This window comes from Streptomyces sp. NBC_01537 (genome assembly GCF_045040445.1).
GTDB lineage: Bacteria > Actinomycetota > Actinomycetes > Streptomycetales > Streptomycetaceae > Actinacidiphila.
The window spans coordinates 9,107,171-9,337,856 of sequence record NZ_CP109392.1 but is presented as its reverse complement, the minus strand read 5'-3'; the positions used below and the strand labels follow the sequence as shown (position 1 = coordinate 9,337,856).

At 69.7% G+C, this 230,686-nt stretch carries 204 protein-coding genes and 2 pseudogenes (1 of these 206 only partly in view); 106 read left to right on the top strand and 100 right to left on the bottom strand.

Going from position 1 to position 230,686, the window contains the following annotated elements; genetic code table 11:
• Both OG607_RS42790 and OG607_RS42785 read left to right on the top strand, forming a co-directional pair.
• On the top strand, positions 1-627 hold the 3' portion of the coding sequence (locus OG607_RS42790; protein ID WP_405735438.1) for an acyl-CoA dehydrogenase family protein. Its footprint begins 522 nt before the window's first position; only the last 627 of its 1,149 coding nucleotides appear in the window; its start codon lies beyond the left edge, outside the window; it ends in the stop codon at positions 625-627.
• Between the two features lie 5 nt (positions 628-632).
• A complete protein-coding gene (locus OG607_RS42785) occupies positions 633-1,400 on the top strand; it encodes an SDR family NAD(P)-dependent oxidoreductase (protein WP_405735436.1) in 768 nt (255 codons plus the stop codon).
• Here the strand turns inward: OG607_RS42785 and OG607_RS42780 are convergent.
• Complete coding sequence (locus OG607_RS42780; protein ID WP_405735433.1) at positions 1,397-2,083, bottom strand: CGNR zinc finger domain-containing protein; 687 nt, start codon at positions 2,081-2,083, stop codon at positions 1,397-1,399. The two genes, OG607_RS42785 and OG607_RS42780, sit on opposite strands and share 4 nt — an antisense overlap.
• Before the next feature lie 123 nt (positions 2,084-2,206).
• Between OG607_RS42780 and OG607_RS42775 the strand changes: the two genes are divergently transcribed.
• The 3 genes and pseudogenes from OG607_RS42775 to OG607_RS42765 form a co-directional block, all read left to right on the top strand.
• Entirely contained in the window at positions 2,207-5,263 is a 3,057-nt protein-coding gene (locus OG607_RS42775; protein WP_405735431.1) for a hypothetical protein, read from the top strand.
• Positions 5,257-6,840 (top strand): ABC transporter ATP-binding protein, encoded by a 1,584-nt coding sequence (locus tag OG607_RS42770; protein ID WP_405735428.1) that lies wholly within the window; start codon positions 5,257-5,259, stop codon positions 6,838-6,840. Before OG607_RS42775 ends, OG607_RS42770 begins: the two co-directional genes overlap by 7 nt.
• 156 nt (positions 6,841-6,996) lie before the next feature.
• A pseudogene (locus OG607_RS42765) lies at positions 6,997-7,254 on the top strand (integrase core domain-containing protein); the annotation flags it as partial.
• Positions 7,255-7,331: 77 nt separating this feature from the next.
• Here OG607_RS42765 and OG607_RS42760 read toward each other — a convergent pair.
• Genes OG607_RS42760 through OG607_RS42725 form a run of 8 tightly spaced genes read right to left on the bottom strand, consistent with a single transcriptional unit; the run spans position 7,332 to position 13,760 of the window.
• Complete coding sequence (locus tag OG607_RS42760) at positions 7,332-8,057, bottom strand: enoyl-CoA hydratase-related protein (protein WP_405735425.1); 726 nt, start codon at positions 8,055-8,057, stop codon at positions 7,332-7,334.
• Positions 8,057-9,349 carry an amidohydrolase family protein gene (locus OG607_RS42755; protein ID WP_405735423.1) on the bottom strand — a complete coding sequence of 431 codons (1,293 nt, stop codon included), beginning with the start codon at positions 9,347-9,349 and terminating at the stop codon, positions 8,057-8,059. The genes OG607_RS42760 and OG607_RS42755 overlap by 1 nt, the downstream gene beginning before the upstream one ends.
• 12 nt (positions 9,350-9,361) lie before the next feature.
• Positions 9,362-9,682 carry a hypothetical protein gene (locus OG607_RS42750; RefSeq protein ID WP_405735421.1) on the bottom strand — a complete coding sequence of 107 codons (321 nt, stop codon included), beginning with the start codon at positions 9,680-9,682 and terminating at the stop codon, positions 9,362-9,364.
• Positions 9,648-10,031 (bottom strand): hypothetical protein, encoded by a 384-nt coding sequence (locus OG607_RS42745; protein ID WP_405735418.1) that lies wholly within the window; start codon positions 10,029-10,031, stop codon positions 9,648-9,650. Before OG607_RS42745 ends, OG607_RS42750 begins: the two co-directional genes overlap by 35 nt.
• Positions 10,028-10,735 (bottom strand): ABC transporter ATP-binding protein, encoded by a 708-nt coding sequence (locus tag OG607_RS42740; RefSeq protein WP_405735415.1) that lies wholly within the window; start codon positions 10,733-10,735, stop codon positions 10,028-10,030. The genes OG607_RS42745 and OG607_RS42740 overlap by 4 nt, the downstream gene beginning before the upstream one ends.
• Positions 10,732-11,442: an ABC transporter ATP-binding protein gene (locus OG607_RS42735; protein WP_405735411.1), complete on the bottom strand. Its 711-nt coding sequence runs from the start codon at positions 11,440-11,442 to the stop codon at positions 10,732-10,734. Before OG607_RS42735 ends, OG607_RS42740 begins: the two co-directional genes overlap by 4 nt.
• The gene (locus OG607_RS42730) at positions 11,420-13,546 is read right to left on the bottom strand and encodes an ABC transporter permease subunit (RefSeq protein ID WP_405735409.1); all 2,127 of its coding nucleotides are present in this window, start codon (positions 13,544-13,546) and stop codon (positions 11,420-11,422) included. Before OG607_RS42730 ends, OG607_RS42735 begins: the two co-directional genes overlap by 23 nt.
• A gap of 13 nt (positions 13,547-13,559) precedes the next feature.
• The gene (locus tag OG607_RS42725; protein WP_405735407.1) at positions 13,560-13,760 is read right to left on the bottom strand and encodes a hypothetical protein; all 201 of its coding nucleotides are present in this window, start codon (positions 13,758-13,760) and stop codon (positions 13,560-13,562) included.
• 110 nt (positions 13,761-13,870) lie between these two features.
• Here OG607_RS42725 and OG607_RS42720 point away from each other — a divergent pair, with 110 nt between their 5' ends.
• The 4 genes from OG607_RS42720 (at position 13,871) to OG607_RS42705 (ending at position 16,750) form a co-directional block, all read left to right on the top strand.
• Positions 13,871-14,341 (top strand): pyridoxamine 5'-phosphate oxidase family protein, encoded by a 471-nt coding sequence (locus tag OG607_RS42720; RefSeq protein ID WP_405735405.1) that lies wholly within the window; start codon positions 13,871-13,873, stop codon positions 14,339-14,341.
• A gap of 111 nt (positions 14,342-14,452) precedes the next feature.
• Positions 14,453-14,872 carry a nuclear transport factor 2 family protein gene (locus tag OG607_RS42715; protein WP_405735403.1) on the top strand — a complete coding sequence of 140 codons (420 nt, stop codon included), beginning with the start codon at positions 14,453-14,455 and terminating at the stop codon, positions 14,870-14,872.
• Positions 14,869-15,957, top strand: coding sequence for an acyl-CoA dehydrogenase family protein (locus OG607_RS42710; RefSeq protein WP_405735400.1), 1,089 nt, complete (start codon positions 14,869-14,871; stop codon positions 15,955-15,957). Before OG607_RS42715 ends, OG607_RS42710 begins: the two co-directional genes overlap by 4 nt.
• A gap of 10 nt (positions 15,958-15,967) precedes the next feature.
• Complete coding sequence (locus tag OG607_RS42705; RefSeq protein WP_405735398.1) at positions 15,968-16,750, top strand: acyl-CoA dehydrogenase family protein; 783 nt, start codon at positions 15,968-15,970, stop codon at positions 16,748-16,750.
• 2 nt (positions 16,751-16,752) lie between these two features.
• Here the strand turns inward: OG607_RS42705 and OG607_RS42700 are convergent, their stop codons facing one another.
• Positions 16,753-17,556: an enoyl-CoA hydratase gene (locus OG607_RS42700; protein WP_405735395.1), complete on the bottom strand. Its 804-nt coding sequence runs from the start codon at positions 17,554-17,556 to the stop codon at positions 16,753-16,755.
• Between the two features lie 62 nt (positions 17,557-17,618).
• Between OG607_RS42700 and OG607_RS42695 the strand changes: the two genes are divergently transcribed.
• Positions 17,619-18,626: a TIGR03617 family F420-dependent LLM class oxidoreductase gene (locus tag OG607_RS42695; protein ID WP_405735392.1), complete on the top strand. Its 1,008-nt coding sequence runs from the start codon at positions 17,619-17,621 to the stop codon at positions 18,624-18,626.
• Between the two features lie 37 nt (positions 18,627-18,663).
• Here OG607_RS42695 and OG607_RS42690 read toward each other — a convergent pair whose 3' ends face one another.
• Positions 18,664-19,575: an LLM class flavin-dependent oxidoreductase gene (locus OG607_RS42690; protein ID WP_405735390.1), complete on the bottom strand. Its 912-nt coding sequence runs from the start codon at positions 19,573-19,575 to the stop codon at positions 18,664-18,666.
• A 97-nt stretch (positions 19,576-19,672) separates the two neighbouring features.
• Here OG607_RS42690 and OG607_RS42685 point away from each other — a divergent pair, with 97 nt between their 5' ends.
• On the top strand, positions 19,673-20,467 hold the full coding sequence (locus OG607_RS42685) for an acyl-CoA thioesterase (protein WP_405735389.1): 795 nt from the start codon (positions 19,673-19,675) through the stop codon (positions 20,465-20,467).
• A gap of 28 nt (positions 20,468-20,495) precedes the next feature.
• Here OG607_RS42685 and OG607_RS42680 read toward each other — a convergent pair whose 3' ends face one another.
• The gene (locus OG607_RS42680; RefSeq protein ID WP_405735386.1) at positions 20,496-21,650 is read right to left on the bottom strand and encodes a thiolase family protein; all 1,155 of its coding nucleotides are present in this window, start codon (positions 21,648-21,650) and stop codon (positions 20,496-20,498) included.
• Positions 21,643-23,070, bottom strand: coding sequence for a class I adenylate-forming enzyme family protein (locus OG607_RS42675; RefSeq protein WP_405735383.1), 1,428 nt, complete (start codon positions 23,068-23,070; stop codon positions 21,643-21,645). The genes OG607_RS42680 and OG607_RS42675 overlap by 8 nt, the downstream gene beginning before the upstream one ends.
• A gap of 54 nt (positions 23,071-23,124) precedes the next feature.
• Here OG607_RS42675 and OG607_RS42670 point away from each other — a divergent pair, with 54 nt between their 5' ends.
• Both OG607_RS42670 and OG607_RS42665 read left to right on the top strand, forming a co-directional pair.
• Positions 23,125-23,886: an SDR family NAD(P)-dependent oxidoreductase gene (locus OG607_RS42670; RefSeq protein ID WP_405735381.1), complete on the top strand. Its 762-nt coding sequence runs from the start codon at positions 23,125-23,127 to the stop codon at positions 23,884-23,886.
• Positions 23,883-24,638: an SDR family NAD(P)-dependent oxidoreductase gene (locus tag OG607_RS42665; RefSeq protein WP_405735378.1), complete on the top strand. Its 756-nt coding sequence runs from the start codon at positions 23,883-23,885 to the stop codon at positions 24,636-24,638. Before OG607_RS42670 ends, OG607_RS42665 begins: the two co-directional genes overlap by 4 nt.
• Before the next feature lie 87 nt (positions 24,639-24,725).
• Here OG607_RS42665 and OG607_RS42660 read toward each other — a convergent pair whose 3' ends face one another.
• The 10 genes from OG607_RS42660 to OG607_RS42615 are packed head-to-tail and all read right to left on the bottom strand — an operon-like array spanning position 24,726 to position 36,920.
• Positions 24,726-26,420 carry a class I adenylate-forming enzyme family protein gene (locus OG607_RS42660; protein WP_405735375.1) on the bottom strand — a complete coding sequence of 565 codons (1,695 nt, stop codon included), beginning with the start codon at positions 26,418-26,420 and terminating at the stop codon, positions 24,726-24,728.
• A 26-nt stretch (positions 26,421-26,446) separates the two neighbouring features.
• Complete coding sequence (locus OG607_RS42655) at positions 26,447-27,643, bottom strand: MaoC family dehydratase N-terminal domain-containing protein (RefSeq protein WP_405735373.1); 1,197 nt, start codon at positions 27,641-27,643, stop codon at positions 26,447-26,449.
• A 12-nt stretch (positions 27,644-27,655) separates the two neighbouring features.
• Positions 27,656-28,639 (bottom strand): MDR family oxidoreductase, encoded by a 984-nt coding sequence (locus tag OG607_RS42650; protein ID WP_405735370.1) that lies wholly within the window; start codon positions 28,637-28,639, stop codon positions 27,656-27,658.
• Between the two features lie 17 nt (positions 28,640-28,656).
• Complete coding sequence (locus OG607_RS42645) at positions 28,657-29,742, bottom strand: CaiB/BaiF CoA transferase family protein (protein ID WP_405735367.1); 1,086 nt, start codon at positions 29,740-29,742, stop codon at positions 28,657-28,659.
• Positions 29,739-30,695, bottom strand: a complete 957-nt coding sequence (locus tag OG607_RS42640) for an LLM class F420-dependent oxidoreductase (RefSeq protein WP_405735365.1) — start codon at positions 30,693-30,695, stop codon at positions 29,739-29,741. Before OG607_RS42640 ends, OG607_RS42645 begins: the two co-directional genes overlap by 4 nt.
• 30 nt (positions 30,696-30,725) lie before the next feature.
• Positions 30,726-31,127, bottom strand: coding sequence for a cobalamin B12-binding domain-containing protein (locus OG607_RS42635; RefSeq protein ID WP_405735362.1), 402 nt, complete (start codon positions 31,125-31,127; stop codon positions 30,726-30,728).
• Positions 31,127-32,704, bottom strand: a complete 1,578-nt coding sequence (locus OG607_RS42630; protein WP_405735360.1) for a methylmalonyl-CoA mutase family protein — start codon at positions 32,702-32,704, stop codon at positions 31,127-31,129. The genes OG607_RS42635 and OG607_RS42630 overlap by 1 nt, the downstream gene beginning before the upstream one ends.
• Positions 32,705-32,743: 39 nt before the next feature.
• Positions 32,744-34,171, bottom strand: a complete 1,428-nt coding sequence (locus OG607_RS42625) for a FadD3 family acyl-CoA ligase (RefSeq protein WP_405735358.1) — start codon at positions 34,169-34,171, stop codon at positions 32,744-32,746.
• On the bottom strand, positions 34,168-35,346 hold the full coding sequence (locus OG607_RS42620) for an amidohydrolase family protein (RefSeq protein WP_405735355.1): 1,179 nt from the start codon (positions 35,344-35,346) through the stop codon (positions 34,168-34,170). Before OG607_RS42620 ends, OG607_RS42625 begins: the two co-directional genes overlap by 4 nt.
• 29 nt (positions 35,347-35,375) lie before the next feature.
• The gene (locus OG607_RS42615) at positions 35,376-36,920 is read right to left on the bottom strand and encodes an AMP-binding protein (RefSeq protein ID WP_405735353.1); all 1,545 of its coding nucleotides are present in this window, start codon (positions 36,918-36,920) and stop codon (positions 35,376-35,378) included.
• Between the two features lie 63 nt (positions 36,921-36,983).
• Between OG607_RS42615 and OG607_RS42610 the strand changes: the two genes are divergently transcribed.
• From OG607_RS42610 to OG607_RS42600, 3 genes are all read left to right on the top strand, one after another.
• Positions 36,984-37,985 (top strand): 2Fe-2S iron-sulfur cluster-binding protein, encoded by a 1,002-nt coding sequence (locus tag OG607_RS42610; RefSeq protein ID WP_405735351.1) that lies wholly within the window; start codon positions 36,984-36,986, stop codon positions 37,983-37,985.
• An 88-nt stretch (positions 37,986-38,073) separates the two neighbouring features.
• Positions 38,074-38,796 carry an enoyl-CoA hydratase/isomerase family protein gene (locus OG607_RS42605; RefSeq protein ID WP_405735349.1) on the top strand — a complete coding sequence of 241 codons (723 nt, stop codon included), beginning with the start codon at positions 38,074-38,076 and terminating at the stop codon, positions 38,794-38,796.
• On the top strand, positions 38,786-39,514 hold the full coding sequence (locus OG607_RS42600) for an alpha/beta hydrolase fold domain-containing protein (protein WP_405735347.1): 729 nt from the start codon (positions 38,786-38,788) through the stop codon (positions 39,512-39,514). Before OG607_RS42605 ends, OG607_RS42600 begins: the two co-directional genes overlap by 11 nt.
• Here the strand turns inward: OG607_RS42600 and OG607_RS42595 are convergent.
• The 12 genes from OG607_RS42595 to OG607_RS42540 all read right to left on the bottom strand — a co-directional run bounded on the left by OG607_RS42595 (position 39,468) and on the right by OG607_RS42540 (position 51,033).
• Complete coding sequence (locus tag OG607_RS42595; RefSeq protein ID WP_405735345.1) at positions 39,468-40,034, bottom strand: TetR/AcrR family transcriptional regulator; 567 nt, start codon at positions 40,032-40,034, stop codon at positions 39,468-39,470. The genes OG607_RS42600 and OG607_RS42595 overlap by 47 nt on opposite strands.
• Before the next feature lie 105 nt (positions 40,035-40,139).
• A complete protein-coding gene (locus OG607_RS42590) occupies positions 40,140-41,138 on the bottom strand; it encodes an LLM class flavin-dependent oxidoreductase (RefSeq protein WP_405735343.1) in 999 nt (332 codons plus the stop codon).
• A complete protein-coding gene (locus OG607_RS42585) occupies positions 41,135-41,440 on the bottom strand; it encodes a DUF1330 domain-containing protein (protein ID WP_405735341.1) in 306 nt (101 codons plus the stop codon). Before OG607_RS42585 ends, OG607_RS42590 begins: the two co-directional genes overlap by 4 nt.
• A 29-nt stretch (positions 41,441-41,469) precedes the next feature.
• Positions 41,470-42,006, bottom strand: a complete 537-nt coding sequence (locus OG607_RS42580) for a DoxX family protein (protein WP_405735338.1) — start codon at positions 42,004-42,006, stop codon at positions 41,470-41,472.
• Entirely contained in the window at positions 42,003-42,923 is a 921-nt protein-coding gene (locus OG607_RS42575; RefSeq protein WP_405735336.1) for an alpha/beta hydrolase, read from the bottom strand. The genes OG607_RS42580 and OG607_RS42575 overlap by 4 nt, the downstream gene beginning before the upstream one ends.
• The gene (locus OG607_RS42570) at positions 42,920-44,581 is read right to left on the bottom strand and encodes a thiolase C-terminal domain-containing protein (RefSeq protein WP_405735333.1); all 1,662 of its coding nucleotides are present in this window, start codon (positions 44,579-44,581) and stop codon (positions 42,920-42,922) included. The genes OG607_RS42575 and OG607_RS42570 overlap by 4 nt, the downstream gene beginning before the upstream one ends.
• Positions 44,582-44,609: 28 nt before the next feature.
• Positions 44,610-45,980: a cytochrome P450 gene (locus OG607_RS42565; RefSeq protein WP_405735331.1), complete on the bottom strand. Its 1,371-nt coding sequence runs from the start codon at positions 45,978-45,980 to the stop codon at positions 44,610-44,612.
• 17 nt (positions 45,981-45,997) lie between these two features.
• Positions 45,998-46,189 carry a ferredoxin gene (locus OG607_RS42560; RefSeq protein ID WP_405735329.1) on the bottom strand — a complete coding sequence of 64 codons (192 nt, stop codon included), beginning with the start codon at positions 46,187-46,189 and terminating at the stop codon, positions 45,998-46,000.
• 29 nt (positions 46,190-46,218) lie between these two features.
• Positions 46,219-47,559 (bottom strand): ABC transporter substrate-binding protein, encoded by a 1,341-nt coding sequence (locus OG607_RS42555; protein ID WP_405735327.1) that lies wholly within the window; start codon positions 47,557-47,559, stop codon positions 46,219-46,221.
• A 92-nt stretch (positions 47,560-47,651) separates the two neighbouring features.
• Entirely contained in the window at positions 47,652-48,857 is a 1,206-nt protein-coding gene (locus OG607_RS42550; protein ID WP_405735325.1) for a CaiB/BaiF CoA transferase family protein, read from the bottom strand.
• Positions 48,854-50,308, bottom strand: coding sequence for an aldehyde dehydrogenase family protein (locus OG607_RS42545; RefSeq protein ID WP_405735322.1), 1,455 nt, complete (start codon positions 50,306-50,308; stop codon positions 48,854-48,856). Before OG607_RS42545 ends, OG607_RS42550 begins: the two co-directional genes overlap by 4 nt.
• On the bottom strand, positions 50,305-51,033 hold the full coding sequence (locus OG607_RS42540) for an SDR family oxidoreductase (protein WP_405735320.1): 729 nt from the start codon (positions 51,031-51,033) through the stop codon (positions 50,305-50,307). Before OG607_RS42540 ends, OG607_RS42545 begins: the two co-directional genes overlap by 4 nt.
• A gap of 138 nt (positions 51,034-51,171) precedes the next feature.
• Between OG607_RS42540 and OG607_RS42535 the strand changes: the two genes are divergently transcribed.
• Genes OG607_RS42535 through OG607_RS42510 form a run of 6 tightly spaced genes read left to right on the top strand, consistent with a single transcriptional unit; the run spans position 51,172 to position 56,045 of the window.
• Complete coding sequence (locus OG607_RS42535; protein ID WP_405735318.1) at positions 51,172-51,978, top strand: TauD/TfdA dioxygenase family protein; 807 nt, start codon at positions 51,172-51,174, stop codon at positions 51,976-51,978.
• Positions 51,975-52,679 carry an SDR family NAD(P)-dependent oxidoreductase gene (locus tag OG607_RS42530; protein WP_405735315.1) on the top strand — a complete coding sequence of 235 codons (705 nt, stop codon included), beginning with the start codon at positions 51,975-51,977 and terminating at the stop codon, positions 52,677-52,679. The genes OG607_RS42535 and OG607_RS42530 overlap by 4 nt, the downstream gene beginning before the upstream one ends.
• Positions 52,676-53,215: a carboxymuconolactone decarboxylase family protein gene (locus OG607_RS42525; protein ID WP_405735313.1), complete on the top strand. Its 540-nt coding sequence runs from the start codon at positions 52,676-52,678 to the stop codon at positions 53,213-53,215. The genes OG607_RS42530 and OG607_RS42525 overlap by 4 nt, the downstream gene beginning before the upstream one ends.
• Before the next feature lie 43 nt (positions 53,216-53,258).
• Positions 53,259-54,524: an aromatic ring-hydroxylating dioxygenase subunit alpha gene (locus tag OG607_RS42520; protein WP_405735312.1), complete on the top strand. Its 1,266-nt coding sequence runs from the start codon at positions 53,259-53,261 to the stop codon at positions 54,522-54,524.
• The gene (locus tag OG607_RS42515) at positions 54,511-54,831 is read left to right on the top strand and encodes a hypothetical protein (RefSeq protein WP_405735310.1); all 321 of its coding nucleotides are present in this window, start codon (positions 54,511-54,513) and stop codon (positions 54,829-54,831) included. Before OG607_RS42520 ends, OG607_RS42515 begins: the two co-directional genes overlap by 14 nt.
• 2 nt (positions 54,832-54,833) lie before the next feature.
• Complete coding sequence (locus tag OG607_RS42510; RefSeq protein WP_405735308.1) at positions 54,834-56,045, top strand: amidohydrolase family protein; 1,212 nt, start codon at positions 54,834-54,836, stop codon at positions 56,043-56,045.
• A gap of 199 nt (positions 56,046-56,244) precedes the next feature.
• On the opposite strand, the gene OG607_RS42505 is transcribed toward OG607_RS42510, so the two are convergent.
• From OG607_RS42505 to OG607_RS42480, 6 genes are read right to left on the bottom strand one after another with little or no spacing between them, the layout of a single operon-like run.
• Positions 56,245-57,045 (bottom strand): enoyl-CoA hydratase, encoded by an 801-nt coding sequence (locus OG607_RS42505; protein ID WP_405735305.1) that lies wholly within the window; start codon positions 57,043-57,045, stop codon positions 56,245-56,247.
• A 12-nt stretch (positions 57,046-57,057) separates the two neighbouring features.
• Positions 57,058-58,212, bottom strand: coding sequence for an acyl-CoA dehydrogenase family protein (locus OG607_RS42500; RefSeq protein ID WP_405735302.1), 1,155 nt, complete (start codon positions 58,210-58,212; stop codon positions 57,058-57,060).
• Positions 58,209-59,060, bottom strand: coding sequence for an acyl-CoA dehydrogenase family protein (locus tag OG607_RS42495; RefSeq protein WP_405735300.1), 852 nt, complete (start codon positions 59,058-59,060; stop codon positions 58,209-58,211). The genes OG607_RS42500 and OG607_RS42495 overlap by 4 nt, the downstream gene beginning before the upstream one ends.
• A complete protein-coding gene (locus tag OG607_RS42490) occupies positions 59,050-59,991 on the bottom strand; it encodes an NADPH:quinone oxidoreductase family protein (RefSeq protein WP_405735298.1) in 942 nt (313 codons plus the stop codon). The genes OG607_RS42495 and OG607_RS42490 overlap by 11 nt, the downstream gene beginning before the upstream one ends.
• Positions 59,992-60,001: 10 nt before the next feature.
• Entirely contained in the window at positions 60,002-61,024 is a 1,023-nt protein-coding gene (locus OG607_RS42485; protein WP_405735296.1) for a phosphotransferase family protein, read from the bottom strand.
• Positions 61,021-62,298 carry an acyl-CoA dehydrogenase family protein gene (locus OG607_RS42480; protein ID WP_405735294.1) on the bottom strand — a complete coding sequence of 426 codons (1,278 nt, stop codon included), beginning with the start codon at positions 62,296-62,298 and terminating at the stop codon, positions 61,021-61,023. The genes OG607_RS42485 and OG607_RS42480 overlap by 4 nt, the downstream gene beginning before the upstream one ends.
• A gap of 146 nt (positions 62,299-62,444) precedes the next feature.
• On the opposite strand from OG607_RS42480, the gene OG607_RS42475 reads away from it, so the two are divergent.
• Entirely contained in the window at positions 62,445-63,116 is a 672-nt protein-coding gene (locus OG607_RS42475; protein ID WP_405735292.1) for a TetR/AcrR family transcriptional regulator, read from the top strand.
• Between the two features lie 41 nt (positions 63,117-63,157).
• Here OG607_RS42475 and OG607_RS42470 read toward each other — a convergent pair whose 3' ends face one another.
• Positions 63,158-63,652 carry a MarR family winged helix-turn-helix transcriptional regulator gene (locus OG607_RS42470; protein WP_405735290.1) on the bottom strand — a complete coding sequence of 165 codons (495 nt, stop codon included), beginning with the start codon at positions 63,650-63,652 and terminating at the stop codon, positions 63,158-63,160.
• A gap of 144 nt (positions 63,653-63,796) precedes the next feature.
• Between OG607_RS42470 and OG607_RS42465 the strand changes: the two genes are divergently transcribed.
• Positions 63,797-64,630 (top strand): DMT family transporter, encoded by an 834-nt coding sequence (locus OG607_RS42465; protein WP_405735288.1) that lies wholly within the window; start codon positions 63,797-63,799, stop codon positions 64,628-64,630.
• 396 nt (positions 64,631-65,026) lie between these two features.
• Positions 65,027-65,983, top strand: coding sequence for an IS481 family transposase (locus tag OG607_RS42460; protein ID WP_405722375.1), 957 nt, complete (start codon positions 65,027-65,029; stop codon positions 65,981-65,983).
• 196 nt (positions 65,984-66,179) lie between these two features.
• Here OG607_RS42460 and OG607_RS42455 read toward each other — a convergent pair whose 3' ends face one another.
• The 5 genes from OG607_RS42455 to OG607_RS42435 form a co-directional block, all read right to left on the bottom strand.
• Positions 66,180-67,361 (bottom strand): NAD(P)/FAD-dependent oxidoreductase, encoded by a 1,182-nt coding sequence (locus OG607_RS42455; protein ID WP_405735286.1) that lies wholly within the window; start codon positions 67,359-67,361, stop codon positions 66,180-66,182.
• Positions 67,358-67,555, bottom strand: a complete 198-nt coding sequence (locus OG607_RS42450; protein ID WP_405735284.1) for a ferredoxin — start codon at positions 67,553-67,555, stop codon at positions 67,358-67,360. Before OG607_RS42450 ends, OG607_RS42455 begins: the two co-directional genes overlap by 4 nt.
• A gap of 44 nt (positions 67,556-67,599) precedes the next feature.
• Entirely contained in the window at positions 67,600-68,841 is a 1,242-nt protein-coding gene (locus OG607_RS42445) for a cytochrome P450 (RefSeq protein WP_405735281.1), read from the bottom strand.
• A gap of 223 nt (positions 68,842-69,064) precedes the next feature.
• Complete coding sequence (locus OG607_RS42440; RefSeq protein ID WP_405735279.1) at positions 69,065-69,787, bottom strand: response regulator transcription factor; 723 nt, start codon at positions 69,785-69,787, stop codon at positions 69,065-69,067.
• A 35-nt stretch (positions 69,788-69,822) separates the two neighbouring features.
• Positions 69,823-70,392, bottom strand: coding sequence for a MarR family winged helix-turn-helix transcriptional regulator (locus OG607_RS42435; protein WP_405735277.1), 570 nt, complete (start codon positions 70,390-70,392; stop codon positions 69,823-69,825).
• A 457-nt stretch (positions 70,393-70,849) separates the two neighbouring features.
• Between OG607_RS42435 and OG607_RS42430 the strand changes: the two genes are divergently transcribed.
• From OG607_RS42430 to OG607_RS42420, 3 genes are read left to right on the top strand one after another with little or no spacing between them, the layout of a single operon-like run.
• Positions 70,850-71,779 (top strand): SGNH/GDSL hydrolase family protein, encoded by a 930-nt coding sequence (locus OG607_RS42430; RefSeq protein ID WP_405735275.1) that lies wholly within the window; start codon positions 70,850-70,852, stop codon positions 71,777-71,779.
• Positions 71,780-71,823: 44 nt separating this feature from the next.
• Positions 71,824-72,576 (top strand): SDR family NAD(P)-dependent oxidoreductase, encoded by a 753-nt coding sequence (locus tag OG607_RS42425; protein WP_405735272.1) that lies wholly within the window; start codon positions 71,824-71,826, stop codon positions 72,574-72,576.
• Between the two features lie 42 nt (positions 72,577-72,618).
• Positions 72,619-73,650: a zinc-binding dehydrogenase gene (locus OG607_RS42420; RefSeq protein WP_405735269.1), complete on the top strand. Its 1,032-nt coding sequence runs from the start codon at positions 72,619-72,621 to the stop codon at positions 73,648-73,650.
• Positions 73,651-73,738: 88 nt separating this feature from the next.
• On the opposite strand, the gene OG607_RS42415 is transcribed toward OG607_RS42420, so the two are convergent.
• The 5 genes from OG607_RS42415 to OG607_RS42395 form a co-directional block, all read right to left on the bottom strand.
• Positions 73,739-75,484, bottom strand: coding sequence for an RICIN domain-containing protein (locus OG607_RS42415; RefSeq protein WP_405735266.1), 1,746 nt, complete (start codon positions 75,482-75,484; stop codon positions 73,739-73,741).
• 170 nt (positions 75,485-75,654) lie between these two features.
• Complete coding sequence (locus OG607_RS42410; RefSeq protein ID WP_405737442.1) at positions 75,655-76,416, bottom strand: carbohydrate ABC transporter permease; 762 nt, start codon at positions 76,414-76,416, stop codon at positions 75,655-75,657.
• A gap of 68 nt (positions 76,417-76,484) precedes the next feature.
• Complete coding sequence (locus tag OG607_RS42405; protein WP_405735264.1) at positions 76,485-77,438, bottom strand: carbohydrate ABC transporter permease; 954 nt, start codon at positions 77,436-77,438, stop codon at positions 76,485-76,487.
• Positions 77,439-77,574: 136 nt separating this feature from the next.
• Positions 77,575-78,819, bottom strand: coding sequence for an extracellular solute-binding protein (locus OG607_RS42400; protein ID WP_405735261.1), 1,245 nt, complete (start codon positions 78,817-78,819; stop codon positions 77,575-77,577).
• A gap of 41 nt (positions 78,820-78,860) precedes the next feature.
• Entirely contained in the window at positions 78,861-80,834 is a 1,974-nt protein-coding gene (locus tag OG607_RS42395; protein WP_405735259.1) for a glycoside hydrolase family 127 protein, read from the bottom strand.
• Between the two features lie 211 nt (positions 80,835-81,045).
• Here OG607_RS42395 and OG607_RS42390 point away from each other — a divergent pair, with 211 nt between their 5' ends.
• Positions 81,046-82,065, top strand: coding sequence for a LacI family DNA-binding transcriptional regulator (locus tag OG607_RS42390; protein WP_405735257.1), 1,020 nt, complete (start codon positions 81,046-81,048; stop codon positions 82,063-82,065).
• Positions 82,066-82,311: 246 nt separating this feature from the next.
• Here OG607_RS42390 and OG607_RS42385 read toward each other — a convergent pair whose 3' ends face one another.
• Positions 82,312-82,722: a Fur family transcriptional regulator gene (locus OG607_RS42385; RefSeq protein ID WP_405735255.1), complete on the bottom strand. Its 411-nt coding sequence runs from the start codon at positions 82,720-82,722 to the stop codon at positions 82,312-82,314.
• 368 nt (positions 82,723-83,090) lie between these two features.
• Here OG607_RS42385 and katG point away from each other — a divergent pair, with 368 nt between their 5' ends.
• From katG to OG607_RS42370, 3 genes are all read left to right on the top strand, one after another.
• Positions 83,091-85,313: a catalase/peroxidase HPI gene (gene katG, locus OG607_RS42380; protein WP_405735253.1), complete on the top strand. Its 2,223-nt coding sequence runs from the start codon at positions 83,091-83,093 to the stop codon at positions 85,311-85,313.
• Positions 85,314-85,433: 120 nt separating this feature from the next.
• Positions 85,434-86,600 (top strand): histidine kinase, encoded by a 1,167-nt coding sequence (locus OG607_RS42375; RefSeq protein ID WP_405735250.1) that lies wholly within the window; start codon positions 85,434-85,436, stop codon positions 86,598-86,600.
• The gene (locus tag OG607_RS42370) at positions 86,588-87,241 is read left to right on the top strand and encodes a response regulator (protein ID WP_405735248.1); all 654 of its coding nucleotides are present in this window, start codon (positions 86,588-86,590) and stop codon (positions 87,239-87,241) included. Before OG607_RS42375 ends, OG607_RS42370 begins: the two co-directional genes overlap by 13 nt.
• A gap of 20 nt (positions 87,242-87,261) precedes the next feature.
• Here OG607_RS42370 and OG607_RS42365 read toward each other — a convergent pair whose 3' ends face one another.
• Positions 87,262-87,957, bottom strand: coding sequence for a GntR family transcriptional regulator (locus OG607_RS42365; RefSeq protein ID WP_405735246.1), 696 nt, complete (start codon positions 87,955-87,957; stop codon positions 87,262-87,264).
• 232 nt (positions 87,958-88,189) lie between these two features.
• On the opposite strand from OG607_RS42365, the gene OG607_RS42360 reads away from it, so the two are divergent.
• From OG607_RS42360 to OG607_RS42330, 7 genes are all read left to right on the top strand, one after another.
• A complete protein-coding gene (locus OG607_RS42360) occupies positions 88,190-88,939 on the top strand; it encodes a PIG-L deacetylase family protein (RefSeq protein WP_405735244.1) in 750 nt (249 codons plus the stop codon).
• Positions 88,936-89,646 carry a 4-carboxy-4-hydroxy-2-oxoadipate aldolase/oxaloacetate decarboxylase gene (locus OG607_RS42355; RefSeq protein WP_405735241.1) on the top strand — a complete coding sequence of 237 codons (711 nt, stop codon included), beginning with the start codon at positions 88,936-88,938 and terminating at the stop codon, positions 89,644-89,646. The genes OG607_RS42360 and OG607_RS42355 overlap by 4 nt, the downstream gene beginning before the upstream one ends.
• The gene (locus OG607_RS42350; RefSeq protein WP_405735238.1) at positions 89,643-90,770 is read left to right on the top strand and encodes a 4-oxalomesaconate tautomerase; all 1,128 of its coding nucleotides are present in this window, start codon (positions 89,643-89,645) and stop codon (positions 90,768-90,770) included. Before OG607_RS42355 ends, OG607_RS42350 begins: the two co-directional genes overlap by 4 nt.
• The gene (locus OG607_RS42345) at positions 90,751-91,704 is read left to right on the top strand and encodes a catechol 2,3-dioxygenase (RefSeq protein WP_405735235.1); all 954 of its coding nucleotides are present in this window, start codon (positions 90,751-90,753) and stop codon (positions 91,702-91,704) included. Before OG607_RS42350 ends, OG607_RS42345 begins: the two co-directional genes overlap by 20 nt.
• Before the next feature lie 163 nt (positions 91,705-91,867).
• A complete protein-coding gene (locus OG607_RS42340) occupies positions 91,868-93,184 on the top strand; it encodes an MFS transporter (RefSeq protein ID WP_405735232.1) in 1,317 nt (438 codons plus the stop codon).
• Positions 93,185-93,460: 276 nt separating this feature from the next.
• Complete coding sequence (locus OG607_RS42335; protein ID WP_405735229.1) at positions 93,461-94,672, top strand: sensor histidine kinase; 1,212 nt, start codon at positions 93,461-93,463, stop codon at positions 94,670-94,672.
• The gene (locus OG607_RS42330) at positions 94,669-95,349 is read left to right on the top strand and encodes a response regulator (RefSeq protein ID WP_405735226.1); all 681 of its coding nucleotides are present in this window, start codon (positions 94,669-94,671) and stop codon (positions 95,347-95,349) included. Before OG607_RS42335 ends, OG607_RS42330 begins: the two co-directional genes overlap by 4 nt.
• A 1-nt stretch (position 95,350) precedes the next feature.
• Here OG607_RS42330 and OG607_RS42325 read toward each other — a convergent pair whose 3' ends face one another.
• Positions 95,351-95,986, bottom strand: coding sequence for a TetR/AcrR family transcriptional regulator (locus OG607_RS42325; RefSeq protein ID WP_405737440.1), 636 nt, complete (start codon positions 95,984-95,986; stop codon positions 95,351-95,353).
• 167 nt (positions 95,987-96,153) lie between these two features.
• Between OG607_RS42325 and OG607_RS42320 the strand changes: the two genes are divergently transcribed.
• From OG607_RS42320 to OG607_RS42305, 4 genes are all read left to right on the top strand, one after another.
• Positions 96,154-96,918 carry an SDR family NAD(P)-dependent oxidoreductase gene (locus OG607_RS42320; protein ID WP_405735225.1) on the top strand — a complete coding sequence of 255 codons (765 nt, stop codon included), beginning with the start codon at positions 96,154-96,156 and terminating at the stop codon, positions 96,916-96,918.
• Positions 96,919-97,002: 84 nt separating this feature from the next.
• A complete protein-coding gene (locus OG607_RS42315) occupies positions 97,003-98,454 on the top strand; it encodes an MFS transporter (RefSeq protein WP_405735222.1) in 1,452 nt (483 codons plus the stop codon).
• 2 nt (positions 98,455-98,456) lie between these two features.
• Positions 98,457-99,101, top strand: coding sequence for a TetR/AcrR family transcriptional regulator (locus tag OG607_RS42310; protein WP_405735220.1), 645 nt, complete (start codon positions 98,457-98,459; stop codon positions 99,099-99,101).
• A 122-nt stretch (positions 99,102-99,223) separates the two neighbouring features.
• Complete coding sequence (locus tag OG607_RS42305) at positions 99,224-100,153, top strand: hypothetical protein (protein WP_405735218.1); 930 nt, start codon at positions 99,224-99,226, stop codon at positions 100,151-100,153.
• Here the strand turns inward: OG607_RS42305 and OG607_RS42300 are convergent.
• Complete coding sequence (locus tag OG607_RS42300; RefSeq protein WP_405735215.1) at positions 100,150-100,644, bottom strand: NUDIX domain-containing protein; 495 nt, start codon at positions 100,642-100,644, stop codon at positions 100,150-100,152. The two genes, OG607_RS42305 and OG607_RS42300, sit on opposite strands and share 4 nt — an antisense overlap.
• Before the next feature lie 49 nt (positions 100,645-100,693).
• Here OG607_RS42300 and OG607_RS42295 point away from each other — a divergent pair, with 49 nt between their 5' ends.
• The gene (locus tag OG607_RS42295; RefSeq protein WP_405735212.1) at positions 100,694-101,233 is read left to right on the top strand and encodes a potassium channel family protein; all 540 of its coding nucleotides are present in this window, start codon (positions 100,694-100,696) and stop codon (positions 101,231-101,233) included.
• Here the strand turns inward: OG607_RS42295 and OG607_RS42290 are convergent.
• Entirely contained in the window at positions 101,223-101,843 is a 621-nt protein-coding gene (locus OG607_RS42290; RefSeq protein ID WP_405735209.1) for an NAD(P)-dependent oxidoreductase, read from the bottom strand. The genes OG607_RS42295 and OG607_RS42290 overlap by 11 nt on opposite strands.
• A gap of 10 nt (positions 101,844-101,853) precedes the next feature.
• Positions 101,854-102,411: a DoxX family protein gene (locus OG607_RS42285; protein ID WP_405735206.1), complete on the bottom strand. Its 558-nt coding sequence runs from the start codon at positions 102,409-102,411 to the stop codon at positions 101,854-101,856.
• 208 nt (positions 102,412-102,619) lie between these two features.
• Between OG607_RS42285 and zwf the strand changes: the two genes are divergently transcribed.
• The gene (gene zwf / locus OG607_RS42280; RefSeq protein ID WP_405735203.1) at positions 102,620-104,161 is read left to right on the top strand and encodes a glucose-6-phosphate dehydrogenase; all 1,542 of its coding nucleotides are present in this window, start codon (positions 102,620-102,622) and stop codon (positions 104,159-104,161) included.
• Complete coding sequence (opcA, locus tag OG607_RS42275; protein ID WP_405735202.1) at positions 104,158-105,087, top strand: glucose-6-phosphate dehydrogenase assembly protein OpcA; 930 nt, start codon at positions 104,158-104,160, stop codon at positions 105,085-105,087. The genes zwf and opcA overlap by 4 nt, the downstream gene beginning before the upstream one ends.
• Before the next feature lie 10 nt (positions 105,088-105,097).
• Here the strand turns inward: opcA and OG607_RS42270 are convergent, their stop codons facing one another.
• Complete coding sequence (locus OG607_RS42270) at positions 105,098-105,973, bottom strand: Fpg/Nei family DNA glycosylase (RefSeq protein ID WP_405735200.1); 876 nt, start codon at positions 105,971-105,973, stop codon at positions 105,098-105,100.
• 735 nt (positions 105,974-106,708) lie between these two features.
• On the opposite strand from OG607_RS42270, the gene OG607_RS42265 reads away from it, so the two are divergent.
• Positions 106,709-107,365, top strand: a complete 657-nt coding sequence (locus OG607_RS42265) for a hypothetical protein (protein WP_405735197.1) — start codon at positions 106,709-106,711, stop codon at positions 107,363-107,365.
• Between the two features lie 30 nt (positions 107,366-107,395).
• On the opposite strand, the gene OG607_RS42260 is transcribed toward OG607_RS42265, so the two are convergent.
• Positions 107,396-109,816, bottom strand: a complete 2,421-nt coding sequence (locus OG607_RS42260) for a SpoIIE family protein phosphatase (protein WP_405735195.1) — start codon at positions 109,814-109,816, stop codon at positions 107,396-107,398.
• Positions 109,817-109,997: 181 nt separating this feature from the next.
• Between OG607_RS42260 and lnt the strand changes: the two genes are divergently transcribed.
• The gene (gene lnt / locus OG607_RS42255) at positions 109,998-111,524 is read left to right on the top strand and encodes an apolipoprotein N-acyltransferase (protein WP_405737438.1); all 1,527 of its coding nucleotides are present in this window, start codon (positions 109,998-110,000) and stop codon (positions 111,522-111,524) included.
• Here lnt and OG607_RS42250 read toward each other — a convergent pair.
• Positions 111,496-112,410, bottom strand: coding sequence for a Gfo/Idh/MocA family protein (locus OG607_RS42250; protein WP_405735193.1), 915 nt, complete (start codon positions 112,408-112,410; stop codon positions 111,496-111,498). The genes lnt and OG607_RS42250 overlap by 29 nt on opposite strands.
• Before the next feature lie 68 nt (positions 112,411-112,478).
• On the opposite strand from OG607_RS42250, the gene OG607_RS42245 reads away from it, so the two are divergent.
• Together OG607_RS42245 and OG607_RS42240 are read left to right on the top strand one after the other, a co-directional pair.
• On the top strand, positions 112,479-112,991 hold the full coding sequence (locus OG607_RS42245; RefSeq protein WP_405735190.1) for a DinB family protein: 513 nt from the start codon (positions 112,479-112,481) through the stop codon (positions 112,989-112,991).
• Positions 112,992-113,067: 76 nt separating this feature from the next.
• Complete coding sequence (locus OG607_RS42240) at positions 113,068-113,508, top strand: hypothetical protein (RefSeq protein ID WP_405735188.1); 441 nt, start codon at positions 113,068-113,070, stop codon at positions 113,506-113,508.
• On the opposite strand, the gene OG607_RS42235 is transcribed toward OG607_RS42240, so the two are convergent.
• The 10 genes from OG607_RS42235 to OG607_RS42190 all read right to left on the bottom strand — a co-directional run bounded on the left by OG607_RS42235 (position 113,496) and on the right by OG607_RS42190 (position 121,422).
• On the bottom strand, positions 113,496-113,918 hold the full coding sequence (locus OG607_RS42235) for a hypothetical protein (RefSeq protein ID WP_405737436.1): 423 nt from the start codon (positions 113,916-113,918) through the stop codon (positions 113,496-113,498). The genes OG607_RS42240 and OG607_RS42235 overlap by 13 nt on opposite strands.
• 54 nt (positions 113,919-113,972) lie before the next feature.
• The gene (locus tag OG607_RS42230) at positions 113,973-114,758 is read right to left on the bottom strand and encodes a class I SAM-dependent methyltransferase (RefSeq protein WP_405735186.1); all 786 of its coding nucleotides are present in this window, start codon (positions 114,756-114,758) and stop codon (positions 113,973-113,975) included.
• A gap of 49 nt (positions 114,759-114,807) precedes the next feature.
• Positions 114,808-115,479 (bottom strand): uracil-DNA glycosylase, encoded by a 672-nt coding sequence (gene ung, locus OG607_RS42225; RefSeq protein ID WP_405737434.1) that lies wholly within the window; start codon positions 115,477-115,479, stop codon positions 114,808-114,810.
• A 74-nt stretch (positions 115,480-115,553) separates the two neighbouring features.
• Positions 115,554-116,537, bottom strand: coding sequence for an aldo/keto reductase (locus OG607_RS42220; RefSeq protein ID WP_405735183.1), 984 nt, complete (start codon positions 116,535-116,537; stop codon positions 115,554-115,556).
• Positions 116,538-116,644: 107 nt separating this feature from the next.
• A complete protein-coding gene (locus tag OG607_RS42215; RefSeq protein ID WP_405735180.1) occupies positions 116,645-117,403 on the bottom strand; it encodes an SDR family oxidoreductase in 759 nt (252 codons plus the stop codon).
• 25 nt (positions 117,404-117,428) lie between these two features.
• Positions 117,429-118,190, bottom strand: a complete 762-nt coding sequence (fabG, locus tag OG607_RS42210) for a 3-oxoacyl-ACP reductase FabG (protein WP_405735178.1) — start codon at positions 118,188-118,190, stop codon at positions 117,429-117,431.
• 145 nt (positions 118,191-118,335) lie between these two features.
• Positions 118,336-118,728, bottom strand: coding sequence for a DUF3037 domain-containing protein (locus OG607_RS42205; protein WP_405735177.1), 393 nt, complete (start codon positions 118,726-118,728; stop codon positions 118,336-118,338).
• Positions 118,725-119,546, bottom strand: a complete 822-nt coding sequence (locus tag OG607_RS42200; protein WP_405735175.1) for a HipA family kinase — start codon at positions 119,544-119,546, stop codon at positions 118,725-118,727. The genes OG607_RS42205 and OG607_RS42200 overlap by 4 nt, the downstream gene beginning before the upstream one ends.
• Before the next feature lie 79 nt (positions 119,547-119,625).
• The gene (locus OG607_RS42195; RefSeq protein WP_405735173.1) at positions 119,626-120,897 is read right to left on the bottom strand and encodes a tyrosine-type recombinase/integrase; all 1,272 of its coding nucleotides are present in this window, start codon (positions 120,895-120,897) and stop codon (positions 119,626-119,628) included.
• 213 nt (positions 120,898-121,110) lie between these two features.
• Positions 121,111-121,422: a helix-turn-helix transcriptional regulator gene (locus OG607_RS42190; RefSeq protein WP_405737432.1), complete on the bottom strand. Its 312-nt coding sequence runs from the start codon at positions 121,420-121,422 to the stop codon at positions 121,111-121,113.
• Positions 121,423-123,039: 1,617 nt separating this feature from the next.
• On the opposite strand from OG607_RS42190, the gene OG607_RS42185 reads away from it, so the two are divergent.
• The 10 genes from OG607_RS42185 (at position 123,040) to OG607_RS42140 (ending at position 152,381) form a co-directional block, all read left to right on the top strand.
• Positions 123,040-124,416, top strand: a complete 1,377-nt coding sequence (locus OG607_RS42185) for an IS1380 family transposase (protein ID WP_405723700.1) — start codon at positions 123,040-123,042, stop codon at positions 124,414-124,416.
• Positions 124,417-124,670: 254 nt separating this feature from the next.
• Positions 124,671-126,263, top strand: a complete 1,593-nt coding sequence (locus OG607_RS42180) for a TIGR02677 family protein (RefSeq protein ID WP_405735171.1) — start codon at positions 124,671-124,673, stop codon at positions 126,261-126,263.
• Positions 126,263-127,690 (top strand): DUF2398 family protein, encoded by a 1,428-nt coding sequence (locus tag OG607_RS42175; RefSeq protein ID WP_405735169.1) that lies wholly within the window; start codon positions 126,263-126,265, stop codon positions 127,688-127,690. The genes OG607_RS42180 and OG607_RS42175 overlap by 1 nt, the downstream gene beginning before the upstream one ends.
• Complete coding sequence (locus OG607_RS42170; protein ID WP_405735167.1) at positions 127,690-131,994, top strand: TIGR02680 family protein; 4,305 nt, start codon at positions 127,690-127,692, stop codon at positions 131,992-131,994. Before OG607_RS42175 ends, OG607_RS42170 begins: the two co-directional genes overlap by 1 nt.
• Entirely contained in the window at positions 131,991-133,253 is a 1,263-nt protein-coding gene (locus tag OG607_RS42165) for a TIGR02679 family protein (RefSeq protein WP_405735164.1), read from the top strand. Before OG607_RS42170 ends, OG607_RS42165 begins: the two co-directional genes overlap by 4 nt.
• Positions 133,254-133,506: 253 nt before the next feature.
• Complete coding sequence (locus OG607_RS42160; protein ID WP_405735162.1) at positions 133,507-134,670, top strand: serine/threonine-protein kinase; 1,164 nt, start codon at positions 133,507-133,509, stop codon at positions 134,668-134,670.
• A gap of 119 nt (positions 134,671-134,789) precedes the next feature.
• The gene (locus OG607_RS42155) at positions 134,790-137,852 is read left to right on the top strand and encodes an SNF2-related protein (protein ID WP_405735160.1); all 3,063 of its coding nucleotides are present in this window, start codon (positions 134,790-134,792) and stop codon (positions 137,850-137,852) included.
• Complete coding sequence (locus OG607_RS42150; protein WP_405735159.1) at positions 137,849-143,344, top strand: hypothetical protein; 5,496 nt, start codon at positions 137,849-137,851, stop codon at positions 143,342-143,344. The genes OG607_RS42155 and OG607_RS42150 overlap by 4 nt, the downstream gene beginning before the upstream one ends.
• A complete protein-coding gene (locus tag OG607_RS42145) occupies positions 143,341-150,078 on the top strand; it encodes a DEAD/DEAH box helicase (RefSeq protein WP_405735156.1) in 6,738 nt (2,245 codons plus the stop codon). Before OG607_RS42150 ends, OG607_RS42145 begins: the two co-directional genes overlap by 4 nt.
• A complete protein-coding gene (locus OG607_RS42140; protein ID WP_405735153.1) occupies positions 150,075-152,381 on the top strand; it encodes a UvrD-helicase domain-containing protein in 2,307 nt (768 codons plus the stop codon). Before OG607_RS42145 ends, OG607_RS42140 begins: the two co-directional genes overlap by 4 nt.
• 92 nt (positions 152,382-152,473) lie before the next feature.
• On the opposite strand, the gene OG607_RS42135 is transcribed toward OG607_RS42140, so the two are convergent.
• The 9 genes from OG607_RS42135 to OG607_RS42095 all read right to left on the bottom strand — a co-directional run bounded on the left by OG607_RS42135 (position 152,474) and on the right by OG607_RS42095 (position 159,623).
• Entirely contained in the window at positions 152,474-153,526 is a 1,053-nt protein-coding gene (locus OG607_RS42135) for a hypothetical protein (RefSeq protein ID WP_405735150.1), read from the bottom strand.
• An 826-nt stretch (positions 153,527-154,352) separates the two neighbouring features.
• Positions 154,353-154,487, bottom strand: coding sequence for a hypothetical protein (locus OG607_RS42130; protein WP_405735148.1), 135 nt, complete (start codon positions 154,485-154,487; stop codon positions 154,353-154,355).
• A 4-nt stretch (positions 154,488-154,491) separates the two neighbouring features.
• The gene (locus OG607_RS42125) at positions 154,492-154,944 is read right to left on the bottom strand and encodes a transposase (RefSeq protein WP_405735146.1); all 453 of its coding nucleotides are present in this window, start codon (positions 154,942-154,944) and stop codon (positions 154,492-154,494) included.
• Between the two features lie 223 nt (positions 154,945-155,167).
• Entirely contained in the window at positions 155,168-155,587 is a 420-nt protein-coding gene (gene rplL, locus OG607_RS42120) for a 50S ribosomal protein L7/L12 (RefSeq protein ID WP_405737430.1), read from the bottom strand.
• 664 nt (positions 155,588-156,251) lie between these two features.
• Positions 156,252-156,875, bottom strand: coding sequence for a hypothetical protein (locus tag OG607_RS42115; protein WP_405735143.1), 624 nt, complete (start codon positions 156,873-156,875; stop codon positions 156,252-156,254).
• Positions 156,876-157,613: 738 nt separating this feature from the next.
• Positions 157,614-157,829: an NUDIX domain-containing protein gene (locus OG607_RS42110; RefSeq protein ID WP_405737428.1), complete on the bottom strand. Its 216-nt coding sequence runs from the start codon at positions 157,827-157,829 to the stop codon at positions 157,614-157,616.
• Positions 157,766-158,374 carry an HAD family hydrolase gene (locus tag OG607_RS42105; protein ID WP_405737523.1) on the bottom strand — a complete coding sequence of 203 codons (609 nt, stop codon included), beginning with the start codon at positions 158,372-158,374 and terminating at the stop codon, positions 157,766-157,768. Before OG607_RS42105 ends, OG607_RS42110 begins: the two co-directional genes overlap by 64 nt.
• Before the next feature lie 107 nt (positions 158,375-158,481).
• Positions 158,482-158,715: a DUF397 domain-containing protein gene (locus OG607_RS42100; RefSeq protein WP_405735141.1), complete on the bottom strand. Its 234-nt coding sequence runs from the start codon at positions 158,713-158,715 to the stop codon at positions 158,482-158,484.
• Positions 158,712-159,623, bottom strand: coding sequence for a helix-turn-helix domain-containing protein (locus OG607_RS42095; protein ID WP_405735139.1), 912 nt, complete (start codon positions 159,621-159,623; stop codon positions 158,712-158,714). Before OG607_RS42095 ends, OG607_RS42100 begins: the two co-directional genes overlap by 4 nt.
• Before the next feature lie 189 nt (positions 159,624-159,812).
• Here OG607_RS42095 and OG607_RS42090 point away from each other — a divergent pair, with 189 nt between their 5' ends.
• The 6 genes from OG607_RS42090 (at position 159,813) to OG607_RS42065 (ending at position 165,402) form a co-directional block, all read left to right on the top strand.
• On the top strand, positions 159,813-161,303 hold the full coding sequence (locus tag OG607_RS42090; RefSeq protein ID WP_405735138.1) for a hypothetical protein: 1,491 nt from the start codon (positions 159,813-159,815) through the stop codon (positions 161,301-161,303).
• 70 nt (positions 161,304-161,373) lie between these two features.
• Complete coding sequence (locus OG607_RS42085; RefSeq protein ID WP_405735136.1) at positions 161,374-162,357, top strand: asparaginase; 984 nt, start codon at positions 161,374-161,376, stop codon at positions 162,355-162,357.
• 32 nt (positions 162,358-162,389) lie between these two features.
• Positions 162,390-162,869, top strand: a complete 480-nt coding sequence (locus tag OG607_RS42080) for a PPC domain-containing DNA-binding protein (RefSeq protein ID WP_405735134.1) — start codon at positions 162,390-162,392, stop codon at positions 162,867-162,869.
• A 15-nt stretch (positions 162,870-162,884) separates the two neighbouring features.
• Positions 162,885-164,168, top strand: a complete 1,284-nt coding sequence (locus OG607_RS42075; protein ID WP_405735132.1) for a hypothetical protein — start codon at positions 162,885-162,887, stop codon at positions 164,166-164,168.
• Complete coding sequence (locus OG607_RS42070) at positions 164,165-164,680, top strand: NUDIX domain-containing protein (RefSeq protein ID WP_405735130.1); 516 nt, start codon at positions 164,165-164,167, stop codon at positions 164,678-164,680. Before OG607_RS42075 ends, OG607_RS42070 begins: the two co-directional genes overlap by 4 nt.
• Positions 164,677-165,402, top strand: coding sequence for a 2'-5' RNA ligase family protein (locus OG607_RS42065; RefSeq protein ID WP_405735129.1), 726 nt, complete (start codon positions 164,677-164,679; stop codon positions 165,400-165,402). Before OG607_RS42070 ends, OG607_RS42065 begins: the two co-directional genes overlap by 4 nt.
• Positions 165,403-165,530: 128 nt before the next feature.
• Here the strand turns inward: OG607_RS42065 and OG607_RS42060 are convergent, their stop codons facing one another.
• Positions 165,531-166,565, bottom strand: a complete 1,035-nt coding sequence (locus OG607_RS42060) for an aldo/keto reductase (RefSeq protein ID WP_405735127.1) — start codon at positions 166,563-166,565, stop codon at positions 165,531-165,533.
• A gap of 6 nt (positions 166,566-166,571) precedes the next feature.
• A complete protein-coding gene (locus OG607_RS42055; RefSeq protein ID WP_405737426.1) occupies positions 166,572-167,024 on the bottom strand; it encodes an ATP-binding protein in 453 nt (150 codons plus the stop codon).
• Between the two features lie 830 nt (positions 167,025-167,854).
• On the opposite strand from OG607_RS42055, the gene OG607_RS42050 reads away from it, so the two are divergent.
• From OG607_RS42050 to OG607_RS41995, 12 genes are all read left to right on the top strand, one after another.
• Positions 167,855-168,535 (top strand): hypothetical protein, encoded by a 681-nt coding sequence (locus OG607_RS42050; protein ID WP_405735125.1) that lies wholly within the window; start codon positions 167,855-167,857, stop codon positions 168,533-168,535.
• Entirely contained in the window at positions 168,535-168,729 is a 195-nt protein-coding gene (locus OG607_RS42045) for a hypothetical protein (protein WP_405735123.1), read from the top strand. The genes OG607_RS42050 and OG607_RS42045 overlap by 1 nt, the downstream gene beginning before the upstream one ends.
• Positions 168,730-168,851: 122 nt before the next feature.
• On the top strand, positions 168,852-169,394 hold the full coding sequence (locus OG607_RS42040; protein ID WP_405735121.1) for a DUF6624 domain-containing protein: 543 nt from the start codon (positions 168,852-168,854) through the stop codon (positions 169,392-169,394).
• A 355-nt stretch (positions 169,395-169,749) separates the two neighbouring features.
• Positions 169,750-171,426: an ATP-binding protein gene (locus tag OG607_RS42035; protein WP_405735119.1), complete on the top strand. Its 1,677-nt coding sequence runs from the start codon at positions 169,750-169,752 to the stop codon at positions 171,424-171,426.
• A gap of 73 nt (positions 171,427-171,499) precedes the next feature.
• Entirely contained in the window at positions 171,500-171,979 is a 480-nt protein-coding gene (locus OG607_RS42030) for a roadblock/LC7 domain-containing protein (protein ID WP_405735117.1), read from the top strand.
• A 1-nt stretch (position 171,980) separates the two neighbouring features.
• Positions 171,981-172,367: a DUF742 domain-containing protein gene (locus tag OG607_RS42025; RefSeq protein ID WP_405735115.1), complete on the top strand. Its 387-nt coding sequence runs from the start codon at positions 171,981-171,983 to the stop codon at positions 172,365-172,367.
• The gene (locus OG607_RS42020) at positions 172,357-172,968 is read left to right on the top strand and encodes a GTP-binding protein (RefSeq protein ID WP_405735113.1); all 612 of its coding nucleotides are present in this window, start codon (positions 172,357-172,359) and stop codon (positions 172,966-172,968) included. The genes OG607_RS42025 and OG607_RS42020 overlap by 11 nt, the downstream gene beginning before the upstream one ends.
• Positions 172,965-173,513 carry a GAF domain-containing protein gene (locus tag OG607_RS42015; RefSeq protein ID WP_405735110.1) on the top strand — a complete coding sequence of 183 codons (549 nt, stop codon included), beginning with the start codon at positions 172,965-172,967 and terminating at the stop codon, positions 173,511-173,513. The genes OG607_RS42020 and OG607_RS42015 overlap by 4 nt, the downstream gene beginning before the upstream one ends.
• A gap of 54 nt (positions 173,514-173,567) precedes the next feature.
• Positions 173,568-174,821: an acyl-CoA dehydrogenase family protein gene (locus OG607_RS42010; protein WP_405735108.1), complete on the top strand. Its 1,254-nt coding sequence runs from the start codon at positions 173,568-173,570 to the stop codon at positions 174,819-174,821.
• Between the two features lie 64 nt (positions 174,822-174,885).
• A complete protein-coding gene (locus OG607_RS42005; RefSeq protein ID WP_405735106.1) occupies positions 174,886-175,800 on the top strand; it encodes an endonuclease/exonuclease/phosphatase family protein in 915 nt (304 codons plus the stop codon).
• Entirely contained in the window at positions 175,797-176,711 is a 915-nt protein-coding gene (locus OG607_RS42000; RefSeq protein ID WP_405735104.1) for an endonuclease/exonuclease/phosphatase family protein, read from the top strand. Before OG607_RS42005 ends, OG607_RS42000 begins: the two co-directional genes overlap by 4 nt.
• Before the next feature lie 223 nt (positions 176,712-176,934).
• Positions 176,935-178,263 (top strand): transcriptional regulator, encoded by a 1,329-nt coding sequence (locus OG607_RS41995; protein WP_405735102.1) that lies wholly within the window; start codon positions 176,935-176,937, stop codon positions 178,261-178,263.
• Between the two features lie 172 nt (positions 178,264-178,435).
• Here the strand turns inward: OG607_RS41995 and OG607_RS41990 are convergent, their stop codons facing one another.
• The 10 genes from OG607_RS41990 to OG607_RS41945 form a co-directional block, all read right to left on the bottom strand.
• Complete coding sequence (locus OG607_RS41990; RefSeq protein WP_405735100.1) at positions 178,436-179,560, bottom strand: class I SAM-dependent methyltransferase; 1,125 nt, start codon at positions 179,558-179,560, stop codon at positions 178,436-178,438.
• Positions 179,561-179,609: 49 nt separating this feature from the next.
• Positions 179,610-180,188: a nitroreductase gene (locus OG607_RS41985; RefSeq protein WP_405735098.1), complete on the bottom strand. Its 579-nt coding sequence runs from the start codon at positions 180,186-180,188 to the stop codon at positions 179,610-179,612.
• Complete coding sequence (locus OG607_RS41980; protein ID WP_405735096.1) at positions 180,185-181,459, bottom strand: cation:proton antiporter; 1,275 nt, start codon at positions 181,457-181,459, stop codon at positions 180,185-180,187. The genes OG607_RS41985 and OG607_RS41980 overlap by 4 nt, the downstream gene beginning before the upstream one ends.
• A gap of 108 nt (positions 181,460-181,567) precedes the next feature.
• Positions 181,568-182,434, bottom strand: a complete 867-nt coding sequence (locus tag OG607_RS41975; protein WP_405735094.1) for a dimethylarginine dimethylaminohydrolase family protein — start codon at positions 182,432-182,434, stop codon at positions 181,568-181,570.
• A gap of 130 nt (positions 182,435-182,564) precedes the next feature.
• Entirely contained in the window at positions 182,565-182,993 is a 429-nt protein-coding gene (locus OG607_RS41970) for a GFA family protein (RefSeq protein ID WP_405735092.1), read from the bottom strand.
• Positions 182,993-183,823, bottom strand: a complete 831-nt coding sequence (locus OG607_RS41965; RefSeq protein ID WP_405735090.1) for a DUF3865 domain-containing protein — start codon at positions 183,821-183,823, stop codon at positions 182,993-182,995. Before OG607_RS41965 ends, OG607_RS41970 begins: the two co-directional genes overlap by 1 nt.
• Positions 183,820-185,121 (bottom strand): hypothetical protein, encoded by a 1,302-nt coding sequence (locus OG607_RS41960; protein ID WP_405735087.1) that lies wholly within the window; start codon positions 185,119-185,121, stop codon positions 183,820-183,822. The genes OG607_RS41965 and OG607_RS41960 overlap by 4 nt, the downstream gene beginning before the upstream one ends.
• Before the next feature lie 80 nt (positions 185,122-185,201).
• Positions 185,202-186,347, bottom strand: a complete 1,146-nt coding sequence (locus OG607_RS41955) for an inosamine-phosphate amidinotransferase 1 (protein WP_405735085.1) — start codon at positions 186,345-186,347, stop codon at positions 185,202-185,204.
• Positions 186,348-186,456: 109 nt separating this feature from the next.
• Positions 186,457-187,503: a fatty acid desaturase family protein gene (locus OG607_RS41950; protein WP_405735082.1), complete on the bottom strand. Its 1,047-nt coding sequence runs from the start codon at positions 187,501-187,503 to the stop codon at positions 186,457-186,459.
• Positions 187,504-187,638: 135 nt separating this feature from the next.
• Positions 187,639-187,881, bottom strand: coding sequence for a hypothetical protein (locus tag OG607_RS41945; RefSeq protein ID WP_405735079.1), 243 nt, complete (start codon positions 187,879-187,881; stop codon positions 187,639-187,641).
• Positions 187,882-188,388: 507 nt separating this feature from the next.
• On the opposite strand from OG607_RS41945, the gene OG607_RS41940 reads away from it, so the two are divergent.
• From OG607_RS41940 to OG607_RS41885, 12 genes are all read left to right on the top strand, one after another.
• On the top strand, positions 188,389-189,267 hold the full coding sequence (locus tag OG607_RS41940) for an amino acid--tRNA ligase-related protein (RefSeq protein ID WP_405735076.1): 879 nt from the start codon (positions 188,389-188,391) through the stop codon (positions 189,265-189,267).
• 34 nt (positions 189,268-189,301) lie between these two features.
• Positions 189,302-190,144 carry a TauD/TfdA dioxygenase family protein gene (locus OG607_RS41935; RefSeq protein ID WP_405735073.1) on the top strand — a complete coding sequence of 281 codons (843 nt, stop codon included), beginning with the start codon at positions 189,302-189,304 and terminating at the stop codon, positions 190,142-190,144.
• An 82-nt stretch (positions 190,145-190,226) separates the two neighbouring features.
• Positions 190,227-191,354 (top strand): hypothetical protein, encoded by a 1,128-nt coding sequence (locus OG607_RS41930; RefSeq protein WP_405735070.1) that lies wholly within the window; start codon positions 190,227-190,229, stop codon positions 191,352-191,354.
• Positions 191,355-192,035: 681 nt separating this feature from the next.
• Complete coding sequence (locus OG607_RS41925) at positions 192,036-193,484, top strand: NUDIX domain-containing protein (protein ID WP_405735067.1); 1,449 nt, start codon at positions 192,036-192,038, stop codon at positions 193,482-193,484.
• 82 nt (positions 193,485-193,566) lie between these two features.
• On the top strand, positions 193,567-194,790 hold the full coding sequence (locus tag OG607_RS41920) for a protein-L-isoaspartate O-methyltransferase family protein (RefSeq protein ID WP_405735066.1): 1,224 nt from the start codon (positions 193,567-193,569) through the stop codon (positions 194,788-194,790).
• Entirely contained in the window at positions 194,787-195,656 is an 870-nt protein-coding gene (locus OG607_RS41915) for a class I SAM-dependent methyltransferase (RefSeq protein WP_405735064.1), read from the top strand. The genes OG607_RS41920 and OG607_RS41915 overlap by 4 nt, the downstream gene beginning before the upstream one ends.
• Positions 195,653-197,038, top strand: a complete 1,386-nt coding sequence (locus OG607_RS41910) for a phosphotransferase (protein WP_405735061.1) — start codon at positions 195,653-195,655, stop codon at positions 197,036-197,038. Before OG607_RS41915 ends, OG607_RS41910 begins: the two co-directional genes overlap by 4 nt.
• A 44-nt stretch (positions 197,039-197,082) precedes the next feature.
• Positions 197,083-199,434 carry a methyltransferase, FxLD system gene (gene fxlM, locus OG607_RS41905; protein ID WP_405735058.1) on the top strand — a complete coding sequence of 784 codons (2,352 nt, stop codon included), beginning with the start codon at positions 197,083-197,085 and terminating at the stop codon, positions 199,432-199,434.
• A complete protein-coding gene (locus OG607_RS41900) occupies positions 199,434-200,207 on the top strand; it encodes a PIG-L deacetylase family protein (RefSeq protein ID WP_405737424.1) in 774 nt (257 codons plus the stop codon). The genes fxlM and OG607_RS41900 overlap by 1 nt, the downstream gene beginning before the upstream one ends.
• 191 nt (positions 200,208-200,398) lie before the next feature.
• Entirely contained in the window at positions 200,399-201,433 is a 1,035-nt protein-coding gene (locus OG607_RS41895; RefSeq protein ID WP_405735056.1) for a phosphotransferase enzyme family protein, read from the top strand.
• Entirely contained in the window at positions 201,417-202,748 is a 1,332-nt protein-coding gene (locus tag OG607_RS41890; protein ID WP_405735054.1) for an MFS transporter, read from the top strand. The genes OG607_RS41895 and OG607_RS41890 overlap by 17 nt, the downstream gene beginning before the upstream one ends.
• Positions 202,749-203,184: 436 nt before the next feature.
• On the top strand, positions 203,185-203,802 hold the full coding sequence (locus tag OG607_RS41885; RefSeq protein ID WP_405735052.1) for a restriction endonuclease: 618 nt from the start codon (positions 203,185-203,187) through the stop codon (positions 203,800-203,802).
• Between the two features lie 186 nt (positions 203,803-203,988).
• Here the strand turns inward: OG607_RS41885 and OG607_RS41880 are convergent, their stop codons facing one another.
• Together OG607_RS41880 and OG607_RS41875 are read right to left on the bottom strand one after the other, a co-directional pair.
• Positions 203,989-204,762: a glycosyltransferase family 2 protein gene (locus OG607_RS41880; RefSeq protein WP_405735051.1), complete on the bottom strand. Its 774-nt coding sequence runs from the start codon at positions 204,760-204,762 to the stop codon at positions 203,989-203,991.
• A 511-nt stretch (positions 204,763-205,273) separates the two neighbouring features.
• Positions 205,274-206,614 (bottom strand): helix-turn-helix transcriptional regulator, encoded by a 1,341-nt coding sequence (locus OG607_RS41875; protein WP_405735049.1) that lies wholly within the window; start codon positions 206,612-206,614, stop codon positions 205,274-205,276.
• Positions 206,615-207,834: 1,220 nt separating this feature from the next.
• Between OG607_RS41875 and OG607_RS41870 the strand changes: the two genes are divergently transcribed.
• From OG607_RS41870 to OG607_RS41835, 8 genes are all read left to right on the top strand, one after another.
• On the top strand, positions 207,835-208,650 hold the full coding sequence (locus tag OG607_RS41870; protein ID WP_405735047.1) for a helix-turn-helix domain-containing protein: 816 nt from the start codon (positions 207,835-207,837) through the stop codon (positions 208,648-208,650).
• Positions 208,651-208,655: 5 nt separating this feature from the next.
• The gene (locus tag OG607_RS41865) at positions 208,656-209,345 is read left to right on the top strand and encodes a hypothetical protein (RefSeq protein ID WP_405735045.1); all 690 of its coding nucleotides are present in this window, start codon (positions 208,656-208,658) and stop codon (positions 209,343-209,345) included.
• 226 nt (positions 209,346-209,571) lie between these two features.
• Positions 209,572-210,216 (top strand): WhiB family transcriptional regulator, encoded by a 645-nt coding sequence (locus OG607_RS41860; RefSeq protein ID WP_405735042.1) that lies wholly within the window; start codon positions 209,572-209,574, stop codon positions 210,214-210,216.
• Positions 210,213-211,952, top strand: coding sequence for a hypothetical protein (locus OG607_RS41855; protein WP_405735039.1), 1,740 nt, complete (start codon positions 210,213-210,215; stop codon positions 211,950-211,952). Before OG607_RS41860 ends, OG607_RS41855 begins: the two co-directional genes overlap by 4 nt.
• The gene (locus OG607_RS41850) at positions 211,949-212,140 is read left to right on the top strand and encodes a hypothetical protein (RefSeq protein ID WP_405735037.1); all 192 of its coding nucleotides are present in this window, start codon (positions 211,949-211,951) and stop codon (positions 212,138-212,140) included. Before OG607_RS41855 ends, OG607_RS41850 begins: the two co-directional genes overlap by 4 nt.
• 639 nt (positions 212,141-212,779) lie before the next feature.
• Positions 212,780-213,055, top strand: a complete 276-nt coding sequence (locus OG607_RS41845) for a mobilization protein (protein WP_405735035.1) — start codon at positions 212,780-212,782, stop codon at positions 213,053-213,055.
• Positions 213,052-214,776: a mobilization protein gene (locus OG607_RS41840; RefSeq protein WP_405735032.1), complete on the top strand. Its 1,725-nt coding sequence runs from the start codon at positions 213,052-213,054 to the stop codon at positions 214,774-214,776. Before OG607_RS41845 ends, OG607_RS41840 begins: the two co-directional genes overlap by 4 nt.
• Before the next feature lie 435 nt (positions 214,777-215,211).
• Entirely contained in the window at positions 215,212-215,766 is a 555-nt protein-coding gene (locus tag OG607_RS41835; protein WP_405735030.1) for an HD domain-containing protein, read from the top strand.
• A gap of 17 nt (positions 215,767-215,783) precedes the next feature.
• On the opposite strand, the gene OG607_RS41830 is transcribed toward OG607_RS41835, so the two are convergent.
• The 3 genes from OG607_RS41830 to OG607_RS41820 form a co-directional block, all read right to left on the bottom strand.
• Positions 215,784-216,254 (bottom strand): NUDIX hydrolase, encoded by a 471-nt coding sequence (locus OG607_RS41830; protein ID WP_405735027.1) that lies wholly within the window; start codon positions 216,252-216,254, stop codon positions 215,784-215,786.
• 226 nt (positions 216,255-216,480) lie between these two features.
• On the bottom strand, positions 216,481-216,957 hold the full coding sequence (locus OG607_RS41825; RefSeq protein WP_405735025.1) for a hypothetical protein: 477 nt from the start codon (positions 216,955-216,957) through the stop codon (positions 216,481-216,483).
• 32 nt (positions 216,958-216,989) lie between these two features.
• Positions 216,990-218,528, bottom strand: a complete 1,539-nt coding sequence (locus OG607_RS41820; RefSeq protein WP_405735023.1) for a restriction endonuclease fold toxin-2 domain-containing protein — start codon at positions 218,526-218,528, stop codon at positions 216,990-216,992.
• A 793-nt stretch (positions 218,529-219,321) separates the two neighbouring features.
• Here OG607_RS41820 and OG607_RS41815 point away from each other — a divergent pair.
• Positions 219,322-219,768, top strand: coding sequence for a hypothetical protein (locus OG607_RS41815; protein ID WP_405735021.1), 447 nt, complete (start codon positions 219,322-219,324; stop codon positions 219,766-219,768).
• Between the two features lie 86 nt (positions 219,769-219,854).
• Entirely contained in the window at positions 219,855-220,541 is a 687-nt protein-coding gene (locus tag OG607_RS41810) for a hypothetical protein (RefSeq protein ID WP_405735019.1), read from the top strand.
• A gap of 54 nt (positions 220,542-220,595) precedes the next feature.
• Here the strand turns inward: OG607_RS41810 and OG607_RS41805 are convergent, their stop codons facing one another.
• Complete coding sequence (locus OG607_RS41805; protein WP_405735017.1) at positions 220,596-224,144, bottom strand: NACHT domain-containing protein; 3,549 nt, start codon at positions 224,142-224,144, stop codon at positions 220,596-220,598.
• 281 nt (positions 224,145-224,425) lie between these two features.
• Between OG607_RS41805 and OG607_RS41800 the strand changes: the two genes are divergently transcribed.
• Complete coding sequence (locus tag OG607_RS41800) at positions 224,426-224,608, top strand: hypothetical protein (RefSeq protein WP_405735015.1); 183 nt, start codon at positions 224,426-224,428, stop codon at positions 224,606-224,608.
• A gap of 179 nt (positions 224,609-224,787) precedes the next feature.
• Here OG607_RS41800 and OG607_RS41795 read toward each other — a convergent pair whose 3' ends face one another.
• A complete protein-coding gene (locus OG607_RS41795; RefSeq protein WP_405735013.1) occupies positions 224,788-225,789 on the bottom strand; it encodes an AAA family ATPase in 1,002 nt (333 codons plus the stop codon).
• Between OG607_RS41795 and OG607_RS41790 the strand changes: the two genes are divergently transcribed.
• The 5 genes from OG607_RS41790 to OG607_RS41770 all read left to right on the top strand — a co-directional run bounded on the left by OG607_RS41790 (position 225,730) and on the right by OG607_RS41770 (position 230,293).
• Complete coding sequence (locus tag OG607_RS41790) at positions 225,730-226,668, top strand: site-specific integrase (RefSeq protein WP_405737521.1); 939 nt, start codon at positions 225,730-225,732, stop codon at positions 226,666-226,668. The two genes, OG607_RS41795 and OG607_RS41790, sit on opposite strands and share 60 nt — an antisense overlap.
• 27 nt (positions 226,669-226,695) lie before the next feature.
• Positions 226,696-227,541, top strand: a complete 846-nt coding sequence (locus tag OG607_RS41785) for a hypothetical protein (RefSeq protein WP_405735011.1) — start codon at positions 226,696-226,698, stop codon at positions 227,539-227,541.
• Positions 227,542-227,724: 183 nt separating this feature from the next.
• Entirely contained in the window at positions 227,725-228,651 is a 927-nt protein-coding gene (locus OG607_RS41780; protein WP_405735009.1) for a DUF5677 domain-containing protein, read from the top strand.
• 245 nt (positions 228,652-228,896) lie between these two features.
• Positions 228,897-229,850, top strand: a complete 954-nt coding sequence (locus tag OG607_RS41775) for a hypothetical protein (RefSeq protein ID WP_405735007.1) — start codon at positions 228,897-228,899, stop codon at positions 229,848-229,850.
• Entirely contained in the window at positions 229,847-230,293 is a 447-nt protein-coding gene (locus OG607_RS41770; RefSeq protein WP_405735005.1) for a hypothetical protein, read from the top strand. Before OG607_RS41775 ends, OG607_RS41770 begins: the two co-directional genes overlap by 4 nt.
• Before the next feature lie 170 nt (positions 230,294-230,463).
• Here the strand turns inward: OG607_RS41770 and OG607_RS41765 are convergent.
• Positions 230,464-230,607: pseudogene (locus OG607_RS41765) on the bottom strand (alpha/beta hydrolase); the annotation flags it as partial.
• Positions 230,608-230,686 lie beyond the last annotated feature (79 nt).

Genomic DNA, 230,686 nt, shown 5'->3' with positions numbered 1-230,686 from the left:
TCCGATCCCGACGACCGGCGGGCCGGGCTCACCCTGCTGGTCGTCGAGGACGGGATGCCCGGCTTCACCCGCGGCCGCGTCCTCAGCAAGATGGGCATCAAGGTGCAGGACACCGTGGAGCTGTCCTTCGACGACGTGCGGGTCCCCGTGGCCAACCGGCTCGGCGAGGAGGGCGCGGCCTTCGGCTACCTCGGACGCAACCTGCCGCAGGAGCGGATGACGGTGGCGGTCGGGTCGGTCGCCCAGGCGACGGCCGCGCTGAACACCACGATCGAGTACGTCAAGGAACGCAAGGCGTTCGGCAAGCCGGTCGCCTCCTTCCAGAACACCAAGTTCGAACTCGCGGCGGTGGCCACCGAGATAGAGGCCGCGCAGATGATGCTCGACCGCGCGGTGCTGGAGCTCGTCGACGGCCGGCTCTCGGGCGCGGACGCGGCGAAGGTCAAGCTGTTCTGCACCGAGATGCAGGCCCGGGCCGTCGACCGCTGCCTGCAGCTGTTCGGCGGCTACGGCTACATGCTGGAGTACCCCATCGCCCGGCTGTACGCGGACGCGCGGGTGGCCCGCATCTACGCCGGCACCAGCGAGGTCATGAAGGTCATCATCGCCAAATCCCTGGGGCTGTGAAGCACATGGACTTCTCCGACAAGGCCGGCGCCGCGCTCATCGCGGGCGGCACCGGCGGCATCGGCGCCGCGATCGTGCGCACCCTGGCCCGGCGGGGCAGCGACGTGGCGTTCACCTACCGTGCCAACCAGGCCGCGGCGGACGGGCTCACCGGAGAGATCAAGGGGCACGGGCAGCGGGCGCTGGCGCTCCAACTCGACCTGAGCGACGAATCGGCCACGGCGAAGGCCGTGGCCGAGGCCGCCGAGGCCTTCGGCGGCATCCATACGCTGGTGTACGCGGCGGGACCGCATGTGCCCATGACGCACCTGAGCAAGGTGACGCCCGGTCAGTACCGCGCCCAGCTCGTCGAGGACGCGGCGGCCTTCTTCAACCTCGTTCATCCCGCGATACCGAGGCTGCGGGAGAGCCGGGGCAGCATCGTCGCCGTCACCACCGTGGCCACCCGCCGGTACCCGGTCCGCGACGGGCTGTCCTCGGGCACGAAGGGGGCCGTGGAGGCGGTGGCGCGGGCGCTGGCCGCCGAGGAGGGGCGGTTCGGCGTCCGGGTGAACTGCGTCGGGCCGGGGATGCTGACCGACGGGATAGCCGCGCGCCTGATCAGTTCCGGCGAACTCGACGAGGCGGCGCTGAAGATCACCCTGCGCAACATCCCGTTGCGCCGCTTCGGCGAGGCGATGGACATCGCCGAAGCGGTCGCGTTCCTGGCCTCGGACCGGGCCGGGTTCATCACGGGCCAGGCCCTGGGCGTCGACGGCGGATACAGCGTCTAGGGCCCTTCTGATGGATCTCCGTGGGTGAAGGAGCGGCCCGCCGCGCCAGCGGCTGATGTCCCAGCGGTGCCTGTGATGGCGGGCGCGGGCCGGTTGCGGTCGGAGTGGCGGCGGGCCTTGGCGCGGTTGCCGCACAGGGCCATCGAGCACCAGCGGCGCCGACCGCGCGGGTCGGCGAACAGCCAGCCGCAGCCGTGTCCGGGGCAGGCCGCGACCGTCCGGGCGGCCGGGGTCGTCAGGAGGTCCGCGGCGGACCGTGCGACGGCGAGCAGAGGGAGTTCGGCCCCGGTGGTCACCGGCAGCTCCCAGGTGGCGGCGGGTGTGCCCGGCCGCAGCACCGCCACTGCGGCTGCCCGCTGGGCCTCGGCGCTGACCGCTGCCCAGTTGGCCGGCCGGGCCAGGCCGGCCAGTACGTCGTAGAGCGCCTCGCGGAACCGCACCGCACGCCGGAGGACAGCCGTGGCCTCGGCGGGGGCGTGCGCGGCGGCCTGGTCGGTCTGCTTCGCGGCGGGTGCGGTGACCAGGCCGTTCTCGCGTGCCCACAGCAGGAGGTGGGCATGGCTGACGAGGTACTCCTTGGGCCGCGGCTCGCCCCAACCGGCGCGGGTGTTGCAGAAATCGAGAGCCGGGTGCCCGCCGAGCGCGACCGGCAGCACGAGCCCCTCCACGACGACCGACGCCACCCTCCACCTCTCTCCCCGGCGCACCCCGCTACCGGGCGTGCTAACCTCTCGGCACCAATCTACCGGTTAATTCCAGCCCGGTCGGGCCCGACCGCACGTGTTTCGGGGGAGGGGGTCGCCGCCGTGACGCTTCTCGTCTGGCCGCGTCTGCGCTACCGGCCGGCGCGGCGGCTGCTCATCGCCCTGGGGGTGGCGGCAGCCACCGTGCTGCCCGTTCTGGCGCAGGGCAGCTCGACGATCGTCGTCTCCCAGGCACTGCGGCACGGCATCCAGCAACTGCAGCCGGGCGAGCGGAGCCTGACGGTGTCCTACTCCGGCTCGCGGTTGTCCGCCCAGCGGTACGCGTCGCTGGACCGCACCGCCCGCCAGGGGCTGGCCCGGCTCGCCGCGAGCCCGTCCCGTGGCCAAGTGCTCTTCCGTCAGCTCGGCTCCACAGGCGGATCGTTTTTCCTCGGCGCGGCCGACGACCTGACGGGCGCGGTACGGATCACCTCGGGCAGGGCGCCCACCGCCTGCACACCGCGCCGCTGTGAGGTCCTGGTCGTCGGCAACGGAACGCCCGGTGCCGGCCCCGCTCCCGACGCCGCGCTCGGACTGGTGATCGTCGGCCGCGCGGTGCGCACCGACCCACTGCTCCTGACGGGGACGTTCGACCCGGGCGCCGGCGCGCCTCTGCTGCTCGCCGACGGCGTCGGGCGCGTTTCGCGGCTGGCCTCGCTGGACGGCTTCCAGCGCTCCTACGGCTGGGTGACGCCGGTCGATCTGGACCGCGTGCGCGCGCTCGGGGTGAACGGCTATCTGGCTCTCAGCGCCCGTGCGGACGACGAGCTCGGCGCGTCGACCGCCGGGGCACTCGTGCTCACCGCGCCGGACGACGTGCTGCGCGCGCAGGACGTACGGGCGAGGGATTCCGCACGGCGCTTCGCGCTGCTCGGCGGGGCCGCGACGGCGCTGCTGCTCTGCTTCGGCGTGATCGCGGCCGTCGGACTGCGCCGGGACCACGCCGCGGTCGCCGAACTGCTGCGCCGTCGTGGCACACCGCGCCGCGCGCTGCTCATGCTGACGGCGGCCGAGTCCGCGGCGCCGGTCGCGGCGGGAACGGCGGTCGGGCTGCTGGCCGGCTGCGCCCTGGCGGCGTGGCGGGCGGCGGCCGCCGGTCTTCCGGCGCTGGCGTCCGGGGTGACGGCCGTGCAGGGCGCTTGGTCCGCGGTCCTGCCGGGATCGGTGCTGGCCGCCGCCGTCGTGGCCGCCACGGTGGCCTGGCCGGCCGCCACCGCGCCGGGTGCGGCCTGGCGGGTGGTCGACCTCACCGTGCTCGCCGGGCTCGCGGCCGCCGCGCTCGCCCTCGCCCGGGGCACGGTGAGCGCCGGCGCGCTCGGCGAGCGCGGGGATCCGCTGCTCTTCGCGCTGCCGGTGATCTGCGTGGTGTGCGGCGGCCTGCTGGTGGGGCGGGCCTGGCCGGTGTTGGCGGCGCTGGCCGCCCGCGCCGTTCCCCGCCACTGGCTGGGGCTGCGCATCGGACTGCTGGGAGGACTGCGCAGGCCGCTGCGCCCGGTCGCGAACGTCGCGTTCCTGGCCGCCGCCACCGGCGTCGTGGTCTTCGCCGGGGCCTACCAGTCCACGCTGCACCAGGGCGCCGCCGACCAGGCCGCGTTCGCCGTTCCGCTCGACGCGACGATCGGCACCGGTACGGACCTCAAGCGGCCACTGGACGTGGCCTCGCCGGCCGGGTTCGCCGCCACCGTACCTGGTGTCACCGTGCATCCGGTGCTGCGGGCGGCCGCGGGTGTCCGGGCCAACGCCGCCCAGTCGCTGACCGCCGAGGTGGTCGGGGTCGATCCCGCCGCGCTGACCAGGATCCGGTACTGGGATCGCGTGGTAGGAGGACACAGCCCGGCCCGTGCGGCCGCGCTGATATCCCCTGCGACGTCCCCGGCGGCGGCGCGGCAGGCGGGGATGCCGGTCCCGGCCGGCGCCGGCGCCCTGTCGTTCCCGGTCTCGGGGGACACCGCCCAGGTGACGGTCACCGTCTGGCTGCGCTCCGCCGACGGCCGCGACACCGGCCTCGCCCTCCTGCTCCGGTCCGGGCGGCTGGTCGCTCAACTGCCCGCGGGGCTGCGCGCACCGACCCGGCTGTTCGCGCTGACGATGGCCGAGTCGCAGGACTACGCCACCTACCACCAGCACAAGATCGGGGAGAGCGACACGGACGTGGAACTGCTCACCGGCAGCCTCACCCTCGGGGCGCCGCAGTTCACCGGCACGGCGGTGTCCGGGGCGGCCACCGCCTGGTCGGGCTGGGGATCCACGCTCGCGCGGGTCACCGCTGCGGACGGCCGCCTCTCCATCGGATACCGCTTTACCGGCGCCCGGGTCGTGGTGCGGGCGAACGCCGGGGCCGCTTCCGCGCCCATCCCCGTACTCACCGATCCGGTCACCGCGGCCGCCGCGGTCGACGGGGTACTGCATCTGGTCGTCAACGGCAACGACCCCATCCGGGCCCGCGTCGTCGGTGTGACACCCCGCTTCCCCACCGCCGGTACCCGGTTCGTGGTGGCCGACGTCGATGTCTTCGCTGCCGCGCTCGACGCCCGCGAGCCCGGCACCGGATCGGTGTCGGAACTGTGGCTGCGCGCTCCGGACGGGCAGGCCCGCGCCCTTGACCGGGCGCTGTCCGCCGCCCCCTACGACCAGTTGCGAGTGGACACCTGGCAGGCCCGGCAGGACGAGCTGACCGGTGACCCGGTCGCACGGGCGGCTTCCGGGCTGCTCACATCGAGCGCACTGGCCGCCCTGCTGGTAGCGGTGCTGGGGATGGTGATGCTGGTCGTCGCGGAGCGCAGGGACGAGTCCGCGGAACTGTACGCGTGGGAGAGCGACGGCGTGGCTCCCCGGACGCTGCGGGTGTCGCTGCTGGTCCGGGCGGGCGCCGTCGTCGCGGTGGGGGTGCCGGGCGGACTACTGGTGGGACTCGTCCTGTCGCTGCTCGCCACCCGGCTGGTGGCGGTCACGGCGGGCGCTACGGCAGCGATGCCGCCGCTGGCGCTCTCCGTGGGGCCGGCCTGGGTCGCCGCCGTACTGGTCATCGGCGTCCTGACCGGAATGGCGGCCTGCGGCGCGGTCGCGGCCGCCGCACTGCGCGAACCGATGCCCCGACGGCCGGAGGAGCACCTGTGGTGAAGCCCCCCGACGCGACGGCCGGCCGGCCCGCCGACGCCCCGACGGCGGTCCGCGCCCGCGACGTCTTCTGCCTCTACGCGGCCCCGCGCGGGCACGTGGCCGCGCTGCGCGGGCTGACCCTCGACGTCGCGGCCGGCGAGCGTGTCGTAGTCCACGGGCCCAACGGCTCGGGCAAGACCACACTGCTGCGGGTCCTCACCGGGATGCGCGCGCCCAGCGCCGGCAGCGTGACCGTCTGCGGCATCGACCTCGCCGGCGCCCCGGAACGGGACCGGACGGCGCTGCGTGCGCACCGGCTCGGCCTGGTCGACCAGCACCATTCCCGCATGCTGCGGCCGGAGTTGTCGGTGGTGGACAATGTGGCGCTGCAACTGCGCGTCACCGGCATGGGCCGTGCGGCGGCCCGCGAGCAGGCGCGGCTCGCGCTCGACCGGCTGGGGCTCTCCCATCTCGCCCGGCGGCGCCCGGTCACCCTCTCGGGCGGCGAGGCGCAGCGGGTCGCGGTCTGCGCGGCCGTGGCACACCGACCGGCGCTGGTCCTCGCCGACGAACCCACCGGCGAGCTGGACCGCGCGGCCGCCGACGCGGTGTACGACCTGCTGTCCGAGGCCGCCGCCGGCTCGGGAGCAGCCCTGTTGATGGTCACTCATGACCTGCGGGCGATGCGGGTCGCCGACCGTGTCGTACGGATCCGTGACGGGCGGCTGAGCGAGGAGTGGACGCCGGCCGACGCCGGTCACGAGACACTGGTCGTCGATGACCGGGGCTGGGTCAGACTCCCCGAGCAGCTGCGCGCGAAGGCCGGTATCACCACCAGGGTCCGCGCGAGAGCCGAGGGCTCGGCCGTCGAGCTGTCCGGTGTAAGCCCGCCCCCGTCCCCCGCTGCCCCGTCCACCCCGCAGGAACAACCGCCGCCTGCTCCGCCCGGCCCCGGCGAGGAGGCGGCGGTGCTTCTCGGCATCACGGTCGACCGCGGGGGGCGCAGGATTCTCGACGGGCAGAGTCTCCACCTGCGCAGAGGTTCGCTCACCGTCCTCCACGGCCGGTCCGGCTCGGGCAAGACCACACTCCTACGGGTGCTCACCGGACTGGAACGGCCCGACTCCGGCACCGTCCGCATCCTCGGCACCGACCTGTCGGCGCTGGACCGGGCGGGCCTCGCGGCCCTGCGCCGACAGCACATTGCCGTGGCCGCCCAGACGGCGGCCCTCGTGGAGACCGCCGACGTGGCCGGAAACCTGGAACTGGTGCGGCAGGCACGCGGCCTGGAGCCCGCTGCGGACCGCGTCGGTTCCCTCCTCGGCTCCCTCGGGCTGGCCCCGCTCAGCGATCGGCCGGTCCGCACGCTGTCCGGCGGCGAGCGCCAGCGGGTGTCGGTGGCCCGGGTCCTCGCGGCGGAGCCGGCGGTGGCCGTCCTGGACGAGCCGACCTCCCAGCAGGACGAGGCCAACGCGAAACGTCTGCTGGAGACCCTGCTCGACGCCGCGCGCCGGGGCACCGCCGTTCTCGCCGCGACCCACGACCTGCTCCTCGTCGAGGCCGCAGACGCCGCCGTGCCGTTGGACGGCCGGCCCTAGGTGTACTCAGCCGGGACGTCGGTGACACGGCAGGGTTGCATGACCGCTCCAGCCGTCCCTTGACCTGTCGTCCCGGGCGCACGTCCGCAACCGTGGAGGCCGCGGTGGTGACCGCATCGAACGCGTGCTCAGCGACAACGCCTGCCCTACCGCAAGAGGAACACCTTCCGCCAGGTAGTGACCGCGCTCGGCGCACGCCACAAGTTCATCCGCCCGCACTGCCCGTGGACCAACGGCAAAGTCGAACGCTTCAACCGCACCCTGCAAACCGAATGGGCCTACCGCCAGGTCTTCACCAGCAACGCCGAACGCACCACCGCCCTGGCACACGGGCTGGAGTACTACAACACGCAAGGCAGACACACCGCGCTCGGCGGCCGGCCCCCGACCAGCCCACTGTCACCAACCTCATGACCGAGTACATCTAGGGCCTGCCGTCACAATCCCGCAGTCGCCGGACGGGCTGATCGCAGCCCGTCCGGCGGCTGAGGTCAGCTGCCCGTCCACACCGGCGCTCTGCGCTCGGCGAAGGCCCGGGCGCCTTCACCCGCGTCGGCGCTGCGGAAGACCGCAACGACCTCGGCGGGCTCGCCCCAACGGCGTTCCCGGATCAGCTTCTTGGTCATGGCGACGCCCAGCGGGCCGTTCTCGGCGATCCGCCCGGCCAGGGCCAGGGCCTCGTCGCGTACCCGGTCGGCGGGAACGGCCCGGTTCACCAGGCCGATCTCGCGGGCGTGCGCGGCGGTGACCGGATCGCCGGTCATGCCCATCTCCAGGGCGACGGCCAGCGGCACCCTCGCGGCCAGCGTCGTGCCGCCACCGGCCGCGAACAGGCCCCGCTTGACCTCGCTCATGCCGAGCTTGGCGTCCTCGGCCGCGACGACCAGGTCGCAGGCCAGCATCAGCTCGAAGCCGCCGCCCATGGCGGAGCCGTTCAGCGCGGCGATGACCGGGGTGGCGATGCCCTCGCGGAAGAACCAGACCAGCCCGTCGAACTTGCCGCCCTTGGTGAAGGCCTTGAGGTCCATCCCGGCGCAGAAGACCGTTCCCGCGCCCGTCACGACGATGGCCCGGATCTCCGGGTCGGAGTCCGCCGAGCGCAGCACGTCGGACAGTTCGTCGATCAGCTCGGGGCTGAGCGCGTTGCGGGCCTCGGGCCGGTTCAGGGTCGCGACCAGCACATTGCCGACCCGTTCGGTCAGCACGACGTCGCTCATCAGGAGGCCGCCGTAGCCGCGCGCGCCCGGGACCGGTACGCCTCCAGCTTCTCTTCCGGCTCGATGAGACGGTGGCTGCGGGACTGAATGCTGACGTCGTGTCCCTTGGCCTGCGCGCGCAGCGCGCCCACGGTGGCCTGCTCGCGCGGGATGTGGGAGAAGGGGTCGAAGGAGTACCAGCGCATGGCGTTCTCGTGGGTCATCTTGGCGATGTCGTCGTCGGGCACGTCGTAGCGGTTCATCACGCCCAGGAGCTCCTCGGGCGCCTCCGGCCACATGGAGTCGCTGTGCGGGTAGTCGCACTCCCAGGCGATGTTGTCGATGCCGATGTCGTGGCGGAGCTTGATGCCCATCGGGTCGCTGATGAAGCAGGTGAGGAAGTGCTCGCGGAAGACCTCCGACGGCAGCTTCCCGCCGAAGTCCTGGAGCGTCCAGGCCGAGTGCATCTCGAAGGTCCGGTCCACGCGGTCCAGGAAGTACGGGATCCAGCCCGTGCCGCCCTCGGACAGTGCGATCTTCAGATCGGGGTAGTCCTTGACCGGCTGGGACCACAGCAGGTCGGCGGCGGCCGAGACGATGTTCATCGGCTGGAGGGTGATCATCACGTCGGGCGGTGAGTCGACCGCCGGGATCGCCAGCTTGCCGGAGGAGCCGATGTGCACCGACATGACGGTGCCGGTGTCGGACAGGGCCTTCCAGAGCGGGTTCCAGTACGGGTCGTGGAAGCTCGGGTAGCCCAGGACGGCGGGGTTCTCGGTGAAGGTCAGCGAGTGGCAGCCCTTGGCGGAGACCCGGCGGACCTCGGCGGCGCACAGTTCGGGGTCCCAGATGGCGGGGATCGCCATCGGGATGAACCGGCCGGGGTGGGCCCCGCACCACTCGTCGATGTGCCAGTCGTTGTAGGCCCGCACCAGCGCGAGGGAGAAGTCGGGGTCGTCGGTGGCGAACAGCCGGGCCGCGAAGCCGGGGAAGGAGGGGAAGTTCATCTGGGCGAGGATGCCGCCGGCGTTCATGTCGGCGACGCGCTCGTTGACGTCGTAGCAGCCGGGGCGGATCTCGTCGAGGGCCTGCGGTTCCAGCCCGTACTCCTCCTTGGGCCGGCCGGCCACCGCGTTGAGCGCGGCGGTTTTGATCACCGTCTGCCGGAACGTCCAGGTGTCGGTGCCGTCGTCCTGGTGGACCAGCCGCGGCGCGTCGGCCTTGTAGCGCTCGGGCAGGTGGTTCACGAACATGTCGGGCGGTTCGATGATGTGGTCGTCGACGCTGATGAGGATGAGGTCGTCCTTGTGCATGACGGGCTTCCTTCAGTCGGAGGCGGGCAGCGGCTTGGCCGCCTTGAGGGTCATCGGGACGCCGTCGCAGCTCAGTTCGCCCGCCCCCGAGGAGGTGCAGAGCAGTTCGAGCGTCCCGGAGGCGTCCACGTAGCGCTTGCCGATGAGCGTGGCGGAGGCGGCGTCGCCGGAGGGCGGGGGCGGCGCGGAGGCGGCGGGAACCATCGGGCTTCCGCCGCAGGCGATCACCGGCGGCTGTCTGTCGGCGGAGGCGCGGATGACGACCACGCGGGCGGTGCAGACGGTGCTGGCGAGCTGGTCACCGGGGCGCGGCGTCGGTACCGGTGAGGTCATGGCGGATGTCCCTTTCGAGCAGGCGGTCGGCGAGCAGAGTGAGGTCGTAGGACTGCCGGGCCATCCAGAACCGCAGGAAGCCGGTCAGCGAGTAGCGCAGGAAGAGGGCGGAGCCCACGACGCTCGCGGCGACCCCGGCCAGGCCGAGGGTGAGGGCGTCGTTCTGGACGAGCTGGTCGCCGGTGTTGTGGGAGATGAAGTAGGCCGACACCACGAGCACCAGGCCGAGGGCCATCAGCGCCATGCCGATGCGCAGCCACAGGCCCGCCCTCGCGGCGGCCGGGTCGGGGATCTTCAGGACCGCCAGTTCGGACACGAAGCGGTCCGCGCGCGTCTCGGTGGATGTCATGCGGAACTCCCCAGGTAGAGGGCGGACAGTTCGGCGCGCAACCCGCCGTCGGGGTGGCCCTGCCGTTGGACCCGGCCGCGCACCAGTACGGCCGCGTGGTCGGCGATGCCGAGGACGGCGGCCGCGAACTGCTCGACGACCAGCACGGCGACGCCCTGCCGGGCGATCTCGGCGACGTGCTCGTACAACTGGCCGACGATCAGCGGGGCCAGCCCCATGGACAGCTCGTCCAGCAGCAGCACGGCGGGATCGGTGGCCAGGCCGCGGGCGAGGGCGAGCATCTGCTGCTCGCCGCCGGACATGGTGCCGGCCGCCTGTGAGGCGCGCTTGGCGAGGATGGGGAACCGGGTGAACGCGGTCTCCTCGATCTCCTCGCGGCTGCGGCCGGTGAAGGTCATCATCAGGAGGTTGTCGCGGACCGAGAGGTTGGGAAACACCCCGCGCCCCTCGGGGATCAGGCAGACCCCCGCGCGGGCCAGCCGCCGGGGGTCGGCCCCGGTGACGTCCCGGCCGCCGAGCAGCAGTTGGCCGGACGCGACCGGGTGGACGCCCGCGACGACCCGCAGCGCGGTGGTCTTGCCCGCGCCGTTCGGGCCGAGCAGGGCCACGACCTGCCCGGCGGCCACGCTCAGGTCCAGTCCGTGCAGGACGGTGATCCGGTCGTGGGCCGCGCGCACGTCGCGCAGTTCGAGCAGGGCTGTCACGCGTCCCCCAGGTAGGCCGCCAGGACGGTCTCGTCGTTACGGATCACCGCGGGCGGGCCGACGGCGATGACCTTGCCGAGGTCGAGTACGTACACCTCGTCGCACACGCCCATCACCAGGCCCATGTCGTGTTCGACGAGGACGACGGCCGTCCCGTCGTCCGCCAGCGAGCGCAGCAGCGCCGCGAAGCGTTCGGTCTCCTCGCCGTCCTGTCCGGCCGCGGGCTCGTCGAGCAGCAGCACCTTGGGCCGGATGGCCAGTGCGCGGCCCACCTCGACCAGGCGGCCGGCTCCGGTGGGCAGGGTGTCGACGGCGTCGTCGGCGATCCCGGTCAGGCCGAGCCTGTCGATGATCGTCGTGACGGTGCGGGCCGCTGTGCGCCGTTCGGGCCCGAGTTCGGCGGCGACCAGCAGGTTGTCGCGGACGCTGAGCCGGCCGAAGAGCTCCAGCCGCTGGAAGGTGCGGGCCAGTCCGCAGCGGGCCCGGCCGGAGGGGGTGGTGCGGGTGACGTCCCGGCCGTCGAGGAAGACCCGGCCGGTCGAGGGCCGGCGGAGTCCGGACACGACGTCGAACAGGGTGCTCTTGCCTGCCCCGTTGGGCCCGATCAGCCCCGTGACCTGCCCGGGTTCGGCGGTCATGGCGACCCCGTCGAGCGCCCGGTTGCCGCCGAAGGCGACGGTCACCTCACTGATGTGCAGCGATGCCACGGTCCATCACCTCCTCGTCCTCGGGGCGCCAGGCACGCCGTACGCCCCACCACTCGACCGGGATCTCCGGTTCGGCGATGGCGGTGGCGGCGGCCTGCCGGGTGGTGGCCCAGCCGCGCAGGGCCAGTGCCAGGACCAGCGAACCGCCGAAGAAGGTCCAGCCGTTGATCGCGTCGCCGAGCCACAGGGAGTACGCGAGCGCGAGCCCGCAGAGCAGTGCGGGCAGGGCGATCCGGTCGCGGGCCACGGGCTCCCAGCGGCTGCGGAGCCCGGACACGACGCCGTCGGGGTAGTGGCCGAGACCGAGACCGGCCAGGCCGGGCATCACAGCGACGAGGTTCTGCGACCAGGGCGCCACGGCGGTCAGCACGTTCATCGGGCCGATCAGGGCCGTCCCGGTGAACAGCCCGCCGCCCACGGCGCCGAGGCCGCCGACCACCGCGACCAGGAAGATCGGCAGCCCCGCCAGGAGACTGAACTGCTCGGCGGTGACGGACTGCTGCTGCATCCCGTACAGCGCCCCGCCGAGGCCTGCGATGCCCGCCGCCAGTGCGAACACCAGCACCTTGGCCACCAGCAGGTTGCCGCCGAGCGTGGCGTACGCGGCCTCGCTGTCGCGCAGCGCGATGAGCCGCCGCCCGAACCTGCCGCGGCGCAGTGCCGCCACCCCGAGCGAGGCGAGGGCGAGGCAGACCGCGGCGAAGACCATCACGTCCGAGCCGCTGTCCAGCCGCAGGCCGAACAGCCGGGGCCCGGCCATTTCCACCGAGCCCTGGTCGAACAGTGCGATCCGCACCCCGAACAGGTGGAACGCGGGCAGGGTGAAGATCCAGCGGTCCAGGACGACCGCGAAGGCGGCCGTCCCCAGGGCCAGATACACCCCGGACAGCCGCAGCGCGGGCAGTGCGATCAGCGCCCCGGCCACCGCCGAGATCCCGATCGCGGCGAACAGCGCCCACCACTGCCCGTGCCCGCCGAGATGGCCCCACACGATCGCGCCGATCCCCGCCATGCTCAGCTGGCACAGCGAGATCTGGCCCGCGTACCCGGCCAGTGGCACATAGGACAGCGCCACCACGCCGAACGAGAAGATGGGCCCGTACGTGATGAGATCGGAGTCGCTCAGCATCGAGGCCAGCACCACCCCGAAGGCGATGGTCGCCGCGGCGAACACGGCCGTGCCGCGCAGGGTGGGGACCGGTACCTGGCGCAGCCGCCGGTCCCGGCCGCGCAGCCGCCGGTGCGGGAAGACCAGCAGGGCCGCGAACAGCAGCAGGGCGGGCGCGGCCAGGCGCAGCCCCGGCAGGTAGGCGTTCTGCGGCAGATAGCCGGTCAGATAGCTCTCGGTGCAGCCGACGACGACAGCGCCGAGGAAGGTCAGCGGAAGGCTGCGCAGCCGGCCGAAGACGGCGGCGGTGTAGGCGCTGACGATCAGCAGCGAGAGCTGGGAGGCGTCGAGGGTGACGGTGGGTGCGATGAGGATGCCGCCGACCGCCGCGAGCTGGGTGCCGAGGATCCAGGCGGTCCGGTTGGCCCGGACCGGATCGGCCCCGGTGAGTCCGGCCAGTGCCCGGTCGTCGACGGTCGCCCGCATCTCGGCGCCGGTCCGGGTCCGGTAGAGCAGTATTCGCAGGCCCGCCGCGACAGCCACGGCGACGGCCATCGTGACGGCCTGGTGCCAGGTGATCGTGGCGGGCCCGATGTGGATGGATGCCCGGTCGGCGAAGAACGTGGGAAGCGGGCGCGGGACGTTGGGGTCCCAGATCCACCGGGCGGCGGCGATGAGGCCGCTCAGCAGCGCCACCGTCATCACCAGCCGTTCGGCCTCGCCCAGGCCCTGGACGGGGCGCAGCACGAACCGTTCGACGAGGAGACCGAAGCCCGGGGCGAGCACGAGCAGGCAGAGGACCAGGGCCACCGGGACGGGCCAGCCCCAGCCGACGGTGAGCTGCCAGTAGGCGAAGGCGGCCAGCATGCCCGCCGCGCCGTGCGCGAAGTTGAAGACGCCGGTGGTGGTGTAGGTGAGCACCAGCCCGCTGCCGATGATCGCGTAGATCGCGGCGGTGCTCAGGCCGACGATCCCGAAGGTGAGGAACTGCTCCATGGTTCGCCGTCGCTCAGGCTCTCGCCGCCGACGGCGACGGTGGAAGGGACGGTGAGTCGTAGGCGGACATGCGCTTGAGGGCCTCTCCACGCAGTGCGGCGGAGGTGGCGAACAGCAGGGGGGAGGAGAGGGCGCTGAGCGCCGGAAGGTCCATCTGTGCCTGGGCGTACCTGGCGACCGCGGCCAGGGCGGCGAAGGCAGTCGGGGGTTTCACGGGGGTCCCTCCACGAGGTCGGCGCGAACTTGGCGGTTCTCCTCCTCTCTAAGTGTGGAAACTAGCTTCTCGTCAGTAGAGAATCAACCATTCGGACAAAGGAGTGAACGATGACCGGACAGCGCCGGGGAACCGCCATCGCCATGACCGACGACGAGCGGGACACCTTTCTGCGGACCCAGCCCGTCTGCCGGGTCGCGACCGTCGGCCCGGGCGGGCATCCGCACGCCAGCGCGCTGTGGTTCGTGTGGGACGGGACCGCACTGTGGCTCAACTCGCTGGTGCGCAGCCAGCGCTGGACCGACCTGGTCCGCGATCCGCGACTCAGCGTGATCGTCGACGAGGGCGGCGCGGACTTCCTGGGCCTGCGCGGCGTGGAGCTGCGCTGCAGCGCCGAAGTCGTCGGCGAGGCGCCCCGCAAGGGCGAGCCCCTGGACGAGCTCCGCGGCCCCGAGCGGCTCTTCGCGGACAAGTACGCGGGCGGCGGCGACTTCCGGTACGACGGCCGGCACGGCTGGCTCCGGCTCTCCGTGGAGAAGGTCGCGAGCTGGGACTTCGCCAAGCTCCGGCCCACCCGTTGACGCCACGGCCCCCACCATGGAAACCTTCTATTCATAGACGAGAATGACATTCTCATCAGCTGTGCGGATGTGCACGGCCCGTACGGATCGCGATGAAGGGCGGCAAGGTCCTTGTCCACTGACGACCTGATGGAGATCCAGCAACTGCTGGCCCGTTACGCGGTGTACATCACCCAGGGCGACATCGAGGGAGTGATCGCGGTCTTCACCCCCGACGGCCGCTACAGCGCCTTCGGCGACAGCTACCCCCTCGACGAGTTCCCGGCGCTCGTCGCCGCCGCCCCCAAGGGGCTCTTCCTCACCGGCACGCCTGTCATCGAGCTGTCCGGGGACGGGGTCACCGCGACCGGCACCCAGCCGCTGTGCTTCATCGACCACGCCACTCACGACATGCGGATCGGCTACTACAGCGACGTCTACGCGCGCACCACCGACGGCTGGCGTCTGCGCACCCGCGCCATGACCTTCATCCGTCGCAGCGGGGCCCACGACTCGGGCCGCCCGCACGCGTACGAACGCCCCCAGGCGTGAACGTCACCGAATTCCGGTCGGGCCTTCGGGACTGGCTCGACCGGAACGACCTGACACCGGGCCCCGACCACTCGCTGGACGGTCAGGTCGCGCAGCTCGCCCGGGTGCGCGCCGCGCTCTACGAGGCGGGCTGGATGCGTTACGGCTGGCCCGCCGAGGTCAGCGGCCTCGGCGGGCCCGCCGTGCTCCGGGCGGTGCTCGGCGAGGAGGTCGCCACCCGCGACCTGGCCGAGCCGGGGATCTACTCGATGATCGAGGTCCTGGCGCCGACCATGATCTCCTACGCCCGGCCGTCGCTGGCCGCCGAGATGGTCCCGCGGCTGCTCGGCGGCCGCGAACAGTGGTGCCAGGGCTTCTCCGAACCCGGCTCCGGCAGCGATCTGGCGTCCCTGACCACCCGCGCGGTCCCCCGCGGCGACGACTGGGTGGTCACCGGCCAGAAGGTCTGGACGAGCCTGGCCCAGTACGCGGCCCGCTGCGTACTGCTCACCCGTACCGCGCCGGGCCACGGCGGCATCACCGCCTTCTTCGTCGACATGGACACCCCCGGCATCACCGTGCGCCCGCTGCGGACCATGCACGGCGTCGACGAGTTCGCCGAGGTGTTCCTCGACGACGTGGTCGTCCCCGGCGACCGGATGCTCGGCCGCCCCGGCGACGGCTGGCAGCTCGCGATGGACCTGCTCCCCCACGAGCGCTCCACCTGCTTCTGGCACCGGATCGCCCACCTGTACACCCGGCTCGACCGGCTGCTCGCCGAGACGGCCGACCCGGACGAGGCGGACCTGGGCGCGGCCTACCTCGCCCTGCACACCGCCCGCTGCCGCTCGCACGCCACCCAGCGACGGCTGGCCGACGGCGCCCACCTCGGCCCGGAGACCTCGGTCGACAAGGTGCTGCTGGCCACCGCCGAGCAGCGGCTGTTCGACACGGCCCGCGATCTGCTGCCCGGCGTAATGGAGCTGACGGACTCCCCGTGGCGGACGGGGTTCCTGTACTCGCGCGCCGCGACCATCTACGGCGGCACCGCCGAGATCCAGCGGAACATCATCGCCCGCCGGCTGCTCGGCCTGGGGAAGGATTAGGGCCCTGACCATGGACGCAACCGAACGGGAACTGCTCGCCGAGACCCTCCGCAAGACCATGCTGGCGGCCTCCGGACAGGCCCTTGCCACGGCCCTGGACGAACTCGGCTGGCCCGACCTGCTCGCCGAGGAAGCGAAGGCGGCCGTCCCGGCGGTCTTTGCGCTGCTGGGCGAGACCGGCGCCCAAGCGCCCCTGCTGAACGACGTGCTGCTGGCCGCCGCCGGACGCCCCCTCGGCGGCACCCTCCCGCTGCCCTACGCGGGCGGTTCCTGGGTCGTGTGGGACCGCGCCGACGGCCCGGGCGCCGCGCTGGACGGCGACCTGCCGCTGCGCCCCGTCCCGGCAGGCAACACCGTCCCGCTCGCCGCCGGCCGCCGGGCGCTGGGCTGGTGGCTGCTGGGCACCGGCCGCGCCATGCTCGCCCTCGCCCGCACCCATGTGCTCGACCGCACCCAGTTCGGCCGCCCCCTGGCCTCCTTCCAGGCCGTACGCCACCGGCTCGCCGAAACCCTCGTCGCCCTCGACGGGGCCGAGGCGACCCTCGTGGCCGCCGACGATGATCTGGGCTCGCTGCTCGCCAAGGCCGCCGCCGGCCAGGCCGCCCTGACGGCCGCCCGCCACTGCCAGCAGGTCCTCGGCGGCATCGGTTTCACCGCCGAGCACGACCTGCACCGGCACGTGCGCCGAGCCCTCGTCCTGGACGGCCTGCTCGGCAGCGCCCGCGAACTGACCCGGGAAGCGGGGGCCCTGCTACGCGAGCAGGGCACGGCCCCACGGCTGGTCCAGCTGTGAGCTCACCGGGTCTGTGAGCGGCCCCGCGCCGTGACCTCGCCGCGCCGGGCGGCGACGTGGCTCGTCCCCGGTTGCCAGGTCTCGGCCATCAGCCCTTCGATGAGGTGCGCCTCGTCGAGGGTGGCGGCGTTGCCGAGCTGACGGTAGTGCCGGAGCAGCCGGCGCACCGCGCGCTGGTCGTTGCTCACGATGTCGGCGGCGAGCCCGCGGGCGTAGGGCAGCAGCTCCTCGTGCGGCACGACGTGGTTCACCAGTCCGGCGCTCAGTGCCTCCTCGGCGGTCAGGAAGTTGCCGGTCAGGGACATCTCGACGGCCCGGCGCGGACCGATGGACCGGGCGAGCAGGACGGTGGCGCCGCCGCCCGGCATGATTCCGAGGCGGGCGTGGGTGTCGGCGAAGCGTGCCCGCGACGAGGCCACCAGGAACGTGCACTGCAGGGCCAGTTCCAGGCCGCCGGTCACCGCGACGCCGTTGACGGCCGCGATGACCGGCTTGTCGATGACCGGCAGGAACCGGTAGAGGCCGTTGGCGCCGCGCTCCGGCCCCCGGCCGGCCGGCCTCGGGACAGCGGTCGGGGGCGACTCCCCCGAGGCCTCCTTCAGGTCGACGCCGGCGCAGAAGGCGGGATCGGTCCCCGTGAGGATCACGGCATCGACATCGGGGGCCTTCCCCGCTGCGGCGACCGCGTCCCACAGCACGTGGGTGAGCTCACGGCTCAGCGCGTTGCGTACGCCGGGCCGGTTGAGCGTCACCGTCGCGATGCGCTCTTCGACGTCGACGAGTACGACGGGCTCTGTCCCGGCCACCTGGCGCCTCCATAGGTTGGTAGAATTGCATTCTCTCAATCTGCATAGCTTAATATCGAAAAGTGAAAATCGACGCTACCCTCGGCGGGCTGGCCGATGCCGCCGCCCGCGCCCGGACCTTCGAGGACGAGGGCTACGACGCGGCATGGGCAGGAGAGGTCAATCAGGACCCGTTCCTCCCCCTGGCCGTGGCCGCCGAGGTGACCGACCGCATCGAGGTGGGCACGTCGATCGCCGTCGCGCTCGCGCGATCCCCGATGGCGCTCGCCTACACCGCCGACGACCTCCAGCGGCACAGCCAGGGCCGTCTCCTGCTCGGTCTCGGATCGCAGGTGAAGGCGCATGTCGTACGGCGGTTCTCCATGCCGTGGGACCGGCCCGCCGCGCGGATGCGCGAGTTCGTCCTCGCCATGCGGGCGATCTGGTCGTCGTGGCACGACGGCACCCCCCTGGACTTCCGGGGCGAGTTCTACCGCCACACGCTCATGCCCCCGGACTTCGTACCGCCCCGCCACGGCTTCGGCCCGCCCCGCGTCCTGCTCGCGGGCGTCGGCGATCTGATGACCCGGGTCGCCGGCGAGGTGGCGGACGGATTCCTCTGCCACGGCTACACCAGCGAGCGCTGGATCCGCGAACGCACACTGCCCGCGCTGCGTGAAGGGCTCAGGCGGGCGGGAGCGACCATGGACGGCTTCGAGGTGGCCGGCACCCCCTTCATCGTCACCGGCGGCGACGAGGAGATCGAAGCCGCCATCCCGGCGGTCCGGGCCCGGATCGCCTTCTACGCGTCGACGCCGGCCTATCGCGACCTCTTCGAGCTGCACGGGTGGGGCGCGGCGAGCGAGGAACTGACCGCGCTGTCGAAGGCGGGGCGCTGGAAGGACATGGGCGCCCTGATCAGCGACGAGATGGTCGACGCGTTCGCGATCACCTGCGGCCCGGACGACCTGCCGGCCCGCGTCGCGGAGCGCTTCGGCGGGATCCTGACCCGTATCTCCTTCGTCCCGCCGGCCGGCCTCGGCCGCGAGGCGGCCGCGGATCTCGTCAAGCGGCTGCGGGGCTGCTGCTGAGCGCTGCGCGACCGCCGCGACCGCCGGGGCCGCCGGCTCACTTCACATGCACCGCGACCTGCGTCATGAACCGCCGGAAAACGGCCGGATCCCGGTAGTCGTGGAAGCGCAGTACGAACATCTCGATGCCCTTCTCGCGCTCGGCGCGCAGCAGTTCCACCAGCTCGTCCGGGGTACCGATCAGTGGGGCACCCCAGCCCCCCTCCGGCAGGTGGTGTGCCATCCAGGCGGCGGCGGTCTCCCGGTCAGCGGAAGTGCCCAGCAGGCCGACGGCGTACTGGGCGGAGATGCGGGCCGGGCCGCGCAGGGGCGCGAGTTCACCGAGGCGCTCGCGGGCGGAGCCGACGCAGTTCCACCAGTCGGCGTGCCGGGCGACCAGGGGCATGGTCAACTGCCGTCCACCGCCGCCGATATGGATGGGCAGCCCGCGCTGCACGGGCGTGGGCCGGCCGATGGCGCCGCGCATACGGAAGTGGCGGCCGTCGTAGTCGAAGGGCTCGCCGGCGAACATCAGCTTGACGATGTCCAGGCTCTCGTCGAGCTCCCCGGCCCGTTCCTTGCGCGACTTCCCGTCGAATCCGAAGGCGCCCAGTTCCGGCTCGTACGAGCCCCATCCGATGCCGAGGTCCAGGCGTCCGCCGCTGATCCGGTCGACGGTGGCGGCCATTTTCGCCAGCACGGCGGGGTGACGGAACGGGTTGCAGCCCACCAGCAGCCCGAGCCGGATGCGCGAGGTCGCGGTTGCCAGGGCGCCGAGCAGGGTCCAGCCCTCCAGGACGTCGAGCCGGGGCGCTCCGGGGCCGATCAGGTGGTCCATGAGCCAGAAGTTGTCGAGGCCCGCTTCGTCGGCGGCGACGGCGAGCGCGGTCATGGTGGCGACGTCGCTGCGGATCTGGGGGACGTGGGCGCCCCAGCGGGGGCCCTCGCGCTCGGCGTTGACGCTGATCATGCGGCTCCCTCTCGCACGGTGGGCATTGACAACCGAGAATCACATTCTCATTATCGGATAACCATCCTTACACTCCTCCGCCCCGCTGGGAGCGTTCATGACCATCGTGTGGAACGACCTTCTCTCCTGCCTCGAACTGCGTGCCCATACCTCCGCCTTCGAGGGAGGCGACAACCTGCCGCTGCCCTATCACCGGCTGTTCGGCGGACAGCTGCTGGCCCAGTTCGTCCGGGCGGCCTCCCTCACCTGCCCCGGCAAGACCGTCAAGTCGCTCAATGTGCTCTTCGCGCGCGAGGGCCTGACCGACGAGCCGGTGCGGTACGAGGTGGCGGTCCATCACGAGGGCCGCACCTTCGCCACACTGACGATCACCGGCCGCCAGACGTCCGGGGTCGTGGCCAGCGCCGCCGTCTCCCTGCACGCCGCCGAGGACGGGCCCGAGCACCAGATCGAGTTCCCGGCCACCGCCGTCCCCGGGCCGGAGCACGAGGTGCGGCTCGACCTCATTCCCTGGGAGCTGCGGGCCGCCACGGAGCTGGACACCCCCAAGCCGGAGGCGCCCGAGTACGAGCTCTGGATGCGCACCCCTGAGGTCGCCCCCGAGCTGGCCCCGGCGCTGACCGCGTACGCGACCGATCTGAGCCTCATCGGCACGGCCCTGCGCCCCGTGGAGGGGATCAGCCAGCACGACGCGCGCACGGCCTTCACCTCCGCCGTCACCTCGCACAGCGTCTGGTTCCACCGGCCCTTCCGCACCGACGAGTGGCTGCTGCTGCGCCAGCACAGCCCGATCCTGGCGCACGGCCGCTGCTTCGGCCGGGGAGACGTCCTCACCGAGGACGGCTCCCTCGTCGCCTCCTACGCCCAGGAAGCACTCCTGCGCTTCCGGTGAGCCCCTGTCACCTCAAAGGGCCGGCACCTCACGGGGCCGGGACCTCGATGACCGTGGCCGAGCCCATGCCGCCACCCGCGCACATCGCGGCGACGCCGATGCCGCCGCCGCGACGGCGCAGTTCGTGCACCAGCGTGACCAGCATCCGCGCGCCGGTGGCGGCGACCGGGTGGCCGAGCGAGCAGCCGCTGCCGCTGACGTTCACCCGGTCCGGGTCGAGGCCGAGCAGCTTGACGGCGGCGACGGCCACCGAGGCGAAGGCCTCGTTGATCTCGAACACGTCGACGTCGGCGGCCGTCAGCCCCGCGCGGCCCAGGGCCTTGGGGATCGCCTTCACCGGGGCCAGCCCGGTCTCGGCGGGGTCGACGCCGACGGACGCCCAGGACCGTACGGTGGCCAGCGCGGGCAGGCCCAGACCCGCCGCCAGGGTGTCGCTCGCGACGACCAGGGCGGCGGCGCCGTCGTTGGCGCCCGCGGCGTTGCCCGCGGTGATGCTGAAGCCGTCGATCTCCGGGTGCAGCGGCTTGAGGGAGGCGAGCTTCTCCGCGCTGGTGCTGCGGCGCGGGTGCTCGTCCACGGAGAAGAGCCCGTGGGGCGTCTCGATGGGGACGATCTCCGCGTCGAAGCGGCCCTCGTCGATGGCTTGTACGGCGTTGCGGTGCGAGCGCAGCGCCCAGGCGTCCATCTCGGCGCGGGTCACGCCCGCGGCGACGGCCGCGTTCCAGCCGACGGTGATCGACATGTCCGCGTTGGGGGCGGCCGGCCGGTCGGGGTGGGTGGGCGGCATCCAGGGGTCGGTCCACTCCCCGTCCACCCGGAAACGGGACTTGGGGGAGGTGGAGGAGGAGTTGACGCCGCCGGCGATGACGAGTTCGTCCATGCCCGCGCGTACGCTCGCGGCGGCGGTCTGGACGGCGGCCAGGCTCGCCGCGCAGTGTCGGTTGTGGGCCAGCCCCGGGGCCGAGGTGAGCCCGGCGGTGACCGCGGCGTGCCGGGCGATGACGCCGCCGCCGTAGAGGCCCTCGCCGAGGATCACGTCGTCGATCAGGGCCGGGTCGAGGCCGTTCGCCGCGGCGGTGACGATGTGGTGGGCGAGGTCGAAGGCGGTGGTGTTGCGCAGGGTCCCCTTGAAGGCGGTGCCGACGGGGGTGCGCAGGGCGGACACGAGGACTGCTTCAGGCATGGGTGGTCTCCAACTCGGCGAGCAGGGTGCGGCGCAGGAGCTTTCCGGTGTCGGTCTTGGGCAGTTCGGCGCGGAACACGATGGTGTCGGGGGTCTTGGAGGAACGGAGCCGGTCCCTGACCCACTGCCGGAGCTCGGCGGGGTCCGCGTCGCCGACGAGGATGGCGACGATCCGCTGGCCCCACTCGGGGTCGGGCACCCCGATCACCGCGGCCTCGGTGATCCCGGGGTGGGTGAGCAGGACGTCCTCGATCTCGGCGGGGGCGATGTTCTCGCCGCCCCGGATGATGGTGTCGTCGGCGCGTCCCTCGATGAACAGATAGCCGTCCGCGTCGAGCCGCCCCCGGTCCCGGGTGGCGAACCAGCCCTCCGCGTCCAGGGCGCTGCGGCCGCCGTACTCGCCGGAGATCTGATCGCCCCGGACGAACACCAGCCCGGTCTCCCCCGCGCCGAGGGGCCGGTCCTCGTCGTCGCGGATCTGGAACTCCACGCCCGGCAGTGCCCGGCCCACCGATCCGAGCCGGTCGCGGATCGCCGGATCGCCGGCCGCCAGCGCGGCCCGGTGATCCTCCGGTCCCAGCACGGCGACCGAGGAGGCCGTCTCCGTCAGCCCGTAGGCGTTGACGAACCCGGTGTCGGGGAAGAACCGCAGCGCCCGCTCCACGACGGGCCGGGGGGTGCGTGAGCCGCCGTACGCGAGGCTGCGCAGCGTCGGGGTGCCGGCGTCGTCCCCGTGGACCACGTCGACGATCCGGGCCAGCATCGTCGGCACCACCAGGGCGTGCGTGACGCGCTCGCGGCGTACGGTCGCCAGCCACTCCCCCGGGCTGAAGGTGTCCAGGTAGACGATCCGGCGGCCGGTGTAGAGGTTGGTGAGCAGGTTCATCAGCCCGGCGATGTGGTAGGGCGGCACCGCCACCAGAGTCGCGTCGCCTTCCTCGGCGGACCCGAACTCCTGCGTGTTCAGCACATACGCGAGCAGGTGCCGGTGCCGCAGCAGGGCCGCCTTGGGCTCGGCGGTCGTCCCGCTCGTGTAGAGCGTCACCGCGACGGCGTCCTGGTCCTGCCCGGGGGCCTGGTCCGGCTCGGATGCCGTGGCGTCGAGGAGGGCGTCCAGGTCTGCGGGACGCAGCACCAGAGCGCCGGGGTGGCGAGCCAGAAGGGCGGCCAACTGGTGTTCGCCGAGACGGTAGTTGAGGGGTACGAAGGGGACGCCCGCCACGGCCGCGCCGAACAGGGCCACGGGGTAGGCGAGGTGGTTGGCGCCCAGATAAAGGACGGCGGTGTGCCGCCGGAAGCGGTGTGCGGCTGCATGGGACAGGCGCAGCAGACCGGACGCGGTCAGTGAACGGTCGCCCGCCGTCACCGCCGCCCGGTCACCGGCCGAAGTCGCCATCTCCAGGATCATGGTGATGTTCATGAGAATGCTATTCTCATACCCGAAGAGCCTTACTCGCAAGAGAGGAAAACCTTCATGCAGATCAGTGGGAGCTCAGCGATCGTCGTCGGCGGGGCGGGAGGCCTGGGCGAGGCCACCGTCCGCCGCCTTCACGCGGCGGGCGCGAAGGTGGTCGTCGCCGACCTCGCCGACGAGAAGGGCAAGGCGCTGGAGCAGGAGCTGGGCGTCCGCTACGTACGGACCGACGCGACCGACGAGGACGACGTCCTCGCGGCCCTGGCCGAGGCCGAGGCGGCGGGACCGCTGAGGATCTCCGTGGACGCCCACGGCGGCCCCGCCAGCGGCGGCCGGCTGGTCGGCAAGACCGGCGAGCCCCTCGGCCTCGCGGGCTTCAAGCAGACCATCGACATCTACCTGACCGGCGTCTTCAACGTCCTGCGCCTGGCCGCCGCCGCCATCGCCCGCCAGGAACCGGTCGACGGCGACCGCGGCGTCATCGTCAACACCGCCTCGATCGCCGCCTACGAGGGCCAGATCGGCCAGCTCCCCTACGCCGCCGCCAAGGGCGGGGTCGTCGGCATGACCCTCGTCGCCGCCCGCGACCTGTCACCGCTGGGCATCCGCGTCGTCACCATCGCCCCCGGCACCTTCCTGACCCCCGCCTACGGCAAGGCCGGTGACCAGCTGGAGGCCTACTGGGGTCCGCAGGTACCGCACCCCAAGCGGATGGGCCAGTCCCCCGAGTACGCCGCCCTCGTCGAGCACATCTGCGAGAACGGCTACCTCAACGGCGAGGTCATCCGCCTCGACGGCGGCCTCAGGTTCCCGCCCAAGTGAGCGGCCGACCGGAGGGGACCCTGAAGGGGAAGGTCGCGTTCGTCGCCGGGGCCAGCCGGGGCATCGGCCGGAACATCGCGCTCGCGCTCGCCGAGGCCGGCGCGGCGGTGGCGGTCGCCGCCCGCTCCGAGCAGGAGGGCCGGGTGCCCGGCACGATCCACGCGGTCGCCGACCGGATCACGGAGTCGGGCGGCCGCGCCCTCGCCGTCCCCTGCGACGTCGCCGCCGAGGAGTCCGTCGAGGCCGCCGTGGCCGCCACGGTCGCCGAGTTCGGCGGCATCGACATCCTGATCGCCAACGCCGGGGTGATGTGGCTCGGCCCGGTGGAGACCACGCCGCTCAAGCGCTGGCAGCTCTGCCTGGACGTCAATCTGACCGGGGTGTTCCTGGTCACCAAGGCCGTCATCCCGCATCTCAGGGCCCGCGGCGGCGGCTCGATGGTGGCCGTCACCACCAGCGGGGTCGGCATGACCGACCGGGGCGCCAACGCCTACTGGGTCTCCAAGGCCGCCGTCGAACGCCTCTACGTGGGCCTCGCGGCCGAACTGAGGGGCGACAACATCGCGGTGAACTGCCTCGCCCCGTCCCGCGTGGTCGTCACCGAGGGCTGGCTCGCGGGCGGCGGCGGCCGCGAGATCCCCCCGGAGATGATCGAGCCCCCGGAGGCCATGGCCGAGGCCGCCGTCCTGCTGGCCCAGCAGGACGCCACCGGCATCACCGGCACGGTCCAGCGATCGGAGTCGCTGGGCTGAGCGGTCGGCGGGAAGCGGGTTCCACATGACGATCGCCGCCCGGCCCGGAAAGGGCAGGGCGGCGATGGTCGGCCGGAGAGGAACCGGCTACCGCGCCAGCCGCTTCGCGGCCAGTTCGCGGAGTTCGCCGGACTTGATCTTGGCGCTGCCCGTGAGCGCGATCTCGTCGTCCCGGAAGAAGAGCACCTGGCGCGGCACCTTGTAGCTCGCCAGCCGTTCCCGCAGGAAGGCGCGGATCCCCTCGGCTTCGAGGCTCGCGCCCTCGTGCGGCACGACGCAGGCGACGACGATCTCGCCCAGCGTTTCGTGCGGCACGCCGACGGTCTGCGTCACCTTGACGCCGGGACAGGCGGCGAGCGCCTCGTCCACCTCCAGCGGCGAGACGTTCGCGCCACCGGTCTTGATGATGTCGGTGAGCCTGCCCTCCCAGAAGAGCAGGCCGGCGTCGTCGAGATAGCCGCCGTCGCCGGTACGGAGGAAGCCCTCGGCGTCGAGCGTCTCGTCCAGGGGCGTGCCGAGGTAACCCAGCATGAGCGTGGGGCCCTTGACGCAGATCTCGCCGCGCTCGCCGCGCGGGACGACGACGCCCGTGAGCGGATCGACGATCTTTACCGTCACGCCCGGCAGCGCCTCGCCGCTGCTGCCGCGGTGCACTTCGGGCGGTGTGTTGGCCGGGAAGCACGTCGCGAGCGTGAAGGTCTCCGTGTTGCCGTAGGCGTGGTTCGGCTCGAACCACTTGGCCGACACCGTGGGATGGCGCGCGATGAGGCTGTTGTGATCCACGAACCGCATGCTGCTCAGATCCGTGTCGCCCCAGTTGGGCGCCCCTTCGAGCTGGGCCCACTGGTGCGGCCAGGCGTACAGGAAGTTCACCCGCTCCGCCTGCATCAGCTCAAGTGCCTCCGCGGGGGCGAAGGTCGGCTGCAGCACGATGGCGCCGCCGCTGGAGAAGGTCGCGCCGAGCGCCATGGCGAAATTGCCGGACCAGAAGAAGCCGTTGGCGGTCCAGCAGCGGACCTCGTCCTCCGGCTGGAATCCGTACATGCGCCCGCAGCGCCACAGCTGGACGGAGACGCCGCGATGCGCGCTCAGGATGCCCTTCGGCCTGCTCGTGGAGCCAGAGGAGAAGAACAGCACGGCCGTGTCGCTCGGGCGCACCGACGCGGCCGTGGCCTCGACCAGTTCGCGCGGCTGATCGCGGCCCAGCGCCAGGAAGTCGTCCCAGGTGTCGATGCCCGTGCCCGGCGAGGCCGCCCCGACCGTCGCCAGGCGGCGCAGGAAGGGGAACCTCGCCGACTGCAGCGAGCCGGGCGCCGCCTTGCCGATCTCGGGCTCCAGCTCGGTCAGCACGGCCGCGAAGTCCGTCTTCAGCACGTTCCGCTCGAACAGCAGCACCGAGACGCCGGAGACCCGCAGCAGGTGGTCGAGCTCGGACGGCGTCGAGAAGGTGCTCAGCGTGACGACCACGGCCCCGGTGAGCGAGGCGCCGAACGCCGCCGCGATCCATTCGGGACGGTTGGTCATCAGGACGCCCACGCGGCTGTCCTTGCCGACCCCGCAGGCCCGCAGCGCCCGCGCCACCTCGATCGCGCGCTCCCACAGCTCGGCGTACGTCCAGCGTGTGACGCCCTCGGCCGTGTGCATGACCAGCGCCTCGCGCTCGCCGTACGCGGCCGTCACCTCGCGCAGGAAGCCGGGCAGGGTGAGTGCCCCGAGCCCCGGTTCGTCGGCGAGCGGCGGGCCCGACACGACGGAGGGCGGTCTCGCCGCTCCCCGTTTCACGTCTTTCGCACCGTCAGATTCGGCGTCTACCATGGCAGTTCGACCTCCGCGGTGCAGGTCACGAGCACGCCGCCGTCCTGGTTGGTGAGGCGCAGCTTCACCTGGACGAGCGGCACGCCCCACACCGACTCCGCCTCCTTGCCGACGACCTCGGCGTCGAAGTAGGTCACATCGCCCTCGAAGGCGGGGCCCCGGAAGTCTGCCTTGGAGTGGCGGACCATGCCGTCGTTGCCGGCCCAGTAGGCGAGGAAGTCGGTGCACCAGGCGCCCATCGTGGCGCCGTAGCCGTAGGCACGGGCCATGCCGACCTCGCTGGCCTTGTCGGCGTCGATGTGGCCGCGGGAGGGGCCGACGTAGAGCCCGTCGCGCTTGCGCGGATCGATCTTCGCGCCCTCCTCGTCGAAGGCGAAGCCCTCGACCCAGCCCGGGTCCTGGTTGACCCAGGGATCGGCGACGCCCTCGGGCGCGACCCAGCCGAACGTCCCCCAGATGTTGAACAGGAAGGCGCGGTACTCGGTGGTGAAGCTCGCGATGCTGTGCGGGCCGATGACCCGCCTCGGGAGCTTGTCGCCGACCTTCACGTCGTCGAAGTGCGGCGAGACGCCCAGGCGGTTGGACAGCAGCCAGTCGTGGCGCAGCTTTGTGATCTCCGCGAGCTCGGCCTCCGTCCAGCGCTTGACCTCGCCGAGCTGGTTCTCGTACATGCCGCGCTTCTCCGCTTCGGCGGCCAGATAGCGGATCGCGGTGGAACGCTCGCGCGCCACGAGGGCGCCGTGCTGGTTGGTGTGGGTGGTGTCGCCCCGGGAGAACATCGTGGGACCGGCGAACTTGGTGTCCGCGACCTTGTAGTCGTGGAAGCGGCGCTCCTGGAACAGCGTGTCCCCCACCCGCACGCGCGAGCCGTAGAACCACCACTCCTCGCCGCCGAATATCAGGTGGCTGCCGGGGATGTACCCCACGCACGCGGGCGCCGCGCCGTGGCCGTAGTCCAGGCCCACCGCGATGGACTGCGGCGCGACGAGGCCGCCGAAGGCGGACTCGCGGGCGAACTCCTGGTCCCAGTGCAGCGGATTGGGGTAGTCCATCGCCATCACCCAGCGGCGGATGTCGGACGCGCTGCAGGGCTCCCACAGCTGTCCGCCGCCGATCGGCTTGCCCACCCGGTGGTCGACATCGGAGAGGTCGAGTTCGGTGATCTCCGCTTTGGTGGATTTCTCGTTCACGCGTACTCCCGCTTATCGATTGACGTCGACGACGATGCGCCCGCGCACCTTGCCGTCCATGAGTCGGCCCGCCGCGTCGATCGCCTCTGCCAGCGCGATCTCCTCGGCGATCGTGTCGAGCGCGTCCACGTCCAGCTCGCGCGACAGGCGGTCCCAGGCGGCCAGGCGCGGCTTGCGCGGCGCCATCACGCTGTCGATGCCGAGCAGGGACACGCCGCGCAGGATGAACGGGGCGACGGACGCGGGGAAGTCCATGCCCTGGGCCAGGCCGCACGCGGCGACGGTGCCGCCGTAGCGGGTCTGGGCGCAGGCGTTGGCGAGCGTGTGGCTGCCGACGGAGTCCACGACGCCCGCCCAGCGCTCCTTCTGCATCGGCCTGCCAGGTGCGGCCAGTTCGGCGCGGTCCAGCACGGTGGCGGCCCCGAGCCGCTGGAGATATCCGGCCTCCGACGGCTTCCCCGTCGCGGCGGCCACCGTGAAGCCGGCCTTCGCCAGCAGCGCGACGGCGACGCTGCCGACGCCGCCGGTGGCCCCCGTAACGAGGACCTCGCCCTGGTCCGGGCGCACACCGTGGCCCAGCAGAGCGTCCACGCACAGGCTCGCCGTGTAGCCCGCCGTGCCGATCGCCATCGCCTGCCGGGCGGTGAAGGCGGCGGGCAGCGGCACGAGCCAGTCCCCGTTGAGGCGGGCGCGCTGGGCGAGACCGCCCCAGTGGGTCTCGCCCACGCCCCAGCCGTTGAGGACGACGCGGTCGCCCTTCTTCCACTCCGCGTGCGTGCTCCCGGTGACCACGCCCGCGAGATCGATGCCGGGGACCATCGGGAACCGGCGGACCACGGGGGACGCGCCGGTGATGGCCAGGCCGTCCTTGTAGTTCAGTGTGGAGTATTCGACGTCGATGCTGACATCGCCGTCCGGGAGGTCGGCTTCGTCCAGGTTCGCGAGCGCGACGGTCTGACCGGCCTCGCCCTTGTCGATCAGAAGTGCCGAGAACATCGGGGATGTGTCCTTCCTCAGGGGGCTACGCGTTCGTTCGAGTGCACCGCCGGGCCGTCGTGCTCCCCCAGCCGGGGCGGCGGCCCGTAGTCGGGTTCGTGTCCGGCGATCCGGATGGGGCTGGCGACCAGGCGGAAGCCGCCGGCGCTCACGACCATCTCCGGGGTGGCGGCCAGGGCTTGCGGCAGGGTCCGTACGGCGGCGGCCGGGACTCCGAGCGGGCGGAGCCGGGACTCCCAGGAGGCGGCGGTGTCGGCCGCGAGGGCACCGGTGACGGCGGCGAGGACCTCGTCGCGCCGGGCCGCGCGCTCGGCCATGGTGGGAAAGCCCGGGACGCCGGCCTCGGCGGCGAAGGACTTCCAGAAGGCGTCATGGGTGATGAACAGGGCGAGGTGGCCCTCGGCCGTCGGGAAAAGCTGGGCGGGGACGTAGTAGGAGTGCGCGCCCAGCGGCAGGCGCCGGGGCTCGACGCCGTCGTTGAGGTAGGCCGAGGCCCGGTAGTTGAGCTGGGAGAGCATCACATCGCGCAGGGACACCTCGACCTGGCCGCCGCGCCCGGAGACGATCTGGGCGAGCAGGCCGATCGCGGCGGTGAGCCCGGAGGAGTTGTCGGCGGAGGAGTACCCGGGCAGGGTGGGCGGGCCGTCCGGGTCGCCGGTGAGCGCGGCGACGCCGGTGGAGGCCTGGACGACGTAGTCGAAGGCGGGTTCGTCGCCCGCGTCGAGGCCGTACCCGGTGAGCGCGACGCAGACGATCCGCTCGTTGAACTGCCGCAGGTCGTCGTAGGTGAGCCCGAGGCTGTGGATGGACGACGGCTTGAGGTTGACCAGCAACGCGTGTGCGTCGGCGACGAGTTCGCCCAGGCGGGCGCGGCCGTCCGGGGAGGCCAGGTCGAGGCGGACGCTGCGCTTGCCCCGGTTGAGGCTGGCGAAGTAGGAGTCGCTGACCTGCCGGGAGATGTCGCCGCCGGGGGGCTCGATCTTGGTGACCTCGGCGCCGAGGTCGGCCAGCATCATGGTGGCGTAGGGGCCCGCCAGCATCGTGCCGACTTCGAGCACGCGGATGCCCGCCAGCGGTCCGGACGGTCCGGCGGCGCGGGTCATCGCAGGTCCGCCGCTATCCCGGCGAGGACTTCGCGGGTCCGGCGTTTGGAGGCGACGAGTTCGTCCCGGCCCTCGCCGATGGGCAGCAGCCGTACGGACAGGTCGGTGGCCCCGGCGTCGGCGAAGCGGCGGAAGCGGGCGGCGATGGCGGCCTCGTCGCCGACGGCGCACAGGTCGCCGATGTCGCGGGCGTCGCCGTTCTCCAGCAGACGCTGGTAGTTGGGGGAGATCTCCGCCTCGCCGAGGATCCGGTTGGCGCGCTCGCGCGCCGCGTCGACCTCGGACGGCCGGCACAGGCAGACCGGGATGCCGGCGACGACGCGCGGAGCCGGACGGCCCGCGCTCTCGGCCGCCTTGGTGATTCGGGGTACGACATGCTCGGCGACCGCGCGCTCGTCGGCCATCCACAGCACGGTCCCGTCGGCCCGCTCGCCCGCGAGCGCCAGCATGACCGGGCCGAGCGCGGCGATCAGGACCGGCAGCGGGGCCACCGGGCCGAGGTCGAGCGGGTTGTGCACGGTGAAGGTGCCGTTCTCGACGTCGACCGGGCCGGGCCCGCGCAGCGCGGCGTTCAGGACGTCCAGATAGTCACGGGTGAAGGCGGCCGGCTTCTCGTAGGGCAGCCCCAGCATGTCCCGCACGATCCAGTGGTGCGACGGCCCGACGCCCAGCGCGAGGCGCCCGCTGGTGGCGGCCTGCGCGACAAGCGCCTGCCGGGCCAGCGCGATCGGGTGCTGTGCCTGCAGCGGCACGACCGCGGTCCCGATCTCTATCCGCGAGGTGCTCGCACCCATCAGCGCCACCGCTGTCAGCGCGTCGAGGTCCGTCGGGATCTGCGGCACCCACGCGGTGTCGAGACCCGCGTCCTCGGCCCACTTCACATCGTCGATCATCCGCGCGATCTTCCGCGCGGAGTCCCCGCGTTCCGGCCCGATCATCACACCGACGCGCACAGTTCCTCCAGGCTTTCGACATCCGGTCGGTCAGGGCGACGCAGGGGCGGAGGTCAGCTTGCGGACCTCCACCACGATGGCGTCGAGAGGGGTGCCGGTCGGAAAGACCGCGGCGGCACCGGCGGCTTGCATACGGGGCACGTCTCCCAGCGGGATCGTGCCGCCGACGATGACGGCGATGTCGGCGGCGCCGGCGGCCCGCAGGCCCTCGACCGTGCGGGTGGTCAGGGCGAGATGCGCACCCGACAGGATGCTGAGCCCGACGACGGCGACGTCCTCCTGGACGGCGGTCGCCACGATGTCGTCGACCCGCTGGCGAATGCCGGTGAAGATGATCTCGAAGCCCGCGTCGCGCAGCCGGCGCGCGACGATCTTGGCCCCCCGGTCGTGGCCGTCCAGACCGGGCTTGGCGATCAGGATCCTGTTGCGCATCAGAACACCACCGGCTGCTGGAACTCGCCCCAGACGGCCTTGAGGGTGGTGACCATCTCCCCCACCGTGCAGTAGGCGTTGGCGCAGTCGATCAGAGGACCCATGAGGTTGTCGGTGCCTTCCGCCGCTCGGGCCAGGTCTGCCAGACGGGCTCGGACCGCCGCGTCGTCACGCTCGGCCTTCACCCTCGAAAGCCGCTTCAGCTGCCGTTCGCGGCCCTCGGCGTCCAGTTCGTAGGTGGCCAGCTCGGGGGCCGGCTCGTCGGACACGAATCGGTTGACGCCGACCACCGGACGCGTACCGTCCTCGACCTCCCCGTGGATCCGGTAGGCCTCGTCGGCGATGAGGCCCTGCAGGTAGCCGTCCTCGATCGCCCGGACCATGCCGCCGTGCCGGTCCAGGTCCTCCATGATCTCCACGATCCGCGCCTCGGTGGCGTCGGTGAGCGCCTCGACGAAGTACGAGCCGCCGAGCGGGTCGGCGACACGCGCGACGCCGGTCTCATGGGCCAGGATCTGCTGGGTGCGCAGGGCGAGCGTCGTGGACTCCTCGCTGGGCAGGGCGAAGGGCTCGTCCCAGGCGGCGGTGAACATCGACTGGACGCCGCCGAGCACCGAGGCCAGCGCCTCGTACGCCACCCGCACCGTGTTGTTCTGCGCCTGCGGGGCGTAGAGGGAGGCACCGCCGGCCACGCAGCCGAAGCGGAACATCGACGCCTTGTCGGTGGTCGCCCCGAACCGCTCGCGGACGATCGTGGCCCAACGCCTGCGCCCGGCCCGGTACTTGGCGATCTCCTCGAAGAAATCGCCGTGTGTGTAGAAGAAGAAGGAGATCTGCGGGGCGAACTGCTCGATCGTCATCCGGCCCCGGGAGAGCACGGTCTCGCAGTAGGTGACCCCGTCGGCGAGGGTGAAGGCCATCTCCTGTACGGCGTTGGCCCCGGCGTCGCGGAAGTGCGCGCCGGCCACCGAGATCGCGTTGAACTTCGGCACCTCGGCCGCGCAGAACTCGATGGTGTCGGCGATCAGCCGCAGGGACGGGTCCGGCGGCCAGATCCAGGTGCCGCGGGAGGCGTACTCCTTGAGGATGTCGTTCTGGATCGTGCCCGTGAGCTTCGCCCGGGGCACGCCCTTGCGCTCGGCGGCGGCGACGTAGAAGGCGAGCAGGATGGCGGCCGTGCCGTTGATGGTGAAGCTGGTGCTGATCCTGTCCAGCGGGATGTCCTCGAACAGGATCTCGGCGTCGGCCAGGGTGTCGACGGCGACGCCGACCCGGCCGACCTCCTCGCTCACCTCGGGGTCGTCGGAGTCGTAGCCGCACTGGGTGGGCAGGTCGAGGGCCACCGACAGGCCGGTGCCGCCCTGCTCCAGCAGGTAGCGGTAGCGGCGGTTGGACTCCTCGGCGGTGCCGAAGCCGGAGTACTGCCGGAAGGTCCACAGGCGGCCCCGGTAGCCGGAGGCGTAGTTGCCGCGCGTGAAGGGATAGCGGCCCGGTTCGGGCGGCTCGGCGGGCCGGTCCGCCGGTCCGTAGACCGGCTGGAGTGGAATGCCCGAGGAGGTGTGGGCGAAGTCATTCATGGACGGGTACGTCGCTTTCGTCTTCGTCGTGGACGAGCGTCATCGCAGCTGGTCCTTCATCACCTTGCCCGTGGCGTTCAGCGGCAGTTCGTCGAGGAACTCCACGGACCTGGGCACCTTGAAGCCGGCCATCCGCTCGCGGCTCCAGGCGATCAGCTCGTCCGCCGAGGCGGGGCCGCGGCGGACGACGAAGGCCTTGCCGACCTGTCCGAGCCGCTCGTCCGGGACCCCGATGACGGCGGCCTGGGCGACGGCCGGGTGCTGCAGCAGGAAGCCCTCGATCTCGGCCGGGTAGGCGTTGAAGCCGCCCACGATGAACATGTCCTTCTTGCGTCCGACGATCCGCAGATGCCCTCGCTCGTCGAGCGTCCCGAGGTCCCCGGTGTGCAGCCAGCCGTCCGCGTCGATCGCCTCGGCGGTCGCGGCCGGGTCGTCGAGGTAGCCCCGCATGACGCTGTAGCCGCGCACCAGCACCTCGCCGTCGTCCGCGATGCTCACCTCGACGCCGTCGCAGGGGGTGCCGACCGTCGTCGCGATGTCCTCGTAACTGTCGCCGGGGCGGGACGCCGTGGCCGTGCCCGCCTCGGTCAGCCCGTATCCCGTCATGATCGACCGGAAGGGCAGTTCGGTGGTGATCCGCCGGACCAGTTCGACCGGGATGTCGGCGGACCCGGTCACGGCCACCCGCAGGGAGGACAGGTCCCGGTCGCCGGGTGCCTCCAGCAGGGAGTGGTAGAGCGTGGGCGGGCCGGGCAGCACCGTCACCTTCTCGCGTTCGACCAGTTCGAGCACCCGGTCCACGTCGAAGACGGGTACGGGAAGGATGGTCGCGCCACGGATCAGGGACGCGATGCAGCCCGCCTTGTACCCGAAGATGTGGAAGAACGGGTTGACGATCAGGTAGCGGTCGCCCTCCCGCAGTCCGGCCAGGTCGCACCACTCGGCGTAGAGCCGGAGTGTCTGGGTGTGGGTCATCAGGACGCCCTTGGGCCGGCCGGTGGTCCCCGAGGTGAAGTTGATGTCGGAGATGTCCTCGCCGCTCACCTCGCGCTCGAACGGCGAGCCGCTCGCGAGGAAGTCCGACTTCAGGTCGATCACCGGGACACCGGCCGGAGCCGCGAAGTCCAGGCCGAGGAAGCCTCCCTCGACCAGGACGGCCTTGGCGCCGCTGCGGCGGATGATGTCGTGCGCCTCGTCCGCCTTGAAGCGGGTGTTGACCGGGACCAGCACCCCGCCGGCGGTGAGCAGGCCGAACGCCGCGATGATCCACTCGGCGGAGTTGGGCGCCCAGACCGCCACCCGGTCGCCCTTGCCGATCCCGGCGGACGCGAAGGCTCCCGCTGCCACGCGTACCCGGTCGGCCAGTTCGGCGAAGGTGATCCGGAGCGGGCCGTCCACCACGGCTTCGGCGTCACCGAAGCGGTCGGCCGCGCTCAGCACCATCTGCGGGATGGTTTCCCACTTCATCCGTCGATCAGCCTGGCGAGGTTGCCGCCCATGATCTTGGCCTGGTCCGCCTCGCTGAACTTCTTGAGAGCGTCGATGTAGGTGACCGGGTCGGCCAGTCCTTCGGGGTGCGGGTAGTCGGAGCCGAACAGGACCCGGTCGACGCCGACGATCTGCGACAGCTCGAACATGTCCTCTTCCCAGAAGGGGCTGATGTGGATCCGGTTCTTGACCTCTTCGACCGGGTCGCCGAGGAACCCCTTCGGCTGCTTCTTGTAGACGCTGGCCAGTTCGTCGAGCAGCGGCACCAGCCAGGCCGAGCCGTTCTCGATGACCGAGACCTTGAGCTCGGGGAAGCGGAAGAGCGCGCCGTGGCAGACCCATGAGGCCACCGCGTCGGTGACCGGCCGCCACTCCGCCATCATCCGGAAGACCTGGGCCTCGAAGGGCTTCATCTCGCTCCCGCTGCCCTCCCAGTCGTTGGCGTAGCGCGCGTAGCCGCTGTCGGAGGAGTGCATGGCCACCAGCACGCCGGCCGCTTCGACCTTCTTCCAGAAGGGATCGAACTCCGGGAGCGCGAAGGACCGCGAGCCGCCGAAGCCGGGCACCGGGGCGGGCCGGACCAGGATCGCGCGGGCGCCGCGCTCCAGGCACCAGTCCAGCTCGGCAATCGCCTTGTCCAGGATCGGCAGGCTGATCACCGGGGTGGTGTAGATGCGGTCCTTGTGGTTGAAGCCCCAGGTCTCGTACAGCCACTCGTTGAGCGCGTGGACGACCACGTGGATCAGGTGGGGATCGTCCCGCATCCGCTCCTCGATGAGGCTGGCCAGCGTCGGGAACATCAGGGCGCGCTGGATCCCCAGCTCGTTCATCAGCTCCAGGCGCGCGACCGGCTCCCGGAACGCCGGGATCGAGTCCATCGGCGCCCCGAAGAGCTCCCGGTGCGACTTGCCTTCGGGGTTGCCCTCGCGGAAGTACTGCTCCCAGGCCCCGGGCCGGGCCACCCTTTCGAAGGTGGGGTTGGGGATGTAGTCGCTGATCTGACCGCGTACCGCGATCTTCTTGCGGCCGTTCACCAGCGGGTACTGGATCACGCCCTCGTAGGCCTTGGGCAGGTACCTGGTGAGCGCGTCCTCGGTCTCGTACAGGTGGTTGTCCGCATCGAACAGCGGATACGGCAGGTCACGTGACGGCATGAGATCCTCCTTCGCTGAATAAGAGAACCTTATTCTCCGTCGTGGCGCACGGCAATGTCCTTACGGAGATGAAACTTCTGGATCTTGCCGCTCGCGGTGCGCGGGAACTCCTCGACGGCGTGCAGCTCCTCGGGCCACTTCTGCCGGGCCAGGCCCGCCTTCTCGAAGTGGGCGCGCATCTCGTCGAGGGTGGGCAGGGCATACCCGGACCTCAGCCGCACGACGGCCGCGGCATGTTCGCCCAGGCGGGCGTCGGGGGCCGCCACCACCGCGGCCTCGGCGACCTCCGGCATGGCGAGCAGCACCTCCTCGACCTCCACCGCGCTGATGTTCTCGCCGCCGCGGATGATGATGTCCGCCTTGCGGTCGGTGATCGTCAGATAGCCGTCCTCGTCGATCACCCCGATGTCGCCCGTGCGGTACCAGCCGTCCTCGTCGAACGCGGCCTCGGTCAGGGCCGGATCGGTGTAGCCGATGCACAGGTCCGGGCCCCGGCTGAGGATCTCGCCGTCCTCGTCCAGCCGGAACTCCACGCCCGGCAGGGCCTTCCCGTCGGTGTACAGCCGCTTGCGCTCGGGCGCGGTGTACAGGGAGCCGCTGACCGACGGGTGCTCGGTGCTTCCGTACGAGCGGAACGCCGTGATGCCCAGCTCCGCCAGCCGGGTCATGACCGACACCGGGACCGACGAGCCGCCCAGACCCGCGTACTTCATGTGGGCCAGATGCGCGGGCGTGAAGTCGGGATGGTCGAGCAGGCTCGTCATGTAGTACGCCGCACCGCCGCCCACCGTGAGCCCGTCGCTCGCCATCAGTGCCAGCGCCTGCCCCGGGTCCCAGGTGTCGGCGAGGTTGACCGGCGTACCGTCCAGCACCGGGATCAGGAAGGCGTTCACCATGCCGATGAAGTGACCGACGGGAGCGGCGGTGAGCTGCCGGCCCCGGTCGGGCGGGTAGAGCCCGGCGAGCTGGCGGGTCTCGAACCCGAGACTGCGATGGCTGTGGACCACGCCCTTGGGGTCGCGCGTGGTGCCCGAGGTGAAGGCGATCAGGGCGGGCCCCGCCGGGTCGGCGGCGAGCACGCCGGGCATGGGCTCGTCGGCGAGCAGCTCGTCGAAGTTCCTGTCGACCACGCCGACCACGGGCACGTCCGCGTACAGGTCCGGCTGGTGCTCCATCCGCCCGAACCGCTCGGCGGTGACGAAGACCCGCGGCCGGGTCGCACCCAGGATGTAGCCGACCTCCTTACGCCCGTAGAAGTGGACGATCGGCACCACGACCGCCCCCAGCAGCGCCGATGCCCAGAAGACCGCCGCGGCCTCGATCCAGTTGGGCAGCTGGAACGCGATGACGTCTCCGGGTCCGACCCCCCGGGCCCGCAGTCCGGCGGCCAGTCTGCGCGCGGCGTGCTCGACATCGCCGAAGGTCCCCTCCCAGGGCCGCACGGACGAGTGCACGCGGAAGGCGGTATCGGGAGCGGCTTCCAGGCCGCGCGCCAGCAGGTCGCCAAGCGTGTCCCGGGTCCACCAGCCCTCCGCCTCGTAGTGCTTGACCAGTTCGGCGGGGATCGTTCGCACGGTGAGTACTCCCTCCACTTGAGAGAATTGCACTCTCTCAGAGAGAGAAGGTAAATTCCATACATGGGACGAGACCACGGCTTCCACCCGGTCCGGATCACCCGGATCATCCAGGAGACGGCCGACACGCGAACGTACGTACTCGACGCGCCCTACTCCTACCGGGCCGGGCAGTTCGTGACCATCAAGGCCTGCGGAGCCATGCGCAGCTACTCGATGTCCAGTTCGCCGGCCACCGACACCGAACTGATGACGACCGTGAAACGGGTCCCGGGCGGCCTGGTCTCCAACTGGATGCACGACCATCTTCAGCCCGGCGACGTCGTCGAGACCACCCTTCCCGCCGGGATCTTCTGCCTGCGCGAGACCGCCGCGCCCCTGGTGGCCTTCTGCGGAGGCAGCGGCATCACGCCGATCCTGTCACTGGCGAAGACCGCACTGGCCACGACGGACCGGCGGGTCCGGATGCTGACGGCCAACCGGGACGCCGACTCGGTCATCTTCGAAGCCGCGCTGGACGAGCTGACCCGGCGCTATCCGGACCGCTTCGACAACCACCACCACCTGGACACCCGGAACGGTTTCGTCACCGACCGGCAGGTGTGGGACTTCGCCGGGGGCGACCGGGACGCCGACTTCTACATCTGCGGGCCCACGCCCTTCATGGACCTGACCGAGCGGGCCCTGCTCGACCACGGCGTGGACCCCGGGCGGATCCTGATCGAGCGCTTCGGGAGCCAGCCCGAGGCCCCCGCCGCCGACCAGCCCGTGACCGGCCAGGGCGAGACCGGGGGCACGGTCGCCATCGTGCTGTCCGGCAAGCGGCACACCGTCCCGCAGCACTCCGGCGAGACCCTGCTGGAGAGCGCCCGACGGGCCGGTCTGGCCCCGCCCTTCTCCTGCGAGTCCGGCAACTGCGCCACCTGCATCGCCCAGGTCACCGAGGGCGAGGCGAAGATGCGGGTCAACAACGCACTGGAGGACGACGAGATCGCCGACGGCTGGGTCCTCACCTGCCAGGGCGAGCCGGTGACCCCGCACGTCACCGTCGTCTACGAGGACTGAGCCGGGCGCGGCGGTATGGACTGCGCCACCCTGTTACGAATATGCTACTTACCAAATACGAGAATGCGGATCTCCCATTTGGAGAAGCATGGACGTCGATCTTGAGCTCGATGAAGGCCTGGCGGTCATCACCATCGACCGTCCGGAGGCCCGCAACGCCATCGCGCCGGCCACCATGGACGAGCTGGACAAGGTCCTCGACGCCGCGGCCGACGCCCGGGCCCTGGTCATCAGGGGCGCGGGCGACCGGGCGTTCGTGTCGGGCGGCGACCTCAAGGAACTGGCAAAGATCCGCACCGAGGACGAAGCCGTCGCCATGGCCCTGCGGATGCGCGGGATCTGCGACCGGCTGGCCGCCTTCCCCGGCCCGGTGATCGCCGCCCTGAACGGCCACGCCCTCGGCGGCGGGGCCGAGGTCGCGGTGGCCGCCGACATCCGGGTGGCCGCCGACGACATCAGGATCGGCTTCAACCAGACGGCCCTGGCGATCATGCCCGCGTGGGGCGGCGCCGAGCGGCTCGCCGCGCTGGTCGGCAGGGGCCGGGCGCTCATGCTCGCCGGCGCCGGGACCCTGCTCGGCGCCGACGAGGCCCAGCGCCTCGGGCTGGTCGACCGGGTGCTGCCGCGGGCCGAGTTCGAGCAGGGCTGGCGCGCCCTGGCCAGGTCGCTGGCCACGCGTCCGGCACAGGAGATCAAGCAGGTCATGTCGGGAGCCGTACCGGCGCAGGAGGCGGCTCGCGCCTTCGCGCGCCTGTGGGTGGCCGACGAGCACTGGCAGGCAGCGGAAAGGGTGATGTCCCGTGGCAAATGAGATCCGGGTGGATTCCAGCCCCGTCGGTCCGGTCGTACGTCCGCCGGACCCGACCGAGTCGGTCATCCTGTACCTGCACGGCGACCGGCAGCTCTCCGGCTCCCCCGAGGCGGCGCTCGGCCAGGCCGAACGCCTCGCCCTGCGAACGGGATCCGTGGTCGTCTGCTCCCGGTACCGCTCCGCCTTCCCGGCCGCGCTGGACGACGTCCACGCCGCGTACGGCTACTGGCAGGCCGGTGGCCCGGTGGCGCTGGCGGGCAACCGGCTTGGAGCCGGGCTCGCGGCCGCGCTGCTCGTCCGGCTGCGGGACATGGGGGCCGAGCCGCCGCACTGCGCGGTGCTGATCTCGGCGCTGCTCGACCTGACCATGGACGCGCCGAGCCTCATGCTCAACGCGAGGGCCGATCCCACCTTCGACGTCGCCGAACTCCGGCGCCGCGCCGAGCGCTACGCCGCCGGCACCGCGCCGACCAACCCGCTGCTGAGCCCGCTCCACGCCAACCTGCACGGACTGCCGCCGATCCAGCTCCTGGTGGCGGGCTCCGATCCGCTGCTCGACGACTCGCTGGCGTTCGCCGCCCGCGCGGCCCGGTCCGGCGTCACGGTGGACCTGCGCGTGCAGCCGGACGCGGCGAGCCTGCGCGCCGGGACGATCACGGCCGTGGCCGACTTCATACAGGCGTGGACCCCAGCAGCACGGACAGCACATCCCGCATGATCTCGGGGTGGTCGCTCTGGTCGGGGTCGAGCAGCCACTGCTGCTCCATCCCCTCCAGCATCGCCACGCAGGCCAGCGCGGCGGCCCGCGGTGTCAGGCCGCTGGGCAGGCGGTCGCCGTAGCGATCGGTGAGCAGCTCCTCCGCGTGCTCCAGCGCCATCTCGTAGTGGTCGTGGAAGTACCGCTGGGCCGCGCCCTCCCCGGCGAGCATCTCGGCCATCAGCACGCTGTGGACCTTGGCCAGGCCGGGATTGCGATGCCCGTAGGCGACCACCTCGGCGACCTGGCTCGGCAGGTCCTTGTCCGCGTGGTCGAGCGCCAGATGCCTGCGGTTGAGCTCCTCCCTGAGCCGCAGGACCGCGAGGAGCAGTTCCTTCTTGCTCCGGAAGTAATGCAGCAGTCCCTGCCTGGTCAGCCCTGCCCGCTCGGCAACCGCGTCGAGCGAGGTCCCCTTGTAGCCGCGCTCGGCGAACACTTCCAGAGCCGCGGCCAGGATTTCCTCGCGCCGGTCCGCCACCATTCGGCACTCCTCCCGACACAGACAGTACCGACGTAACACTACGTTCACCGTGGCGGCGGTACGAGCATCCTGACAGAGCCGTGACCGGACCGGGGCGAGTTCTTCTCAAACCGCCGGCGGCTGCTGCTGATGCGCGGAGGCGAAGGCACGCAGCTCCCGGGCCGGGTCGGGGCCGGACGGCGTGTAGATGATCTCGCGGAAGCCGGCCCCGGCGAACCGGGAGAGCTGCCTGCCGACCCGGGCCGCGTCGCCGACCAGGGTCTTCACGTCGATGTGCTCAAGGAGCCGGCGGTCGCGGTCGGGGAGGTGGGTGACGTGGCCTTCGAAGGTCAGCAGATGGCGTTCGCCCTCGGGGGCGCGTGCCTCCAGGTCCTCCCGCCAGGCCCGGCCGCCGGGCATGGCGTCGACGGCCTCGGCACCGCCATGGGCGTACGCGTTGTGCCAGTCGACGACCCGCCAGGGTCCGACCGCCTGCCGGACCCGGTCCGACCCCGGGTCCTCGCCGGCGTCCAGCACCGTGCCGGACGCGATCATGGCGGCCGGAAGCGTGGGATGCGGGGGCCCGATGATCCCGTCGGCGACTTCGCCGGCCAGCGCGGCGCCCCGGGGGCCGAAGACGCTGATCCACAGGGGCACCTTGAGCGGCCGGGGCCCGGTCAGGCCGCTCGCGTGCAGCATCCGGGACGGCTTGCCGTCCACGCTCACCGTCTCCCCCGCCAGCAGCCCGCGCACCGCGGTGACGTAGTCGCCGAAGGCCTTCAGCGTCATGGGCCGCCGGCCCACCGCCAGGAGAGCGGTGAAGCCCGTGCCGAAGCACGCCCGGAACCGTCCCCCGGAGATCCGGTCGACCGTGGCGATCCCGGACGCCATGGCCATCACCGACCGCTGGCCGGGGACCAGGACGGCGCTGCCGAGGCCGATGGCGGTCGTCCGCCGCGCGGCGAGGGCAAGGTGGACGAAGGGGTCCTCCCACAGGGGGGCCGAGTCGAAGACCCACGCCCGCGCGTAGCCGAGCTCCTCGGCCAGCACGACCAGGTCGGCGAAGTCCGGGCCCGGCGGGAACCCGCAGGACAGCTCGAAGAAGCCGGTCACCCCGGTGCTCATCCCGCCGGGGGCAGCTCGAAGCCGGGGACGATCACGGCGTTGGTGTCGGCCGCCGCGTGCCGCAGCGGCTTCGCCTTCCCGTACTCGGCCGACTCGTACCAGGCGCGGGCCGCCTCCACCGATGCGAACTCCAGGATGACGGTCCGGTCGCCGTGCCACTCCCCCTCGACGACCTCGGGCTGTGTCACCGCCAGGACGGAGGCGCCGCTCTGAGCGATCGTCGGTCCGGCTGCTCGCATGTAGGCGTCCATGCCCGACGGGTCCTTGATGACCTCGGTCAGGATGACGTATCCCTTCGGCATCGGCTCTCCTTCGGTGGGTGTCGGTCGGCTCACGGTGATGGCGTGCTCGCCGCAGCCGGGACCGACTGGGGCTGCGGCTGTGGGCGCCAGAACAGCCCGAGCAGACCCGCGGTGGCCGCGACGGCCACGCCGAGGGCGATACCGCCGCCGGCCCAGCCGGTCACGTCGATGCCGCTCGCGTTGTCCACGGAGAAGCGCCCGGGGCCCAGCACGGCCAGCGCCAGGCAGACCACGGACAGCACGAGGACGTACTCGTAACCGTCCTTGAAGACGAAGAAGCCGTTGGTCCGGTGTGCGAGGATGCCCGCGACCAGCATCACCGAGATGACCGCCGCGCAGGCCAGCGGGGTCAGCAGCCCGGCCAGCAGCAGTGCGCCCGCGCCCACTTCGGTGCCCACGCTCATCCAGGCCTGGAGCCGGCCGTGCCGCAGGCCGAGGCCGGTGAACCAGCCGGCGGTGCCCTCGATGCGGCCGCCGCCCCGCCAGTGGTTGAGCCCGTGCGCGATCATGGTGATGCCCAGAATCGCTCGTACGAGCAGCAGCGCGACAGCGTCTGCGTCGGTCATATCGCCCTCCCGCGGGCCAGTAGGCATTCCTCGACGAACGACAGGACCTTCAGGTGGTACGCCAGGGCCGACAGCCCGAGGCTCAGGTTGTGGCCGCCGTCCTTCTGTTCCTCGACGACGACCCGGGGGGAGCCGGTGAACAGGGTCGCGAGATCGGCCAGCGCCTCGGGACCGGACCGCCACACCTTCTCGTGATCGCCGAGGGTGAAGTGCACGGGGATCCGTACCCGGGCGGCGTGCTGTGGGAATTCGGGCGCCCAGGTCCGCGCCAGCACGCCCTCGTAGGGCGGGCCGGGAGACAGGATGCGGTAGCCGCCGACGACATCGGCCGGGTAGAGCCAGGTCGGCTCCCACAGCAGCTCGCGCAGGCTGCGGCCGGCCGGCCTCGGCACCGACCTGTCCTGCCGCCACTGCGACATGGTCTCCAGCGCGCCGTCATGGTGCTGCCGTCCGGTCCCGGAGAGTTCCACGCCCAGCAGGCCCGTCCCGCGCTCGTCGCAGGCCATCCGGACCGCCAGTTCGCAGCCGATCGAATGCGCCAGCAGGAACACTCCGGCGCCTCGCGGACGCGACGCCAGCAGCCGGTCCACAGCCGCGTACGCGAGGTCGACCCGCCGCTGGGGATGGGCCATCTCCTCCCCGTGACCGGCGGAGTCGCCGTATCCGGGACGGTCGAGGGCGATGACGGTGTAGCCGAGGGCCGCGCCGGTCCACAGCAGGGACTGCCGGGGCCGGTCGGGATAGTGGTAGTACTGCGAGGTCACCGCCCCGCCGTGCAGGGCCACGATGACGGCGCGCGGCTGCGGCGCTTCCCGTACCAGCGCCGACATCGGGATGCCGTCGACCTCGACGACGACGCGGGACACACCGGTGCCGTCCTCGGTCAGCACGGCGAGATCGGGTTCGCTGGAGGTCAATGGTCCGCCTTGAGTAGGATCACGCCGCTCGTGGCGAGACCGCCGGTGCTGGCCACGGCGACCCGTGCGCCCGGCACCTGCCTCGGCCCGCCCTCGCCGCGCAGTTGGACGACCGCCTCGTGGATCAGCCCCATGCCGTGGGTGCGGCCGTGGGAGAGCTGGCCGCCGTGGGTGTTCAGCGGGAGCAGTCCGTCCCGGGCGATGTTCTTGCCGCCGTCGAGGAAGTCCTTGGCCTCGCCGATTCCGCAGAAGCCCAGCGCCTCGATCCAGGACAGGCAGTTGAAGGTGAAGCCGTCGTAGAGCTGGGCCACGTCGACGTCGGAGGGACGCATCGACGTACGCGACCAGAGGTGGGCGGACTGGCCGAGGACCTGCGGTTCGTGGGTCAGGGTGCTCTGGTCCCACTCGATGCGCTCGATGACCTGGGTGCCGACGGCCTCGACCAGGACGGGCGGCTTGGCCAGGTCCCGGGCCGCGTCCACGGCCGACACGATCACCGCGACGGCTCCGTCGCAGGGGACGTCGCAGTCGTAGAGCCCGAACGGCGTGGTGACCGTCCTGGCCTGGAGGTAGTCGTCCATCGTCATCGGATCGCGGTAGACCGCCGTCGGGTTGAGGGCGGCGTTGGCCCGCTGGTTCAGCGCGATCCAGCCGAGCGTCTCGCGGGTGCTGCCGTAGAGCTGGAAGTGCCGCTGGGCGTTCATGGCCAGGGTGTGCGCCGCCGAGATCGCCCCGAAGGGCTTGAGCCAGCCGGCGTCCCCGGAGCCGCCGACCGGGCTGAGCTTGCCGCGCTTGATCAGTTCGCCCTGCGTGGCCTCCCAGACAGTGCGGAAACACAGCACGTGCCGGGCCAGCCCGCCGGCGACCGCGAGCATCGCCGCGATCAGCGAGCCGCCCGGCCCGAAGGTCTCGCCGCCGCCGTTGTACCAGGTGGGCCGCAGGCCCAGGGCCGCCTCCAGGGCGTTCACTCCCCCTTCGGAGAACCCGCCGAACGCCCCTGCGCCCGGATACGTCGCCAGGCCGTCGATGTCGCCGAGGGTCAGGCCGGCGTCGGCGACCGCCCGTTCGCAGGCCTGGACGGTCAGCGACAGCGGGTTGACCATCAGCCGGCGTCCGATCTCCGACATCCCGATGCCGCTGAGCGCGACCTTGTCCTCGAATTTCTCCGTCGTGGCCATCGGGCGTACGTGATGCCGCATCCGCTCCGGCGCCACCTCGTCCGACGGGATCGGAGCAGGTGCGGGCTGCTCCGCCGCCGGGCGGAACAGCGGCAGCCACACCTCCCCGTGCCGCTCGAAGACGACCTCCATGCGCATGCCCAGTTCGAGCTGCCCGGGGTCGCACTCGACCGCGGTGGTCGTGAGCCGGACCCGGGGGTCCTCCTCAATGGCGACCTGGGCGACGACGTAGGGCGCGGGCAGTCCGGGCATGCTGAACCGGTGGTTGACGGTGAACCCGATCAGCGTGGCGAATCCGGAGACGGCCCGTATGCCGGACTCGTGCGCCCGGCAGTACCGGCATACGGGCTGGGGCGGATGGATGAGAGCCGCGCAGGACCCGCACTCCTGGAAGCGCAACCGGCCATCCGCCCCGGATGTCCAGAAGAACTCGTTCTGCTCCGTGAGCTGCGGCAGGGGGCGTCCCGACGGTTCGGACAACTTTCTCTCCTCGATCGGTTCTCCGCGATCAGTGATCGATCTTCGCCTTGTCCTTCCGGACCGTGACGGGCTCGGCGAGCCGCTGTTCGTCACAGACCTTCTGGAGGGTCTCCAGGGTCTCGTCGAGCCCGGGCCCGAGCCGGCGGCCCGGGGTGAAGGTCGCCGGAAGGTGACGCATGCCCTGGATGACGCCGATCGTCTCGTAGTGCTCGGCGCCCTCGGGGTCGCAGCGGTAGTCCGGCATCCGGTCGAGCACCTGGACGACCATCCGCTTGAACACCGTGCGCGCGACGTTGGAGCCGATGCAGCGGTGGATGCCCAGCCCGAAGCTGGTGTGCCGGTTGCCCTTGCGTTCCATGTCGACGGTGTTGGGCTCGGGGAAGACCGACGGGTCCCGGTTGGCCATCGCCCAGGACAGCCACAGACGTTCGCCCTCCTTGAACTGGGTGCCGACGATCTCGCAGTCCTGGGAGATCGTGCGTCCGTCGCCGGGCGCGGGGGTGAAGTACCGCAGGAACTCCTCGGTCGCGGAGTCCAGCAGCGTGTCCCGCTCCCGGCTGAGACGGTCCCGGTCCCCCGGGTTCTCCGAGAGCCACTCCAGGGCGTGCGCGGTGAGCGCCGTGGTGGTGTCGAAGCCGCCGCCGATGAGCAGGGCCAGTACGCCCAGGAGCTCGTCGTCGGGCGGGGTCTTCCCGTTGATGTCGGCCCGTACGAGGGCGTCCACCAGACCGGGCCGGGGGTTCGCCCGGATCTCCGCGATCGTGGCGAACAGGTCCCGTCCCATGTTCTTCTGAAGCTCGGTGACACGCGCCTGGTCGGGCGAGTTCGGCGGCGTGTAGACCGAGGCGTGCGCCGGTTCGTTGTAGACGACCCACTTCTTGAGCTGGAGGCCCATCATGCCCATCGTGAGGACGGCCGGCACGATGTTGGCGAGATCGTCGACGAAGTCGATCCGCCCCTCCTCGATCTTCTCGTCGATGGAGGCGCGGACCACCTCGTCGATCAGCGGAATCCAGCGGCTGACGGCGGCCGGGGACAGGTACGGGTTGAGCGTCTGCCGGTAGTAGCGCTGTTCGGGCGGGTCCATCTCCAGGAAGCCGCCCCTGGAGGACTTCGCCCGGGGCGGCGCGGGGATGCTGATGCCCTCGTAGCCGCGCCGCTCGCCCTTCACATCGTGGTCGTTCGACAGGAACTCGGCGGACCGGGCGATCTCGAAGACCTCGCGCTGACCACTGGCGACCCAGTGGCCGTCATAGGTGTCCGACCAGGCGATGGGGCACTTGGACTGCAGCTCCTGGGTGACCGCCTCGAACTGGTGGCGGTACTCGGGAGTATGGCGGTCGAAGCGGATCCGGTCCTTTTTGCGATCGTCGTCGTTGACGACTTCGTCGGTGGTCATGCCGTTGCCTCCACGGGTCAGGAGATGGAGATCGCTCGTTCCGGACAGGACATGGCGGCCTCGGTGACGTCGTCCTCCTGATCCGCCGGAACGTCTTCGTTGATGACCGACGAGTGACCGTCGACCTCGCTGAGCTCGAATGTCGCCGGAGCCCGCATGGCGCAGAGCGTGTGGCCCTGGCAGCGCTCGGAGTCGACCTGCACCTTCACGATGTGTCCTTCCCGCCGCGTACGAGCGGCTACTTCAGATCCGCGATCGCCTTGCCGACATCGGCCAGGGTGAGCGGCTTGCCGTAGGAAGCCTTGAACTTGTAGGGGGTGAGGTTGCAGCGGTAGGCGCCGTCGTCCGGCTTGAAGTCGGCCACGGTCCAGCCCTTCGCCGTCGCCGTGACGACGTTGAAGCACTTGCGGGGCGAGGTGTTCGAGGAGAGGTCCGCCGGGGCCTGCAGTCCGCCGGCCGTCCACGCGGTCTGCTTCGCCGCGCTTTCGAGCACGCACTTGCGGGTCAGCTCGGTGCAGCTCCGGGCGGATTCGGCGAACAGCAGCCAGGCGGAGAACGCCTGCACCGCCGGCAGGGTGACCTGGGCGTCGGGCGCGTACTTGGCGTACAGGTCCACGACCTGCTTGGTCGCCGGGTTGTCCGCCGCCTCTTCCACCGGATAGACACCGGGCAGGGCCGCGTAGTTGTTCTGCGACGCGAGCGAGCCGGCGGCCAGCTGCAGGAAGGCGGGGCCGTAGGCGTTGCTGTTGGCGTCGATCCAGTCGGGCTTGTAGCCGATGCTGGTCAGCACCTGCTCCAGCTTGGCCAGTTCGCTGAAGGAGCCGTTGAAGATCAGGCCCTTGACCTTCTTGCTCTTGATCTTCTGAGCGTAGGGTGTCCAGTCGGACACGCCCGCAGCCGGGTACAGATCGTCGTAGGAGATCTTGGCACCCAGCCCGGCCAGTAGTTCCTTGCCCTGCGCGACGGTGGCCGTGATGGCCGGCGAGTCCCCGGAGATGATGCCGACGCTGCTCGCCGACGACGGGTACTTCTCCTTGGTCAGCCAGGTGTAGTAGCCCCCGTAGGCCGCGTAGCCGAGTGCGGGGCCCAGCGGATACGCCTGGAGGTCGGATCCGACGTTCGGTATCTGGACGACCTGGGCGGGGAAGTCCGGGAGCAGGCAGTTCAGCCTGGCCTTGGTGCCCAGGCTGTCCAGGGCGGAGCCGCCCCCGACGAGTGCGAAGTCCGTCTTGCAGGCCTCCAGCATCCGCTGGGCCACCTGGAAGAGCTTGCTGTCGTGGGTGACGGGGACGAGCTTGCGGCCGTTGATGCCGCCCGCGTCGTTGCACCAGGAGGTGAACACCTTGGCCGCGTTGACGAACTCCGGGTTCTTGGTGAATCCGAGGTCGGTGAAGACACCGACCTTGATCTCACCGGCGGTGACTCCGGTGCCGGTCACGGTCTTGGCGGTGCCGGCCCCGCAGACGTTCTTCAGGGTGCCGAAGTCGGCCTGGGAGGCCGAGGAAGCGGAGGCGGACGGACTACTGTCCGCGGTGGTGGCGGCGCGGCCGCTGCATCCGGCCAGGGCCAGGGCAGTCACGGCGATGAGCAAACGTCTTGAGCGTCTCAACGGGTTCTCCTAAAGGATTGGTCCCCGAAGTGCGGTGATCGGTGCGGTGATCCGTGCGGTGATCAGGTGACTGCGCCCGCCGCCTTGAGAGCGATGATGCGGTCCCAGTCCAGGCCCAGTTCGAGGAGGATCTCCTCGGTCTGGGCGGCGAACTCGGGGGCCGGCCCGAGTTGTGGAGCGCTTACGTCGAACTGCACAGGGTTGGTGGCCAGTTCGAGCTCGCCGGCCCGGACCACGTACTCGTTCGCCCGGACCTGCGCGTCGTCGGCGACCTGGCGGGAGTCCTGGACCGGGGCCCATGGCCCGGACAGGCTCGCGAAGCGCTGGCTCCACTGGGCGAGGGTGCGGGAGGCGATCACCTCCCGCACGATCTTGACGGCCTGTTCGGTGTTCTCGGCGATCAGTTGGGCAGTGGCGAAGCGCGGGTCGTCGGCCAGTTCGGGCCGGTCGATGTGGTGGCAGAAGTCGGCCCAGAACTTGGCCGGCTGAAGCATCGTCAGGGTGAGGTGGGACCCGTCGGCGGTGGCGTAGGTGCCGGACAGCGGATTGGTCGGCGAGGCGTGGCCGCCCTGCGCGGCCGCGATGAAGGGCTTGTCGAGCCGCAGGGACAGGGCGATCCCGTGACCCATCGCCCACACGCCGCTGCCGAGCAGGGAGACGTCCACGACCGACGGCTCGCCGGTGCGCTCGCGCTTGAGCAGGGCCGCCGCGATGCCTCCGGCGAGGTTGGTGCCGGAGATGGTGTCACCGAACGCCGGCACGGGCGGGCCGATCATGCCCTCCGAGTTCGGCGGGGTGACGCTGGCGGCGATGCCGGCCCGGGCCCAGAAGGCGGTGAAGTCGTAGCCGCCTTTCTCGGACTCGGGGCCGCGCGGGCCGAAGGCGCTGCCCCTCGCGTAGATGATCTCCGGGTTGACCGCGCGGACGTCGTCCACGTCGAAGCCCAGCTTGCGCCGGCCGGCGGGCAGGAAGCTGGTCAGGAACACGTCAGCCTTGCGGATCAGGTCGTGCAGCACCTCCTTGCCCTCCGGCTTGGCCATGTCCAGGCCCAGGCTGCGCTTGCCCCGGTTGGAGTGCTCGACGTTGGGGTTCGGGTCGCCCTCGATCTTGAAGGTGCCGGTCTGCCGCAGCCCGCGCTGCGGGTCGCCGGTCACCGCGTGCTCGACCTTGATCACATCCGCGCCCCAGTCGGCGAGCACGGCGCCCGCCGACGGGACGAAGCCGTACATGGCGACTTCGAGGACGCGGATGCCCTCCAGCGGCCTCATGACGCCTCTTTCGAAGCCGGGAGCACCGTCGCGAAGGACTTGGTCTCCAGGAACTCCTCCAGGCCGGGTACGCCGCTCTCCCGGCCGATGCCCGACTGCTTGTAGCCGCCGAACGGGACGTCGGCGGCGAAGTAGTTGCCGCCGTTGATGGTGAGCGTGCCGGTGCGGATACGGCGTGCCAGCGCGATGGCCCGTTCCTCGTCGCCGCTCTGCACCCCGCCGGACAGCCCGAAGATCGAGTTGTTGGCGATGCGGACGGCGTCGTCGTCATCGTCGAAGGGAATGACCGCCAGCACCGGCCCGAAGACCTCGTCCTGGGCGATCTCGCTGTCCGGGTCGACGTTGGCGAGCAGCGTCGGCTTGTAGAAGAAGCCGGGTTCGACCTTCTCGCCCCCGGTGACCAGGGTCGCGCCCGCCTCGACGGCCCGCTGGACCATACCGTCGACCTTGTCGCGCTGGCGCTCGCTGATGAGCGGGCCCGCGAAGGTCTTGGGGTCGGTGGGATCGCCCAGGGTGACGCGGCCGAGGCCGGCCGCGACCATCGCCACGATCTCGTCGTGGTGCTCCCTGGGCACCAGAAGCCGGGAGGTGAGCGCGCAGCCCTGCCCGGCGTGGGAGCAGATGGTGAAGGCGGCGAACATGGAGGCGGTCGCGAAGTCCGCGTCGTCGAGGATGACCATGGCGGACTTGCCGCCGAGCTCCAGGAAGAGCTTCTTGATCGTGCGGCTCGCCACCTCCATGATCCGGCGGCCGGTGGCGGTGGAGCCGGTGAAGCTGACCATGTCGACATCGGGGCTGCTGGTGAGGACCTCGCCGACCTCGACGCTGGTGGAGGTCAGGACATTGACCACACCCGGCGGGATGTCGGTGTGCTCGGCTATCAGCTCGCCGAGGAACAGCGTGGTCAGCGGGGTGTCCGGCGCACCCTTGAGGACCACCGTGCAGCCGGCCGCGAGCGAGGGCGCGAGCTTGGCCAGGGCCAGCTGGTTCGGGTAGTTGTACGCGGTGATCCCCGCGACGACCCCGACGGGCTCCTTCTCCACCCACCGGCGGTGGCGCTGGCCCCGGATCTCGATCTCGCCGAGCTCCTCGGACATGGGGTACTTGCGCAGCAGGTCGGCGTAGAAGCGGACCAGCTTGACGGGATCCTCGAGCTGGGGGCCGTAGGTGAGCATGCGGGGCGCGCCGACCTCGGCGATGGTCAGCTCGCGCAGCTCCTCCAGGTGGTCGGTGAGGGCCTGGTGCAGCTGGTCGAGACACCGGATGCGCAGCTGTACGTCGGTGGACCAGCTCGTTGTGTCGAAGGCGCGGCGGGCGGCGGCGACGGCGGCCTCGGCCTGGGCCGTCGTGGCGTCGGGTGCGTGGTCGAGCACCTCGCCGGTGGCGGGGTTGAGGGAGGCGAAGGTCTTGTCGGTTCCGACGAGTTCTCCGTCGATGAGCAGGCGCTTCACAGCCGCACGACCTGTCCGCCGTCCACGCTCACGACCTGGCCGGTCAGCCAGCTGGCGGCGTCCGAGAGCAGGAACAGCACGGTGTTCGCCATGTCCTCGGGCGTGCCCATCCGCTTGAGGGCCAGGCCCTGGACCATCGAGGACCGGTACTCCTCCGGCACGATGCTCCGGGTGGCGTCGGTGTCGATGGGGCCCGGGGCGATGCCGTTGACCCGGATGCCCCGGCCGCCCAGTTCCGCGGCGAGCGAGGCGGTCAGGCTGTTGATCCCGGCCTTGGCCAGCCCGTAGTACCCGGCCCCCATCCAGGCGGCGGTGGAGGACTGGTTGACGATCGCCGCGCCCTCGGTCAGGTGCGGGAGGACCGCCCGGGTGACATGCAGTGCGCCCAGCAGGTTCACCTGCAGGAACCGGTTGAGGTAGTCCAGGGGGACGGTGGTGAGCCCGTCGCGCCGCATGCTGTGGAAGATGGCGGCGTTGTTGACCAGGTAGTCGATGCGGCCGTACTCCGCCATCACGGCGGCGGCCAGGGCGTCGGCCGACGCCGGGTCGGCCACGTCCACTTTCACGAACAGCGCGCCGAGTTCCTTGGCGACCCGCTCGCCCTGTTCCTCGTTGAGTTCGGCCACGACGACCTTGGCGCCCTCAGCGGCCAGGGCACGGGCATAGCCCTCGCCGATCCCCTGTCCAGCGCCGGTGACGATCGCAACCTTGTCCTGGAACCGCATCCTGCCTCCTTGCTCGGATGTGGTGGAAACTACATTCTCACCTTACGCAAATCAACCATCCGGTAGTGAGAACGTCATGGGTCTACCGAACTACAGGACAGCGAGAATAGGATTCTCGTATCCGGAAGGGAGACTTTCATGATCGAGACGAAGGCCCTGAGTCCGCACCTGGGCGTAGAGGTCACCGGTGTCGAGGACCTGCTCGAGGACACAACCATCAGCCGGTGCGCGGAGGCGCTGAAGTGGCGGGGCGTGCTGCTCGTCCGCGGGCTGCACCTCGACGACGAGGCCCAGCTGGCCTTCAGCCGCAAGCTGGGCGAGGTCGTCACACTGGGCGGCAGCGAGATCTTCAAGGTCTCGCTCGACCCGTCGAAGAACCCGGCGGCCGAGTACCTCAAGGGCACCTTCCACTGGCACCTCGACGGCACGACGGACAAGGTGCCGATCAAGACCACCACGCTGACCGCACGGCATGTGGCCATGGTGGGCGGCGGAACCGAGTTCTCCAGCACCTACGCGGCGTACGAGAACCTGCCGGAGCAGGACCGCAAGCGGTACGAGGGCCTGCGCGTCGTGCACAGCCTTGAAGCGGCGCAGCGGCTGGTGAACCCCGATCCCACCGAGGAGCAGGTCGCCCTCTGGCGCAGGGCGCCCAGCCACGAGAACCCACTGGTCTGGCAGCGGCGCGACGGCCGCCGCTCCCTGGTGATCGGCGCGACAGCGGACCACATCGTCGGACTGGAGCCCGCCGAGAGCCGGGCCCTGCTCGACGAGCTGCTGGCCTGGTCCACACAGGAGCGCTTCCGCTACAGCCACGAGTGGCAGGTCGGCGACCTGGTGATGTGGGACAACACCGGCATGCTGCACCGGGCGCTGCGGTACGACCCCTCCTCGGAGCGGACCCTGCACCGGACCACCATCTTCGGGGACGAGGCCTTCGCGTGAAGACAGCGGTCGTAACGGGCGGCGGTTCCGGCATCGGCCGGGCCGTCGCGGAACGTCTGAAAACCGACGGATACCAGGTCGCCACCCTCGACCTCAGCCCGTCCGACGAGAAGTTCGCGTACGCGGCCGACGTCACCGACCGGGCCCAGGTGGACGCGGCGCTGGCCGCCGTCAGGGAGAGCCTGGGGCCGGTCACCATCCTGGTCAACGCGGCCGGGATGGACGGCTTCAAGCGCTTCCAGGACCTCAGCTTCGAGGCCTGGCAGCGGTTGATCAACGTCAATCTGCACGGCGTCTTCCACTGCATCCAGTCCTCGCTCCCCGACATGTTCGAAGCCGGCTGGGGGCGGATCGTCAACATCTCCTCCTCCAGCGCGCAGTCGGGCCAGCCGTTCATGTCGCACTACGTGGCGTCCAAGTCGGCGGTCAACGGACTGACCAAGTCGCTGGCCCTGGAACTGGGCCCGTCCGGCATCACCGTCAACGCGGTGCCGCCGGGCTTCATCGACACCCCGATGCTGCGCAAGGCGGAGACCCGCGAGCTGATCGGCGGGACGGTCGAGGACCACATCCTGCGCACACCGGTGCGCCGCGTCGGCCGCCCGGAGGACATCGCCGCGGCCTGCGCGTTCCTGATCTCGGAGGAGGCCGGGTACATCACCGGCCAGATCCTGGGCGTCAACGGGGGGCGGAACACGTGAACCGCATCGATCCGGTCCCGTACGCCGAGTGGGACACCGACGCCCTGTCGGTCCTGGCGCCCGGCCGAAAGCTGCCGCCGTCCAACGTGCTGGCACTGCTCGCCAAGCACCCGGACCTGGCCAGGTCCTTCCTGACCTTCAACAAGCACCTGCTGGGCTCCTCCACGCTGCCGAAGCGCACCCGCGAGCTCGCGATCCTGCGGGTCGCCTGGCGGCGGCACTGCCGGTACGAGTGGGCGCAGCACGTCCTGATCGCCCGGCGGGCCGGCGTCACCGACGCGGAGATCGCCGAGGTCCGCGCCGGATCCGACACTCTGATCAACCGCGCTGTGGAGGAACTGGAGACCGACTCCCGCCTGTCCGACAAGACCTACGCCACGCTCGCCGAGGACCTGGACGACCGCCAGCTCATGGACCTGGTGTTCACGGTCGGCGCGTACGGCCTGCTGGCCATGGCGCTCAACAGCTTCGAGGTGGAGCTCGATCCCGGACTCGATCCAGGCCTCTCTGGCGAGAACTTCAATTTCGCCGAATGAGAATGCTATTCTCATTCCAGAGAACCGAGAGAGGGGTGAAACCATGCCGCACTTCGCCAAGCCGGCTGCAGGGAGCTGGACCGAGCAGCATCCCGAGCTGGGTACGGGGCCGGTCAACTACGAGGACTCCGTCGATCCCGCCTACTACGAGGCCGAGCGCGAGGCCATCTTCAAGAAGACCTGGCTGAACGTGGGCCGGGTGGAGTCGCTGCCGAAGGCCGGCAGCTACTTCACCAAGGAGCTCCCGGTCGCGGACACCTCGCTGATCCTGGTGCGGGGCAGGGACAAGGAGATCCGCGCCTTCCACAACGTCTGCCGGCACCGGGGCAACAAGCTGGTCTGGAACGACTTCCCCCAGGAGGAGGTCAAGGGCACCTGCCGCCAGTTCACCTGCAAGTACCACGCCTGGCGCTACGACCTGGAGGGCAAGCTCACCTACATCCAGCAGGAGGGCGAGTTCTTCGGCATCGACAAAGGCGACTACGGCCTGGCGTCGGTGCGCTGCGAAGTCTGGGAAGGGTTCATCTTCATCAACCTGGACCAGGACGCCCAGCCGCTCACGGAGTACCTCGGCGAGATGGCCAAGGGCGTGGAGGGCTACCCGTTCCACGAGATGACCGAGGTCTTCAGCTACAAGGCCGAGGTCGGCAGCAACTGGAAGCTGTTCATCGACGCGTTCGCGGAGTTCTACCACGCGCCCGTGCTGCACCAGAAGCAGGCCACCAAGGAGGAGGCCGAGAAGCTGCTCGCCGTCGGCTTCGAGGCGCTGCACTACGAGCTGCACAGCCCGCACTCGATGATCTCCTCCTGGGGCGGGATGGCGCCGCCCAAGGACCCCATGATGGTCAAGCCGATCGAACGCGTCCTGCGCAGCGGCCTGTTCGGCCCCTGGGACCGCCCGGCCATCGAGGGCCTCGACCCGCTGCCGCCCGGCCTCAACCCCTCGCGGCACAAGGCATGGGGCACCGACGAGTTCGAGATCTTCCCCAACTTCAGCCTGCTGGTCTGGGCGCCCGGCTGGTACCTCACGTACCACTACTGGCCGACCGCCGTGGACAAGCACACCTTCGAGGCCAACCTGTACTTCGTGCCCGCGAAGAAGGCGAGCGAGCGGCTGGCCCAGGAGCTGGCGGCGGTGACGTTCAAGGAGTACGCCCTCCAGGACGCCAACACCCTCGAAGCCACCCAGTCGATGCTCAAGGGCCGGGTCGTCACCGACTTCCCGCTCAACGACCAGGAGATCCTGCTGCGCCACCTGCACAAGGTCGTCGCCGACTACGTCAAGGAGCACACCGATGCTGCCAAGTGAGTTCAAGGAGCTCGAAGCGTTCGACGACTGGATCCTGGGATCCGAGCCCGAGCGGTACGCCAAGCGGCTGGCCAGCTCGATGGAGGAGATGCAGGCCCTCTACAACGCGGCGTTCCCGCTGCTGGAGCGGGCCGGCGCCCACCTCGACACGTTCCCGCTCGCCGATCTGCCCGAGGCCGAGCACAACCTGCTGCTCCTGATGTACTCCCTCGTCATGGTGTCCTTCCCGGTCGAGGTCTGGAAGCAGGCCCGGGTACCGGACAGCGGCGCCGCCTACCTCGATCTCCTCGTGGAACCGAAGGTCTGAACATGATCACGCTCAAGGCCGCCCGCGTCCTGCACGTCGAGACAGGGGCGATCGAGGAGCCGGGCCTGGTCACCGTCGACGGGGACCGCATCACAAGCGGCGCGGGCGAGGGTGAGGTGCTCGACCTGGGCGACGTCACCCTGCTGCCCGGCCTCATGGACATGGAGGTCAACCTCCTGATGGGGGGCCGGGGAGAGACCGCTGTGCTCTCCCCGGTACAGGACGATCCGCCGCTGCGGATGCTCCGCGCCGTAGGCAACGCCCGCCGCACGCTCCGCTCGGGCTTCACCACCGTCAGAAACCTCGGCCTGTTCGTCAAGACCGGCGGCTACCTGCTCGACGTCGCCCTGGCCAAGGCCATCGACGCCGGCTGGATCGACGGCCCGCGCATCATCCCGGCGGGCCACGCCATCACCCCGACCGGCGGGCATCTGGACCCCACGATGTTCGCCGCGTTCGCACCCGGGATCATGCCTCTCTCCCTGGAGGAGGGCATCGCCAACGGGGTCGACGAGGTGCGCAAGGCCGTCCGGTACCAGATCAAGCACGGCGCGCAGTTGATCAAGGTCTGCGCGTCCGGCGGCGTCATGTCGCACACCGGCACCGCGGGCGCGCAGCACTACTCCGACGAGGAGCTGCGCGCCATCGTGGACGAGGCGCACCGGCGCGGCCTCAAGGTGGCGGCCCACACCCACGGGGCCGACGCCGTGCGGGGCGCCGTGGAAGCCGGTATCGACTGCATCGAGCACGGCTTCCTGCTCGACGACGAGACCATCGAACTGATGGTGGAGCGCGGCACCTTCCTCGTCCCGACCACCGCCCTGATCGACGGCATGGACCTGTCCAGGGCCGCCCCCGAGCTGCAGGCCAAGGCCGCCGAGATCTTCCCCCAGGCCCGCACCGTGGTCGCCAAGGCCGTCAAGGCCGGCGTCAAGATCGCCGTCGGCACCGACGCGCCGGCGATCCCCCACGGCCGGGGCGCCCAGGAGCTCATCGCCCTCGTGGAGCGCGGCATGACGCCGCTCGAAGTGCTCCAGGCGGCCACCGTCAACGCCGCCGAGCTGATCGGCGTCGACAACCGGGGCCGCATTGCCGAGGGGTTGCTCGCCGATCTGATCGCGGTACCCGGGAACCCGCTGGAGGACATCTCCGTCATGGCCGACGTCATGTTCGTCATGAAGGGGGGAAAGGTCTTCCGCGGCGGCCCCAGCTGAGCGACAAGGGGGATGGCTGTCCCCCCGCGTCGCACGGCGGGCGTGGCGGAGTGATGACAGGGGCGCGGCACCGGATCCGAGATCCGGTGCCGCGCCCCTGTCACGTGTCCGGCAGTTCCCCGTGCCCCCGAAGGGGCGCGGGGAACTGCGCGACCAGCCCACCGCTGCCCGAGGCCGGGCACGGCGCCGCACCACCGGCTCACTGATTCCGGATCTTGTCCTTCATGTCCTCAAGCTGCGTCAGGATCGGGTAACCGCCCACGCTCAGCGCGTTCCCGTGCCCGGTCTCGTGGATGTCGAACACCGACTGGACGGCCGCGTAGAAGCCCTGCACGTCGAGGGTCTGGTTGACGGCCCGCTTGGCCTGACGGAGCCCGAAGGACGGCATCCGGGAGATCTGCCGGGCCAGCTCCATGGTGGACGCGTCCAGTTCCTCCAGCGGCACGACACGGTTGACCATCCCGGCCTTCTCCGCCTCCTCGGCGGTGACGGCACGGCCGGTGAAGAGGATCTCCTTCGCCTTGCGCGGGCCGAGCTCCCAGGTGTGGCCGTGGTACTCCACCCCGCCGATCCCCATGTGCACCACGGGGTCGGAGAACTCCGCGTTCTCCGCCGCCACGATCAGGTCACAGGGCCAGCAGAGCATGAGCCCGCCGGCGATGCACTTGCCCTGGACGGCGGCGATGGAGGGCTTGGGGACGTTGCGCCAGCGCAGGGTGTACTCCAGGTACCGGCGGGTCTCGGCGCTGTAGATCCACTCCAGGGTGATCGTGCCCGGGTCCGGCCAGCGGTCCTTGAGGTCGTGGCCGGCCGAGAAGTGCTTGCCGTTGCCCTTCAGGACGATGACCCGTACGTCCTCGTCGGCCGCAGCCCGGCTCCAGGCCGCGTCCAGGTCGTCGAGGAGCCCCATCGTCTGGGCGTTGGCGACATGAGGGCGGTTCAGGGTGATGACGGCCACGCGGTCGGTGACCTCGTAGAGGATCTGGTCCTTCTGGTCCATCCGCGTCATTCCTTATCTGGGGAGGCCGAGAATGCGCTCGGCGATGATGTTGCGCTGTATCTCGGAGGTGCCGCCGGCGATCGTGCCGCCGAAGCTCCGCGCGTACCGCTCGAACCAGCTGGCGGTGAACGACGGCCAGCCCATGTGGTTGGCCGGGGCGGTCAGTTCGGGATGGACCAGGCCGTCGGCCCCGCGCGCCTCCAGGGCGCTGAGGGCGGCCGCCTGTACGGCCTCCGAGCCGAACAGCTTGAGCACCGACAGCTCCGCCTCGTCCCGCTTGTCCCCGAGCTGGCGGTAGCCGAGCAGCTTGAGCGCCTGGAAGTCCATGAGCAGCGTCGCGTACCACTCCTCGTCGCTGGGCGCGTCCTGGATCAGGTCCTCCATCCGCTCGGCGTAGTGCAGCCACAGCAGGGTGCGCTCGTGGCCGAGCGAGCCGTGGGCCACGCCCCAGCCGCCGTGCAGCGGGCCGACCAGGTTCTCGCGCGGTACCCGTACGTCGGTGAAGAACACCTCGTTGAAGTCCAGGTCGTCCGGGGACGCGATGGAGCCGAACGGCTTTCTGACCACGCCTTCGGTGTCGGTGGGGATGAGCAGGACGCTGATGCCCTTGTGCTTGGGCGCGTCCGGATCGGTGCGTACGAAGGTCAGCAGCACATCCGCGTCGTGCGCCCCCGAGGTCCACACCTTCTGCCCGTTGACCACGAAGTGGTCGCCGTCGAGCACCGCTCGGGTCCGCAGGCCGGCCAGGTCGGACCCTGCCTCGGGCTCGCTCATCCCGAGCGCCGCCGTGAGATCCGTCCGCAGGATGGGAACGGCCCAGCGGCGCTTCTGCTCCTCGGTCCCGAAGGTCAGGATCGAGGCCGCGATGATGCCGAGACCCTGCGGGTTGAAGCTGTGGTTGATCCGCCGCCGGGACAGCTCCTCCAGGTGGGCGAGCTGCTGCGGCAGCGTGGCGTTGCGCCCGCCGTACTCCGGGGGGTTGCCGGGCAGCAGCCAGCCGGCGTCGAAGAGCGCGCGCTGCCAGCGGGCCGCCCATGGCGGCACGTCCGCGGTCGACAGCGGAGCGGGTACGGCGTCGGCCGCGGCGGGCAGGTTGGCGTCGATGAAGGCGGAGAACTCGGCTCGGAACTCCTCGACCCCGGCGTCGGATTCGGAGGTCAGCTTCATGCCAGCAGCGCCCTTCTGTGTACGGCTGCCGTCCCCAGCAGCTGGTCGCCGGCCTTGGCCCGCTTGAGATGGATCTGCAGCTCGTTCTCCCAGGTGTAGCCCATGGCCCCGAACAGCTGGAAGCCGTGCTGGAAGCACAGCCGCTGGCACTCCCCCGCCGCGGCCTTGGCCATCGAGGCCGCCTTGCCGCGTCTCGGGTCGTCCTCGGCGATGGTCAGCGCGGAGAAGTAGGCCAGTGCCCTGGCCCGTTCGATGGCTACGTACATGTCCGCGGCCTTGTGCTTGACGGCCTGGAAGGAACCGATCGGCTTGCCGAACTGGACGCGCTGCTTCACGTGCCCGACGACCAGGTCCAGGATGCGGCGGCAGCTGCCGACCGTGGAGATGGCCAGGCCCATCAGGGCGAGGTCGGGTACGCCGGGGGCCAGATCGGGCGCGTCCACATGGGCCAGGTGCAGGGTCGGGTCGAAGACGTCGAGCCGCCGGGCGTGCACCTGCCGGCCGTCCAGGACGACCACGCCGCTGTGGGTGACCAGGGCGATCTCGTCCGCCCGGTCCGCGTCGAGCACGAACCGCCCGGCTCCGTCGAAGACACCGGTTCCCGAGCCCCGGGGCAGCCGGCCGGCGAGCGGGGCGAACCAGGTGGCCGTGGCGAGGAAGGGGGTCGGATCGGCGGCGTACCCCAGCTCCTCCAGCACGATGGCCAGTTCCACCGGAGGGGCCTCCAGCCAGCCCAGGTCCAGATACGTCGTCCAGAGCTGATCCTCGGGCAGCGACCGCGACTTGGCGACCGTCTCACGGACCATGCGCTGCAGCAGCTGCTGGTCCTCGTCGAACTCAAACTCCACGGGCCACCTCCAGAAGGACCTTGCCAATGGCGTCTCGGCCCAGGCTCAGGGCCGCCGACACCTCGTCGAGCGGGTGGACGGCATGGACGCGGGGGTGGATGAGCCCGTCGGCGAACATGCGGTGGAGCTCGGTCCGGGAGGCGACCAGCCTGTCCCGGTCGTGCCGTGCCCAGCCGCCGAAGTCGAAGCCGTGGATCGTCACGCCCTTGAGCATCGCCAGGTTGAGCGGGATACGCGGGATCTCGCCGCTCGCGAAGCCCACGTTGACGAACCGGCCGCCCCAGCGCATGGCGCGAAGCGCCTGCTCGGAATGCGGCCCGCCGACCGGGTCGATCACCACATCGGCTCCGCCGGCGTCCCGCAGCCCCTGCTTGAGGTCTTCGTACGGCAGGGTCACCTGGGCGCCCTGCTTGGCGCAGACCGCCCGCTTGTCCTCGGTGGACGCCACCGCGATCACCTCCGCGCCCAGCAGGGCGGCCAGTTCGACCGCCGCCAGCCCGACCCCGCCGGCCGCGCCGAGCACCGCCACCCGCTCCCCCGGCCGGACGCCGGCAACCAGCTTCAGCGCGTTGAACGCGGTGGCGTGGGAGACCCCGAAGGCCGCCGCCCGGTCGGTCGGGACCGAGTCGGGGACGCGGTGCAGGCTGGTCGCCAGGACGGCGACGCGCTCGGCCCAGGCCCCGACGAACACCGAGCCGAAGACCCGGTCGCCCTTGGCCAGTCCGTGCCCGGACTCGGCCACCACCCCGGCGAACTCACTGCCGGGGGTGAAGGGCGGTTCCGCCCTGACCTGGTAGTTGCCCTCGACCACCAGCAGGTCGGCGAAGTTCACCGCCGCGTAGTGCACGTCGACGGGCACCTCGCCCTGCGGCTCGGGGATGTCCTCGACGGTGACCGGGCCGCCGATGGCGTTGCAGCGGACCGCTCTCATGGCCGTCGCCTCACAGCCGGGTCGTCGCGGCGAGTTCGGCCGCCTGGGCGGCCATGTCCAGGACGGCCTTCCCGTAGTACGCCATCTTGGGGTTGCCGCCCTCGCCCTTCACATGCCGGGCGTAGCCGCCTTCCAGCACGACGGCCATCTTGAAGCGGGCCAGGATCACGTAGTAGTCCATCTCGCTGACGTCCCGGCCGCTGACCTTGGCGTAGTGCTCCAGCAGATCGGCCCGGTCCGGCATGCCGGTGTAGTCGACATACCCCTTCTGGGTGCGGTCCTCGTCGGCGTCCGGCCAGCCCATGAGCACCCAGCCCAGGTCGAGCAGCGGGTCGCCGACGGTGGACATCTCGAAGTCCACCAGCGCGGCGAGCCTGGCCGGGGTGCCGTGCTGGAACATGACGTTCGCGAACTGGTAGTCGCCGTGGATGATGCCCGGCTCCCAGCTGCTCGGCCGGTGCTCGCGCAGCCAGGCGGCGGCCGCGTCCAGCCCCGGGATCTCGCGGAACCGGAACTTGGCCAGGTGTGCCAGCCAGCGGTCCACCTGCCGGTCGTGGAAGCCCTCGGGCTTGCCGAGTCCTTCCAGGCCCTGGGCCCGCCAGTCGACGTTGCCGAGCCGGGCGATGCCCTCCACCAGCTGGTACGCGAGCTGCGGCCGCAGGGACAGGTCACTGCGGAACGGCTCGGGCCAGCCGTCGGAGCTCATCGGCGACCAGCCGTCGACGTATCCCATGAGGTAGAAGCACGAGCCGAGCACGTCGGTGTCGTCGCAGACCGCGACGGCCTCCGGGTGCGGGACGTCCGTCCCGTTGAGGGCCTTGAGCACGCGGTACTCGCGCAGCATGGTCTCGTTGCGGCCCGGCGGCACCTTCTCCGGCGGCTTGCGCAGGACGAGGCGCCGGTCGCCGCGGGTGATCGAGTAGATGTCGTTGGAGGTGCCCCCGGAGATGTAGGACGCGTCCACGGGTTCGCCGGGGGCGATGTGCTGGGTGTCCAGCCAGCGGCCGAGTGATTCGGTGTTCAGGGGGTTCACATGTCCTCCAGCTGCTTGCGGGCCCACTCCCGGCGAGTGGGCAGGTGCTGGGTGGGCCAGAGCCCGGGTGCCGCCTCGCGGCCGCGCAGAACCTCGCGGGCCACGGTGATCTTGTGGACCTCGGTCGGTCCGTCGACGACCGCCATGACGGCGGCGCCGGTCCACATGTCGGCGAAGGGCATCTCGTTGGAGACCCCCAGCGCGCCGTGCAGGTGCATCGAGCGGTACACGATGTCGTGCAGCACCTTCGGCGTCAGGAACTTGATGGCGGCGATGTCCTTCTTGACCCGCTTGTAGTCGTTGTACTGGTCGATCTGCCAGGCCGTGTACAGGACGAACAGCCGGAACTGCGCGAGCTGCGCGTAGGAGTCGGCCAGGTCGGCCTGGACCAGCTGCTTGTCGCCCAGCCTGCTGCCCTGCGTCTCCCGGGAGACGGCACGCTCGGCCATCATGTCCAGCGCCTTGTTGCACTGCCCGACGACCCGCATCGCGTGGTGGACCCGCCCGCCACCCAGCCGGGTCTGCGCGATCGCGAACGCCTGGCCCTCCCCGCCGAGCAGAGCGTCCGCCGGCACCCGGACCCCGTCGTACGAGATCAGCGCGTGCATGCCCTCTTCCGGGTCCTCGCCCAGGGTCCCGACGTGCCGCTCCACCCGGATCCCCGGGGTGTCGCTGGGCACCAGGAACATGGACATGCCCTTGTACGCGCTGACGTCGGGATTCGTCACCGCCATGACGATGACGAAGCGTGAGGTGCGCGCGTTGGAGGAGAAGTACTTGCGTCCGGTGATGACCCATTCGTCGCCGTCACGCACCGCGCGCGTGGTGAACATCGTCGGATCGGAGCCGGCGTGCGGCTCGGTCATGGAGAAGCAGGAGAAGCACTCGCCTTCGAGCAGCGGCTGGAGATAGCGCTCCTTCTGCTCCTCGGTGCCGTAGCGGGCGATGATCTCGGCGTTGCCGGTGTCCGGCGCGGCCGTCCCGAAGATGACGGGGGCCCAGCTCGACGCGCCCAGGATCTCGTTGATCAGCGCCAGCTTGACCTGTCCGAACCCTCGCCCGCCCAGCTCGGGACCGAGGTGCGGGGCCCACAGCCCCTGATCGCGCACCTGCTGTTTGAGGGCTCGCACGACCGGGCCGGTCTCGTCGTCGAGCGGATGGAAGGCCCGGCCCGGATAGAGCAGGTCCAGCGGTTCGACGCGCTCGGCGCGGAACCACCTGATCCACTCCAGCTTCTCCTCGAACTCCGGCTCGGTGCGAAAGTCCCATGTCATTCGGACATTCCTCGTCTCGTGGCTCTGCCGGTACGTTGGTGAGAATAACATTCTCACCTGGCGTAAGTAAGAGTCTCGCAACCTGCGGTGGGGGGTTCGGTAGGGAGATGCCCTGGCTTACCGCTGAAGTGGAGTATCGTTCTACTGTGACCGCCGTCCCCGCAGAACCTGTCGAGCCCGCCTGGCGCCAGCGCGCCGTCGAGCGATCCACGCGTGCCGCCAAGCTCCGCGCCGAGCAGCGCGTGCAGCGCTTCCTGGACTCGGCACAGGAACTCATCACGGAGAAGGGGACGACGGACTTCACGGTCCAAGAGGTCGTCGAGCGTTCAAAACAGTCGCTGCGCAGCTTCTACCAGCACTTCGACGGCAAGCACGAGCTGCTGCTGGCCCTGTTCGAGGACGCGTTGTCCACCTCGGCCGTGGAGATCCGGGAGGCCGCCGACGCCGAGGACGACCCGCTGCGGAGCCTTCAGGTGGCCGTCGAGATGCTCTTCGAGCAGTCGCATCCCAACCCCGGCGTCCAGCGCCCGCTGTTCAGCGACTTCGCCCTGCAGCTGCTGGTCAGGCACCCCGCTCAGGTGGCCACCGCGCACCTTCCGCTGCTCGCACTCTTCACGGAGCTCATCGACGAGGCCGCCAGGGCCGGCGCGATCCCGGTCGGCAAGCCCCGCCGACAGGCCTCCCTGGTCATGCAGACCGTCCTGTTCGCCGCCCAGGCCCACGGCGTCCCCGCCAACGGGCATGCCCACCCGGTCACCGCCGGGGAGATCTGGCACTTCTGCCTCGGCGGCATCTCGGCGCCCCCCGCGGCGTCCTGACGGGACGCCGGACCGACCCCTAGCGCTCCCCTACAGCTCTCCTACCGCTCCTCCTCGGCGACGTACGCGAGGAAGTCGTCGACCATGCGGTGGAACTGCCCGGCCAGCTGGTGGAGTTCCTGCGGCGACCAGTCCGCCAGGGCGTCCCGCATGGCCGCCGCCGCCACCTCGCGGATCCGGACAGCGGCCTGCCTGCCCGCCGGGGTCACCTGGACCAGCTGCGCGCGACGGTCCCCCGGGTCCACGACCCGGCTGACGTACCCGGCCTTCTGCAGGCGCTGCAGCTGCCGGGTGACGTGCGGCGCCTCCACCTGCAGCCGCGCCGCCAGCTCACTCGGGCGCAGCGCGTCGGACTCGGAGAGCATCCGCAGGATGATCACGGCGGCGCGGTCCAGCGGCACACCGGTCGCGGCCTTGACGTGGTCGTGCCGCCGGGCCCGGGTGATCAGATGCGCGATGCGTGTAAGTGCCCGCTCGATCTCGGCGACGTCATCGGCGGCCGAGGAGCCGGCGCCCACCGGCTGGTCTGTTGGCATGGAAGCTACCCTACGGTCACTTGCCTAAGTTAAACAATTCCCCAAGGACGTCGAATCCGGTGGCAGCTACTTGCCTAACTCAAGTAACATACTGTCCCGGAGGCCGGCTCCGTCCTCCTTGTCGCCTACCGGCAGGAGAACGCCATGCTCGCTGTGGCCCTGGCGCTTGTCTCGATCCTCGCCTACGCGGCCGCGGCCGCGGCCCAGCACCGGCTCGCCTCCGGCCCCGCCGGCACCAGCCTGCCCGGCATGATGCTCCGGGGTGCCTGGTGGGCGGCGGTGGCCATCAACGCGGCGGGCGCCGTCTTCCATGTGGTCGCCCTGAAGTTCGGCTCGCTGACGCTGGTCCAGTCGCTCGGCGCGCTCACCCTGATCGCGGCGCTGCCGATCAGCGCACGGACCACCGGCCGGCCCGTCAGCCGCAAGGAGTGGCGTGGCGCCGCTCTCACCCTCCTCGGCCTCGCCGCCTTTCTGCCGGTCACCGCGGGCAGTGGCGAGCCCACCCACAGCCTGGGCGTCCCGGCCGCGGTCGCCGTCGCGGTCATCGCGATCCTCTCCGTCCCCGCCGCGCTGGCCACCCGGCGCGGCAATACCCGTTCCCTGAGCCTGGCGGCCGCCTCCGGCATCCATTCCGGGGCCGCCTCCGCGCTCTTCCAGACCGTGCTTCTGACGGGCGGCCTCCTTTCCTGGCATTCCGTCACCATCGGCGCGTTCGCCATCTCCCTGGCCGTGGGCGGCCTGCTGCTGTCCCAGGCCGCATACGCCGGCGGGCTGGGCGCGCCGCTCGCCGTTCTCACCCTCGCCAATCCCGTCGCCGGAACGGTCATCGGGATGACACTGCTCGGCGAGGGGATCCGCGGCGGCCTCGCCGGTGCGGCCCTCGCCGCCGTCAGCGCCCTGGTGGCGGCGCGTGGCGTCATACTGCTGACCCGCTCCACGACCGTCGAGCTGGCCCGCGGTATCCCCGCGACGGTGTGAGGCCGGCGCCCAGCAGGGGCGCGGGGAACTGCGCGACCAGCCCACCACGGGCCTGCAGGTGTGCACCGGCCTTGACTCGGAGAACATCCGCCGGACGAGCGAATCGGCCCGTCCGGCGGGTTGCGTCGAGGCGCCCGGACAGGGCGGCCGCGAACGCTCGCCGGGTTGCGCAGCCCGCCGGCTGCGCTTTGTCCTCAATCGCCGGACGGGCTCAATTTCAGCCCGTCCGGCGATTGAGGACGGAACCAGGACCCGGACAAACCGGGCGAATCGCGTCCCGGTCACCGCGCTAGGTGTATTGATCACGAGCGTTGTTGACACGTGTCGTGCTTGATCAAAGGTGAAGACCTCCGGTGTGGTGGAGCTGTCTAGGACCGCACCACACCGGAGGTCTTCGTGTCCCACCGTAATGCCCGGCTGACCGTTCACGGCAGGCGACTGCTGGTCGAGCGTGTCACCTCGGGCCGGCCCGTCGCCCACGTGGCCGCTGAGATGGGTGTCTCCCGCGCCACCGCCCACAAATGGGTCCGCCGGTGGCGGGCCGAGGGCGAGCCGGGCCTGCACGACCGGCCCAGCAGTCCCCGCACGACCCCGCACCGCACCCCGGCCGCGACCGAGCAGGACGTCTGCCGTCTGCGCCGCGAGCGCAAGCTCGGCCCGGCCCGCATCGGCCCGATCCTGGGCCTGCCCGCCTCGACCGTGCACCGCATCCTGACCCGCCACGGCCTGCACCGCCTGGCCTTCCTGGACCGCCCCACCGGCCAGGTCATCCGCCGCTACGAACGCGACCGCCCCGGCGAGCTCATCCACGTGGACGTGAAGAAACTCGGACGGATCCCCGACGGCGGCGGCCACAAAACACTCGGCCGCCAGGCCTCCCGCGCCACCAAGACCGGCGTCGGCTTCGACTACGTCCACTCCGCCGTCGACGACCACACCCGCCTGGCCTACAGCGAGATCCACCCCGACGAGAAAGCCGCCACCTGCGCCGACTTCCTCCGCCGGGCCGCCGCCTTCTTCACCACCTGCGGCATCCACCGCATCGAACGCGTGCTGACCGACAACGCCTGGTCCTACCGCAAAAGCACCCAATGGAAGCAGGCCCTCACCGACCTGGACGCGACCGGCAAACTCACCCGCGCCTACCGGCCCCAGACCAACGGCAAAGTCGAACGCTTCAACCGCACCCTGCTCGACGAATGGGCCTACCTACAGCCCTACACCAGCAACGACCAGCGCACAGCCGCCCTGACAGACTTCCTCCACAGCTACAACCACCATCGCAGCCACACCGCACTCAAAGGCCAGCCCCCGATCAGCCGCGTCAACAACCCTGCGGGTCAATACAGCTAGGCCGTGTCTGACAAATAGCGTCGGCCGCCCGAAGGGCGGGCCCCGCGGCGTCTGGTGCGTGCGATCGCAAGGCGGAGGACCGCCCTCGTAGTGGGCTACTCGGGCGACTCCGACAACGCAGCGAGCGCGCGCCCGCCGCGCCAGCGGCTGATGTCACTGCGGCGTCGCGGGGCAGGCGGGATTTGTCAGACACGGCCTAGGCGCCGGCCGCCGCCGCATCGCGTACGGCCTCGCTCCACGGGGTCCGGGCCGCGATGGCCTGCCGCCAGCGGTGAATCGCCTTGGGCGGCATGCCGACCGCGAGGGCACCGGACAGGCGGTCGCCGGTGCGGTAGGCGGCCACGAAGCGGCGCGCGTCGAGATCCCCGTCCACGACGGCGGCCTCGTCGTGGCCGCGCAGGTAGCCGTACGCCTGGATCTTCATGTCGTACTGGTCGGACCAGAAGTACGGCACCGGGGCGAACGGCTTGCGCGCCTGCGGGTGGAGGATGTTACGGGCGGCGGCCATGCCCTGCTCGGCGGCGTTCGTACGGTGCTCGATGCGCATCGGTACGCCGAACAGCGGGTTGTGCCAGCGGGCGACATCCCCGGCGCCGTACACGTCGGGCGCGGCGGCGCAGTACTCGTCGCACACCAGGCCGTCGGTCACCTCCAGACCGCTGTCCGCCAGCCATTCGGTGTTGGGCAGGGAGCCGATGGCGACCAGCACCTCGTCGGCCTCGATCAGCTCGCCGTCGGCGAGCCGTACGCCGCCACCGGTCGCCTCGGCGACGGTGACCCCCGTGCGCAGATCGACTCCGTGGTCCAGGTGGGCCCCCGAGAGCACCCGTCCGACCTCCTCGCCGACCGCGTGGGCCAGCGGCACCGGCGCCGGTTCGAGGAGGGTGACCTCGGCGCCCATGCCCCGGGCCACGGCGGCGGCCTCCGCCCCGAGGAAGCCGGCACCGACCACGGCCAGGCGCCGCCCCCGGCCGAGCCGCCCCCGCAGGGCCAGGGCGTCGGAGAAGGTGCGCAGCACGTGGGCGCCCTCACCGGGCAGGCGGCGCGGACGTACGCCGGTGGCCACGATCAGGCCGTCGTAGGGCAGTTGCGTACCGTCGGCGAGGAGCAGCGTACGTCCGGCCAGGTCGAGGCCGCTCGCGGTGGCGCCGAGGCGCAGGTCGAGGCCGAGTGCGTACAGGTCGGCCACTGAACGCAGGGCGAGACGGTCGGGTTCCCACTGCCCGGCGAGGATCTGCTTGGACAGCGGCGGCCGGTCGTAAGGTGGGTGCGGCTCGTCGCCGACGAGGGTGATCGCCTCCTCGTAGCCCTCCCGGCGCAGTGTCTCGACCGCCGCGAGCCCCGCGGCCGAGGCGCCCACGACCAGGATCCGTTTCACTCCCCCACCAACCGGATCGCCGCCGCCGGGCACAGAACCGCCGCATCCTTCACCGCGGCGTGCAGCTCGGCGCCGGGATCGTCGACCAGCAGGACCACGATGCCGTCCTCGTCCCGCTGGTCGAACACCTCGGGAGCGCTCAGGACGCACTGGCCGGCCGCGATGCACTTCGGTTCGTCGACTTCCACACGCATGGTCGTTTCCTTGCTCGTCGGGCTCGTCGGGCTCGTCGCCGCGCTCACCAGGTGACCGGCAGTTCGTAGACGCCGTAGGCGAGCCGGTCGTGCTTGAACTTGATCTCCTCCAGCGTGGTGGCGAGGCGCAGGGTGGGAACGCGGCGGTAGAGCGTGCCGTAGACGATCTGGAGCTCCACGCGGGCCAGCAGCTGCCCCAGGCACTGGTGGATGCCGAAGCCGAAGGCGTTGTGGTGGCGGGCCGACCGCTGGAGGTCGAGCCGCTCCGGCTCCGGGAAGGCGTCCGGGTCCCAGTTGGCGCTGGAGAGGGGGAAGACGAGGCCGTCCCCGGCCCGGATGACCTGGCCGCCGATCTCGATGTCCTCCCGGGCGATACGGCGCTGACCGGTGTGCGCGATGGTCAGGTAGCGCAGCAGTTCCTCCACCGCGCCCGCGACGATCTTCGGGTCGTCGGTGTCGCGCAGCAGGGCGAGCTGCTCGGGGTTCTGGAACAGGGCCAGGGTGCCCAGGGCGATCATGTTCGCGGAGGTCTCGTGCCCGGCGATGAGCAGCACGACGGCCATGAGGGCGGCTTCGGGCGGAGTGGTCTCGCCGGCCCTCACCCGCTCCGCCAGATCGGTCAGCAGGTCCTCGCCGGGATCGGTGAGCTTGGCGTCGATCAGCCCGATCAGATAGTTGAGCAGCGCGCCCGCCGCCGCCTGGCTCTCCTCGGGCGTCGCCTCGCTGCTGACCGCGGTGACGCTGTGCTCCTGGAAGAAGTCGTGGTCCGTGTACGGGACTCCGAGCAGCTCGCAGATCATCAGCGACGGCACGGGCAGGGCCAGCGCGGTGACGAGATCGGCGGGCTTCGGTCCGGCCAGCATCGCGTCGATGTGGTCGTCGGTGATCTTCTGGATGGCCGGCCGCAGCGCCTCGACCCGCTTGAAGATGAACGGAGCGGTCAGCATCCGGCGGAACCGGGAGTGCTCGGGGGCGTCCGTGTTGAAGATGGTCGGCGGACGGTGGTCCAGGGTCTCCGCCATGGCCCGGGTCTGGTGCGGGAAGCCGGGCTGATGCTCGTCGGTGCTCACCCGGGCGTCGGCCAGCAGGGTCCGTTGATCGGCGTGCCCCATGACCAGCCAGGGTGTGCTGCCGTCCCAGATCCGTGCTTTGGTTAGTGGCGTCTCGGCATGCAGCGCGCGCAGGGCCGGGGGCGGAGCGAACGGGCATTCGTCCGCCCGGGGCATCGGGAACTCGGGAACGGACTGGGCCCCATCATTGACAGTGTCTGCGAGTGTGTCAGCCATGTCTCTCCTCGGATGTGGGGGCTCCGGTAGGAACGAAGTGCCGGGATCCGGCAGGCAGCCGAAGGCCTCGACGATCGCCATGCAACCGGACGGGGCTGACACCCCCCTGCCGGTTTCCTGACAGCAAGCTGACGTGACGAAGGTCACAGCCGGAATTGTTCCATGGCAACGGAAGGCCCGGCGCGCGCCTTGAAACCGGGTCGGCACCCCGCTTGCAACCGGGTCAGACGCCGCCCAGCCAGTAGCCGAAGCCCCGGCGGTTGTGGATCAGCGGCGGCTGTTCCTGGTCCACCTTGGAGCGCAGGCGGGAGACGAGCTTCTCGATCGCGTTGTCGGCGCGGCCCTCGCCCCAGACGTACCGGCCGATCTGCTCCTTGGAGAACACCCGTTCCGCGTTGACCATCAGGTGGCGCAGCAGCCGGTACTCCGCCGGGGTGAGGTCGAGCTCCCGACGGCCGCGCCGCGCCTGGCAGGTGGCGTCGTCCAGGGCCAGGTCGCCGTAGCGCGGCGCCTTGTCCCGGCCGGGATTGCGGCTGTTGAGTAACACCTGCGCCCTGGCCAGGACTTCGGCGATCCGCAGCGGCTTGGTGACGTAGTCGCTGGCGCGCAGGCCGCCGAGCCCGGGGGCGAGGCTGCCCAGGGACTCGCAGGTGGTCAGGAAGAGCATGGGCGGCCGGTCGGCCGCGGCGAGGCGGGGGCGCCCGTTGAAGTCCTTGAGGTCCTTGAGCACGATGTCCAGGACCAGCAGGTCGAACCGCTGGTCCGCCAGCCGCGCCAGCGCCTCGGCGCGGGTGGCCACCCTCACGACCCGGTAGCCCGCCAGCCCCAGAGTCGTCGAGAGCAGTTCGAGGGTCCCCGGGTCGTCGGCGACGATCAGGACACGCTGCCCCGCCCCGCGAGTGGGCGAGGACCTGTGCGAAGACTTACCACTGACAGTCACGTTCATCGATGACCATTCGTGTAGGGCTCACGCTGGTGGAGTCAGGCGGTGGGGGCCGCCTCGGCGCCCTCTTGTGCGGGCTGCTCTGCCTGCTCGCCTTGCTCGGCTTGATCTGCCTGCTCGGCACTGTCGTCCTCGGCCGCGAAGCCGAGGAAGTCGTCGACCATCCGGTGGAACAGCGCGGCGAGCTGCCGCAGATCCTCCGGCGACCACTCGGCCAGCGCCAGCTGCATCCCCCGCCAGCTCGCCTCGCGGATGCGGTCGTACGCCTCCTGACCGAACGAGGTGAGCTGGATGCGCTGGGCACGGCGGTCGTCCGGGTCCGGGACCCGGGTCACGTATCCCGCCTTCTGCAACTGCTGCACCTGCCGGGTGACGTGCGACGCCTCCACCGCCAGCCGGGCCGCCAGCTCGCCGAGGCGGAGCGGTTCGGAGTCGGCGATCTGCCGCAGGAGCGCGACGGCGGCACGGTCCAGCGACACTCCGGCCACCGCCACGAGGCGCTCGTGCTGCTTGACCCTGCTGGTCAGATACGTGATGCGGGTGAGAGCCCGCTCGATCTCGACCACGTCCGTCGAGACCTGGGCTGCGTCTGGCAATCGTGTGGACATGCAAGCACTTTACCATCCAATTGCCTGACTCAAGTAAATCTGGCGCCATGTTTTGCTTGACTCAAGTAAGCCAAATATGGTTGCCTGACTTAAGTAAGCCACTGCCCGCAGCGCCCAGCGCCGCGGGCATCCAGACCGGGGCCTCGCAGCGGAGGCGGCCCCGCCGCGCCCGACCCGTGGGGACGGGGAACGGCGCACTCCTCGGGCCGGCGGCCGGACAACTCCCCCTGTCCACCGCCGGTCCCGGGGCACCGGGCCAACGTTGTCCCGCCCTGTCCCCGAGTCCTTGTCCGCGAGCCCCTGTACCCGAGCCCCCTGTCCCCCGTGCTGCATCCCCGAAGCCGATCGTCGGCAACCGCTCCGGGACGCCGCCTCACCCCAACCGCGCACACCGCCGTGCGCGCGCTGGCGGCGCCCGACCCGCAGTTGAGCATCCACGACGAAGACAGGACATTCCATGGGAACCTACGCACGAGCCGGGCTGGCGGCGGTACTCGCATTCGGCGCACTCCTCACCGTGATCCGCATCAGCCAGGACGGCAGTGCCACTGCCACCACCCCGCCGAGGGGCCCCTACGTCGCGCTGGGCGACTCCTATACGGCCGGCCCGAAGATCCCCGGCCAGACCGGAAAGCCCGCCGGGTGCGATCGCTCGGACCGCAACTACCCCGCGCTGGTGGCGCAGAAGCTGAACCTCAAGGCGGCCGCCTTCCGCGACGTGAGCTGCAGCGGCGCCACCACTGCCGATCTGTCCGCGCCGCAGTCCACCGGCAACGGTGTCAACCGGGCCCAGTTCTCGGCGCTGTCCGGCAGGACCCGGCTGGTCACCCTCGGCATCGGCGGCAACGACATCGGCTTCAGCTCACTGATCACCCAGTGCGTCAAGCGCGGTGTGTTCTACCTCGCGACCGGCGGGGACAAGTACTCCTCCGACGACGCGCCCTGCAAGGCCCAGAACACCTCCGACGGCACCGACCGGGTACGGGACAGGATCCAGGCCGCCGGGCAACGGCTGGCCCGCGCTCTGAGCGAGATCAAGCGCCGTGCCCCGCAGGCCCGGGTGTACGTCGTGGGATACCCGGCGATCCTGCCGTCCAGCACCACCGGCTGCGGCCGTGAGATGGCCCTCGCACCGGGCGACGTGAGCTTCCTCCGCGAAAAGGAGCAGCAGCTCAACGACATGCTGCGGCGGCAGGCGCAAGCCGCCGGGGCCGGATACGTCGACACGTACGCCCCCTCCGCCGACCGGGACGCCTGCTCCGCGTCGGACACCCGCTGGATCGAGCCGCTGATCCCCCTCGCCCCCGCGGCCCCCGTCCACCCCAACGCGCGTGGTGAACGCGGCATGGCCGACGCCGTCCTGAGCACCATCGGCGCCAAGGTATGACGGGGCTGACCGGGATGAAAACGAACGGAGAAGGGGAGCACGCCATGAGCGGCCGCGGCCATGAGGGACGCAGCGTCATCGTCACCGGGGCGGGATCGGGAATCGGCAGGGCCACCGCATTGCACTTCGCCCGGGAGGGCGCGAGCGTACTGGTGGTGGATCAGCGCCACGAAGGCGCCCAGCAGGTGGTCAAGACGATCGAGAACGCGGGAGGCCGCGCCCAGGCGGTCGTCGGCGACGTCAGCGACCAGCAGGTTGCGGAGGAGGTCGTCGCGACGGCGATGGGCACCTTCGGCAGCCTGGACGTCCTGGTGAACAACACCAGCCTCATGGACCGCGCGCCGACCCCGGGCGAGACCGACGACGCCGAGTGGGAGCGCATCATCCGGGTCAATCTGACCGCGCCCTTCCTGCTGACCCGCGCCGTCCTGCCGCACATGCTGTCCGCCGCGCGCGGCGCGATCGTCTGCACGGCGTCGGAGGCCGGTCTGCGCGGCAGCGCGGCCGGCGACGCCGCCTACACCGTCTCCAAACACGGCATCGTCGGCCTGACGAAGTCCCTCGCCGTGATGTACCGGGACCAGGGCATCCGCGCCAACGCCATCACCATCGGCGGCGGCGTCGGCGTCGGCGCGAAGGCCGGGCGTCCCGACCGCACCGGCACCCGCGACCGCCCCTCCCATGAGCTGACCGACACCCAGGCGCAGGCCGCCACCATCGTCTTCCTCGCCTCCGACGCCGCAAGCACCGTCAACGGCGCCATCCTGCCCGTCAACAGCGGCTGGTCCGCCGGCTGACGAGCGAATCCTTCTCCATCCCCTCAGAAAGCGAGCTATTCCATGTCAACGATGAAGTCCGTTCAGACCGGTGCGCAGGGCACGGTCGACGTGGTGGACATCGAGCGTCCCGTCCCCGGCCCCAAGGACGCGCTTCTTCGCATCCGCGCCTGCGGCATCTGCGGCACCGACACGCACTTCCTCCACCTGGGCGGCATCCCCTTCGGCCCCGGCGGATCCATGATCCCCGTAGCCCTGGGCCACGAACCCGCGGGCGAGATCATCGACATCGGCGCCGACGTCACCGACCTGAAGGTCGGCGACCGCGTCGTCGTCAACCCCCAGGGCGCGCCCTCGGGGATCATCGGCTGCGGCGGCAAGCTGGGCGGCATGAGCGAGTACCTGCTCATCGAGAACGCCGTCGCGGGCAAGAGCGTGGCCGTCTTCCCCGACACCGTGCCCTTCGACGTGGCGGCCCTCAACGAGCCCATGGCCGTCGCGCGCCACTGCGTCAACCGCTCCGGCGCCACCCCCACCGACAAGGTCGTCATCTTCGGCGCCGGACCCATCGGCCTGGGCGCCGCGATCTGGCTCAAGCTGCGCGGCGTGGAGCACGTCGTCGTCGCCGACGTCATCCCCGAACGCCTCCAGACCGCCCTGGCCGTCGGCGCCGACGCCGTCATCGACTCCTCCAAGGAAGACGTCACCGCCCGCCTGACCGAACTCCACGGCCCCGCCGCCAACGCCCTGGGCCAGCCCCGCCCCGGCACCGACATCTACATCGACGCCGCCGGTGCCGCCGCCGTCTTCAACACCGTCCTGGCCTCCGCCAAGTGGCACGCCAAGCTCGTCATGGTCGCCGTCCAGAAGAAGTCCGACGACATCGACCTCGGCTCCATGCTCCGCAGCGAGCTCACCCTCATCGCCTCCCAGGGCTACCCCACCGAGATCTTCGAGGTCACCGCCGAAATCGCCGAACACCAGGAACGCTTCGCCAAGCTCATCAGCCACCGCGTCCCGTTCTCGGAGGTCGACCAGGCCTTCCAGCTCGCCCTGACGCCGGGGGCGGCCGAGAAGGTCGTCGTCACCTTCTGAACCATCTGAACCTTCTGACGCGGTGACATCACAGATCGCCGGACGGGCTGACTTCAGCCCGTCCGGCGATGTGTTCGGTCGCGCTACCTCACCTGGCGGTGAGCTTCCACAGGTGGTCGGCGGTGCCGTTGTCGTCCCACTGGAGGACCTGGGCGCCGGAGGTGGTGCTCATGCCGTTGACGCCGAGCAGGAGACCGCTGTTGTAGTTGGCGATCTTGTAGTAGCCGCTGCCTGCCGGGATGAGCTGCCAGAGGTGGTCGGCGGTGCCGTTGTCGCCCCAGATCAGGGCGGTGCCGCCGTCGCTGGTGCTCATGCCGTTGATGCCGAGCAGCAGGCCGCTCTTCTGGTTGACGATCTTGTAGAGGCCGGAACCCGCGGCCGTCAGGGTCCAGTTCTGGTCGGTGCCGGTGGTCGAGGTGGCCTGGACGACGGAGGTGCCCTGCGCGGTGGCGGCGTTGAGGGTGTCCAGGGCGAGGCCGCTGTTCTTGTTGGTGATCTGGTAGCGCCCGGCCAGCGAGGTGGAGGTGCCGGTGGGGGTGACGACCAGGTGGTAGCCGTCCGAGGCGTTCATCGTGACGGGGACGGTGATGGAGCCGCCGCTGACCGTGTAGTCGGTGTCGGAGATGGTGATCGGCCCGGAGGAGGCCGTGGTGCGGCCGGTGTTGGGGGTGTACTCCAGCTTGACGTGCACGGTGCTGCCGAAGGCCGACAGCGAGGAGAGGCCGTTGACGGTGATGGCGTTGGAGCCGGCGCCGCCGCCGGCGATGACGCTGATCTGGTTGCCCGCGCCGTTGAGCGAGGCGATGCCGTCGATGCCCGTCTGGGCCGGGGGTGTGGTGGTGATCATGTTCCCGGACATGTCGCCGTACCACTTGTACATCCAGTAGGAACCGTTCGGTGACCCGCCGGTGTCGGTCAGGGTGTCGCCGAGGGTGCCGTAGTGGTTCCAGAAGGCGAGTTCGGCGTCACGGACGCCCGCTCGCTCGAACTTGGCGACATAGCCGATGAGAGCGCCCGGTATGCCCATCTCGCTCGGCTCGGCGTACTCCTCGATGGAGATCGGCCGCGGGCTGATGCCCAGACTCGTCTCCAGGGAGCGGTACGCGGCGACATGGGCGGCGATGTCCGAGCTGCCCTGGAGCTCGTGCCAGGCGATGATTTGGGGAACGGTGCCGGCGGCCTTGGCGTCGGTCAGGAACTGGGTCATCCAGCTCAGGTTCCACGCCGAGTAGCTGGGGCCCTGGATGGGCGTGCTGGAGTCCTTGGAGCGCACCTCGTTGTACGTGCGGGTCCAGCCGGCGTCGAAGGCACCGGCGTTGGTGGTGTCCCAGGTCCAGTCGGGTTCGTTCCACAGCTCGTAGGCGCTGATGTTGGTGGCGCCGGAGGACTTCACCGAGGCGACCTGGGTGTCGACTGCCGACAGCCAGTTGCTCCAGCTGACCCACCCGTACGGGAAGGCGGGATACCAGTCGGGCATCCGTACGACGACCTTGGCCCCGGCGTTGGCCGCCTTGGAAGCGACGACCAGGGCGTCACCGGCGGGGCTGGGCTCGCCGTTGGGCAACTGGCTGCCGCCCGGGGCCATCTGGACGAAGGTGTTCGGCTTCAGCGGCTGGACGAGACTGTCGGCCGGGGTGCTCGCGGTCGCCAGACCGTAGAGGCTGCCGGTGGCGACATGGGTGACGGACCGCAGTGTCTGCGCGGCGTTGACTACCAGGGTCGTGGACGAGGTTGGCGCCGCCTGGGCGGGGGCGCCGGTGAGGACGCTCGCCGCGGCGAGGACGGCCGCCAGGACGGCGGCGGTACGGGGAAGGGGTTTCAGGTGGGACTTCATCGGCTCTCCTGAAGGGTGACGTGGAAGGGAGCACCGGCGCGCACGCGCGCGCCGGGGAATGCGGCCCCGCCGCCCTGGGTGGCGGTGCGCGCCCGGCTGTGGAGCCGGTGGGGCTTCTCGCGCAGTTCCCCGCGCCCCTGGCGGGGTCCGGGGCGGAGCCCCGGGGGCGCTCAGTCCTTGACCGCGCCCGCGGTCACACCGGCGGCGACGTAGCGCTGCGCGAGGACGAGAAGGGCCGCCGCGGGCAGGGAGGCGATGACGGCGGTCGCCATGATGGCGTTCCATTCCTGGTTGTTGTTGCCGATGTAGTGGTAGATGCCGAGCGTGATGGGGCGCAGCTCGCCGCCGCCGTCGAGGGTGTTGGCGAAGACGAAGTCGGACCAGGCCCACAGGAAGCTGAAGAGGGAGACGGTGACCGCCGCGTTGCGGCTCACCGGCAGGACGACGGACCAGAAGGTGCGCCAGGTGCCGGCGCCGTCGATGCGGGCGGCGGCGATGAGTTCGCCGGGGATGCCGGACATGAACGCGGTGAAGATCATGACGGCGAAGGGGACGGCGATGGTGGAGTCGGCGATGATCAGGCCCCACCAGGTGTTCAGCAGACCGCCGCCCAGGAAGACGGCGTAGAAGCCCATGGCCATGACGATGCCGGGGATCATCTGGGCGATCAGCAGGGCCATGCTCAGGATGCCGCCGCCGCGGGGGCGGAGCTTCGCCAGGGCGAAGCCGGCCGGGGCGGAGAGCGCGAGGGTGACCGCCACGGTGCCCAGGCCGATCAGCAGACTGGTGGTCAGGTAGGGCAGCTGGTCGTGGAGTACGGCCCGGTAGCCCTCGAAGGTCGGGTGCAGCGGGAGGAGGTCGGGCGGGCTCTTGCGCATGTCCTGCTGCGGGGTGAGGGACACGTTCAGCATCCAGTACACCGGGAACAGCATCAGCGCGGTGAGCAGCAGGGCGATGACAGTGCTGCCGGCGGAACGCCGGGGCCGGTTGTGGCGCGATTTCACAGTTCCTGCCTTCTCTGGACGCGGATGTAGAGCAGTCCGAAGACGAGGGCGATGAGGATGAGGATGTTGCCGACCGCCGCGCCGGGGCCGAACTGCGGCAGCAGGGAGCCGAATCCGAGCCGGTAGGACCAGGTCGCCAGGGTGGACGAGGCGTCGCCCGGGCCGCCCTTGGTCATGATCCAGATCAGGTCGAAGACCTTGAGGGTGTAGATGAGGCCGAGCAGCACGGTGATGGCGGAGACCGGACGCAGGAGGGGGAAGGTGATGCGCCGGAACTGCTGCCATCGGTTCGCGCCGTCCAGCGCGGCGGCCTCGTACAACTCCCCCGGGATGTTCTGCAGGCCGCTGTAGAGGATCACCAGGTTGAACGGGATGCCGATCCAGATGTTGGCGATGATGACGGAGGTCAGCGCCTGGTCCGGTGAGGTGAGCCAGTTGACCGGGCCGACGCCGATCACGTGCAGGAAGTAGTTGATCACCCCGGACTCGCTGTTGAACATCCACGACCACGTCGACGCGGAGACGATCAGCGGCAGCAGCCACGGGATGAGGAACAGCGCCCTGAGGGTGCCCGAGAGCGGGAAGCTGCGGTTGAAGAACACCGCCAGCGCCAGGCCGGCGGTGTACTGGAAGAGGATCGACACCAGGGTGAAGACCATGGTGTTGCGCAGCGCGGGCCCGAAGGCGGGGTCGTTCAGGACCTGCGAGAAGTTGTCCCAGCCGGAGAACGGCGCGTCGTTGTCGACGAACGAGCGCACCGTGTAGTGGCGCAGGCTCAGGTCGAGATTGCGGTAGAGCGGATAGACGTAGAAGGCGCCCAGGTACGCGGTGAGCGGGGCGATGAACGCCCAGGCGGTCAGCTGGCTCCTGCGGCGCTGCCTGCGCCCGGCGTAGGCACTGCCGGACACAGCCTCGGACCGCTGAACTGGGGCGGCGTGGGCAGTGGTCATGCGAAGGGACACTCCTCGGTACGGCGGCGCGCCAGAGGGGCGCGGGGAACTGCGCGGCCGGCCCGCCACCGGCCCGCAGTCGCCCGCGAGACCGCGTCCGACCCCTGCAGGTGGCGTATCGCGCGCTGGCCACGTCCTACTTCGTCGCCGCGGCCTGCGCCGCGGACAGCGCGGACTGCGGGGTCTTCCCGCCGGACAGCGCACCCTGCACCGCGGCCCACAACTGCTGGGAGATGACGGGGTACTTGACGCCCAGCCCGCCGCTGGTCCGGCCGCGCGCCGCCGCCACCGCCGACACCCAGGGCTTCAGCAGCGGGTTCTTCGCGACCTGCTCCGTCTGCACGGCCTCGGTCGGGGCGACGTAGGAGAGCGTGGTGTCGGTGGCCAGCAGGTTCTTGGCGCTGGTCAGGCAGGTGACGATCTTCTTGCTGGCCTCGTAGCGGGAGCTGTCCTTCTGCACGGGCACGGTGACGAACTCGCCGCCGGTGGGCACCGGCGCGGCGCCGCCGTTCTCGGCGGGGATGCTGATGACGCCGTACTTGAAGCCCGCCTTCTGCGCGTTGCCGAGCTGCCAGGTGCCGTTCTCGCCGAAGGCGTACGTGCCGGTGGCGAACTCCTGCCAGCTGGTGGTCTGGGTGTTGGTCAGCACGTCGTTGGGCGCCAGGCCGTCGGCGACCCAGCCCTTCCACAGCGACAGGGCCTTGACGCCCTGGGCGGCGTCGAGCTTGGTGAGGTCGCCGCCGGCGCCCCAGAACCAGGGCAGGAACTGGAAGCTGCCCTCCTCGGTGCCGATGGCGGAGAAGGTGATGCCCTTCTTCCCGGCCGCCTTGACCTTCTTCAGCGCGGCGGTCAGGGAGGCCCAGTCCTTGACGGCGGCGGGGTCGACCCCGGCCGCCTTCAGGAGGTCCGCGTTGTAGTACAGGGCCAGGGTGTTCGCCCCGATCGGTACGCCGTAGGCGGCTCCGTCGACCGTTCCGGCGCCGATGATGTTCTTCTGTATGGAGGTCGTGTCCAGGCCGATGTCACTGGTCTTGTTGAGGATTCCGGCCTCGACCAGCGTCGAGACGACCGGGTTGTCCACCAGCATCACGTCGGGAGCGTTGCCCTGCTGGGCGGCGAGCAGGGCCTTGTTGCCCAGGTCCGTGGTGTCGTAGCCGGTGCGCTTGACGGTGACACCGGCCTGCTTGCCGCACGCGGCGACGGCCTTGCCCCAGTCGGAGGTGGCGTCGAACTGCGGGTACGGGTCCCAGAAGGCGTAGGTGGCGGACGAGCCGGACGAGGTGGTGGAGGAGCCGGAACCACTGCCGCCGCAGGCGGAGACGGAGGCGAGGGCGCCGGCGACGACAGCGGCGGCGAGGACGGTACGACGGGTGTGTCTCACGGGGATGACCTCATTGTCAGGGGGTGGGACGTGCGGGAGGGTCAGGAGGTGGGCAGCCAGACGCGCATGCTGCCGTCCTCCCGGTTGGCCCAGGCGTAGTAGGGGATCGCGGTCAGTTCGAGAGGTTCGGCGGCCTGCGCCGCCTCGGCGCCGGCATCGGCGTCGGCGGATCCGTACGGCCACCAGCCTGCGGCGGGGGCGGGAAGGCGGCGGCGGTGCCCGGCGGCCACGACGGTGGTGACGCCGCCGAGCAGGTCCGGGCGGTGCTTGACGGCGAGCGGGTGGGCGGTGTCGATGACGATGTCGTCCAGTCCCCCGCCGGGCTGGTCCACCTGTTCCAGGCAGTACACGAGCGGGCCGCGCTCGATCGCCACGCAGCCGCGCACGGCGTCCACCCTGGGGTCGGCCGCGGTGAGGCGGGCTTCGAGGCCGAGCTCCAGGACGACCCGGTCGCCCGGCGCCCAGGGGCCCTCCAGGCGCAGCCAGCCGTCGGTGACGGGGGCGTCCGACTCGTCGTACGTACGGGCGCCGCGGCGCACCCGGTAGGAGCCGCACCACTGCGGGATGCGCAGGGACAGGGTCCAGGGCCGGTCCGCCGGGGTCTCCTCGACGGTCAGGGTGACCGTGCCCTGCCAGGGGTAGTCGGTGTCGGCCCGTACGGCGACGGGGGCGCCGTCGAGGTCGCCGCTGTAGCGGCCGGTGACGTACTGGTGGATCTGGATGCCCTCGGTGTCGGTGGAGGACAGGTAGTGCTCCAGGCCGGCCAGCAGCCGCATGACGTTCGGCGGGCAGCAGGCGCAGCGGAACCAGCGGGTGCGGCGGGCGGACTGGTCGCCGCCGGGGTCGGTGTGGCCGTCGCGGACCTGGAGGGGGTTGACGTAGAGCCAGCTCTCGCCGTCCAGGGAGACGCCGGCGAGGAAGCCGTTGAACAGGGTGCGCTCGATCAGGTCGCTGTAGCGGGCCTGCCCGGTGAGCAGGGCGAGGCGCCAGCTCCACTGGATGGAGGCGATGGCGGCGCAGGTCTCGCAGTAGGCGCGTTCGTTGGGCAGTTCGAAGGGGTCGCCGAAGTCCTCCTTGTCGTGGTGGGCGCCCAGCCCGCCGGTGATGTGGGTCTTGGTGGTGGTCATGGCCTGCCACAACCGCTCGGTGGCGGCGCGCAGTTCGGCCTCGCCGGTCTCGGTGGCCAGGTCGGTCGCGCCGGCCAGCAGGTACAACTGGCGCACGGCGTGGCCTTCGACGTTCTCGGCCTCGCGCACCGGCACCCGGTCCTGGCAGTACGCCTCGCCGCCGAGCAGGCCGTGGCCGTAGCGGCCGACGAAGTACCCCGCCAGTTTCAGGTAGCGCTGCTCGCCGGTCTCCCGGTACAGCTCGACCAGGGCGGTCTCGATCTCGGGATGGCCGTCGATGCCGTCGATGGGCCGGCCGCTGCCGGGCGGGCCGAAGACCGTGTCGATGTGGTCGGCGAAGCGGCGGGCGACATCGAGCAGTTCGTCGCGTCCGGTGGCCCGGTGGTGGGCGACGGCCGCCTGGATGAGGTGTCCCGCGCAGTACAGCTCATGGCCCCAGCGCAGGTCCCGGTAGCGCTCGCCGCCCTCGCGGAGCTGGAACCAGGTGTTCAGGTAGCCGTCGCCGCACTGGGCACCGGCGACCAGGGCGATGATCCGCTCCACGTCGGCGGCGAGCCGCGCGGTCCCGGGGCCGCCCTCCCCCGGCGCCCACTGGGCGAGCTGCCAGGAGGCGGCCTCCAGCCACTTGTAGACGTCGGTGTCGACGAACGGGTACGCGCCCTGGAACTCGCCCTCTGCAGTGCCCGCCGCCAGCCGCAGGTTGTGCAGATTCCCCGCGGACTCCAGCAGCCCGGGGCCCTGCGGGATGGAGGTGCTCGCGTTGGCCTCGCGGCGGGCGTACCAGAAGCCGGACTGCACCTCGGCGGTGGCGGGGAGCAGCGCGGCGTGGGCGTCCGGGCCGAGGCGGACCGGGCCCGTGGCGGGCAGGGCGAGGCGTGTGCGGGGCATGGCTCTCCGACTCCCGGAACTCGTTTGAGCAAACGTTTTTCTGCCGGAAAGCTAGAGAGAGCACGCGTTCCGGTCAAGGGGTACGGACAAGTATTTTCTCAAGCGCACCCAGGGCTGGCAGGCGGCGCGGAAGACTGCCAGGATGTACGTCGATGTTCGCCGGTGTTCCGTCGGTATCCGTCGCCACCGTCATTGAGGAAAAGGATTGCTCGTGGCCGATGCTCCACGTTCCCGCTCCACCGACCGGGCGAAGCTCGCCGATGTCGCCGCTCTGGCGCGCGTCAGCGTGGGAACGGCCTCGAAGGCCCTGAACGGCGGCGGCCGGATGCGGCCCGAGACCCGGCAGCGGGTCCTGGCGGCGGTGGAGGCACTGGACTTCCGGCCCAACCAGCACGCACAGAGCCTGCACACCGGCCGCAGCTGGACGGTCGGGCTGATGACCACGGACGGCATCGGCCGCTTCAGCACCCCGGTACTGCTCGGCGCGGAGGATGCCCTCGGGGCCGGGAAGATATCCGTACTGCTCTGCGACACCCGTGGCGACGCCATCCGCGAGCAGCACCACCTGCGCAACCTCATGGACCGGCGGGTGGACGGCATCATCGTCACCGGCCGCCGCACCGACCCCCGGCCCCCGCTGACCGGCATCGCGCCGATCCCCACCGTCTACGCGCTCTCCCCCTCCGCCGACCCCGCCGACACCTCGGTGGTCTCCGACGACCGGGGCGGCGCCCACCTCGCCGTCGAGCACCTGCTGGCGACCGGGCGCACCCAGATCGCACACGTCACCGGTCCCGCACACCACGCCGCGGCCCGTGACCGCGCCCGCCACACGGTCGAGCTGCTGGAGCGCTCCTCACTGGGCCTGGCGACCGGCCGCGTCCACTTCGGCGAGTGGAGCGAGGCCTGGGGACGCCACGCCGCCGAGGCGGTGCTGCGCACCGCGCCCGACACCGACGCCTTCTTCTGCGGCAACGACCAGATCGCCCGGGGTGTGGCGGACACCCTGCGGGAACGAGGCGTGAACGTCCCCGCCCGGATCGCGATCGTCGGCTACGACAACTGGGACACCATGGCCCTGGCCTGCCGGCCGCCCCTCACCACCATCGACCGCGACCTCACCGAGATCGGCCGCATGGCAGCCCTGCGCCTGCTGGACGCCATCAACTCCGACCCGGTGCCCGGCCTGCACACCGTTCCGTGCCGCCTCGTGGTCCGCGAGTCCGCCTGACGCGGTCGGCCAGGCACCGGCCGTCGTTCAGCGGGTGGCCGTCCGACGCGGCCGGATCACCTGGCGCGGTGACCGCGTACGTTCGCCGGGTTGCGCAGCCCGCCGGCTGCGCTTGTCCTCAATCGCCGGACGGGCTGAATTCAGCCCGTCCGGCGATTGAGGACGGAACCGGCCACCGCACGGACCCGGTGAACCGTTCCGGTCGCTGCGGCGGCGAAGGGGCCGTTCGTGATCGCCTGGACAGGGCTACGCGCAGGACGGGCACAGCCCCCGGTAGGTGACCTCGACCTCGGACACGGCGAAGCCGAACCGCTCCTCGGCCGGGAGGTCGGCCAGCGGGTTGCCGTTCGGGTGGACATCGCGGATGGTGCCGCAGTTGGAGCACACCAGGTGCTGGTGCGGGTGGTGGGCGTTGGGGTCGTAGCGCTTGGCGCGGCCGTCGGTGGCGACCTCTATGACCTCGCCGAGGGAGACCAGTTCGCCCAGCGTGTTGTAGACGGTCGCCCGGGAGATCTCGGGCAGCCGCTGGGTCGCACGGGCGTGCACCTCGTCCGCCGTGAGATGCACGTGGTCGCCGTCGAGGACCTCCGCAACGACACGTCGCTGGGAGGTCATCCGCCAGCCACGCCCTCGCAGTCGCTCCAGCAGGTCACTCATATCGGTTCACCTATTCAGGTTCGGTGGGAAACCCGGAGTTTACCAGTGGAGGTCCGGGTTCCGACTGGATATGGGTTTGGCGTGCTTCTTGACTTAGACTCTGTCCATCGTAGGATCAGTTCCGGCGATAGCCAAGGGACAGGATGACTCCAGTAGGGCAGGAGACACAGACGTGACGGGACCACCGCCGGCGAGCCGCGCGGTGCCGGACTGCGGGTGAGCCGTGCGTGAGAGCCTCCACACGCTCACCGCCACCACCACGTCGTGTGCCGGTCGTACCGTGTCATCACCAGAGTCGACTGTGCCCAGACCGTTCCACCGCCCTCAGTGCCTGAGCACCGTGATCCGTTTAGTCCGGAAGGATTCCCATGTCCGAGAACAACGACGCAATCGTCACCGACGCGAAGACGGAGGGTGGAGGTGGCTGCCCGGTCGTGCACGGGCGTGCCCCGCACCCGACGCAGGGCGGCGGAAACCGCCAGTGGTGGCCGGAGCGGCTCAACCTGAAGATCCTCGCCAAGAACCCCGCGGTGGCCAACCCGCTCGGTGAGGAGTTCGACTACGCCGAGGCGTTCAAGACCCTCGACCTCCCGGCCGTGAAGCAGGACATCGCCGAGGTCCTCACGGACTCCAAGGACTGGTGGCCGGCCGACTTCGGCCACTACGGCCCGTTCATGATCCGTATGGCGTGGCACAGCGCCGGCACCTACCGGATCAGCGACGGCCGCGGCGGCGGCGGGGCCGGCCAGCAGCGCTTCGCCCCCCTCAACAGCTGGCCGGACAACGGCAACCTCGACAAGGCCCGCCGTCTGCTGTGGCCGGTCAAGAAGAAGTACGGCCAGAGCCTGTCGTGGGCCGACCTCATGATCCTCGCGGGCAACGTCGCGCTGGAGTCCATGGGCTTCGAGACCTTCGGCTTCGGCGGCGGCCGCGCGGACGTCTGGGAGCCCGACGAGGACGTCTACTGGGGTCCCGAGAAGGTCTGGCTCGACGACGAGCGCTACACCGGTGACCGCGAGCTGGAGAACCCCCTCGGCGCGGTCCAGATGGGCCTCATCTACGTCAACCCGGAGGGCCCCAACGGCAACCCGGACCCGCTCGCCGCGGCCCGCGACATCCGTGAGACGTTCCGCCGCATGGCGATGAACGACGAGGAGACGGTCGCCCTCATCGCGGGTGGTCACACCTTCGGCAAGACCCACGGCGCGGGCCCGGCGGAGAGCGTCGGCGTCGAGCCCGAGGGCGCCCCGATCGAGGCGCAGGGCTTCGGCTGGAAGAGCACCTACGGCACCGGCAAGGGCGGCGACGCGATCACCAGTGGCCTTGAGGTCACCTGGACCCAGACGCCGACCCAGTGGAGCAACAACTTCTTCCAGAACCTCTTCGGCTACGAGTGGGAGCTCACGCAGAGCCCCGCCGGCGCCAACCAGTGGGTGGCGAAGGACGGCGCAGGCGCGGGCACCATCCCCGACGCCCACGACGCGTCGAAGAGCAAGGCCCCGACGATGCTCACGACCGACCTCTCGCTCCGGTTCGACCCGGCGTACGAGCAGATCTCGCGTCGCTTCCTGGAGAACCCGGACCAGTTCGCGGACGCCTTCGCCCGCGCCTGGTTCAAGCTGACCCACCGCGACCTGGGCCCGGTCGTGCGCTACCTCGGCCCTGAGGTCCCCAGCGAGACGCTGCTGTGGCAGGACCCGCTGCCCGCGGTGACGCACGAGCCCATCGGCGCCGAGGACATCGCCGCCCTCAAGGGCCAGATCCTCGCCTCGGGCCTGTCGGTGTCCGAGCTGGTGTCCACCACGTGGGCGGCGACCTCGTCCTTCCGCGGCAGCGACAAGCGCGGCGGCGCCAACGGTGCACGCATCCGCCTGCAGCCGCAGAGCGGCTGGGAGGTCAACGAGCCCGACCAACTGGCGACGGTGCTGCGCACCCTGGAGGGCATCCAGGAGTCCTTCAACTCCGGCGGCAAGCAGGTCACGCTGGCCGACCTGATCGTGCTCGCCGGCGCCGCGGGCGTCGAGAAGGCCGCCAAGGACGCCGGTTTCGACGTCGAGGTTGCCTTCACCCCGGGCCGCGTGGACGCCTCGCAGGACCAGACCGACGTGGAGTCCTTCGCCGCGCTCGAGCCGGCCGCCGACGGGTTCCGCAACTACCTCGGCAAGGGCAACCGCCTTCCGGCCGAGTACCTGCTGATCGACAAGGCCAACCTGCTCAACCTGAGCGCCCCCGAGCTGACGGTCCTCGTCGGCGGCCTGCGCGTCCTGGGCGCGAACCACGGGGACACCAAGCACGGCGTCCTCACCACGACCCCCGGGTCCCTGACCAACGACTTCTTCGTCAACCTGCTCGACCTGGGCACGACGTGGACGCCGACGTCCGAGGACCAGAACACCTTCGAGGGTCGCGACGACGCCACGGGCGAGGTGAAGTGGACCGGCACCCGTGCCGACCTCGTCTTCGGCTCGAACTCCGAGCTGCGCGCGGTCGCGGAGGTCTACGCGAGCGATGACGCGAAGGAGAAGTTCGTGAACGACTTCGTCGCGGCGTGGGTCAAGGTCTCGAACCTCGACCGGTTCGACCTCGTCTGACCGTCACGAGGACGTCCAGGCCCGGCCCGCAGCGGCCGGCCTGGACGTCCTCGTTTTTGAGCACCTCGTAAACGGGGGCCGCCCGTCCGCGCGTACGCCCGCTCGCCTAACCTGATCAGCATGCGGAAGACGGTGTGGCAGGCGGCGCGGGCCACGTTCCAGCTGGCCAAGGCCGCGGTGCTGGCCTTCGGCTCGATCATATTCATCACCGTGCTGCTGATCACGGCCACCGCCACGCTCGCGGTGGTCGGTGCCGGGCTGCTGCCCGAGACGGTGCTGCTGATACGGCGGATCGCCGGGGCCAAGCGGCGCCAGGTGGCCGGATGGACGGGCCGGGAGATCCCGGAGGCGTACCAGACCATCACGGGCCCGCTCCGCGAGCGGCTGCGCACGGCGACCCGCGACCCCGGCACGCACGCCGACCTGCTCTGGATGGTCGCCTACTACGGCTACGGCTTCCTCCCGTGCCTGATGCTGCCGCTGTGGCCGCTGGGCCTGCTCGTGGACGGCGTGTGGAGCGGCCTGCTGGGCCGCGAGGCGGTCATCCTCCCGCTGATCAGCCGGCTCGCGGACCTCGACGCCGCCTGGTCGCAGTCGCTGCTCAAGCCCTCGCCCAAGGCGCAGCTCGCCGTGCGCGTCGAGGAGCTGACGCAGACCCGGGCGGGCGCGGTGGCCGCCCACGGGGCGGAGCTGCGCCGGATCGAGCGGGACCTGCACGACGGCACGCAGGCGCGGCTGGTGTCGCTGTCGATGCGGATCGGCCTGGCGAAGCGCGAGTACGACCGCGACCCGGAGGCCGCGCGCAGGCTGCTCGAGGACGCGCAGGACCAGGCCGAGGAGGCGCTGACCGAACTGCGGCACGTCGTACGCGGCATCCACCCGCCGATCCTGACCGACCGCGGTCTCGCCGGGGCGGTACGCGCACTGGCCGCGAGCAGTGGGCTCGATGTGACGGTGGCCGTGGACGGCCTGGAGGACGGTGCCGGGGAGGGCGGCCCGAGGGCCCCGGCCGCGGTGGAGGCGGCCGCGTACTTCGTGGTGGCCGAGGCGTTGACGAACGCGGCCAAGCACAGCGGCTCCGAGCGGGCCGAGGTGCGGCTCGCGCGGGCGCCCACCGGGCTGCGGGTGCGGGTGCGCGACGAGGGCCGGGGCGGCGCCGACGAGTCGGGCGGCTCGGGGCTGCTCGGCATGCGCCGCCGGGTGGCGGCGCTCGACGGAACCGTCGGTGTGACCAGCCCCGTCGGGGGCCCGACCGTGATCGAAGTGGAGCTGCCGTGCGTGTGGTGATCGCCGAGGACAACGCCCTGCTGCGGCAGGGGCTCGTCCTGCTGCTCACCTCTTCCGGGCACGAGGTCGTGGCCGTCGCGAGCACCGGGCCCGAGGTACTGCCCGCGCTGCTCGCGCACCGCCCGGACGCCGCCGTCCTCGACGTCCGGATGCCGCCCGGCTTCCGCGACGAGGGCCTGCGGGCCGCCCTCGCGGCGCGCAAGGAGATCCCCGGGCTGCCGGTGCTCGTGCTCTCGCAGTACGTCGAGGAGTCCTACGCCGCCGAGCTCCTGGGCGGGGGTGCGAGCGGCGTCGGCTATCTGCTCAAGGACCGGGTTGGCCGGGTGGACGAGTTCCTGGACGCCCTGGACCGGGTCGCGGCCGGCGGCACGGCGCTCGACCCCGAAGTGGTGACCGAACTCCTCACCCGCCGCCGCAACTCACCGCTGGACCTGCTGACCCCGCGCGAGCGCGAGGTCCTCAAGCTGATGGCCGAGGGGCACGACAACACCACCATCGCCAAGGCCCTGGTCGTCACCGAGCGCTCGGTCAGCAAACACATCGGCAACGTGTTCCTGAAGCTGTCGCTGCCGCCGAGCGACAGCGGACACCGCAGGGTGCTGGCGGTGCTGGCGTACCTGAACAACTCGGACAGTTCCTAGGGCCTGTCCGGCCCGTGGCGTCAGCCTCCGCTGACCCGCCGGGGCTGCGGCCGCTCGACCTCGGGGAGCGCGTCGATGACGCTGCGCAGGTGACGTCTCATCGCGGCCTCGGCGGACTCGGGATCCGCGTCGCAGAGCGCTTCGATGATGTCCAGGTGCTGGGGCAGCGAGACATGGGGCCGGCCGGGGTGCATGGCCAGCCTGAACTGGTGCCTGACATTCTGCCCGCGCAGGCGTTCGAGCACGTCGCAGGCTGTGCGCTGCCCGCTGACGGCCAGGATCAGGGCGTGGAGCTGCCGGTTGAGATCGGAGTACCCGAGCACGTCCCCGGTGGCCACCGCGTCCTGCATCTTCCGCCCTATCTCCCGCAGCGCCCGGCGGTCGTCCTCGGTGGCCCGCTCGGCCGCCTTCGCCGCGCACAGGCCTTCCAGGGACATGCGGACCTCGGTGATCTCGATGGCCTCCTCGAGCGACACCGCCCGGACCCGGGCACCGCGGTTCTGGATCCGCTCGACCAGACCCTCGCCGGCCAGCTGCACCAGCACGTTCCTGACGGCGGCCCGGCTGGCGCCGAACTGCTCGGACAGTTCCGCTTCGACGAGCCGCTGATTGGGCCCGAAGTCCCCGCTCGTGATGGCATCACGGATCGCGTCGACGAGCGGTACCGGTCCGACGGTTTGCGCCGCCTGTTGAGCCGCGTCCCTGCTTGCTGCCATCCCTGCTCACACCCCACGCGCATTGGCGACAATATTGTTTCGCTCATGGTAGCGGTCCGGGATGGCCGTCGATGCGCGGCGGGGTGGATCCGGCGCCCAGGAAGCACCGCCACACATGGCGGCAACATAGCTGACAAAATTGTTGACATTCCTGTTCTGCTGGATTTAACGTCGAAGGCACGATCGAAGCGATCCGGGCACGGGTCCCCGGCCCGGCAAGGAGATTTCAGCAATGACGCAAGGCAACGCGCCCGAACCCGCACGTTCGACGCTGGTCGTCACCGCGCACGCCGGAGACTTCGTGTGGCGGGCCGGCGGAGCCATCGCCCTGGCCGCCTCGCGCGGCGAGAAGGTCACCATCGCCTGCCTGACCTTCGGTGAGCGCGGCGAGTCCGCCAAGGCCTGGCGCGAGGGCAGAAAGCTGGACGAGATCAAGGCGATCCGCCGTGAGGAGGCCGAGAAGGCCGCCGCCACCCTGGGCGCCGAGGTCCGCTTCTTCGATGCCGGTGACTACCCGCTGCTCGCCACTCCCGAGCTGACCGACAAGCTCGTCGAGGTCTACCGCGCCACCCAGCCCGATGTCGTGCTCACCCACCCGGTCGAGGACCCGTACAACGGTGACCACCCGGCCGCCAACCGGATGGCGCTGGAGGCCCGCGTGCTCGCGCAGGCCATCGGCTACCCCGGCCCGGGCGAGATCATCGGCGCCCCGCCGGTCTTCTACTTCGAGCCGCACCAGCCCGAGATGAGCGGCTTCAGGCCCGAGGTCCTCCTGGACATCACCGAGGTATGGGAGACCAAGCGCAAGGCCATGGAGTGCCTGGGCGCCCAGCAGCACCTGTGGGACTACTACACCGACCTCGCCGTCCGCCGCGGGGTCCAGCTCAAGCGGAACGCCGGCCCGAACCTGGGCCTGGCGCACAAGACCATGGCCGAGGCCTTCATGCGGCCCTACCCGCAGATCGCGAAGGAGCTGGCATGAGCGGCGTGATCGTCACCAACCCGCCGAAGGCGGACGCGAAGGACGTCGAGGCCCTGGCGGGCTTCGGCGTGGCCACCATCAGCGAGGCGCTCGGCCGCACCGGCCTGCTCGGCCCGGAGCTCCGCCCGGTCCAGCAGGGCGTACGGGTCGCGGGCACCGCCGTCACGGTGCTCAGCTGGCCCGGCGACAACCTCATGATCCACGCGGCCGTGGAGCAGTGCGGCGAGGGCGACATCCTGGTCGTCACCACCACCTCCCCGTCCACCGACGGCATGTTCGGCGAGCTGTTCGCCACCGCGCTGCAAAGGCGCGGGGTGCGCGGCGTGGTGACCAACGCGGGCATCCGCGACACCCAGGAGCTGCGCGAGATGGGCTTCGCCGCGTGGTCCAGGGCCGTCTCCTCGCAGGGCACCGTGAAGGCCACGGGCGGCTCGGTCAACGTACCGATCGCCATCGACGGCCAGGTGATCCGGCCGGGCGACGTGATCGTCGCCGACGACGACGGTGTGGTGGTCGTGCCCCGTGAGCGCGCCCGCGAGGCCGCCGAGAAGTCCGAGGCCCGCGAGGCCAAGGAGGCGCAGACCCGCGCCGCCTTCATCGAGGGCCAGCTGGGCCTGGACCGCTACGGCCTGCGCGACACCCTCAAGCGGCTCGGCGTGGAGTACCGGACGTACGAGGAGTACAGCGGCGAGGGAGCACAGTCGTGACCGGGCCCGCGGAGGTGCCCTGTCTGCTGATGCGCGGGGGCACCTCCAAGGGCGCCTACTTCCTCGCCGAGGACCTCCCGGCGGATCCCGCGGCCCGGGACGACCTGCTGCTGCGGATCATGGGCAGTCCCGACCCGCGCCAGATCGACGGCCTGGGCGGGGCGCACCCGCTCACCAGCAAGGTGGCCGTGGTCTCGCCCTCGTCCGGCCCCGGGTGGGACGTCGACTACCTCTTCCTCCAGGTCGGCGTCGACAAGCCCGAGGTGACGGACCGCCAGAACTGCGGCAACCTCCTGGCCGGCATCGGTCCCTTCGCCGTCGAGCGCGGTCTGGTCCCGGCTCAGGACGGGCAGACTCGCGTCCGCATCCGGATGGTCAACACCGGGGACTTCGCGACCGCGACCTTCCCCACGCCGGGCGGCCGGGTGGACTACACCGGGGACGCCGAGATCTCGGGTGTCCCCGGCACGGCCGCCCCCGTGGTGATCGAGTTCCCGCCGGGCACCGGTCCCCTGCTGCCCACCGGAAACGCCCTCGACGTGATCGCCGGCGCTCCGGTGACCTGCGTGGACAACGGCATGCCGACCGTGCTGATCGCCGCGTCCTCCCTGGGTGTCACCGGCTACGAGGCCCCCGGGGACCTCGAAGCGGATCCGGCCCTCGGCGATCGCCTCCACAAGATCCGGCTGGAGGCCGGAGCACTGATGGGACTGGGCGATGTCAGCGGGACGACGGTACCCAAGCTCACGCTGCTCGCCCCGCCCCGCGCGGGCGGCGCGATCTCCACGCGCACCTTCATCCCGGTGCGCGTCCACACCTCCATCGGCGTGCTCGGCGCGGCCAGTGTCGCCGCCGGGCTGCGGATCCAGGGCGGCGTCGGCGCGGAGCTCGCGGTGCTGCCCACCGGGAACGACCGGATTCGCATAGAACACCCCACCGGATTCCTGGACATCGAGAGCAGTATCCGAACCGCCCCGGGAGGCGAGCCCTCCGCCGCACGTACCGCCGTGGTCCGCACGGCCCGCAAGATCTTCGACGGCCGGGTGTTCCCCAGGGCCGCCGCCACCGCACCGATCCCCCCACAGCCCTACCAGGGAGACGTTGATGACTCCGCCTCTGGGTGACATCGCCCATGTCGGTCACGCCGAACTGCTCACCCCGGACCTGGACGGCAGCGTCCGGTTCTTCACCGAATACCTCGGCCTCACCGTCAATGGACGGTCCGACGGCGGCTCGGTCTACCTGCGCACCTTCGACGACTACGAGCACCACAGCCTGGTGCTGACGGCCGCCGAGCAACCGGGCCTGCGCCGCACCGCCCTGCGCACCTCCAGCGAGGAGGCCCTGCAGCGCCGGGTCATGGAGCTGGAGTCGGCCGGCCACCCCGGGCACTGGGCGGAGGACGAGCCCGGCATCGGCAAGCTCTACATCACCTCCGACCCCGACGGCCACGAGATCGCCCTGTACTGGGAGACCGAGTGGTACCAGGCACCGCCGGAGCTCAGGCCCGCGCTGAAGAACCAGCCGCAGGCCAAGCCCGGCCACGGCGTCGGCGTCCGGCGCCTTGACCACATCAACTACCTGGCCGCCGATGTCGCGGCCAACGCCGACTTCCACCAGTACGTGCTGGGCGCCCGCCCCACCGAGCAGATCCAGCTCGACAGCGGCAGGATCGGCGCCAAGTGGCTGACCTTCAACAACAAGTCGTACGACGTGGTCTACACGTCCGACTGGACCGGCTCGCAGGGCCGCCTGCACCACATCGCCTTCGCGACCGACACCCGCGAGGACATCCTGCGCGCCGCCGACCTCGCCATCGACACCGGTGTGTTCATCGAGACCGGCCCGCACAAGCACGCCATCCAGCAGACGTTCTTCCTGTACGTCTACGAGCCCGGCGGCAACCGCATCGAGCTGTGCAACCCGCTCACCCGTCTGGTGCTGGCCCCCGACTGGCCGCTGGTCACCTGGACCGAGGCCGAGCGCGCCAAGGGCCAGGCGTGGGGTCTGAAGACCATCGAGTCCTTCCACACCCATGGCACGCCGCCCGTCGGCTGACTTCCGGCTGGTAACCGGATTGTTTCTTAGATTGTTGACAAAAGCGTTGACATTCATCGTGGGCGTTTCTAGCGTCTAGCCCACATCCGGGTCGGCTCGAACCGCACCGACCCGTCTCACCACCCAGACTCCGGGGTGCCCTCCCGGACGAGAGGAAACAACGATGTCCTCCTCTGCCGCCCTGTCGCCCCGCGGCGCCAGACTCGCGACCCTGGTCGTCGGCCTGTGCTGGCTGGTCGTCCTGTTCGACGGCCTCGACATGTTCATCTACGGCTCCGTGCTGCCGCACATGCTGGAGACCAAGGCCCTCGGCATCACTCCCGCCAAGGCCGGAGACGTCGGCTCCTACGCCACCTTCGGCATGCTGATCGGCGCGCTGTCCTCCGGCACCGTCAGCGACTGGGTCGGCCGCAAGAAGACCATCGTCGTCTCCACCGCCGTCTTCTCCCTGGCCTCCGCCGTCTGCGCCTCGGCCTCCAGCCTCGCTGTCTTCAGCCTCGGCCGCTTCCTGGCCGGTCTCGGCCTCGGCGGCCTGCTCCCGAGCGCGATCACCATGGTCACCGACTACGCCCCGCGCGGCCGCCGCGCCCTGATCGTCGGCTCCCTGATGACCGCCCACCAGGCCGGCGGTATCGTCGCCGGCTTCGTGGCGCTGTGGACCGGCGACTGGCGCGTCTCCTTCTGGATCTGCGTGATCCCGCTCTTCATCGGCGTCCCGCTGGCCATCAGGTTCCTGCCCGAGTCGATCACCTTCCTGCAGGCCAAGGGCCGGACCGCCGAGGCGCGCGCACTCGCCGACCGCTACGACGTCGCACTGCCCGCCCCGAAGGAAGCGCGCCCCGCCGGCGCCGACCGCTGGAGCGCGGTCGCCGCCCTGTTCCGCGGCGGCCTGTGGGTCCAGACCCTGCTCTTCTGGCTGGCGTCCTTCGGCGGCCTGCTGCTGGTCTACGGCGTCTCCCAGTGGCTGCCCTCGCTGATGAAGGCCAACGGCTACGACCTGGGGTCCTCGATCGGCTTCATCATCGTCATCAACCTCGGCGGCATCGTCGGCATGCTGGTCGGCGGCAGGCTCACCGACATGTTCGGCGGCTCCCGCATCTCCACGATCTGGTTCGCCATCACCGCCGTCGGGATCTACACACTCAGCGTCCACATGCCGCTGGCCCTCACCTACACCGTGGTCTTCCTCACCGGCATGTTCCTCTTCAGCGGCCAGGCGATGATCTACGCCAACGTGGCCGGCCGCTCCAGCGACGAGAACCGCGGCACCGCGGTCGGCTGGGTCTCCGGCATGGGCCGCTTCGGCGCCGTCTTCGGCCCGTGGCTCGGCGGCCAGCTCCTCGCCACCGGCTCCACCACCGCGGGCTTCACCGCCTTCGCGATCGCCGCGGTGTTCGCCGCTGTCATGATCAGCCTCACCGGGCTGCGCGCCGTGCGTCAGGAGCCGGCCGAGGTCGGCGAGCTGACCGCCGTCGGCTGACCGGGTTAGGCCGAACAGGCCTACAGCCCGTCCGGCGATCAATGACAAGCGTGTCCCGCCACCGTCACCGCGGTCCCCCGCGGCGGCGGTGGCGGTGGCATGTCCGGGGACGGCCGGGCGTCGCGCTGCCGGCCAGCCTCTATGGTTGAGCGGTCACGCGGGTAGCGGGTGCGCTGTACTGCGTTCTCAGTAGACAGGATTGTCAGCAGACGCACGACGACATGGCAGGCCTGGACCAGGGAGCCTGGGAAACCGGCCCAGACAGGAACCCCCGCGATGATCAGCAAGTGGCAGCGATACATACGAGAGGGCCCCGCCAGCAACACGGCGGTGGCACTGCTCCTGTTCGCCGCGTCCGTGCCGGCCAGCCTCGCCACCACTCGGAGCGCCCCCACCCCGACCGCGTGGTGGCCCGTCGTGGTGGTGGGCCAGGCCGTCGCCTGCGCCGCTCTGCTGTGGCACCGCAGCCGCCCCCGCACCGCCGTCGCAGTGGCCACCGCCTCCGCCGTGACCGTGACCGCGCTGGGCTACCCGCCCACCGTGCTGATCCTGGCGCCGCTCATGGCCGCGCTGTACGCGCTCGCCGTCCGGGCCGACCGGGCCACCACCCGCGCCTACGCCGTGGTGACCGTCGTCCTGCTCGTGGGTACGGCGCTGATCGCCGGACCCGACGACCAGCCGCTGGGCCTCGAAACGATCGGCCCCGCCGCCTGGCTGCTGCTGGCCGCGGCCTTCGGCACGTCCGTCCAGCTGCGGCGCGCCTATCTGGCGGCCGTGCAGGCCCGCGCCGAGCACGCCGAGCGCACCCGCGAGGAGGAAGCACGCCACCGGGTCGCCGAGGAGCGCATGCGCATCGCCCGCGAGCTGCACGACGTCGTCGCCCACCACCTCGCACTGGCCAACGCCCAGGCGGGCACCGCCGCGCACCTGGTACGCAACCGTCCCGACCAGGCCCAGCAGATCCTCGCCGACCTCATCGGCACGACCTCGTCGGCGCTGCGCGAACTGAAGGGCACCGTCGGCCTCCTGCGCCAGGCGGGCGACCCGGACGCCCCCCTGGAACCGACCCCCGGGCTCGACCGGCTTCCCGAACTGACCGACGCGCTGGCGACTGCCGGGCTCAAGGTCAACGTCACCACCGAAGGCGAGCCGCGGCCGCTGTCCCCGGGCGTCGATCTCACCGCGTACCGCATCGTGCAGGAAGCGCTCACCAACGTCACCAAGCACACCGCCACGCGAGCGGCCGAGGTACGGCTCTCGTACTCCTACGACCTCCTGACCATCGCCGTCACCGACGACGGAGGCGGCACCGCCCCCTCCCCCGCCACCACGGCCCCGGGCAGCGGATACGGCCTGATGGGCATGCGCGAACGCGCCCACTCGGTCGGCGGACAGCTGTCGGCGGGCCGGCGTCCCGGTGGCGGTTTCGAGGTCACCACCGAACTGCCGCTGCACCCCCAGAACCCGGAGGAAGACCGAACCACATGACCATCCGCGTACTGCTGGCCGACGACCAGGCCCTCCTGCGGGCCACCTTCCGGATCCTCATCGACTCCTGCGACGACATGGAAGTGGTCGCCGAAGCCGCCGACGGCGAGGAGGCGGCCGAGCTCACCCGCACCCACCACCCCGATGTCGTCGTCATGGACATCCGGATGCCCGGCACCGACGGCCTGACCGCCACCGCCACCATCTGCGGCGACCCCGGCCTGTCCGCCACGCGTGTCCTCATCCTCACCACCTTCGAGATCGACGAGTACGTCGCCCGCGCGCTGCGCGCCGGTGCCAGCGGCTTCCTCGGCAAGGACGTCACCACCGACGAACTCCTCACGGGCATCCGCACCGTGGCCTCCGGTGACGCCCTCCTCTCCCCCCTGGCCACCCGCGCCCTCATCACCCGCTTCCTCACCGCCCCCGAACCCGGCGACCCCCTCGCGCCCCCCGAGCGCCTCGCCGCCCTCACCGCCCGCGAGCGAGAGGTCACCGCCCTGGCCGCCGAGGGCAAGTCCAACACCGAGATCGCCGAGAAACTCGTCGTCAGCCCCCTGACCGTACGCACCCACGTCCACCGGGCCATGACCAAGCTCGACGCCCGCGACCGCGCCCAACTGGTCGTCATCGCCTACCAGTCCGGCCTGGTACGGCCCGTCCCGCCGCCGAACTGAGTCAGTCAGGCAGCCCTGCGGACACCGTGAGCAGCGCGTCGGCCATGGCCTCGTGCACGCCTTCGGACGCGTCCTGCGCGCGGCCGTGCCGGGCGTAGTGCTCGATGGCCACGCGCAGGGCGACGTTGATCATCGCGGCCCGCACCTTGACCTGCAGGTCGTCGGCGGAACCGCCGGACCGCTCGGCGACCAGCTGGGCGAACACGGGCTCGGCCGCTTCGTGTGCCTGGAGCCACACGGCCCGCAGGCCCGGCTCGTGCTCGGTGAGGCGGACGAGGGCCATCATCGTCGGCACGTCGATCGCGGCCTCTTCGCTCAGGATGTCGTCGCGCCGCAGCCCGCGTACGACATCCGCCAGGCCGAGCTCCGCCGACCAGGCGCGCAGGCAGCGCGCGGTCATCTCCGCACCGGCGGTCAGCAGCGGCAGGACGCAGCTCTCCTTGCTGGGGAAGTAGCGCCACAGCGTGCGGACCGAGACCCCGGCCGCCTCGGCGATCTCCTCGGCGGAGGTCGCGGCGACGCCCTGGGCTGTGAAGAGGCGGACCGCCTCGCGGGCGATCTCCAGGCGGGTGGCGGCCTTGCGCCTCTCGGTGAGCGGCGGGCGTCCGGTTCTGCGCCCGCCACGGACCGCGGCCACAGGTTCGTGTGACACATCTTCCCCCTACGTCTTGCTCGGTCCGTCGTATCGTACGAGCCTATGCGTTTTTGGCATCATGCGACTTGTTGGCACTTCACGCCACAAAGTCGTAGGGTCGCCGCAGTACCGCACCGTGCACCACGGCACCAAGGACACCTGGAGCAGTCATGAGCATCACCGGCCTGGAGAACAGCAGCGTCGTCGTCACCGGCGGGGGCTCCGGCATCGGGCGGGCCGCCGCCCTGCGCTTCGCCGGCGAGGGGGCCAAGGTCGTGATCGCCGACCTCAACGCCGACGGGGCCAAGGCCGTGGCGGAGGAGATCCGGGCGGCGGGCGGGACCGCCGTGACCGTGGTCGGCGACCTGAGCGAGCAGGCCGTGGTGGAGGAGGTCGTCGCCACCGCCGTCGAGTCCTTCGGCGGGCTGGACGTCCTGGTCAACAACGCCGGGATCATGGACCGGATGTCCGCCACCGCGGATGTCACCGACGCCGAGTGGGAGCGGCTCATCCGCGTCAACCTCACCGCGCCGTTCCTGCTGACCCGCGCGGCCCTCCCCCACATGCTGGCGAAGGGCAAGGGCGCGATCGTCAACACCGCCTCCGAGGCCGGCCTGCGCGGCAGCGCCGCCGGCGCCGCGTACACCGCCGCGAAGCACGGCGTCGTCGGCCTGACCCGCTCCACCGCGGTCATGTACAGGGCCCAGGGCATCCGCACCAACGCGATCGCCCCGGGCGGCACCCAGACCGGCATCGTCGTCGACGTGGACCCGACCGCTCACGGTGCGGCCGTCCTCCGCACGTACATGGGCGCGATCGGCCGGCTGGCGGAGGCGGACGAGCAGGCCGCGGCCATCGTCTTCCTGGCCTCCGACGCGGCGAGCAACATCAACGGCGTCGTCCTGCCGGTGGACAACGGGTGGTCCGCGGTCTGACGGTCCGGGATTGCTTGGTGAACGTGTATTCACCTAATGTGGTGAATACACGTTCACCTCATCTCGCGATCCCCGGAGCAGCCCATGCAAGGCCTCAGAGAGCGGCTCACCATCCCCGCCCTCGCATTCGGCGGAATTCTGATGGCGGTCATGCAGACCGTCGTCGTGCCGCTGCTCCCGGACCTGCCCCGGCTGACCGGGGCCTCGGCCGGCAGCGTGTCCTGGATGGTCACGGCGACGCTGCTCGCCGGGGCGGTGCTCACACCGGTCCTCGGCCGGGCCGGCGACATGTACGGCAAGCGGCGGGTGCTGCTCATCGCCCTGGGCCTGATGACGACGGGCTCGCTGATCTGCGCGCTCACCTCCGACATCCGGCTGCTGATCGCCGCCCGGGCACTGTCGGGCGCGGCCGCCGCGGTCGTGCCGCTGTCCATCAGCATCCTGCGCGACGAACTGCCCCCGGCCCGGACCGGTTCGGCGGTCGCGCTGATGAGCTCCACCGTCGGCATCGGCGCGGCGCTCGGACTGCCGCTCGCGGCGCTGATCGTGCAGTACGCCGACTGGCATGTCATGTTCTGGGTCACCACCGCCCTCGGCGCGTTCGGCCTGGCCGGGGCCTGGTGGGCGGTGCGGGAGTCGCCCGTGCGCAACCCCGGGCGCTTCGACTTCACCGGCGCGGCCGGGCTGGGCGCGGCGCTGGTGTGCCTGCTCATGGCGATATCGCAGGGCAGCGACTGGGGCTGGACCAGCCCGGCCGTCCTGGGTCTGCTGGTCGCGGCCGTGGTGGTGACGGCGCTCTGGTGGCGGCAGCAGATGGGAACCCGCGAGCCGCTGGTGGACCTGCGGCTGGCGAAGCAGCCCCGGGTGGCCCTGCCGCACCTCACGGCACTGGTCGTCGGCTTCGCGTTCTACGCCAACTCCCTGGTCACCGCCCAACTCCTGCAGGCCCCCGAGGCGACCGGCTACGGCCTGGGGCTGTCCATCTTCGCCACCGGCCTGTGCATGCTCCCGGCCGGCCTGATCATGCTCGTCCTCTCCCCCGTCTCGGCGCGGATCTCCGCCGCCCGGGGCCCGAAGATCACCCTGGCCCTCGGTGCGGCCGTCATCGCGACCGGGTACGCGACACGCATCGTCGACAGCCGGCACATGTGGATGATCATCGTGGGCGCCGCGGTGGTCTCGGTGGGCACCACGCTGGCGTACTCCGCCCTGCCGACCCTCATCCTGCAGGCCGTGCCCGCCTCCCAGACCGCCTCCGCCAACGGCGTCAACGTCCTGCTGCGCACCATCGGCCAGGCCACCTGCAGCGCCGCCGTCGCCGCCCTGCTCACCCACCACACCGCCCTGCTCGGCGGGACCGCGGTCCCCACGCTGCACGGCTACCTGATGGCATTCGGCATGGCTGGTACGGTCGCGCTACTGGGCTGCGCGCTGGCACTGGCCATCCCCCGCCCGCGCCCGGCGGCCGGCCTGCCCCGGCAGCGCGACGAGGCGGCCGCCGCGAGCCCGGCCGGGACCGCGCTGGAAGGGGCATGATCATGAGCGGCACCGCCACCGCCGAGCCGGGCGCCCGGCGCCGGGACGCCGAGGCCTCCCGGGCGGCGATCCTGCTGGCGGCCCGTTTCATGTTCGCGCGTCACGCGTACTCCGACATCACCCTCAAGGCGGTGGCCGAGGAAGCCGGGGTCAGCGCGCCCCTGATCGTGAAGTACTTCGGCAGCAAGGAGCAGTTGTTCTCCCGCGTCCTGTCCTTCGAGGAGGACGCCGTCATCCTGCTCGACGCCCCCGTGGAGGAGCTGGGCCGCCACATGGTCACCCTGGTCCTCACCAGCCAGGCGGAGGGCCGGGGCGCCGCCGCCCTGCGCATCGTCTTCGCCCCGCTGCACAGCGGCCACGGCGACACCCTGCGCGCCAACTTCAAGAGCCAGGTCATCGCCCGCCTCACCGCCCGCCTCATGGAGGCCGGCCCCACGGGCACCACGGATGCAGCCGATGCCGCGGATGCCGCTGACGCCGCACTGCGCGCCGAGCTCGCCCTCGGCATGCTGCTGGGCCTCGGCGTGATGTACGGCCTGGCGCGGGGCGACGCCGTACGCGCGACCCCCGTCGAGGAGCTCGCCGACCGCTACGCCCCCGCCCTGCAGGACTTGCTCACCGGACCGGGCGCGCCGGCAGCGCGCTGACACCACCAGGACCTCCACCCCTCGAGCGATCCGCTCGGTCAGGGTTGCCGCGATCGCGATGCGTACGATACCGTTTCGTTTAGATCGTAAGGATGTCCTACGGCGGCCAAGGAGGCCCGGAGATGAGTGCGCTTACCCTCGCCGTCGCCCTCTCGCTGCTGTCGGCCGTCTGCTACGCCGCGGCCGCCGTCGCCCAGCAGCGCATCGCCACCCACGAGGCCCACGCGTCCTGGCCCCTGGCCCTGGCCCTGACCGGCCTCGGCGCCGGACTGCACGTGGTGGCGCTGCCGTACGGGCCGCTCACGCTGGTGCAGCCGCTCGGCGCACTGTCGCTGGTGCTGGCCGTACCGATGGGGGCCGCCGCGTACGCCCGGCATGTCACGCCCGGCGAATGGCGGGGCGCGGCGCTGACCATGCTCGGGCTCACCGGGCTGGTGCTGACCACGTCATCGACGGCCCACACGCTGAGCCTGCGGTCGACGCTCGTCCTGGCGGTCGTGACAGCGGCGGCGATCGTCGTCCTGACCGCCATCCCGGCCGGTTCGCGCACCACCGTCACCGCCGGCCTGCGCTACGGCGCCGCCTCGGGAATCGCCTTCGGGGTGGGGTCGGCCATGACCCAGACAGCCCTGAACCAGCTCACGAACACCGGCATGCAGGGTCTGCTCACCGCCGACGTCCTGCTGCCCGCCGCCCTCGTCGTCCCGCTGTCCCTCGGTGGCGTGCTGCTGTCCCAGGCCGCCTACCGCGGCGGCCTGGGCGCTCCGCTGGCCACCGCCACACTCGTCAACCCCGCCACCGCGGCGGCCATCGGTCTGCTGCTCGCCGGGGACCAGTTCCGCGGCGGCACCACCGGCGCCCTCCTCGCCCTCGCCGCCGCCGCGGTGGCCGCCCGGGGTGTGGTCCTGCTCGTCCTGCCGTCCCAGCCCGGCGCGGCACAGCCCGCCCCGCTGCCCCAGCCCGTACCGGCCCCCGACGGCACAGACCTTCACGACCGCGACGTGAACGCCCTCCTCGGCTCGCTCCGCGTTCCCGCCCACGCGCATTCCTAGAATTCGGCCCGTCCGGCGATTGAGGACGCCAACCGGTCGAGGAAGATCCGCTGGCCCGAAACGAGCCTGTCGCGGGCCTCCGGCAGGCCGAACCAGGCGGCCCTGTCGATCTCCGGGAACTCCTGGATCCGCCCGGACCCCCTGGGCCACTCCATCGTGAACGTGCCGGGCACGACCAGTCCCGGGTCGAGGTCGCCCTCCACGGCCCACACGGTCACGATCTTGCCCCCGGACTGCCGGGCCTCTCCGAGCGGTACCCGCTCACCGTCCGGCACCGGCAGCCCCAGCTCCTCCAGGAACTCGCGGTGCGCGGCCGCCAGGGGCTCCTCCTCCGGCCCGTACTCGCCCTTGGGCACGGACCACGCGCTCTCGTCCCGCCCGGCCCAGAACGGCCCGCCCATATGCCCGATCAGCACCTCGACGCCCCGGTCCGAGGCGCGGTGGAGCAGAATCCCCGCGCTGCGCCTGGGCCCTGTCCTGACGACTGCCACGCCCCAAGTCTGCCGTGCCGCAGCCCGCCCCGCGCCCGATACTGACCCCATGACGGCGTCCCGCTCCCACTGCCGCTGGCTGCTCGTGCGCTCGCTGCTGCGCTCCGCGGCGAGCGCCGCCACGCTGCTCACCGTCTACTACCTGGCCCCCCTGGACCGCACCCGCGGCGGCACCGCACTTGCCTTCCTCGGAATCGGCCTCGTCCTCTTCGCCGCCCTGATCATCTGGCAGGTCCGCGCCATCTCGGGCGCCGAGCACCCCCGGCTGCGGGGCGTCGAGGCGCTGTCGGTGGCCGTGCCCCTGCTGCTCGTGGTCTTCGCCGGTGCGTGCATCCTGATGGAACGCGCCCATCCGGGTTCATTCTCGGAATCGCTGAACCATACGGACGCCCTCTACTTCACGGTCACCGTCTTCGCCACGGTCGGCTTCGGCGATATCACCCCGGTGACCGGAGCCGCACGCGTCCTCACGACCGTGCAGATGCTCGTCGACCTGGCGGCCGTCGGCGTGATCGCGAAGGTGATCTTCGGCGCCGTCCAGACGGGCCTGCGACGCAAACCGGGTCCGGACCAGGGGCCTATGACGTGACCGCGACCGCCCGCCGGACGTACTCGTCCTTGCCGAGCTGCTCCAGCATGAAACCCGCGACATCGGCGTACGAGATCCGGGACGTGAGCCCGAGCCGCAGATCCGTGCCCGCGCGGTAGCGCCCCGTGCGCGCACCGCCGCCCAGGACGGCCGGGCGGACGATGGTCCACTCGTCGTCCGCCGCCCGGATCAGGGCCTCCTGGCGGTTCTTGTCCAGCATGACCTGACGGATGGCCAGGGACATCGCGTAGTAGTAGAGATCCTTGCGGCGGTCCTCGCCCGTCCCGTAACAGCCGACCGCGACCAGCCTGCGCACCCCGTGTGCCTTCATGGCCGGCAGGACGGCACGCATACCGTCCGTGCAGACCGTGACGCCCCACAACTTGCGCGTGCCTAGCGCGCTGAGGACCGCTTCGGCGCCCTGGACCGTACGGGCGACCGCCTCGGCGTCCTGTACTGCGCCGGGGACGACGGTCAGCCCCTCGCGGGCCGGTAGCCGGGCCGGGTCGCGTACGAGGGCGGTGACCTCGTGGCCGGCGGCGAGGGCCTGGTCGACCAGGTGGCGGCCGACGTGGCCGGTGGCTCCGAATACCGCCAGATGCATGGTCATGACGCTCAGGCTACTCGGGGGTGTCCGCCTTCCCCTCGGCGGCCCGGGCGCGGCTCTCCAGGACCTTGGCGCGGCGGGTGAGGACGACGCCCGCGGCGAGGGCGCTCACGGAGAAGGCGACGGCGACGACCCAGGGGCGGTCCACGGCGTGGCCGGTCAGGTGGTCCAGGGAGTAGCGGCCGGGGCCCGCGAGACCGATACCGGCGGCGGTGTAGCCCAGGAACGCCGGGTACTCGAATCCGCCGGACATCGCGAAGAAGCCGGCGGGGGCGTGCACGGCGACGGCTCCCGCCATGGCGCCGGCCGCCGCCGCGCCGGCGGCCGGCGTGGCCAGGCCGAGCGCGAGCAGCGCGCCGCCGCCCGCCTCGCCGAGCCCGGCGGCCAGGGCGCTCTGCTTGCCCGGCTCGAAGCCCATGTGCTCCATGCCGGCGCCGGTGCCCTCCAGCCCGTGGCCGCCGAACCAGCCGAAGAGTTTCTGCGCGCCATGGGCGAACAGCACGCCGCCGATTCCGATCCGCAGCGCGAGCAGTCCGACGTCCTTGCGGTGGTACTGGTAGTGAGCAGCCATGCCGCCCAGTCTTCGCCGTCCCACGCCGCCGCGCCGCCGGGGCTGGGCCGATCGGGTCCGGAGGTGATCTCGGCCGGGTTCGCGGGTACGACCCCACGGCGGGCCCGGTACGAAACCCCGGAAGGACCTGGGCGGAACCCGGAAATAAACAGCCTCCGGTCTGCGGTTCGTTGGCACAGAGAGCAACTCGGAAGGAGCCCTGATCAGGGTGAGTACGACAACCGGAGCGGTGTGGCGCAACCCGCTGCGCGACGCCTCCGACCGCAGGCTGCCGCGCGTCGCCGGCCCGTCCGGCCTGGTGATCTTCGGCGTGACCGGTGACCTGTCCCGCAAGAAGCTGATGCCGGCCATCTACGACCTCGCCAACCGCGGCCTGCTCCCGCCCGGCTTCTCACTGCTCGGCTTCGCCCGCCGCGACTGGGCCGACGAGGACTTCGCGCAGATCGTCCACGACTCGGTGAAGGAGCACTCGCGGACCGAGTTCCGTGAGGAGGTCTGGCAGCAGCTCGCCGAAGGCATGCGCTTCATCCCGGGCGAGTTCGACGACGACCAGGCCTTCGAGCGGCTCCGCGAGGCGGTCGTCGAGCTCGACAAGGAGCGGGGCACCAGCGGCAACTTCGCCTTCTACCTCTCCGTGCCGCCCAAGTTCTTCCCCAAGGTCGTCCAGCAGCTCAAGAGGCACGGCCTGGCCGACCCGCCGGCCGGCTCCTGGCGGCGCGCGGTCATCGAGAAGCCCTTCGGCCACGACCTGGCGAGCGCCGAGGAGCTGAACCAGGTCGTCCACCAGGTCTTCCCGCCGCAGGACGTCTTCCGCATCGACCACTACCTGGGCAAGGAGACGGTCCAGAACATCCTGGCGCTTCGGTTCGCCAACACGATGTTCGAGCCGCTGTGGAACCGGTCCTACGTCGACCACATCCAGATCACCATGGCCGAGGACATCGGCATCGGCGGCCGCGCCGGCTACTACGACGGCATCGGCGCCGCCCGCGACGTCATCCAGAACCACCTGCTCCAACTCCTCGCTCTCACCGCGATGGAGGAGCCCGCCGGCTTCGACGCCGACTCCCTGGTCACCGAGAAGCTCAAGGTCCTGCGGGCCGCCAAACTCCCCGCCGATCTGGGCAAGCACACCGTGCGCGGCCAGTACGCGGCAGGCTGGCAGGGCGGCGAGCAGGCAGTGGGCTACCTCCAGGAGGAGGGCATCGACCCGCAGTCCAGGACCGACACCTACGCCGCCGTCAAACTGGAGATCGACAACCGCCGTTGGGCGGGCGTCCCCTTCTATCTCCGTACCGGCAAGCGCCTCGGACGCCGCGTCACCGAGATCGCCGTGGTCTTCCAGCGCGCGCCCCACTCCCCCTTCGACACCACCGAGACCCAGGAACTGGGCCAGAACGCCCTGGTCATCCGGGTCCAGCCGGACGAGGGCATCACGGTCCGCTTCGGCTCCAAGGTGCCCGGCACCTCGATGGAGATCCGGGACGTGACGATGGACTTCGCCTACGGAGAGTCCTTCACCGAGGCGAGCCCGGAGGCGTACGAGCGGCTGATCCTGGACGTGCTCCTCGGTGACACCAACCTCTTCCCCCGCCACCAGGAGGTGGAGGAGTCCTGGAAGATCCTCGACCCGATCGAGGACTACTGGGAGAAGCACGGCAGGCCCGAGCAGTACATTTCCGGGACCTGGGGCCCCAAGGCAGCGGACGAGATGCTCGCACGAGACGGCAGGAGCTGGCGCCGGCCATGAACATCGACCTGACACAGACCACATCGAGCAAGATCAACTCAGCGTTGGTCAAAGCGCGCAGGACCGCCGGAAGCCCGGCCGTCGGCATGGTGCTCACCCTCGTCATCGTCACCGACGAGGGCAACCACTACGACGCCCTCAAGGCCGCCAGCGACGCCTCCAAGGAGCACCCCTCCCGCATCCTGGTCGTCATCAAACGGCCCGCACGCACCCAGCGCGACCGCAAGAACACCCGCCTGGACGCCGAAGTCCGGGTCGGCGGCGACACCGGCACCGGCGAGACCATCCTGCTGCGCCTGCACGGCGAACTCGCCGACCACGCCCACAGCGTGGTCCTGCCCCTGCTCCTCCCCGACGCCCCGGTCGTCGTCTGGTGGCCGGTCGACGCCCCCGCCGACCCCGCCCAGGACCCGCTCGGCGCCCTCGCCCAGCGCCGGATCACCGACGCCTACGCCGTCGAGCAGCCGCTCAAGCAACTGGCCCTGCGCGCCGGCTCCTACCACCCCGGCGACACCGACCTGGCCTGGACCCGCCTCACCCCCTGGCGCAGCATGCTCGCCGCCGCCCTCGACCAGGCCCGCGCCACCGTCACCTCCGCCGCCGTCGAGAGCGAAGCCGACAACCCCAGCGCCGAACTGCTCGCCCGCTGGCTCGGCGCGCGGCTGCGGGTCCCCGTCGAGCGAGTGGTCACCGACGGGCCCGTGGTCACCGCCGTACGGCTCAACACCGCCGACGGCGAGGTCCTCATCGACCGCCCCGAGGGCGTCTCCGCCAAACTCTCCATCCCCGGCCAGCCCGAGCGCCACCTCGCCCTCAAGGTCCGCACGACCGCGGAGCTCATCGCCGAGGAACTCCGCCGGCTCGACCCGGACGAGGCCTACGCGGAGGCGCTGGGCCACGCCGAAAAGGCGAAAGCGGCGGCCTGAGTCACCGGCATTACTTCAGGAGCCTGGACAGGCGGCGGTCCGCGAGGGGCTTGCCGCCTGTCTGGCACGTCGGGCAGTACTGCAGCGAGGAATCACTGAAGCTGACCTCGCGCACGGTGTCCCCGCACACCGGGCATGCCTCACCGGTCCTGCCGTGCACGCGCAGGCCGGTTTTCTTCTCGGCCTTCAGCTTGCTCACGTCGATCCCGCGCGAGCGCTCGATCGCCTCGGCGAGGGTGCTCCCTATGGCCGCGTACAGCCGGGCGCTCTCCTCCTCCGTGAAACTCGCCGCGAGCTTGAAGGGCGACATGCGCGCGACGTGCAACACCTCGTCCGAGTAGGCATTGCCGATCCCCGCGATGGTGCTCTGATCGCGCAGAACGCCCTTGATCTGCCTGCGTTCCCCCTCCAGCAGCTCCCTGAACGCCTCCACCGTGAACGCCGGGTCGAGAGGGTCCGGCCCGAGCCGCGCGATACCGGGGACATCCTGCGGCTTGGCCACGCAGTACACCGCCAGGCTCTTCTTCGTACCGGCCTCCGTGAGGTCGAAGCCCGACCCGGACGGCTCCGCCAGGCTCACCCGCAGCGCCAGCGGCCCCTTCCCCGGGCGCGGCGGCGCATCCGGCAGCTTCTCCTTCCACTGCAGCCACCCGGCACGCGCAAGATGGAACACCAGATGCGGGCCGTCCTCCCCCTCGGTCGCGATGCCGAGGAACTTCCCGTACCGGCCCACCCCGCTGACCCTGCGGCCCTCCAGCGCGCTCAGCGGCGGGTCATACGTCTTCAGGACACTCACCGCCACCGGCAGCACCCGCCCGATCGCCCGGCCGGTCAGCCGCTCGGCCAGGAATCCGGCCAGCGCTTCGACTTCGGGCAGCTCCGGCATACGACCAGTGTGCGGCACCGCGCGCCCGGCCGCCCGCCCCTGGACCCCACTGGGGTTCCACCCCAGACCCCGAACGCCCTCCGGGCGTGTCCTCAAACGCCGGACGGGCTCAATAGGTGCCCCACGACGGCGGGAAAGCCACCGACGAACGGGAGGGCCGGGGTCGCAGGGGTGGGGGACTCCTATCCCGGACGCCCCCCTCGCGGGCGCTGCGCTGGCTTCGAGCGGCTGCGCCGGACTCCGTCCGCCGACAACGAACGGGAGAGCCGGCGTCGCAGGGGTGGGGAACTCCTATCCCGGACGCCCCCCTCGCGGGCGCTGCGCTGGCTTCGGACGGCTGCGCCGGACTCCGTCCGCCGACAACGAACGGGAGAGCCGGCGTCGCAGGGGTGGGGAACTCCTATCCCGGACGCCCCCCTCGCGGGCGCTGCGCTGGCTTCGGACGGCTGCGCCGGACTCCGTCCGCCGACAACGAACGGGAGAGCCGGGGTCGCAGGGGTGGGGGTCCTGGACGCTCCGCATATTTGTGTGCGGCATGCCGGGCAAGACAGCGGCCGACCCGCCATGCACGTAAATATGTCGGTCCAGGACCCCCACCCCGGAGGCCCCGGACCGGCACCGAGAGTGGCCCCCAGCGGCAACTCCCCGCCCACCCGCCACAGTTCGTTAACCTGGAAAACTGGACATCGGACGATCCGGCATGAATGATCAGGGACCATGGCCGACCCTCTTCCGATGCCCGCCCGAGCGAACGGCGTGGCCGAACGCGCGCTGGATCCGACCGAGGTGATACCGGGGCCGCAGCCGCTGGACCGCAGTGGGGCCGACGAGGCCAGGGTGATCAGCGGCGAGGTAGTGGGCGCCGCGCGGCATCGCGGGCCGCGACTGAGGCGCCCGGGACCGGGCTCGGTGGGTACGGCGGTGCTGTCGGCGACCGGTGCCGTGGCAGGGCTGTCGTTGCTGATGCCGCACGGAGGGTCGTCGGACGGCGCGGCGGCACCGGCCCATCAGCCGCTGAAGGCCTCGGCCGAGGACACCGCGCAGGTCGCCCCGGAACCGGCGGCGAGAGCCGCATCGGTGGGCGCGAAGGCCGAGGACACGGTGCTCACGACGACGATCTCGGCCCGTACGGAGAACTCGGGGACATCCTCCACCACCACCTCCACGTCGACCTCGAACTCTGCCTCGGCCTCGGCCTCGACAACATCCGGCAGCGGCCGCCACGCCAGGACGAGCGGCACCTGGGACAGCAGCGACTGGCAGGAGGCCGTCGCGCGCGCCGGGGCCGCGCAGCAGGCCCAGCAGGGGCAGACCGGCCGTCACCGGGCGGGCGGCGGGTACGGCGGCCAGACGTGGAGCGGGCCCAGCACGACCGGGACCTGGCAGCGCTGACGCCACCGCACACGACACCACGCCGCCGCGTCAGGGAAGCGCCTGCTCCGCCCAGATCGTCTTGCCGGCCTCGGTCTGCCGGGTGCCCCACCGCTGCGTGAGAGCGGCGACCAGCAGCAGCCCACGGCCGCCCTCGTCGAAGGTCCGGGCGCGGCGCAGGTGCGGGGCGGTGCTGCTGGTGTCGGACACCTCGCAGATGAGGGTGGCGTCGCGGATCAGCCGTAGCCGGATGGGGCCGTTGGCGTAGCGGATGGCGTTGGTGACGAGTTCGCTGACCACCAGCTCGGTGGTGAAGACCAGTTCGCCCAGTCCCCACCTCTCCAGCTGCTCGGCGCCGTCCTTGCGGGCCTCGGCCACGATGGCCGGGTCGGGCGGCAGCTCCCACGTGGCGACATGGCTCGCGTCAAGGGCCCGCGTACGGGCCACGAGCAGGGCGATGTCATCGGCGGGGCGGTCGGGCAGCAGCGAGTAGAGCACGTTGTCGCAGGTCTCCTCCAGCGAGCGGGCCGGGCGGGTCAGCGCACGGGCCAGGAGGGCGAGTCCGGCGTCGACGTCGTGTCCGGCGGACTCGACCAGGCCGTCGGTGTAGAGGGCCAGCAGGCTGCCCTCGGGAAGCTCCAGCTCCGCCGCCTCGAACGGCATACCGCCCAGGCCCAGCGGCGGCCCGGCGGGCAGTTCGGGGAACTCGACTCGGCCGTCGGGGTAGACCACGGCGGGCAGCGGGTGCCCGGCCCGGGCGAAGGTGCAGCGCCGGGACACCGGGTCGTAGACCGCGTACAGGCAGGTGGCACCGATCTCGCCGGCGGGCCGGCCGGGCTCGCCCGCCGATTTGGGCCCTTCCTCGAGGTCGAGGCGGATGACGAGGTCATCGAGGTGGGTGAGCAGTTCGTCCGGCGACAGATCGACGTCGGCGAGGGTGCGCACCGCCGTACGCAGCCGGCCCATGGTGGCCGAGGCATGGACGCCGTGACCGACGACATCGCCGACGACCAGCGCGACGCGGGCGCCGGACAGCGGGATCACGTCGAACCAGTCGCCGCCGACGCCGGCCTGGGAGCCGGCGGGCAGATAGCGGGAGGCGACCTGGACGGCGGCCTGGTCGGGCATGCGCTGCGGGAGCATGCTGCGCTGGAGGGTGAGGGCGGTGGCGCGCTCGCGGGAGTAGCGGCGGGCGTTGTCGATGCAGACGGCGGCGCGGGCGGCGATCTCCTCGGCCAGCAGCAGGTCGTCGTCGTCGAAGGCGTCGGGGGTGCGGTGCCGCAAGAAGAGCGCGAGCCCGAGCGTGGTGCCGCGGGCGCGCAGCGGCACCACCATCATCGAGTGGATCCCGGTCGCGCGCACCCGCTCGGCGCGGGCGGCGTCGTTGTCGAGCCAGCGCTTGCTCCCGGAGTCGTCGACGACGTGCCGGGTGGCCTTGCCGGTGGCCAGGGCGCGGGCGGGCGGAGAGTGTTCCGGGTAGAGGTCCACATCGCCCACGGCGGCCGCGGACTCCGGGATGCCGGGGAGGACGGACTGCTGGGCGGTGCGGCGGAAGACCACGTCCCCGCCGGAAGCGGCCTCGACCGGCTCCTCGCCGCGGACGATGGAGTCGAGCAGGTCGACGCTGACGAAGTCGGCGAACCGCCCGGCGGCGAGGTCGGCGAGTTCCTGGGCGGTGCGGGTGACGTCGAGGGTGGTGCCTATGGCGGTGCTCGCCTCGTTGACGACGGCGAGGCGCTCGCGGGCCCAGTACTGCTCGGTGGTGTCGAAGACGACGGCGGACATGCCCCGTACCTGCCCGGCGTCGTCCTTCAGCGGGAAGAAGTACATGGACCAGGCGTGCTCGCGGGTGTCGCCCGGGGCGCGGGCGTAGTTCTCCACGCGCATCATCTCCCCGGTGTCCACGACCTGTTGCTGGAGCCTGTCGAACTCGTCGAAGCGGTGGCTGCCCGGCATCTCGGCCAGCCGGAGGCCGATCTTGTCGTCCATGCGCATGCCGAGCAGCCGCTCCATCGCGGCGTTGAAGCCGGCGAGGCGGACTTCGTGGTCGTAGACCGCGACCGGGATGGGGAGCTGGGCCAGGGTCCAGGCGTTGAGCGGCCGGAGCGGTTCCGGGGGCGTGCCGGTGGTCAGGAACCACTGGACGGCGCCGTGGGCGTCCAGCAGCGGATGGGCGCGGACGATGACGTCGACGCGGCTGCCGTCGCGGTGCCGGAGCGGCAGGAGGGCTTCCCAGGCCTCGTGGCGGGCGGCGGCTCGCACGACGACGGCGGGGGGCGGACCGGCGAGCAGTTCGCGGACCGGGCGGCCGATGGCGTCGGCGGCCTCCCGGCCGAGCGGCCGCAGGGCGGTGGGACCGCAGGCCGTGATGATCCCCCGGTCGTCGGTCGCGACGGCAGGGACCACGGGCTCCGCACGCCCGCGGCCGTCTCCCGCTCCGCCTTGCGCCTCTTGACCGCTCTCCGTCGCCATCGGCAGGTCTTTCGTCTCCTCACCACGCCACGTCGCGTCGCCGTGCCATGCACCCGCGCCACGTCACCAGTCCCAGGATGATCCCTCGCCTGCTCAGTCTCAAGCCGCGCGTCGCGCCCTGTGCACAACGCGCTTCAGCGTCGACACTGGGGCAGGGCGATCGTGAGGAGCGCGTGTGACCATGACGACCGGTGGCAAGGCAGTGGCCCGGACCTCTTCGGGACCGGCCTCGCCCTGGGCGCGGGGGGCAGTGGCAGTGGCGGCCGGCGCGCTGCCCGCGCTGGCCTTTCCGGCGCCCTCACTGTGGTGGCTGGCCTACGGGGCCCTGGTGCCCTGGCTGCTGCTGGTCAGGTCGGCGGGTACCGGGCGGCGCGCTGCGCTGGACGGGTGGCTGGGCGGGGCCGGGTTCATGATCGCGGTGCACCACTGGCTGTGGTCGAGCCTTCATGTCTTCATCGTGGTGCTGGCGCTGCTCCTGGGGGCCCTGTGGGCGCCGTGGGGCTGGCTGGTGCACCGGCTGCTCGGCGGGGTCCCGTCGGGCCGCTCCGCGGCGGCGGCCCTGGTGCTGGTGCCGTGCGGCTGGCTGATGGCGGAGCTGGCCCGCTCCTGGGAGTACCTGGGCGGCCCGTGGGGGCTGCTGGGCGCCAGCCAGTGGCAGGTGGGGCCGGCGCTGCGGCTGGCGTCGCTGGGCGGGGTCTGGCTGGTGAGCGCGGTGGTGGTCGCGGTGAACACGGCGCTGGCGGTGCTGATCGCGGTGCCCCGGGCGCGTATGCCCGCATGCGCGGCGCTGGCTCTGGTCGCGGCCGGTACGACGGGGGCCTGGCGATGGGCCCCGGTGCCGGGCGGGGACGGGGAGACGGTGCGTGTGGCGGTGGTGCAGCCGGGGGTGATCGTCGGTGCGCAGGCGCGATTCGACCGGGGCGAGGCGCTGACCCGGACTCTCGCGGGCCGGGGCGTGGATCTGGTGGTGTGGGGCGAGAGCAGCGTCGGCTTCGACCTGACCTCGCGCCCGGACATAGCGCAGCGGCTGGCCGCCCTTGCGCAGGACGTGGGCGCCGATGTGCTGGTCAATGTCGACGCCCGGCGCGCCGACGGGCGCGGCATCTCCAAGACCTCCGTCCTGATCGGCCCGGACGGGCCGGTCGGCGAGAGCTACGACAAGATGCGCCTGGTGCCCTTCGGCGAGTACATCCCGCTCCGCTCGGTGCTCGGCTGGGTCACCTCCGTGGGCAAGGCGGCCGGCGAGGACCGGCGGCGCGGCGACCATCAGGTGATCATGGACACCGGCGACCTGCGCATCGGGCCACTGGTCTGCTTCGAGTCGGCGTTCCCCGACATGAGCCGCAACCTGGCGGGCAAGGGCGCCCAGCTGCTCGTGGCGCAGTCCTCGACCTCGTCCTTCCAGGACAGTTGGGCGCCCGCGCAGCACGCCTCGCTGGCCGCTCTGCGCGCGGCGGAGTCCTGGCGGCCGATGGTGCACGCCACACTGACCGGCATCACCGCTGTGTACGACGCCCGGGGCCGCCAGATCGGCCCGCGGCTCGGCACTTCGCGCAGCACCGCTGCCGTGTACGACATTCCGCTGGCCGACGGGCGCAGCCCGTACGACCGGTACGGGGACTGGGTGGTGAAGCTCGCCGTGCTCCTGCTGGCCGTCGCGGCGGCGTACGAGGTGGCGGTCAGGCGGTCCGCTCGCCGATCCGGGTGATCTCGGTGACGATCCGTTCGCACAGTTCGTGCGTGCGCAGGCTGTCCTGCGCGTCGAGCAGCTTGCCCGCGCGCACGGCGTCCAGGAAGGCCTGGGTGATCTGCTCGAAGCCGCGCTGCCGGGCGACGGAGACCCAGTCGCCCCGGCGGCGCAGCGTGGGCTGGCCCTTGTGGTCGATGACGTCGGCGATGTTGACGACCTCGCGCTTGGTGTCGTCGCCCGAGACTTCGAGCCGTTCCTCGGCGGACCCGCTCATCCGGTTCATGACGCCGATGGCCGTGAAGCCGTCGCCGGACAGCTCCAGCACGATGTGGTGGGTCAGCCCGCCGCGCACCTTGGCCCGCACCGTCGTGTGCTCGACCGCGCCGGGCAGCAGGAAGCGCAGGGTGTCGGCGACATGGATGAAGTCGTCGTAGACGAAACCGCGCGCCTGCGCGGGGAGGCCGACCCGGTTCTTCTGCATCAGGATCAGGTCGCGCGGGTGCTCCAGGACCTGCGTGTACGCGGGCGCGTAGCGGCGGTTGAAGCCCGTCATGAGGCTGACGCGGTGCCGCTCCGCGAGCCGTACGAGGTGCTCGGCGCCCGCGAGGTCGGAGGCGAGGGGCTTGTCGAGGTAGACCGGGACACCGGCTTCGATCAGGCGCCCGGCGATCTCGACATGGCGGTCGGTCGGTGCGTGCACGAAGGCCGCGTCGGGTTCCTGCGCCAGCAGGTCGTCGAGGGCGGCGTGGCGGTGCGGCGGGGGAATCCGGTGTGCGTCGCCGATCCGGTCCAGGGTGGCGCGGCTGCGGGTGTGCAGATGCAGCTCCAGGCCGGGCTGTGCGGTGAGCACCGGCAGGTAGGCCTTCTGGGCGATGTCGCCGAGTCCGATCACACCGATCTTCATGGGCTCAGCATATGGGCATACCGATATCGCCTCGCGGTTGCCGGACTCGACGGCGGATGATGACCGCCATGACGACGAAACGAACCGATCCGCCGAATGTCGCCGATGAACGGACCCTCCTGGAGAGCTTTCTGGACTTCCACCGCGACACCCTGGCCCTGAAATGCGAGGGGCTGACGGACGCGCAACTGCGTGAGGCGACGGTGCCTCCGTCGGAGCTGACGCTGCTGGGCCTGGTCAGGCACCTGGCGGAGGTCGAGCGCGGCTGGTTCCGCCATGTGCTCGCCGGGGAGGACGCGGAGCCGCTCTACTACAGCGACGAGGACCCTGACGGCGAGTTCCACGCGCTCGACAAGGCCCTGACGGAGGAGTCGTTCGGCACCTGGCGGGCGGAGGTGGCGCACTCCAGGAAGCTGGCGGCGGGGCGCTCCCTGGACGACCTCGGCAGCCGGGTGCGCAGGGGTGAGCGCGAGGAGTACTCACTGCGCTGGATCTACATCCACATGATCGAGGAGTACGCGCGCCACAACGGCCACGCCGACCTGATCCGCGAGCGGATCGACGGCGCCACGGGCGAGTGACGCACTGGTCGGCGCCGCTTTGGATCACTCTTGCGGGGCATTCCCAACATCCGCCCCGTACGTGAGAGTTGTCCGGGTGCGTCGACTCACAGCAGTGGTGATCCTGGCGGCTGCCTCGGCCGTCTCCGGGTGCGTGACAGTGTCCCAGCCCGCCCCCGGATCCGGGGGCGGGCTGATCTCCGGGCAGGTGGCGCCGTCCGGGGCGGGCGGCCCGGCGCCCATCGTCCAGGCGCCCGCGCATGAGGCGCTCGCCAGCGTACGGCCGGAGCCGTCCGGCAAGCCCCGGCCGAAGGACGCGCACCGGCAGCACGTGGCGCCGCCGGTCCGGCCGCAGCACCCGGCGGCCGCCCCGGCTCCCGCGCCCAGGTCCGCCAAACCCCGGCCCCGCGCCGCCGCGCCCGGCGCCGGCGCCGCCAATGTCTGCGACATGGGCGAGGCGTACGGCGGCTGGGCGGGCCAGGGCGACGCCGCGCGGATCTGCCGCCAGGCCTATGGCAGCCGGACCTACGGCAACTGATCCGACCCGGTCAGCCGCAGCTCCATCCGGCCGACGGCGGCTCGGATCCGGTCCCCGTACGCGTCCTCCCCGAGCGCCGAGCAGAACTCCCGGGCCCGCCCGAGGTGGCTGAGCGCCATGCGCTCCTCGCCCACCCGCCAGTAGGACGCGGCGAGGTTGAGGTGCAGCGAGGGGTAGAAGCCCCGGGCCGCCTCGCCGCTCATCCCGGAGGCGGCGCGCAGCGCCCGTACGTCCCAGTCCAGTTCGTCCTCCGGATCGTCCTGGGTGTCGGCCATGTGGTGCGCGACCATGCAGCGGTGGAGGGGGTCTCCGTCCTCCCCGATCTGCTCCCACAGGGCGGCGAACCGATTGCGCGCCTCCTCCCGGTCCCCGCCGTGCAGCAGCATCACGACCTGGCCGATCCGCGTCATGACCTCGTCATTCACCACGACGACCAAGCTATACGCCCGGTGTGACAATCTGCGTCAGGCGCGTGCCACGGTCAGCAGATGGCCGCTGACCCCCAGCAGTGACGGTTCGGTGCTCGTGGCCATCAGCGCCTCCAGGACCATGGCCCGGCGCCCGGGGTCGTCGAGATGGCCGTCCATGCCCCCGACGAGCCAGGCGGCGCCTTCCAGGCCATGGCGGACCGGGCCGGCGAGCCCGGCGTCGGCGAATTCGGCGAGCAGTTCGCCGGGCTCGTGGAAGTACGCCGTGGTGAACACGTGCTCCTGGTGGAGCACGCCCGTCGTGAGGATGCGCAGCATCCGGTCGTGGACACCGGGCTCGGCGAAGCCACCCGTTCGCCAGTGGTCGTGCAGCGCCGCGTACCGGCTGATGGAGGCCGCCGCGACCAGCCCGCCGGGCCGGGCCACCCGGCGGGCCTCAGTGAGGACCTGGATCCGGTCGGCCCGGTCGGGAAGGTGGTAGAGCGGCCCCATCAGCAGCACGGCGTCGTAGGAGCCGTCCTCGTACGGCAGCTCGCGTGCGTCCCCAAGCCGCGCGGTGACCCCTGTACACCGCGCGGCTTGCTGGACGTGCAACGGCACGGGATCGAGGACCTCGGTCTCGTATCCGTCCGCAGCCAGCCATTCGGCGTGCACACCGCTGCCCCCGCCCACGTCGAGCACACAGGCCGGGGCGGGCGGCAGCGCGCGCCGAAGGACATCCTGGGTGCGCCAGAATTCGAGCCGGTTGACGCCATCGCGCAGCCGGCTGTCCTCCTTGCCCTGCTCGTAGTAGGCGAGGACGCGTGAGTCGAGTTCCACCATCCACCGATGATCGAATCCGCGCCGCCCGCCCGGCAACACAATTACCCGGCTACTGGGCCAGGTCCGGGATCCGCCAGTCGATCGGGTCGTGGCCCTGGGCCTTGACGGCCTCGTCGATCTGGGTGAAGGGCCGGCTGCCGAGGAAGAGCTTGGCCGACAGCGGAGAGGGGTGCGCGCCCTGGACGACGGCGTGCCGCGATGTGTCGATGAGCGGCAGCTTCTTCTTGGCGTAGTTGCCCCACAGGACGAAGACCGCCGGGTCGGGGCGTCCGGCGACGGCCTTGATCACGGCGTCGGTGAACTTCTCCCAGCCCTTGCCCTTGTGGGAGTTGGCCTCGCCCTCACGGACGGTGAGCACCGCGTTGAGGAGCAGGACGCCCTGGTGGGCCCACGGCATCAGGTAGCCGTTGTCGGGGACCGGGTAGCCGAACTCCTCCTTCATCTCCTTGTAGATGTTGCGCAGCGAGGGCGGGGTTTTCACGCCGGGCCGCACCGAGAAGCACAGGCCGTGCCCCTGGCCCTCGCCGTGGTAGGGGTCCTGGCCCAGGACCAGCACCTTGACCTGGTCGTACGGGGTGGCTTCGAGCGCCGCGAAGACCTCGTCCCGGGGCGGGAAGATCTTGTGCTCGGCGCGCTCGGCCTCCACGAACTCGGTGAGCTCCTTGAAGTAGGGCTTGTCCAACTCCTCACCGAGGACGGCCTGCCAGGACTCGGGCAGCATGCTGGGCACGTCAGGAACCTCCGGTACGCGATCCGTTACTAGGAGAGAACGTACCGGGGGCCACTGACAATCGTTCACGCGGCGTCGAGCCGGGCCCTCAGCTCGGGGGCCAGGTCCAGTTCGGCGGCCGGAAGCAGCTCTTCGAGCTGGGCGACGCTGCTGACCGCGATGACCGGCAGCACCGGGACGGTCCCGCCCAGCAGCCAGGCGAGCACGACCTGGTTGGGGGTGGCGCCGATCTCGTCGGCCACTTCGCGCAGCATGCGCAGGCGGGCCGGGGATCCGTCGTGCGCGTACTGCGCAAGGAGGGGTTTGTCGTCGCGGGTGTAGGCGCCTGCCATGAGCGTGGAGTAGCCGAGGACGGTCAGGTCGTCCTGGGTGCCCGCGTAGTCGAGCAGTTCGTCGTCGACGTGGCGCTGGCAGCCGAAGCGTGCGTCCTGGTGCGGCTTGAGATAGGTGTGCTTCTGCTGCACGACCTGGTAGCCGGGCAGGGTGCGCTCGGCGGCGAGGCGGCGGGCCTCGGCGATCCGCCAGGTGGCGTGGTTGCTGACCCCGAGTGTGCCGACGGTGCCCTCGGCCACCAGTTCGGCGAATGCCTCGACCGTTTCGTCCAGGGGGACGCGCCGGTCCTCTATGTGGGCGTAGTAGAGGTCGAGCCGGTCGGTGCCGAGGCGCCGCAGGCTGTCTTCGAGGCCCTGGCGGATGGTTTTGGCGGCGAGGCCCTCGGCGTTGCCGAGGTCTCCGTCGTCGCTGATCCAGCGCGTGCCGCGGGCGGGGTCGGGGCGGGCACCGACCTTGGTGGCGATGACCATCCGGTCACGGGCCCTGCGGCTGTCCAGCCAGCGTCCGAGGGCCAGTTCGCCCTCGTCACCGGTGCTGCCGTCCAGCCAGCAGGGGTAGTTGTTCGCGGTGTCCAGGAAGGTCCCGCCGGCCTCGGCGAAGCGGTCGAGGATGGCGAAGGAGGTCTTCTCGTCGACGGTGGTGCCGAAGTACATGATGCCGAGGCAGAGGTTGCTGACCTGGGGTCCGGTGGTGCCGGCGAGCGGGCGAGAGCGCATTGGTGCGTACTCCTCGTACGGGAAGCGGAAAGGTGCACAGTCCCTGTGCCTGTGACAGGGACTGTGCACCTTGGAGTACGGACGAGGGCAAGCCCTCCCGCAGCGGATCAGACGAACGCGTTGAGGAACATGCCGCCGTCGATGACCAGCGTCTGGCCGGTGATCCAGGCGGCCGCGTCGGAGAGCAGGAACGCGGCGGCGCCGCCGATGTCCTCGGGGACGCCGAGGCGCTTGAGGGGGTAGGCGGCGGCCGCCTCCGCCTCGCGGCCCTCGTAGAGGGCGGCGGCGAACTTGGTCTTGACGACGGCGGGGGCGATGGCGTTGACGCGGATGCCCGGGGCCATTTCGGCGGCGAGCTGCTGGGTGAGGTTGACCATCGCGGCCTTGCTGATGCCGTAGGCGCCGATGAAGGGGGAGGCGCTGAGGCCGGAGACCGAGGAGATGTTGACGATCGCGCCGCCGTTCTCCTTCTGCCAGGCCTTGTAGGTCTGCTGGGCGAAGCCGAGCGCGGAGATGACATTGGTCTCGAAGACCTTGCGGGCGACGCCGAGGTCGAGCTCGGCGATCGGGCCGAAGACCGGGTTCGTACCGGCGTTGTTGGCGAGGAAGTCGACGCGGCCGAAGGCCTCGATGGTGCGCGCGACGGTCTCGGCCTGGTGGGCCTCGTCGTGGGCCTTGCCGGCGATGCCGAGGACACGGTCGGAGCCGAGCTTGTCGACGGCCTCCTTGAGGGCGTCCTCGCTGCGGCCGGTGATGGTGACGCGGTCGCCGCGGGCGACGAGCGCCTCGGCGATGGCGTAGCCGATGCCGCGGCTGGCGCCGGTGACGATGGCGACGCGGCCGGAGTCGGGCTGGGTGCTGCTCATGGTGGTGTGTCTCCTGTACGCGTCGTCAGTTGAGCGGGCCGCCGGCCACGTACAGGACCTGGCCGGAGACGAAGCCGGCGGCGTCGCCGGTGAAGAAGGCGATCGCGTTGGCGATGTCGTCGGGCTTGCCGACCCGCTGGACCGGGATCTGGGTGGCGGCGGCGGCCTGGAACTCCTCGAAGCCCATGCCGACGCGGGCGGCGGTGGCGGCGGTCATGTCGGTGACGATGAAGCCGGGGGCGACGGCGTTGGCGGTGACGCCGAACTTGCCGAGCTCGAAGGCCAGGGTCTTGGTGAAGCCCTGCAGACCGGCCTTGGCGGCGGAGTAGTTGACCTGGCCGCGGTTGCCGAGGGCCGAGGAGGAGGACAGGTTGACGACGCGGCCGAACTTGGCCTCGACCATGTACTTCTGGACGGCGCGGGTCATGAGGAAGGAGCCGCGCAGGTGCACGTTCATGACCGTGTCCCAGTCGGACGCGCTCATCTTGAACAGCAGGTTGTCGCGGAGCACGCCCGCGTTGTTGACCAGGATCGTCGGCCCGCCCAGCTCCTCGGCGATACGGGCGACCGCGGCCTCGACCTGCGCCTCGTCGGCCACGTCGGCGCCCACCGCGATGGCCCGGCCGCCCGCCGCGGTGATCTGCTCGACGGTGTCCTTGCACGCGCTCTCGTCGAGGTCCAGCACGGCGACGGCGCGGCCCTCGGCGGCCAGGCGTACGGCGGCGGCGGCGCCGATGCCACGCGCGGCCCCGGTGACAATCGCTACGCGCTGCTCGGTGGTCGACATCTATTCTCCTCAGCCCTGTGATTCAGCCCTGTGGTCCGGCCGCCGCGACATGAGCGACCGCTTAGTAGGTCCCGTAGTCGAAACCGTAGGAGCGCCGTGACCCTGTGTCAACGCCAGCGCGCCCGATGTGGCCCAGGGCACCGGCTCAGCGCACCAGCAGATCCAGCAGCCGGTCCACCTCGGCGGCCGGGTCGGCCGTCAGACCGGTGTGGATCGGCCCCGGCTGCACGATGGTGCTGCGCGGCGCGGTCAGCCACCGGAACCGCCGGCCCGGGTCGTCCCCGGCCGCCTGGCCGGCCCGCTCGCCGCCCGCACAGATGCCCTCGTACCCGCGCAGCGCGGCCCGTACGCCGTCCACGTCCGCGTCGGCGTCCAGGCACCGCAGCCGGGCCTCGTCCAGGTACACGCGAGCCCCGACGAAGGACTTGGCGCGGCAGTACACCAGCACCCCCGCGTTGATCTGCTCGCCGCGCTCGATGCGCGGGACGACGCGCACCAGCGCGTACTCGAACACGTCACGCTCGCTGCGCACGCTCACTTCGCGGCCTTCCCCTCGACCCAGGTGCGCAGCCACTCCGGCGGCGGCTGCTTCTCCTTCTGCTCCGGCGCGAGCTTGATCCGCTCGTGAACGGATCCGGCACGGGCGGCGAGCACCTTCTCGTACGCCCGGCGGACCTCGTCGGGGCTCTCGAAGCCCGGCTCGTCCGCCAGCCACTCGTCGGGGACGAGGGCGGTGACCTCGCGCAGCAGCTCGGGGGTGACCTCGGGCGCCAGGCCGGCGGCAGCGGCGGCGATGTCCGGGGAGAAGCGGGAAAGGGCGTGGTCGGAGGCATCGTAGGGCTTGTCGGCGGCCTGGTCGGCGCCGCGCCAGCTGTGGTGGAAGATCAGCGAGGCGCCGTGGTCGATCAGCCAGAGGTCCTTGTGCCAGACCAGCATGTTGGGGTTGCGCCAGGAGCGGTCGACGTTGCCGATCAGCGCATCGAACCAGATGACGCGCCCCGCCTCCGCCGGGTCCACGCCGAAGACCAGCGGGTCGAAGCCGAGCGAGCCGGGCAGGAAGTCCATGCCGAGGTTGAGGCCGCCGCTGGCCTTGAGGAGATCCTGGACCTCCTGGTCCGGCTCCCCGAGAGCGATCACCGGATCGAAGTGGAACCGCACCAGATCCGGCACGCGCAAGCCGAGCCGCCTCGCCAGCTCCCCGGCGATCACCTCGGCGACGAGCGCTTTCCGGCCCTGCGCGGCACCGATGAATTTCACGACATAAGTGCCGAGATCGTCGGCCTCGATGAGGCCCGGCACGGATCCACCCTCCCGCAGGGGCGTGACATAGCGGGTTCCGGTGACATCAGTCAACAATTTCCCAGGCCATCCGAGTCTTTAGCCTTACAATCCACGATCAACTCCAGGCATCCACACTCCAGGGAGTCTGCCGCGATCAGCCCTGGGGAGAATCTGGGGAGTTTCGACTGACATGCCGATCTCCCTGCCTCCCGAGCATCCCGTCAATGACGGTGCGCCCCTTGCTGCCGGCCTCCGGCATGAAGTGAGCATAGTAACCGAGCGTTATAGCTGGCGAGGAGTGCCCCAGCCACCGCGCCAAAGTCACCACCGACTCCCCCGCCTCCAGCATGACCGAGGCATAGGTATGCCGCAGCACATGGAAGCCGTCCTTCGGCGCCGCCTCCCACTGCCACTGCTTTGCTCCCTTGGGGCGCGGTGGGATGACGCCGGCCTTGGCCAGCGCGGGTTTCCAGGTGTAGGTGTTCCATGTGTTCACGGCCACGGCGTTGCCGAATCGCGTGGTGAGAAGAAGGGAGAACTTCCTCGTCGGCCTGTCCGCCCCCGGTCTCTCCCACGGAAGCTCCACCTCCACCGGCGGAAACGCCTTGACATGACGCTTCAACTCCTCAGCCACCGAGGAAGGCATGTCGACGGTACGCGTCTTCGCCCCCTTCGGCAGGGCGAAGTACAACCTCCCGTTGATCGCCTGAACCTGGCGGCGTATATGAAGCACACCTCTCGCATGGTCGATGTCCTCCGGGCTCAGCCCGAACACTTCACCCTGACGAAGTCCGCACCCCAGAGCGAGCACGACGGCAATCCGGTTTCGTGGGTTGATCAGGTCACGGACTCGGAGCGCCGTCTCCAGTGACCACGCCCCGCGTCGCTCTTGCGGCGCCTTGGGCCATCGCACGGACTTCGCGTGCATGGGGTTCCTGGCAAGCCGCTTGTCATCGACGGCCGCCTCCAGAATACTGGACAACTCGGACAAGATGCCTCGTCGGTAGTCGACCGAGGAGACGGTGGCGTCCAACTTCGCCGTGTACGCACGCAGCTCCGACGCCGTAATGTTCCCGAGCGGGAGTTGTCCCAGATGCGGAACGATGTGAAGCCGCGCTCGCCGCTCCTGGTTCTGCTGGGTCTTCGGAGCGCCTCCTCTACCCGGCGCCCAGTGCATCGCGATGTAATCGGCCAGCGTGATGGATCCGTCGCGCGGGTCCACGAACTCCCCACGCTCCTCGTCCGTGGCGGACCGACGAAGCCACGCTTTGGCGTCCTCCAGCGTATCGAAGGAACGATCCCGGACCCCGGGGATACCAGCGACCTTGTATCGCTTCCCCTTACCGTAGCGAGCGGTTCTTTCCCTCTTCGCAGTTACGGGGTCCTTCTTCTTCTTGATCCAGCGATCTTCTATGTAGCCGGCCAAGCAAGTCTCCTTATTAACGAGGGTTGACACAGCGCCCTACGACGCATGGCGCGTCAGGCGCAGGCATGGGCTGGAGCGATGCTGCGGAACGGCGCTCAGCGGGCTCGGGGCGGTGTTGGAGCGAAAGTCGGCCTGCTCCTGTTCACGGATCCAGGCATCGAGCGCCTCCCGCCGGCGCATGACACGACCACGACCCTCTACGAGGCGCCTGCATCAAGCGCTTGTCGTATAGCCGGATCGATGCTGGGGTGCAGCACTCAGAGGGCTCAGGGCCGTGTTGGAGCGCGAGTCGGCCCGTTCCTGTTCCTGGATCCAGGCATCGAGCGCTTCCAAGCGGTACATGACGCGGCCGCGTTGGCCCATGCGGAAGCTGGGCGGCCCTTGGCGCCGGTGCCGCCAGACGTAAAGGGTGTGGGGCGAGAGGCCAAGATACTCGGCTGCGTCCCTGACATTCAGGAACGCTTTGCCGACGACTCCGGGCGCGTCCGGCTCAGCGGAGGGAGAAGATATCGGGCGTGCAGGCAACGGAAGTCCTGTGTGAGAGGTGAGGAGCCGCGAGCTAGTGAAGCGCGAGGCTCCTCCGCCGGCGGCCTTTGCTGGAAACGCGGTGAGATCCGTGGTCAAGCCGCAGATCGACGCACCGCTACGGATTTAGGGCGGCGCGCGTCGGTTCGCACTCCAGGCTTTCGACGTCGGCCCACTCGACCAGCGCGGCCCTCGACCGAGGTATCGCCACTGCGCCAACGTGGCCTCTGGTATGCCGAGATAGTCGGCGAGATCCTTCGGAGTCATCAGTGTGCGACGTTCCGTCATACGTACTCCCGTATAGCGAGTCAGAGGCCCTACCCTTCAGAGCAATGTTGAGCATGCGCCGGACCTGTCCACCTCTCTCTGATTAGCGGTCAAGCGCTGCCACCTGGTCCGAGGCACGGTTCCACCGCCAAGCACAACCGGTGCGGACTAGACACCATGGTGGTGAGAAATCCCTGTTTTGCTAACCGGCGATCTGCTGCTATAAACGGGCTCTCCTGCGTGCAGAGGCGTCATCGTCATTCCACGCCTGCGGCACCCTCAGGGGTGCGAAGGGGAATCGGTTAGTGGTCCACACTCACAGGCACTCGGATGAGGGCAAGGAATCCGGCAATCGCCTCATAGGCGACGTCGTCGCCGAATATCTGCGTCTAGCCGCGCTACTCCTTGGTATCGGTTATGCGATCCGCCAGACGTTTCCGTCGCGGTAGTTGTCCGTGCTGGGTGTTGTCCTTGGGGGTGTCGACCACGGACCAGCCCTCGGTCCGCAGCGGCCGAGAACCACGTGGCCGGAGTCCGAGCTCCATGCATCCACGAACGCAGAGTGCGCTGGTGGTTGACGGGGGTGGCCGCTATAGCGTGCATGGGCGTGGTTCCGTTCGCTGACCTGCGGTTTTCTCCGGGGTCCGTACATTGACATGGTTGGCGAAGGGTGTTCCAGTCGTTAGCCGCTGTTAGGCGTCTGCCGTAGGCGAACTTCCGCCATCGCGGCTGCCGCCATCGCTCACGGCGACGTCATCAGTAGCCGAGCGGCACCATGCTTGCCGGGGCGCGCGGTGCCTCCCAGCAGCTCGCAATTACCTGGATCACGCTGAGGCGCTCGACCGCAGCGTCGATGAGGGCCTGGGTGAGAGCGTGCTGCAGCCAGTTCCATCGGGTGTGTTGAGGAGCGGTGCCATGACCCCCTCACCTTCCGTTACTAGCCTCGGGCTTTCACGAACCGGGCTGTCCGAGGCTTGATCACAGCTGCGAGAAGTACTTCTGACCAGCGATATTGGGACTTGTGGAGGGTCCTGTTGGGTGCGGGGAAGGAAGCACTTCTCAGGTGAAGCGGCATGCCGCCTTCCCCACCCGGGCACTCCGCGGCTGCCGTCCCCGTCCGTCTATGCTCGCAGTGATGAGGTCGCCCGCACGGTAAAGAACGGGACCCGGGGTGCGGTCAGGGTCGTTTGCCTCATCACCTTCGCGTGATCGGCTCCGCGTAGTTAACCTCGCGGAGTCACCTGAGCGGCTTGTCCGACGGGTGGTCAGATGAGCAGAAAGTGCCTCTGACCAGCAAGAATAAGGATTGTCTAGGCCCTTGTTCCCGCGCCTGTCGGAGGCACTTTCCAGGTGAGCAATCGTATCGGGTTGTACCCGCGTGTCCGCGTCGAGGGCGGGGGTCGCGGCGTTGTTTCACAGGCCGGGGCCGTCCTGCTGGTCGAGACGGTCCGCAAGGCTGGGCTGGATGCGGCGATGTCGACGGCCTTGGTGCCGTGGCGCAAGGCCCGCGCCGTGCATGATCCCGGGAAGGTACTGCTGGACGTCGCGCTTGCCGTGGCCCTGGGCGGGGACTGCCTGGCGGACATCGGCGTGCTGCGGGCCGAGCCCGCTGTGTTCGGGCCGGTTGCCTCCGATCCGACCGTCTCCCGCCTGATCGGTGTGCTGGCCGCGGCCGGTCCCCGTGCGCTGGCGGCCATCCGCCGGGCACGGGCCGAAGTCCGCGAGCGCGCATGGCGATTGGCCGGCGAGGCGGCCCCGGATACGGGCGGCGAGGTGATCGTGGACATCGACGGGGTGCTGGTCCTGGCGCACTCCGAGAAGGAGGACGCCGCCGCGACCTGGAAGAAGACCTTCGGGCATCACCCGCTGCTGGCGTTCGTCGACCACGGTCACCAAGGATCCGGGGAACCGGTGGCGGGTCTGCTGCGGCCGGGGAACGCGGGCAGCAACACCGCCGCCGACCACATCGACATCGCCCGCCTGGCCCTGGCCCAGCTGCCGAAGAAGTACCGGCGCGGACGAGCCACCCTGGTCCGCACCGACTCCGCCGGAGGCACCCACGAGTTCCTCGACTGGCTTTCCACGCGCGGCCGGTGGCTGTCGTATTCGGTGGGGATGACCATCACCGACGCGGTTCACCAGGCCGTGCTGAAGGTCCCGGCTTCGGCCTGGACGCCGGCCGTCGAACCCGGCGGCCAGGTCCGTGACGGTGCCTGGGTCGCCGAGCTCGCCGGGGACGTCCTGACCGGCTGGCCGAAAGGGATGCGGCTGATCGTCCGCAAGGAACGGCCCCACCCCGGCGCGCAGTTGCGCTTCACCGACGCCGACGGCATGCGGCTCACCGCGTTCGCCACCAACACCAAGCACATCCCGATCGCCCGGCTGGAGCTGCGGCACCGCCAGAGGGCCCGGGCCGAGGACCGCATCCGCGCCGCCCGCGACACCGGCCTGCGCAACCTGCCCCTGCACGGCACCGCGCAGAACCGGATCTGGCTGGAGATCGTCCAGATCGCGCTCGACCTGCTGGCCTGGATGCCCATGCTCGCCCTGACCGGGCCCGTCCGCCGCTGGGAGCCCAAACGCCTACGGCTGCGGCTGTTCTCCGCCGCCGCCCACCTCGTGACGACAGGCCGCCGCCACTACCTCCGCCTCGCCCGCCACTGGCCCTGGACCGACCTGATCACCAGCGCGTTCGCCCGCCTGCAAGCCCTCCCGAAGCCCGGCTGACCAGCGGCAAAGCCCCATCTCGACGAGCACTCCAACGGCCGGAGCCGTGGAACCCGGCGCCCACCCGACGCGACAGACGGGCCCTCACCCTGCCCGCGACCGGCCCAACAAGCCAAAACGGCCCGCCGGACAAGCCGACGGGTCGCTATGAAAGATCGAGGCTAGTTGCTGACTTTTGGTATCAATAGCCTGGTTGTCGTATGGGCATGTCAGGGTTGAGGCTGGAGTCCGCGCCGAGGCAGGGAGTGACGTACGTGCCGCAGCTCGATGGGTCAGGTTCGCCGGATTCCTTTGATCTTGATGCTCTGGCGGTCGGTGACCGGTTGAGGTTGTTCAACTTCACCCAGCGCGATGATGCGGCAGCGTATTTGTGGGTTCTGCGGGCGATGAACGTACTGCGGGCGGTCCACCAGGTGCAGGTGCATACCAACGATGTGGCGGCGGCGCTGGAGGAGCTGGCGGCCACTCATGCCGATGTTCCGGCCCCGGTCGATCTGAACCTGAGGGCGATGCTGGACGTCCTGTCGGGCGAGAGGGACCGGGATCGAGAGAGGGAGGGCGGCCGGGTTCTGTACCGGGTGGAGGACGCCTCCCGTGCGGGCAGCTTGGCCGCGTATCGCAACCGGCAGTCTGTGTACCAGTTCACGGAGATCGGCTACCGGGCGTATACGGCGGTGGAGGACGTGCTCGGCGCTCGGGTGGAGGACGCGAGCCTGTCCCGGCTGGTCTTTGCTGACATCCTGGCCGATCTCAAGGCTCTGGCCGCAGCGAACCGCAGCGCGGACCGCGAGGAGATCTACCGCAAGCTCTCCCGGCTGGACAGTGTGCTGGAGGATATGACCCGCCGCGCCGCTCGCTTCTATCTCACCCTGAACGATGTGGCCCGGACCACCGACATTTCCCCGGAGACCTTCCTGCGCCACAAGCACACCTTGCTGGCACACATGAGCGATTTCTCCGCTGAGCTGGAGCGCTACACGCCCCGCCTGGCCGATGCGGTCCGCGAGGTGGAGGACAGCGGCATCGAGACCATGCTGGAACGGGTCGCCGAGGCCGACGAGCGCCCGATGATGCGGCCGGAAGCCCGCCGGGAGGACTGGCGCCGGCGATGGATCGGGCTGCGCCAGTGGTTCCTGGCCGACGGCACCGAGGAGTCCCGGGCCGCGCAGTTGCAGGGCGCGACGCGAGCCGCGATTTCCGGCGTCATCGCGTTGCTGCGGCAAGTCACCGAGTCCCGCCGGGGCGGGGTGAGCCGCACCACACAGCTGCGGCATCTGGCGGCCTGGGTCGCTGGAGCCCCCGACGAGCGGGCGGCGAACGCGCTGATGGCTGCTGCCTTCGACCTGCGCTCCGCCCGGCACCTGGCCGGTGCCCACGACGACGGCGAACAGATCTCCTCGCGTTCGACCTGGTGGGACGCACCCGGTGTCGAAGTGAGCATCAGCCTCTTCCGGCACGGCAAACGGCCCCCGCCCGGTGGTCCGCAACCAGTGCGCAGCGAGCGCGGTGCCCGCGCCCGGCTGAAGGAGAAGCAGCTGGCAGCCCGAGCTGCCGAACGTGAGGCAGCCACCGGGTTGCTGGAACAGGGGGCGCACGACCGCGTCCTGGACGAGGCCGAGACCCGCGCCGTGCTGAAGCTACTCACGCGGGCTCTGGAGGCTCGCACCGTGGTCGCCGGACGGTTGCGGTCGGCTACCGGGGCAAGCGACGTGATGATGATGCGGCTCGTCCCCAACCAGACCGGCAGCAAGCTGCGCACGGTGCACGGCACCTTGCACCTACCTGGCTTCGCCCTGGAACTTACCCCCGCCGGACCGGTCCGTCGCCGCGGAACGGGGGCGACCTGATGGCTGCGCACCGCGTCGCCGCGACCGTGGAGTCGGCCCAGCTCGGCTCGTACCAGCAAGCCGCCCGGCTGATGCTGCTGCACAGCGTAATCAGCGATGCCCACCCCCGCCCGGGTGCCTTGTCATCCGTCCTGCGGTGGGCGGATGAGCTGGCGGAGGACTTTCGCTCGCTGTTCGGCTACACCTTGCACACCACCGCCCGTCACGCCCGCCTGATCCGGCGGTTGGACGCCTTCGACGGCAGTCAGGCCATCGTCGCGGCCAACAGCGGAAAGAGGCCCTTCGACCGACGGCGCCTGGCCTACTTGTGCCTGGTCCTGGCGTGCCTGCACCGGTCCCGCATCGAGATCACCCTCGCCGACCTGGTCAAAGACTTCGCCCCATACGCCAATGCCATCGACCACTTGGGGTTCGACCCCACCGCCCCCGGGCACAAGGACGCTGTCGTCGACGTGATGGACTGGCTGGCCGACCGCGGGGCCCTGCGCATCTCGGACGGCTCCACCCAGGCGTGGGCTCGCGATCCCGACCGCGGGGACGCCCTCTACGACATCGACCACGACGTGTGCACTGCCCTGTTCCGCCCCGGCAAGCCCTTGCAGCACCTGGCCAGCGCCGTCGGCCTGTTGGAAACCCCTGCCGGCGGCACCGGACGCGATGCCCGCCGCCGCCACGCGGCCCAACGCGCCCGCCGGGCGGTCATCGAGCACCCGGTGGTCTATTTCGCCGAAACCGATCCCGAGACCTCCGTCGCGCTGCGCCAGCCCACCTTGGCCGAAGACCTGGTGCGGTTCACCGGGCTGCAGATCGAACGACGCGCCGAGGGCATCATGCTCGTCGACACCACCGGGCACTTCACCGACAAACGCTTTCCCGGCCGCGGCGGATCCGTCAACCGCACCGCCGGCCTGCTGCTGGCCAAGATCGCCGACTTGCAGGAAGACCCTGACCGCGCCCGCCTTCTCAAGCGGATGCCGCCACCGGCCCCGGGAGAGGAACAGGCCAACCTGCTCGCGTGCATCGACCTCGCGCTCCCCCAGTCCGGCACCCTGACCGCCCTGTCCGTGGACGCACCCGCAGCCGCGCACGACGCCCTCCAGGAGCTCGACGACGCCGAGGCATCCGACTCGGCGCGAACGGCGGCGCTCCCGCTGGTGGAACGCGCCCGCCTGCAAGAAATGATCACCGAGCTCTACGAGGAGTTCGGCCCGACCTCGTTCACCAGCAAGTGGCAGGCTGATCCCACCGGCCTGCTCGACGCAGCGGTCACCCTTCTCGCGGACCTGCGCCTGGTCCACCCGCTGCCCGGCGGCGTGCTGATCCGCCCGGCCGCCGGCCGTTACCGCAACATCACCGCCGTCCTGCCCCGGCCCAATACCGATGGACAGTTCGCGTTCGACTTCGCCGCCGCTGAGGACGCCCCCTGATGACAACCCTCCCCGCCGCTTTCCTCCGCCCCGGCACACCAGCCATCCGCTTCAAGCCCACGCGGGCCGGGATCATCGGCCTGTGGGACTACCGGGACGAAGAGTTCGTCTTCGCCGACGGGCGCCTCGTCCTTCGCGGACACAATGGCTCCGGCAAGACCAAGGCCCTGGAGGTCCTCTTCCCTCTCGTCCTCGACGGCAGCATCGACCCCCGCCGCCTCGACCCCTTCAGCGGCGAAGAGCGCACCATGAAGTCCAACCTTCTCTACCGCAGCCAGGAATCCGCTTACGGCTACGTATGGATGGAATTCACCCGCACCGACCCCGACTGCGGGATCCTGGAGGCCGTTACCGTCGGCATCGGTCTCCTCGCCCAGAAGAGCAAGGAGCGCCCCGGCCGCTTCTTCTTCGTCACCGACGGCCGCATCGGCGTGGACTTCGGCCTGCTCAGCGCCGACTCCCGGCCGTTGCGTAAGAAGGAACTGGAGACGATTCTCGGCGAGAACGCCCTCCAGAAGACTGCCACCGCCTACCGGGACGCCATCGACGAGCGCCTGTTCGGCCTCGGCCGCCAGAGCTATGCCCAGCTGATCAATCTGCTCCTGCAGCTGCGTCGGCCCCTGCTCGCAAAGGATCTCGACCCTGACAAGCTCTCCGACACCCTCACCGCCGGCCTGCGCCCGGTCGACGAGAACCTCATCGTTCAGGCCGCCCGGGATTTCGAGAACCTGGCTGAAATCCAGGCAGTCCTGGAATCCCTGACCAAGGCAGATTCCGCCGTCCAGGATTTCCTCCGGGACTACACCGCCTATCTGCGGGCCCACGTCCGCGATCGCATCGACAAGACCGGTGAGCGGATCGAGACCACGACCAGCCATTGCGGCAAGATCGCCGACGCCGCGAAGGAACGACGCGAGGCCATCGCCGCTCTGGGGGCGGCGGTGGCAGCCCGCAGCGAGGCAGACGGGGCTCGCAAGAAGCACCAGGCCCACCTGGACGGACTGCAGAACCACGATGCGGTCAAGAGGGAAGGCGGGCTGACTGAACTCCGCGAGCGTGTGCGGCGCGAAAGCGATGCCATCGCCGAGAGTGAGATCTACCTCGGGCGGGCGCAAAAGCGCGTAGCCCAACTGGAACACGAGGCCAACCAGGTCGACAAGCAGCTCGGCGAGCTGCGGCAGTCCGCCGACCGGCATACCCAAACTCTGCTGACCGCGTCTCAGCTCGGCGGTCTGGTCAACGACGACGACCCCCTGGACCTCGCTGGCGATCTGCCGACACAAGTCCAAGGGCGGGTGGCGACCCGGCGCCACCAGCTCGGTGAGGTCCGCCGGCACCTCGAGGCAGCTGAGAAGGCCCGAGGAGACCAAGACCGGGACCAAAGCGTGTTCGACAAGGCCGACGGCGAGGTCACCACCTACGAGCGTGAGTGCAGCGAGGCGACCGGACGCCTCACGGACGCCCGGGCCCAGGCCAGCGCCGAACTCCAGACGGTGATGGGCCGTTGGACCGGCACCGAGGCCACGTCCGTCCTGGCCCCGGCTGATGCCGCCTCCTTGACCGCCGCTCTCGATGCGGTCGGCGAGCCGGACGCGCCCGCGCTCCCCGAGGTGTACCGCCGCCTCACCGACACACGCCGCACCACCGCCCTGTCCCGGCGAGAAGCCCTCGACCGGCGCTTCGCACACACCGAGCAGGAACTCGCCACAACCCGCGCCGAGCGTGCGAAGGTGGCCGCCGAACACGACGATGCTCCGCCGGCCAGCGACCTACGCCCGGCCGACCGCGCCGGCCGTGCCGGCGCCCCGCTGTGGCAGCTCGTCCGCTTCGCGGACAACTTGCCCGAACCCCAGGCCGCCGCCGTGGAAGGCGCCTTGTACGGGGCCGGCCTGCTCACTGCCTGGCTCCACCCGCACCCCGGGGCCACCGACCAAGCCCTCGCCGACAACGAGCCCGACGGCTATCTGCTGCCCCTGCCCGCCCCGGACCGCCCCACTGGACGCACCCTCGCCAACGTCCTCATTCCCGAGGACCAGCAGCACGTGCCAGCCGAAATCATCGCAGCCGTCCTGGCTTCCGTCCGCCTGACCGACGATCTCACCACGGACATCCACGACACCCCGGCCGTCACCACCCGCGCGCAGTTCACCTTCGGGATCCATCTCGGCACCCATCCCAAGACCCGCCCTGAGTACATCGGCGCCACCGCACGCGCCGCCCGCCGGCGCGAGCGTCTGCGCACCTACGACCAGACAATCACGGACCTGGAAACCCTCCTGACCGGCCTCGCCACCAAGCAGCAGACCGCCGCTGAGGCCGTCGCCGACTTCGATACCGCCCGTACACAGCTGCCGCCCACCGGCCCCATCACCACCGCCGTCCAGCAGGTCGGGGTCGCCGCCGGACGCCTGGCAGACGCCCGGACCCGGCGCACCGACGCCGGCAAGGACCTCGACGCCGCCATCGCCGAAACCCACGACAAGGAGCGCCAACTACGCCGCGCAGCCGCCGCGGCCTCGCTCCCCACCGGCTCTGAGGACCTCACGGCTGTCGAATATGCAGTCAGCGACTTCGCCACCGCGGCCAAAGACCTGCATACCGGCCGCACCGCCATCACCCAAACCGAGCGTGATCTCACCGACCGCCGCAAGAACATCACCGGCCTGAACGCCGACTGCACTGAACAGGCCGAGGCCCTGCAGGCCCGCAAGAGCGACCACGAGGCCCTCGCCGAGCGCCTGAGCACCGAGGAAGGCACGCTCGACGCCCCCCTGCGGGAGATCCACGCACAGATCGCTGCGACCCAGACGAAGCTGGCGCAGGCTGACACCACCTACGACAAAGCCGACCAGGAGGCCCGCGCCCAACAAAACCGGCTCACCGGCGCCGACAACGCCCTTCGGTACATCCGCGAGGCCCTCACTACCTCGCTGACCGAACAACTGCGCACAACCGCAGGGCTGGAGCCCTACACCCGACCCGACCTGCTCCGTCTCCTCGGCGCCAGCATCGACACCGCCTGGCCCCCGGTCGGCCTGTGGCCGACCGCCGAAGAGGCCGCCAGCCGCCTGGTCACGCAGCTCACCGCATCCCCGCCGCAGCTAGCCCCGGAACATGCCGCCCGCAGCGCCCTGCCCGCAGCCACGACCGTCCTCCTGGACACCCTCGATACCGTCACCCGAGGCCGCCGGGCCACCGAGAGCGTCCTGAAGACCACCACAACGAAGATCTCCACCGCGCTCACGGCCCTGGAGACCGCGCTCGCCGAGTCCGACCAGGGTTACCTCATGGAATGGGACGTGGACGGCGACATCATCCTCGCCCGCGTCTCGGACAGCGACGGCCCGGCCCCCGTCTCCGAGTTTGGCCGCCGCCTGGCCGAGCAAGTCGCCGACCAGCGCATCCTGCTGGAAGACCGCGAACGCACCGTCCTCGAAGACGCCCTCCTGACCGGCCTGGCCGACCAGATCCACTCCCGCACCCGCGATGCGCGCGACCTGGTCAACGACATGGACACCGACACCCGCGCCAAACCCATGTCGTCCGGAACCACGATCGGCATCCGCTGGGTGCAATCCGAAGGACTCACCGACGCCCAGCGTGCTGTCAACAAACTCCTCAAGAAGGACGCCTCCGCGCTGGGACCCGGCGGACTGGCCGAAATGCGCTCCCTGCTGCGCAGCCAGATCCGTGCCGGCAAGGCCCGCGACCGACGCAAGACCTACCAACAGGTCATCGCCGAAGTTCTGGACTACCGGGCCTGGCGCAAATTCGAGCTCCTGCTGTCCCGACCCGGAGAGAAGGAGGAGAAACTCACCCGCTCCAAGCACAGCGAGATGTCCGGAGGCGAGAAATCCGCTTCCATCCACCTGCCTCTGTTCGCCGCCGCCAACGCCCAGTACGGCTCCGCCCACCCCACCTGCCCCCGGCTGATCGCGCTGGACGAAGCGTTTGCCGGCATCGACGAGCAGTACCGGCCCGACCTCCTCGCTCTGACCGTCAAGTTCGATCTCGACCTGTTCATGACCGGCCACGACCTGTGGATCACCTACCCGACCGTCCCAAGCATCGCGCACTACGACATGAACTATGACAAAGCGAGCCACACTGTCTCCGCCATGCTGATGCTCTGGGATGGCCAGCAGATCCTCGACGACCTCGGCTACCCCGGATCCGACGAGCTGGCCGCCGACATCCTCGGCTTCACCCCACGCCGCCACGCCCCCGTCACCGACGGACTCCTCGCCGGCCTCACCGACCACGACACCCCCAACGACGCCACGGATGAGGACAGCGAGGCATGAGCACCCCCACCCCACCCGGCGAGCGCTACCTGCAACCCGCATACGAGCGCCTCCTCGCCGCAGCCCGCCGCTCCCTGGAACGCACCGGCGGACAACTCGATGGCACCATCAGCGTCACCACGCCCACCAACGCCGAGCGCGAAGCCCTCATCGGCATCACCGGCACCTACCGCCCCGCCGGAACCACGAAAATCACCGTGCGACTCACCGCCCTGGATACCGCCGTCCGAGCTGCCACCGGAGCCCCACTGACCGATCTCCTCACCCGGGTTGGCGGCCCACTGCGCAACCGCCCCGCCGAGAAGGCCGCTCTCCAGCACGCCAGAAGCCAACTACTCACGCACGCCGAGGCCAGCCCCCTCCATGCTGCTCACGCCTGGTACCAGGACTGGCTCACCGCCCTCGCCAAAGACGGCACCCTGACCGGACTGATCAACAAAGACGACACGCAAGCACTCACCTACGCCATTCGCGTCCTCGAACACCTCCACGCCCGGCCCGCCGACGCACCGCCGCTCATGCTGCCGGCCCTCGCCGAAACAGCCACCGGCGACACCAAAGCCCTCAACCACGGCCGCGGCTCCCTCCCCACCCTCGTCCTGCGCGCCCTGGCCCAAGCCCAGAACACCGCCCTGGCGCCCGGAGCCGAAGCACGACGTGACCTGTGGGACGCCTTCGACGTCATCGTGGACGACCTCGCCAGCCGGGTCCTGGTCCTCAATCTCCCTGCCGAAGGAAAGGGACTCGGCGAGTGGCTCACCAGCGCCGCCACCTACGGCACCCCGTTCCAGATCACCCTCCACCAGCTCATCACCCTGCCCATCGCCGTAAGCTTGCCGACCGTCTACGTGTGCGAAAACCCGGCCGTCCTACGCCGCGCAACCGGAGAACTCGGACCCGACAGCCCCCCGCTGATCTGCACCGAAGGCCGTCCCTCGACCGCCTTCCACCGACTGGCCCGCGCCATCATCCACGGTGGCGGAACCCTGCAGTATCACGGCGACTTCGACTGGCCCGGGATCGACATGACCAACCAGCTCATCACCCGCCACCAGGCCCGCCCCTGGATGATGACGGCAGCGGACTACCGAACCGGCATCGCCACGGACAACGACCACATCCCGCTCAGCGGCAAGCCCTACCCCACTGCCTGGGATGCAGAACTCGCCCGAGCCATGCAACAGGCGAACCGCGCCCTCTATGAGGAAGCGGTCGCTGACGCTCTCCTCAACGATTTGAGCAGCACCAGCCAGACCTGAGGCATCAGACGGCAGCTCGCGCGACGGACGGACGCGACGAGGCGCGCATCGGAGGATCCGCCCCAGGGTCGCGGCCGCGGCCGCAAGTCGAACGCTCGACTACCGCACTCGTCCCATGGGCCCTCTCGATCAAGCAGGCCGCCGTCCGTAGAGCGAAGCCCAAAGGCTCTCAGACCACCAGCCCAGCCAGTTAGGGTGATCGAGAGCGATAGCCCTGAGCGGAGGGGCGCGGGCGAGAGGTGAGTTGGGACTGATGAGCGCGGCACCTACGCGGATTGGCCGCTATACGGTGGCGCGGGAACTCGGCTCGGGCGGGATGGGTGAGGTGTACCTCGCCTATTCGCCGGCGGGCGACCCGGTGGCGGTGAAGGTGATCCGCAGCGACAAGCTGGATCCCGTGACGCGGGCGCGCTTCGAGAAGGAAGCTCTGATAGCCCGGACGGTGGTGGGGACCAACAGGGTGGCCCGGTTCCTGGATGCCGACCCGTATGCGGACCGGCCCTGGCTCGCGATGGAGTACGTGCCTGGCCGCACTTTGCTGGAGTGCGTGGACAGCGATGGCGCGTTGCCGATGGTGCTGGTGGCGAGTTTGGGTGCGCTGCTCGCCGAGGGGCTGGGGGCAGTGCACGCGGCCGGTCTGCTGCACCGAGATCTGAAGCCGCAGAACATCATCCTGGGTGACGACGGCCCCATGATCATCGACTTTGGGCTGGGGGCGTTCATGGACGCCTCGCAGGAGTCGTTGTCGCACAGTGGGATGATCATCGGTACGGTGCGCTGCATGCCGCCGGAGCAGGCCGGCGGGCACCCGCAGGTGACGCCGGCGGCGGATGTCTACGCGCTGGGGACTGTCCTGCTGTATGCGGCGACGCGTCACTATCCGTACGACGGGTCGCGTTGGGAAGCCATCGCAGCTCAGGTCACAAACGCCGAGATCGCCCCAGATCTCAAGGGTGTGCCGACCGGGCTGACGCCCCTCCTCGGATCGATGCTCGCGCATGAGCCGGAGGCCAGGCCGACGTTGTCCGTCGTTGCCAAGACCTGCGCGGAACTGCTGTCTGCTGCAGGGGTGGCACCGGCGGAGGCGCGGCTGGCCCTCATCACGCGTACGGCTGCCCCGCACGCCGCCGCACGTTCCGGTGAGCCCTTGTCCCCCTCGTTCGAGAAGCTGCTTGAGGAACAGGGCGCGGTTGCTGAGGCTGAGGATCTGGCCAGCCCTCTCGATGTCCCGCCCGGGGTCCAGGCGGCGGGTGAATCAGAAGAGCCTGAGGAACGACAGCCCGAGCCCGAACCGATGGAACCGCCGACGGGGCCGGAGGCACCACGGCGGCCCCGTCCACGGCCGGGCCGGCCCCCAGCCTCACGACGAGTGGCGCAGGAGCTGCGGGCGGAGTACGCAGTACATCCGGCTCTGTGAAGGGTGGGCGGCGCTGTCGGCGCTTGATGAGAAGCTGATGGGACCGTGTGCGCGGGGTGGGCCGCGCACGGCGGGTATGGGCAGCAGTCGGTGCTGCTGGTGAAGGATCGGAGCGGACGTTGAGCGTCGAGGCTGGCACTGGGGCTGAGGCCGGTCAGGGCGATGGCCTGTGGGAAGCCTGGGAGCCCGAGGAAGCCACGACGGACGGGCGGTATTCGTCGGTGGGCTACGCGCCCGGCGCTCAGGTGCTGGTCCGCGACGAGCTGTGGCTGGTCCGCAAGGTCACCCGCACCCGGCATGACGGGTGGATGGTCGAGGTCACCGGTGTCTCGTCGTTCGTCCGCGGTGTCGATGCCGTCTTCTACGACCGGCTGGACGCGATCCAGGTACTGGATCCGCGTGAGACGGAGCTGCGGCCCGATAACTCCCCGAACCACCGCAAGGCGCGGCTGTTCCTGGAAGCGGTCATGCGCAAGACGTTCCTGCCGCAGACCGAGCACGGGCTGGCCTTCGCGGACAGTTTCCTCATGGACCAGCAGGTCCACCAGCTGCGGCCGGCGGAGCTGGCGCTGTCGATGAAGAACCCCCAGCCACGGATCCTGATCGCGGACGTGGTGGGACTCGGTAAGACCCTGGAGATCGGGGTGCTGCTGGCGGAGCTGATCCGGCGCGGGCGCGGGGAGCGCATCCTGGTGGTGACGCCACAGCATGTGCTGGAGCAGTTCCAGCGCGAGTTGTGGACCCGGTTCGCGATCCCGCTGGTGCGGCTGGACTCAACGGGCATTCAGCGGGTGCAGCAGGAGATCCCGGCCGGCCGTAATCCGTTCGCGTATTTCAAGCGCGTGATCATCTCCGTGGACACGCTGAAGAGCGACGTGTACGCGCACCACCTGGAGCACACCGACTGGGACGCGGTCGTCATCGACGAGTCGCACAACCTGGTCAATCGCGGAACGAAGAACAACACGCTGGCCCGACTGCTGGCCGGGAAGACCGACGCGCTGGTGCTGGCCTCGGCGACACCGCACAACGGTGACGCGTCGTCGTTCGCGGAGCTGATCAAGATGCTGGACGAGGCTGCGATCGCCGACCCGTCCAAGTACGAGGTGAAGGACCTCGACCACCTGTACATCCGCCGCACGAAAACCTCGGCGGAAGTGCGCGACTCTCTCAAGGGCGCGTGGGCGGACCGTGGACCGTCGCAGCCCATCCATGCGCCGGCCAGCGAGAAGGAACTGGCTGTCTTCGCGGAGCTGGCCTCGCGCTGGATCCCCGGCGACCCGGCGGTACCGTCTGCCAGCACCTACCAGCTCATCCCGTACCAGCTGCTGAAGTCGTTCCTGTCCTCGCACGAGGCCCTGCGGGAGACGGTCAAGACCCGGATCAAGACCCTCGACAAGCCGCCCGCGGAGAAGCCGACGAACGGCGGCAGGCAGCAGATGCGGCCCGTGGACCCGGCGGTCCGCGAGGCAGCCCGAAAGGCGGAGCGAGCGGCCCTGGTGGACCTGCAGGCGCTGGTCGAGCAGATCCAGGACCAGGACTCTGCGAAGCTGGCCGCGTTGCTGGACGAGCTGCGCGCCCTGGACGTCGGGCCCGGCTCGGAGACCCGGGTCGTGGTGTTCTCCGAACGGATCCCGACCCTGAAGTGGCTGGCCGAGACCGTGCCGGCGGCCCTCGGCTTCCCCCGAGGTACCAGCCCGGATGAGAACAAGCCCTGGCTCGGCTTCGGCGGTGCGGTGCAGGTCATGCACGGCGATGCGACCACCGACCAGGAACAGAACGCGATCGTCGAGAAGTTCGGGCTCCGCGATGACCCGGTGCGCCTCCTGTTCACCGGCGACGTCGCCTCCGAAGGCGTCAACCTGCACCAGCAGTGCCACCTGCTGTTCCACTACGACCTGCCCTGGTCCCTGATCCGCATCGAGCAGCGCAACGGCCGCATCGACCGCTACGGCCAGGAACACCAGCCCCAGTTCCGCGCGCTGGTCCTCACCAGCGACATCCCATGGCGTACCGATGAGACGACCGGGCAGCCCCGCACGCTCGATGACCGCCTGGTGGGCGAGAAGCTCCTCAAGCGTGAGGAGGAGGCCCATAAGATCGAAGGGTCGGCCGAGGCCGTCACCGGCTTGTACCGGGCCCAGGAGGAAGAGACCCGTCTCACCCAGGACCTGATCGCCGGCCGCACCGTTGAGGAGTCGATCAAGCAGTCCCAGCAGAGCGGCGCCTCCTTCCTGGCCGGCCTCCTCGGCCAGGTCGGCGCCGTGCCCGAGCACCCGGAGGTCCCCCGCGCGGTGGTCCCGACGGTCTTCGGCTCCACGGCCGACTACTTCGACGAGGCGCTACGGCAGATCTGCCACCCCAACCCCGAGGACCAGCTGTCCCTGCGCCGGGACGACGACGGCACCATCGCCTTCGAGCCCCCGCGCGATCTGCTGTACCGGCTGAAGTCGCTGCCCAAGTCCTACCTGGACGAGCAGCGGATTCTGCCCAGTAAGACCGAGCCCGGGCGGATGCGCGTCACCTTCTCCAAGAAGCTCGCCGCCACGCGTCTGAAGGCCGCCCGTGACTCCTCCAAGTCCCAATGGCCGAACATCTCCTACGTCACCGACGTACACCCGGTCCTGGACTGGCTCACCGACAAGGTCCTCGTCGAGATCGGCCGCCACCAGGCCCCGGTGCTCGCCGCCACCGTGGACGGCCCGGTGTTCCTGGTCCAGGGCATCTACTCCAACACACTCGGTCGGCCCACGGTCGTCGAATGGATGGCCGTCACAGGCCTCCCCGATAACCCGGCTACATTGCCGCTGACCGCGGACCTGTTGGAGCGTTACGGCGTCGGCCCCAGCATGCCGGGTCGCGCCACACCACGTGACATGGCCGGTCTCAAGGCCCTCGTCCCTGGTGCCGTCGACGAAGCTACTCGCTACCTCAAGGCCCGCGAGAACGACTACCGGCAGCAGATCGAGACCACCCTGGCTCCCTACCGCAAGCGCGTCACCCACTGGAAGCAGGAAGCCATCTTCGCCAGCGGACGTCCGGACAAACGGGGGGTCGACCTGACCGCCAGCCGTAGGCTCAGCCTGGTCAAGTCCCTCGAAACGGCGGGCGATCCCATGCTGCGCCTGCTGGCCGTCCTTGAGCCGCTCGCCGCTACCGGAGGGGACACCGCCGCAAGATGAGCACTGACTTCGACTCCTTCACCAACCGCGGTGAGTACCTGTCCGCGCACTACTTCGCCGAGCAGCTCGGCACTGACCTGAAGAAGGGCCTGTTCACCACCTGGGCCCTGCGCGAGGGCGACGAGAACGACCCCCGCAAGACCCCACGCGAGGTACTGCGTGCCCTACGCAGCGTCTACCTCGCCGAGGACGTCCGCGGCTATTTCGCCGAGAGCACCCAGCGTGATGTGGATGACGACGCTCGGCTGCGCACCCACAACAATCCCGAGTGGACCAAGCGCCTCGCCGCCTGGCACCAGGACATCCTGCGCGCCCTCGGCTACGCCGGCGCACCCACCGATCTCACCGTCCACCGCGCCGGCCGCGACATCGCCCTGCCCGTGGCCTTCCACGGCCACGGCATCGTAGCCATCGACTGCGGCTGGGCCGCTGACAACGACACCGCCCTCGACGCCGACGGCCCCGGGCGCCTCCTGTCGCCCCTGCGTGTCAGCGCCAGCGAGATCTACGAGACCGGTGCCGCCCTGGCCTCCTGGCTGTTCCAGAGCGAACTCGGCGAACCCGGCGGACCGCACCCGCGGTTCGTCCTGCTGCTCCACGGCGGCGTGATCCTCCTCGCCGACCGCAACGCCTGGAACGAAGGCCGCTACCTCGCGGCCAGCCTCGACGCCGCCCTGGAACGCAACGACCGCACCCAGCAGGGTGAACTCGCCACCATCGCCGCACTGTTCAGCCTGGACATGCTCCGCCCCGGCGAGAACGACCAGGCCCCGCTGATCGACAGCCTCCTCAAGGCATCCAGCGACAACGCCGCCGGTGTCTCCGGAGAACTGCGCTTTGGCCTCCAGCGCTCTGTCGAGATCATCGCCAACGAAGTCCTGCAGCGGATGGCCGAGCCCGAGAACGCCGCCACGCCAGCCGACATCGAGAGCCCGAAGATCCCCTTCGCCCGGGAACTCACCCGCGAATGTCTGCGCTACCTCTACCGCATTCTCTTCCTGCTGTACGCCGAGGCCCGCCCCGAACTCGGCATCCTTCCCGCCGACGACGGAAGCTACGAGGCCGGCTACTCCATGGCCCGGCTGCGTGAACTCGTCGAGCGCGACGAGGAACTCATCGAAGAGGAAGCCAAGAACGGCTTCCACCTGTACGAATCACTCGACGTCCTGTTCGCCAAGGTCAACTTCGGTCACCGCCGGTACGGCAGCGAAACCGACGACGATCAGCCCGGCGACGACGAAGAGACCCGCAAGGCCAAGGCTGCCCGCCGCAGCGAAGACCGCGGCCTGCGCTTCGAACCCCTGCGCAGTGAACTCTTCGAGCCCACCGCCATCCGTCTCATCGGGCGCGGCGTCCTCGATCCCCGTGGCGACGAGGACGACGACCCGCGCTGGCTGGACCTGCGTCTGCGCAACACCGCCCTCCACGAAGTACTGCGGCTGCTGACCACGAAAAAGGCCAGCAAGCGCGGCGAACGCGGCGGCTTCATCTCCTACCGCAACCTAGGCATCAACCAGCTCGGCGCCGTCTACGAAGGCCTGATGTCCTACACAGGCATCATCGCCAAAGAGGAACTCTGCGAGGTCGCTAAGGGCGGCGACTCCGAGCAAGGGTCCTGGCTCATCCCCTCCCACCGACAGAACCAGTACCCCGACAACACCCTGGTCCACTACAGCGAGAAAGACGCCCGCAAGGGCCTGCGCGGCCCCCGGAAATACGCGAAGGGCGAGTTCGTCTACCGCCTCGCTGGCCGAGACCGCGAGACCTCCGCCTCGTACTACACCCCTGAGTCCCTCACTCAGGTCACCGTCGAACTCGCCCTCAAGCACCGCCTCGACCAAGAGCGCGACAGCGACGGCAACACAATCACCACCCGCGCCGCCGACCTGCTCAAATACAAGATCTGCGAGCCGGCCCTGGGCTCTGGCGCCTTCTTGAACGAGGCTATCAACCAAGTCGCCGACGAATACCTCCGACGCCGCCAAGACGAACTCGGCAAATCCATCCCCAACGCCGACGTCCTCACGGAGAAGCAGAGAGCCCGAGCCTACGTCGCCCTCCACAACGCCTATGGCGTCGACCTCAACCCCACCGGCGTCGAACTCGCCGAGGTCTCGCTCTGGCTCAACACCATGCACCCCGGAATGCAGGCCCCCTGGTTCGGCCTCCACCTGCGCCGAGGCAACTCCCTCATCGGCGCCCGACGGGCCGTATACGCCGGCGACGACGTCGCATCGAGCGACAAGGCGTGGCTGAAGGCCAAAGGCGCGCTCGCCCCAACCCCGCTGCCCTTCCTCAAGGACGGCGAACCCCAACCGCTGCCGCAGGACGCCGTCCACCAGTTCCTGCTGCCGAGCCCCGGCTGGGCAGCAGTCACGGGCTCCAAAGAAGCCAAGGACCTCGCCTCGGGCCAGGTCGCCCAGCTCGCCACCTGGAAAAAGGGCATCCTCCAGCGGCCCCGACGCAGCACCACCCACCTAAACAAGGACGGCACCCCCAAGCTCCACCCCCAGACACGCAAGCCGAGGGAAGAAGCCTCCTCGCAGTTCACGCGGCTGCGTGACGCCACCCGGCGCGCCGAGTTCCTGTGGTCCGTCGTCGTCAAGCGAATGAAGCTCTCCGAACAGGAGATCTCCCGCAGGATCGACGTCTGGGGCGCCGAGCCCACCGACCCCGAATATGCCTTCCTCCAGCATCCCGACCAGGCCGTACCGAAGGAAAAGGTCTACCAAGACCTCTTCAACGCCGCAGACACCCCCTACTGGCGGCTCAAGAAGGTCATGGACGCCTGGTGCGCCCTGTGGTTCTGGCAGGTAGACAAGGCCGCGCTGCTGGACGGCACGGACAGCGAATACACCTCACGCACCACGTTCAGCGGGGTGGACAGCCTCAGCAAACTGCTCGGCGACGTGCCACTGATTCCGGAACCGGAACCAGCAACTGCCGATTCTTCAGCACCGCCGGTCCTGAAATCGGAGCCGCGCTTCGTCGAGGCCACCGCGCTGTTCGCGCTGGGGCCCGAGCAAACTTCCTTCGACGACCTCGAACTTACCGCCGACGACGAACTGGTCATCGAGACCAAACAAATCGGCACGAGCACGCCGAAGAAGACCACGCCGAAGGCGAAAGCCCCAGAGCGGCGTGCGTCCATTCCTCTCAGGGACCTTGACGACTGGCTGGACTTCCTGGAGGCCATGCTCGGCACAGCAGACGTCCCCGACGGCACTCTCCTTGACAGCCTCAAAACGCTGCCTGCCCTCAAGGCCTTCGAAGAGACACTCCCTGGCTTCATGGGCATGGACACGACTGACCCAGGACAACGCTTTCCCTGGATGCGGGCCGTGCGCGACATCGCCGATGAGCAGGGCTTCCTGCACTGGGAGCTAGAATTCGCCCTCGTCTTCGCACAAGGCGGAGGCTTCGATCTCCAAGTTGGCAACCCCCCGTGGGTCCGGCCCCGATGGAACGAGTCGGCTGTCCTCGCCGAACACGAGCCGTGGTTCGAATTGGAGCCCAAGGCGGCCACAGCTGAGAAGGAACGACGACGCTCAGCTCTCTTGGAGTCCTCGGTGGTGTACCGGTACGTGCTCGGGGAGCTGACCAACACCAGCGCGCAAGTGGCGGTGTTTGGCTCTCCCCAGATGTACCCGCTGCTGACGGGAACCCAGCCCGACCTGTACCGGGCGTTTATGTGCCAGGTCTGGGCGCACATGTCGGCGGACGGGACTGCCGGGATGGTTCACCCGGACACGCACTTCACCGGTGACAAGGAGGCAAGCCTGCGCCAGGCAGCGTACCGGCGACTCCGGATTCACGGTGACTTCGTCAACTCCGGGCAGCGTTTCTTCCCCGAGCCGGTCGGCCATACTGCCCACTTCGGGGTGCATATCTACGGACAGCCTGGAGAGATCGGTTTCGACCATTTGTCGTGGCTGGTTTCCACGGACGCGCTGCGGTACTCGGCGCAGCACGATGGTTCGGGTGATGTGCCAGGTGTCCGCTATCGCAATGGTGAGTTCGACGAGCGGCCGCACCGGGCCCGCCTCGTCCGGGTCGACAGGGGGCTACTCTCGGTATGGCAACGCCTGTTGGACGAGGAAGGGCAACCCGTCGAGCAGGCCCGTCTACTCTTCCCCGTCAGTACGGGGGAAGCTTTGGCAATCGAGGCCCTGGCGGACTACCCGCTGCGGCTTGGCCCACTGTTGCCGCAAATCACACGCGGATACGACGAGAGCGGTGCCAAAAAGGACAACCTGATCGACTACAACCGACCCGAACCGACCACGGGCCAGGATTATCAGCCGGACCGCTGGCGCAAGGTGATTCTCAAGGGCACCCAACTGAGTGTCGCCACCCCTGTCTTCAAGCGCCACGACGCCAATAGCAACGATCCGTACGGCGCCGATCTCGTCGTGCTCCCGTCGGACTTCGTGCCTGATACGGCGTACGTACGGGCGAAGGGCCGGACCTCTGAGTATCTGGCCGAGCAGGACCGTTGGATCGATCACCAAGCCCTTACTCGAATGAGAGCAAGCGACAGAGCAGTCACTCGCGCACGACAGCAGATCGCACGCATTGACCACGTCGCTGAGGAGCAGGTCAGCCCGGAGAAGATCGATGCGCTGCTTGAGCAGAGAGCCCGTCGGCGCTATGCCGCCTTCCATCGACTCGCCTGGCGCCGGCTGGTCGCTCCCAACACTGAGCGAGCCCTCTACTCAGCCCTTGTTCCGCCCGGCACGGCGCATATCCATGCCGTACATAGCCTTGCAATGCCCGATAACGGCCTCACCGCGCTGGTCGCCGGTTTCTGGGCCTCGCTTCCATTGGACTACTTCCTCCGGGCAACCGGTCGAGGCGATCTACAGGTCAAGGGCGCCAAAGCCATGCCAGCCCCCGCCCCCAACCATCCCCTTGCCTCCGCCCTCCTACTCCGTGCCCTGCGCCTCAACTGCCTGACTCGGGCCTATACCGACATCTGGTCTGAGCTGTACGACCCCACCTGGCCCGACCGCGAACGCTGGGCCCGCCCCTGGCCCGGCCTCCAGCCCCTCCACGGCGTCACGCCGTCCTGGCGGCCCGATACCCCCCTCCGAACCGAGCGGGCCCGCCGATCCGCGCTGGTCGAGATCGACGCCTTGGTTGCTGTCTGGCTCGGGATGGACGCCGACGCACTCATCGCCGCGTACCGGGGCCGGTTCCCCGTGCTCCAGAAGTACGAGGCCGTGACCTGGTTCGACGCCGACGGCTCCAAACTGGCGGGTAACGCGCGCACGATCGGACAGCGGCAGTCGAAGGAGACATGGGCGCAGTTCGAGGCGTACCGAGCGGCCTCGGATAGCGCCCCCGTGCCAGAGGGCTACAAGGCCCCGTTCTACAAGGCGGACCGTGAATCGGAGATGCGCGAGGCGCACGCCGTGTTCCAGGCCCGGCTGAACGCCGCCGTTGCACGCGGTGAGTGGGACCCGGAGCGACAGGAGGTGCCGAAGCCGTGAGGCCGACTCTGGAGGCGCGAGGGCTCAAGGAGAGCCTGCTGCAGTACCTGTCGACGACGTATGCCCTCGCTGACGAAAGGGCGCGGGAAGCGCTGCACCGGTTCCTCGGGGATGAGACCTCGGGGATGTTCCGGGGACCGTACCTGCGGATCCGTACACCGTTCACGGTCGCTGGCCCGGAGTGGCTGGAGCATCTGGAGTGGCAGCGGGAGGGCTGGACGCCGTATGTGCATCAGGCAGAGGCGTTCGCGCGGCTGACTTCAGCGAACGGGCATACGCCGGAGCCGACGCTGGTAACGACGGGTACCGGCTCGGGTAAGACGGAGTCGTTCCTTTACCCGGTGCTGGACCATTGCCGGCGCGAGCGGGCGGCGGGGAAGACCGGCATCAAGGCGGTGTTCCTGTACCCGATGAACGCGCTGGCCACCGACCAAGCGCAGCGCATCAACGAGTTGCTGACGGGGAACGAGGCGGAGCTCGGGAAGCTGTCGGCCGGCCTGTATATCGGTGACAAGGCTGCCATTCGGTACGACAAGGTCCGCACCCGGCGCTCGGACATGCAGCTGTCGCCGCCGGACATCCTGATCACGAATTACAAGATGCTGGACCTGCTGTTGCAGCGTTCGGATGATGTGCCGCTGTGGCGGGATGCGGATATCCGGTACGTGGTGGTGGACGAGTTCCACACCTACGACGGTGCGCAGGGCACGGATGTAGCGATGCTGCTGCGGCGATTGGCGTCTGCGGTAGGGGCGTCCGAACCGGGGCGTCCGCTGGGTCGCATCTGCCCGGTGGCCACCTCGGCGACGCTTGCGTCAGGCACGGACCGGGACGGGTTGGCGGACCTGCTGGAGGTGGCGACACAGGTCTTCGGGACAGAGTTCACGGCGGAGTCGATCGTCGGGGAGAACCGGCTGTCGGTTGCGGAGTTCATCCGCCTTGATGAGCTGAACATGCGTATGCCGCAGCCGTCGCCGGACGAGTTGCTGGCGCTGCCGGACCCGACGTCGGACGAAGAGGCTTTGCTGGACCTGATCGAGGCGGTGACGGGGACCCGCGATGACGATCCGTTCGTGCTGGGCGGGAACCTGAAGCGGCATCTGTTCACCCAGGCGGTGATGCATGCGCTGGGCGGTGAGGTGAAGACCAGCGCCGAGGTGCTGGACATCATGTGGCGGGCCGGGGCGGCTACCTGGACGCAGTCGATCGCCCAGCACCCGGAGCAGGCCGCCGAGGCGCTGGCGCGCCTCGTCGCGCTGCTCTCCTACGCCCGCGATCCGGACTCGGCGCCAGGCGAGCCGCGCCCGTTCGTCCATGTGGAGGTGCATCAGTGGGCGCGGTCGGTGTCCCGGCTGCTGCGTGGCGTGCTGCCGTGGCCGAACGCGGAGTTCCGCTGGGACGTGGCCGGGACGGGCGATGGTGGGGCGTCGGACGGTGACCGTACGGCGCCGGTGACGACCGCGACGTCCGGGCAGAGCGCGAACCTGTTCTTGCCGGCGGTGTACTGCCGGGACTGCGGGCGGTCGGGCTGGGCGGTGTTCTCGCCGGAGAGTGACGACCGGGACGTCCAGTTCGACACGTACAAGATCCGTCGTGCCTCCACCGGCCAGGACAAGATCCGGGTGCGGAATCTGATCGCGGCCACCGACCGGGAGGCTAGGGAGGGTTCCGGAACGCAGGTGATGCCGGCCAGTGGGCGTACGGGCCGGGGCGGTTCGTCGGCGTTGCAGAGCGCCGGCGGGTTGCTGATGGTGCTGGATGGCGCGCATAAGCGGCTGCGGCTGCCTGACCCGCTCAACGACTACGACAAGGAGAGCAAGGATCCGCGGCTGACGGACCGGGACTCAGCGTTCGTCCTGGTCCACTTCGGTGAGACGGCGAACACGGCGGCGAAGGAGGACTGGTGCCCGGCTTGCGGTGAGCGCAATGCGATCCGCTTCCTGGGTACCGGGGCGGCCGCGCTGGCGGCGGCGTCGATCACCCAGCTGTTCACCGGCGGGGAGCTGGACAAGAAGCTCCGCGAGGACAAGACGCTGATGTTCAACGACTCGGTGCAAGATGCCGCGCACCGGGCGGGGTTCGTCGCCAACCGCTCCTACACGTTCTCGCTGCGGGCTCTGCTGGCCAAGCATCTGAAGCACGACGAGCCGACGGCTCTGCATGACTTGATCGCGGACGTTGTGGACGCGACCACGGACAAGGACACCCTGGCCGCGGTGGTGCCGCCTGATCTGCATGGCTTCAAGGGCGTGGACCGGCTGCTGTCGGGCCAGGGGCGCGGTGGGGATCTGAAGACGTGGCGGCTGATCGGGCAGCGGCTGGCGTTCGAGACGCTGATGGAGTTCGGGTTCCGCTCCCGTAACGGCCGGACCCTGGAGCTGACCCGTACCGCCGCAGCGCAGGTGCGGATCGAGGATCCGGCCGCGGCGATCGAGCTGGTCAAGGCTGTTCATATGGATCCCGAGCGTGCCGGTCTGCCGCCGGTGGAGCAGGACGACGCCCGGTATCTCGCCTTCCTGCGGGTCTTCCTGGAGCGGCTGCGGACCCGGGGCGCGGTCAGTCACACGTGGCTGAGCAAGTACGTCGACGAGGCCGGCACCAGCCGGTATTTCATCTGGGGCCAGCGCGCGCCCGGCATGCGGGCCTTCCCTTCCCGTGTCGCGGCGCCGGTGTTCTTGCTGAGCCAGCCCAAGGGCGGCAGTGAGTTCGACTTCGCCACGGGCCGGCTGTCCTGGTACGAGCGGTGGGCCGGGCGCTGCCTGGAACTTCCGCGTGAGTCAGCCCCGGAGTTCTGGAGCCGCCTTCTGCCGGAACTGGCGTCCGCCGGGCTGCTGTCGGCGCGGACCCCGAACGACACTTCGGTGCGGGTGTACGGGCTGAAGCCGGGGAACATTGAGGCGCTGCTGCTGGACGACACGCAGGTGGGGCAGGCGTATGTGCGCTGCCCGGTGTGTTTTTGGGAGCAGACGGTCCATCCGTCGCTGCTGGATCAGTGGCACGGGCAGCCCTGCCCGTCCTACCGGTGCCGCACCGGCCGCCTGGTGGCCGGCGACCGGCCCGAGGGGCTGGGCAAGCACCATCGCGACCGCGACTACACCAAGGACTACTACCGGCGCCTGTACCGCAAGGCGGGCACCTATCAGGTGGTGACTGCCGAGCACACCGGCATGCTCACCCGCCCGCAGCGGGAGAAGGTGGAGGAGGCGTTCAAGCGGGGCGGGGGGTTCAAGGACCCCAATGTGCTGTCCTGCACCCCGACGCTGGAGATGGGTATCGACATCGGTGACCTGTCCGCCGTGGTGCTGGCCGCGCTGCCGCGCCGTCCGGCCGGCTACGCCCAGCAGGTGGGCCGGGCCGGGCGCCGTACCGGCAACGCGTTCTTGCTGACGATCCCCGACCGGCGCCGCCGGGACCTGTACTTCCTGGAACGGCCCAAGGACTTGATCGCCGGGACGATCGTCCCGCCGGGCTGCTACCTGTCGGCGGTGGAGATCCTGCGCCGCCAGTACCTGGCACACCTCCTCGATCTCGCAGCGGCCGGACGGCTGGTGCGGGCGGACGGCATCGTGCTGCGCGCGCTGCCCAACAAGGCACCGGCGCTGTTCGGGCCCTCGGGCTATCTCCTGGATCTGGTGGATCTGGCGATCGCCCAGGGCGACACCCTGGTCGAGGGGTTCCTACAGATGTTCCCCACCGGCGTCAATGACCAGGCCCAGGCCGACCTGCGCAAGTACGCGACGCATGAACTCCGCGGCAAGGTGGAGGATGCCGAACGCGAGTGGCGTCGCGGCGGGCAGGCACTGCGGGATCGGCTGAGGGCGATCGACGATGCCCACGACGAGCTGCACGACACCGATCCCGAACAGGCACGGCAGAAGGCCGAACTCGACGCCGAACGCCGCGGGGTGGGCAAGCGACTGCTGGACCTGGGCGACACCACTGCCCAGAGCGCTCTGTGCGACCTGGGGCTGCTGCCCAACTATGAGCTGATCGACTCCACGACCACGCTGTCCGCGACCCTGTACGGGGAAGAGGGCGTCGACCCCAAGACGGGAAAGGTGGTCTTCAGCTCCAAGACGACCGCATACGAGCGGCCCCGCCGCTACGCCCTCTCGGAGCTGGCCCCGGGCAACACCTTCTACGTCAACGGCCACCGGCACGAGATCACGGGCCTGGAGATCGCCACCGGCGGCCGGCAGGAGTGGCGTACCTGGCGGGTGTGCCCGGGCTGCGGCTTTGTGCGTACCGAGAACGCCACCGACGACCGCTCCCCGTGCCCGCGCTGCCACACCAGCCACATCGCCGATGACGGGTCATGCCTGTTCCAGGTCGTCGAGCCAGCAACGGTGACCTCGCGCGACAAGCGGGAGGATGCCCGCATCCGGGACGACAAAGACGAACGCGACCGGCGTTTCTACACCGTCGTGGACGCGGTTGACATCCCGCTGGAGGACATCGAGCCCGGCTCGTGGCGGCACGAGCACCAGACCTTCGGTGTGGACTACTGCCGCAGTGCCATGATCCGCCGGATCAATGTCGGTCCGGTCCGTTACGACGCCCCAGCCCGCGATGACTTCGCCGGGCACCTGGTGCGCCTGAACCCCTTCCATGTGTGCACCGCCTGCGGGGCGGCCAGCGCGGACGGCAAACCGGTCTTCGACCACGACACCGACGCCCTCAGCTCCTCGGCCGCGCGCAACCCCCAGCTCAAGCATCACCGCCCGTGGTGCCCGCTGCGGCGAGGCAAGCGCGACGGCACTTCGCAGGAGCCGGTGCTGCTCGCCCACAAGCTGCAGACCGAAGCCCTGCGGGTGCTGATCCCGGCCGCGACCGCGGACGTCGATGCCAAGGTGCACTCCTTCCGCGCCGCCCTGCGCCTGGGTGTGGACCTGCACTTCGGCGGCGATCCACAGCACCTGGACACCACCGTCGCTTCCATGCCGGACACCGACAGCGGAGAGCGCCGCTGGTTCCTGGTGCTCTTCGACTCCCTCCCCGGCGGCACCGGCTACCTGGACCGGCTCACCGACCGGGACGCCTTTCGCGAGACCCTTGCCAAGGCGTACGAGATGCTCAAGCAGTGCGAGTGCGCCGGGGAACGCCGCCGGGCCTGCCACCGCTGCCTGCACCGCTACACCCCCGAGCAGTTCCAGGACATCGTCTCGCGCGCCTCGGCGCTGGCCATGCTGGAGTCGCTGCTGTTCAAGAGCAACGGCGAGGACGGCTGGAACATCACCGACGTCGACCACACTGGGCTGGTCGGCCTGGACAAGCAGGTTGAATCCGACCTGGAGGCCCGTTTCCTGGCCGCGTTGCGCGACTGGGTCACCGTCACCGACGATGCTGCCCTGGAGGAGGACGGGCACGCCAGCGGGCACCTGCGTTTCACCAGCGGCTCCGAGGTGGTCCACTGGCGGCTCACCGCGCAGCAGCAGCTCGAAGGCACCCGCACCGACTTCACCTTCACCCGGGTCGACGGCCCCACCCAGAGCATCAAGGTCTACCTCGAAGGGTTCCGCTTCCACGCCAGCAGCGAGCACAATCGGATCGCCACCGACGCCGCCCAGCGCACCAGGCTGCGCGCCGCCGGTGAAACGGTCTTCCAGGTCACATGGGCCGACATCGACCTGTTCGAACAGCGCCCCACCCGGGTCGAGCCGGTCTGGCCCCCCTACTCCGGCACCGCCCAGGAGCAGGCCAAGGCCGCATACGAGCAGTACGGAGGGCAACGCGCCCACTTCACCGAGGCGGTCTTCGCTAACCCCATCGACACGCTGATCGCCTACCTGCGCGACCCCGAGCCCACCCGCTGGGCCCGCCGGGCCCGCGCACTGGTCACCGGCCTGGTCGCCACCCCCGGCGCCACTCCGGTCGCCGCCACCGGACGGCGCAGTGAACTCGTGACGGCGCTGCGCGAGCAACTGGCCGCCTTCACCGCCACCGGACGCCACGACAAACCGGTCGCACCCGATGCCGCCGGCATCGGACCCGTCCACGTCTTCCGCACCCAGGACGCCAGCGGACTGCCGATCGTGTTCGCCCTGGATGCCGCCGACCCCGAGACCCCACGCTGGACCGCCTTGACCGTCCTGGACGACGCGGACGCCGTGCTGGACAGCGACGAGCACAAGCTGCGCTGGCGGGCTTGGCTGTACTGGACCAACCTCACCCAATTCCTCTCCCTCGCAGGCGGCGACGGCGTCCAGCTCGCCACCAGCCGCGCCGCCGACTTCGAGGTCGAGATCCTCGCGGCCTGCGGCGGCCTCGGCGAACTCGACTCCCTCATCGGCGCCCCCGCGCCCGTCACACCGGGGCCCACGGACCAGCCTGCCCTACGCGATCCGGGCCACGACTCGGCCGCCGAGGCCGCTATCGACCGCATGCTCCGCGACGCCGCCTGGGACGAGGAGATCCTGGAGATCCTGCGCGAGGAACCCGACGAGGCACCCGACCTCCTCCGCATCGCCGAAATCCTCGCCGCCCGCGGCAAGCGCGCCCCGGTCTTCGGCTTCGAATTGGGCAGCAGCCGCTGGCCAGCCGACTTCGCCTGGGACGGCTCCGGCATCAAAATCGCCATCGTGCCCGCCCACCAGGGCGACGACGACCACGAGGCACAACGCCGCGACACCGCCTACGGCGAAGCCGGCTGGACCGTACGCAGCGCCGCCGACTGGCTGGACCACCTCGACGAGCTGATCGACCAGCTCCCCGACACAGAAGGCACCACCCGATGACCGCCCGGCTCAGCCTGTACCGCAAGGCCGAACAGGAGCTGTACAAGCTCGACCGCTCGGTCAAGGCCCAGTTCTACGACTTCTGCCACATCTTCCGGAAAAACCCCGACCAGCCGGGGCTGGACAAGAAGAAACTCAAGGGCGACTCCCGGATCCACCGGGCCAAGATCAACCAGTCGTACCGGGCCCTGCTCACCCCCACCGGGGTCGACGCCGACGGCACCGAACACTGGCTGGTCATCGCCGTCCGCCACCGCAGGGACGTCTACGAAGAACTCCAGGTCGCCGTCAACCGCGTCACCGGCGAGATCGAGTTCGTCGACCTCGCGGTCGTCGGTGACAGTGCCCTGCGCCGCGCCGGCATCACCCTCACCCCCGCCGAACCCGACGGCACCGCTCCAGCCGTCACACCCGAACCCGCCCCTATCGCGCCGGAACCGGAGCCGACGCCACCGCTGCTGGCCGCGTACGACGCCGGACAGCTGCGCGAACTCGGCGTCGCCGACCAGCTCATCGACCTTGCCCTGGCCGTCACCGACAGCGTCGAACTCGACCAGCTCCTCGAAGGCGCCCCGCTGCTGTCCAAGGACATCCTGTACGGCCTCGCCGCCGGCCTGGACATCGAGGACGTCCGCAAGGAAATCACCGCCCCCGTCGAGCTCCCCCACGAGCCCGACCCCGACGACCTCGCCGCCGCCCTCATCCGCACCAAGGTCACCGCGGTCGACGAGCACGTACAGGCCGCCATCGACGAAGGTGACTTCCGGGCCTGGAAGGTCTACCTCCATCCCACCCAGGAACGCATCGTCCACCGCGACTACAGCGGCCCCGCCCGCGTCTCCGGCGGCCCCGGCACCGGCAAGACCATCGTCGCCCTGCACCGGGTCAAACACCTCGCCGAACGCCTTCCCCCCGGACACAACAAACCGATCCTGCTCACCACCTTCACCAAGAACCTCACCACCGACCTGCGGCTGCGCTTGTCCTCCCTCATCGCCCCCGAACTGCTGGCACGCGTCGAGATCGTCAACATCGACCAGCTGGCCGCCCGCGTCCTGGGAGAAACCACCGCCCCCGGCCCCGCCAAGCAGCGCGCCTACGACAACGTCGCCCTCGGCGAGATGCGGCAGCTACTCGCCGAACTCGACGACCGCCGCTGGGAGCCGGAGTTCCTGCTGGAGGAGTGGGAACAGGTGATCCTCGGCCAGTCCGTCCCCACCCGCTCCGCCTACTTCCAGGCCCGCCGGGCCGGCCGGGGCCGCGCCCTCACCCGCCCCGAGCGCAACCACGTCTGGAAGCTCATCGAGCAGTTCACCGCCCGCCTGGACAAGCTCAGCATCGAAACCTGGAGCCAGGCCGCCGAACGCGCCGCCCGCCACGAGATCGAGCGCGCCGCCAAGATCAAGGCCCGCCGTGAGTACAAGGAAGAGATCGGCGGCAAGGACCTCATCCACCGCGACGACAGCTCCGGCATGCGCTACCTGGAGTACCGCTACCGCCACATCGTCGTGGACGAGGCCCAGGACCTCAGCCCGGCGCACTGGAAAATGCTGCGAGCCATGGCCGACCCCACCCTCCCCAACGACATGTTCATCGCCGGCGACACCCACCAGCGCGTCTACGACCACCAGGTCACCCTCGGCGCCCTGGGCATCAACATCCGCGGCCGCGCCTCACGCCTGACCCTCAGCTACCGCACCACCCGGGAAATCCTCGCCCAGGCCCTGCGCGTCGTCGACAACAAACAGGTCACCTATGACGACCTCGACGACGGCACCGACAGCCTCGCCGGCTACCGCTCCGTCCTCCACGGCCCAGCCCCCACCTTCATCCCGTACGACTCCTGGGACGACGAACTCGCCGGGCTCGTCACCACCCTGACCACCTGGCGCGCGGAGCTGTCCACGGACGAACACGGCGTCTCCCGCGACCCGAGCGGCCGCATCGCCGTCTGCGTCGCCGACCACGAACTGGTCAACCAGACCATGTACTACCTCTTCGACAAGGCGGGCATCACCTGCGCCGAACTCACCAAGGACGGCCCGAAGGGCACCGGCGAGGTCCACGTCGGCACCATGCACCGCTTCAAGGGCCTGGAGTACCAAAAGCTCGCTGTCGTCGGCGCCAGCAACGGCATCATCCCGCGCACCAGCAGGATCGAGCGCTACCGCACCGAAGACCCGCCCCGCTACGAACGCGAACAGCGCAAAGCCCGCTCCCTTCTCTTCGTAGCCACCACCCGTGCCCGCGACGCCCTCACCGTCAGCTGGCACGGCAAACCCAGCCCCTACCTGCCGGTGTGACACACCCGCTCCGGCACCTGTCCGGCCCGATGCCGCTAGTGAGTGGACACCCGGGTTGGCAGGAGCCGGGGGCCGCGGCACGTACGCCGCCATCAGGTGCGGGACAGCGAGCTCGCCTCATACCGCAGCTGGTAGGCGCGCACGCCACCACCGTTCATCCGGTAGATCGTGATCGTCGACAGGAACTGCTCCTTAACCTCCAGCGTGCGCCGACGCTCCTTCCCGGCGACGTCGCTGATCCACCCCTCAACATGCTCCGGCAGCTTGAACGTCAGCTCATAGGCCGCCGCCGCACTCAACGGCGACAAGGTCCACTCCGCGGCCCCTCCCGCGCCCCTGCGCCGGATGCGCACCGCGTGGTCCGGCTTCTCCTCCGCGTACGCCAGAAACCGCCGGTGGTCATCGGCAACCAAGGGAAGGATGAACGGAGCTGACGGGAAGCCGAGCAGCAACTCGGAGTCGCTGCGCTGCCGCAACACAGCGACAAACTGCACGATCGCCGCGCCAGCAACTTGCTTGAACTTCCCCTCGGTGACCGTCGCCTGAGGCAAGAGGTTCACCGGGGACGTCTCCAACGCCTTGCGCAGCTCGGCACGCATCCAGGTCACGGGAAACGGCTCGGACTCAGCCAGATGCTTTTGCGCCTCGTACAGCATCCACGCCGTACTGCTGATGGCCCCCACCAGCCAGCTCAAGGAGGCACCAGAGAGGTCAACCAGCGAAATCTGGTGGGCGAGGGCGTACCGCTGCGCATCCGCCGTGAATCCGTTGGCCGAGAACAGCGCGTACGAATACTGGTACCGCTGCCGGGGCCGCGTACCCGCGTGCGTCATGAAGTTCTCGTTCACGTCATGCACCACGCCATGGGCATTCCGGACGATCTCCAGCCCGCAAGGATCCTTGTAGAACTTCGCCTCCAGGAACAGCCGCACCGGCATGGAGAACGCTGGCGTGAACACGAACTCGCCAAGGACGTCCACCTGGTGCAGTGCGCCGCGCCCCCGGACCCGCAGCGTCTCACCTTGCGTGACCAACTCCACCGGATCTTGATCCTCATGGACCAGAAGCCGGTACCCGCTGAACCGCAAGAGCCAGGCCAGCGACTCCTCCAGCAGATACCCCCTCAAGGCGGAATCCTTGGCCACCCTGCCCCCTTTATCGGCGAACTCAAAGCACACATTCCTTTGCGATCATCCCATCACCTTCCGCACTCGAAGCCATCCCCTGTCCGTCAACCGGCCGCAGCTCGCGACATGCACATGCACATGCACATGCACATGCACATGCCAGAATGATCACCTGGGTGACGGGGCGGCGAATCTGTCTCATACCGCGTACATGGGCACACCGCCTGTTGAGCTCCGCACAGGCGGAGGGCACACCCCGGGCTGCTCGGCCGGCTGAGCTCCGCGCAAGCGGAGTGGACATCCAACTCCGCCGCATCCCCCTCCGCGAGACCGGGTGAGCTCCGCGAGACGGAGAGGACCTCGTGGCCGCGGCGCTTTGTGAGGATGGTGGCGAACTCCCGGACCAGTTCGGTAAGGGTGGTCATCTCGCGGCAGGTTGAGGCGAGTTGGTCGAGGTGGCGGCGTCGGTGGGCGGTGAGCTGACTGGGCCGGCTCGTGATCCAGGAGGCGAGGCGTCGGGGCGATGGGGCGCGTGGCCGGGGTTGGCGCGTCCGTCGCTCAGGTAGCGGACCAGCAGATTCGCGCTGCCCGGGTAGCCAAGAGCACGGATCTCGGCGAGCAGACGCGTGACTGGGACGTTGGGTTGCTCGGTCAGGCGGCGGCGCAAGTGGTCGCGGTAGGGGCAGACGAGCGTGGGACGAAATGAGGCGGGGCGGTGCAGGTCCTCCGCACTGGCGGCGCGCGCGTAGCGTTTGACGGTGTTCAGGCCCCAGCCGAGGCGGCGGGCGGACTCCAGGAGGCCGATGCCCTGGTCGAGGAGGCTATGGACGGCCGCGTGGCGCTGTCAGGTGAGGTCGGCGCGTCGCCCGCTGCTGCGGAGCGGGCAGGTTGTGTGCCAGCGGGTGCTGTGGGCGACGACCGTTTTCTCCACGGCCGTGGCGAGGTTGTGCCAGATGTGCCAGCGCTCGCTGACCTGCACCGCGTCAGGGGCTCCCTGGCGGATCGCCTCGGTTAGGAGTGGACCCGTCGCGGCACACGATCCGCGCGCCGGGATGCTCGCGCAGCCAGGCCGTCAGTGTGGTCACCTGCCGGTCGGGAAGGACGTTGATGCGGCGGTGTGTGACGGCGTCGAGGATCAGGGTTGCGTAGCGGTGCCCGCGCCGCAGGGCGAAGTCGTCCACACTGAGCACTTCCGGCACAGGAGCGTCGGGTGTCGGCACGGACATCAGCGTCCGCAGCACGGTGGAGCGTGAGACACGGACGGCGAGGCGGTGCAGGAAAGCTGTCCCGGCACAGCCCGCCAGTGCGACGCCGTCGCGGGCGATCAGCCCGGCCAGTTGGGGCGTCCGGCGGGCATACCGCCTGGTGACGCCCTCGATCTGTTCACGGAACGTGAGCCGGGCACAGGCGGGGTTGTCACACCTCAGGCGTCGCACCCGCAGTTCGACGACAACACTGCGTTCACCGACCGGCAGATCGGCCAGCTGTCGCAGTGGTAGCCGTGCACTCGCTCGGAGGGCGCATCGCAGCCTGGACACACTGCCGCCGTCGCCCGGGTACGGACCGGCACGCGAATGACCTGGCCTTCCGCCGCCACATGGTCGACCACCACGGGAACCAACCGAGGGAACAACGTCTTCAAGGCCGATCGCGTTGCGGTCAGACGGGCGCACTGCGCCGAACGTCGACCGCAGCTCCGGCAGATTCCAGAGCCGCAGCGGCCTTATCTGCGATGTCCTTACGAGCTCGTTCGAGTACCGCTTGCGACGCACTGTCGACTAGATCTTTGGCTTCCTTAAGACCCAACGAGGTCAGCTCACGCACGACCTTGATGACTTGGATCTTCTTATCGCCGGCACCGGTGATGATTACGTCGAACTCGTCCTCTTCCTCAGCTGACTCGGCGGCCGAGGCACCCAGACCTGCAGCGCCAACAACGGCAGCCGGGGCGGCTGCGGTGACGTCGAACTTCTCCTCAAATGCCCTCACAAATTCGGCGAGGTCAATCAAGGTCATTTCCTCAAAGGTGCCCAGCAGCTCCCTGGTTTCAAGTGCATGTTCTGAACTTTCAGACCGCATTTCCGGTTGCCCAACCCTATCCAACAGACCTAGTTCCCGAGCCGAGTCGAAACATGCCACGTCAAGGGGTTCTAGGAAGCCAGGCTGCTTGTCGATGGCGAGCTGAAGCCGCCAGAGGACGCCCTGCACTCTGATGGCATGCCCCCTACCGAAGGACCGAAATACCTTTGTCGCGTGAGATTGGTAGCTATCTTCAATTCGCCTAACAAGGCTATGAAGTGCCGGCGGAGATGAAATCTCGAAGCCCATTTCCAATAGTCGCGCAATCTTTACTGCATCCGCCGAAAGAAGCGTGATTCTATCAGGCGTGTACACGTCGCTAGCAGCGGCGGGCACAGCACAACCCAAAGCCGTGCAATTATACTTAAGGGCAGCCAACAGAATGTGCCCTTTATTCACCTTGATGGGTAGTTCAATTACGCCGCCAGGATCCGATGCCGCGTACTCCACAGTTGCATATTCTGCCGCACCCACGCAGTCGTGTGCGACCAGCGCATCAATCTCTCCGACGGCCATCCCGTCCTCTTTGGCCAGATCCGTGGCGTGCCGCCTACTAGCACTTAGCGAATCCCCTTGGAAGGCGAACAGCCCAACGCTTTCTAGCGCTTGGACCACGGAAGCTTGCGTCGTTGTATCCATGCTGACCTCCAGCGCCTGATCCGCCTCAAGACCCTATAGCCTCGGATGCTATGCACACCAATCCGTAACTCAGATTCCAGATGGAAAGGTTGAAGAGCAGCGCTGCCACCACTTGCGTGCGTCGCCCTGGCAGGGAAAAAGCACATAGAGATACAAGCAAGAGTCCCATACTCACACCGAAGGCAAGCGACCCAATACCAACCTTGACAGTTACAGAGGAGGTCGCACCATTATTGAATGCGAAGACAAGACCAAGAACAACTCCTTGGACCGTGACTACGAGGGTGCCGGCCGTCACCATAGATTGAGCGGCACGTTCCGCGCTGGCGAATACATCAACAACAACAACACCCCCTTTAGCTTCGAGCTCTTCTGCATCGCGCATTGCGATCTTTACCCACCACTTTCGCGCCACCCAATAAAGTAGAATCAGACCGGTCAGAATTGCAGTCGCAACAATCAGACTTCCCTTCCCATGCAGGACTATTAGGAATGCTGTACTGATGCCCGCAATAACGGCCCCCAGGAAGGACGCCCACATCAATACGTGGCTCCAACCATCATGCGGCCGTTCACCTTCGACCACCGGCTGCCCAACAGGCGCATCCCCGGCCACCACCGCCTGCCCAACAGGCGCACCCCCGGCCACCACCGCCTGCCCAACAGGCGCACCCCCGGCCACCACCGCCTGCCCAACAGGCGCACCCCCGGCCACCACCGCCTGCCCAACAGGCGCACCCCCGGCCACCACCGCCTGCCCAACAGGCGCACCCCCGGCCACCACCGCCTGCCCAACAGGCGCACCCCCGGCCACCACCGCCTGCCCAACAGGCGCACCCCCGGCCACCACCGGCTGCCCAACAGGCGCACCCCCGGCCACGGAAGACGACCGGGCGTCCCGGCCAAAGCGCGGAAGACGGGGCACGGAACCTCCCGAGGAAGTTTGATGTTGAGCACGCATCATTCACACGTACCACTTCCATGCTGAACCACTGGCCAGATGATCACCACTCGGCAGTCCAGTGCCGTTGGGGTACCGCAAGTAGTTCTTCGTGGTCGAGGTGACCTGGCTGCGGTGTGGTAGCGGTCCGGGTATGCATCCTTGGGCGCGGCTGTCGGAGCAAGTGCAACTTGGGGTGCCCACCCGGTCATCGCGCAATCTCTAGATCACCGATACGACACGGGCAGAGTCCTCGGCATTGAGGCCGCGGTACAACAGATTGCTCGGGTTGTGTTGCTCGATGGCGCGGTGCATCGGCTGCCTCCTGCAGTGGCCGTGTCCGGTCGGGGATAAGTCGGACAGGCGTCCCAGCAGGACACCCTGGCCGGACTGGAGGATGTGGGCGGCCTCCAGCGGGATCCAGAAGCACTTGAAGTGCGTGGGCTCCTACTTCCCGTCGTGGTTCTCCTGGCTGGCCCACCGCTCCGGGATAGGCTCGGTCAGCTCCAGGTGGAAGACGTGCCGGTCCTGGAGCTCTGCCCGATACGGGGTCATGTCGTACTCGGTCTCGCCGAACTTCCGCACGATCTTGAAGTCCTTCAGGCCCGTCTCCTCGCCTGCTTCGCGCGGGGCCGCTGCTTCTGGCGTCTCGCCCTCGCGGATGCTGTCAGCCGGGACTGGGATGCCAACCTGCTCATAGGTGTAGTCGGTATGTCGGCACGACGCTGGGCAATGCCTACCAGCGTCGGCCAATGTTGATTGTCGGAGGCGAACCCGCCGATCTCCATGTCCAGGTAGGTGTCTAGAGCGAAGGTACGCAGTTTGATCACTGCATTCGCTTTGTGGTTTCCCGTAACCACGGTGGGAACCAGGTTGGGCGCCGCCTGAGCCGACCGGAGTGCTTCGATCGCGCCGGGCAGTGGTGTCCCGCTCCGCAGTATCTCGGGTACATGATGGGAAAGCTGCGCCGGCAACAAGTCCACCATCTCGGCCACCACCTGCGGTACCTCCTCCGCAGGGACCCCGTTGTCGAGTAGCAGGTAGCGGATCGCCAGGGGCATGGTCATCCCGGTTCCTCGCTCGGGAAGCTTCTTGGGAAAGCGCCCCAAGAGTTTCCTGAAGACCTCGCGATAGACCTGTCGATCGATGTTCCCTACGTATAGCAACGTCCGGCCGATGTCCCACAGCACCAGCGTGGTGTCGCTCACGATCTCAGACCTCCGCGATCGGCGTGATGGTCCGAGGAGGGGAAGCCCACACGCAGCACGATGAAGGCTTCGCCCGAAGCTCGGTGGCGACTCATGGGAGTGCGGGATCACCGCGCATGGCGGAGACTCCCCGCATCAATGGCGCTGACGAAGGCGGAGAAGCCAGCGCTGGTGAACAGCAAGACTGGGCCATCTGGGTTCTTGCTGTCGCGGATGGGAATCAACCCGGGTACGTCAGTTGTGATCTCAACGCAGTTGCCTGATCCTCCGCTGTGGGAGGATCTCCACCATCGGACGCCGTCGAGACTAGGCGCGCCTGGGCCGGTCTTGCCGTTCTTCACAGTTGCAGCTCCTCCATCTTGTGCTTGAGGTAATCGGACGTCTCGGCGGTGGTGAGCGATCTCTTCCACAACCCGTTGAACGTATCGTGGTACTGCGCGACTTCAGCCTCGTCGTCCAGGTATACGGAGCGGCGCATGAGTTCCACGCACACAACATCGCGTGCGGCAGCCGAGGGGAACTCCATGATCACGAATGACCCGGCAAGACCTGGATGCAGGCCGGCGGATTCGGGACTCATACGAAGGGCGATCTGTGGATGATCGGACGCCTCGATGAGCCGCTGCATCTGTCCGCGCATGACGCAGGCACCCGCTGTCGACGGCTGGAGCGCTCTCGCGTCGAGGAGAATCATGAGGTTGGCGCGAGGCGAGGCGTTTTCCCCGATGTCGGGCGTGCCCGGCTGCAGGATCCTGCGCTGACGCGAGAGCCGGATCTCGACAAGCCGCTTCACTTGTGCTGCCGTAAAATCCGGGCGCATGGCCGGGATGACTGCGTGTGCGTAGTCGGCGGTCTGAAGGATGCCGGGGATCAGCAGCGGTTCATAGGTCCGCTGTCCGACCGCTGCTGCTTCCAAGGCCAGGTAGTTGTCGAACGCGGTCGGGCTGAGGACATCAACGTGCCGCTTCCACCACTTCGGCTTGCGACGGAGGGAAGCGTCCAACCGGATCAGTTCGAGGATCTCAGCGTGGACTCCGGGCTCCGTGACGCCGTAGCAATCCAGCAGACGTTGAGCGGTCGGGGGCGTGATTCCACGCGTACCCCCCTCAATGCGGCTGAGCCCTCCTGAGTCCAGCTTGGCTCGAAACGCAGCCTCGCCCTGCAAAAGGCCGGCCTCTTCGCGGAGCTGAGCGAGCCGCGCTCCCAGCTGTGCCCGAACGATCGAGGGCGGGGGCGAGTTCGTCGACATGCCGACAGTGTGACGCTAGGGCCGTCACCCACACAACCAAAACAACGAGCAATTCTGCTAGTCCAGTTGCTAACACGGCGCTGCGGCGCGCATCCTAGCCATAGTCACGAAACGTGCGGCTTGTGTCGCCACACGTGGATGCCGTCCTGCCGTCCTGCTGCCCGCACTCTCCCAGGGAGGACCGCCGCAATGCGTCGCACGCTGTTCAGCCTCCTGCTTCAAGAGCGTCGTCTGTACAGCTGGGAGGCGTTTTGCGTCCATTTTGCGGCAGCGGCTGGGGAGTTGGTTCGGGAGACCGGACGACGTCGTCTGGCATCTGCGAGCGTAGCGCGTACGACGTTCGACCGATGGGCCTCGGGCGATTGGTACGGCCGCCCCAGGGCGGAGGCTGCGGAGATCCTCGAGCGCATGTTTGGGTACTCGGTCGATGTGCTCTTCAGCCCGGCCGCCGGAGCGGTCAGCATGACGAGGTCATCGAGCGAAGCCGCGGCGACGATCGGGCGCCGCTGGTCCACTTCGCGGCTCCTGCTTCCCACCTCCGAACCCGTAGGTATCTGGGAGTTGACTGGTCGGCAGACCTTGGACGGCACGGCTGCCGCAGTTCGCTTCCTTCCGGCATCCCGCCACGGGGAGAGAGTGGACCTTCAAGGGTCGGGAGAGGAAGAGCTCCAGGCGCTGGAGCAGTTCTTACGACCGGCGCGCCGAGGCTTTCTCGTGGGCGTCGAAGAGTTGGACAACGATCATCGCCTCTACATTCTTGATACGGCCCCTGTACGGCGTGCCGTGGAGCCTGCCGTGTCTGAGAAGGCGGTATCCATTCCCGCTGCGTATCTCTTGGATGACCTCACCTACGGCATCCTGTGGGCGCTTACACAGCTCGACGACGGCCTGTTGGCAGACGATCAGGCGCTCGATGCGGAATGGCGCGTGCTGGGCACCTACCTCGCTTTGCCACGATCGGCCCCAAGTCGACTGTTCCTGGACATGACCTCCGTTGGCACCAGTTGGATGGGATCGGCGTTCTGCGCTCAGCACATCCAGCAGCAGTTGCACGACGCCACCGAGGTTCCGATTTTCTGGACGCGTGAGCAGAGCGGCGAGGAAGCGGCGCCGTGGCTGTTCTTCCGGCACAAGATCGAGTACCTGCAGCGGCTGGAGCGGTTCAACGACAGCACCTCGCCGTCCTCCCGCGTGTTCTGTATCCCCGAGGCTTCGGTTGCCCGGAGTGAGCGGTACGAGCGCGTTCTGCTGTTCTTGGCCATCGCCCTCATGGAGCAGTACGGCATCCGAGTCCGCGTGATGGGGAAGCCGGAATACGCGGACGTCGACGGCGTGGCCCTGGTACCTGGCCAGCGGGCGGTGGTCGCGAACTGGGTGAGGGTTCGAGGTGAGGCGTTGTGGGCCGCCAGCACCACGACCAGTCGTGGGGACCTGCGGACCTACACTGCGGCGTTCGGCGACGCCCAGGACGCGGATGTGCTGTCGGGGCCTGACCCGGAGGCTCGCCTGAAGTCACTAGCGCAGTATCTGGACATCGACTGGGGGTGGCTGACCCGGCGCTGCCGCGAACTTGGCGAGCATGGTGTCTCGGGCTTGGTCCGGCCGCGAAGCCGCCTGCTGACCGTGGACGCTGTGGATGATGTCCTATCGTTCCTCGGCACGCTGGTCCCCGACCGATGAGCCCCACGCGTACGCGACCGCTCCGCCTCCGTTCCCCGAAAGGCCGCCCGTGCCCACCGCTTCTCCTGACTTGAACCGCACCGTCCTGGTGCTGACTCTCGGCGGGACCATCGCCATGACCCGTACCGACGCGACGCCGGGCGGTGTGAAGCCGCGCCTGTCGGGCGCCGATCTCGTGGCCGCAGCGCCGGCCTTGAAGGATGTCGCGGAGATCACCGTCGAGGACTTCCGGCAGATGCCAGGCGCATCGCTGACGATCAACGACATCGTTGCCCTCGTGGAACGGCTCACCACGGCTGACGCCGACGGCATCCACGGCGTTGTCGTTACCCAGGGTACGGACACCCTGGAGGAAACCGCGTTCCTGACTGACCTCTACTACCGGGGGAAAGCCCCCGTCGTCTTCACGGGAGCGATGCGCAACCCGGCGATTCCCGGCGCTGACGGCCCAGCGAACCTCCTCGCGGCAGCGCAGACGGCTGCTGCGCTCGACGCGCGTGGGCTCGGAGTGCTCGTCGTCCTGGGTGATGAGATCCACGCAGCCAGGTACGTCCGCAAGACGCACACCATCAGCACGGCCGCGTTCGCGTCCCCCGAGGCCGGCCCCATCGGGCACCTGGTGGAGGGAGTCCCCCGTATCCGTTGCTCCGTCGAGCCTGGTCCGACCGTACCGCTCCCGGACGCCCAGGTCCCGCGCGTCGAGGTGATCGCCGCCACGCTCGGCAGCGACGGGATCCTTCTCGAAGGGCTCGAAGACAAGGTCCACGGGCTGGTGATCGCCGCCTTCGGCGCCGGCCACGTACCGGAAACCTGGTGCGCCCGGCTCGAAGCCCTAGCTGACACGATGCCCGTAGTGCTCGCCTCTCGCATCGGGGTCGGGTCCGTCCTGGCCAGCACCTACGCCTTCCCGGGCTCGGAGAGCGACCTGCTGGGCCGCGGCCTTATCGGTGCGGGCGCCCTTGATCCCTACAAGGCCAGGCTCCTCCTCAGCGCACAGCTCGCAGCCGGCGGCTCCCGCGCAGATATCGAGAAGGCATTCGCAGCCCGCCGCTGAGCATCCCGACGACCAGAAGGATTCCCCACATCATGCGTTCCACCGAGATCACCACCGGCAGAAGCTTCGTCCTCGCGCTGGACCACGGCGAGGACTTCTTCGCCGGCCTTGCGCAGTTCTGTGCCGAACGGAATATCCGCTCGGGCTTCATCCCGTCCTTCGTCGGCGGCTTCAGCTCGGCGCGCCTGGTCGGAACCTGCAAGCCAATGGAGAACCCCGAAGCCCCCCTTTGGGACGAGATCACGGTCGAGACTCTCGAAGCACTGGGAGGCGGCACCCTCGCTTGGGACACCGAGCAGGACTGCCTGGCCCCCCACATCCATGTGGCCGCCGGGCTGAAAGGGGCCTCTGCAGACGGGCGGGTTTCTCACCTCCTCGGCGCCACCGTGCAGTTCATCTGCGAGATCCCCGTGGTGGAGACCGTGGGGGACGAAACCGGGCCCGCGCTGACGCGTCGGCGGGCCCCGGAGCTGTACGACGTGCCTCTGCTCGGCTTCGGCACGGCGCGCTGACGCCAGGAGGCAATAATGCGCAGGGCGACTCGCTTCCAGCAGCTGATCCAGGAACGGCATCTGCACATCTACGAGACGTTCTGCCTCCATTACAAGCGTGCCGCCAAGGAAGTGGCCCAGTTGGACGACAACCCTGGGCTCGCTTCCGTCTTCGTCTCCCGCTCAGCCTTCGACCGATGGGTGATCGGAGACATCAAGGGGCTGCCCCGGGCACCTACATGCAGGGTGTTGGGCCATCTCCTTGGAGAGCCTGCAGAGGTACTGTTCGGCCCCCCGGACCCGGCAGACGGGGCAGTGGTCGCTGGGGAGGCAAATGTCGTCCCCGTCATCCAGGAGGTCGGGAGCACCGGGTCGGCTATGGAGATATCGCCGCATCTCGCTGCCATGGACTCCTTCCGATTGGCAGACCGCCAGCTAGGCGGCGGGCATGTCTACCGATCGGTGATGCATTACCTTCGCACGGTGGTCGCCCCCGGGCTTTTCGGCACTGAGGAACAGCCGAGCGGCGAGCAGGCGTTCTGCGCGGCAGCCGTACTCACCGAAATGGCGGCCTGGATGGCCCACGACTCGGGCCGCGATGATCTGGCGCGCGGCCACTTCGCCGGAGCGCTGCGGCTCGGGCAGACAGTAACCGACGCCTCGGTCGCCGCCAATATCCTGGTCGGCATGAGTCATCTGGCGCTGCAGAGCGGCCACGCTGGTGAGGCCGCCGATCTGGCCCGCGGCGGTCTGGATCGCATCAGCAAGTCCTCCCCAGTGCCAATGCTTTCCTCCCGGCTCCACGCGATGGAGGCTCGGGCGCTCGCCCGGCTCGGCGACGCGACACATGCGCAGCGCGCCCTGGAGGCCGCCCACGAGGAACTCGGCCGTGCAGGCACGTCGATCGCTCCGGAATGGGTGGCCCCCTTCGACGAAGCCGCGCTATCGAGCGAGAGTGCATCCACGCTTCTTGACCTCGGCGTGCTACCGGCAGCGGCGCGCGAAGCGGAACGGGCGCTGGCCCTGCGAGATGCAGGACGGGCGCGCAGCCGGGTGTTCGGTCAGATCGCGCTGACCCAAATCCTCCTCGCCCAGGGTCATCTGGAGGCGGCCTGCGCCGTCGGAAACGACCTCTTGGGAGCGTGCCAGTCACTCGGCTCCCTGCGCATCAGTCACCAGCTCGCCGACTTGGGGCGGCAATTCACGCCCTATCGCAACGTCGGGGCCGTAGGTGATCTGCTCGACCGCATGGCCGTCGTCGCCCAGCACCGTAGATTGCTGCTCGCCAGTCTCGCTCTCCCGGAAGGTCCCCAGGCATGACCGCCGCACCCAAGCCGGGAGATCCCGGGCGCGATGCCTACCTCGCTGAGGGGAACGCGAGGCAGGCCCGGAAGCGGGTGGTCGCCGACGCCCTGATCAGGGACGACAGAGGACGTCTACTCCTGGTAAATCCCACGTACAAGGAAGGCTGGGATCTGCCCGGGGGCATGGCCGAGGCGAACGAGACGCCGCTGGAGACCGTTCGCCGGGAACTCCGCGAGGAGCTTGGCCTCAATGTCCACGTACGCGGTCTTCTCTGTGTCGACTGGGTAGCGCCGCACGGCCCCTGGGACGACCTTCTCGGGTTCGTATTCGACGCCGGTGACCTGTCGTCGGAGCGGGTTGCGCAGCTGTCCACCCAGGACGACGAACTGTCGGAACACCGCTTCTTCGACATCGATGAGGCTTTGCGGCTTCTCCCCACCCGGCAGCGTGCGCGCGCCGAGCAGGCGCTCCGGGCCCTGGACGACGGGCTGCCGCGCTACCTTCAGAATGGGGCTCCTCCTTGGTGAGCGGTGAACGATCACCTCTGACAGCGCTGGCGGCGGGCACCTCTTTCCCAATCGGACCACCGGGGGATCTAGACAATCCGGGCCTGATCGTCGAGCACGACTGGGCGGCATTCGCCGGGCTGGACCGGATGGTCGACCACTGGGCGCGCCCCGATTGGGCACAGGGACAGCATCATTTCTACTGGCTGATCACCGGCTTCGGCTCGCCACTACTAGCCAGCCGAACGGCTGAGTGCCAGGCACAGCTGGACCATCTGGGCATGGATCCCATCCCAGCCGACGGTCTGCACATCACTGTCGTCAAGGTAGGTTCATCCTCCCAGATCGGGCCGTCGCTTCTGGATCGGCTTGGGGAGGCTGCTGCTGGCCTGGCAGTGAAGCCTTTCCACCTGCTGGCCCACCCTCTGGCTGGCTCCCGAGGCGCGGTGCGCTACACCCTCACGCCATGGAAGCCGCTGGTGGCGCTGCACGCCGCCCTGGCCGACCTTGGCCAGCGCATTGGAGTTCCTGGCGGGCCTCCAACATCTGATTACAGGCCGCATCTCGGAGTTGCCTACAACCCGCGTCCCCGTCCGGCCACGCCCGTCGTAGATGCCGTGCGGGAGTTGCGACATACGTCGGCTGTGCCACTGTTTGTTACATCGGTTGATCTGGTGCAGATCAGTAGAAAAGGTGCGGCCTACCGCTGGGACGTGATCAAAACCGTGCCCCTCATCGGGTGAGTCGCCGCTCACCCCTCTCGCTCTACTCAATGGCGCTGGAGTTGAGGCACTTGAGCCGATGCACTCACCTGGCGAGCCGGAAGTCACGAGAGCATGGCGATCGCGCGCTGAGCGACGTGCACGTAGGTTCACACGCGCATGTCGGCAACGGGAAAGCCTCCGGAAATTCCTTGTAAGCCGATTCGCATATGCGCGAACACGTCCTCGACCTGGGCGAGTTCATCCTCAGAGAGGGGCGCACCAAGGCAGCTGAAGTACCGATCGACGTGCTGTTCATCGGCGACACCCACGGTCACGACCGCGTTGGCGGCCCTCTGAAGGCACGAGCGAAGGGCCAGGCGCACCAGCGTTCCGGGAGCGCGCCCGAACAGATCAGCCAGTTCTTCCAGTCCGCCGGCAATCACGGCGGCTGCCAAGTCCGCGTGGTGACTGCCGCAAATCCGAAGGGCCGCCAATTCCGCTGGGCTACGGCTTCCGGTAAGGAGCCCATGCGCCAACGGGGAAGCGAGCACAAGGCCCACCCCATGTCGCGCAGTGAACGCACACAGGTCTTCCCCTCCTTCCAGGACCGCAGGAGGGAGCAGACCGTTGGCCTGCGTCCAGACAACGTCTGGCCTGATCAGGTCAAATAGTTCACGGAAGCGGTGGACAGTCGGCATGGGGTCAGTGGAGGTGGGGCCTCGGAGACCGACGGCCTTAATCTGCCCGAGTTCTCGCATAGCGTGCATCTGCTCAACCGCAGAGTCGAGATACCGGTCTCCTGGGCCGAAGTCGTAGGAGTCCAGGGTGTAAACGGCCAGTTCCTCTAGGTACAGATTCTCCAACGTCTGCTCGAGCTGGTGCCGGACCCGGGGGCCGGCGTACGGGTGCACCGCCGAGCCGCGCAAGCTTCCAAACTTGCTAGCGACCTGAACATGGTGGCCGCGATACTCCCGGAGCACTTTGCCGATCAGCCGCTCAGCGTGCCCGTCACCGTGGCTGTCGGCGGTATCCACAAAGGATGCTCCCAGCTCCACCGCGCGCCGCAGCCCATCAAGTACCTGCCCGTCGTCCAGCAGGCTCGACGAAGGGGAGATCCACCGCGAGGTGCCACTGCCGATGCCCAGGGGGTGGAGAAGGAGATCCCTGCACAGGCGCCGTGGGGGAAGATCAGGAAGGATCATCGGCGCTTACCCGGCCGCTTGGTGGAGGAAGACTGCGATGACGATCTTGCCCGTGCTGGACGCCAGCACTCCCCAGGCCGTCGCCAAACTGTCCACCAGAAAAAGCCCACGACCGCCTTCCGCTTGCTCATCAGTGACCTTCGGCGGGTCGGGGACGGCCCCGGCGTCGGCACCACCGTCACTGACTTGCACTGTGGCTCCCCACACGTACAGGTCGAGCGCGATCCCCATCTCGCCGGCCGCCCCCGCGTGCTGATAGGCGTTGCCAACCAGTTCGTCGGCCGCCAGGGTCACGTCATCCACCCAGTCTTGATTGGCGATCCCCGAGAGGGCGTCACGCACTAAACCGCGTGCGGCTCGCTGCGGAGCCGCGAAACCGGTGAGGTCGATGGCGGCGTGCGCGAGAGGTTCGCCGTGGCGGCCCGAAGCACACGTCGAGCTGGTGGTAGGGATGAGCATGGGCAGCACCCTCGTCTCCTTGCTGCATTCGAGACGCCCAGGGGCGTGGACCAACAAGGTCCTGATGAACACGGTGGACCATTCGACGACCCCAGCGGTACCGAAACTGGCCCCCACTTCTCCCCACTTTCCTTGGCCAGTTGCACTCGCTCCCCGCGAGTGGAGAAACGGGCATAGGTCGGCTTCTGTTGCACAGCTCGAAAGTGGGTTCGGTAGACGATGGTGCCGGGGAGCATCTCCCGCCACACAACGCCAACGGTCAAGAGCAATGCCTGATTGAGGGGAGAAGCCGGTCGCGCGAGCTACGACTGACATGGTGCTGATGTTCGCCGCAGTGCGAGCGGATTTGGATTCGACTTCGATCTGGGTCGATTTACCGCAGCGGGCACGGCCTGTCAACCGGTTCAGGTGAAGTGGGGTGAAGTGGGGCGCCACTGGAACGCCCAGTCGTACTGCTACCTCTGTGCAGATTATGTCTGCAGGTGATGTCCAAATTCTCCCTTGATGTCTGCTTGGGGTTGCGCCATAGGTGCTCTCTTCGCCGTGGTCGGCTCGGTGAAGTGGGGAGAAGTGGGGACCGTTTCGGCTACCGAACGACACAGCTGAACGGCGACGCTGGTCCTCACGACTTCTACCCGGCCCGAGGAAACGCCTCGGTCGGCACTTGCTCCCTACCGGAAAGCAGTTCAGATCAGGGGACCTGTCAATGGGCTAACGCTGAGGGAACTTCGTGGACTTGCGCACCCGGCTGTGAGCCACCCCGTCCTCGCAGTCGGGCGCGGAGGTCCGCGCATCCACCCCCACTGGCCCTCGGAATAGGAGATGACGACGTGAACGGCGAGGGTTCGCTGTGGCCAGACATCCAATTAGAACTGCTGCATTGCAAGCGGGCCGATGAGAACGCTTTGTCAGTGCAGGTTCGGAGTCATGTCGAGGTGCAACGTTTCTTCGTCGCCCTGGAGATGCCATCTCCCGGGTTTGTGGTGGTCTCCCGCTGCAGGCCCCGAGAGCCAGCCGAGTTCATGGATGGTGCCGTGTCCTGTGACGAGCCGTGGCGCGCGTTGGCTAACCAGCTCTTCCCCCCACCACATTGCTTGACGGAGCTGTCCATGAAACTCGCCGCCGCTCTCTGGCGGGTCCGCCCGGGCGATCGCCCTCGCCCGGCCGCCCTGACCGGGGGTCTGCACTGGGATGTTCTGTCATTGAACCAAAAGCTCGACCTGCTCGCGCTTGAGTCGATGCAGGTTCGAGGAGTGTTAGTGGGGCCGGTTCTGAGTTGCACCGTGCACGGCTTGGTGCACATCCCAGTGACGCCCTGGACGGGTTTTCCGCTGGGCCCTGGGCTGTCGGTGCGGCCGTTCGACACGTCCTGCCCGAGTGATGGCTGGTCGTACCCCGACTGTGCCGGCCGGATGTGGCTGCTGCCGCCGCGACCGGAGGACGAGGTCGTGCTCACGGACTTCGTGGAGGTCTCCCACGCGATCCATCTCACGCGGTGCGGAACTTCCTGATGGCCCTGTCCATTTCCGCTGCCCTCCTGCTCCTGGTCACCGTCTTGATCCTGGTGCGGAAGGGCGGTCTGAAGGCCGGCCATGCCATCGTCTGCGCGTTACTGGGCTTCTACCTGGCCAGTTCCTCACTCGCGCCGACCATCCGCGATCTCACGAACAACATCGCACGCGCGATCGGCAAGTTCGACCCCTAAGACCGGCCGCCGGGGTGCAAACGACCGCCTCGGGCCGCACGGCCACCCCCAGCCGTGAAGGCCCGCAGGTTGCGCCCCGGTGGCCCGCATCCACCCACTGTCCCGGATTAGGAGATGACGACGTGAACGGCGAGGGTTCGCTGTGGCCGGACATCCGTCTGGCGCTGCTGCGCTGTAAGCGAGCCGACGATGAGGCTCGCGCAGGCGGAGAGCCGACAACCGCAGCCGAGGTGGCGGCGATTGTCGCTGTCGACAGAGCGAACACCGCAGTGTTGGCTGGAATTCTCCAGCAGTACGGATGGCCCGGTGTCTCCCTTGTCGGGGAGGAGGCTGCGGAGGCGGCGTGGATCATCGCCCAGCACGCCGACGCAGACCGTGAATTCCAGCGGTGGGCCCTTCTGTTGCTTTCCGGGGCCGCGAAGCTGGGAGAAGCCTCGCTGAAGCATTTGGCGTACCTGACCGACCGGTGTCGCATGCATGCCGGGCAGCCCCAGGTGTACGGCACGCAGTACCGGATGCGGGACGGGCAGCTGGTCCTGCACCGGGTGGAGGATCCCGAGCGGCTGGACGTCCGTCGCAGGAGGGTGGGGTTGGGGCCCTTCGCCGAGTACGACGCCCGGATCCGGGGCGGAGCCGGCTTGCTGATTCGGAGGCCGCAGTGGTGAGCGCGGTTCCTTCCGCGCACGCCGCCGCCGTGTCTCCTGGCATGGGCCTGGAGGGCGTGGGTGGCATCCGGCTGGGACGGGTCATCGGGGCACACTTCCGGGACGGTAGGCCGTTCCGCGTCGGTGACGGCTAAGGCCCGTGTTCCGAGGCCCTGTTCCTTCGCTGCCCACCTGCTGAAGATCCGATCTGGTCAGCCCGTCCCGGGCTGTCAACTGGCCAGGTCTGCGCGCGGCTCCTTTCCCCTGACGACCACCGCCGTTCCCGAGGATGCTGATGTCTGACCGCTTGTCTCCTTCCGTTCCTGCCGAGCACCGCCACGGCCGGCGGCGAGGTATGTCTTCTGCCGGCGGCCCGATGACTGAGCAGGGCCTTCGGTCAGGGCTGCGGATCCTCTCGGCGGTGCGTGCCGTGTCGGTGATGGCGTGGCTGTGTGCGGCGTGGGTGGTGCACGTCCTCGCGGGGCTCCCGCGGGAATGGACCGCGGTGGTGGCCGCGCTGGGGTGCGGCGTGGTGGTGTTCGCCGGTGATCGCGGAGCCATCTCGGCGGCACGGGCCATCGGGGAACACCTTGACCGCGAACTGGCTCGGCAGCGGACCGAATACCAAGAGAGCCAGAAGAGGACGGGCGAATGGCTCCTGTACTACGAGTCGGTGGTCACCGACGGGCGCAAGGGCATCGCCTGGATGCTGGAGCAGATCAATCGCGGCGAGTGTCCTTCCGTCCCTGACCTGGCCGTGGCGGAAGGCCGAACCGGTGACGTGTTCGCCGACTTCGCGACCGTCCTTCGCCAGGTGAAAGACGAGGCGCTTCAGGCCGTCGCTGCTGCCGCTGCGCGACAGCAGCCCCCTGGTGAGCCCGCAGACAATGCTGCTGCCGGGCCCGATGCGACGGGGCGCATCGGGCCTGAGCAGGCTGAGGTGCTGGTGTACATCGCTCAGCGCCTGCACACCCTGGTCAGCCGGACACTGGCGGCGCTGTCGGCTCTGGAGAACGTCGTGGAGGATCCCGATCTCCTGCACGGCGTGTTCGTCATCGATCATCTGGTGACCCAGACCCGGCGCGCGGTGGAGAGCCTGGCGGTGCTCGGCGGCAAGACACCACGTCTGGTCATCAAGCCGATTTTGGTGTCGACGGTGTTGCGCCAGTCGGTCGCGGAGATCGAGCAGTACAAGCGGGTCCGGGTACCTCACTCGCGGCTGGAGTTGGCTCTGCCGGGATATGCGGGGCCCGACGTGATCCATTTGCTGGCCGAACTGGTCGAGAACGGCACTAGGTTCTCCCCGGGGACGACGCAGGTGCTGATGCGGGCAAGTGAAGTGCATGCGGGCCTGGCCATCGAGGTCGAGGACCGCGGCAACGTGCCAATGTCGCCGCAGAAGATGGCGCAGATGAACCGGTTGCTGGCCGCTCCGGAGGACGTGAACCTGCGCGACCAGTTGAAGTCCGGGCAGATCGGCTTGCTGGTCGCCGCGCGGCTCGCGCAGCGGCACCGCATCAAGATCGAACTGCGGCCGAATCTTCTCGGCGGCACGCAGGCGCTCGTCGTCCTGCCCCACAGTCTGCTCGTCGCACCTGAGCGGCCGAAGCCGCTAGCACCGCAGTCGGGCCCTGCCGGGGCCGTCCTGACCGCGGAGGCTTCCGGATCGGGCGCGATGGTCAGCCCTTCCCTGCCTGATGAGCCAGCCCCTGCCGCGACACCAACTGCACGACCCGGTCAAAGGGACACGTTGGTGGCCGAGCCGGACGCTGCCCGGCTGCCACAGCGTCGCAGGAACACAGGCTCACCAGGGGAACCCAACGTCGGGCCCGCTGCGGAACACGGCACGCAGCACGCCAGCAGGCCGGCTCTTCCGCAGAGAAGCGCCGCGCCTCAGACGGCGGATCCACTAGCTCCCACCACGCGGCACGGCGCAGCAACACCGGCCCGTCCGGCTACTGCGGGCTTGATGGCCAGCTACACCGCCGGTGTCCGTCGCGGCGTCGAGGAGACCGACCCCCACCCGCCACAACCCAGTGGTTCCGCGGACTGACGCCGGACACCACGGCACCTATCGACTCGGGCTCGGCCCCCCACGCCGAGGCCCCCCACCTACGGAGATTGTGATGACCAACAGTACGACTGCGAACGACACGGGCCTCGGGTGGCTGCTGGAGGACTTCGTCCGGCGGGTTCCCGGAACGGACAGCGCCATCCTGGCCTCGCGTGACGGACTGAAGCTGTCGTTCGCGGGAGTGACGACGAACCAGGCAGACAAGACGGCCGCGCTGATGTCCGGCCTGCACTCCCTGTCCCGGGGCATCGGTGAGATCAACGATTCCCCCGAGGGGCACGTGCGGCAGGTAGTCATCGAGCACGACGCCGCGTTCATGTTCGTGATGAGCGTCGACGGCCTCCCCGAGCAGACCTTGCGGGAACTCGGCGCTGATCCCAGGACGGCCAGCACGCTCCTGGGGGTGCTGGCCGGGCCGAAGGCGGACGCGGGCATGGTCGGATACGAGATGGCGATCCTGCTCAAGAGCGTCGCCGAGCACCTGGTGATTCCCACCCGCCACAGCGACGCGCCCTCCGGCGACGGCCAGTGAGATGGCGGCCCTCGATCAAGGCGCGTGGAGCGACGAGGACGAGCAGGACGTTCGCCCCTACGCGGTCACCGGCGGACGGACCCGGCCCCGGCACACGATGCGCCTGGTCTCCTTGCTGGCGGCAGGACGCACGCCGCCTCCCGGCGGCCTCGGCCCGGAGGCCGAGCAGGCCCTCGCACTGTGCCGCCGCGAGCGGCGGTCGGTCGCCGAGATCGCCGCGACGCTCCAGCAGCCCGTCCAGGTCACCAAGATCGTTCTGTCGGATCTGATCGATTCCGGCGCGCTGATTATCGCGGTGCCCGACACCGTCTCTGACCCCGCCAACAACCCGCAGGTCCTGGAGGCAGTCCTTGCCGGCCTACGCCACAAATTCCCCGATGTCGCCTGACCACGCCCCCGCCACGGTCCCGGTCCTGCTGAAGATCGTGGTCGCGGGCGGATTCGGGGTCGGCAAGACCACCCTGGTCCGAGCGGTCAGCGAGATCCCCCCGCTGACCACGGAGGAGTACCTGACCACCGCCAGCAGCAGCACCGACAACCTGGACGGAGTAGCGGCCAAGACCACCACGACGGTGTCCATGGACTTCGGCCGCGTCACCTTCGACGAGCCGCAGCCCATGGTGCTGTATCTGTTCGGCACACCGGGCCAGGAGCGGTTCCTGTTCACCTGGGACGACCTGTCCCACGGGGCCATCGGCGCGGTCGTCCTGGCAGACACCCGCCGGCTGCAGGACAGCTTCACCGCAGTCAGCTACTTCGAGAAACACCGCCGACCGTTCGTGGTGGCGGTCAACCAGTTCGACGGCGCCTACGACTACACCTCCGGCGAAGTCCGCCAGGCCCTGGAACTGCCAGAGGACGTCCCCGTTCTGCTGTGCGACGCCCGCGACACCCGCTCCGCAGTCTCCGTGCTGATCACCCTGGTCCGATACGCCCTGTCCACCGCCCGGAACAACCAACCCGCCACTGCTCTGGGAGCCCACACATGACCGTCTTCGATGCCGAATCCAGCCTCTACGTCCCCTCCGCCGACCCTGGACGCGCGCAGCGGATCAAGGTGCTCGACGACCTCGGGCTCGGTGCTCCCGACCCGGAGTTCGACGCGTTCGCGGCCGAACTCGCCCAGGAAGCCGGTCTGCCCTACGGCATGGTCAACCTGTTCAAGGACCGGCAGCTCTTCGCCGGCCTGTACTGCTCACCGGAGGGCGACTTCCCCGAGGTGGACCGGAGCATGCCGCTGGACCACGGCTACTGCCCGGCCACCATCGAACGCGAGGCGCCGCTGGTCCTTCCCGACGTCCTGGACTCCCCCCGGTTCGCCAGCAATCCCGTGGTCGACAAGATCGGAATCCGCACCTACGCCGGGGCCAAGCTCGTCCACGAGCCCACCGGCACCGTGCTGGGGACCGTGTGCGTCGTGGGCACCCTCGAACTCCCCCGCGCATCCGGCAAGCCGATGCTCGCGCTCATCAAGGCCCGCCGGGACGCACTCATGGAACTCATCCACCAGCGCACACCCCACGTACCGCAGTAGCGGAAAGCCTCTGCCGGGCGAGCCGGCAGACGCCCGAGAGGCAGGGGAAGAGGAATGTCCGCCGCGTCATATCTGACAAAAGAACACGAGCGCCTTCGCCAGCAGGTGAGGGCCTTCGCACAGGCCGAAGTCGCGCCTAGCGTGGAGCAGATGGAATCCTCCGCGTCCGTTGAACGTGAGCTGTCAGCATTGATCGCCAAACAGGGGTGGATCGGGGTGACCATCGACGCCTCGCACGGCGGGATGGGCGCCGGCCACCTGGCCAAGACCCTCATCATCGAAGAACTCTCGCGCGTCAGCGGCGCCATGGGCGCCATAGCGCAGGCGTCCATGCTCGGCACCGCCAAAATCATCCACTTCGGGAGCGAGGAGCAGAAACGGAACTGGCTGCCCCGGATCGCCGACGGATCATGCCTGCCCACCATCGCGGTGACCGAGCCCGGATCCGGCGGCCACGTCCTCGGCATGCAGGCCAGAGCCCGGCGCAAAGGCAAGGACTACGTGCTCACCGGCCGCAAGGTCTACGTCGGCAACAGCCACCTCGGCGACCTGCACGGCATCGTCGTGCGCACCGGACGCGGCTCCAAGGGCCTGTCCGCGTTCCTCGTCGAAGCCGACCGACCCGGCTTCTCCCTCACCCCCCACCGGCGGGCCATGGGCCTGCACGGCTTCTCCTTCGGCGAGATCGTCCTGGACCGTTGCCGAATACCGGCCGCCAACCTGGTCGGGGACATCGGCGACGGCCTGGCCATCGCCTACTCCTCCAGCATCCTGTATGGCAGACCTAACCTCACCGCCGTAGCCCTCGGCCTCCACCAGGCCATCATCGAAGAGACCACGAGCTTCGTGCTGGAACGCAAACGGTACGGCGGCCCGCTGGCCGACCTCCCCACGATCCAGCACAAGGTTGGACAGATGCAGTCCCGGCTCATGACCGCGCAGCTGGCCGCTTACCACGCCGTGCACCTGCTCGATCAGGGCCAGCCTTGTGACGAGGACCTGATCAACGCCAAACACCTCAACGTCGAAGCGTCAAACGACTCCGCTCGCACCGCGATGGAAATCCACGCGGCCGCCGGCCTGCAAACCGACCGAGCGCTCGAACGCCTCGTCCGCGACGCTTTCCACACCTACGCACCCGCCGGAACCGGCGACATCCAGCTGCACCGCCTCGCACAGAAGGCTTTGGGAGCCTCCCGCGGCCAGTGGTCACAACGCCTTGCCCCCGCGACCACCGCCTCGCCAGGGACGCGCGGCCACAGCCCCGGCCGACTGACATGGCCGTCCACGAGTCCCGAACACCTCTGAACCAGCCCTCCACGCCCTCGACTTAGTCCGTTCCTTCATCCCACCGTCGAAAGGCCCACGCGGCATGACCGAAACGATCACCGCACTGAACTGGAACCTGGAGAAGGGCATCAACCTGGAGGCGGGCGCCCGCTGGATCCGGGAGCAGCGTCCCGACCTCTTCTTCCAGCAGGAGGTGCAGCCGGGCCAGCTCGCCCAGCTGGCAGATCTGCTCGACATGGACGGCTACGTCGCCGTTCCCCTGCCGGGCAGCTCGAACGACAACGCGATCTTCGTTCGCCGTGGCGGGCCGCTGGTGTTCACGGAGGACTATCCGCAGGCCTGGGCACCGTGGCACGCCCCGGCGAACATCGCCGTCCGGCTCCGCGACCCCGACGGCACTCTCAGCCCTCGGCAGATCAGTTGCGTCAGCGTGCACACCTGCTACTGGTCGCCCGAAATCCGGCTGAACGAAGCACGCTGGTGCACAACCCTCGCCAAACCCGGCTGGCTGGCCGTGCTGTTCGGCGACTGGAATAGCTACCGCGTCGGCACGGACATCACGTGGCAGAGCTACGCGGACGACGCCTTCGTCGCCAACCGCACGTACGAAGAGAACGGCCGTCGGCACACCGACGTCCGTCCCGACCGCGAACTGCTGGCCGCCGGCTACATCGAGATGGCCCGCCACGCGGCCGAGCACCTTCAACAGCCCGACGCCACGGCCGCCAGCTCCGGCTACCGCGACCACCCCGGCCGACCCTCCGGTGCCCGGTACTGCATCGACCGCGGCTACGTCAGCCCCGAGCTCGCCCCTGCCCTGAACAGCTACGCCGTCTGCGACACCCCACAGCTGCGGCGCCTGTCTGACCACCTCCCCCTCCGCGCCGCCTTCGACCACGCACGACTGCGAACGGTCCTGCACAGCACCCCCGCGATGTACCGGCCGCACGACGAACGCCCCAACTCCCGTGACAGCCAAGGAGCACCTCGCGCATGAGCACCGTCACCCTCCTCTGCTGGAACTTCGAGAACAACGGCAAGAGCGACTCCCGCCGTCGACGCGCCGGCGACGAGAAGCTGAAAGCGTTGAACCCGGACATCGTCTTTCGCCAGGAACTCTGGGATGCCGACGCCAACGGACGCACGATCTTCAACGACCAGGCCCGCGCGCTCCGCCTGCAGGGCGTCCTCGGTGAGAGCTCCTGCACGGCCGTCTTCTTCAACCCGGCGAAGTTCTCCGTCGTCCGGGACTGGTCGCAGAGCCGAGGACCACACTGGGTCCTCCCGCCCACCGCCCTCACGCTCCGCTACGAGGACGCTGGCCCCGAGGCCCTTCCCTTCAACGCCGTCTCCTACCACCTCAACTACGCCAGTGCCACGCAACGGCTTCTGGAGAGCGAGTGGCTGACCACGTGGGCGGACAAGGGATGGAGCACGGCCGACGGCACCCATGTCACGCTGCCCGCGTTCCTCGCCGGCGACAACAATTCTTACCCGACACCCGGCGGTCCGGGTGATCCGGCCCTGCCGGACCTCGCCTCCATCAAGAACGAACCGCATCGCCTGCACCGCTCCTACGCCGGGCCGTCCGGCACCCAAGTACCGGACACCCGCCCCGACGCCGCTTTCCGCATGGCTGGGCTCAAGGACGTAGCGCTCTACTGGGCGACCGCCCCGCACGGCGCCCCGGCCGCGCTCTCCCGCACCGTCAACGCCTGCGACACCCACGGGCCGGACAGCCGGGTCGACCGCGCCTACCTCACCCCCGAGCTGCTGCCCGCAGTATTGGGATTCGAGGTGATCGAAGTCGACGAAGACCTCTCCGACCACCACATCCTGCGCTTCACCCTCGACAGCGACCAGTTCGCCGGCGTCCTTGCCCGAGGGGCCACCGGGGAGCCGGGGTGACCAGTCGCTCTCAGCACCACCTCGGCCGACGCCGACGCTGTCGGCCGAGGGTCGCGCCGGTCGGCACAGGAGACGGCTCGGGAACCTGGTCCCTGACCTGGTCCGGCCTTCCAGTAGTGACGCGCCTCATGCTTCGCCGCTGCGGGGGCCGCGCGTCGAACTGCCGCACGAACCGAAGCAGCCCGGTCTGCTCCCACCTAGGGCTCCTCCAGGCACAAATGCGATGGGCGGCGTGATGACGGGTCTGAAGGCAGAACACCACAGCCGCAACGAGGTGTTACTCAAGCACCTGGACTACCTGGATTGGTCCATCAGCGGCTTCGCGCGCCGAATCAAGGAGCGGTGCGAGGCGATGGGCCTGCCCTACACGGTGAGCCCGAGCACCGTATCCCGATGGTGCAAGGGCGCCATTCCCAGCGCGGAACTCGCGGCCGCCGCCTGCCACGTCCTGTCCGCGGCGCTGCACCACCACGTCACACCCGAGAGCTTGGGCTGGCCGTCGGACACTGCACTGGTCGCGACGCAATCGCTGGAGTACCGGGATGTCGCCCATGCCGTGCGGATGCTGTCGAGGCTGTGGGCTTTGGACTCCATGCGGCGACGCAGCGTCGTCAAGAGCGCGTTCTCGGCGAGCGTGTTCGGGCCCGCCTCGCGCGAAGCGCTCGTCATGCCACCGGACACCGTCATCGGCGGTCGTGGACTGCACAAGGTCACCGCAGCGGACATCGACCTGCTCGACGAACAGACCCAGCTGTACGGGAAGCTGGACTCCCAGCACGGCGGAGGCAAGTTCCGTGGCGTGTTCGCCTCCTTGATGGACACGCACGCCACGCCGATGCTGAACGGGACCTTCTCCGCACGGACCGGGCGGCGGTTGTACGGCAGCGTGGCGGACGCGGTGCTCGCGATGGCGTCGATGGCCTATGACGATCAGCTTCCGGGCCTGGCCCAGCGCTATGACCTCCAGGCGATGCGCCTGGCACAGGCCATCGGCGACCGCGCCCGCATCACTCGCGTGCATATCCACCAGGCCCGGCTGGCCGCCACCCAGGGTGGCGGAGACGATGTTCTGGCCCACGCCCGGAGCGCGGTCCTGGCGGCCGATGGCGCGCCGCCGTTGGTGAGGGCGTACGCCTGCGTGACCGAGGCCCGGGCGTGGGCACTCAACGGCCACCCCGACCACGTCATGGCCGCAGTGAAGCGGGCCCGGGAATTCTTCAGCCGTGCACACCCGTCAGCCGGCCCTTCCTGGCTTGAGTGGTTCGACCGCCGCGAGCTGGAAGGGCAGGCCGCCTGGGCGTTCGCGGTGGCCGGGCTCGCCGAGCACGGGGTGCAGGCGCTGAAGGAGGCGTCGGCGTTTTCCTCGGGCGGCACCCGTGACACCGTTGAGCTCCTGATCACGGAGGCCGAACTGGCGCGGCTGTGCGGGAATGTAGCCGAGCACTCGGCCGTGGCCCGGCGTGCGTCCCAGCTCTCCCAGCATCTGATGAGCAGAAGGCTCGCAGAGCGCATAAGCCGGCTAGCAGGAGGCCAGCCGCTCCACGACTTCTGAGCGTCCCGGACCGCTACGGCCTCGAAGAGGGCGAGTACGAAGGATCGGGGCTCCCGGCTGCACGGCCCGGTGAGGGACTGGTGCGCATGGGAGACGGTGAGGCGTACACCGGGAGCGTCGCACATTACTTTCCGTCGCGGAGTCTTGATCTCTGCTGCCGGGCTTTTACAAACTACCGCTGGCCTGTTGGAAATAGCAGCCGATAAATCGGATGCGCTCTAAAGGAACCACCGTGGTGCGGAGAGTTGAAGGAGCCGCAGCACTCCCGCCCATCTGCCGTGTGCAGCGTGGCTGACAGTTGATAGTCCGGATGAACGCCATCGTCACCGATGGCCATAGCGAAAGTCAGCTCCAGGACGTCTCCGGTGGTGACCGACAGCGGGGTTTGGAACAGTGGGAAGTAGATCGAAGCCCAATTACTCGTCATTCGCAGCACATCGAGTGGCTCTTCGTCAGGTAGGCACCATAGTTGGAGCCAGGTCAGCACACCGTCAATCCTGCCCGGCCGCTTGATCTCCAATCGCGTTGTTGTCTGTTGCCTGGTCCGGAGCTTGCCGTTGAAGTCGAGTTCCTCAATCGCTGCGCTCTCGGAGAGCAGCGCATCTGGCGGCGCGTTTTCGACCCGGAGGCGCACGTCGAACGGTGCTCCGTTCCAGTTGAAAATGCTCTGCAGGTACTTGACAGATGAAGCGGAGAACGCCACGGGCTGCTCAGCGAATAGGTCGGAGAGGCAAACTGCCGCAGCCTGAGTCACCGCCCGGTGCGGCACAATCACTCCCTCCGGTACTAGGTGCCTGCGTTTCGCGTCGTCCAGAACGACTGCAGCGCCCTCGGCGCTCGCCAGTGAGCCGATTATCTCGGCTACGCATACGTCGACTCTGGGCGCGAACTCTACCTTGGTTGATTCGCCGCAGAGTAAAGTGACCCGGTCTTGCAAACCGTAAGCATGCAGATTCGCCGCTGCCTTATGAAATGAGTCCGCGATGACCTCCACGGCCAGTACCTGCCGGGCGCCCGCCTGCACGCTCTCTCGTGCCCAGAGAACGTCTTGTCCGGTCCCGAGGTCCAGGACGCGCTTGCCTGGCGCCAGCTGAGCCAGTGCTGCGCGGAACCGCTTGTTGCGTTCCTCGTCAGTCGTCATTGTCGTGTAAAGAAACGGGTCATAGATGGGATACTCCCCGATGCTAGGCCACAGAGCAGTCCGATCTCCTTGCTCGGGTTCAGAATTCACCAGCACCCGCAGGGTTTGTCCGTTTACTTCAATCTCTTCGATCACTAGCGTTTGCCACCTCTCCATATCTCAATGCGGCATATTCTTCGAAGTGCCAGCCGCGCCGCATCGACGCTCACAGGCCGGCGGATGCGTATGTCCAGCTGATCTTGGTGCGGACGTCGAGAGGCAGGCGCTCCCGGACTGTGTCGGTCTTGGGCCGGGTGCCGATGTACAGCCAGCCCAGTAGCTGCTCCTCATCGCCGATTCCGAGGTGCTTGCGGACCTGTGGCGCTTCGACGGCCGTGCCGGTGCGCCAGATCGAGCTCCAGCCGCAGCTGTCCAGCAGCAACGACAGCGTGGCGACCATAGCCGCGGTGGCGGCCAGTTGTTCCCACGCGGGCACCTTCGGGTGGTCGGGCACGGGACAGTGCACGATCGACAGGAGCAGCGGCGCGCGGAGCGGCTTCGCGGCGGCGCGGTGGGCCTGGTCCGGTGTTGCCGCGGCCTCGCTGAGCACGTGGCCGAGGCGGACACGCTCGTCTCCGGTCACCGGAATCAGCCGCCAGGGCCGCAATCTCCCGTGATCGGGAGCAGTGGCGGCAGCCTGTACAAGGTGCTCCAGTTCCTCGCGCCGGGGCGCGGGTGTGGTCAACCGGGCGGCGCTGCGCCGCGTGAGGACCGCGTCCAGGACCGGGGCCGAGACCGCGGTCATCCGGTGACCTCCCGAGTTCGCTCGTGCGCCGGGTCGCCTGCCGGTGCTGGCGAGGTCATCCTCGGGTCACGGCCCGCCAGGCGGCTCAGCACCGGAGCGGTTGCCGCGGTGGTGACCACCGCCATCACCACCAGGAGGGTGAACGTCTGCTCCGTGATGACGCCGATCTGGCGGCCGATGCCGAGCACGACGAGTTCGGTCAGGCCTCGGCAGTTCATCAGCGTGCCGACCGCGGCCGACCACCGCCAGTCGGAGCCGGTAAGTCGCGCCGCGCCGGCCGCCCCGCCCCACTTGCCGACGACGGCGACCGTCAGGATCGCCGTTCCCCAGCCCCACTGTCCCGCCGGGAGGTTGGAGAGGTTGGTGTGCAGGCCGGTGTCCACGAAGTACAGCGGGAGCAGGACGGGCAGGAACACGGCGCGGATGCGGGCGGCGCTGCGCTCGACGGCTGGCAGGCCGCGGGGTGCCACGGCTCCGAACAAGAAGGCGCCGAAGGCCGGGTGGACGCCGATCCTGTCAGTGGCGTAGGCGGTGAGGCACAACCCGGCGAACAGCACCACCAGCACGAGGTCGTCGGAGGTACGGCCGGCGCGCTTCAGCAGCGCGAGCAGCACCGGGCGCAGGAGGGTGAGAGCGGCCATGAGGACGGCGGCCCAGGCGAGGGTGGTCAGGGCGGACAGCGCCGTCCCCGCGGTGCACAGGGCGACGACGGCGGTAAGCAGGCACCAGGCGAGGGCGTCATCCACGGCGGCACAGGCCATGACGAATGTGCCAAGGCGCGTGGTCTCCACGCCTCGGTCGGCGAGGATGCGCGCGAGGACGGGGAACGCGGTGATGCTCAGCGCGACGGCGACGAACAGGGTGAACGGCAGGCGTCCCACACCGGGCGGTGCCAGGTGCGGGTACATGGCCGAGGCGAGAGCGGTGCCCAGGGCCAGGGGCAGCAGGAGGCTGCCGAGGCTGACAGCGACGACCGCGCGTCTGGTGGTGCGCAAGGAGCGGAGGTCGAGTTCGAGGCCGATCAGGAACAGGAATGCGAGGAGGGGGATGTTACCCAGTGCCGAGGTGACCGGGAGGACCGAGGGCGGCAGGAGGTGGTGCTGGACGCCGGGGGCAAGCCAGCCGAGAAGGGAGGGGCCGAGCAGGATCCCGGCCAGGATCTCGCCGATGACGGGTGGCTGGCCGATCAGCCGAACGGCGCGGCCGCCGGCCTGGCAGGCCAGCACCACGGCCGGGACGGCAAGGAGCAGGGGCAGCAGTGGGTCGGACACGGGAGCTCCTGGGTGCGAGGGCGGGATGGCTGCGGGTCCGGTGCGCTCAACCGCCGGACAGCGGAGGAGTGCGGGCACTGTGCGGCCCGGGGCCGTACGGGGAGCGAGTCAGTTTCGGTTGAGCGGCAGGGTGGTGCAGCGCAGGGATCCGGGGATCCGGGTGACCTCGGAGTAGTCGATGGTGAGGACCTCGATTCCGCGCGCGGTCAGCTGGGCGGCGATGCGGTCGGTGCCGGCGGCGACGACGACCGTGCCTGACGCGATCGCCAAGACGTTGGCCTGCACGGCACGTGCCTCGTCGTTGCTGACGTCGATCAGGTCGAGGTGCTGCTCGAACCAGTGGAGCTGGGCGGGCGGGAAGACCGTGCGGTGGATAAGCGCGGTGTCGGGGGCGACGATGGTGAAGTGGTCGTCCAGGTGGACGATGCCGGGGGCGCTGAAGTCGATCGGCCTGACCTCGCGGTCGATGCCGCGGCTGGTCAGTGCGGCCTGCAGAGCCTTGATGCCCGCCGCCGAGGTCTCCTCGCTGAGGCCGACCAGGACCGAGCCGGAGTGGAGCATGACGTCGCCGCCCTCGATGGTTCCCTCGGCCAGGTGGACGACGTTGGGGGCGCCGACGGCGAGCTGCGCGAGCGCGTCGGCCTCCGGTAGGCGGTGAGCGGAGTTGAGCCGCGCCATGACGAGGATGTGGTCGATGACGAAGGCGATGTCTCGGGGGTAGTGCTGGACCGAGCAGCCTGGGGCCTCATCGAGGAGAATCACCTCGGTGCCGCGGCTGCGCAGCAGGTGGATGAAGGCGTCCTGCTGCTTGCGGACCGTAGGCGGGGAGTACTGCGTCCAGGTGCTGGTGGTCTGCTGGCGGGCGAGGACGGGATGTACATCGGGGCCGTCGAGGTCGCGGGTGAAGTCGCCGGCGTAACGCATCGCGACGCGCTGAAGAGTGCCGTATTCGCTGGTGGCGTGCGGGGTGAGCACGGTGTGTCTCCTGGGGCCTGGGCTGGGCAGGACGGGCTCCAGGTGGAGCCGGGCGCGGCGCGAGGTTCCCAGACTGGGCCCGGGAGCTGGCAGGTCAGGCTGCCGGGCCCCCGGACGGTGCCCACTGGCGTTAGCCGGCGGTGCTGTGCTGGGTGTCCGGCACCTGGTCCAGCCAGGACACCGCGTCGCCGCGGAAGGACTGGTTGACCGGAATGAGGTCGGCCCCATCGGGCTCGTCGAGCGCGGGGATGTTGACGCCCATCCAGGTGTCGCCGTAGTCGAAGGCCGCGATATGGGTGCCGCAGGTGGGACAGAACCCGCGCTTGGTCTCGCCCGGGAACGTGTCATACCAGGTCGGCTCGCCGCCCTCGCCGGTCCACTCGAAGGTGTCGAGGGGGAACGCCACCCACGACATCATCGGGCAGCCGCCTCGCTTCTTGCAGTCCTTGCAGCTGCACGTGTGGGGGTAGTCCGGCTCGCCCTTCGCGGTGAACCGGATCCGCCCGCAGTGGCAGCCGCCGGTGCGGGCCGCGGCGACGATGTCGGGGGTGGCGTTCATCAGTTCATCTCCCGTGCGCGGTGAGCAAGTTGAGCCCACCAGTGTGTCATTCCCTCGGTGATCGTCAGGAAGCCGTCGAGGGCCTGCGGGAGGTCGACGTGGAAGAGTTCACTCTCCTTGAGGAACCGGGCCAAGCCCTCGATGTGGGCGGCCTCGACGCTCAGGCCGCCGACCTGGGCGGCCTCGTGCTCGTCGTCGAGGTGGAGCTCGTAGTAGCAGTGCAGCTTCTTGAGTTCGCTGCCGCTGCGCTGGATGGTCAGCTCGCCGTAGCGGTTGGTGATGTCCCGAAGGATCTCGGTCTCGGCGATGGCCACGGCCTCCGTGGCGTAGTAGGCGCCGGCGATCAGGCTGGGCATGTGCGAGCCGACCATCCACTGGTGGAGGTCGACCAGCAGGGCAGTCTCGGGGGCGGGGACGTGGCCGTTGACGAGCAGCCCGAGGTCGGACAGTAAGGCGTTGGTGTACAGCACGTAGTGCGCGGGCACCTTGCCGCGCTCGCCCCCTTCCTCCAGGTGGTTGCGGCGCAGCTCGTGCGCGAGCTCGGGGCAGAAACCCTCGACGTTGGTAGCGGCCGCCTTGAGGAACTGGGCGTTGTAGCGCGCGAACACCGAGAGTTCCTCGATGTACATCCGGGCCTGGCCCACGGTGAGCTCGGCGGCGCCGACCTGGTCGGCGATCTTCCCGTAGATCCAGTCGATCATCGGGGCGAGGTGTGCGGTCACCAGGGCTTCGCCAGTGGGGAAGTTGCCGAGCAAGGTGCCGTGGACGGCGCTGCGGGTCTCGGGGAAGGCCTTGAGGTAGGCGTGGACGAGGCTGTTGTCGGGGGTCATGACGCGGTGTCCTCCGTGTCGGCGGAGCGGGCGTGCAGGTGCAGGCCGCCGGTGGCGCCGAGGGCCCGGACGGCGGTGAGGAGCTCCTCGGTGTCGGGCAGGGTGATGCTGGTGCCGGCGTTGAGCGCGGAGACGGTGTTCTCGTCCAGCGTCGCGGAGTCGATGCCGGTCTCGAAGCCGCGCAGCAGGACCCGCTCGCCGTCGACGATCACCTGGTAGGGGGTGATCAGCGAGATCTCGGCGCCGGGCATGACCTGCTCGGGGTCGAAGGCGGTCGCGGCTTCCTGGCGGGACAGGTCTGCCTCGGTCAGCTCCCAGCCGCCGTTGCTGCGCAGCGTGGCCCACCGCTGGGCGGCGTGCTTCCGGGCCGCCTCGGGGACGCGGTCTGCGGCGACGAGCAGCAGTTCCCGGCCGACGCCCGCCAGACGCTCTGCCACGGCGCCGGGGTCGGAGGCCGCATTCGCCATCTCGGAGGGCTCATTGAGCGGGTCGTCGGGCCCCTGGCCGGCCAGCGAGGCGAGGACCTCCGGGAAGATGCGGTCCTGCAGGATCTGCGCGTACGGGTAGGTGTACAGCGGCATGGCCACCGAGACGGAGAACGTCTTCTGGGTGCCGACGTGGAAGACCCGACGGGGCAGGAACAGGGCGTCGCCGGGTTCCAGCAGGAAGTGCTCGCCCTCATCCAGCAGAGCCTGGTAGTCGCCGTACGTCGGCTTCTTGTCCCCAGTGAGCTTCTCGTACTGCTCGGCGGGCCAGCAGTAGAAGTTCTTGGCGTTGGGGCCGAGGTGGATGAGGAAGGCGTCCTCATAGCCCTCGTGGATGCCGAAGGCGGTGCCGGCGTAGTTGCCGGCGAAGGCGACCTGCTCGGCACCGCCGAGGGGCAGGCCCCACCCGTCGATGAGGCTCTCCAGGAAGGCGCCGAGGCCGGCGGCGAGGCCGGGGCTGACGGTCTCCAGGTTGTTGATGACCAGACTGAAGCGGTCGGTGCCGAGGAGGTCCTGCATCCACGGCACGAAGGTGTCGTCGCCGTCGGTGTCCCAGGGGGTCGCGGTCAGCACCGTGGGCAGGAGGTCGTCGCGGCGGTCCTCGCCGACGTAGACGCGGGCGTGCGCCTTGATGCCGGCGCCCGCGGTGTGGGCCCGGCGGATGGCCTCGAACCCGGCCAGGACGTACTCCGGGCCGGCTGCGGTAGCGGGGATGATGCCCTTGAACAGGTAGGGCGTGGTCCTTGTGGTGGTGTGGTCGGGGAAGGTGCCCGTCCAGAAGGTGCGGTCGGGCGGCCAGGCGTAGCTGGGCATCGGGGAATCTCCTGACGTTCGGGCAGGCTGCCGTGATCGGGGTGGCGCGAGAGGGGCCCGGTTGGCCGGGCGGCGGGCAGTCAGGTGAGGTAGTTCTCGGGGCCGCCATGGCGGACGGTGTCCAACGTGAAGCAGTGGAAGCCGCCGCCGAACAGCCGCCGGTGCCTGTGGCGGACGGGGGCGACGGTGAAGCCGCGGCTTTCCAGGACGTCGATCAGCTCCGGGTACAGGGAGTTGACGATGACGGTGTTCTCGTCGACGGAGAGGAGGTTGATGTCCATGTACCGGCTGCCGATGGGGATGACGAAGCCGAGGTCCGTGTAGTCCGGGAAGTTCTCGTCGTCGGCCTCCGGGGCGTAGATCACGTCCCAGGACTGCATGGCCTCGGGCAGGTACCGCAGGTACTTCGGCGAGCGCAGCAGCATCAGGCCGGGGCGCAGCGGGACCAGGACGCTGTCGATGTGGTTGTCGGCCATGGCGTCCAGGCGGTGGAACCGCAGGTTGCGGAGGTTGTCCCGCAGCCAGCGCAGGGCGAGTTCGTGGTTGTGGTTGGCGACGTTGACCAGGACGTCGCGGCCCAGCCGCATGCACTGGGCGCCGTCGAAGACCATCTCCAGGCCCAGGCCCTCGATGTTGCCGGCCGTCTCGCCCTCGGTGGCGCGGGTGACGTCGAGGCCCTGGCGGGTGAAGTAGGTGGTGTCGAGGGAGTCGCGGGTCAGGGCGGGCCGGGGCATGCTCAGCCACTTCGCCCCGGCCTTGTAGTAGCGGTAGAAGACCGGCTTGAGCAGGTCGTTTTCGAAGATCCGGGCGCGCACGTGGGGCGCGGTCTCCACGATGGTGTTGCCGAGGATGATGGTCTGATCGCGGACGTTGAGGGGCGGGGTGGCCCGGGCGTCCCAATGCGGGGAGCGGATGTCGACGGCTTTACCCGGGGCCGCGGGCCGCAGGACGTTGACGCCGCACCCGGTCAGGGCGTCGGCCAGGCCGGCGATGTCCTCATTGAGCTCGTCGACCAGCTGCGCGGGGATCGGCAGAAGTTCCTCCCCCGCAGGGGTGGTGTGCCGGCCCAGGGCGGGGGCGACGTTGTCGTAGAAGAACAGCCGCCACGAGGGGTCGGTGTGGTGGTCGGTGTAGTGCTCGGCGCGCCCGAGGACGACCTCGTCGAGCCGGGTGAACTCGTCGAAGCTGTTCAGCGCCGGTGGAGGGGCAGAGATGGGCTGGGGCATGGTCTGCCGCCTCCTCGGCGGCGGGCGACGGCGCGCCCCGTCCTGACGCACTCGTGTGCGCCCCGGAGGATCGGTGCCGTGCGGGTTCAGTGGGCGGGTTCGGGGTGGGTCAGGCGGCCGGGGCGTGCCCGCGCGCCGGAAGGGTGGCGCTGGGGGCGGCACTCAGGCGGGTGATGATGTCCTCGATCACGCACGGCTGGTCGGGGGTGGAGCGCCGGCGGAAGAAGTAGCCGGAGCACCAGGGCACTTCGTCCCAGCGCGGTAGGTGCCGGGAGGTCAGGGTGCGGGCCTCGGGCAAGCGCCGCCAGGGGATCTGCGGGCACCAATGGTGGATGGGGTGGAACATGTCGTCCCGGTGGCCGCCGAGCAGGTGCCGGGTGAGCCAGTGGGAGGTCCAGCCCCGGGTCTGCAGGAGGATGTCGTCGTTCTCGATCAGGCCCGCGTGGTTGCCCAAATCGGTGATCCAGGTGACGACGGGCCGCACTAGGACGAGGGGGGGTAGCCAGTAGAGCAGGAGGTATGGCACGCCGCCCACGGGCCAGAGCGCGGTGACGACGGCCGCCCACAGTACGGCCCGGGCTGCGAGCGCCCGCCAGGTCTCCTCCGGCGCGCGGGTGAGCAGAGTCAGAGCGGCGGTCTTCGGCAGGCGCCACACGGCGTTGCGCACGATGACCCGCAGCACGAAGGAACGGCGGCTGGGCGTCGTGCCGGCGGCGCGGATGTCGCCAGCGCGGTAGGACTGGAACATCGGGTCGTCGTGGCTGCCGAGCTTGGCGTGGTGCACGTAGTGGCTGCTGCGGTACGGCTCGAAGCTCTCGCCGAGCAGGCCGGTCAGGATGTAGCCGATGAACCGGTTGCCGCGGCGGGTGGCCATGAGCTTGGAGTGCACGCACTCGTGCGCGAGGTTGGACAGGTGCCGCTGGCGGACGCCGATGTAGCAGATGGCGAGTAGCGGGCCGACGACGTAGCCGACGGTGTGGCCGACGATCGCCGCGGCGGCGATCGCGACGAGGTCCCAGGCAACGTCCCACAGCCCGATGGTCGGACGTCCGCAGAGCTTCTCCAGGTCGGTGATGAGCTGCTGCCCGAGGGCCTTGCGCACGGGGCCGGAAGCTCCGGTGCCGTTGCGGGTCCTGCCAGCGGCGGGGCTGCCCATCAGGTCCTCCAGTCGATGCGGTGCGGACGGGGTGGGGAGTGCGGCGCTCCGGCGCGCCCGCGGGCGGGCAGTGGGCTGGCGAGCACGCTGTTGGCGGGCGCGCCGGAGCACGACGGGAGGCGATTCAGCCGCAGATCAGGCGGCGATGAGGGCGTCCGGGCGCATGCCGGCCTTCAGGTCGGTCGCGTCGGGGCGCATGCCGAGCTTCAGCGCGGGGGCGTCCGGGCGCATGCCGGCCTTGAGGCCGGTCGCGTCGGTGCGCATGCCGAGCTTCAGGACACCCGCGTCGGGGCGCATGCCGAACTTCAACTCGGGGGCGTCCGGGCGCATGCCGGCCTTCAGGCCGGTGTCCGGGGTCATTCCGGCGGTAGCGGTCATGAGAGTTCTCCCTCTTCGGTCGCGGGTGATCCGCGAGTCCGTGTGATCAGGCGATGGAGCTGCCGGGCCGCAGTCGGGATGAGGTGCTGAACCGTCGGCTCGGCACGCCGTGGGTCGCAGGCGCACGCCGGTGGAGAAGGTCGCGCCGGAGCACGTCCTCTCCATCCGTGGATGAGCGTTGCGTGACGCGGTTGCACTGGGCGCTTGGCCAGTCACGCTAGGGCTGTGCCAGAGGGAGCCGCAACGGCTCTGGCCGTTGCGCCGGTTGCACGGGGCCGTTGCGCGACCATTGCGCGCACACACTCTCTGATCTGCGGAAACTCTGAAATCTGGTCCTGAACGAGCCGCAGATCGGGCTCACCGGGCGCTGCGCGGGATGCGGCAGGACTTCTGCTGCGCGCGCTGCCACGACTAGCTTGTGACCCCGCCGAGGAGAACCGGATTCGGTGCCCTGGCACCCAGATTCCCCCCATCTGCCGTCGGAAACACGGACCTTGAGGAGGACGCGTGCTCAACCCCGTCGTCATGAAGTCCGACCTGCTGTTCAGCCTGCGTGACACGCTGCGCTCGGAGACGTTTGTCGAGGTGGTCACCCCGACGCTGCGCAGGGTCGACCTCGGCCCGGGACGCCGCGTCCCGGTCGATCTCGACGGGGGGCGGTTCCTGCGGGCGATGATCGGCCCGGCCTTGCGCGTGAACATGGAGCACCACCGGCGGGTCTTCGAGATCGGTCCGTGCTTCCGGCCCGAGAAGCCGGACGAACTCCACGCACCCGAGTTCCAGATGCTCGACCTCTATGCCGCAGACGAGGACTTCGAGTTCCTGTTCGCGCTGGCTGAGCGGCTGGTCGCGCCGCACATCCGCTACGCCCCCCAGCGGGTCTCCGTCGCCGGCCACATCCGTGACCTGTTCGGTATCGACCTGTGCCGCGAGCCGCTCGGCGACCTGCCCGCGCGGATGTCCGCCTACCTGAATCTGAGCGCCGACGTGCCGTTCGAGGCGGTGCTCGGGCAGTTCGTGGAGCGCGAGTTGGAGACACAGAGCACAGGCGCCGCGCTGTTTTTGACCGAGTATCCGGTCGGCGGGGACGAGCCGTGCGCCCGTCTCGCCCCAGGCACGGCTGCCGTCCTCAACCGCTTCGAGCTGGTGGTCGACGGCATCGAGGTCGTCCACGGCTACGAGGACGAGCCCGACGGGGACGCGTTCGTCGAGCGGGCCCGCGCGGTGGGCCTGTACGACGACGAGCAGGCTCTGGCGTGGAAGGCGATCGGCGCCGGGCGGGTGCCGGCCGGCAGCGTCGGACTCGGCATCGGCATCGAGCGGCTGTGCATGGCCGCCTCCGGCCTCAAGGACATCACCGTCTTCCAGCAGTCGCCCCGGTTCTGACCCCCGTCCCCACCAGCGTCCGGAAGGAGCCGCGATGTCCTTGTCGCTGCGCCCGCTCAACGGCAGCGGCTTCGGCGCCGTCGTCGACTGCAGCCTCGCGACCGAGGCCCGAGACCTCGCGCCGTACTTGGCGCAAGCCCTGCACCAGCACCGGCTGCTGATCGTGCCCCGGCAGCACCTGACCCACGCCGATCTTCTGGCGGTCGCCTCCTGCTTCGGGACGGTGGACACTCACGTCGACCGCCGGTATGCCGTCGGCGGCTTCCCCGGCCTGACCGTAATCAGCAACATCGTCGAGGACGGGGAGCATGTCGGTGTCTACGACGGGGACGACGAGGAGGAGTGGCACGCTGACAACAGCTTCAAGCCCGAGCTGACCCGGGCGACGTTGCTGTACTCGGTCATCACCCCCGAGCACGGCGGACAGACCCGGTTCGCCGACGCGACCCGCGCCTACGCCGACCTTCCCGAGGCAGTGAAGCAGCGGGTCAACGGGCTGAGCGCGGTGCACTCCATCGAGCAACTCGGCGTACTGCAGAGCCAGGCCAGCGGCGGCCAGTCGTCGGCCGCGATCGGCAGTCTCGCCGCCCACCCGGACGTGGAGCACCCGCTCGTCCTGACACATCCGGTCACCGGCGCCCGCTCGCTGCTGCTCGGCTCCATGGTGATCCGCGGCATCACTGGCCTGGCCGAGGAAGACAGCCGCGTCCGGCTCGACGACCTGCTGCAGCACACGACCAGCAAGCCGTACGTCTACAGCCACCGCTGGAGCCAGGGTGACCTGGTCGTGTGGGACAACCTCGCCACCCTCCACACTGCCTCCCCGTGCGACAGCTCCTGCCACCGCCGCCTGCTGTACCGCGCCGCCGTCCGATAGCCGACAGCCTCGCGTCACACCGCTGGATGACCCGCGGCGAGAACGCGAGGGCCGCCCCTGCAGCCGGCCCTAGGGTTTGCCCATGACCGTGAAGGTTCCCCTGAAAGAGACCGCCCTCAACGCCGTCCGCATCACCCGCATCGGCCGCGAAGTACAGAGCGCGTGCCCTGAGTTCAACTCCGACGCCTTCGTGCGGGAGGTGATGACCGACCTACCCCGGCTGGAGCTGAAGGACCGGATCACCCGCACCAGCCAGGCCCTGCACACCCACCTTCCAGTCACCGGCACCGAGGCCCTCGATGTGCTGCTGCGCTCGCTGCCGCCGACCCCTGAAGCCGCCGGCGTGACGAACGACTTCGGGCTGCACATCTACTCACCGCACTCCGACTACGTCGCCCGCTACCTGCGCACCGGCGAGCACCTGGACCGGGCCCTCGACGCCCTCGCCCGCCTGACCCGCTACTTCACTGCCGAACTTGCCGCGCGGCACTTCCTCACCACCTCCCCCGACGAGACGATGAAGGCGGTGAACGCGTGGGCCCGCGACGAGGACCACCGGGTCCGCCGGCTGGCGAGTGAGGCGACCCGTCCCCGCCTGCCCTGGGCGCCTCGGATCACGCTGCCCGTCGATGCGGCGCTGCCCGTCCTCGAGCAGCTCTACGCCGACCCCAGCCCCTACGTCCGCACCTCGGTCGCCAACCACCTCCACGACCTCTGCGCCGATCGGCCGGACCTGGTGCTGACCACCCTCCATCGCTGGAAGGAGTCCGGCCGCGCCGCCGACCAGCCCTTCACGTTCATCGCCCGGGAATCTCTGCGTAGCAGGTTGAAGGCAGGATGGCCAGCCGCGTACGCCTTCCTCGGGTACGCGCACGACGCGCCGGTCGAGCTGACACCTCTGGTCCTGGAGTGCACCGAGCTGTCCGACGGCGACACGCTCAGCTTCTCAGCCGCCCTCACCACCACCGTCACCGCGCCGGTGCACGTGATGTTCGTGATCTCCTCAACCACCCAAGGCGGCAAGCCGCGGGAGAAGGTGTACTTCCTTCTGCGCGGCACTGTCGAGCCGGGCCGCGAGCTGCAACTCGCCAAGGACCACGTGCTGCGCTCGACCGCCACCGTGAAACTCACCCCGGGCGCGTACTCGGTCGCCTTCCAGGTCAATGGGCGACGTTTCCCGGCGACGGCCTTCCACGTCCGGGAGGCATGACGAGCTGCCCGCTCCCATGAACTGAACCCGACCCCACCCAGGAGCCCGGAGGGCGTGGCGAGCCTGCCGCCACGGCCCGGTCAGCCATGCCCATCCCGGCGTCGGACGTCCGACGCAATCCCCCGAAGGAGTGACCCAGCCTGATCGAACGAGTTTGAGACTCGGCCGCCCCAGCCCGCCGACCAATCCCCGCCATTAGAACTCGCGTTCACAAAATGCCCCTCGATCCGGCCGTGACGGGACCAGATCCGGCGCGTTTTTAGAGCACCAGTGCCACTCGCCCAGGTGGAGGATGCCATGTACCCCACTCCTGCTCCCACGTTCCAGCCCCCTGGATTCGAACGGCAGCTCTGCGCGACCACATCCTGCGTTGACGGCACCATCAACTCAACGCGACCGGATACGGGGTGGGCGGCATGAGCGAGCCCACCGATGCATCAGCCGACAGGAGGGCAGGATCGTGCAGGAGGGCACCTACCGAGAGCTCGCCGAGCAAGAGGGCTTGTTCCAACAGCTGCTGTCCTACCAGGTCACCTCCGATCCGGACGGCGAGAAGCACGGGACGCGCGCATGAGCCGCCCCCGTGTCCGTGGAGGAAGCCCAGTTGCGGTGATTCCGCATGCGGCTACGTACTCCATCGACCGTCCCACGCCCCTGTTCCACGACTCCCGAGGTGAACACGTGCCGCTCACCCGTTCCCACGTCCGCGCGACCGTCGAGGCGTATCTCGTCCGGCATCCGCATGAGCGGAAGGCTCTGGCCGGGCTGTCGGACGTCCTGGACGGCATCGGAGATCCATCCAGCCACACGACCCTGCCCGTTCACGTCACCTGCAGCGCGGTCGTCATCGACCGCTACCGTCGTGTGCTGCACATCGGCCACAAGGCCACCGGGTTGCTGCTCGCGCCGGGCGGCCACGTGGAGGCGGATGACCGGAATCTCCTGGCTGCGGCCCTGCGGGGGGTGTGCGAGGAGGCAGGGCTCCGGCCCGGGGACCTGTGCCTGACCCCGCAGTTCCTCGGTGCTCCGATCGACATCGACGTCCACGACATCGACGCCAATCCGGCCAAGGGCGAGACCAGCCACCGGCACTTCGACTTCCGCTTCGCGTTCTACCTCACAGCCGAACAGCCGCCGCGGCTCGGACTGCAGGACGAGGAGGTCTCCGGTGCCCAGTGGCTCCCGTTCACCGACGTCAGATCGCCGACGCTGCGCGCCAAGCTCCTGGCCGCCGACGGCGACGGGCTCGACGGGCAGCCCCAGCCCGTGAACGCCTCGGCCGTGGTCTTCGACGACACCGGCCGCTACCTGCTCCACCTACGCGACAACTACCCCCACATCTGGGAGCCGGGAGCCTTCGCCCTGCTCGGCGGCGGCCGGGAGCCGCACGACAGCTCGCTGGAAGCAACGCTCCGGCGCGAGCTCGCCGAAGAGGTGCCAGGGCTGCACCCGTCCGACTTGGCGCCGTTCGCCGTGGAGAAGGCCACCGGCGTCGACGGCCTGTGCGTCCCGATCCAGGTCTTCGCCGGCCGCTGGAACGGCAACCCCAACACCCTCACCCTCAACGAGGGTGTCCTGCTGCGCTGGTTCGAGCCGGATGTACTGCACCGGCTGCGGCTGAGCCCGTCGACGATCGACCTGCTGCACCGGCACGCAGCCCAGACGGGTCCGCCCAAGCGAACCGCCACCGGCAAAACGGTGCGCAACGTGATCGGCGTCCACCTGTACTTGGAGGACGCCGAAGGCCGGATCCTGCTCGGCCGGCGCCACCCCGGCTCGGCCTACGCCGGCGGACAGTGGCACTTCCTCGCCGGCCACCTGGAACGCGAGTCCGCGGTGCAGTGCCTGGTCCGCGAGGCCAGTGAGGAAGCGGGCCTGGACATCGACCCGGCCGACGTCGCCCACGTGCACACCGTGCACCTGAGCGACACCCCCGATGCGGAGCCCCGCATGCAGATGGTGTTCCGCGTCCGCACCTGGAAGGGCACTCCCCAGGTTCTGGAGCCCGACCGGTGCCTCGAATGGAAGTGGTGGCGGCCCGAGGCCCTGCCCGAACCGATCGTCCCCTACACCCGGCAGGCCATCGGGCAGATCCTCGCCGGCCACCCGTACTCCGAACTGGGGTGGTGAACAGGTGACCTCCCTGAACACCGGCTCCGCTCCCCCTGTCCGGGCCTCCGTAGCTCCGCCATGTGCCGAAAGAACCTCGGCCTTGCAACCGAGCATCGCGCCCGACCCGGCTGCTGCGCGGGCCGCGATGGTCACCCGGCTGGAGGCCGAAGGCGCTCTTCATCCGGGCCCGGTCCGCCACGCCCTGCTCGCGCTGCCCCGTGAGGTACTGATGCCGCAGGCCTACGTGCGGCGCAGCGCTCCCGGCGAAAAGCCGCCGCGGTGGGATCTGCTGGACTGGGCGACGCTGCAGGACCGCCCGGAACTGTGCGAACTGCTCCACGGTGAGGGCAGTGTGCTCGTCCAGCACGACGGGGAGCCGCTCCTCGGCCGGGCTCGCGGATCCAGGTCGGGCGCGTCGATGACGTCGATGTCGACGGTGATGAGCCTGACTGCCTCTCTGCTGGAGGAACTGGACCTCCGGCCCGGGCAGCGGGTGCTGGACGTCGGCACGGGACCGGGAGTGACCGCTGCGGTGGCCTGCCAGGTCTGCGGGGACGGCGGGGTGGTCACCCTTGAGCGCGACCGTCACCTCACCGATGCTGCTGCGGCGCGGCTGGGCGAGTTCGGGTACCGCCCGGCGGCGGTGTGCGGGACAGGCGAACAGGGTTGTCCTGAGCGGGGCCCCTACGACCGCATCTTCGTGTCGTACGCGGTGCCGCGCGTGCCGGGCGCCCTCGTCGATCAGCTCGCTCCCAGGGGACGCATGCTGATGCACATCACCACCGGGTCCCCGTCGTGGCCCGCCCTCGCCGTCGTCGAGCGCGCTGCTGACGGGAAGCTCCGGGCTGAACTGCGGGCCGTGGAGTCCGCCCACCGCGCCGGGCACGGCATGCAGCGGATCTTCCTCACCGAGGAGTTCCGGAACCTCATCGCCACCGATCCGGGCACATGGAGGCAGCGCAGCATGCTGGCCCCGCCCGCCGTGACCGACCGGGGCTTGTGGCTGGCAGTCGACCATCTCCTGGGCGGAGGGCTGGTGCGGGACTTCAGCACCGAGCACCTCGCGGTTGGCGCGCCCGGCTGTGGATCGTGGCTGCGCGTGGAGCCGGTGGGGCACCGGCGCTGGGACGTCATCACGAACGGGCCGCGCGACATCTGGAAAGAGATCCAGGACCTCACTGCCCTGTGGCGGGCGGCCGGTTGCCCCGACCGCTACCGGCTGTCCTTCGGGCCGGACGGCGCGCAGCGGGCCGTGTCGGCCTGCGGCCGCCTGTCCTGGCAACTGTCAGCACCTCGCCCGACTGATGAGGAAGCAGCATCGTGACCTATCCCCATGGGCCCTTTCCGAGCCTCCCGCCGGAGGAGGAGGCGCTGTTCGCGGCAGCGGCCGCCGGCTACGCCCGCTACCGGCCAGGGGTGCCGGACGCGGCGGCCCGCCTGCTGGCCGGCGCCCTGCGCGGGCGGCCGGCGCCGGTGCTGCTGGACCTGGGCACCGGCACGGGGCAGGTTCCTCGCGCGCTCCTGGCCGCCGTTCCCGGCTTGGCGCACATCGAGGCGGTCGACGTCAGCCGGCGGATGCTGGACCAGGCCCGGGACTCGCTCGCGCCGGTGCTCGGCCGCTGCACGCTCCGCCTCGTCCATGCCACGGCCGACACGTACGCGCCCCTGGCACCGCTGCCCGGAGAAGCGCAGCGGGCACCGGACTTGGTCACCTGCTGCCGGGCGTACCACTGGATGGACGGGCCGGCGGTGTTGGCGATGGCGGATCGGGTCGCCGCACCCGATGCCACAGTGGCGATCATGGGCGACGGGAGCCTGTGGACGCACGACTGCGACTGGACCCTGGCTCTGCGCGAGCTGATCCAGCGCTACCTGGGCCCCGGCCGCCGGGCGGGCGCCCGCGGTGTCTACGCCGAGCCCAGCCGCTCGTTCGAGGAAGACCTCGCCGCGTCGGCATGGACCGACCTCACCGAGCACCGCATCCCCATCGCCCGCACCTGGACGCCCGCGGAGGTACTCGGCTATCTGCGCACCACGTCCTTCGCGGGCCCGACGCTTTTCGGGGAGCGTCACGCCGCGTTCGAAGCCGACGCCCGCGCGCTGCTCCACGCTCACGCTTCCAACGGATCCCTGGTGGAGAACACTGTGTTCACGGTCCTGCTCGCCCGGCGCCCCGGTGGTGCGTCATGATCAGAGCGCAGCGGCACACCGAGCCGCTGGACGTCCACCTGATCCTGCGCAAGGACACCCGCGACGGGCCGGAGGTCCTGCTGTCCCGGCGGGCCAGCGCGGTCTACGCCGCCCAGCTGTGGCATCTGCCCAGCGGCCATCTTGACGGCCCGGCGGAGGACGTTGTCACCGCGCTGGTGAGGGAGACCCTGGAGGAGACCGGCGTCCTCGTCGACCCCGCTGATGTCCGCGCGGCCACCACCGTGCACCACCGCTCCCCCGGCGGCGGCGCGCGCGTCGGGTTCTTCCTCGAGGTCCGACGCTGGCACGGCACCCCGCGCGTCATGGAGCCGGACGTGTGCGACGGCATGGACTGGTTTCGGCTCGGCGCCCTGCCGGAGCCGATGGTCGCGTACTGCCGGGCCGGGCTGGATGCCTACCGGGCCGGGGCCCGGATGGCCGTTCACTTCCAGGAGCCCGGCGATCCGATCGCCTACACCCCGGACCTCGACCGGCTGCGCCTGGTTCCCGACACCGGCCCGGGGGGCGGGAGTCCCGAGGCTACGGTGCGGGACTTCGCCGAGCGGGCGGTCGGCCGGATCATCGACTGGACGGACGTCTCCTGGGCACGGGAGGGCAGCCGGGTGTGGCGGGCGCACGGCGCCGAGGGCGGGATCTGGTTCGTCAAAGTCCACCAGAGCGACCGATTCCACCAGCGCGAGGTGGGGGCATTGCGCGGCTGGGTCCCGCATCTGGGCGCGGCCGCGCCGCGGCTGGTGGCCGCCGACCCGGCGTTGCGGGCCGTCGTCATCACCGCGGTGGGAGGCCGGTCCCTGCATGGCGCCGTCCACCCGCCCCAGGAGCAGCGGCGGATCTTCTACCGCATCGGGCAGCTCGCGGCGGCCATCCACCGCAGTGCCCCGGCCCGACCGGCCACCGGCACGCTGCCTCTCGGGAAATTGGAGCGGCACCTGGCCGGGGCCCGCGCCCATCTCGCGCCCGGGGATGAGGAGTTCGTCCGTGCCATGGCGGCGAAGGCCGCCGGCCTGCCCGCTCTGGAGACGGTGCCCACGCATGGCGACTTCCAGCTCCGGAACCTGCGTTGGGACGAGGTGACCGACACCTTGTACGTGATCGATTTCGAGCGGAGCGAGGAAGGCCCGGCCGTACGGGACTTCGTGCGCCTTGCGGACGCGTGGGGCGGGCGTCCGGACCTCTTCGAAGCAGTGATGGACGGCTACGGCCGCCCCTTCACCCCGGCCGAAGAGGAGCATCTGGGCGTTCTTGCGGCGCTTGATGCCGTATCCGGCATTCAGTACGGCGCCCACGGCCACGGCGACATGGAGCTTGTCGAGCGTGGCCGCCGCACCCTGGCCCGTCTGCGCGCCACGGGCCGCCCGTGAACACCACACCGCCCACCGCATCGGACCAGTTGAGGAGCAGCACCGTGGGGTACGTCGTCCGTGAGCAGTGGCAGGAGCACTTTGCCGACGGGAAGGGGTTTCGGCCGTTGGGTGACAGCGAGCGGGCGCTGCTCGCCGAACACACTCCCGTGCCTGACGGCGGCGGGCGCGCGCTCGACCTGGGCTGCGGCGCCGGGGGCCTGGCCGCCTATCTCGCGTCTCTCGGCTACGTGGTGGACGCCGTGGACTTCGCCGACAGCGCCCTCGCGCGGGCTCGGGAGGAACACGCGGACGCCGTGGGGGTGAGCTGGATCTGCCTGGATATCGAGCGCGACGACCCGGCAGAGCTGCATGAGGACGGCTACGACCTGATCACCATGCGCCTGATGTACCCGTTCGTACGGGACCGCAGCCGCGTCCTGCGCGGGCTCGGCGGGCGCCTGCGGCCCGGCGGCGCGCTCGTGGTCATCACGCCCACCGTCGAACACACGCCGGACGAGCGGCGGGACATCGCCCTGGACGAGGACGAGATCAGCGTGCTCACCGAAGGCTGGGAGACGGTCGAGCGGCTGGACGCGGACCAGCTCGCCGTCCTGGTCCTGCGCGGTCCCTGCCACGCCGGCACCCGGGCGGCCGAGAAGCGACCACCCACGGGCCACGCCCTGACCGGAGCCCTCGCCGTCGTCACCGACGAGGCCGGGAGGGTCCTGCTGGGCCGGTCCGCCCGGGGCATGTGGGAAATGGCCGGGGGCAAGAGCAGCGGTTCGGAATCCTTCGAGACAGCGGCGGTGCGGGAGCTCGCGGAGGAGACCGGCCTGACCGCCGACGCTGCCGATGCGCACGTGGTGACGATGCTCGTCGATGACAGCCACGGCGTGCCCCGGCTCACCGCGGTCGTACGCATCAGCGCCTGGTCCGGCACCCTCACGAACCCGGAGAAGCAGCTGTTTGACCGGTGGGAGTGGCACGACCTGCACGACCTGGCCTGCATCGGCGACATCTTCACCCCGGCCGCGCAGGCCCTGGACGCCATCTGGCCGGGGACGATCCCCGGCCTGCCGCCCGTCCACTCCTACCCGCTCGCCGTCGGCCAGCCGCCCGTGCCCGGCGAACCGGCCGAAGCTGTTCGCCTGCGCCGCAAGATGACCGACGCCGTCATCGCCGGCGACTGGGCGCCCTCCGAGCCGGTCCGGGAAGCGCTGCGCACGGTGCCCCGGCACCGGTACGCGCCGGAGAAGGACCTCACGACGGCCTACGACGACGACCTGGCCGTTGTCACCCGCCGCGACGAGACCGGGCGGGCGACCAGCTCGGTCTCTGCCGCCTGGCTCCAGGCCGACATGATCGAAAGCCTCCGGCTGCGGCCGGGCGCGATCGTGTATGAGGCGGGATCCGGCGGCTACAACGCCGAGCTGCTCGCCCACGTCACGGGCGGCCGGGTCGTCACCGGCGACATCGATCCGTTCGTGGTGCACCGCACCCGTCGGCTGACCGCGGAGGCCGGGAGCGGACGCGTCACCCCTTTCCAGGGCGACGCGGCGCTCGGCGCGCCCACGCACCTGGTGCCCCGGGGCGGGTTCGACGGGAGCATGATCACGTACAACGTGTGGGATATCGCTCCGGCCTGGCGAGAGCAGCTCGCCGAGGGCGGGCGCCTGGTCCTGCCGCTCGAGATCCACGGTTACACCCGCGCGATCGCCTTCCGGCGCAGCGGTGACGTGCTGCACGCGCGGAAGTTCACGCACTGCGGATTCGTACGGGCCCAGGGCGAGCATGCCCGCAACGCCCCGGTCGTCGACCTCCTCGGCGGTGAGTTGCAGATCCGCTTCGAGGACAACGCCCCCGCCTCCACGCAGGGGTTGGAGGAGGCGCTGCGCGGGCCCCGCCACGAGGTCGCCACCGGGGTGACCATGGGGCCGAACTTCTACTTCGGCTCGCTCCAGCTCTACGCGGCCACGACGCTTGCGTCGTTCTGCCGTTTGGCTGCTTACCGGGACAAGGGCACCGGCGTCACCGAGATCGCGAAGGACGGCGACGCGCCGGCGATCCTCGGCGACGCGGGACTGGCCTACCTCATCCACGTCCAGACCCGTCACGGTGACAGCCCGGCCGAGAAGGAATGGGAGTGGTTCGTCCACGCCTTCGGCGAGCAGGGCCCGCAGCTCGCCGAGCAGCTGGCGGCCACGGTCCGGGCCTGGGACCGCGACGTGCGCGACGGCGCTGACCCGGTCCTGACCGTGCACCCGGCCGACACCCCCGATCGCCTGCTGCCCGCCGGGGACGTCCTGGACAAGCCGCTGTCCCGTCTGGTGTTCCAGTGGCCGGGCCGTGACGGCCTCCTCCCGGCCCCCGTTCAGCGCACCGAAGCAGTCGCCGCGGCCGTGGGGGGTGCGTGATCACAACGTCCGCTCCGCCGTCCCTGCTCGGCGTGTTCGCACACCCCGATGACGAATCCCTCCTTGTCGGCGGGGTCCTGGCCCAGCACGCCTGCGGCGGCGCGCGCACCGCGGTCGTCACCACCACCTGGGCGCCGGACAGCCACCGGGCCGCTGAGCTCGCCGACGCGCTGCGCGCCCTTGGTGCAGGCGAGCCCCGGATGCTTGGGTACGGCGACGCCCGCAACCCCAAGTCGGCGCCCGGGCGCCCCCGGCTCTGCGATGCGCCGTTGGACGAGGTCATCGCCCAACTGGTCGCGCACCTGTGGGAGTTCCGTCCCGATGTCGTCGTCACCCATGACGCCCTCGGTCAGCTGACTGGTCACCCGGACCATCGGCGCACCCACCAGGTGACTCTGCTGGCGGTGGAGGCTGCCGGGCTCGCTCACCTCTACCCGCAGGCCGGTGAACCCTGGCAGGCCCCCGCCCTGTTCGCGGCCACCCATCCGCACTCCGGGGTCGCGTACCTGGGGCCGCTCCTGACCGGGGTCGGCAAGACCGTACTGAGCGCGCCGGACGAGTACGCCACCGCGACTGTGGACGTGATGCCGTGGCTGGACCGGAAATGGGCCGCGGTCCTGGCGCACCGCAGTCAGCGGGAGCGGGAGCGGCCGCTGCCCGGAATCCTGTCCCGCCTCGACGAGGAGAGCCGGACCCGGATCCTCGGCACGGAGTACTGCACCCGCATCAGCCTCACGCCATCTCCGGCCGGTCTGAGGCAGCTCACGACGTGACCTGCCGCGTCCGCAAGGCCCAGCCACCCTGCCTCCGCCCGTTATCCCCTGCCCCCCAGAGAAAGGAGCGTCATCGTGCCGACTCCGGCTCGCGCCCAGCTGCGGCTCACGTTTCCCATCAGCCCCGCCGACGCGGAAGGCAACGGCCGGGCGGTGCTGCCGCCCTCGCCCAGCTCGCAGAAGGCGGATACATGAGCGATGCGGAGATGCTGATCACCACGGTCACCGGCACGCTGACCCTCGCCTACGGGGTACATCCGGCCGAAGTGACCCAGATTCCCGCAGGCACCGCGACGGTCAACTACCACGTCACCGACCAGACGGGCGGCGAGTGGTTCGCCAAGGTCTACCGCGACCGCACGGCCCTACCGCGCGAGCGGGCAGCGGTGGAGCTGGCCGAGTTCGCCCGCGCGGGCCACGTACCCGTCCCGGCCGTGCGCCGCACCCGCGAGGGCGATCTGATCGAGGAGATTGGGGAGCTGGCGATGTCCCTGTGGGAGTACGTCCCCGATGCCGTGACCGCCGAAGGCGGCCTCACAGCCAGGCGCTGGCCGGCGGTCGGAACGTTCCTCGGCCGGCTGCACCGCCGTCTCGCCGACCACCCCGCAGCCGCGCCCGCGCTCCGCCCCGCGACCGGGGTCTGCGACCTGGAGCGGGCCCGCAGCCGCTACGGCCGCCTGATCACCGAGTACGGCCGCCGGGGCGATCTCGGCCCGTTCGAGGCGTGGGCACTGGATGCCGCACGTCAGCGGCTGGCCCTGCTGGACCGCGCCGCCGTCATCCTGGCCGGACTGCCCGAGCTCACCGAGCAGATCGTCCACGGCGACCTCGCATCCCCCAATCTGCTCCTGCGGGGCGACCAGGTGGCCGCCGTTGTGGACTTCCAGCCCCCGCGGCCGCGCTTCCTGTCCTGGGAGATCGCCCGGATCGCCTGCGACCCGCGCACGGTCCTCCTCGGCGACCAGTGGCTGACCGGGCTCCCCGCACTCCTGGCCGCCTACCGGGACGAACACCCCAAGGCGCGCGTCGACGACCTGGTCTCCACAGTCGCCGTCGGCTGCGCCTACACGCTGGCCTCGACGTACCCGCTCGCCGAGCCGCTGGACAACCCGGGCGCGGTGGACGCGGCCCTTCAGAGGTACGGGCGGGCCCGGCATGAGGCGGCGCTGGTGCTGCTGAACCGGCTCGACGAGGCAAAGGAGGCACTGCGTGACAGCGTGCGATGAACCGGTCCCGGCCACGGCAGCCTCCCGCCCTGCGCCCACGGCGGCGGAGAAGACGGTGCGCCGTGATCTTTCCTTGTACAACAACGGGCTTGCGGTGGGGGTGTTGGGCGGGGCGGTCACGTCGGTGGCGCTGCCGTCCCTGGCCCTGTTCACGCTGAAGGCCACACCGATGGAGATGAGCGTCCTGTACGCGGTGCAGCGGTTTCCTCCGGCGGTGACCGCGCTGTTCGCCGGGGCGCTGGTCGACCGGCACCGCAAACTCCGGCTGCTGAGGTGGGGCAAGGTCGTCGGCGGCCTGCTGCTGCTCGTCGTGCCGGTGACGGCGTTGACCGGCTCCCTGTCGCTGGTGGTGCTGTGTGTCATCGGGTTCGCTCTCGCGGCGGTCAACGACATCTCCAGTACCGCCGGGATCAGCTATCTGCCCTCGCTGGCCCGGGGCAAGAGCCTTGCCGCCGCCAACTCCCGTATGGGCGCGCTGTTTTCGTTCACCGATGCGGCCGGGAGCTATCTCGCCTCCGGGCTGATCGCTGTGCTGGGCACCAGCCGGGCGATCCTCGCCGATGTCGCGTCCTACTTCATCAGCGCTGTCTGCATGGCGAAGATCCGCACCCCGGAGCCGCACCCCGAGGCCCGTCCGGCCGGCAGCACACTGCTACGCGAGATCAAGGAGGGGCTCGGCTACGCCCGCCGCCATCCGGTCATCCGGCCGCTCGTGCTCTCCAACACCGCGCTGGCGTTGGCGATGACCGCCTGGGACGTTCTCTTCCTGATCTACGTCGTGCGGCAGCTGCACTGGTCGCCGGTTGTCCTCGCTGTTGTCATGGGCTGCGCGAGTGTCGGCGGCGTCGCGGGGGCGCTGGCGGGACGACGGCTTGCCGAGCCGCAGGGCACCCGCTGGGGGGTCGGTCCGTTGATGCTGTGCGCGCTGGCGCTTCAGCCGCTCGTCCTGGCGCCGGTGCTCCTCGCGGGTCCCGGCCTCCTCTGGCAGATCGTCATCGGCGCGTGCGTCACCTGCCGCTTCGCGGGCGCGACCGCGCACGGCTCCAACCAGCGCTCGGTCCGCCAGAGCGCATGCGATCCGCAATACCAAGGACGCCAGCAGTCCATCGGCACCTGGATCACCTTCGGCCCGAGGTTCCTCAGCGCCCTCGGCGCGGGCGCGCTCGTCGGCGCCATCGGCCTGAAGCCGTCCATGACCATCGCCGCCATCGCCACGGCCAGCGGGTTCGTAGTCCTGCTGCTCTCCCCCGTCCGCCGCCTTCGGGCCATGCCAACCCCTGCTGGAGCAAGGCGGGCCGTGATCGACTCAACTTGATCGGTCGCAGCGATAAACGCAGGGCGCAGCCATCCTGAACGTCATCAGCTGGCCGAATCAGATCGCCGGTGATCGCCCATCGGTGACGCCATGTCAGTGCCGCATGCTGTCATACCCCGTGCGGATAACTGCCGTCCGCGACGGGAGGGGAACGCCCATGGAGCAACGCGTCAGCAACCGGGCCCGAGAGCGGGCACCACACCGTGCAGAGCCTCAGGGAGCGGGTGGGCGCCGCGGAGGGATGCGGCCGCGGTCCCGTATCCGGCTCGACCGGCTCAGCGCTCTTCGCCCCTCTTCCCTCCGCTGGGTCAGGTCCGTTCGCCGCGGCCCGGCGAAGCAGCGCGGGACGGTCGACCGCGCGCGCCACGTCCGGATGGTGGTGTGGCGAGCGGCGTACCGGGGTTCGGGTTGGTGCTTGGTCACGTTGAGCGTGTGCGTGCTCGGCCTGCTCGCCGGCCGGTGGACGGGCTGGTGGCCCTCGCCGTACCCGGACGCGGTCGACCTTGTCGGCGTGCCCGTTCTCCTCACGTACGCCGTGTGGATGCAGCAGCGCATCGACCGCGACAGGTGGAACGCCACCCACAAGGACAGCTCCTTGCCGGAGATGTCACTCGAGGACCTCGATGGCGTGGACCATGAGGAGTTCGAGTTCGCCGTGCGGGACCTGTTGCGGCGCGACGGCCTCGCGGCGGAGCGCGTCGGCGGGGCCAACGACGACGTATGCGACGTCCGCGGCGTCGACCTCGACCGTCGCATTTGGGCCGTGCAGTGCAAGCACCGCCGCGATGGGAGACGCGGCGACGCGGTCGATGTCCGCGTCGTCCGGGAACTGAAGGGCACGGCTGGCGAGGTGCACAAGGCCACATTCGCCCTGATCGTGACAAACGGGAAGTTCACCAGCAAGGCCGTCCCTTCGGCCCGGAGGCTCGGCGTCCACCTGGTCGACCGGGACCTGCTTGGCCAGTGGGTCTCCGGCCGTCCGTTGTGGGAATTGCTGCAACGTGTGCCGCCGCCACTACGCCACCCCGCGGACCGGCGCCGCGCGACCGCGTAGGCGGAGCTGTATCAACGACGCCGATCCACCAGTTCGTGCTCGGCCTCGGAGGAGCCGTCGTCTGCGAGGCCGGGAGATCCGCGTGTTCCAGCCAGGGACGACCGTCCAGTTCATCGACCTGCATGAGGATTGGGGCGCGCGACGGCATCGTCACCGGTGACCTCGGTGACGGCGAGGCCTCACAAGCTAGATCCGCGACTTGCGCAGCGAGTGCCACGCAGCTCCGGACAGGGCCAGCGTCGACCGAGGAGCCGAGAGTCGTTCGTGATCGCGGTAGAGCTTCCAGTTGTAGGGAATGAGCGCCAGCTTGTTCGATGAGAGCGATCCCGGCCGTTGTGCCCTGTATACCGCCAGCGGCTCCTGCAGGCCCCGAGCGGGAGTGCCATCACGCATGATCGACAACCACAATGCGTAGTCCTGCCGTTTGGGCATGTCCGGCATCAGCCTCGTGCCGAGGACGGAACGGTCGTACATAGCGGTCAGAGCCCCGATGTGATCTTGGATCAACATCTCTCGGTAGCCGACGCGCCCTCGCGCCTGCACCACACGTCCGTTCGGGATGAAGTCGGCGGCCTCACCGTCGTACTGAGCGTCCACCTTGTAGTAGGAGGTGAACGTCAGAGGCGCATCGGCCGTCGCAGCGAAAGCAAGCTGCTGCTCAACCTTGGTCGGGAGCCACATGTCGTCACTGTCGAGAAAGGCTACGTAGTCCCCCCGGGCGCGTTCCATAGCAAGGTTGCGTGCCCTGGCCGCGCCACCCTGCTCGGGCGCCGATTCCGGCAGGACGCGCTCGTCCTGCCGGACGAATTCCCTGAGCAGATCCATGGAGCCGTCGCAGGACGCATCGTCTGTGACCAGCAGCTCCACATCGGTGTGAGTCTGCGCAAGCACCGACCGGACCGAAGCACCGAGAGTAGCCGCCGAATTATGCACGGGCATCACGACCGAGACCAGCGGCACGGTTCTCCTCCAAGCCAGACCAACGACGACAGCGCCCAACCAATGTAGTCGGGAGCAGCTCTCGGTCGGGCAGCCCTGCACGCAGCCGTCATGTACCCAGGGCTTCGGCGTAGTCGGTAGGGGCCGGAGTCACCAACATCGCCGCCTGCCTCCGCCACAACGCTCGAAACCCGAGCCGACCTCTTCAGCTCCTCGGGCTCACATGATCACGAAACAGACATCGGCAGACTTCGCCGAAGCCCTGGAAGCCCCGTGAGTCGTCAGCGGCCTGCCGAATCTGGTGGATGGGTCGCTTTGCGGTACTGGAGAGTGCCTTGACCGATGGCCTCTCGTCTTCGGTCGTCCGTTGGCTGGACGGTCGAGTGCCCGGACCAAGACTGCGAGCCTTTGAAACAGCGAGCCTCTCATCAGGGCGCCCGCGACTACGGTGGCGCCGCCGCAGGCACGATGACCGTCTTCGGTTGGCCGACCCGCTACAACACGCGCGGCAGGCACTCCGCCAACGGGGACCTCAGCCGAACATCTGTGAAGCTCTGTTCCTCACCGGAGGTGGTAGATCAGATCTCGTCGGCAGGGTGCCCGGCGCAGGGAGGGTCTTGTCGATCTCCCTCAGGTCGCGGTGGATGGTCTTCAGGAGTTCGATCCGCTGCTGCAGCTGCGGCACGAGTTGCTGGATCTCGGCGACCGCCTGCCCAGGCTCGGCCGGTAGAACCGCGCGGGTCAACAGCAGCAGCTCCTCTCTGGCAGCTTCGACCAGGGCCGCGTGGGGCATGCGCACGATCACCGTGTAGGCGTCCACCTCCGAGATGCCCCATTGTCCGTCCTCCTCCCGGACTGCCCAGATGACGGACTGTGTCGACGGGGAGAGAGTGAGCTGGGTATCGGAGCCGATCATCGCGCTCAGGACGGGAAGGCCCATGCGGTCGTCACCGGCCAGGGCTGCGGCTTCCTCGGCCGTGGCGACCGCGAGACGCCAGGTCCCTGTGTGCGCGACTCTGCGGCGGGAGGAATTGTCGAGGTCCTTCATCGCCTTCTGCTCCACGGGGGTCGACGGCTCTTTCGTCCAGGCGTTGCGTACGCCGCCGAGCGGATCCTGCTCGTCGTCGTCTTCGTTGGTCCACCAGGTGATCACCACGAGCCGGCAGTCGGGCAGGCTCGCCGGGTACATGACGTGGCTGACCACATCCACGATCTCCCAGTTCAGCGCGGGCAGGGACATCTTGAAAACGTGGCCGTCGCGGTTGACGCTGTGCTCGTGGACCGTGTCCCAGATGTGGCGGACATCGGCGTCCTTGCAGACGTCCCCGATCAAGCCCAGCAGCTCAGGGTCCTCCCCGTTGCCGGCGAGCGCGTACTTCAGCAGCCGGACGTACGCCGCGGCGTGCTGGTGCCAGTTGTGGTACTGGGCCCGGGCCTCGGGGTGGGTCAGGGCCCAGCGTATGAGGTTGGCGCCGGGCTCCATCACCCACGGCCACCAGTCGGCCATCGCCTGGTTGTAGGCCAGGATGTTCCACTTGTTGTCGCACAGGTAGGTGGGGTCGGGCATCTGCTTGTCGATCAGAAGGCGCAGTGCGCTGCGTACCCGGGAGTCGCCGGCCGTCGAGGTGTCAGCGGTGTTGAGGTTGTTGTACAGCAGGAGCGCATGGTGTTCGTCGCGGTCCAGCCGGAGAAGCTCGGCCAGCGCGTCGCACTGTTCGCGGTCCAGGCGGCGTGTGGTCGCGCCCGCCTCCAGTCCGCGGTACCAGCGCTCTGACTTGGCGAGGACTTCCGCGACCTCGGCCTGGGTGACCGTGCGCCCCCGGCGTCGGCTGGCGGCCCTGCGCCAGGTGCGCAGTTGGCCACCGAAGCCCATGACCTGGCCCGCGTGAGGAGCCTGCCGCTGTCGGCCGTCGTCCCCCGGCGTCACTCCTGAGGGAGATGTTTTCTCAGTGTTTACTTTCTCGCCGGTGGGGTGGGGCCCATTTGCTCCCATGAGAGATCCGCCCTCTCGCACTCAGTGGTCCATGGGGATAGGAAGACGGGCGCCGTCGCCCTACCCAGAGGCATGGAATAGCGGGCTCAACGCTAATCAGCGTCACCCCTGCCACTGGCTTCTCGTAAACCATACGAGATTCCGAATTGATCTTGACCCGCCAGGATCAATAGCGGTTGTGACCGGGATCACATCCCCAACTCACGTGGGACCGAGCGCATTTCAACGTCACATCGCACGCGTTCATCCGCAAACCGGACATCTTGACCGGCAACTAATTTCCGGTTTTGCAACCGGCAAAAGATTGCCGCTTTTTCGTTCCGGCACCCATTCTCGGTTTCCGCGCCACGGGAAACCGGTTGACCGTGGACCTTTCGGGGCATCAATTTCCCTTTACGTTAACCAAGTTACTTGCCCGTAATCGATTCGAGGGGTCTCTCGCCCGAACTGTCTACGCGTGTCAACGGGGTGGTTTCCGCGCGTTGACGATGCCCTGTGATCGGGCTTAAATCCTTCTGACCAGCCAGTTCGGCGGAGCGATGTGGCTCGATGCGCAGGTGAGAGAGGTGAAGATCATCACCAGGGTACACGGGGTGATCCTTCTGCCGTCCGCATCGCGACTGGCCGCGGCGACGTCACGACGCGTGGGCCGCTGGTGTCAACTGCGACTTGTGGAGAGTTCTTTAGCTAAGTCTGGATCTTGACGCGGGGATCTGCTTATGTTCGTCGTCCCTCGCCGGGCAGCCCGCCCGGCTACGACGACGGCAAGGGAGTCATATGCGGAACGCGCGGACCTGCCGGGCAGGCTAAGCCCGGGAAAACAGCGGCGGCGCCTGAGAGAGGCAACTCTCAGACGCCGACCGCGAGATGGCACTCCTGCCCAGGCAAGGGCTGGAGATTGACCCACCAGTACCGCACCGGCCCTTTCCACGGGGCATACCGGCGCGGCTTCACTTCGAAGGAGAGTGTTGCATGTCGACTGCCCTGCGCAAAAGGCCCAAGTTTCTGGCCGGCGCGGCAACCTGCCCCCCTTCCGCCCTCCACCTCGCCCATCCGTGGTGGACAGGGCCGTTCCGGATCGGCAACGGGGACGCCTTCCGATGAGCTACCACGCCCGCGAATGGGTGTGGGACCACAGCGGCAGCAAGGGCACCGCTCGCATGGTCCTGGCTCTGATCGCCGACCGGTGCGTCGATGGCCGTTGCATCGCGTACGCGTCGGTCCCCACTCTCATGAAGCGCGCGAACGCGTCCCGGACCGCCGTGCGCGACGCCCTTGACAAACTGATCGCCGGCGGCGAGCTCGTGCAGCTCGACGGTCGCAAGGGACCGCGAGGAGAAACGTTCTACCACCTCCCGGTCGCGGCCCGGTTCCTCGCCGAGCATCCCGCCGAGGAGGACCGGAATCCGGCCCTCTCGGGACCGGATTCCGACCCCGGTGGGCCGTTTGAGACGGGGCCGGAATCCCACCCCGGGGACCGGAATCCGACCCCAGCGGGGACCGGATTCCGACCCGGACAGGGGCCGGAATCCGACCCCCAGAACGGTAGTGAACCGAAGGTGAACGGTCAGAGCAGTTCTGCTGCCTTCATCTCAGCCGCCGCGTGGCAGATCGACGACGAGACCCGCGCCTGGGCACAGCAGCAAGGTCACCTCGCCCGACTCGGCGAGCACGGCCTGCGCGCCGCCGACGAGAAGTGGCGCTCGTACCGGGCCACCTGGGCTCCCCGTCCCGCCGCGGCCTGGGCCGCCGACTGGCGGGCCTGGACCGCCCGCGAGCGCAGCCCCGCCCCCAGCCGCCCGAACCTCTACGCCCTCCCCGGCGGCGGCACCACCGCTTCGGCGGGCATGACGCGCGCCGAGGCACACACCGCCGCCCTGCTCGCCGCCCTCGGCGAACCGACCGGAACGGACTGACCGCCTTGGAACGCCGCGAAGTCGCCGCTGTCCTGGCCTACATCGGCCGCCTTGACCCCCGCACGATCCGCACCGATGCCGGTGAGGCCCGTGATCAAATCGCCCAGTGGTACGAGCTGCTCAGCGACGTGCCCTTCACCACCGACCACCATTGGGACGTCCGCGACGCGATCCGGGCACACATCCTGGACTCCCCCTACCCGATCCTGCCCGCCGACGTCGCCCGCCGGTGGCGGAGGTACCGTCGCGACCGCCTCCATCGGCACACTGACCCCACACCGGTCGCCAACCCCGACGACCCGGTCGCATGGCGTACCGAGTTGCTCGGCACTCGGCACGCCGTCGCCGCCGGAACGCTCGCGCCCTCAACGCACCGGCAGATCACCAGCGGCGGCCCGTCCCCGGACGTCGAAGCCCGCCTGCGCGCCATCGGATCGTGCATCCCACCGGCCGTCCGCACCGAACTCGCCCGCTACCGCCCATCTCGCGCCGTACGCGAAGCCGCCGTCGCCCAGGGACATCCCGACCCTTTGAGCGTCCGGTGTCCGTGGTGCCAGGCCGGCGAGGGCGAGCCCTGCCGCAGCCGGCGCATCGGCCTGGACGGCCATGCCCGGGGCAACGCCCCCCGCGTCACGCCGCACCCCACCCGCGCTGACCTCGCTGGGGCAGCACAGGCCCGGAAGGAGACCGCGTGATCATCTGCCGCCCGCTGCCGTGCACAACCCCGCCACCCGCGGCGCGCACCGGGTGTACAGGCCGCCCCGCTCGCTGACCGGCGTCCGCTGAGCCACCGCTGCCCGCAGCCGCTTCTCCCTCGGTGCGGCCAGAGCGCCGTGTCCCTGACCGCCTGGATGCCGCGTCTGCCGCACCCGACCGCGCTGACCGCCCACCCGCCCGATGAGGCAACTTCCGGAGCCTGCCTTGCGCAACATCACCACCAACGACACACCGTCGCCGTCCCTGCGCGGCATCGCCGACCGCAGCTGGCACGTCCGCGGCCTGTGCCACGGCATGCCGGCCGCCGACGCCGACGAGCTGTTCTTCCCCGCGCCACGCGATCACGAGGCCATCGCCGAGGCCAAGTCGATCTGCGGCCGGTGCCCGGTCAAGAAGGACTGCTTCAACCACGCCCTGGACAACGAGATCCGCCACGGCCTGTGGGGCGGACTGACCGAAGCCGAGCGCCGCCCCTGGCACGCCAAGGTCAACAAGCGCCTCGACTACAGCCGCGTCCGCGCCGCTCTCCAGGGCCGCGACGTCCACCTCAGCACCCCCGAACGCGACACCGTCATCCGCCACGCCTACCTGCGCGGCTGGAGTGCCGAGCGCCTGGCCTACCTGCTCCAGGCCGACCTCGACTGGATCCGCGACCTGCTGCGCCAGGCCGGCCACGCCATCACCGACCGCGACCGGTACTGGGACCTGTACGACGACGCGGAGGCCACTGACGACGACGCGGAAACCAGCGACGACAAGCACATCCCGGAGGACGACGAGACCACCTCGCCCGTCCCCCGCCAGGTGCACACCCAAGCCCTGATCACCGCGCTCGGAAAGGCCGCATGACCTACCTCGCCACTGTGCCCCTCCCCATCGCGCCCGTCGGGAGCCCGGGCCTCCTCGCGATCGGTGCCCTGTTGCTCGCGGTCGCACTGCTCCTGGCCGGATGGCTGCTCCGGCGGGGCCGGGTGCGCACCGGCAGCAAGCGGCGGCCTGGCACTCCCGCAGTCAGGGTCGCGGCCCTGGCCGCGGCGGGCTGTACCGCCTACAGCGCCGACACCAGCTGGCGGTTCGCTGCCGATTACCTGGACATGGGCAGCACTGCGGAGCGGGCGGCCATGTTCGCCGCTGCTGAACTCGCCTTGTTCGCCACCGCGTTGATGGCCCGCCAGAACCTCAACAGCCCACGAGGGACGCCGGGGCTGCCCGGGGTGCTGGTCTGGGTGATCACCGGGGTGCAGGCCATCCCGGCCTTCGCGGAGTCGGGTCCTGTGGGCGGAACCGTGCGAGCGTTCGTGGGCCCGATCATGGCCGCGATGCTCTGGCACCAGGCCATGGGAATCGAGCTTCGGCTTCACATGCCAGAGGCGGCCTCCCATGGCGTTCTCGCCAGCGCTGGCCGGGAGGTGCGCGAGCGTCTGCTCTCCCGTATCGGGATCGCCGAGCGCAATCGCGACGCCGCCCAGATCACCCGTGACCGGGCCACCGTCCGAGCCGTCGCTCTGGCCACCCGCCTGGCGGACAGGACCCCGAAGCGGCGGGGAAACTGGCGGGGCCGGCGGATCGCGCGTCGGCTGTCCGTGGCCATCGCGCGAGCCGCGGTGGGCACCGACCCTCAGCAGCGGCACGCACTCCTCCTTCAGCTCGCCGCACGTCGGCATGCCACAGCACTGGCAACCGTCAATCTGCCCTCGCCCTGGACGCAGTTCATCCCGGATGAGGAGGCCGACAGCGCCGACCAGACCGCCCCACATACTCCCCTCCCCCGCCAGCAGGCAGGTGCGGACCAAGCCACCCACCGACTCCGCGCCGTCCCCACCGCCGGTCCCCAAACGGACCGCTCGTCGGTCGGGGACCGTCCCGACGGGTACCACACGGGACCGTCCCAGCTGAAAGACGGGGACCAACATCCGGTCCCGGACCTGGTCCCGGACACGCGCGGAGCCCAGCCTTCGGCTGGGGACCGTCCCGCTGCGGACGACTCGGGCCCGGCTGACGGGACCAGCCCTCGGGCAACCGAGGACACGGATTCGGTCCCCCCTGAGCATGGGGACCGTCCCCGACCGGTCCCCGGGACCTACGAGTCAACGGGCCACGCGGCCGGGACCGCTGAATACGCAGGCGAAGAGGGTGCCTTGGGGACCGTCCCCGGGACGGCAAGCGTCGAAGGCCCTTCCGCAGCGGTCCCGGTCCCCGTCCCCGAGGACGGGGACCGGGACCAGACAGGCACGGTCCCCGGGACCGACACGAACGGGGACCGCCCACAACCGGTCCCCGCGAACGACGACGAACCCCGCCCCCACCCGGTCCCCAAGCCCAAGCCGAAGGGGAAGGGGGACCGGTCCCGAAACGGCAGGGGCAGACAGCCCCGGCTCTCCGAGGACGAGATCGTCGCCCGGATCCGCCCCCATGTGCCCGCCGTCCTGGAACGCGACGGCAACAGCGACATCACCCGCGTCCAGCTGCGGCAGATCATGCGCGCCCAGCGCATCTCCATCCGCAACGAACACCTGTCACCCGTCCTGCAGCGCCTGCGCAGCGAAACGGGCAGCAAGACCAGGAAGAGGAGCAGCGCCCGATGAAGACCTGCCCGCGCTTCACTCGCATCAAGTCCGGCTACGAACGGGACATCTCGTACCTGCGGAGCCACTCCGAACGTCACCAGGGCACCGCCCCGGCGAAGACCAGCGCGAAGAACGCGATCACCGTGAAGCGGAGCATGGCCAGAGCCCTGAACCGGCACTTCGAGCGCTGCCCCGAATGCGGCTGAAACCCGCATAGACGCAGGTCACCCGCCCGCACCTCGCACCGTTCGCTGCGGTGGCCCGGCACGGCACCGGGCCACCGCAGCGAACGTCGCCGAGGCCGACGCCTGGGCGCACGTTCTGGTCCGCTACCGGCTCCTGCACGCCGCCATCCCGGCCCCGAACGGCCAGTGGCTCATCCAGCACACCCACGAAGCACCGGTCCGCCTGCTCCACGGACCGGCCGCGATGGTCGAACTCGCCGCCGCGATCCAGTACCGAACCCGCTCCACGAGGACCCACAACTGATGACGAACCCGAACACACCCCCTGCCCACGAGACGGGTGAGCCGGACACCAACTCGACCTCAGGGCGAGCAAGTTGGGGCGGAAGCGTAGCTTCCGCCGGTCCCGCCCCCGAAGGGGCGGGACCGGACCTGCGCCAGGGGGCGCAGGTCCGTCAGGCTTCGGCCGAGGGCGGACCGAAGCCTGGACAGGGAGATGCGCGAGCCAACCGTCCCAGCCGCCGCGATCCAGCCGCACACCGAGCCCGTCAGCGACCCCGCCAGCCGCCCGCGAAGAAACGCCTCCACCAACCCAATACGCGCTTCAACGAAGAAGAGTTCGCCCTCGTCAAGTCCGCCGCCGCCCAGTGCAACCTGTCCGTGGCCGGGTTCCTCGCACGATCCGCCCTGAGCGCCGCACGCGATCTCCAGCACACGGCCGCCGAGATCGCCGACGAACGCGAAGTGCTTACCGCACTGTTCGACAGCCGCCGTCGGCTCGGCTGGGCCGGCAGCAACCTCAACCAGGCCGTCAAGGCGCTCAACTCCGGTGCCGAAGCCGCCGAACTGCGCCAGACCATTGCCGCTGTACGACGCGCTGCCGACCGCGTCCACGAAGCCACCTCGCAGCTCCTGCGGCGGCAGGGACCGGCGTGATCCCCAGCGTGCACAAGCCGGGCACCCGCACCATCGGCCTGCTCGCGTACCTGTACGGCCCCGGCAAACGCGAGGAACACGTCGACCCGCATCTCGTCGCGTCCTTCGACGGGTTCGCTCCTGATCCCGGACGCGACTCCTCGGCCACCCTGAAGGACCTTCAGCTGCTGCTCGACCAGCCGGTCCAGGCCCTGCCCGAGAACAGCAGGCCCGGCAAGCATGTGTGGCACTGCTCGGTGCGTGCTGCCGCCGACGACCGTCTCCTCAGCGATGACGAGTGGGGCGAGATCGCCCGCCGCGTCGTGGCCGCCACGGGCATCGACTCCGGAGGCGGCGAGCCGGCCTGCCGCTGGGCGGCCGTCCGGCACGCCGATGACCACATCCATATCGTCGCCACGCTGGTGTGCGAGGACGGAAGCCGCCCCGACGACTACCGCTCCGGCAAGCGCGCGCAGGCCGAGTGCCGACTCATCGAGAAGGAACTCGGTATCACCGCTGTTGCCGCGGGCGATGGCACCGCGGCTCAACGGCCCACCAGCGCCGAGCAGTACAAGGCCGAGCGGAAGAGCAGAGCGCGTACCCCGCGGGAGGAACTGCGCGAGACGGTCCGCCGCGCGGTGGCCGGCGTTGCCGGCGAGGAGGAGTTCTTCGACCGGCTCGCCGCCGCCGGACTGCTGGTCCGGCCGCGGCTGGCGCCGTCCGGTGATCTGCTCGGCTACACCGTTGCGCTGCCAGATGACCGCAACAAAGACGGCGAACCGGTGTTCTATTCGGGCTCCAAACTCGCCCCTGACCTGTCGTTGCCCCGGATCCGCGAGCGCTGGACCGGAGCCGCCGACCCTGGCCATAACGAAGACGTGCAACCGGCCCGAAGCCCTCGGTCTCCTGCGACCGGGCCGGCGTCCGCCCGCCGCCGTGCGGCCGGTGCAGCGTGGCAGGCGATGCTGGTCATCGATCACGGCGGCGATGGAGCGGTCGCCGCGCAGATCGCGGCGGCCGGCGAGGTCCTGGACGCGCTGGCCAAGACCTCCGCCGCCCACACCCGCCGCGAACTGCGCAAGGCTGCCTTCGCCTTCGAGCGGGCCTGCCGTTCTCACATCCGGGCCGAACGCGGGCACGACCGCGCCCTGCGGCAGGCTGCCCGCGACCTCATCTACAGCGGCCCGGCTCTGGGCCGCGGGGAAGACGGGGCCACCACGGCGATGCTGATCGACATGGCGTTCTTCCTCGTCATCGCCGCCGCGAACTGGCACGGCAAGAAGGAACACGCCCAGCAGGTCGCCGCCGCCCGCCAGGCCGCCAACCACCTGCGCGCCGCCTACCAGGCAGCCGCCGGCCACCCCATGGGCGCCCTCCACCAGCGGGGCCGCCACCTGCCCCCCACCCTCCAGCGCAAGCTCGCCGCCCACCTGCGCCGGGCGGTGCCAGAACTGGCCGAGCAGATCCTGGCCGAGCCCGGCTGGCACGCTCTGGCCGCCACCCTCGCCGATGCCGAAGCCGCCGGCCACGAACCCGCCACGCTGCTCGCCGAGGCCGCCACCCGCCGCGAACTCGGCACCGCCGAATCGGTCAGCGACGTGCTGGTGTGGCGGCTGCGACGCATCGCCGATCTGCCGGCCGATCCCACGCCCGTCCCGCCGGCCACAACGTCCGATGCCGCCCCGGTGCGAAGGCCGCGCACCACCCGCCCCGGGCGCGAGGGGAAGCGCCGGGACCGCTGAGGTGATGGAGCGTCCGACATCGAAAGCAGCGCCGACCACCGCCAGACGCAGATGTCGGGGCGGACCGTCGAGCCCCTGCAGGGCCATCGTGGCAGGCCGCTGGAGCGGCGAAAACCACGTGCTCGGATCCGCAGAAACCGGGCGCGACGGCCTGCGAGCTGTGCAGAAGAGCACAGGGGCGGTGAACGTGATCGTGCCCTGGAGACGGGCCGCGCGTAGCCACGCGTTCCGGTAGTGAGCCGCTGCAGTTTGGCCCCATAAAGCCGTAACCAGTTCGAGCACGGTTGCCGCCCCGGGATCGGGCGTGGCCGCGCTGGTGCAGGTACGCACTGGCAGCGGCTTGACCCTCCAGTCTGGTACCACCTTCCCGGACTCTTTCAAGACGTCCTGAGACGTTCTGCGCTCCGTTGCCATTCGCGCCTTAGCCTGCTGGACATGGACCTCACTTCTTGGGCGCACGACCTGGCCAGGTCCCTGCTCGCCGAACCCCTGCCGCGTCGCTGGGTACATTCACAGGGTGTCGCTGCTAAGGCCCACACGCTGGCGCCGATCCTCGGTGACGATGCCGACCTACTCCAGGCTGCGGCGGTGCTGCACGACATCGGTTACGCGCCGCCGATCGCCACGACCGGGTTCCACCCGCTGGACGGCGCCCGCTACCTCCGGGATGAGACCAGCGCGGACCAGGCCTTGGTCCGTCTCGTCGCCAACCACTCCTGCGCTCTGCTCGAAGCCGAAGAGCGGGGTCTGCGCCACGAACTCCAGTCGGAGTTCCCGCTCCTGGACCGCCCCGATCTCATGGACGCGCTGATCTACTGCGACATGACCACCACCCCGAACGGGCAGCTGACCGGTGCGCCACAGCGCCTTGCGGAGATCAGATCCCGGTACGGCGGCGACAGCGTGGTCGGCCGGTTCATCCGGCGCGCTGCCCCTGACCTCCTCACTGCCGTGCGCAGCGTGGAACGCCGGATTGCCGCAGCCGCGTAGCCGAGACCTTCTCGGACTCAGTCGACGTGCGGGTACGCGCCGTCCAAGTAGTGGCCTATCTGACGGCGCATCGACGGATGGATGTCGAGCGAGTCGAGATCGGCGGGCAGTACCCAGCGCACTGCATCCGCTTCATCGTTGATCGTCGGCTTGCCGCCGACCGGTCGCCCGATGACGGTCACCTCGTACGCCTGCCGGATCTCGCCGTCCGAGTACGCCACCACATGGTCGGGCGGGGAGTACACGCCCAGCAGCCCGGTGGGCTCCGCGTCGATCCCGGTCTCTTCTTTGCACTCCCGGACCGAACACTGCGCCGGCGACTCCCCGATGTCCATCGCCCCGCCCGGCAGCGCCCACTGCCCGGTATCCCGGCGGCGCTGCAGGAGAATCGCCCCATCCTCAGGACGGGCCACCAACATGTTGCACGCCGGGATCAGGGTGTTGGCCTTCGGCGCGGCGGCGTCGTACCAGTACTCGGTGCGTCCCATCGCTCGGGCACGCTCCTCACATGGACTCAGGTGGCCTGGGCTTGGCAGTCTCCCAGACCGCATCGAAGCTTTCGGTGTAGTGGTTGAGCCAGCCCGCACTGCCCCCGTACGGGCAGCAAAGGAGGAATGCGACACAGCGAAATAAGTGATCTCCATCGGTATAACAGTCGGGCTGACGTCCCGTGCAACTTCGTGACGACGCCCGCTGGGGGACACAGCTGAGCTGTCAGCGCGCGTGGCGTTCATCCTCTTCCTGAACTTCGGCCAGGTGAACGAGAAAGAGCGACTGCAATTCTTCTGCGGGAGCGTCCGGAAGGACTACATCGGGCAGCTCCCACTCCATGCCCGCTTCGGTGTTGAAAGTGATCTCTGCTGTGTCAGGGACAATGCGCTGGCGAAGCCACTGGGCGAACTCGGCTGCGTGTGCGGCGGTGCAGTCTTTGATGGAGGCCCCCTGCGGGGTGGTCAGGGCGATACCTTCGAAGTCCTCGTCACCCAAGGTGATGCCGAAGGACAGGGAGGGCCCCCTCGGTCCGGGGCCCGGTTCGTCATCCCAGACCTTGATGAACTCGTCCGGGTTGCGCTCGCGCAGGGCCTCGGCGAAGGAATCGAGGGTCATGCCCCAGCCGCCGCCTTCGGGTGCGGTCAGGATGAACATCACGCGGATCTCTTCCAGCGGCGTGGGGGGCAGTGCCATGGTCATCTCCGGGTTGTGGGCCTGTGTGCTGTTGCTGGTTACGGCACGTAGCGGGCGTAGCCCTTGACGCCGTACGCGGCCATCATCGCGCGCCAGTACGCTACGGAATCCTGGTTGTCCGTGTCGATCTCGACCCCGCGCATTTCCTTGTTGCGGGGATCGGACATGGCGGCGGCGTACTTGCCGAGTTCCTCGCGGTCGTCTCTGTACAGGAAGTCCTTCTTGCCGGTCAGGTGGGACGTCCGGATCGCGTCAATGGTGCGCGGGCAGGTCCGCTGGTTGCGGACGTGCTTTGCTTCGATCGCCATGCCGTCCGTGGTGCGGAAGCCGTCCACCATCAAGGTGTTGTTCTTGGACAGGCCCGCCGGGAGCGGCACCTCTTTTTCTGGGTAGCCGGCCACTCGGTACTGGTAGTCCTTGTCCTCGGGCAGTCCGCCTGAGTAGCCCCCGTCGGTCAGACTGTCCAGCCAGGTGCTGAACCTCTTGCTGTCGGGCGCGGACAGCGGCGGGAACCGGGGGTCCGGGGGGACCGGGGGTGCGACGGGTTGCTTGTACCGGATGTTGGGGTTGGGGACGGTGTAGCCGGCGGGCACCATGATGGGCACCCGGATGATCGGCCCCAGGAAGGGCGGCACGGTCGTCCCCGCGGAGCCGTTGTCCTGCTGGGGGACCTTGATCCGGGCTTGGGAGCTGTCCAGGGCGTGGGGCACGTTGGCCAGGCGCAGGATGGTGGAGTCGCCGGCGACAAGGTCGCTGAGGCCACCGTCGTAACCGTTGCCGCCGAGCTCGGCCTTCTCCCACGGCCACAGGAACTCGCCGGTGAGAGGGTTCTCGTCCTTGGGTATCTGCCGCAGAGCGGTATCGATGTGGTCGGCATACTTCTCGCAGGCCGCCGACAACGCCCGGCAGGAGGCGTAGAGGTTGGGCAGCAGCGGCTCGTCCTCCTGCGGCTGTCCGGGTGGGTCGCCCTTGCCGACGAAGCGCTTGAAATAATCCTCGATGCCGTCCGCCGCCACGCCCTCGTGACCGAGGTTCGCCCGGCGCCAGTGGTCCTTGGCCTCGTGGAAGGCGATCTCCACGACACCGGCGGCCTTACGCCAAGTGGTGGAGACCGTACGGACCTTCCCCGGATTGCCGCGGTAGCGGTCGCCGAAGACGAACTGATCGACACCACTGGTCTCGCCCACCACCTCGGGCAGATCCTCGCCGTGATGGCTGGGCCGGGGCGAGCAGTCCTCATTCGACGGCTGCGCCGCGACACCAGTGTCGGAGGTGTCGCCGAGCAGCTGCGCGGCAGCGGCGCTCTCGGCCGCCATGTAGTTCTGGGCCGTGTCCAGCAGCCCCTTGGCGCCACTGCTCATCACGACGGACGCGTAATTGAGTTGGTCGACCACCGTGCGGGACGACTCCGTGTAGACGCTGGCGAAGGTCTGTCCCGCATCGTCGTCTCCGGCCATGGCGTGCTGCTCGGAGAGTTCGGCGACCAGCGCGGAGAGCATGTCGAAGATCAAGTCCCGCAGGCGCAACATCCCCCAGGAGGATTCCACCAGGTTCACCATCTCGACCCGGTACCCCAACTGCCCCTCCTGCACAGTGAATTAAGTCCTTGGACTCTACAGCCAGTGGGATGGTCCACGCTGGATACGGCGGGTAGGGGCAACGTCACGGCTACGGGATGACGTCGTCGCCCTCCGCTGACGCAGTGGCCGGAAGGACGGCAGGGTTGGCGCGATCAGGGGAGCGACGAACTGTCGACTCGCGAGAAGAGGGCCACTCGTGGGACTCAGCCATCGGGAGTGGCAGACGCTCACGCAGCTGGCGGCGTAGAGAAAGAACACCGCACACGGCTGGGCTGCGCAGGAGTCCGGCATCGACCAAAAGAGCATCGAGTCACTGCACCGACTTGGCCTGTGCGGCCTCGCCGACGACGTGGTCAGGGCCACCCTGGCCTCGCCCGACGCCGTGCCCTGGGCGGCCCGCCTCACCTGCGACGGCAACGATGTCCCGGTGTATGCCGCCGCCCGCAGCGCTGGGCTTCCGGAGGAGTAGCCCGTCGAGCCCAAGCGCGGCCACCAACCCGCCACGCTGCTCGCTGAAGCCGCCACCCGCCCCGAACTCGGCACCGCCGAATCGGTCAGCGACGTACTGGTGTGGCGGCTGCGGCGCACGGCCGATCTGCCGGCCGACACCTCCACCATGCCCCGACAGCAGCGCCACCACACGGTCCACCGCGAGCAACGGCCCGCGTGGCCGGGGACCGCCAGGACCAGCACGGCAAGGCCAGATGATTACAGAATTTGAGAGTTGCAGCAGGTCAGACACTCGGGGCACGCTCGTCGTAGCCCGCAGGACGAAGGAAAGGGAGACGGCATGTTCGACCGCATACGCGCCCGTAGAGAGCACCGCGCATCCCAGCGCGTGATGGACGAACTGCTTAAGTTCGCGTACCAAGAGCCGCCGGTACCCAACTACCCCGAGGCGGACCGCGCCAGCAGCCCGCTGGCCCCGGCAGTCCCGGTGGTGGAGGACTTTCTCCCGCCGGACCTGCGGCTGCCGACGCGTGAGGAGATCGCCGGGATGATGATGCGCTGGGACACCCCGCTCGTCATCGGCGGCGAGATCCGCGAATGCCCGCAGTGCGGCGCGTACCGGAACTGGGTGCTGCTCAGCGTCCGCGACCAGGTGTGGCTGCGCTGCCGCGCCGGCCACGAGACCCTGGAGCCGGCCCTGGACACCGCCTGGTACAACCGCGCCAGCGGCCCCATGGACCGCTGGCACCCAACCCTCGAAGACGGCCTCAAGCATCTCGGCCACTGAATCCCCTCGACCCCTGCTCCTGCCGAACCGGGCACCGTCCCCGTGTCGGCTCAGTCAGACCTGCCGCACCAACCCAGGGGTTTTGCATGCGCCTTCGCTCCACCACCGTCCTCGGCCTGACCGCCCTCACCGTGCTCACCCTGCCAGGCTGCTCCCACAGCCCCACCACCTCCACCGGGACCAATTCCTCCCAGGAAGCAGCACAGCCGACGCAAGGGACAGGCGGCACGAAGCCCACCACGCCCCTGTCCTCGGCCACGCTGCGCGAGCGGCTGCTGGAGACCACCGACCTCGGCACCGGCTACACCCGCACGCCGGAGCACGCCTCGGGCCACGACGACGTCACGGTGATCGACTGCCCCGCCCTGGCCAAGCTCGGCGGCGACGCCGCGACCGGCGGATCACTGGACTTCCCGCGCAGGGCGAAGGCTTCGTTCACCTACGCGGGCGGCAGCGACGCGCAACTGGCCGAGGAGTTGTACAGCGACACCGCAGCAAAGCTCTCGCAGGGCGTCGGCCGGATCTTCGACGCGATGGCCTCCTGCCCGGCCTACCAGGTGGTCGTGGGCAGCACGCCGATCGAAGTGACCACCGAGAAGGCAGCCGCTCCCCAGCTCGGCGACGAGCAGTGGAGCCAGCTGCTGACCTTCACCGTCGCCGGACGCAGCAGCGTGGTCAAGCAAACGGCCATCCGCAGGGGAACCCTCGTTGTGGTTGTCTCCGGATCGCCCGCGTCGTCTTCCCTGTTGGAACGACGTGTTGAGGCGGATTGAACAGGGGATGTGTGCCAAGCCGGCGTAAGTGGCCGCCGTCCCCGACGCGGCTGCTCAGTCTGGGATGTCGTCGCCCGACTGCCGCGCAGTGAGCCGTGCAAGCATCTCCCTGAACAACGAGTCGTAATGGTCTCCGTTGTAATGGTCCTCCAGGAAGCGATCTTGGGATTGGGGAGGGGGCCCATCGTAGGCCACCAGATAGGCAGCGCCACCGTCTTGATCTTTGTCTATGCTGGCCAGCGCACGTACCGCCTCCTCCCGAGGAACGAGCGGCAGGCTGGCGTCCTCGGCGAGGGTCCTGAGATGTTCCGCGCCTTCGCGTCGATGCCCCTCCAGCCCGGCCAACGCAAGCGCCGCCACCACACGCCTGTGGCCCCAGAGGGTGGCGTCCTGAGCAAGGAGACGTAGCTTGCTAGCACCTACGTCTTGGTACCCCTCCAGCCCGGCCAGGGCTCGGGCCGCCGCTACGCGCTGGCTGCCCAGGGCGGCGTCCTCGGCGAAGGTCCTGAGATGTTCCGCGCCTTCGCGTCGATGCCCCTCCAGCCCGGCCAACGCAAGCGCCGCCACCACACGCCTGTGGCCCCAGAGGGTGGCGTCCTGAGCAAGGAGACGTAGCTTGCTAGCACCTACGTCTTGGTACCCCTCCAGCCCGGCCAGGGCTCGGGCCGCCGCCAAGCGGTCGTCCCCCAGGGCGGCGTCCTCGGCGAGGGTCCTGAGATGTTCCGCGCCTTCGCGTCGATGCCCCTTCAGCCCGGCCAACGCAAGCGCCGCCACCACACGGAGGGGGCTTACCACCCGGGCAGTGCCCTCGGCTGCCGCTATCAGCCAAGGAACGGCGTCCTCTTGGTAGACCCCCATCCTGACCAGTTCAATCGCCGCCGTCACGCCGTGAGGATTAGAGGAGTTCGTGTCCTGAGTCATGAGATGAAACTGATTGGCAGCTTCGTCTCGGTACCCCTCCACATCGGCCAGTGCCTCCGCCGCCCTCATCCGGTCATACGAGTCCTTGGTAAACGCGATCAGACGGGCAGCGCCGTCGTCTCGATACCCCTCCACATCGGCCAGCGCACGAGCCGCCTCCACACGGTCAGAGCTGTGCAGAGTGGTGTCTTCGGTAAACGCGATCAGACGGGCAGCGCCGTCGTCTCGATACCCCTCCACATCGGCCAGCGCACGAGCCGCCTCCACACGGTCAGAGCCGTGCAGGGTGGCGTCCTCGATACGGAGACGGGCCTGTTGAGCAGCGCTGTCATCTCGATACCCATCCACGCCCGCCAGCGCACGGGCCGCCGCCACACGATGAGAGCTGTGCAGAGTGGTGTCTTCGGTAAACGCGATCAGACGGGCAGCGCCGTCGTCTCGATACCCCTCCACATCGGCCAGCGCACGAGCCGCCTCCACACGGCGGTCGCCGTTGAGGGTGGTGTCTTCGGTAAACGCGATCAGACGGGCAGCGCCGTCGTCTCGATACCCCTCCACATCGGCCAGCGCACGAGCCGCCGCCACACGGTCAGAGCCGTGCAGGTCGAGGTCCTCAGCAAACGCGATCAGAAAACCAGCACTGTCGTCTCTGTATGCATCCATCCCAGCCAAGGCCAGGGCGGCCTCCACACGGTGACGCACGCCGAAGGTTGTGTCCTGTGCGAAGAGGCGGAATTGTCTGGCAGCTACGTCTAGGTACCCCTCCATCCTGGCCAGTGCTCTGGCCGCCTCCACACGGTTGGAGCCGTGCAGGGTGGCGTCCTCAGCAAACCTGATCAGGCGAGATGTAATTGGTCCCGGGGGAAAACACGTTCCCAGCTCCACTTGGGTGGTGAGGAAAGAACAGACGGCCGAACTTGGGTACGCCGTGACTTCTTCCAAGAGTTGGACGGCTTGGGACGTTATTTGGTCCGATGGAGCCGTAAGCTTGTCGAGGAGAAACCCAAGGTAGGAGGGGTCCAGGTCCGGCGGATACCAGCGATTGCTGTCGGATTGGCGTGCGCGGGTGAATAGGTAGTAAAGCAAGTCGGTGCGGGCCTGCTGACTACGGGTGACATGGCGGGCTGCGTGGTATTCGAGGAGGGTCTGGTGAAGGAAGTCGAAGTCGTCCGCGCGCTGAGCCAGCAGGCCGGTGGGCCGCAGTAGATCGCCTAGGAAGTCGTTCCACAAGATTTGATTGACCTTGACCGGGCGGCTGACGTGCAGGTGTGAGGCGAGCACTTCGATAGCGGGGGCGGTGTTTCCGTTGATCCTTTCGTAGGCCAGATAGTCGATGAGTTCCAGCAGATGATCACGTACCTGTTGTGCGGCCTGCTCAGCATTCTGGTTATCTATGGGGATCTGGTGGCGATCCTTCAGGCGACGAATTGCCGCGTCATGGGTGCTCTTGATGTTCTTGTGAACGTTCTGTTCATAGATGAGCTGGACGAATTCCTGGTAAGCACCGGTTCGACCATCGGGCAGCGGGCGGACGGGATCAGCTGCGTAGAGCTGGCACAGCATAGTGGCCATTAGCGGAGTGCGGGCCAGGACATCCAGACGAGAGCGCTTAAGTCGATTAATGAAAACCTCGGCGTGGCGGCAAGGGTTGTTCAAACCGTGGAACCACTTGGTGGCGTAGGTGCGCAAGTCGTTCGGGGAAAAGGGCTGCAGTTCGAAACACGGCACGTGCATGCCGAGGCCCTGGAGTTCCCGAGCAGGCAGGGGGCGGGTTGCTATGACGAATCGGTACAGGCGGGGCTCGGCCGCAGCGATGTCGGTCACCATCTGCAGGATCGCGTGGCGGTCGTCAGAGCTGGGAATCTCGTCGAGGCCATCGATCAGTACCAACCAGGACGCCCCGGCGCGTGGGAAGCGCAGGAAGAGGTCCGCTGTCAGCTCCTCGAGCAGGGCGAACTGCTTGAGCTCACAGGTTGCGGCCTTGGCGACTGCGGCAGGCAACAGGTCCGTGGTGGCCAGGGAGTCGGCTCTCACCATGACCGACACTGTCTTGCCCGGCACATTGTCCAGCCAGCGGCTGGCCGATTCGGCCAGGTGGGCGCGCAGCAGGGTGGACTTGCCTGCACCGGGCCCGGCTACGAGCAGGCAGACACTGCTGTCGGCCTGGAAGACTTCCTCGGCAGGCAGCGCGGGACCGATGTGGCTCCTCGCCGGAACGGTGTCGTTCAGACCTCGGACTCTCTGCCCACCGGCTTCGTTGAGGTACGTCTGTTGTCGTACGTACACGTCGGCCAGCACGGGCAGATCTGTATCGCCTGGGATACCGGGATAGGGGTGCCGTCTGGCAGCCTTCCGCGCCGCCGTCAGGTACGCGGCTATCAGCGGTGTGTTGGCTTGCCCGACAGCAGTGCTTTTGCGGGCCTCATCCCACAGTTTCCTCCAAACCCTCCTTCTCGCTTCGGTGGGTTGCTCCTTGCTCCAGACCAGCATCACCTTTACCAAGGTCCACAGTCGCTCGAAGTTCTCCGGGGCGCTTCCTTTTGTGAACCACTCACCAACTGTCTGTTTCGTCAGCTTCGGCAGTTTCTGCTTCTCGAGGGCGAGGCTGGCTTTTCCGATGGCCGCCTGGCGCGAGTGCGCACCTCCAGAAGTGCAACCAGCGGCTTCCTCCAGCTCCTTCAAGGCCCTTCGTAGCGCGGTCCGGCCAGGGTGGTCGTTCCTCCGGGCCCTTGGCATCACGTGCCCCCGTCTGCCGCCTGAGGCGGCCTAGCTCCGCGCCCAACGTGTCCGGCACGTCCGGCAACGGACACCCCCCACAGCACCTGTGGCCTGCGGCGTTGGGGGGAAGCTGTCCGGGCAGTCCGGAAAGTACGGACGCGCCGCGTGCCATCGATGTCTGCTCGATTGTGCCCGCCCTGCTACGGGCGGCGCAGGGGAACGGCCCACGTAAAGGAGACGGTGTGATGGACCCTCAGCTGGCTCTGGTGCTTTCGGCAGCGGCAGTCGCCGCGGTGGTCATCGCGATCGCGGCAGTCGCGGCCATCCTGATCTCGCGGACGGCCCTGAAGGGCACCCACTCCCACGACCGCGCCGCGGTGCTCACCGCTCTTGCCGCGGTCATCCGAGCCCTGCGTGGCAAACGGTAAACCGGCGATGGAGCGGCATGTGGCGCAGTCCGCGCGAGGCTTGTGCTTCAGCTTCTTGCCCTCGCCGGGTCATGCGGGTTCGTTCTCCCTGAGGTTCGAAAGCCCTGGCCCCAGTCCGCACGGGGCGGCCGGGGCCAGAGGGATGAGCGAGGCGAGGCGGTCGGTGGTGGGCTCGGTGGTCATCTGCGGATCGCCTCCAGTGCCTGCGCGTCCAGGTCAGCGCGGCCCTCGGGGTCGTCGCCCCAGGCGTGGTCGTCGGCCTCCTGGTCGACGTCGTCGAACCCACCATGGACGGCGCAGACGATGTCCTCGCTGATGTCCAGCTCGCCGGTGAGCGCGCGGTGGAGGCAGCTGATGCTGTAGGCCGGCACCCACGCGGAGCCGCCGCACTCCGGGTCGAACGGGCAGGGCAGCAGGGCGTCGAAGCCGACGTCGCCCTCGCCGTCGACGTCGTTGCGCAGGGCGAGGGTGAGGTACTGCTGACCGAGGCGGATCTCCGCGACCCGGTCACCGCCCGCGACGGTCGAGCCGTTCTTCCTCCGCCACATGGGCAGGATCTCCGGGCCGAAGATGCGGCGGGGCAGGAGCATGTCGCCCAGGCCGTCGCCGCCGTCCAGTCCGAGGTCGGCGGTGCGGGCCTCGCTCAGGCGCTGCAGGAACGGCTTAAGCCGGTAGAGGCTTTCGGCGAACACGACCTGGGTGAAGCCCTCTCCCGCGAGGTTCTTGTGGGAGTAGACCATCGCCTTGTGCTGGGCGAGGACGGTGTCGTCGGGCACGGTCCGGTTGTCCGGGCGCGGGCCCTGGCGGTCGACGCACACCGCCGCTGGCGTCGCGACGATGATTGCGACGGCGGGCATGTTGTGGCGCTTGGCGGCGGCGACCAGCGGTTCCCTGGCCCTCCAGGACACGTTCGTCGCGTCGACGACTGTGTTCAGCCGCCGGGCCATCCTGCGGTCCACGAGCAGGTGCAGGAGGTCGACCGCGTCGCCGGTGGCCTCCTGGCACCCCGGACGAGATTCCCTGTTGAATCGGCGTGTTGAAGCGGATCGAGCGGGGGTGGATGCGTGCCGGGTTGGTGTACGTTCTGGGTGCCGAAAGACCGTCGGGTGGTGGGGGGTCGGGTGCCTGTTCTGGCCGGGTGGGAGGACCTGGCCGTACGTGAGGGTCGTGTCCGGATTCATCCGGGGGATCCGATCCTTCTTTCTCCGGACTACCGGATCGATGAGGCGCTGAGCGGGTACTTGTGCCGGTCGTCGTTCGCTCGTCTTGCGTCGGAGACGAAGCGGAACTACACGGACGACTACTGCTTGTTCTTCGATTTCCTGTGGGGTCACGGGAGGTGGTGGAGTGAGGCGTCGGCGGACGATCTGTGGGACTTCGAGGACTGGCGCACCCGGTCTCCGCGGAATCCGTACAGGGTTGGTGGGGCGCGGTGGAACCGGGGCCTGGCTGCGCTGGCGCGGCTGTATGAATGGGCGGTGCAGCGCGAGTACGTGCTGGTGAATCCGGTGCTGGTGAATCCGGTGCTGATGCGGTCGGTCGTCGGTCGGGCCGGCGAGGCCGTTCTGGTGCCGGCGGCCCGGGCGAAGAACGCGCGGACCAGCGAGGTGCGCTGGCTGACTCCGCGGGCGTTTCGTCGCTGGGTGGATGTGGGCTTGCACGGGTGCGGAGCGGACGGGCTGGCGGCGGCCGGGTCGGCGGGTCGGCTGGCCGATCGCAATGCCGCCTTCGCCGATCTGCTGTTCTCCTCCGGTATGCGGCTGACGGAGGGCGCCTCGCTGCTGACGGTGGAAGTGCCGCGTCTTCAGCTGGAGGGTGGTCGCTACTACGCGGGGCGCCTGGCCCGCGCGGTGACGAAGTCGAAGCGGGCACGCACGTTTTATGCCTCCTCTGGTTCGCACCGCGCGCAACGCGGCACTGGCCGCCCTCGCAGCCGACCTCCCCAGCCCGATCCTCGCCGACGTGACCGGCATGCACCGCCACACCGCACTCCGCTGGGTCGCCTACGCCCGACGCGACTGGGCCGAATACCTCGCCGCACGCGCCGAGACTCACACTGAGAAACTACAAGAAAGGAATAGCAGGGCATGACGACACGATCAGAGCGTGAACCCGAAAAGAAAGAAAAGCCACGCACGGTTAGCATCCCAGGTCGCCTTGAATATCCCGAAGACCTGACTCCCGGGAAAACGGAAAAAGGCGGACTCCATCCCAACCTCTACAACAGCCAAGGGCGCCTCACGAGCCATGCCGACTTCTTTCCCGACACTGAGAACGAAGCAGCAGGCAGAGAATACAGGCCAACTCCGCGAAAAAAGGGGCGCGGTGAGTTCACTGAGGCGATCCGTGATGAGATCCGTGATGCGATCCTTGATTTCCTTGGTCGCGCTATCGACCATGCTGTCGTTGCGGCCGAGTCGCGCATTGAGAGATGGTGGGACGATCAGGCACTTCCGGCCATAAAGTCTCGGTGGAACAAGATGCCTCGACGGAACAGGCTAGCTAAAAGTCGCGAAATCGACAGTCAGCCCTCCACTGCCGAAGCGTCGACCGTGATTGAGGCCACAGTCGCAGATTCTTCACATGGGGCGATTTCCGTGCTCGACGGGAACAAAGTCAACATGAGCGGCGCGGAAGCGCAGATGCGCCTTCTGTTGGCTCTAATGGCTAGAGCATTCAGCGAGGAGCAGGTAAGAATAGTATCTAATGCCCTCATTGAAGATGATGACTTCGCGGAACTGAAACGCACAGTCGGCGAGCTTACGCCTCAGCAGGTTGCGAGCATTATCCAGACGCTTGAGGTAAATCCATTGTTCCTCAACAATGAGACATTGACTGAACTCGAGAAGGCTCTCGGGAGAAACGAGAAGATCAACGAGACACTTCGTCTGACTGATTCCGAGAACCAGCTACGTAGCTCTGACGAGCACTGACGCCCTGTCTACGAACACGGCCTCAAACAGTGCAGCTCCGCGAGAAATCATCCCTGTCCTGTGGTGCCTGTAACTGTTCCCCACCGAGTTCTCGACAGAGCGGGCCCGGTTGGCACACGAACTGGATACGTCTGCCATGGTTGGACCTGAGGCGATACAGAACGCACTCCGCGAAGGTAACGAATGGATAGGTTAAGTAAAGCGTCAAACGCAAAAGATGAAACGAGCAAAAACGCTGGCGACCCAGTAGATACCAGCGAGAATCTCATGCGGCGGATTCAGGCCGTCGAGGAGTTTGTCGAACTAGCCGATCGACTGATTGACGTCGGCGACCTTAAGTGGTCAGAAGTTGAGGCCGACTACCGCCGTCTCGCCGTAAATGCCTGTCTTCGTCGCCAGATCGAAAGCATGACGGCCGCCACAGTTCTCGCACGGCGAGACTTGGGGCATCTTGCCGTCTCGTTTGTTCGCGCATCGCTTGAAGATGTCTTGTACCTTGGCTTCTTTGGGTCGCTGCCGCTTGAAGATTCGCAGGAGCTCTTTCTACTTCTGGGCAACTGGGACGCGACGAGGTCGCTGCTGGCCCAGCGCGCCTATGTCGGGGATGACGTCATGAAGGATCTCTGGTATCCGGAAGGATTTCTTGATGCCGCAGAGCTCAAGCGAGACGAGGTTCGATCGAGCCTGAAAAATCTACAGAAGCGCTACAAATGGTCGGGAGGTACCCTCCCTGCTGCCGACTGGATTGCTGAGCGAGCAGGAAAGAAGGAACTCTACGACTATCTCCATGCCGCTACTAGCCGAGCGCTGCACTTTTCTGCCGGCGAGATTATGCGGCGAGGCTGGGGCCACCCATCTGGCAGAATGACTACTAGCAAGCCAGAGTTCCGATCGCATCTCGCATCGTTCGCACTTGATCAGCTCTGGCGGCTTCATGTGGAGTCCTGGGATGTCACTTCGCCCTTCTGGGAGAGTGCGGGCGTTAGCGGCGACGATAACTTGAACTTCTCTGATACCGAACCTGTGCTGAATCGCCTGCTTTCATTGGGAAAGGTTCCACTTGTCCATGCACATGAGTGGAACCTGACTCCCGAGGGGCCCTTGCGCTGACTCCGAAACCAGCGGTGCTGCGATCGGCTGCTCCAATCCCGTCCAAACCGGGCGGGACTGGGTCGGCAGACCTGCCGTCAAGTCGACGGCAGGTCAGGCGCAAAGGCCCTCCTCACACCCCAGGAACGTCACGTAGCGAGGGAATAGCGCACGGTCGGAATAACCCCCTCCCGCCAGTAGTGCTGGGACTGGAGACGGGGTGCTGCCCTGACCCTGCCTCGGGCCGCCACCTGATCTACGGCCGGGTGTTCAAGAACGCCTCCGACCAGGACGGCAATCACCACTCCGCCGGATACCTGCGCGAGGTCCCCTGGGTCGCGATCCCGCCGGTGGTCACGGCGATCCGCGTTCTGGAGAAGATCGTCCCCGACGGCGGGCTGCTGTTCGACACAGCCGTGCACGCCTTCAAGAACACCCCCGCCGAACCGGCCGCCTCCATCAGACCGAACTCGCTGCGCGGGCGCATCGAGGACTTCGCCACCTGGGCCTCCAACCTGGCCCGCTGCCTGGGCCGCGACCACGAGTCCGTCCCCGCCGACCCGCACGGCGCGATCGGACTGGCCCGCTTCCGCCGCACGCTGGCCTGGCACATCGCTTGCCGCCCGGGCGGGCTCGTGGCACTGGCCATTCAGTACGGGCACATGCGCACCGCGATGAGCGCCGGGTACGCCGCCCGCGGCCGCGACGGCATCCACGAACTGCTCGACATCGAAACCGCCCGGGCCACCGCCGACACCCTCACCACCCTCCACGACGACCTCACCCACGGGGTCGGCATCTCCGGGCCCGCCGCGCGGCGCGCGATCCACGCGGCCGCGCAGGCACCCACGTTCGCCGGGTCGATACGTACCCACCGCCAGGCCCGCGACATCCTCGGCAACCCCGCCCTGACCGTCTACGACAACCCGCGCTCCTTGTTGATGTGCGTCTACAACCGGGACCGGGCGCTCTGCCACCGGCTGGCCGCCACCGACGCCCCGCGGTTGGACCGCTGCCAGCCGTCGTGCGCGAACATCGCGCGCACCGACCACCACGCCGCCGGGCTCCTTGCTCACGCCGAAGCCCTGGAGAAGCAGTCCGTCTCCGAGGTGCTGCCTGGTCCGCTCACCGACCGGCTGGCCCGGCGTGCCGGGCAGCTGCGCGAGCTGGCCGACCGCCACGAGCACGACCGCATCCACCACCAGGAGCCGAACGCATGAGCCCCGCCCCCGACGAGCGCGACCGCATCCGCGCCGCGATGGACCGCATCCTGAGCGGTACGCCCGAGCAGTCGAACGGCGCGCTGACGATCGTCGCGCTCGCCGCCGAGGCCCAGGTTCCTCGCAACGCACTCACCCAGCGCCACCCCGACCTGAAAAACGACTTCTACGACCAGGTCCGCGCCCGCGGGCAGACGCCGGACAGCGAACGACGGCTGCGCCAGCAGGTCCGGCGGCTCAAAAAGCTGCGGGCCGCGGACGCCGAAGGGCTCGCCCAGCTCAAGGCCGACGTCGAGGCGCTGGTCGGCGCCCTGCACCAGTCGATGATGGAGAACCGAGTGCTGCGGCAGACGCTGTCCGAAGGCGTCGCCGGCGTGGTCCGGGTACTGCCGCAGCCGAGGAACGGCCACACCACACACCCGGTGCCGCCCGACCCCACGTGATCGTCCGCTTCGACCTGCTCGGCGGGTCGCGTCTGCGTTCGGTCACTGGCGGGACAGCTGGGGTGTCGGGTGCTTAGCGTTCCGGATTATGAGTGTTGAGTACCTGCCAGATGATCAGGATCGGGGAGTACCGGTGGGCTACCGGCTGCTGCCAGCCTGGCGGCCCGGCCTCACTTCAGGTGCCGGCCGAAGAACCTGCCCCCGTCCTCCACCTCGAACCACGGGGTGCCGGTGTGCCCGCCCAGATTGGCGTGCGGCGTCTTCTCCTTGGTGCCGAAGGCGTCGAACAGGTCCAGGGCCCGTTGCCGAGGGTTCCAGTTCAACACGCTGAACTTGACAGAGAATCTCGTGGACACCCACGTCAGCAAGGCGCTCGATGAGGCCTGCGCCGCG

Bases quoted from the DNA above. Each gene is read 5' to 3' on its own strand.
- OG607_RS42675 (WP_405735383.1), bottom strand. From the start codon at position 23,070: ATGAACATCACCATGATCCTGGAGATGGCGACTTCGGCCGGTGACCGG.
- OG607_RS42680 (WP_405735386.1), bottom strand. From the start codon at position 21,650: ATGCCTGAAGCAGTCCTCGTGTCCGCCCTGCGCACCCCCGTCGGCACC.
- OG607_RS41855 (WP_405735039.1), top strand. From the start codon at position 210,213: ATGACCTACCTCGCCACTGTGCCCCTCCCCATCGCGCCCGTCGGGAGC.
- OG607_RS42585 (WP_405735341.1), bottom strand. From the start codon at position 41,440: ATGCCGAAGGGATACGTCATCCTGACCGAGGTCATCAAGGACCCGTCG.
- OG607_RS42270 (WP_405735200.1), bottom strand. From the start codon at position 105,973: ATGCCGGAGCTGCCCGAAGTCGAAGCGCTGGCCGGATTCCTGGCCGAG.
- OG607_RS42580 (WP_405735338.1), bottom strand. From the start codon at position 42,006: ATGACCGACGCAGACGCTGTCGCGCTGCTGCTCGTACGAGCGATTCTG.
- OG607_RS42320 (WP_405735225.1), top strand. From the start codon at position 96,154: ATGAGCATCACCGGCCTGGAGAACAGCAGCGTCGTCGTCACCGGCGGG.
- OG607_RS42285 (WP_405735206.1), bottom strand. From the start codon at position 102,411: ATGGCTGCTCACTACCAGTACCACCGCAAGGACGTCGGACTGCTCGCG.
- rplL (WP_405737430.1), bottom strand. From the start codon at position 155,587: ATGCGGTCTGAAAGTTCAGAACATGCACTTGAAACCAGGGAGCTGCTG.
- OG607_RS41945 (WP_405735079.1), bottom strand. From the start codon at position 187,881: ATGACCGCTACCGCCGGAATGACCCCGGACACCGGCCTGAAGGCCGGC.
- opcA (WP_405735202.1), top strand. From the start codon at position 104,158: ATGAACATCGACCTGACACAGACCACATCGAGCAAGATCAACTCAGCG.
- OG607_RS42505 (WP_405735305.1), bottom strand. From the start codon at position 57,045: ATGGACCAGAAGGACCAGATCCTCTACGAGGTCACCGACCGCGTGGCC.
- OG607_RS42170 (WP_405735167.1), top strand. From the start codon at position 127,690: ATGACAACCCTCCCCGCCGCTTTCCTCCGCCCCGGCACACCAGCCATC.
- OG607_RS42540 (WP_405735320.1), bottom strand. From the start codon at position 51,033: ATGCGGTTCCAGGACAAGGTTGCGATCGTCACCGGCGCTGGACAGGGG.
- OG607_RS41800 (WP_405735015.1), top strand. From the start codon at position 224,426: ATGGACCCTCAGCTGGCTCTGGTGCTTTCGGCAGCGGCAGTCGCCGCG.
- OG607_RS41995 (WP_405735102.1), top strand. From the start codon at position 176,935: ATGGGCGGCGTGATGACGGGTCTGAAGGCAGAACACCACAGCCGCAAC.
- OG607_RS42315 (WP_405735222.1), top strand. From the start codon at position 97,003: ATGCAAGGCCTCAGAGAGCGGCTCACCATCCCCGCCCTCGCATTCGGC.
- OG607_RS42335 (WP_405735229.1), top strand. From the start codon at position 93,461: ATGATCAGCAAGTGGCAGCGATACATACGAGAGGGCCCCGCCAGCAAC.
- OG607_RS41960 (WP_405735087.1), bottom strand. From the start codon at position 185,121: ATGCCCAGCTACGCCTGGCCGCCCGACCGCACCTTCTGGACGGGCACC.
- OG607_RS42755 (WP_405735423.1), bottom strand. From the start codon at position 9,349: ATGCACAAGGACGACCTCATCCTCATCAGCGTCGACGACCACATCATC.
- OG607_RS42720 (WP_405735405.1), top strand. From the start codon at position 13,871: ATGACCGGACAGCGCCGGGGAACCGCCATCGCCATGACCGACGACGAG.
- OG607_RS41910 (WP_405735061.1), top strand. From the start codon at position 195,653: ATGATCAGAGCGCAGCGGCACACCGAGCCGCTGGACGTCCACCTGATC.
- OG607_RS42095 (WP_405735139.1), bottom strand. From the start codon at position 159,623: ATGTCGACGAACTCGCCCCCGCCCTCGATCGTTCGGGCACAGCTGGGA.
- OG607_RS42140 (WP_405735153.1), top strand. From the start codon at position 150,075: ATGACCGCCCGGCTCAGCCTGTACCGCAAGGCCGAACAGGAGCTGTAC.
- OG607_RS42160 (WP_405735162.1), top strand. From the start codon at position 133,507: ATGAGCGCGGCACCTACGCGGATTGGCCGCTATACGGTGGCGCGGGAA.
- OG607_RS42045 (WP_405735123.1), top strand. From the start codon at position 168,535: ATGGCCCTGTCCATTTCCGCTGCCCTCCTGCTCCTGGTCACCGTCTTG.
- OG607_RS42435 (WP_405735277.1), bottom strand. From the start codon at position 70,392: ATGTCCACACGATTGCCAGACGCAGCCCAGGTCTCGACGGACGTGGTC.
- OG607_RS42215 (WP_405735180.1), bottom strand. From the start codon at position 117,403: ATGAGCAGCACCCAGCCCGACTCCGGCCGCGTCGCCATCGTCACCGGC.
- OG607_RS42440 (WP_405735279.1), bottom strand. From the start codon at position 69,787: ATGAACGTGACTGTCAGTGGTAAGTCTTCGCACAGGTCCTCGCCCACT.
- ung (WP_405737434.1), bottom strand. From the start codon at position 115,479: ATGCTGCCCGAGTCCTGGCAGGCCGTCCTCGGTGAGGAGTTGGACAAG.
- OG607_RS42685 (WP_405735389.1), top strand. From the start codon at position 19,673: ATGACCATCGTGTGGAACGACCTTCTCTCCTGCCTCGAACTGCGTGCC.
- OG607_RS41835 (WP_405735030.1), top strand. From the start codon at position 215,212: ATGGACCTCACTTCTTGGGCGCACGACCTGGCCAGGTCCCTGCTCGCC.
- OG607_RS42060 (WP_405735127.1), bottom strand. From the start codon at position 166,565: ATGATCCTTCCTGATCTTCCCCCACGGCGCCTGTGCAGGGATCTCCTT.
- OG607_RS42705 (WP_405735398.1), top strand. From the start codon at position 15,968: ATGGACGCAACCGAACGGGAACTGCTCGCCGAGACCCTCCGCAAGACC.
- OG607_RS42020 (WP_405735113.1), top strand. From the start codon at position 172,357: ATGTCGCCTGACCACGCCCCCGCCACGGTCCCGGTCCTGCTGAAGATC.
- OG607_RS42080 (WP_405735134.1), top strand. From the start codon at position 162,390: ATGCGTTCCACCGAGATCACCACCGGCAGAAGCTTCGTCCTCGCGCTG.
- OG607_RS42230 (WP_405735186.1), bottom strand. From the start codon at position 114,758: ATGGTGGAACTCGACTCACGCGTCCTCGCCTACTACGAGCAGGGCAAG.
- OG607_RS42625 (WP_405735358.1), bottom strand. From the start codon at position 34,171: ATGAAGTGGGAAACCATCCCGCAGATGGTGCTGAGCGCGGCCGACCGC.
- OG607_RS42340 (WP_405735232.1), top strand. From the start codon at position 91,868: ATGTCCTCCTCTGCCGCCCTGTCGCCCCGCGGCGCCAGACTCGCGACC.
- OG607_RS42265 (WP_405735197.1), top strand. From the start codon at position 106,709: ATGCCCGCCCGAGCGAACGGCGTGGCCGAACGCGCGCTGGATCCGACC.
- OG607_RS42635 (WP_405735362.1), bottom strand. From the start codon at position 31,127: ATGCGCAACAGGATCCTGATCGCCAAGCCCGGTCTGGACGGCCACGAC.
- OG607_RS41830 (WP_405735027.1), bottom strand. From the start codon at position 216,254: ATGGGACGCACCGAGTACTGGTACGACGCCGCCGCGCCGAAGGCCAAC.
- OG607_RS42565 (WP_405735331.1), bottom strand. From the start codon at position 45,980: ATGACCACCGACGAAGTCGTCAACGACGACGATCGCAAAAAGGACCGG.
- fabG (WP_405735178.1), bottom strand. From the start codon at position 118,190: ATGTCGACCACCGAGCAGCGCGTAGCGATTGTCACCGGGGCCGCGCGT.
- OG607_RS42785 (WP_405735436.1), top strand. From the start codon at position 633: ATGGACTTCTCCGACAAGGCCGGCGCCGCGCTCATCGCGGGCGGCACC.
- OG607_RS42035 (WP_405735119.1), top strand. From the start codon at position 169,750: ATGACTGAGCAGGGCCTTCGGTCAGGGCTGCGGATCCTCTCGGCGGTG.
- OG607_RS42030 (WP_405735117.1), top strand. From the start codon at position 171,500: ATGACCAACAGTACGACTGCGAACGACACGGGCCTCGGGTGGCTGCTG.
- OG607_RS42290 (WP_405735209.1), bottom strand. From the start codon at position 101,843: ATGACCATGCATCTGGCGGTATTCGGAGCCACCGGCCACGTCGGCCGC.
- OG607_RS42645 (WP_405735367.1), bottom strand. From the start codon at position 29,742: ATGACCCGCGCCGCCGGACCGTCCGGACCGCTGGCGGGCATCCGCGTG.
- OG607_RS42630 (WP_405735360.1), bottom strand. From the start codon at position 32,704: ATGAATGACTTCGCCCACACCTCCTCGGGCATTCCACTCCAGCCGGTC.
- OG607_RS42430 (WP_405735275.1), top strand. From the start codon at position 70,850: ATGGGAACCTACGCACGAGCCGGGCTGGCGGCGGTACTCGCATTCGGC.
- OG607_RS42745 (WP_405735418.1), bottom strand. From the start codon at position 10,031: ATGACATCCACCGAGACGCGCGCGGACCGCTTCGTGTCCGAACTGGCG.
- OG607_RS42355 (WP_405735241.1), top strand. From the start codon at position 88,936: ATGAGCGGCGTGATCGTCACCAACCCGCCGAAGGCGGACGCGAAGGAC.
- OG607_RS42590 (WP_405735343.1), bottom strand. From the start codon at position 41,138: ATGAGCACCGGGGTGACCGGCTTCTTCGAGCTGTCCTGCGGGTTCCCG.
- OG607_RS42550 (WP_405735325.1), bottom strand. From the start codon at position 48,857: ATGAGGCCGCTGGAGGGCATCCGCGTCCTCGAAGTCGCCATGTACGGC.
- OG607_RS41850 (WP_405735037.1), top strand. From the start codon at position 211,949: ATGAAGACCTGCCCGCGCTTCACTCGCATCAAGTCCGGCTACGAACGG.
- OG607_RS42730 (WP_405735409.1), bottom strand. From the start codon at position 13,546: ATGGAGCAGTTCCTCACCTTCGGGATCGTCGGCCTGAGCACCGCCGCG.
- OG607_RS42345 (WP_405735235.1), top strand. From the start codon at position 90,751: ATGACTCCGCCTCTGGGTGACATCGCCCATGTCGGTCACGCCGAACTG.
- OG607_RS42520 (WP_405735312.1), top strand. From the start codon at position 53,259: ATGCCGCACTTCGCCAAGCCGGCTGCAGGGAGCTGGACCGAGCAGCAT.
- OG607_RS42470 (WP_405735290.1), bottom strand. From the start codon at position 63,652: ATGCCAACAGACCAGCCGGTGGGCGCCGGCTCCTCGGCCGCCGATGAC.
- OG607_RS42510 (WP_405735308.1), top strand. From the start codon at position 54,834: ATGATCACGCTCAAGGCCGCCCGCGTCCTGCACGTCGAGACAGGGGCG.
- OG607_RS42515 (WP_405735310.1), top strand. From the start codon at position 54,511: ATGCTGCCAAGTGAGTTCAAGGAGCTCGAAGCGTTCGACGACTGGATC.
- OG607_RS42465 (WP_405735288.1), top strand. From the start codon at position 63,797: ATGCTCGCTGTGGCCCTGGCGCTTGTCTCGATCCTCGCCTACGCGGCC.
- OG607_RS42250 (WP_405735193.1), bottom strand. From the start codon at position 112,410: ATGAAGATCGGTGTGATCGGACTCGGCGACATCGCCCAGAAGGCCTAC.
- OG607_RS42090 (WP_405735138.1), top strand. From the start codon at position 159,813: ATGCGTCGCACGCTGTTCAGCCTCCTGCTTCAAGAGCGTCGTCTGTAC.
- OG607_RS41955 (WP_405735085.1), bottom strand. From the start codon at position 186,347: ATGCCCCAGCCCATCTCTGCCCCTCCACCGGCGCTGAACAGCTTCGAC.
- OG607_RS42450 (WP_405735284.1), bottom strand. From the start codon at position 67,555: ATGCGTGTGGAAGTCGACGAACCGAAGTGCATCGCGGCCGGCCAGTGC.
- OG607_RS41935 (WP_405735073.1), top strand. From the start codon at position 189,302: ATGTCCTTGTCGCTGCGCCCGCTCAACGGCAGCGGCTTCGGCGCCGTC.
- OG607_RS42670 (WP_405735381.1), top strand. From the start codon at position 23,125: ATGCAGATCAGTGGGAGCTCAGCGATCGTCGTCGGCGGGGCGGGAGGC.
- OG607_RS42500 (WP_405735302.1), bottom strand. From the start codon at position 58,212: ATGAAGCTGACCTCCGAATCCGACGCCGGGGTCGAGGAGTTCCGAGCC.
- OG607_RS42605 (WP_405735349.1), top strand. From the start codon at position 38,074: ATGGACGTCGATCTTGAGCTCGATGAAGGCCTGGCGGTCATCACCATC.
- OG607_RS42690 (WP_405735390.1), bottom strand. From the start codon at position 19,575: ATGATCAGCGTCAACGCCGAGCGCGAGGGCCCCCGCTGGGGCGCCCAC.
- OG607_RS41970 (WP_405735092.1), bottom strand. From the start codon at position 182,993: ATGAACGCCACCCCCGACATCGTCGCCGCGGCCCGCACCGGCGGCTGC.
- OG607_RS42010 (WP_405735108.1), top strand. From the start codon at position 173,568: ATGTCCGCCGCGTCATATCTGACAAAAGAACACGAGCGCCTTCGCCAG.
- OG607_RS42490 (WP_405735298.1), bottom strand. From the start codon at position 59,991: ATGAGAGCGGTCCGCTGCAACGCCATCGGCGGCCCGGTCACCGTCGAG.
- OG607_RS41950 (WP_405735082.1), bottom strand. From the start codon at position 187,503: ATGGGCAGCCCCGCCGCTGGCAGGACCCGCAACGGCACCGGAGCTTCC.
- OG607_RS42000 (WP_405735104.1), top strand. From the start codon at position 175,797: ATGAGCACCGTCACCCTCCTCTGCTGGAACTTCGAGAACAACGGCAAG.
- OG607_RS42445 (WP_405735281.1), bottom strand. From the start codon at position 68,841: ATGGCTGACACACTCGCAGACACTGTCAATGATGGGGCCCAGTCCGTT.
- OG607_RS42220 (WP_405735183.1), bottom strand. From the start codon at position 116,537: ATGCGCTCTCGCCCGCTCGCCGGCACCACCGGACCCCAGGTCAGCAAC.
- OG607_RS42420 (WP_405735269.1), top strand. From the start codon at position 72,619: ATGTCAACGATGAAGTCCGTTCAGACCGGTGCGCAGGGCACGGTCGAC.
- OG607_RS42535 (WP_405735318.1), top strand. From the start codon at position 51,172: ATGATCGAGACGAAGGCCCTGAGTCCGCACCTGGGCGTAGAGGTCACC.
- katG (WP_405735253.1), top strand. From the start codon at position 83,091: ATGTCCGAGAACAACGACGCAATCGTCACCGACGCGAAGACGGAGGGT.
- OG607_RS42075 (WP_405735132.1), top strand. From the start codon at position 162,885: ATGCGCAGGGCGACTCGCTTCCAGCAGCTGATCCAGGAACGGCATCTG.
- OG607_RS41770 (WP_405735005.1), top strand. From the start codon at position 229,847: ATGAGCCCCGCCCCCGACGAGCGCGACCGCATCCGCGCCGCGATGGAC.
- OG607_RS42650 (WP_405735370.1), bottom strand. From the start codon at position 28,639: ATGTTCTCGGCACTTCTGATCGACAAGGGCGAGGCCGGTCAGACCGTC.
- OG607_RS41990 (WP_405735100.1), bottom strand. From the start codon at position 179,560: ATGGAGAGGTGGCAAACGCTAGTGATCGAAGAGATTGAAGTAAACGGA.
- OG607_RS42385 (WP_405735255.1), bottom strand. From the start codon at position 82,722: ATGAGTGACCTGCTGGAGCGACTGCGAGGGCGTGGCTGGCGGATGACC.
- OG607_RS41825 (WP_405735025.1), bottom strand. From the start codon at position 216,957: ATGACCATGGCACTGCCCCCCACGCCGCTGGAAGAGATCCGCGTGATG.
- OG607_RS42025 (WP_405735115.1), top strand. From the start codon at position 171,981: ATGGCGGCCCTCGATCAAGGCGCGTGGAGCGACGAGGACGAGCAGGAC.
- OG607_RS42480 (WP_405735294.1), bottom strand. From the start codon at position 62,298: ATGACATGGGACTTTCGCACCGAGCCGGAGTTCGAGGAGAAGCTGGAG.
- OG607_RS42005 (WP_405735106.1), top strand. From the start codon at position 174,886: ATGACCGAAACGATCACCGCACTGAACTGGAACCTGGAGAAGGGCATC.
- OG607_RS42305 (WP_405735218.1), top strand. From the start codon at position 99,224: ATGAGTGCGCTTACCCTCGCCGTCGCCCTCTCGCTGCTGTCGGCCGTC.
- OG607_RS41785 (WP_405735011.1), top strand. From the start codon at position 226,696: ATGACGACACGATCAGAGCGTGAACCCGAAAAGAAAGAAAAGCCACGC.
- OG607_RS42310 (WP_405735220.1), top strand. From the start codon at position 98,457: ATGAGCGGCACCGCCACCGCCGAGCCGGGCGCCCGGCGCCGGGACGCC.
- OG607_RS41965 (WP_405735090.1), bottom strand. From the start codon at position 183,823: ATGACCCCCGACAACAGCCTCGTCCACGCCTACCTCAAGGCCTTCCCC.
- OG607_RS42425 (WP_405735272.1), top strand. From the start codon at position 71,824: ATGAGCGGCCGCGGCCATGAGGGACGCAGCGTCATCGTCACCGGGGCG.
- OG607_RS42415 (WP_405735266.1), bottom strand. From the start codon at position 75,484: ATGAAGTCCCACCTGAAACCCCTTCCCCGTACCGCCGCCGTCCTGGCG.
- OG607_RS42395 (WP_405735259.1), bottom strand. From the start codon at position 80,834: ATGCCCCGCACACGCCTCGCCCTGCCCGCCACGGGCCCGGTCCGCCTC.
- OG607_RS42330 (WP_405735226.1), top strand. From the start codon at position 94,669: ATGACCATCCGCGTACTGCTGGCCGACGACCAGGCCCTCCTGCGGGCC.
- OG607_RS42360 (WP_405735244.1), top strand. From the start codon at position 88,190: ATGACGCAAGGCAACGCGCCCGAACCCGCACGTTCGACGCTGGTCGTC.
- OG607_RS41985 (WP_405735098.1), bottom strand. From the start codon at position 180,188: ATGACCGCGGTCTCGGCCCCGGTCCTGGACGCGGTCCTCACGCGGCGC.
- OG607_RS42410 (WP_405737442.1), bottom strand. From the start codon at position 76,416: ATGCTGTTCCCGGTGTACTGGATGCTGAACGTGTCCCTCACCCCGCAG.
- OG607_RS42295 (WP_405735212.1), top strand. From the start codon at position 100,694: ATGACGGCGTCCCGCTCCCACTGCCGCTGGCTGCTCGTGCGCTCGCTG.
- OG607_RS41815 (WP_405735021.1), top strand. From the start codon at position 219,322: ATGTTCGACCGCATACGCGCCCGTAGAGAGCACCGCGCATCCCAGCGC.
- OG607_RS42260 (WP_405735195.1), bottom strand. From the start codon at position 109,816: ATGGCGACGGAGAGCGGTCAAGAGGCGCAAGGCGGAGCGGGAGACGGC.
- OG607_RS42245 (WP_405735190.1), top strand. From the start codon at position 112,479: ATGACGACGAAACGAACCGATCCGCCGAATGTCGCCGATGAACGGACC.
- OG607_RS41780 (WP_405735009.1), top strand. From the start codon at position 227,725: ATGGATAGGTTAAGTAAAGCGTCAAACGCAAAAGATGAAACGAGCAAA.
- OG607_RS41870 (WP_405735047.1), top strand. From the start codon at position 207,835: ATGAGCTACCACGCCCGCGAATGGGTGTGGGACCACAGCGGCAGCAAG.
- OG607_RS42405 (WP_405735264.1), bottom strand. From the start codon at position 77,438: ATGACCACTGCCCACGCCGCCCCAGTTCAGCGGTCCGAGGCTGTGTCC.
- OG607_RS41810 (WP_405735019.1), top strand. From the start codon at position 219,855: ATGCGCCTTCGCTCCACCACCGTCCTCGGCCTGACCGCCCTCACCGTG.
- OG607_RS42055 (WP_405737426.1), bottom strand. From the start codon at position 167,024: ATGCTCATCCCTACCACCAGCTCGACGTGTGCTTCGGGCCGCCACGGC.
- OG607_RS42595 (WP_405735345.1), bottom strand. From the start codon at position 40,034: ATGGTGGCGGACCGGCGCGAGGAAATCCTGGCCGCGGCTCTGGAAGTG.
- OG607_RS42620 (WP_405735355.1), bottom strand. From the start codon at position 35,346: ATGCCGTCACGTGACCTGCCGTATCCGCTGTTCGATGCGGACAACCAC.
- OG607_RS41795 (WP_405735013.1), bottom strand. From the start codon at position 225,789: ATGAATCCGGACACGACCCTCACGTACGGCCAGGTCCTCCCACCCGGC.
- OG607_RS41895 (WP_405735056.1), top strand. From the start codon at position 200,399: ATGAGCGATGCGGAGATGCTGATCACCACGGTCACCGGCACGCTGACC.
- OG607_RS41875 (WP_405735049.1), bottom strand. From the start codon at position 206,614: ATGGGCTTCGGTGGCCAACTGCGCACCTGGCGCAGGGCCGCCAGCCGA.
- OG607_RS41930 (WP_405735070.1), top strand. From the start codon at position 190,227: ATGACCGTGAAGGTTCCCCTGAAAGAGACCGCCCTCAACGCCGTCCGC.
- OG607_RS42750 (WP_405735421.1), bottom strand. From the start codon at position 9,682: ATGACCTCACCGGTACCGACGCCGCGCCCCGGTGACCAGCTCGCCAGC.
- OG607_RS42175 (WP_405735169.1), top strand. From the start codon at position 126,263: ATGGCTGCGCACCGCGTCGCCGCGACCGTGGAGTCGGCCCAGCTCGGC.
- OG607_RS42760 (WP_405735425.1), bottom strand. From the start codon at position 8,057: ATGAGCGACGTCGTGCTGACCGAACGGGTCGGCAATGTGCTGGTCGCG.
- OG607_RS42235 (WP_405737436.1), bottom strand. From the start codon at position 113,918: ATGACGCGGATCGGCCAGGTCGTGATGCTGCTGCACGGCGGGGACCGG.
- OG607_RS42015 (WP_405735110.1), top strand. From the start codon at position 172,965: ATGACCGTCTTCGATGCCGAATCCAGCCTCTACGTCCCCTCCGCCGAC.
- OG607_RS42070 (WP_405735130.1), top strand. From the start codon at position 164,165: ATGACCGCCGCACCCAAGCCGGGAGATCCCGGGCGCGATGCCTACCTC.
- OG607_RS42610 (WP_405735351.1), top strand. From the start codon at position 36,984: ATGGGACGAGACCACGGCTTCCACCCGGTCCGGATCACCCGGATCATC.
- lnt (WP_405737438.1), top strand. From the start codon at position 109,998: ATGACGACCGGTGGCAAGGCAGTGGCCCGGACCTCTTCGGGACCGGCC.
- OG607_RS42375 (WP_405735250.1), top strand. From the start codon at position 85,434: ATGCGGAAGACGGTGTGGCAGGCGGCGCGGGCCACGTTCCAGCTGGCC.
- OG607_RS42165 (WP_405735164.1), top strand. From the start codon at position 131,991: ATGAGCACCCCCACCCCACCCGGCGAGCGCTACCTGCAACCCGCATAC.
- OG607_RS42365 (WP_405735246.1), bottom strand. From the start codon at position 87,957: ATGGCAGCAAGCAGGGACGCGGCTCAACAGGCGGCGCAAACCGTCGGA.
- OG607_RS42150 (WP_405735159.1), top strand. From the start codon at position 137,849: ATGAGCACTGACTTCGACTCCTTCACCAACCGCGGTGAGTACCTGTCC.